Source organism: Saccharopolyspora halophila (assembly GCF_039531955.1).
GTDB lineage: Bacteria > Actinomycetota > Actinomycetes > Mycobacteriales > Pseudonocardiaceae > Saccharopolyspora > Saccharopolyspora halophila.
The window spans coordinates 280,926-511,611 of record NZ_BAAARA010000004.1 but is presented as its reverse complement, the minus strand read 5'-3'; the positions used below and the strand labels follow the sequence as shown (position 1 = coordinate 511,611).

Annotated in this window: 200 protein-coding genes, 1 tRNA gene and 5 pseudogenes (2 of these 206 only partly in view); 106 read left to right on the top strand and 100 right to left on the bottom strand. The window is 69.8% G+C overall.

Annotated features, from left to right (window positions below; genetic code table 11):
• From ABD289_RS09900 to ABD289_RS09890, 3 genes are all read right to left on the bottom strand, one after another.
• Positions 1–1,459, bottom strand: the 5' portion of a protein-coding gene (locus ABD289_RS09900; protein WP_344129037.1) for an acyl-CoA synthetase. 185 nt of this gene lie to the left of the window's left edge; only the first 1,459 of its 1,644 coding nucleotides appear in the window; the start codon lies at positions 1,457–1,459; its stop codon lies off the left edge, out of view.
• 261 nt (positions 1,460–1,720) lie between these two features.
• On the bottom strand, positions 1,721–3,271 hold the full coding sequence (locus ABD289_RS09895; protein WP_344129035.1) for an acyl-CoA synthetase: 1,551 nt from the start codon (positions 3,269–3,271) through the stop codon (positions 1,721–1,723).
• Between the two features lie 91 nt (positions 3,272–3,362).
• Positions 3,363–4,406: an LLM class F420-dependent oxidoreductase gene (locus ABD289_RS09890; protein ID WP_344129033.1), complete on the bottom strand. Its 1,044-nt coding sequence runs from the start codon at positions 4,404–4,406 to the stop codon at positions 3,363–3,365.
• Between the two features lie 101 nt (positions 4,407–4,507).
• Here ABD289_RS09890 and ABD289_RS09885 point away from each other — a divergent pair, with 101 nt between their 5' ends.
• The 5 genes from ABD289_RS09885 to ABD289_RS09865 all read left to right on the top strand — a co-directional run bounded on the left by ABD289_RS09885 (position 4,508) and on the right by ABD289_RS09865 (position 9,071).
• Complete coding sequence (locus ABD289_RS09885) at positions 4,508–5,458, top strand: Zn-ribbon domain-containing OB-fold protein (protein WP_344129221.1); 951 nt, start codon at positions 4,508–4,510, stop codon at positions 5,456–5,458.
• Positions 5,459–5,468: 10 nt separating this feature from the next.
• The gene (locus ABD289_RS09880) at positions 5,469–6,524 is read left to right on the top strand and encodes a thiolase domain-containing protein (RefSeq protein ID WP_344129031.1); all 1,056 of its coding nucleotides are present in this window, start codon (positions 5,469–5,471) and stop codon (positions 6,522–6,524) included.
• Complete coding sequence (locus tag ABD289_RS09875) at positions 6,524–7,684, top strand: thiolase domain-containing protein (RefSeq protein ID WP_344129029.1); 1,161 nt, start codon at positions 6,524–6,526, stop codon at positions 7,682–7,684. Before ABD289_RS09880 ends, ABD289_RS09875 begins: the two co-directional genes overlap by 1 nt.
• A 1-nt stretch (position 7,685) precedes the next feature.
• Positions 7,686–8,555: a TIGR03619 family F420-dependent LLM class oxidoreductase gene (locus ABD289_RS09870; protein ID WP_344129027.1), complete on the top strand. Its 870-nt coding sequence runs from the start codon at positions 7,686–7,688 to the stop codon at positions 8,553–8,555.
• A 72-nt stretch (positions 8,556–8,627) separates the two neighbouring features.
• Positions 8,628–9,071 (top strand): nuclear transport factor 2 family protein, encoded by a 444-nt coding sequence (locus ABD289_RS09865; RefSeq protein ID WP_344129025.1) that lies wholly within the window; start codon positions 8,628–8,630, stop codon positions 9,069–9,071.
• Positions 9,072–9,255: 184 nt separating this feature from the next.
• Here ABD289_RS09865 and ABD289_RS09860 read toward each other — a convergent pair whose 3' ends face one another.
• Positions 9,256–10,482, bottom strand: a complete 1,227-nt coding sequence (locus ABD289_RS09860) for a cytochrome P450 (RefSeq protein WP_344129023.1) — start codon at positions 10,480–10,482, stop codon at positions 9,256–9,258.
• 195 nt (positions 10,483–10,677) lie between these two features.
• Here ABD289_RS09860 and ABD289_RS09855 point away from each other — a divergent pair, with 195 nt between their 5' ends.
• Both ABD289_RS09855 and ABD289_RS09850 read left to right on the top strand, forming a co-directional pair.
• On the top strand, positions 10,678–11,808 hold the full coding sequence (locus ABD289_RS09855) for a steroid 3-ketoacyl-CoA thiolase (protein WP_344129021.1): 1,131 nt from the start codon (positions 10,678–10,680) through the stop codon (positions 11,806–11,808).
• Between the two features lie 88 nt (positions 11,809–11,896).
• Positions 11,897–12,172, top strand: coding sequence for a hypothetical protein (locus ABD289_RS09850; protein WP_344129019.1), 276 nt, complete (start codon positions 11,897–11,899; stop codon positions 12,170–12,172).
• A gap of 445 nt (positions 12,173–12,617) precedes the next feature.
• On the opposite strand, the gene hsaB is transcribed toward ABD289_RS09850, so the two are convergent.
• From hsaB to ABD289_RS09815, 7 genes are all read right to left on the bottom strand, one after another.
• A complete protein-coding gene (hsaB, locus tag ABD289_RS09845; protein ID WP_344129219.1) occupies positions 12,618–13,157 on the bottom strand; it encodes a 3-hydroxy-9,10-secoandrosta-1,3,5(10)-triene-9,17-dione monooxygenase reductase subunit in 540 nt (179 codons plus the stop codon).
• A 42-nt stretch (positions 13,158–13,199) separates the two neighbouring features.
• Complete coding sequence (gene hsaC / locus ABD289_RS09840; RefSeq protein ID WP_344129017.1) at positions 13,200–14,105, bottom strand: iron-dependent extradiol dioxygenase HsaC; 906 nt, start codon at positions 14,103–14,105, stop codon at positions 13,200–13,202.
• A gap of 19 nt (positions 14,106–14,124) precedes the next feature.
• Positions 14,125–14,964 (bottom strand): 4,5:9,10-diseco-3-hydroxy-5,9,17-trioxoandrosta-1(10),2-diene-4-oate hydrolase, encoded by an 840-nt coding sequence (gene hsaD / locus ABD289_RS09835; protein ID WP_344129014.1) that lies wholly within the window; start codon positions 14,962–14,964, stop codon positions 14,125–14,127.
• Complete coding sequence (gene hsaA / locus ABD289_RS09830; RefSeq protein ID WP_344129012.1) at positions 14,964–16,136, bottom strand: 3-hydroxy-9,10-secoandrosta-1,3,5(10)-triene-9,17-dione monooxygenase oxygenase subunit; 1,173 nt, start codon at positions 16,134–16,136, stop codon at positions 14,964–14,966. The genes hsaD and hsaA overlap by 1 nt, the downstream gene beginning before the upstream one ends.
• Entirely contained in the window at positions 16,133–17,191 is a 1,059-nt protein-coding gene (gene dmpG, locus ABD289_RS09825; protein ID WP_344129010.1) for a 4-hydroxy-2-oxovalerate aldolase, read from the bottom strand. The genes hsaA and dmpG overlap by 4 nt, the downstream gene beginning before the upstream one ends.
• Positions 17,188–18,093, bottom strand: a complete 906-nt coding sequence (locus ABD289_RS09820; protein ID WP_344129008.1) for an acetaldehyde dehydrogenase (acetylating) — start codon at positions 18,091–18,093, stop codon at positions 17,188–17,190. Before ABD289_RS09820 ends, dmpG begins: the two co-directional genes overlap by 4 nt.
• 182 nt (positions 18,094–18,275) lie before the next feature.
• On the bottom strand, positions 18,276–19,052 hold the full coding sequence (locus ABD289_RS09815) for a 2-keto-4-pentenoate hydratase (RefSeq protein WP_344129006.1): 777 nt from the start codon (positions 19,050–19,052) through the stop codon (positions 18,276–18,278).
• Between the two features lie 177 nt (positions 19,053–19,229).
• Between ABD289_RS09815 and ABD289_RS09810 the strand changes: the two genes are divergently transcribed.
• Complete coding sequence (locus ABD289_RS09810) at positions 19,230–20,258, top strand: 2Fe-2S iron-sulfur cluster-binding protein (RefSeq protein WP_344129004.1); 1,029 nt, start codon at positions 19,230–19,232, stop codon at positions 20,256–20,258.
• A 17-nt stretch (positions 20,259–20,275) separates the two neighbouring features.
• Here ABD289_RS09810 and ABD289_RS09805 read toward each other — a convergent pair whose 3' ends face one another.
• The 6 genes from ABD289_RS09805 to ABD289_RS09780 all read right to left on the bottom strand — a co-directional run bounded on the left by ABD289_RS09805 (position 20,276) and on the right by ABD289_RS09780 (position 27,329).
• A complete protein-coding gene (locus ABD289_RS09805) occupies positions 20,276–21,439 on the bottom strand; it encodes a lipid-transfer protein (RefSeq protein WP_344129002.1) in 1,164 nt (387 codons plus the stop codon).
• A complete protein-coding gene (locus ABD289_RS09800) occupies positions 21,436–21,849 on the bottom strand; it encodes a hotdog family protein (RefSeq protein ID WP_344129000.1) in 414 nt (137 codons plus the stop codon). Before ABD289_RS09800 ends, ABD289_RS09805 begins: the two co-directional genes overlap by 4 nt.
• Complete coding sequence (locus ABD289_RS09795) at positions 21,846–22,799, bottom strand: bifunctional MaoC family dehydratase N-terminal/OB-fold nucleic acid binding domain-containing protein (RefSeq protein ID WP_344128998.1); 954 nt, start codon at positions 22,797–22,799, stop codon at positions 21,846–21,848. The genes ABD289_RS09800 and ABD289_RS09795 overlap by 4 nt, the downstream gene beginning before the upstream one ends.
• A 13-nt stretch (positions 22,800–22,812) precedes the next feature.
• The gene (locus ABD289_RS09790) at positions 22,813–23,985 is read right to left on the bottom strand and encodes an acyl-CoA dehydrogenase family protein (protein WP_344128996.1); all 1,173 of its coding nucleotides are present in this window, start codon (positions 23,983–23,985) and stop codon (positions 22,813–22,815) included.
• 3 nt (positions 23,986–23,988) lie between these two features.
• Positions 23,989–25,041: an acyl-CoA dehydrogenase family protein gene (locus ABD289_RS09785; protein WP_344128994.1), complete on the bottom strand. Its 1,053-nt coding sequence runs from the start codon at positions 25,039–25,041 to the stop codon at positions 23,989–23,991.
• 164 nt (positions 25,042–25,205) lie between these two features.
• The gene (locus ABD289_RS09780; protein ID WP_344128992.1) at positions 25,206–27,329 is read right to left on the bottom strand and encodes an acyl-CoA dehydrogenase family protein; all 2,124 of its coding nucleotides are present in this window, start codon (positions 27,327–27,329) and stop codon (positions 25,206–25,208) included.
• A 94-nt stretch (positions 27,330–27,423) separates the two neighbouring features.
• Here ABD289_RS09780 and ABD289_RS09775 point away from each other — a divergent pair, with 94 nt between their 5' ends.
• Positions 27,424–28,104 carry a class I SAM-dependent methyltransferase gene (locus ABD289_RS09775; protein ID WP_344128990.1) on the top strand — a complete coding sequence of 227 codons (681 nt, stop codon included), beginning with the start codon at positions 27,424–27,426 and terminating at the stop codon, positions 28,102–28,104.
• A 196-nt stretch (positions 28,105–28,300) separates the two neighbouring features.
• Here the strand turns inward: ABD289_RS09775 and ABD289_RS09770 are convergent, their stop codons facing one another.
• From ABD289_RS09770 to ABD289_RS09760, 3 genes are read right to left on the bottom strand one after another with little or no spacing between them, the layout of a single operon-like run.
• On the bottom strand, positions 28,301–29,326 hold the full coding sequence (locus tag ABD289_RS09770; RefSeq protein WP_344128988.1) for a prenyltransferase: 1,026 nt from the start codon (positions 29,324–29,326) through the stop codon (positions 28,301–28,303).
• Entirely contained in the window at positions 29,313–30,026 is a 714-nt protein-coding gene (locus ABD289_RS09765; protein WP_344129217.1) for a class I SAM-dependent methyltransferase, read from the bottom strand. Before ABD289_RS09765 ends, ABD289_RS09770 begins: the two co-directional genes overlap by 14 nt.
• A 2-nt stretch (positions 30,027–30,028) precedes the next feature.
• Positions 30,029–31,285: a glycosyltransferase family 4 protein gene (locus ABD289_RS09760; RefSeq protein WP_344128986.1), complete on the bottom strand. Its 1,257-nt coding sequence runs from the start codon at positions 31,283–31,285 to the stop codon at positions 30,029–30,031.
• 161 nt (positions 31,286–31,446) lie between these two features.
• On the opposite strand from ABD289_RS09760, the gene kstR reads away from it, so the two are divergent.
• Positions 31,447–32,055, top strand: coding sequence for a cholesterol catabolism transcriptional regulator KstR (kstR, locus tag ABD289_RS09755; RefSeq protein WP_344128984.1), 609 nt, complete (start codon positions 31,447–31,449; stop codon positions 32,053–32,055).
• A gap of 22 nt (positions 32,056–32,077) precedes the next feature.
• Here kstR and ABD289_RS09750 read toward each other — a convergent pair whose 3' ends face one another.
• From ABD289_RS09750 to ABD289_RS09740, 3 genes are all read right to left on the bottom strand, one after another.
• Entirely contained in the window at positions 32,078–33,124 is a 1,047-nt protein-coding gene (locus tag ABD289_RS09750; protein ID WP_425564630.1) for an MBL fold metallo-hydrolase, read from the bottom strand.
• Positions 33,125–33,258: 134 nt separating this feature from the next.
• Positions 33,259–34,155: an SDR family oxidoreductase gene (locus tag ABD289_RS09745; protein ID WP_344128980.1), complete on the bottom strand. Its 897-nt coding sequence runs from the start codon at positions 34,153–34,155 to the stop codon at positions 33,259–33,261.
• A gap of 10 nt (positions 34,156–34,165) precedes the next feature.
• Complete coding sequence (locus ABD289_RS09740; RefSeq protein WP_344128978.1) at positions 34,166–34,888, bottom strand: SDR family oxidoreductase; 723 nt, start codon at positions 34,886–34,888, stop codon at positions 34,166–34,168.
• A gap of 98 nt (positions 34,889–34,986) precedes the next feature.
• Between ABD289_RS09740 and ABD289_RS09735 the strand changes: the two genes are divergently transcribed.
• From ABD289_RS09735 to ABD289_RS09720, 4 genes are read left to right on the top strand one after another with little or no spacing between them, the layout of a single operon-like run.
• Positions 34,987–35,727: an enoyl-CoA hydratase family protein gene (locus ABD289_RS09735; RefSeq protein WP_344128976.1), complete on the top strand. Its 741-nt coding sequence runs from the start codon at positions 34,987–34,989 to the stop codon at positions 35,725–35,727.
• The gene (locus ABD289_RS09730) at positions 35,728–36,591 is read left to right on the top strand and encodes a CoA transferase subunit A (RefSeq protein ID WP_344128974.1); all 864 of its coding nucleotides are present in this window, start codon (positions 35,728–35,730) and stop codon (positions 36,589–36,591) included. It abuts the gene before it with no gap.
• Entirely contained in the window at positions 36,588–37,331 is a 744-nt protein-coding gene (locus tag ABD289_RS09725; RefSeq protein WP_344128972.1) for a CoA-transferase subunit beta, read from the top strand. The genes ABD289_RS09730 and ABD289_RS09725 overlap by 4 nt, the downstream gene beginning before the upstream one ends.
• An 11-nt stretch (positions 37,332–37,342) precedes the next feature.
• The gene (locus ABD289_RS09720) at positions 37,343–38,392 is read left to right on the top strand and encodes an NAD(P)H-dependent flavin oxidoreductase (RefSeq protein ID WP_344129215.1); all 1,050 of its coding nucleotides are present in this window, start codon (positions 37,343–37,345) and stop codon (positions 38,390–38,392) included.
• A 329-nt stretch (positions 38,393–38,721) separates the two neighbouring features.
• Here the strand turns inward: ABD289_RS09720 and ABD289_RS09715 are convergent, their stop codons facing one another.
• From ABD289_RS09715 to ABD289_RS09705, 3 genes are read right to left on the bottom strand one after another with little or no spacing between them, the layout of a single operon-like run.
• A complete protein-coding gene (locus ABD289_RS09715; protein ID WP_344128970.1) occupies positions 38,722–39,345 on the bottom strand; it encodes a TetR/AcrR family transcriptional regulator in 624 nt (207 codons plus the stop codon).
• Positions 39,346–39,381: 36 nt separating this feature from the next.
• The gene (locus ABD289_RS09710; RefSeq protein WP_425564629.1) at positions 39,382–40,164 is read right to left on the bottom strand and encodes an SDR family oxidoreductase; all 783 of its coding nucleotides are present in this window, start codon (positions 40,162–40,164) and stop codon (positions 39,382–39,384) included.
• A complete protein-coding gene (locus tag ABD289_RS09705; RefSeq protein ID WP_344128966.1) occupies positions 40,161–41,333 on the bottom strand; it encodes an acyl-CoA dehydrogenase family protein in 1,173 nt (390 codons plus the stop codon). Before ABD289_RS09705 ends, ABD289_RS09710 begins: the two co-directional genes overlap by 4 nt.
• A 102-nt stretch (positions 41,334–41,435) precedes the next feature.
• Here ABD289_RS09705 and ABD289_RS09700 point away from each other — a divergent pair, with 102 nt between their 5' ends.
• From ABD289_RS09700 to ABD289_RS09685, 4 genes are read left to right on the top strand one after another with little or no spacing between them, the layout of a single operon-like run.
• Entirely contained in the window at positions 41,436–42,281 is an 846-nt protein-coding gene (locus ABD289_RS09700) for an enoyl-CoA hydratase (RefSeq protein ID WP_344128964.1), read from the top strand.
• Positions 42,282–42,284: 3 nt separating this feature from the next.
• Positions 42,285–43,400, top strand: coding sequence for an acyl-CoA dehydrogenase family protein (locus ABD289_RS09695; RefSeq protein WP_344128962.1), 1,116 nt, complete (start codon positions 42,285–42,287; stop codon positions 43,398–43,400).
• On the top strand, positions 43,397–44,362 hold the full coding sequence (locus tag ABD289_RS09690) for an acyl-CoA dehydrogenase family protein (RefSeq protein WP_344128960.1): 966 nt from the start codon (positions 43,397–43,399) through the stop codon (positions 44,360–44,362). The genes ABD289_RS09695 and ABD289_RS09690 overlap by 4 nt, the downstream gene beginning before the upstream one ends.
• A 13-nt stretch (positions 44,363–44,375) precedes the next feature.
• Positions 44,376–45,443, top strand: coding sequence for an acyl-CoA dehydrogenase family protein (locus ABD289_RS09685; RefSeq protein WP_344128958.1), 1,068 nt, complete (start codon positions 44,376–44,378; stop codon positions 45,441–45,443).
• A 260-nt stretch (positions 45,444–45,703) separates the two neighbouring features.
• On the opposite strand, the gene ABD289_RS09680 is transcribed toward ABD289_RS09685, so the two are convergent.
• The 3 genes from ABD289_RS09680 to ABD289_RS09670 are packed head-to-tail and all read right to left on the bottom strand — an operon-like array spanning position 45,704 to position 47,763.
• Entirely contained in the window at positions 45,704–46,132 is a 429-nt protein-coding gene (locus ABD289_RS09680) for a MaoC family dehydratase (RefSeq protein WP_344128956.1), read from the bottom strand.
• Between the two features lie 2 nt (positions 46,133–46,134).
• On the bottom strand, positions 46,135–46,593 hold the full coding sequence (locus ABD289_RS09675; RefSeq protein WP_344128954.1) for a MaoC family dehydratase N-terminal domain-containing protein: 459 nt from the start codon (positions 46,591–46,593) through the stop codon (positions 46,135–46,137).
• Positions 46,594–46,602: 9 nt separating this feature from the next.
• Entirely contained in the window at positions 46,603–47,763 is a 1,161-nt protein-coding gene (locus tag ABD289_RS09670; protein ID WP_344128952.1) for an acetyl-CoA C-acetyltransferase, read from the bottom strand.
• Between the two features lie 300 nt (positions 47,764–48,063).
• Between ABD289_RS09670 and ABD289_RS09665 the strand changes: the two genes are divergently transcribed.
• Positions 48,064–48,300, top strand: coding sequence for a hypothetical protein (locus tag ABD289_RS09665; RefSeq protein WP_344128950.1), 237 nt, complete (start codon positions 48,064–48,066; stop codon positions 48,298–48,300).
• 117 nt (positions 48,301–48,417) lie between these two features.
• Here the strand turns inward: ABD289_RS09665 and ABD289_RS09660 are convergent, their stop codons facing one another.
• Together ABD289_RS09660 and ABD289_RS09655 are read right to left on the bottom strand one after the other, a co-directional pair.
• Complete coding sequence (locus tag ABD289_RS09660; RefSeq protein ID WP_344128948.1) at positions 48,418–52,482, bottom strand: tetratricopeptide repeat protein; 4,065 nt, start codon at positions 52,480–52,482, stop codon at positions 48,418–48,420.
• Positions 52,483–52,639: 157 nt separating this feature from the next.
• Positions 52,640–53,836 carry a lysozyme gene (locus tag ABD289_RS09655; protein WP_344128945.1) on the bottom strand — a complete coding sequence of 399 codons (1,197 nt, stop codon included), beginning with the start codon at positions 53,834–53,836 and terminating at the stop codon, positions 52,640–52,642.
• A gap of 869 nt (positions 53,837–54,705) precedes the next feature.
• Here ABD289_RS09655 and ABD289_RS09650 point away from each other — a divergent pair.
• Positions 54,706–57,072, top strand: a complete 2,367-nt coding sequence (locus ABD289_RS09650; RefSeq protein ID WP_344128943.1) for a Tex family protein — start codon at positions 54,706–54,708, stop codon at positions 57,070–57,072.
• Between the two features lie 126 nt (positions 57,073–57,198).
• Here ABD289_RS09650 and ABD289_RS09645 read toward each other — a convergent pair whose 3' ends face one another.
• Positions 57,199–57,954, bottom strand: a complete 756-nt coding sequence (locus tag ABD289_RS09645) for a MerR family transcriptional regulator (protein WP_344128941.1) — start codon at positions 57,952–57,954, stop codon at positions 57,199–57,201.
• Positions 57,955–58,303: 349 nt separating this feature from the next.
• Here ABD289_RS09645 and ABD289_RS09640 point away from each other — a divergent pair.
• Positions 58,304–59,095, top strand: a pseudogene (locus ABD289_RS09640) (IS30 family transposase); the annotation flags it as partial.
• A gap of 66 nt (positions 59,096–59,161) precedes the next feature.
• Here the strand turns inward: ABD289_RS09640 and ABD289_RS09635 are convergent.
• Genes ABD289_RS09635 through ABD289_RS09625 form a run of 3 tightly spaced genes read right to left on the bottom strand, consistent with a single transcriptional unit; the run spans position 59,162 to position 62,198 of the window.
• Positions 59,162–60,679 (bottom strand): tripartite tricarboxylate transporter permease, encoded by a 1,518-nt coding sequence (locus ABD289_RS09635; RefSeq protein ID WP_344128939.1) that lies wholly within the window; start codon positions 60,677–60,679, stop codon positions 59,162–59,164.
• Positions 60,680–60,681: 2 nt separating this feature from the next.
• Positions 60,682–61,215 carry a tripartite tricarboxylate transporter TctB family protein gene (locus tag ABD289_RS09630; RefSeq protein WP_344128937.1) on the bottom strand — a complete coding sequence of 178 codons (534 nt, stop codon included), beginning with the start codon at positions 61,213–61,215 and terminating at the stop codon, positions 60,682–60,684.
• Positions 61,212–62,198 (bottom strand): Bug family tripartite tricarboxylate transporter substrate binding protein, encoded by a 987-nt coding sequence (locus tag ABD289_RS09625; protein WP_344128935.1) that lies wholly within the window; start codon positions 62,196–62,198, stop codon positions 61,212–61,214. The genes ABD289_RS09630 and ABD289_RS09625 overlap by 4 nt, the downstream gene beginning before the upstream one ends.
• A 275-nt stretch (positions 62,199–62,473) precedes the next feature.
• On the opposite strand from ABD289_RS09625, the gene ABD289_RS09620 reads away from it, so the two are divergent.
• Positions 62,474–64,045: a sensor histidine kinase gene (locus ABD289_RS09620; RefSeq protein WP_425564628.1), complete on the top strand. Its 1,572-nt coding sequence runs from the start codon at positions 62,474–62,476 to the stop codon at positions 64,043–64,045.
• Positions 64,042–64,719, top strand: a complete 678-nt coding sequence (locus ABD289_RS09615) for a response regulator (RefSeq protein ID WP_344128933.1) — start codon at positions 64,042–64,044, stop codon at positions 64,717–64,719. Before ABD289_RS09620 ends, ABD289_RS09615 begins: the two co-directional genes overlap by 4 nt.
• A 137-nt stretch (positions 64,720–64,856) precedes the next feature.
• On the opposite strand, the gene ABD289_RS09610 is transcribed toward ABD289_RS09615, so the two are convergent.
• The 8 genes from ABD289_RS09610 to ABD289_RS09575 all read right to left on the bottom strand — a co-directional run bounded on the left by ABD289_RS09610 (position 64,857) and on the right by ABD289_RS09575 (position 72,735).
• Positions 64,857–66,059, bottom strand: coding sequence for a cytochrome P450 family protein (locus ABD289_RS09610; RefSeq protein WP_344128931.1), 1,203 nt, complete (start codon positions 66,057–66,059; stop codon positions 64,857–64,859).
• Complete coding sequence (locus ABD289_RS09605; RefSeq protein ID WP_425564627.1) at positions 66,056–66,655, bottom strand: GTP-binding protein; 600 nt, start codon at positions 66,653–66,655, stop codon at positions 66,056–66,058. Before ABD289_RS09605 ends, ABD289_RS09610 begins: the two co-directional genes overlap by 4 nt.
• Entirely contained in the window at positions 66,636–67,001 is a 366-nt protein-coding gene (locus ABD289_RS09600) for a DUF742 domain-containing protein (RefSeq protein WP_344128929.1), read from the bottom strand. Before ABD289_RS09600 ends, ABD289_RS09605 begins: the two co-directional genes overlap by 20 nt.
• Positions 66,998–67,399, bottom strand: coding sequence for a roadblock/LC7 domain-containing protein (locus ABD289_RS09595; RefSeq protein ID WP_344129209.1), 402 nt, complete (start codon positions 67,397–67,399; stop codon positions 66,998–67,000). The genes ABD289_RS09600 and ABD289_RS09595 overlap by 4 nt, the downstream gene beginning before the upstream one ends.
• Before the next feature lie 64 nt (positions 67,400–67,463).
• Positions 67,464–68,807, bottom strand: coding sequence for a sensor histidine kinase (locus tag ABD289_RS09590; RefSeq protein ID WP_344128927.1), 1,344 nt, complete (start codon positions 68,805–68,807; stop codon positions 67,464–67,466).
• A gap of 427 nt (positions 68,808–69,234) precedes the next feature.
• Entirely contained in the window at positions 69,235–70,605 is a 1,371-nt protein-coding gene (locus tag ABD289_RS09585) for a S28 family serine protease (RefSeq protein ID WP_344128925.1), read from the bottom strand.
• A 346-nt stretch (positions 70,606–70,951) separates the two neighbouring features.
• The gene (locus tag ABD289_RS09580; RefSeq protein ID WP_344128923.1) at positions 70,952–71,890 is read right to left on the bottom strand and encodes a coiled-coil domain-containing protein; all 939 of its coding nucleotides are present in this window, start codon (positions 71,888–71,890) and stop codon (positions 70,952–70,954) included.
• 269 nt (positions 71,891–72,159) lie between these two features.
• The gene (locus ABD289_RS09575; protein WP_344128921.1) at positions 72,160–72,735 is read right to left on the bottom strand and encodes a TetR/AcrR family transcriptional regulator; all 576 of its coding nucleotides are present in this window, start codon (positions 72,733–72,735) and stop codon (positions 72,160–72,162) included.
• Between the two features lie 459 nt (positions 72,736–73,194).
• Here ABD289_RS09575 and ABD289_RS09570 point away from each other — a divergent pair, with 459 nt between their 5' ends.
• Entirely contained in the window at positions 73,195–74,688 is a 1,494-nt protein-coding gene (locus ABD289_RS09570; RefSeq protein WP_344128919.1) for an aldehyde dehydrogenase family protein, read from the top strand.
• Positions 74,689–75,072: 384 nt separating this feature from the next.
• Positions 75,073–76,626, top strand: a complete 1,554-nt coding sequence (locus ABD289_RS09565; protein WP_344128917.1) for a GMC family oxidoreductase — start codon at positions 75,073–75,075, stop codon at positions 76,624–76,626.
• Positions 76,627–76,780: 154 nt separating this feature from the next.
• Here the strand turns inward: ABD289_RS09565 and ABD289_RS09560 are convergent, their stop codons facing one another.
• Positions 76,781–77,332 (bottom strand): helix-turn-helix domain-containing protein, encoded by a 552-nt coding sequence (locus tag ABD289_RS09560; RefSeq protein WP_344128915.1) that lies wholly within the window; start codon positions 77,330–77,332, stop codon positions 76,781–76,783.
• A gap of 55 nt (positions 77,333–77,387) precedes the next feature.
• Here ABD289_RS09560 and ABD289_RS09555 point away from each other — a divergent pair, with 55 nt between their 5' ends.
• Together ABD289_RS09555 and ABD289_RS09550 are read left to right on the top strand one after the other, a co-directional pair.
• Entirely contained in the window at positions 77,388–78,551 is a 1,164-nt protein-coding gene (locus ABD289_RS09555) for a benzoate/H(+) symporter BenE family transporter (RefSeq protein ID WP_344128912.1), read from the top strand.
• A 37-nt stretch (positions 78,552–78,588) separates the two neighbouring features.
• A complete protein-coding gene (locus tag ABD289_RS09550; protein ID WP_344128910.1) occupies positions 78,589–79,485 on the top strand; it encodes a TIGR03619 family F420-dependent LLM class oxidoreductase in 897 nt (298 codons plus the stop codon).
• Between the two features lie 68 nt (positions 79,486–79,553).
• On the opposite strand, the gene ABD289_RS09545 is transcribed toward ABD289_RS09550, so the two are convergent.
• Positions 79,554–80,189 carry a cyclase gene (locus tag ABD289_RS09545; RefSeq protein ID WP_344128908.1) on the bottom strand — a complete coding sequence of 212 codons (636 nt, stop codon included), beginning with the start codon at positions 80,187–80,189 and terminating at the stop codon, positions 79,554–79,556.
• 343 nt (positions 80,190–80,532) lie between these two features.
• On the opposite strand from ABD289_RS09545, the gene ABD289_RS09540 reads away from it, so the two are divergent.
• The 5 genes from ABD289_RS09540 (at position 80,533) to ABD289_RS09520 (ending at position 84,995) form a co-directional block, all read left to right on the top strand.
• A complete protein-coding gene (locus tag ABD289_RS09540) occupies positions 80,533–81,207 on the top strand; it encodes an HAD family hydrolase (RefSeq protein ID WP_344128906.1) in 675 nt (224 codons plus the stop codon).
• On the top strand, positions 81,204–82,229 hold the full coding sequence (locus ABD289_RS09535; RefSeq protein WP_344128904.1) for a phosphotransferase family protein: 1,026 nt from the start codon (positions 81,204–81,206) through the stop codon (positions 82,227–82,229). The genes ABD289_RS09540 and ABD289_RS09535 overlap by 4 nt, the downstream gene beginning before the upstream one ends.
• Complete coding sequence (locus ABD289_RS09530) at positions 82,229–83,437, top strand: acyl-CoA dehydrogenase family protein (protein WP_344128902.1); 1,209 nt, start codon at positions 82,229–82,231, stop codon at positions 83,435–83,437. The genes ABD289_RS09535 and ABD289_RS09530 overlap by 1 nt, the downstream gene beginning before the upstream one ends.
• Before the next feature lie 269 nt (positions 83,438–83,706).
• Positions 83,707–84,462, top strand: coding sequence for a 3-oxoacyl-ACP reductase FabG (gene fabG, locus ABD289_RS09525; protein WP_344128899.1), 756 nt, complete (start codon positions 83,707–83,709; stop codon positions 84,460–84,462).
• A gap of 80 nt (positions 84,463–84,542) precedes the next feature.
• Positions 84,543–84,995, top strand: a complete 453-nt coding sequence (locus tag ABD289_RS09520; protein ID WP_344128897.1) for a MaoC family dehydratase — start codon at positions 84,543–84,545, stop codon at positions 84,993–84,995.
• 196 nt (positions 84,996–85,191) lie between these two features.
• Here the strand turns inward: ABD289_RS09520 and ABD289_RS09515 are convergent, their stop codons facing one another.
• From ABD289_RS09515 to ABD289_RS09495, 5 genes are all read right to left on the bottom strand, one after another.
• Complete coding sequence (locus tag ABD289_RS09515; protein ID WP_344128895.1) at positions 85,192–86,748, bottom strand: AbgT family transporter; 1,557 nt, start codon at positions 86,746–86,748, stop codon at positions 85,192–85,194.
• A gap of 101 nt (positions 86,749–86,849) precedes the next feature.
• On the bottom strand, positions 86,850–87,437 hold the full coding sequence (locus tag ABD289_RS09510; protein ID WP_344128893.1) for a TetR/AcrR family transcriptional regulator: 588 nt from the start codon (positions 87,435–87,437) through the stop codon (positions 86,850–86,852).
• A gap of 248 nt (positions 87,438–87,685) precedes the next feature.
• Positions 87,686–88,453: an SDR family oxidoreductase gene (locus ABD289_RS09505; RefSeq protein ID WP_344128891.1), complete on the bottom strand. Its 768-nt coding sequence runs from the start codon at positions 88,451–88,453 to the stop codon at positions 87,686–87,688.
• Complete coding sequence (locus tag ABD289_RS09500) at positions 88,446–89,198, bottom strand: SDR family oxidoreductase (protein ID WP_344128889.1); 753 nt, start codon at positions 89,196–89,198, stop codon at positions 88,446–88,448. Before ABD289_RS09500 ends, ABD289_RS09505 begins: the two co-directional genes overlap by 8 nt.
• 31 nt (positions 89,199–89,229) lie before the next feature.
• Positions 89,230–90,891 carry a class I adenylate-forming enzyme family protein gene (locus tag ABD289_RS09495; RefSeq protein ID WP_344129207.1) on the bottom strand — a complete coding sequence of 554 codons (1,662 nt, stop codon included), beginning with the start codon at positions 90,889–90,891 and terminating at the stop codon, positions 89,230–89,232.
• A 162-nt stretch (positions 90,892–91,053) separates the two neighbouring features.
• Between ABD289_RS09495 and ABD289_RS09490 the strand changes: the two genes are divergently transcribed.
• The 4 genes from ABD289_RS09490 to ABD289_RS09475 all read left to right on the top strand — a co-directional run bounded on the left by ABD289_RS09490 (position 91,054) and on the right by ABD289_RS09475 (position 94,439).
• Positions 91,054–91,641 carry a DNA-binding protein gene (locus tag ABD289_RS09490; RefSeq protein ID WP_344128887.1) on the top strand — a complete coding sequence of 196 codons (588 nt, stop codon included), beginning with the start codon at positions 91,054–91,056 and terminating at the stop codon, positions 91,639–91,641.
• Between the two features lie 33 nt (positions 91,642–91,674).
• Entirely contained in the window at positions 91,675–92,331 is a 657-nt protein-coding gene (locus ABD289_RS09485) for an RES family NAD+ phosphorylase (protein ID WP_344128885.1), read from the top strand.
• Between the two features lie 373 nt (positions 92,332–92,704).
• Complete coding sequence (locus ABD289_RS09480) at positions 92,705–93,823, top strand: FAD-dependent monooxygenase (protein WP_344128883.1); 1,119 nt, start codon at positions 92,705–92,707, stop codon at positions 93,821–93,823.
• 10 nt (positions 93,824–93,833) lie between these two features.
• A complete protein-coding gene (locus ABD289_RS09475) occupies positions 93,834–94,439 on the top strand; it encodes a TetR/AcrR family transcriptional regulator (RefSeq protein ID WP_344128881.1) in 606 nt (201 codons plus the stop codon).
• Positions 94,440–94,604: 165 nt separating this feature from the next.
• Here the strand turns inward: ABD289_RS09475 and ABD289_RS09470 are convergent, their stop codons facing one another.
• Positions 94,605–95,591 (bottom strand): TerC family protein, encoded by a 987-nt coding sequence (locus tag ABD289_RS09470; RefSeq protein WP_344129205.1) that lies wholly within the window; start codon positions 95,589–95,591, stop codon positions 94,605–94,607.
• A gap of 533 nt (positions 95,592–96,124) precedes the next feature.
• On the opposite strand from ABD289_RS09470, the gene ABD289_RS09465 reads away from it, so the two are divergent.
• The 13 genes from ABD289_RS09465 to ABD289_RS09405 all read left to right on the top strand — a co-directional run bounded on the left by ABD289_RS09465 (position 96,125) and on the right by ABD289_RS09405 (position 110,366).
• Positions 96,125–98,935: an alpha/beta fold hydrolase gene (locus ABD289_RS09465; RefSeq protein WP_344128879.1), complete on the top strand. Its 2,811-nt coding sequence runs from the start codon at positions 96,125–96,127 to the stop codon at positions 98,933–98,935.
• Positions 98,932–100,152: an ABC transporter permease gene (locus tag ABD289_RS09460; protein WP_344128877.1), complete on the top strand. Its 1,221-nt coding sequence runs from the start codon at positions 98,932–98,934 to the stop codon at positions 100,150–100,152. The genes ABD289_RS09465 and ABD289_RS09460 overlap by 4 nt, the downstream gene beginning before the upstream one ends.
• A gap of 163 nt (positions 100,153–100,315) precedes the next feature.
• Positions 100,316–101,224, top strand: a complete 909-nt coding sequence (locus tag ABD289_RS09455) for a LysR family transcriptional regulator (RefSeq protein ID WP_344128875.1) — start codon at positions 100,316–100,318, stop codon at positions 101,222–101,224.
• 129 nt (positions 101,225–101,353) lie between these two features.
• Positions 101,354–102,541: a CaiB/BaiF CoA transferase family protein gene (locus tag ABD289_RS09450; protein ID WP_344128873.1), complete on the top strand. Its 1,188-nt coding sequence runs from the start codon at positions 101,354–101,356 to the stop codon at positions 102,539–102,541.
• Positions 102,538–103,311 (top strand): crotonase/enoyl-CoA hydratase family protein, encoded by a 774-nt coding sequence (locus tag ABD289_RS09445; RefSeq protein ID WP_344128870.1) that lies wholly within the window; start codon positions 102,538–102,540, stop codon positions 103,309–103,311. The genes ABD289_RS09450 and ABD289_RS09445 overlap by 4 nt, the downstream gene beginning before the upstream one ends.
• Complete coding sequence (locus tag ABD289_RS09440) at positions 103,308–104,048, top strand: acetoacetate decarboxylase (protein ID WP_344128868.1); 741 nt, start codon at positions 103,308–103,310, stop codon at positions 104,046–104,048. The genes ABD289_RS09445 and ABD289_RS09440 overlap by 4 nt, the downstream gene beginning before the upstream one ends.
• On the top strand, positions 104,045–104,983 hold the full coding sequence (locus ABD289_RS09435) for a 3-hydroxyacyl-CoA dehydrogenase NAD-binding domain-containing protein (protein WP_344128865.1): 939 nt from the start codon (positions 104,045–104,047) through the stop codon (positions 104,981–104,983). The genes ABD289_RS09440 and ABD289_RS09435 overlap by 4 nt, the downstream gene beginning before the upstream one ends.
• A 2-nt stretch (positions 104,984–104,985) precedes the next feature.
• Positions 104,986–106,170: an acyl-CoA dehydrogenase family protein gene (locus tag ABD289_RS09430; protein ID WP_344128863.1), complete on the top strand. Its 1,185-nt coding sequence runs from the start codon at positions 104,986–104,988 to the stop codon at positions 106,168–106,170.
• 533 nt (positions 106,171–106,703) lie between these two features.
• Positions 106,704–108,371 carry a sensor histidine kinase gene (locus tag ABD289_RS09425; protein WP_344128860.1) on the top strand — a complete coding sequence of 556 codons (1,668 nt, stop codon included), beginning with the start codon at positions 106,704–106,706 and terminating at the stop codon, positions 108,369–108,371.
• A 55-nt stretch (positions 108,372–108,426) separates the two neighbouring features.
• Complete coding sequence (locus tag ABD289_RS09420) at positions 108,427–108,867, top strand: roadblock/LC7 domain-containing protein (protein WP_344128858.1); 441 nt, start codon at positions 108,427–108,429, stop codon at positions 108,865–108,867.
• Between the two features lie 3 nt (positions 108,868–108,870).
• Positions 108,871–109,230 carry a DUF742 domain-containing protein gene (locus ABD289_RS09415; RefSeq protein ID WP_344128856.1) on the top strand — a complete coding sequence of 120 codons (360 nt, stop codon included), beginning with the start codon at positions 108,871–108,873 and terminating at the stop codon, positions 109,228–109,230.
• A complete protein-coding gene (locus tag ABD289_RS09410; protein WP_344128854.1) occupies positions 109,211–109,783 on the top strand; it encodes a GTP-binding protein in 573 nt (190 codons plus the stop codon). The genes ABD289_RS09415 and ABD289_RS09410 overlap by 20 nt, the downstream gene beginning before the upstream one ends.
• A 22-nt stretch (positions 109,784–109,805) precedes the next feature.
• Complete coding sequence (locus tag ABD289_RS09405; protein WP_344128852.1) at positions 109,806–110,366, top strand: GAF domain-containing protein; 561 nt, start codon at positions 109,806–109,808, stop codon at positions 110,364–110,366.
• Between the two features lie 182 nt (positions 110,367–110,548).
• On the opposite strand, the gene ABD289_RS09400 is transcribed toward ABD289_RS09405, so the two are convergent.
• Both ABD289_RS09400 and uvrB read right to left on the bottom strand, forming a co-directional pair.
• Positions 110,549–112,114: an acyl-CoA dehydrogenase family protein gene (locus tag ABD289_RS09400; protein WP_344128850.1), complete on the bottom strand. Its 1,566-nt coding sequence runs from the start codon at positions 112,112–112,114 to the stop codon at positions 110,549–110,551.
• A gap of 696 nt (positions 112,115–112,810) precedes the next feature.
• Positions 112,811–114,982, bottom strand: a complete 2,172-nt coding sequence (gene uvrB / locus ABD289_RS09395; protein ID WP_344128847.1) for an excinuclease ABC subunit UvrB — start codon at positions 114,980–114,982, stop codon at positions 112,811–112,813.
• 377 nt (positions 114,983–115,359) lie between these two features.
• Between uvrB and ABD289_RS09390 the strand changes: the two genes are divergently transcribed.
• Together ABD289_RS09390 and ABD289_RS09385 are read left to right on the top strand one after the other, a co-directional pair.
• Positions 115,360–115,956, top strand: coding sequence for a ribonuclease FAU-1 family protein (locus ABD289_RS09390; protein WP_344128845.1), 597 nt, complete (start codon positions 115,360–115,362; stop codon positions 115,954–115,956).
• Between the two features lie 104 nt (positions 115,957–116,060).
• The gene (locus ABD289_RS09385) at positions 116,061–116,567 is read left to right on the top strand and encodes a DUF402 domain-containing protein (RefSeq protein WP_344128843.1); all 507 of its coding nucleotides are present in this window, start codon (positions 116,061–116,063) and stop codon (positions 116,565–116,567) included.
• 32 nt (positions 116,568–116,599) lie between these two features.
• On the opposite strand, the gene coaE is transcribed toward ABD289_RS09385, so the two are convergent.
• Both coaE and rpsA read right to left on the bottom strand, forming a co-directional pair.
• Complete coding sequence (coaE, locus tag ABD289_RS09380) at positions 116,600–117,790, bottom strand: dephospho-CoA kinase (RefSeq protein WP_344128841.1); 1,191 nt, start codon at positions 117,788–117,790, stop codon at positions 116,600–116,602.
• Positions 117,791–117,903: 113 nt separating this feature from the next.
• Complete coding sequence (gene rpsA, locus ABD289_RS09375; RefSeq protein ID WP_344128839.1) at positions 117,904–119,469, bottom strand: 30S ribosomal protein S1; 1,566 nt, start codon at positions 119,467–119,469, stop codon at positions 117,904–117,906.
• A gap of 303 nt (positions 119,470–119,772) precedes the next feature.
• Here rpsA and ABD289_RS09370 point away from each other — a divergent pair, with 303 nt between their 5' ends.
• From ABD289_RS09370 to ABD289_RS09355, 4 genes are all read left to right on the top strand, one after another.
• Positions 119,773–120,627, top strand: coding sequence for a class I SAM-dependent methyltransferase (locus ABD289_RS09370; protein ID WP_425564625.1), 855 nt, complete (start codon positions 119,773–119,775; stop codon positions 120,625–120,627).
• A 280-nt stretch (positions 120,628–120,907) separates the two neighbouring features.
• A complete protein-coding gene (locus ABD289_RS09365) occupies positions 120,908–121,855 on the top strand; it encodes a GNAT family N-acetyltransferase (protein ID WP_344128837.1) in 948 nt (315 codons plus the stop codon).
• A 48-nt stretch (positions 121,856–121,903) separates the two neighbouring features.
• A complete protein-coding gene (locus tag ABD289_RS09360; RefSeq protein ID WP_344128835.1) occupies positions 121,904–122,545 on the top strand; it encodes an ABC transporter ATP-binding protein in 642 nt (213 codons plus the stop codon).
• Positions 122,542–124,563 carry a YhgE/Pip family protein gene (locus ABD289_RS09355; protein ID WP_344128833.1) on the top strand — a complete coding sequence of 674 codons (2,022 nt, stop codon included), beginning with the start codon at positions 122,542–122,544 and terminating at the stop codon, positions 124,561–124,563. The genes ABD289_RS09360 and ABD289_RS09355 overlap by 4 nt, the downstream gene beginning before the upstream one ends.
• Positions 124,564–124,812: 249 nt before the next feature.
• Here ABD289_RS09355 and ABD289_RS09350 read toward each other — a convergent pair whose 3' ends face one another.
• Together ABD289_RS09350 and polA are read right to left on the bottom strand one after the other, a co-directional pair.
• A complete protein-coding gene (locus ABD289_RS09350) occupies positions 124,813–125,220 on the bottom strand; it encodes a VOC family protein (protein WP_344128831.1) in 408 nt (135 codons plus the stop codon).
• A gap of 267 nt (positions 125,221–125,487) precedes the next feature.
• Positions 125,488–128,133: a DNA polymerase I gene (polA, locus tag ABD289_RS09345; RefSeq protein WP_425564636.1), complete on the bottom strand. Its 2,646-nt coding sequence runs from the start codon at positions 128,131–128,133 to the stop codon at positions 125,488–125,490.
• Between the two features lie 136 nt (positions 128,134–128,269).
• On the opposite strand from polA, the gene ABD289_RS09340 reads away from it, so the two are divergent.
• Positions 128,270–128,689 (top strand): PaaI family thioesterase, encoded by a 420-nt coding sequence (locus ABD289_RS09340; RefSeq protein ID WP_344129201.1) that lies wholly within the window; start codon positions 128,270–128,272, stop codon positions 128,687–128,689.
• Positions 128,690–128,939: 250 nt separating this feature from the next.
• On the opposite strand, the gene ABD289_RS09335 is transcribed toward ABD289_RS09340, so the two are convergent.
• From ABD289_RS09335 to ABD289_RS09315, 5 genes are all read right to left on the bottom strand, one after another.
• The gene (locus tag ABD289_RS09335) at positions 128,940–129,551 is read right to left on the bottom strand and encodes an ANTAR domain-containing response regulator (RefSeq protein ID WP_344128827.1); all 612 of its coding nucleotides are present in this window, start codon (positions 129,549–129,551) and stop codon (positions 128,940–128,942) included.
• Between the two features lie 84 nt (positions 129,552–129,635).
• A complete protein-coding gene (locus tag ABD289_RS09330; RefSeq protein WP_344128825.1) occupies positions 129,636–129,968 on the bottom strand; it encodes a hypothetical protein in 333 nt (110 codons plus the stop codon).
• Positions 129,969–130,054: 86 nt separating this feature from the next.
• Complete coding sequence (locus ABD289_RS09325) at positions 130,055–131,557, bottom strand: ABC1 kinase family protein (RefSeq protein ID WP_344129199.1); 1,503 nt, start codon at positions 131,555–131,557, stop codon at positions 130,055–130,057.
• A 31-nt stretch (positions 131,558–131,588) separates the two neighbouring features.
• The gene (locus tag ABD289_RS09320) at positions 131,589–131,942 is read right to left on the bottom strand and encodes a hypothetical protein (RefSeq protein WP_344128823.1); all 354 of its coding nucleotides are present in this window, start codon (positions 131,940–131,942) and stop codon (positions 131,589–131,591) included.
• 55 nt (positions 131,943–131,997) lie between these two features.
• A complete protein-coding gene (locus ABD289_RS09315) occupies positions 131,998–133,056 on the bottom strand; it encodes a polyprenyl synthetase family protein (RefSeq protein ID WP_344128821.1) in 1,059 nt (352 codons plus the stop codon).
• A gap of 366 nt (positions 133,057–133,422) precedes the next feature.
• Between ABD289_RS09315 and ABD289_RS09310 the strand changes: the two genes are divergently transcribed.
• Complete coding sequence (locus ABD289_RS09310; protein WP_344128819.1) at positions 133,423–134,490, top strand: terpene synthase family protein; 1,068 nt, start codon at positions 133,423–133,425, stop codon at positions 134,488–134,490.
• 269 nt (positions 134,491–134,759) lie between these two features.
• A tRNA-Leu gene (locus ABD289_RS09305) sits at positions 134,760–134,832 on the top strand.
• 319 nt (positions 134,833–135,151) lie between these two features.
• Here the strand turns inward: ABD289_RS09305 and ABD289_RS09300 are convergent.
• Positions 135,152–139,381: a DUF6531 domain-containing protein gene (locus ABD289_RS09300; protein ID WP_344128817.1), complete on the bottom strand. Its 4,230-nt coding sequence runs from the start codon at positions 139,379–139,381 to the stop codon at positions 135,152–135,154.
• Between ABD289_RS09300 and ABD289_RS09295 the strand changes: the two genes are divergently transcribed.
• Positions 139,349–139,924 carry a hypothetical protein gene (locus tag ABD289_RS09295; protein ID WP_344128815.1) on the top strand — a complete coding sequence of 192 codons (576 nt, stop codon included), beginning with the start codon at positions 139,349–139,351 and terminating at the stop codon, positions 139,922–139,924. The two genes, ABD289_RS09300 and ABD289_RS09295, sit on opposite strands and share 33 nt — an antisense overlap.
• Before the next feature lie 6 nt (positions 139,925–139,930).
• Here ABD289_RS09295 and ABD289_RS09290 read toward each other — a convergent pair whose 3' ends face one another.
• The 9 genes from ABD289_RS09290 to ABD289_RS09250 form a co-directional block, all read right to left on the bottom strand.
• Entirely contained in the window at positions 139,931–140,515 is a 585-nt protein-coding gene (locus ABD289_RS09290) for a YbaB/EbfC family nucleoid-associated protein (protein ID WP_344128813.1), read from the bottom strand.
• A 55-nt stretch (positions 140,516–140,570) separates the two neighbouring features.
• Positions 140,571–140,984, bottom strand: coding sequence for a type VII secretion target (locus ABD289_RS09285; protein WP_344128811.1), 414 nt, complete (start codon positions 140,982–140,984; stop codon positions 140,571–140,573).
• A gap of 25 nt (positions 140,985–141,009) precedes the next feature.
• On the bottom strand, positions 141,010–141,768 hold the full coding sequence (locus ABD289_RS09280) for an ESX secretion-associated protein EspG (RefSeq protein ID WP_344128809.1): 759 nt from the start codon (positions 141,766–141,768) through the stop codon (positions 141,010–141,012).
• On the bottom strand, positions 141,765–143,327 hold the full coding sequence (locus tag ABD289_RS09275; protein WP_344128807.1) for a WXG100-like domain-containing protein: 1,563 nt from the start codon (positions 143,325–143,327) through the stop codon (positions 141,765–141,767). Before ABD289_RS09275 ends, ABD289_RS09280 begins: the two co-directional genes overlap by 4 nt.
• A 33-nt stretch (positions 143,328–143,360) precedes the next feature.
• Positions 143,361–143,759, bottom strand: coding sequence for an RNA-binding protein (locus ABD289_RS09270; RefSeq protein WP_344128804.1), 399 nt, complete (start codon positions 143,757–143,759; stop codon positions 143,361–143,363).
• Positions 143,760–144,033: 274 nt separating this feature from the next.
• The gene (locus ABD289_RS09265; RefSeq protein WP_344128802.1) at positions 144,034–144,450 is read right to left on the bottom strand and encodes a hypothetical protein; all 417 of its coding nucleotides are present in this window, start codon (positions 144,448–144,450) and stop codon (positions 144,034–144,036) included.
• Positions 144,451–144,990: 540 nt separating this feature from the next.
• Positions 144,991–145,134 (bottom strand): M23 family metallopeptidase, encoded by a 144-nt coding sequence (locus ABD289_RS09260; RefSeq protein WP_344129197.1) that lies wholly within the window; start codon positions 145,132–145,134, stop codon positions 144,991–144,993.
• Positions 145,135–145,181: 47 nt separating this feature from the next.
• A complete protein-coding gene (locus ABD289_RS09255; RefSeq protein ID WP_344128800.1) occupies positions 145,182–145,412 on the bottom strand; it encodes a hypothetical protein in 231 nt (76 codons plus the stop codon).
• A 235-nt stretch (positions 145,413–145,647) separates the two neighbouring features.
• Positions 145,648–146,922 (bottom strand): MFS transporter, encoded by a 1,275-nt coding sequence (locus ABD289_RS09250; RefSeq protein ID WP_344128798.1) that lies wholly within the window; start codon positions 146,920–146,922, stop codon positions 145,648–145,650.
• Between the two features lie 325 nt (positions 146,923–147,247).
• Between ABD289_RS09250 and ABD289_RS09245 the strand changes: the two genes are divergently transcribed.
• The gene (locus ABD289_RS09245; protein ID WP_344128796.1) at positions 147,248–149,818 is read left to right on the top strand and encodes a family 78 glycoside hydrolase catalytic domain; all 2,571 of its coding nucleotides are present in this window, start codon (positions 147,248–147,250) and stop codon (positions 149,816–149,818) included.
• Between the two features lie 147 nt (positions 149,819–149,965).
• Here the strand turns inward: ABD289_RS09245 and ABD289_RS09240 are convergent, their stop codons facing one another.
• On the bottom strand, positions 149,966–150,601 hold the full coding sequence (locus tag ABD289_RS09240) for a TetR family transcriptional regulator (RefSeq protein ID WP_344128794.1): 636 nt from the start codon (positions 150,599–150,601) through the stop codon (positions 149,966–149,968).
• Positions 150,602–150,754: 153 nt separating this feature from the next.
• Here ABD289_RS09240 and ABD289_RS09235 point away from each other — a divergent pair, with 153 nt between their 5' ends.
• The 3 genes and pseudogenes from ABD289_RS09235 (at position 150,755) to ABD289_RS09225 (ending at position 154,230) form a co-directional block, all read left to right on the top strand.
• The gene (locus ABD289_RS09235; protein WP_344128792.1) at positions 150,755–152,041 is read left to right on the top strand and encodes an MFS transporter; all 1,287 of its coding nucleotides are present in this window, start codon (positions 150,755–150,757) and stop codon (positions 152,039–152,041) included.
• Positions 152,042–152,073: 32 nt separating this feature from the next.
• Positions 152,074–153,309 carry a family 1 glycosylhydrolase gene (locus ABD289_RS09230; protein ID WP_344128790.1) on the top strand — a complete coding sequence of 412 codons (1,236 nt, stop codon included), beginning with the start codon at positions 152,074–152,076 and terminating at the stop codon, positions 153,307–153,309.
• 108 nt (positions 153,310–153,417) lie between these two features.
• Positions 153,418–154,230 (top strand): annotated as a pseudogene (locus ABD289_RS09225) (SDR family oxidoreductase).
• Here ABD289_RS09225 and ABD289_RS09220 read toward each other — a convergent pair.
• Positions 154,193–154,783, bottom strand: coding sequence for a class I SAM-dependent methyltransferase (locus ABD289_RS09220; protein WP_344128788.1), 591 nt, complete (start codon positions 154,781–154,783; stop codon positions 154,193–154,195). The pseudogene ABD289_RS09225 and the gene ABD289_RS09220 overlap by 38 nt on opposite strands.
• Positions 154,784–154,884: 101 nt before the next feature.
• On the opposite strand from ABD289_RS09220, the gene ABD289_RS09215 reads away from it, so the two are divergent.
• Complete coding sequence (locus tag ABD289_RS09215; protein ID WP_344128786.1) at positions 154,885–156,483, top strand: putative immunity protein; 1,599 nt, start codon at positions 154,885–154,887, stop codon at positions 156,481–156,483.
• Positions 156,484–156,485: 2 nt separating this feature from the next.
• Here ABD289_RS09215 and ABD289_RS09210 read toward each other — a convergent pair.
• Both ABD289_RS09210 and ABD289_RS09205 read right to left on the bottom strand, forming a co-directional pair.
• Positions 156,486–156,862, bottom strand: a pseudogene (locus tag ABD289_RS09210) (conjugal transfer protein TraC); the annotation flags it as partial.
• Between the two features lie 626 nt (positions 156,863–157,488).
• On the bottom strand, positions 157,489–158,754 hold the full coding sequence (locus ABD289_RS09205; RefSeq protein ID WP_344128784.1) for an MFS transporter: 1,266 nt from the start codon (positions 158,752–158,754) through the stop codon (positions 157,489–157,491).
• 193 nt (positions 158,755–158,947) lie between these two features.
• Here ABD289_RS09205 and ABD289_RS09200 point away from each other — a divergent pair, with 193 nt between their 5' ends.
• Positions 158,948–160,366, top strand: a complete 1,419-nt coding sequence (locus tag ABD289_RS09200; protein ID WP_344128782.1) for a PucR family transcriptional regulator — start codon at positions 158,948–158,950, stop codon at positions 160,364–160,366.
• A gap of 164 nt (positions 160,367–160,530) precedes the next feature.
• Here ABD289_RS09200 and gabT read toward each other — a convergent pair whose 3' ends face one another.
• Positions 160,531–161,853 carry a 4-aminobutyrate--2-oxoglutarate transaminase gene (gene gabT / locus ABD289_RS09195; protein WP_344129195.1) on the bottom strand — a complete coding sequence of 441 codons (1,323 nt, stop codon included), beginning with the start codon at positions 161,851–161,853 and terminating at the stop codon, positions 160,531–160,533.
• Between the two features lie 310 nt (positions 161,854–162,163).
• On the opposite strand from gabT, the gene ABD289_RS09190 reads away from it, so the two are divergent.
• The 4 genes from ABD289_RS09190 to ABD289_RS09175 are packed head-to-tail and all read left to right on the top strand — an operon-like array spanning position 162,164 to position 167,354.
• Complete coding sequence (locus ABD289_RS09190) at positions 162,164–163,645, top strand: purine-cytosine permease family protein (protein ID WP_344128780.1); 1,482 nt, start codon at positions 162,164–162,166, stop codon at positions 163,643–163,645.
• A 36-nt stretch (positions 163,646–163,681) separates the two neighbouring features.
• Positions 163,682–164,989 carry a flavin monoamine oxidase family protein gene (locus ABD289_RS09185; RefSeq protein ID WP_344128778.1) on the top strand — a complete coding sequence of 436 codons (1,308 nt, stop codon included), beginning with the start codon at positions 163,682–163,684 and terminating at the stop codon, positions 164,987–164,989.
• Positions 164,986–165,930, top strand: coding sequence for an agmatinase (gene speB, locus ABD289_RS09180; protein ID WP_344128776.1), 945 nt, complete (start codon positions 164,986–164,988; stop codon positions 165,928–165,930). The genes ABD289_RS09185 and speB overlap by 4 nt, the downstream gene beginning before the upstream one ends.
• Positions 165,930–167,354 carry an aminobutyraldehyde dehydrogenase gene (locus ABD289_RS09175; RefSeq protein ID WP_344128774.1) on the top strand — a complete coding sequence of 475 codons (1,425 nt, stop codon included), beginning with the start codon at positions 165,930–165,932 and terminating at the stop codon, positions 167,352–167,354. Before speB ends, ABD289_RS09175 begins: the two co-directional genes overlap by 1 nt.
• Positions 167,355–167,398: 44 nt before the next feature.
• On the opposite strand, the gene ABD289_RS09170 is transcribed toward ABD289_RS09175, so the two are convergent.
• Complete coding sequence (locus ABD289_RS09170; RefSeq protein WP_344128772.1) at positions 167,399–168,154, bottom strand: MerR family transcriptional regulator; 756 nt, start codon at positions 168,152–168,154, stop codon at positions 167,399–167,401.
• A 90-nt stretch (positions 168,155–168,244) separates the two neighbouring features.
• Positions 168,245–168,949: a stage II sporulation protein M gene (locus ABD289_RS09165; RefSeq protein ID WP_344128770.1), complete on the bottom strand. Its 705-nt coding sequence runs from the start codon at positions 168,947–168,949 to the stop codon at positions 168,245–168,247.
• A gap of 210 nt (positions 168,950–169,159) precedes the next feature.
• Here ABD289_RS09165 and ABD289_RS09160 point away from each other — a divergent pair, with 210 nt between their 5' ends.
• The 3 genes from ABD289_RS09160 (at position 169,160) to ABD289_RS09150 (ending at position 170,302) form a co-directional block, all read left to right on the top strand.
• Complete coding sequence (locus tag ABD289_RS09160; RefSeq protein ID WP_344128768.1) at positions 169,160–169,513, top strand: VOC family protein; 354 nt, start codon at positions 169,160–169,162, stop codon at positions 169,511–169,513.
• Between the two features lie 112 nt (positions 169,514–169,625).
• Positions 169,626–169,916, top strand: a complete 291-nt coding sequence (locus tag ABD289_RS09155; protein ID WP_344129193.1) for an ArsR/SmtB family transcription factor — start codon at positions 169,626–169,628, stop codon at positions 169,914–169,916.
• Entirely contained in the window at positions 169,913–170,302 is a 390-nt protein-coding gene (locus ABD289_RS09150; RefSeq protein ID WP_344128766.1) for a VOC family protein, read from the top strand. The genes ABD289_RS09155 and ABD289_RS09150 overlap by 4 nt, the downstream gene beginning before the upstream one ends.
• 246 nt (positions 170,303–170,548) lie before the next feature.
• Here the strand turns inward: ABD289_RS09150 and ABD289_RS09145 are convergent, their stop codons facing one another.
• Entirely contained in the window at positions 170,549–171,982 is a 1,434-nt protein-coding gene (locus ABD289_RS09145; RefSeq protein ID WP_344128764.1) for a sodium:solute symporter family protein, read from the bottom strand.
• 706 nt (positions 171,983–172,688) lie between these two features.
• Between ABD289_RS09145 and ABD289_RS25335 the strand changes: the two are divergent.
• Positions 172,689–172,859 (top strand): annotated as a pseudogene (locus ABD289_RS25335) (ISL3 family transposase); the annotation flags it as partial.
• A 304-nt stretch (positions 172,860–173,163) separates the two neighbouring features.
• Here ABD289_RS25335 and ABD289_RS09140 read toward each other — a convergent pair.
• Complete coding sequence (locus ABD289_RS09140; RefSeq protein WP_344128762.1) at positions 173,164–174,720, bottom strand: SLC13 family permease; 1,557 nt, start codon at positions 174,718–174,720, stop codon at positions 173,164–173,166.
• A gap of 455 nt (positions 174,721–175,175) precedes the next feature.
• Positions 175,176–175,337: a helix-turn-helix domain-containing protein gene (locus ABD289_RS09135; protein WP_344128760.1), complete on the bottom strand. Its 162-nt coding sequence runs from the start codon at positions 175,335–175,337 to the stop codon at positions 175,176–175,178.
• 579 nt (positions 175,338–175,916) lie between these two features.
• Between ABD289_RS09135 and ABD289_RS09130 the strand changes: the two genes are divergently transcribed.
• The gene (locus ABD289_RS09130) at positions 175,917–176,543 is read left to right on the top strand and encodes an isochorismatase family protein (RefSeq protein WP_344128758.1); all 627 of its coding nucleotides are present in this window, start codon (positions 175,917–175,919) and stop codon (positions 176,541–176,543) included.
• Between the two features lie 260 nt (positions 176,544–176,803).
• Here ABD289_RS09130 and ABD289_RS09125 read toward each other — a convergent pair whose 3' ends face one another.
• The 3 genes from ABD289_RS09125 to ABD289_RS09115 form a co-directional block, all read right to left on the bottom strand.
• A complete protein-coding gene (locus tag ABD289_RS09125; protein WP_344128756.1) occupies positions 176,804–177,736 on the bottom strand; it encodes a ribokinase in 933 nt (310 codons plus the stop codon).
• A 62-nt stretch (positions 177,737–177,798) separates the two neighbouring features.
• Positions 177,799–178,779, bottom strand: coding sequence for a nucleoside hydrolase (locus tag ABD289_RS09120; protein ID WP_344128754.1), 981 nt, complete (start codon positions 178,777–178,779; stop codon positions 177,799–177,801).
• A 108-nt stretch (positions 178,780–178,887) separates the two neighbouring features.
• Positions 178,888–179,631 (bottom strand): GntR family transcriptional regulator, encoded by a 744-nt coding sequence (locus tag ABD289_RS09115; RefSeq protein ID WP_344128752.1) that lies wholly within the window; start codon positions 179,629–179,631, stop codon positions 178,888–178,890.
• A 146-nt stretch (positions 179,632–179,777) separates the two neighbouring features.
• Between ABD289_RS09115 and ABD289_RS09110 the strand changes: the two genes are divergently transcribed.
• The 8 genes from ABD289_RS09110 (at position 179,778) to ABD289_RS09075 (ending at position 190,042) form a co-directional block, all read left to right on the top strand.
• On the top strand, positions 179,778–181,280 hold the full coding sequence (locus ABD289_RS09110) for an MFS transporter (RefSeq protein WP_344128750.1): 1,503 nt from the start codon (positions 179,778–179,780) through the stop codon (positions 181,278–181,280).
• Positions 181,281–181,289: 9 nt separating this feature from the next.
• On the top strand, positions 181,290–182,423 hold the full coding sequence (locus tag ABD289_RS09105) for an adenosine deaminase (protein ID WP_344128748.1): 1,134 nt from the start codon (positions 181,290–181,292) through the stop codon (positions 182,421–182,423).
• A gap of 536 nt (positions 182,424–182,959) precedes the next feature.
• Positions 182,960–183,268: a hypothetical protein gene (locus tag ABD289_RS09100; RefSeq protein ID WP_344128747.1), complete on the top strand. Its 309-nt coding sequence runs from the start codon at positions 182,960–182,962 to the stop codon at positions 183,266–183,268.
• A 488-nt stretch (positions 183,269–183,756) separates the two neighbouring features.
• Entirely contained in the window at positions 183,757–186,267 is a 2,511-nt protein-coding gene (locus ABD289_RS09095; RefSeq protein WP_344128745.1) for a glycoside hydrolase family 31 protein, read from the top strand.
• 14 nt (positions 186,268–186,281) lie between these two features.
• On the top strand, positions 186,282–187,304 hold the full coding sequence (locus ABD289_RS09090; RefSeq protein WP_344128743.1) for a TRAP transporter substrate-binding protein: 1,023 nt from the start codon (positions 186,282–186,284) through the stop codon (positions 187,302–187,304).
• Between the two features lie 8 nt (positions 187,305–187,312).
• Complete coding sequence (locus ABD289_RS09085) at positions 187,313–187,825, top strand: TRAP transporter small permease (protein ID WP_344128741.1); 513 nt, start codon at positions 187,313–187,315, stop codon at positions 187,823–187,825.
• Positions 187,825–189,129, top strand: coding sequence for a TRAP transporter large permease (locus ABD289_RS09080; RefSeq protein WP_344128738.1), 1,305 nt, complete (start codon positions 187,825–187,827; stop codon positions 189,127–189,129). Before ABD289_RS09085 ends, ABD289_RS09080 begins: the two co-directional genes overlap by 1 nt.
• 85 nt (positions 189,130–189,214) lie before the next feature.
• Positions 189,215–190,042 (top strand): AraC family transcriptional regulator, encoded by an 828-nt coding sequence (locus tag ABD289_RS09075; RefSeq protein ID WP_344128736.1) that lies wholly within the window; start codon positions 189,215–189,217, stop codon positions 190,040–190,042.
• Positions 190,043–190,260: 218 nt separating this feature from the next.
• On the opposite strand, the gene ABD289_RS09070 is transcribed toward ABD289_RS09075, so the two are convergent.
• Together ABD289_RS09070 and ABD289_RS09065 are read right to left on the bottom strand one after the other, a co-directional pair.
• Positions 190,261–190,929, bottom strand: coding sequence for a hypothetical protein (locus tag ABD289_RS09070; protein WP_344128734.1), 669 nt, complete (start codon positions 190,927–190,929; stop codon positions 190,261–190,263).
• 40 nt (positions 190,930–190,969) lie between these two features.
• The gene (locus ABD289_RS09065; protein WP_344128732.1) at positions 190,970–191,389 is read right to left on the bottom strand and encodes a hypothetical protein; all 420 of its coding nucleotides are present in this window, start codon (positions 191,387–191,389) and stop codon (positions 190,970–190,972) included.
• 332 nt (positions 191,390–191,721) lie between these two features.
• Between ABD289_RS09065 and ABD289_RS09060 the strand changes: the two genes are divergently transcribed.
• Entirely contained in the window at positions 191,722–192,681 is a 960-nt protein-coding gene (locus ABD289_RS09060) for an NAD(P)-dependent alcohol dehydrogenase (RefSeq protein ID WP_344128730.1), read from the top strand.
• 150 nt (positions 192,682–192,831) lie between these two features.
• On the opposite strand, the gene ABD289_RS09055 is transcribed toward ABD289_RS09060, so the two are convergent.
• Positions 192,832–193,242 carry a nucleotide pyrophosphohydrolase gene (locus ABD289_RS09055; protein WP_344128728.1) on the bottom strand — a complete coding sequence of 137 codons (411 nt, stop codon included), beginning with the start codon at positions 193,240–193,242 and terminating at the stop codon, positions 192,832–192,834.
• A gap of 293 nt (positions 193,243–193,535) precedes the next feature.
• Between ABD289_RS09055 and ABD289_RS09050 the strand changes: the two genes are divergently transcribed.
• From ABD289_RS09050 to ABD289_RS09025, 6 genes are all read left to right on the top strand, one after another.
• Complete coding sequence (locus ABD289_RS09050) at positions 193,536–195,437, top strand: DUF2075 domain-containing protein (RefSeq protein WP_344128726.1); 1,902 nt, start codon at positions 193,536–193,538, stop codon at positions 195,435–195,437.
• Positions 195,438–195,827: 390 nt separating this feature from the next.
• Positions 195,828–196,628, top strand: a complete 801-nt coding sequence (locus ABD289_RS09045; RefSeq protein ID WP_344128724.1) for a crotonase/enoyl-CoA hydratase family protein — start codon at positions 195,828–195,830, stop codon at positions 196,626–196,628.
• 116 nt (positions 196,629–196,744) lie between these two features.
• Positions 196,745–197,167: a hypothetical protein gene (locus tag ABD289_RS09040; RefSeq protein WP_344128722.1), complete on the top strand. Its 423-nt coding sequence runs from the start codon at positions 196,745–196,747 to the stop codon at positions 197,165–197,167.
• Positions 197,168–197,310: 143 nt separating this feature from the next.
• The gene (locus ABD289_RS09035; protein ID WP_344128720.1) at positions 197,311–197,781 is read left to right on the top strand and encodes a VOC family protein; all 471 of its coding nucleotides are present in this window, start codon (positions 197,311–197,313) and stop codon (positions 197,779–197,781) included.
• Between the two features lie 243 nt (positions 197,782–198,024).
• A complete protein-coding gene (locus ABD289_RS09030; protein ID WP_344128718.1) occupies positions 198,025–198,570 on the top strand; it encodes a hypothetical protein in 546 nt (181 codons plus the stop codon).
• A gap of 52 nt (positions 198,571–198,622) precedes the next feature.
• Complete coding sequence (locus ABD289_RS09025; RefSeq protein WP_344128716.1) at positions 198,623–199,735, top strand: low temperature requirement protein A; 1,113 nt, start codon at positions 198,623–198,625, stop codon at positions 199,733–199,735.
• A 57-nt stretch (positions 199,736–199,792) separates the two neighbouring features.
• Here ABD289_RS09025 and ABD289_RS09020 read toward each other — a convergent pair whose 3' ends face one another.
• Complete coding sequence (locus ABD289_RS09020; RefSeq protein ID WP_344128714.1) at positions 199,793–200,470, bottom strand: PIG-L deacetylase family protein; 678 nt, start codon at positions 200,468–200,470, stop codon at positions 199,793–199,795.
• 1,510 nt (positions 200,471–201,980) lie between these two features.
• A pseudogene (locus ABD289_RS09015) lies at positions 201,981–202,148 on the bottom strand (integrase core domain-containing protein); the annotation flags it as partial.
• A gap of 806 nt (positions 202,149–202,954) precedes the next feature.
• On the opposite strand from ABD289_RS09015, the gene ABD289_RS09010 reads away from it, so the two are divergent.
• The 11 genes from ABD289_RS09010 (at position 202,955) to ABD289_RS08960 (ending at position 215,878) form a co-directional block, all read left to right on the top strand.
• On the top strand, positions 202,955–204,082 hold the full coding sequence (locus ABD289_RS09010) for a polyprenyl synthetase family protein (protein WP_344128712.1): 1,128 nt from the start codon (positions 202,955–202,957) through the stop codon (positions 204,080–204,082).
• A gap of 37 nt (positions 204,083–204,119) precedes the next feature.
• On the top strand, positions 204,120–205,649 hold the full coding sequence (gene crtI, locus ABD289_RS09005) for a phytoene desaturase family protein (protein ID WP_344128710.1): 1,530 nt from the start codon (positions 204,120–204,122) through the stop codon (positions 205,647–205,649).
• Complete coding sequence (locus ABD289_RS09000) at positions 205,646–206,635, top strand: phytoene/squalene synthase family protein (RefSeq protein ID WP_344128708.1); 990 nt, start codon at positions 205,646–205,648, stop codon at positions 206,633–206,635. Before crtI ends, ABD289_RS09000 begins: the two co-directional genes overlap by 4 nt.
• A complete protein-coding gene (locus ABD289_RS08995) occupies positions 206,625–206,984 on the top strand; it encodes a lycopene cyclase domain-containing protein (RefSeq protein WP_344128706.1) in 360 nt (119 codons plus the stop codon). The genes ABD289_RS09000 and ABD289_RS08995 overlap by 11 nt, the downstream gene beginning before the upstream one ends.
• Positions 206,981–207,322: a lycopene cyclase domain-containing protein gene (locus ABD289_RS08990; protein ID WP_344128704.1), complete on the top strand. Its 342-nt coding sequence runs from the start codon at positions 206,981–206,983 to the stop codon at positions 207,320–207,322. The genes ABD289_RS08995 and ABD289_RS08990 overlap by 4 nt, the downstream gene beginning before the upstream one ends.
• A complete protein-coding gene (locus tag ABD289_RS08985; protein WP_344128702.1) occupies positions 207,319–208,071 on the top strand; it encodes a class I SAM-dependent methyltransferase in 753 nt (250 codons plus the stop codon). The genes ABD289_RS08990 and ABD289_RS08985 overlap by 4 nt, the downstream gene beginning before the upstream one ends.
• Positions 208,061–209,638 (top strand): FAD-dependent oxidoreductase, encoded by a 1,578-nt coding sequence (locus tag ABD289_RS08980; RefSeq protein ID WP_344128700.1) that lies wholly within the window; start codon positions 208,061–208,063, stop codon positions 209,636–209,638. Before ABD289_RS08985 ends, ABD289_RS08980 begins: the two co-directional genes overlap by 11 nt.
• Positions 209,635–210,645, top strand: a complete 1,011-nt coding sequence (locus ABD289_RS08975; RefSeq protein ID WP_344128698.1) for a DUF5914 domain-containing protein — start codon at positions 209,635–209,637, stop codon at positions 210,643–210,645. Before ABD289_RS08980 ends, ABD289_RS08975 begins: the two co-directional genes overlap by 4 nt.
• A gap of 142 nt (positions 210,646–210,787) precedes the next feature.
• Positions 210,788–212,155 (top strand): cryptochrome/photolyase family protein, encoded by a 1,368-nt coding sequence (locus ABD289_RS08970; protein ID WP_344128696.1) that lies wholly within the window; start codon positions 210,788–210,790, stop codon positions 212,153–212,155.
• Positions 212,156–212,369: 214 nt separating this feature from the next.
• Positions 212,370–214,457: a putative bifunctional diguanylate cyclase/phosphodiesterase gene (locus ABD289_RS08965; protein WP_344128694.1), complete on the top strand. Its 2,088-nt coding sequence runs from the start codon at positions 212,370–212,372 to the stop codon at positions 214,455–214,457.
• 254 nt (positions 214,458–214,711) lie between these two features.
• A complete protein-coding gene (locus ABD289_RS08960; RefSeq protein WP_344129191.1) occupies positions 214,712–215,878 on the top strand; it encodes a transposase in 1,167 nt (388 codons plus the stop codon).
• Positions 215,879–215,903: 25 nt separating this feature from the next.
• Here the strand turns inward: ABD289_RS08960 and ABD289_RS08955 are convergent, their stop codons facing one another.
• The 7 genes from ABD289_RS08955 to ABD289_RS08925 all read right to left on the bottom strand — a co-directional run bounded on the left by ABD289_RS08955 (position 215,904) and on the right by ABD289_RS08925 (position 224,390).
• Positions 215,904–217,187 (bottom strand): Nramp family divalent metal transporter, encoded by a 1,284-nt coding sequence (locus ABD289_RS08955; RefSeq protein ID WP_344128692.1) that lies wholly within the window; start codon positions 217,185–217,187, stop codon positions 215,904–215,906.
• A gap of 236 nt (positions 217,188–217,423) precedes the next feature.
• Positions 217,424–219,229: an NAD(P)/FAD-dependent oxidoreductase gene (locus tag ABD289_RS08950; RefSeq protein ID WP_344128690.1), complete on the bottom strand. Its 1,806-nt coding sequence runs from the start codon at positions 219,227–219,229 to the stop codon at positions 217,424–217,426.
• Between the two features lie 128 nt (positions 219,230–219,357).
• Entirely contained in the window at positions 219,358–220,629 is a 1,272-nt protein-coding gene (locus ABD289_RS08945) for a helix-turn-helix domain-containing protein (RefSeq protein ID WP_344128688.1), read from the bottom strand.
• Positions 220,630–220,745: 116 nt separating this feature from the next.
• Positions 220,746–220,910 (bottom strand): hypothetical protein, encoded by a 165-nt coding sequence (locus ABD289_RS08940; protein ID WP_344128686.1) that lies wholly within the window; start codon positions 220,908–220,910, stop codon positions 220,746–220,748.
• A gap of 110 nt (positions 220,911–221,020) precedes the next feature.
• On the bottom strand, positions 221,021–221,908 hold the full coding sequence (locus tag ABD289_RS08935; RefSeq protein ID WP_344128684.1) for a class I SAM-dependent methyltransferase: 888 nt from the start codon (positions 221,906–221,908) through the stop codon (positions 221,021–221,023).
• 193 nt (positions 221,909–222,101) lie between these two features.
• A complete protein-coding gene (gene gdhA / locus ABD289_RS08930) occupies positions 222,102–223,439 on the bottom strand; it encodes an NADP-specific glutamate dehydrogenase (protein WP_344128682.1) in 1,338 nt (445 codons plus the stop codon).
• Between the two features lie 120 nt (positions 223,440–223,559).
• Positions 223,560–224,390 (bottom strand): MerR family transcriptional regulator, encoded by an 831-nt coding sequence (locus tag ABD289_RS08925; protein ID WP_344128680.1) that lies wholly within the window; start codon positions 224,388–224,390, stop codon positions 223,560–223,562.
• Between the two features lie 92 nt (positions 224,391–224,482).
• Between ABD289_RS08925 and ABD289_RS08920 the strand changes: the two genes are divergently transcribed.
• The 3 genes from ABD289_RS08920 (at position 224,483) to ABD289_RS08910 (ending at position 226,380) form a co-directional block, all read left to right on the top strand.
• Positions 224,483–224,839, top strand: coding sequence for an ArsR/SmtB family transcription factor (locus ABD289_RS08920; protein WP_344128678.1), 357 nt, complete (start codon positions 224,483–224,485; stop codon positions 224,837–224,839).
• A 96-nt stretch (positions 224,840–224,935) separates the two neighbouring features.
• Positions 224,936–225,958, top strand: a complete 1,023-nt coding sequence (gene arsB, locus ABD289_RS08915; RefSeq protein WP_344129189.1) for an ACR3 family arsenite efflux transporter — start codon at positions 224,936–224,938, stop codon at positions 225,956–225,958.
• A gap of 20 nt (positions 225,959–225,978) precedes the next feature.
• The gene (locus ABD289_RS08910; RefSeq protein ID WP_344128676.1) at positions 225,979–226,380 is read left to right on the top strand and encodes an arsenate reductase ArsC; all 402 of its coding nucleotides are present in this window, start codon (positions 225,979–225,981) and stop codon (positions 226,378–226,380) included.
• A 366-nt stretch (positions 226,381–226,746) separates the two neighbouring features.
• Here the strand turns inward: ABD289_RS08910 and ABD289_RS08905 are convergent, their stop codons facing one another.
• Together ABD289_RS08905 and ABD289_RS08900 are read right to left on the bottom strand one after the other, a co-directional pair.
• Entirely contained in the window at positions 226,747–227,154 is a 408-nt protein-coding gene (locus ABD289_RS08905; protein ID WP_344128674.1) for a DUF7144 family membrane protein, read from the bottom strand.
• 111 nt (positions 227,155–227,265) lie between these two features.
• Positions 227,266–227,868: an HdeD family acid-resistance protein gene (locus ABD289_RS08900; RefSeq protein ID WP_344128672.1), complete on the bottom strand. Its 603-nt coding sequence runs from the start codon at positions 227,866–227,868 to the stop codon at positions 227,266–227,268.
• A gap of 254 nt (positions 227,869–228,122) precedes the next feature.
• Here ABD289_RS08900 and ABD289_RS08895 point away from each other — a divergent pair, with 254 nt between their 5' ends.
• Positions 228,123–228,407, top strand: a complete 285-nt coding sequence (locus ABD289_RS08895; RefSeq protein ID WP_344128670.1) for a DUF3040 domain-containing protein — start codon at positions 228,123–228,125, stop codon at positions 228,405–228,407.
• A gap of 148 nt (positions 228,408–228,555) precedes the next feature.
• Here ABD289_RS08895 and ABD289_RS08890 read toward each other — a convergent pair whose 3' ends face one another.
• Positions 228,556–228,807 carry a hypothetical protein gene (locus ABD289_RS08890; RefSeq protein ID WP_344128668.1) on the bottom strand — a complete coding sequence of 84 codons (252 nt, stop codon included), beginning with the start codon at positions 228,805–228,807 and terminating at the stop codon, positions 228,556–228,558.
• Between ABD289_RS08890 and ABD289_RS25330 the strand changes: the two genes are divergently transcribed.
• Both ABD289_RS25330 and ABD289_RS08885 read left to right on the top strand, forming a co-directional pair.
• Positions 228,691–229,587 carry an NAD-dependent epimerase/dehydratase family protein gene (locus ABD289_RS25330; protein WP_425564635.1) on the top strand — a complete coding sequence of 299 codons (897 nt, stop codon included), beginning with the start codon at positions 228,691–228,693 and terminating at the stop codon, positions 229,585–229,587. The genes ABD289_RS08890 and ABD289_RS25330 overlap by 117 nt on opposite strands.
• Positions 229,588–229,610: 23 nt before the next feature.
• Positions 229,611–230,686, top strand: partial view of a TIGR01777 family oxidoreductase gene (locus ABD289_RS08885; RefSeq protein ID WP_344128666.1) — the 5' portion only. 283 nt of this gene lie beyond the right edge of the window; 1,076 of the gene's 1,359 nt are visible here — the first part of the coding sequence; it begins with the start codon at positions 229,611–229,613; its stop codon lies beyond the right edge, outside the window.

The following is a 230,686-nucleotide window of genomic DNA, read 5'->3' as shown; positions in this document are numbered from 1 at the left end:
CGGCCAGCTGCGGCGTGGTCCCCGGACGCGGTTGCACCAGCGCGGCGACCCGCTGCCCCATCCGCTCGTCGGGAACACCGACCACCAGGACGTCGAAGACGTCCGGATGGGATTTCAGCGCGCCCTCGACCTCCTCCGGGAAGACCTTCTCCCCACCGGTGTTGATGGACATCGAGCCGCGGCCGAGCAGCGTGACCGAACCGTCGGCCTCCAGGCGCGCGTAGTCGCCGGGCACCACGTAGCGCTTCCCGTCGACCTCGACGAAGACCGAGGCCGACTTCTCCTCGTCCTTGTAGTAGCCCATCGGGACGTGGCCGCCCTTGGCCAGCCACCCGATCTCGCCGCTTCCCGCCGACAGCGGGCGGTTCTGGTCGTCGATGACCAGCAGCTCGGAATCGGCCTTCACGCGCGGGCCCTCGTTCTGAACCCCGTCGCGCGTGACGATGCCGATGCCGCCGAAGCCGGTCTCCGACGAGCCGATCGCGTCGGTGATGACCACGTTCGGCAACGCGTCGAGGTACTGGTGCTTGACCGAGGTGGAGAACAGCGCCGCGGTGCTCGAGATCGCCACCAGCGAGGAGGCGTCGTAATCGCCCTCGTGGTAGGCCTCGATGAGCGGCCGGGCCATCGCGTCGCCGACGATGGCGAGCACGTTGACCTTCTCCCGTTCGACGACGCGCCAGACCTCGTGCGGGTCGAACTGCGGCACGAAAACCGTTGGGGAGCAGGCGAACAGGTTGCCGAAGGTGGCCCACTGCGCTGCTCCGTGGATGAACGGCGCGCACGGGAGCCGCACCAGCCCACCGCTTTCGGCGCCGGTGCGTGCCTGTTCCCACTCATCGGCGAGGTACTCGCCGGTCATGAAGTCGATGCCGCCGCCGAGGACGCGCCAGACGTCCTCCTGCCGCCACATCACGCCTTTCGGCATTCCGGTGGTGCCACCGGTGTAGAGCAGGTAGAGGTCGTCCGAGGAGCGCTCGGCGAAATCGCGGTCCGCGTGCTGGGCGGCGAGCGCGGATTCGTAGTCGACGCCGCCGTAGCGCGCGTGGTCCGCCTCGACGCCATCGTCGACGACTAGAACGTGATTCAACCGCGGGACCTTCGGCAGGACCTCGGCGACGTTGTCGGCGTACCGGCGCTCGTGCACGAGAGCCACCAGGTCCGCGTTGCCGAACACGTACTCGAGCTCGGCGGGAACGTAGCGGTAGTTGATGTTGATGGCGACGGCGCGCAGCTTGTACGCGGCGAGCATCGTTTCCACGGCCTCGATGGAGTTCCGGGAGTACACGCCGATGTGCGAGCCCTTCCCGACACCTTGCCCGGCGAGGTGGTGAGCCAGCTGGTTGGAGCGCTTTTCCAGCTCCGCGAAGGTCACCCGGCGCTCGCCGCAGACCACGGCGACGCGCTCGGGGGTCAGGTCGACTGCGTGCTCGAAGAGATCTGCGATGTTGAGAGCCACTCGAAAAAAGTAGAACGTGTTATCGCTACTGGCAAGCACCAAAAGTGGCCGAACTCAACCGGAAAGCACCCCGCCTACCACCCAACGAAAAACCCCCCATCGGGAAACGCGGCGCCCGGCCATCAAAGATCAACATTCCGGAGAACCGATTCAGCAACCCACCGGCGAGCAGAAATGACAGTTTTGCCTAAAACTGCACGGTCTCGGCACCCGAGATGTCCGCACAGTTTTAGGCAAAACTGTCAACCTCCAGATGGCGGGTCAGATGGCGCGGTCCTTGTCCGCCCAGTAGGGATCGCGCAGCTTGCGCTTGTAGAGCTTGCCGTTGGGGTCGCGCGGCAGTTCGTCGAGGTAGTCGACGCTGCGCGGGATCTTGAACTTCGCCAGCCTGCCGCGGGCGTGCTCGAGAATCTCCTCGGTCAGGCCCTCGCCGGTATCGATCCCCTCGGCCGGCTGGACCACCGCCTTCACCTGTTCGCCCCAATCCTCGTGCGGCACGCCGAACACCGCGACGTCGGCGACCTTCGGGTGCACCGACAGGGCGTTCTCGATCTCGGCGGGGTAGATGTTCACCCCGCCCGAGATAATCATGTCGTTGCGCCGGTCGCACAGGAACAGGAAACCGTCCTCGTCGAGGTATCCCACGTCGCCGAGCGTGAACAGGTCGCCGACGCGCGCTTCGCGGGTCTTGTTCGCGTCGTTGTGGTACTCGAACTTCGACGAACCCATCCGCATGTAGACGGTGCCGATCTCACCCGCGGGCAACTCCGCACCGTCCTCGCCGAGGATCGTGACCACCGAGCCGGGCCACGGCCTTCCCACCGAACCGGGCTTGGCCAGCCATTCCTCCGCCGGGATCACCGTGCCACCGCCTTCGGTGGCCGCGTAGTACTCGATGACCACCGGGCCCCACCAGTCCAGCATCGCGCGCTTGACCTCGTTCGGGCAAGGCGCGGCACCGTGGATCATCGCGCGCAGCGAGGAGACGTCGTAGCGCTCGCGGGTGTCCTCCGGCAGCGCCAGCAACCGGTGGAACTGGGTGGGCACCATGTGGCTGTGGGTCACCCGGTGCCGCTCGATGAGCCGCAACATCTCCTCGGCGTCCCACCGATCCATGAGCACCGCGGTGTGGCCCAGCTGGATCGAGATGCCGACGAAGTTGAGCACCGCGGTGTGATACATCGGCGACCCGCACAGGTGCACGTGATCGTCGAAGGCCTCCAGCCCGAAGATCCCGAAGAACCAGGTGCTGGCCACCGGGACCTCGTCCGGGTCGGCTCCGGTCAGCGGGCGGCGCACGCCCTTGGGCTTGCCGGTGGTCCCGGAGGTGTAGAGCATCGGCGAACCGGCGGTGCGCACGTCGGGACGCTCGCGCGGCTCATCGGCTCCGAGCTCGGAAAGCGGCCGGAATCCCGGCACTTCACCGACCGCGAAGCAGCCCTCGGCGGGCAGCGCGCTCTGCTCGGCGGTCTCGACGGCGACCTCGGCGAAGCGCTGGTGCGCGATGAACGCCTTCGCACCGCTGTCGTCGGCGATGTAGGCGACCTCGGCGCCGACCAGATGCCAGTTCACCGTCACGACGTAGAGCCCGGTCTGCAGGGCGGCGAAGTAGGCCGCCACCAGATCGACCCCGTTGGGCAGCATCAGCACGATGCTGTCACCGGGCTGCAGCCCCACGGCTTGCAACCCGCGCCCGTACCGGTCGGCCGTGGCGGCCAACTCGCCATACCCGACCGCAGCACCATCCGGTGTGATCACGGCCGTGCGTTCCGGTTGCTGTTCGGCGATCTTCCACAGTCCTATATCGGCCACGGCACGACTCCCCGTCCACGGTGACAGCTGGCCCGACCCCGGCTCCGACGCTTCGCGAAGCCGGGCGGCACAAACCTAGAACGTGTTGCAGTTATTCGGCAAGGTCGAGAGCCCGGCTCACGGCGCGGAGTTGCTCGACGTCGCGGCAGCCGGCCAGCAACGTGTTCACCCCCGCCTTCTCCCAGAGCGCCACGCGATCGCGGACGTAGGCCGCGTCGCCGATGATGGAGACGTCCTCGATGGCCTCGTCCGGAACCGCGGCGATGGCCTCGTCGCGGCGATCCGCGGCGAACAGCCGCTCGATGTCGTCGACGGCTTCGCCATAACCCATGCGGCGGAACAGCTCCGCGTGGAAGTTCATGCCGGGAGCGCCCATCCCGCCGATGTAGAGCGCGGCGTAGGGCTTGAGCTTCGCGCGTTCGGCGACCGGGTCGTCGGTGACCACGATCTGGCAGCTGGCGGCGACCTCGAACTCCTCCCTGCTGCACCGGGCGCCCGGCCGCGCGAAGCCCTCGGCGAGCCAGTCCTCGTACATCGGACCCACGCGCGGCGAGTAGTAGACCGCGAGCCAGCCATCGGCGATCTCGGCGGTCTGCGCGACGTTCTTCGGCCCCTCCGCACCGAGCCAGATCGGCAGGTCCGCGCGCAGCGGATGGGTGATCGGCTTGAGCGGCTTGCCCAGCCCCAACGAACCGGGCCCGTCGTAGGGCAGCCGATGGTGCACGCCGTCGTTGCGGACCGGCCCCTCGCGAGCGAGGACCCGCCGGACGATCTCGACGTACTCCCGGGTTCGCGCCAGCGGCTTGGCGAACGGTTGCCCGTACCAGCCCTCCACCACCTGCGGCCCGGACACGCCCAGCCCCAGCACGGCCCGGCCGCCGGAGAGGTGATCCAGCGTCAGCGCGTGCATTGCCAGCGACGCGGGCGAGCGGGCGGAGATCTGCGCGACCGAGGTGCCCAGCCGCACCCGCTCGGTCCGCGACCCCCACCAGGCCAATGGCGTGAAGGCGTCCGAGCCCCACGACTCGGCGGTGAATACGCCATCGAACCCGGCGCGATCGGCTTCGAGAACGAGTTCCTGCGCGTGCGGCGGTGGAGCGGCACCCCAGTATCCGAGCTGCAGTCCGACTTTCACGGTTGAACCTCCGTTTCCCGGGCATCGAACCGGTCTCCTCCATACTGCACCGGATATTGCCGCGATTGCGAGAACATGTTTCACTTTGCGTTGTGACTGGGATCTCCGAACCGCTCAGCGCTCCGTTGGACATCGGCTTCGACTACACCCGCTCGCTCGGACCGGTGCTCAGCCGGTTCGCCACCGAGCTGCGCGAAGGTCGCATCATCGGCGTGCGCGGCAGCGACGGACGGGTGCACGTTCCACCTCTCGAGTACGACCCGGAAACCGCCTCCCCGCTGGACGATTTCGTCGAGGTGGGCACCCGGGGAACGGTGCTCAGCTGGACCTGGATGCCCGAGCCCCTGGAGGGGCAGCCGCTGGCGCACCCGTTCGCCTGGGCCCTGATCCGCCTCGACGGCGCCGACACTCCCCTGCTGCACGCCGTGGACGCCGGCTCCCCCGGTGGCATCGACACCGGGATGCGGGTGCGGGTCCGCTGGGCCGCCGAGCGCGGTGGCGGCATCCGCGACATCGCCTGCTTCGAGCCCGGCGACACCCCGCCCGATCCACCGGAAACCACCGGCCAGGATCCGGTGACCATGCTGACCTCGCCGATCCGGCTGAGCTATCAGCACTCGGCCTCGCCGGAGGAGAGCCGCTACCTGCGCGGTCTGGCCGAGGGCCGGATGCTCGCGCAGCGGTGCCCGGCCTGCGAGAAGGTCTACATCCCCCCGCGCGGCGCCTGCCCGACCGACGGCGTGCCCACCGAGGAGGAGGTGGAACTGGCCGACACCGGGATCGTGACCACCTTCTGCATCGTCAACGTCCCGTTCCTCGGCCAGCGCATCAAACCGCCCTACGTCGCGGCCTACGTCCTGCTCGACGGCGCCGACATCGCCTTCCTGCACCTGGTGCTGGGTTGCGAGGCCGACGAGGTGCGGATGGGCATGCGGGTCAAGGCGTCGTGGAAGCCCCGCGAGCAGTGGGCCCACACGCTGGAGAACATCGACCACTTCGAACCGACCGGGCAACCGGACGCGCCGTTCGACTCCTACGCCCACCACCTGTGAAGGAGCTGTCATGACAGACGTGGCCGTCGTCGGCTTCGCGCAGGCCCCGAACGTGCGCAACACCGCGGGCACCACCAACGGTGTCGAGATGCTGGTCCCGATCTTCCACGAGGTCTTCGAGCGAACCGGGTTGTCCAAGCACGACATCGGTTTCTTCTGCTCCGGATCGTCCGACTACCTCGCGGGCAGGGCGTTCTCGTTCATCGCCGCGGTAGACGCGATCGGCGCGGTGCCGCCGATCAACGAGTCGCACGTGGAGATGGACGCGGCCTGGGCCCTGTACGAGGCGTGGGTGAAGATCCGCACCGGCGAGGTGGACACCGCCCTGGTCTACGGGTTCGGCAAGTCCTCGGCAGGCGACCTGCGCCGGACCCTGGCCCTGCAACTGGATCCGTACTCGGTGGCGCCGCTGTGGCCGGATTCGGTGAGCATCGCGGGCCTGCAGGCTCGCATGGGACTCGACGCGGGCGACTACACCACTCGCGAGATGGCCGAGGTCGCGGTGCGAAACCGCGCCGCCGCCGAGGACAACCCGCACGCGCAGTTCTCCGGCGCGGCCGACGCCGAGCAACTGCTCGGCGCGCCCTACGTGGCCGAGCCGCTGCGCGCGCACGACTGCGCGCCGATCACCGACGGCGCCTCGGTGATCGTGCTGGCTGCGGGCGACCGGGCCCGCGAGATCCACGAGCGGCCAGCCTGGATCACCGGTATGCAACACCGCATCGAATCGAGCAGTCTCGGCGCCCGCGACCTGCGCAGATCCAGCTCGGCCGAGAGCGCGGGCAAGGCGCTGGACATCGATGGCGTCGAGGTGGCCGAGCTGCACGCGCCGTTCACCCACCAGGAGATCCTGCTGCGCCGAGCGCTCGGGCTGTCCGAGGACGTCGTGGTCAATCCGTCCGGTGGGGTGTTGTGCGGGAACCCGATGTTCGCCGCCGGGCTCTCCCGCATCGGCGAGGCCGCCGCGCAGGTGCACAGCGGTCGCGCCGAACGCGCGCTCGCGCACGCCACCAGCGGGCCCGCGCTGCAGCAGAACCTGGTGTGCGCGATGGAGGGACGAGCCTGATGGGCAAGCAGTTGGCGGCCGTGCTGGGCACCGGCCAGACCCACCACACCACCAAGCGGCACGACGTCTCGATGGCCGGGATGTGCCGCGAGGCCGTCGACCGCGCCATGGCCGACGCGGGTGTCGACTGGGCCGACATCGACGCGGTGGTGGTCGGCAAGGCACCCGACCTGTTCGAGGGCGTCATGATGCCCGAGCTGCAGCTCGCCGACGCTCTCGGCGCCACCGGAAAACCGATGCTGCGCGTGCACACGGCCGGATCGGTGGGCGGCTCCACCGGGAACGTGGCGGCCAGCCTGGTGCAGGGCGGCGTCCACAGCCGGGTGCTGGCGGTGGCCTTCGAGAAGCAGTCCGAGTCCAACGCCATGTGGGCGCTGTCGATCGTGCCGCCGTTCAGCATGCCGGTGGGCGCCGGGGCCGGCGGATACTTCGCGCCGCACGTGCGCTCCTACATCCGCCGCAGCGGGGCACCCGAGCACACCGGGGCGATGGTGGCGGCCAAAGACCGGCGCAACGGCAGCCGAAACGAGTACGCGCACCTCAAACAGCCCGATATCACCGTCGATTCGGTGCTGGCCTCGCAGATGCTGTGGGACCCGATCCGCTACGACGAGACCTGCCCGTCCTCCGACGGCGCCTGCGCGGTGGTCATCGGCGACGAGCACGCCGCGGCCGGCCGCGAGGCGGCCTGGATCCACGCCACGGCGATGCGCACCGAGCCGACCACCTACGCCGGGCGCGACCAGGTCAACCCGCAGGCGGGCAAGGACGCCGCCGCGGCCCTGTGGCGAGAGGCAGGCATCACCGATCCGCTCTCCGAGGTCGACGCCGCCGAGATCTACGTGCCGTTCTCCTGGTTCGAACCGATGTGGCTGGAGAACCTCGGCTTCGCCGCCGAAGGCGAGGGCTGGAAGCTCACCGAGGCGGGCGAGACCGCCATCGGCGGGCGCCTGCCGGTCAACCCGTCCGGCGGGGTGCTGTCCTCGAACCCGATCGGCGCTTCGGGACTGCTGCGCTTCGCCGAGGCCGCGCGGCAGGTCACCGGCGATGCCGGGGACAACCAGGTCGACGGCGCGCGGATCGCCGTGGGGCACGCCTACGGCGGTGGCTCGCAGTACTTCTCCATGTGGGTCGTCGGTTCCAGCAAGCCCGGAGGCTGAATTGAAGTTCACGATGTCGGTGGCGATGAGCCCCCTGGACCAGCTCGCCGAGCTGGCCAAAACCGCCGAGGAGTGCGGCTTCCACTCGATCGCACTGCCCGATTCGCTGTTCTACTCCGAGCAGGTATCGGCCGAATACCCTTACACGCCCGATGGTTCCCGGATGTGGGACGCCGAGACCCCGTGGGTCGATCCGCTGGTGGCCGCCGCGTCGATGGGCGCGGTGACCTCGCAGATCCGCTTCTACACCTCGGTGATGAAGCTCGGTCCGCGCAACCCGGTCCTGCTGGCCCGGCAACTGGCCTCGGTGTGCACGCTCACCGGAGACCGCTTCGGACTCGGAGTCGGTTTGGGCTGGGCCCCGGAGGAATTCGAGTGGTGCGGTGCCCCGTACGCCAAGCGCGGCGCCCGGGTCGACGAGATGATCGAGATCATCCGGCGCATCCTCGACGGCGGCATGACCGAGTACCACGGAAGGTTCTTCGACTTCGACCGGCTGCAGATCTCGCCCGCTCCCGGTGCCCGCATGCCGATCTACATCGGCGGCCACACCGAGCCCGCGCTCAAGCGCGCGGCCCGGGTCGGCGACGGCTGGGCCTCGGCCATGATGAAGCTCTCCGAGCTGCGCGAGACGATGGACCGGCTGGGCGAGCTGCGGGCCGCCTACGACCGCGCCGACGAGCCGTTCGAGATCCAGGCCGTCTGCATCGACCGCTTCGGGCTCGACGGCTTCCGGGAGCAGGCCGAGGCCGGCATCACCGACGCGATCACCGTCCCCTGGATGTTCGACGGCCACGGCTTCGACGCTCCGATCGAGGCGAAGAAGGACTCGATCCGCAAGTTCGCTGCCGAGGTCATCGAGCAGCTCTGAAATCCCCCTCGGCGCCGGGGGGCAAGCCAGCCACCCGGCGCCGATTCGTCGCACGTACCGGAAGGTGAAGTCATGAGTGAAGGTGTGTTCTGGAAGGCGAGCCGGGAGGCGCACCCGGCGCGCGACGCCGCGTTCGCCTCGATCAGCGCGGTGGCGCGCGGTGCCAAGCAGGAGTGGCTGGATCTGTTCGCGAACGAAGCCGTGGTCGAGGACCCGGTCGGCCCTTCGGCTTTCGATCCCGACGGGAAGGGTCACCACGGCGACGAAGGGATCTCGGCATTCTGGGATCTCGCCATCAGCCAGGCCGAGCGGATCGAGTTCCACATCGACGACTCGTTCGCCTGCGGCAACGAGGTCGCCAACACCGGGCGGATCGTGACCACCCTGCCCGACGGCAACGCCATGACCGCGGAGGGCGTGTTCTCCTACCGCGTCGACGGATCGGGCAAGATCCTCGCCATCCGCGCGTTCTGGGAGTTCGACCGCGCGATGGCCACCCTCCGACCCGCGGACTGAACGGCGTCGTTCGCGTTCCGGCCCCGATCCGGTGCCGGTCCGGTCGCGCTGAGGCGCCGTCCGGTGAGGGCTTTCGCGAGACCGCGCAGGGTCTCGGTTCCCTCGCCGGGCGACGCCTCGGCTTCACCGCCGCGAACTCAGGAGAGACATCATCTTGGGGTTGTGCGTGGCGGCGCGGGATCGCTCAGGAGTACCGGACCGAGTACTCCTTGATGCCGTTGAGCCAGCCCGACCGCAGGCGGCGGGGCTCCTCCAGCTGGCGGATGTCGGGCATGTGGTCGGCGATGGCGCCGAAGATCAGGTCGATCTCCAGCCGGGCGAGGCTGGCACCCAGGCAGTAGTGCGCGCCGGTCCCGCCGAATCCGACGTGCGGGTTCGGGTCGCGGGTGATGTCGAACTTCTCCGGCTCGTCGAAGACCTCCGGGTCGAAGTTCGCGGAGCTGTAGAACATGCCGACGCGCTCACCGCGCTTGATCTCCTGGCCGGCCAGTTCGGTGTCAGCCAGGGCGGTGCGCTGGAACGAGACCACCGGCGTCGCCCAGCGGACGATCTCGTCGGCGGTGGTCTCCGGGCGCTCGCGCTTGTAGAGCTCCCACTGCTCGGGGTGCTGCATGAAGGCGTGCATGCCGTGGCTGATGGCGTTGCGGGTCGTCTCGTTGCCCGCCACGGCCAGCAGGATCGTGAAGAACCCGAACTCGTCGTCGGTGAGCGCGCTGCCGTCGACGTCGGCCTCGACCAGCTTGGTCACGATGTCGTCCATCGGGCACTTGCGCTTCTGATCGGCCACGTTCATGAAGTAGCCGAGCATCTCCGCCGATGCCGCCTCCGGCTCGACGTCGTACTCCGGGTCGTCGTAGGCGACCATCTGGTTGGACCAGTCGAAGATCTCCTTGCGGTGCTCCTGCGGGACGCCGAGCAGCTCGGCGATGGCCTGCAGGGGCAGCTCGCAGGCGATGTCGGTGACGAAGTCGCCGGTGCCGGATTCCAGGGCGCCGGTGGCGATGTTCTCGGCCCGCTCGTGCAGCACTTCGCGCAGCCCGTTGATCGCCCTCGGGGTGAAGCCCCGGGCCACCAGGCGGCGGATCTTGGTGTGCTCCGGCGGGTCGACGTTGAGCATGATGAACCGCTGCATCTCGATCTTGTCGCGGGTCATCTCCTCGTTGAACCGGATGATCGCGGTGTTCTCCCTGCTGGAGAACACATCGGTGCGGCGAGAGACCTCCTTGACGTCGGCGTGCCTGCTGACGACCCAGAAGCCCGTGTCCTCGAACCCGCCGATCCGGTACGGCTGCTCCTGCCACCAGATCGGCGCGGTGCGCCGGAGTTCGGCGAATTCGTCCAACGGGACTCGCTCGGCTAGTAGATCCGGGTCAGTGGGGTCGAAACCGGCCGGAAGACTCGGTGAGGCCACGGCTACCTCCTGCACGAACTGAAACGAGTTCTATGTGAAGAGAACCACAAAACTAGGCCCCGGTAAACCCCCGTTTCCTTGCGTGAATCGTGTCAGTGCAAGGAAAATCTCGATCGCACGACGACTTCGGTTGTTCGATGACGTGAACATGTTCTAGGTTTCAGTCGGCAGCCATCGTGGTAAGAGGAGGTTCAGGTGGGCACTCCGGTGATCGTGGATGCCGTGCGGACTCCGATCGGCAAGCGCCGCGGGTGGCTCTCCGAGCTGCACGCCGCGGAGATCCTCGGAACCGCGCAGCGGGGACTGCTGCAACGCGCGGGCGTCGACCCCGCCGACGTGGAGCAGGCCATCGGCGGCTGCGTGACCCAGGCGGGCGAGCAGGCGAGCAACATCACCCGCACCGCGTGGCTGCACTCAGGGCTGCCGGAGCACGTGGGATGCACGTCGATCGACGCGCAGTGCGGTTCGGCCCAGCAGGCCACGCACCTGATCGCCGGGCTCATCGCCACCGGCGCGATCGACGTCGGCATCTCGTGCGGCGTGGAGGCGATGAGCCGGGTTCCGCTGGGCAGCAACATGGGCACCGAGGTGGGCAGACCCAGGCCCGAATCCTGGGACATCGACCTCCCGAACCAGTACCAGGCCGCCGACCGCATCGCCGGTCGCCGCGGGCTCGCCCGCGCCGACCTGGACGCGTTCGGGCTGCGCTCGCAGCAGCGGGCGCAGCAGGCCTGGCGGGAGGGCCGGTTCGAGCGCGAGATCGTCCCGGTGAGCACCCCGGACGGCGAAGTCACCCGCGATCAGGGCCTGCGCGACACGAATCTGGAGGTTCTCGGCGGGCTCAAGCCGGTGCTCGACGACGGTCTGCACACCGCGGGCACGTCCTCGCAGATCTCGGACGGCGCCGCGGCCCTGCTGCTGATGGACTCCGAGCACGCGCGCGCCGCCGGCCTGCGCCCACGCGCGCGCATCGTCGAGCAGTGCCTGGTCGGCGCCGAGACCTACTACCACCTGGACGGCCCGGTGCAGGCCACCGAACGGGTGCTGCGGCGCAGCGGGATGAAGCCGGGCGACATCGACCTGTTCGAGGTCAACGAGGCGTTCGCGTCGGTGGTGCTGTCCTGGGCCGACGCGCACGGTCCTGACATGGACCGGGTCAACGTCAACGGCGGCGCCATCGCCCTGGGACACCCGGTCGGCAGCACCGGCGCACGACTGCTGACCTCGGCCCTGCACGAGCTCGAGCGCAGCGACTCCACCACCGCCCTGGTCACCATGTGCGCGGGCGGCGCCATGTCCACGGCGACGATCATCGAGCGGATCTAGGCGCACCACCGGCGAGGCCGTCGAGTTGCACGGCGGACACCGCACGGGAGATCGCCCGCGCGCAGTCGACGCCGCGGGGGCAGCCGCCGTGGCCACGCCGCTGGCCGGGCTGCTCTTCGCCCGCGTCCAGCTCGTCCGCACGCTCGACGAGGTCGCCAGCACGCTCACGCCGATGCGGGCGGTCACCGGCTGGCTCACCTTCGCCATGTCCGGCCTCGGGCTGATCGGCATGCCCGGCCTGTACCTCCGCCAGGTTCCCGAATCCCGGGATCCCCGGCCTGACCGGGTTCGCCCTCCTGGCGTTCCTCTGCCTGCTGACCAGGTCCTTCACCTCCTGCACCGAGACGCGCCGATCCTGCGGTGATCGCCGACCACTCCGCGAAGTTCGTGGCGAACTTCCTCGGCATCCTCAACGGCGCGGGCAGCGACGGCACGCCCGGAGTTCTGGAGGGAATCGCTCCGCTGTCCGGAGTGCCGTTCGCGGGCGGTTGCCTGCTGCTCGGGGCTTCTCCCGGTGGGCGGCCGCGCCGCCCGCAATCCGGACGAGCGCGACGCGATGGTCCGGCGCATGTCGGCAACTACCCGAACCTCGGCGCGATCACCGTCGCCGCGATCGACGGCGACCTCTCCAGGTTGCGCGCCGGCTGCGACGAGGCAGTTCGAGTTCGCCCTCGACCTGCCCTCGACGCATTCGAACGCCTCCGCACCCCCGGCTGGACTCAAGCCCACCCCACCCCGCTGACGCCTGACCAGAACCCGAATTCCCTGNCCGAATTCCAGGGAATTCGGGTTCTGGTCGCTCGGGTGGGTTATAGCCAGTCGTCCGCGTCCCAGGTGAGGAAGTCCTGGGGTGCCGGAGCCAGGTCCGGGGCGACCGTGGTGTAGGAGCCCTTGTGGAAGAGGAGGGGGTCGGACTCCGCAGTGGGACCCAGGATCTGCACCCGGCCCACCACGATGCGGTGGTCCCCGCCGTCGTGGACGTCCTCGACGGTGCAGTCGAGCCAGGCCAGCACGCCGTCGAGCACCGGGGCACCGGACGGCGCCGGCCGCCAGGACAGGCCCGCGAACTTGTCCTCGCCGCTGCGGCCGAACACCGAGCTGATCTCGCGCTGCTCGGCGGTGAGCACGTTGACGCCGAAGGTCCCGGAGCGTTCGATCAGCGGCCAGGTCCGCGACCAGCGGCCCGGGCAGAACAGCACCAGCGGCGGGTCCAGCGACAGCGCCGCGAACGACTGGCAGGCGAATCCCACCGGCCGCCTTCCGTCGATGCCGGTCACCACGGTCACTCCGGTGCAGAAGTGCCCGAGCGCCCGGCGGAAGGTGGCGCTGTCGATCTCCTCAGCGGTCATGACCTGATCCACGGAACCTCCTCCGGCCGAAGACCTCTGGATCTACTGTGCGTGATGGCCCACCGAGAAGTCATGGCCCCAAAGGCTGACAGCGGTGGATTCGCGAGCGATCCACTTCTCGTCGTCCACCTGCCGCCCCTCGCAACCGAACTCCACGTCGAACCCGCCCGGCGTCTTGATGTAGAAGGACAGCATCAGGTCGTTGACGTGGCGGCCCAGCGTCGCCGACATGGGCACCCCGCGCCGCTGGGCGCGATCCAGGGCCAGGCCGACGTCGTCGACGTCCTCGACCTCGACCATCAGGTGCACGATCCCGCTGGGAGTCGGCATCGGCAGGAACGCCAGGCTGTGGTGCCGCGGGTTGCAGCCGAAGAACCGCAGCCACGCGGGCTCGCCGTCGGCGGGCCTGCCGACCAGCTCGGGTGCCATGCGCATCGAGTCGCGCAGCCGGAACCCGAGCACGTCGCGGTAGAACCGCAGCGCGGCCTCGTCGTCGTGGGTGGACAACACCACGTGGCCCAATCCCTGCTCACCGGTGACGAACCGGTGCCCGTAGGGGCTGACCACGCGGCGGTGCTGCAGCGCGGCGCCGTGGAAGACCTCGAGGTCGTTGCCGGACGGGTCGGCGAACCGGATCAGCTCGACCACCCGCCGGTCGGCGAGGTCTTCGGCCGTGCCCTCCTTGAACGGGATGCCGTTGGCGCTCAGCGCGTCCCGAACCTCCTGGAGCTCGGCTTCGGTGCCGACCTCCCAGCCCGCGGCGAGCAACCGGTCGGCCTCGCCGGGCACGATCACCAGCCGCGCCGGGAAGTCGTCCATCCGCAGGTAGAGCGCGTCCGGATTGGTACCACTGCCCTCGACCATGCCGAGCACTTTCAGCGCGAACACCCGCCAGGCATCGATGTCGCTGGCCTCGATGCGCAGGTATCCGAGTGAGCGAATACCCATGGGGAACCATCTCCCTCGGTCAGTCCAACAGGAAATCTCTGGTGATGCGGTTGAATTCGGCGAACTTCTCCAGCTGCGCCCAGTGCCCGCAGCGACCGAACACGTGCAGCTGCGCGCGCGGGATGAGCTTGAGCGCGACCAGCGCTCCGTCGAGCGGGTTGACCCGGTCCTCGCGGCCCCAGATCAGCAGCACCCGTTGCCGCAGCCGGTGGGCTTCCCGCCACAGCAGCCCTTCCTCGAAGGTCTCGGCCTGGGCGAAGGACTTCCCCATCGCCCGCATCGCCGCCAGCGACTCGGGCGTGCTGGCGGCGGCGAAGCGCTCCTCGACGAGTTCATCGGTGATCAGCGACTGGTCGTAGACCATGGTGCGCAGGAACGCCTCGAGGGATTCCTTGCTCGGCGCGCCACCGAACGCCGCCAGCCGCTGCACCCCTTCGGTGGGGTCCGGCGCGAAGACGTTCAGGCTCAGCCCGCCCGGCCCCATCAGCACCAGCCTGCCCGCGCGATCCGGGAAGTCCAGCGCGAACCGGACCGCCGTGCCACCGCCGAGCGAGTTGCCCAGCAGGTGCGCCTTGTCGATGCCGAGCTCGTCGAAGAACTCGTGCAGCGCGGTGGCGCTGTGCGTGAAGTACTGGCCGTGCTCGGTGGGCTTGTCGGACTTGCCGAACCCCGGCTGGTCAACGGCGAGGACGTGGAAGTCCTCGGCGAACACCTCGATGTTGCGGCTGAAGTTGCTCCACGCGGCCGCGCCCGGACCGCCACCGTGCAGCATGACCACGGTTTCGGCGTTGCCCTCCCCCGCCTCGTGGTAGTGCAACCGCAGTCCGGAGCGGAGTTTCACATCCTGGCTGGTAACCATCAGACCATCGAATCCTTCACCGGTAGACCGAATTCCCCGCTGCCGAACATCGTGTAGGCGCGTTCGGGGTCGTTGGCCGCGTGCACGCGGCCCGCGTGCGCGTCGCGCCAGAAGCGCTGGATCGGCGTTCCGCGCTGCAGCGCGCGCCCGCCGGAGTTCTCGAAGAGGCGGTCCACGGCCTCGATCGCCCGCGCCGTACCGCGCACCTGGTCGCGGCGCGCCCGCAGCCGCAGCGACATCGGGACCTCCTCGCCGGCCTCCAGCAGCGCGAGCTCCTCGGCGATGTTGCCGGTCAGCTGCATCCACGCCGCGTCGATCTCGCTGGCGGCCTCGGCGATGCGCACCTTGGCGAACGGGTCGTCCTTGGTCTGCTCGCCGTAGGCGGCGCGCACGCGGGCCGCCTGGTGCTCGACGTGCGCGTCGTAGGCGCCCTGGGCCATTCCCACGATCGGCGCCGTGATCGTCGACGGGTGCACGGTTCCCCACGGCAACCGGTACAGCGGCGACGGGTTGACCTCGTGGCCGGGACACTGGGTCTGGGACATGGACATGAAGCTCAACGCCCGGTGTTCCGGGACGAACACGTCCTCGACCACGATGTCGTTGCTCCCGGTCCCGCGCAGGCCGACGGTGTCCCACACGTCGACGATCTGGTAGTCCTCCAGCGGCAGCAGGTAGGTGCAGAAGTCGACCATCTTGTCGTCCTTGAGCACCGGTCCGCCGAGGAACACCCAGCTCGCGTGGTCGCAGCCGGAGGAGAAGCTCCACCGCCCGGTGAGCCGGTAACCGCCGTCGACGACGCGGGCCTTGCCCATCGGGGCGTACGAGGAGGAGATCCGGGTTGCCGGGTCACCACCCCACACCTCGTCCTGGGCCCGTTCGGGGAACAGGGCCAGATGCCACGGGTGCACGCCCAGGATCGAGGCGACCCAACCGGTCGAGCCGCAGGCGCCGGCGAGCAGTTTCACGGCGGTGTAGAAGCGGACCGGATCCGCCTCGAAACCGCCGTAGCGCTGCGGCTGCAACAGCGCGAAGAACCCGGCCTCGGCGAGTTCGCCTATGGTCTCGGCCGGAATGCGACGTTCGTCCTCGGCGCGCTGCGCGCGGTCTCGGATTCCGGGCAACAGCTTCTGCACCGCTTCCAGGACCTCGGTGCTGTCCCGCTCTGTCATGCGCCACTCCGTTCTTCTCGCAGTTCGAGGGCGATGTCGATGAGCTGGTCCTCCTGGCCGCCGACGAGCTTGCGCTGTCCGGCCCGGACCAGCAGTTGCGCTTCGGGGACGCCGTAGCGCTGCGCCTGTTGCGCGGCGTGCTTGAGGAAGCTCGAGTACACCCCGGCGTAGCCCATGGTCAGCGCGGAGCGGTCGAGCAGGCATTCTTCGGGCATGGCGGGGCGGACCACGTCCTCGGCCGCGTCGGCCATGGCGAAGAAGTCGATGCCGGTGCGGTAGCCGAGCTTGTCGCAGACCCCGACGAAGGCCTCCACCGGCGTGTTCCCGGCGCCCGCGCCGAAGCGCCGCGCGCTGCCGTCGATCTGCACCGCGCCGGCGCGGAAGGCGGCCACCGAGTTCGCCACGGCGACACCGAGGTTCTCGTGCCCGTGGAAACCGATCTGAGCTTGCCGGCCGATCTCCGCGTCGATGGCCGCGACGCGCTCGCTGACCTGCTCGAGCACCAGCGCTCCGGCGGAGTCGACGACGTAGACGCACTGGCAACCGGCGTCGACCATGATGCGCGCCTGCTTGGCCAGCACTTCCGGTGGTTGCGAGTGGGCCATCATGAGGAAGCCGACGGTTTCCATGCCGTGCTCGCGGGCCAACCCGAAGTGCTGCACGGACACGTCGGCCTCGGTGCAGTGGGTGGCGATCCGGCACACCGAGGCGCCGTTGTCCCGGGAGATGAGGATGTCGTCGGTGACGCCCACCCCGGGAAGCATCAGCACGGCGATCTTCGCCGCGCGCGCGGTCGTGGCCGCCGTGGAGATCAGTTCCTGCTCGGGCGTGGTGGAAAAGCCGTAGTTGAACGACGATCCGCCGAGCCCGTCGCCGTGGGTCACCTCGATGACCGGGACGCCCGCGCCGTCGAGAGCGGTCACGATGGAGCGAACTTCCTCGGTGGTGAACCGGTGGCGCTTGTGGTGCGACCCGTCGCGCAACGAGGTGTCGGTGATGCGCAGGTCCAGGTCCGGGCTGTAGGTCTTGGCCGGTGCGATATCGGCGCTGGTCACCGCACTCCCTCCTTGGTGAGCGCCCCGGAGCGGGCGAGCTGCTCGCCCACCCGGACCGCGGCGGCGGTCATGATGTCGAGATTTCCCGAGTACTCGGGCAGGAAGTCGCCCGCGCCCGCGACCTCGACGAACACCGCCACCCGCGCGTAGCCGCCGGTGGCCGGTGCGGGAGGGTCGAACTGCGGCTCGGCGAGCAGCCGGTAGCCGGGAACGTATTCGGCGATGCTCTCGGCCATCTCGGTGATGGAGGCCGCGATCGCGCCGGTGTCGGCGTCGGCCGGGATCGCGCAGAAGATGGTGTCCCGCATGATCATCGGCGGATCGGCCGGGTTCATCACGATGATCGCCTTGCCTTTCGCGGCGCCCCCGATGACCTCGATCCCGGTGGAGGTGGTGCGGGTGAACTCGTCGATGTTCTGCCGCGTTCCCGGCCCCGCGGACACCGACGCCACCGAGGCCACGATCTCGGCGTAGGACACCTCGGCCACCCGCGAGACCGCGTGCACGATGGGAATCGTGGCCTGGCCGCCGCAGGTGATCAGGTTGATGTTCGGCGCATCGAGGTGCTGACCGAGGTTGACCGGCGGGACGACGTAGGGCCCGACCGCCGCCGGGGTCAGGTCGATGGCCCGGATCCCCCGCTCGGCATAGCGCGGCGCGTTGGCCCGGTGCACCCCGGCCGAGGTCGCTTCGAAGACCACATCGGGCGCTTCGCCCTCCAGCAGGCGATCCACGCCGTCGGCGATGACCTCGACGCCGAGATCTCGGGCGCGGCGCAGGCCGTCGCTGTCCGGGTCGATGCCGACCATCCAGCGCGGTTCGACATCGGATGAGCGGCTGAGCTTGTAGAGCAGGTCGGTGCCGATGTTGCCGGACCCGACGATGGCCGCCTTCGCGGTCATGGGACCTCCCTTGCTTAAGGGACATTTCAGTTTGGGTTTGCGTGGCGGTGCGGGTGGCGGAACCTGCCGCGCCGTGCGGCTGCGGGATCAGCTCCTCGAGCAGCGACCTGCGCGACGTCGCGGCTGCCCTCGCGCACTCCCGCACCTGAAACAGCGGCTCCGCCGCGCACTTCAAGAACTCCTCAGGGCTTCGCGACGAGTCCGACGCTGCCGATGCCAGAGAAGTCCGCCCGGAACGCATCGCCGGGACGCAGGTCGATCGCGCGGGTGCAGGAGCCGGGGAGCACGACGTTGCCCGCGCGCAACCGCACCCCGAATGCGGCGATCTTGGCCGCGAGCCAGGCCACCGCGGTGGTCGGATCGCCCAGCACCGCATCGGAACGCCCCCGTTCGACGACCTCGCCGTTGCGGTGCAGGACCGCGTCGATGGCGCGCGGATCGAGCCGGGACGGGTCGTCGCGCTCCTGACCGAGGACGAACCCCGCCGACGAGGCGTTGTCGGCGATGGTGTCGGCGATGCTGATCCGCCAGTCGGTGATCCGGCTGTCGATCAGCTCGATAGCCGGGATCAGCGCCTCGGTGCGCGAGAGGACCCCTTCCTCGTCGACGTCGGGCGGCAGGTCCTCGGACAGCAGGAAGGCGACCTCCACCTCGACCCGCGGGTAGCAGTAGGCGCCCGCGTCGAGCGGTTCGTCCTCGGCCAGCCGCATGGCGGAGAGGAGATGCCCGTAGTCGGGCTCGTCGACGCCCATCATGCGCTGCATCACCGGTGAGGACAGCCCCACCTTGTGCCCGACCACCTCGCCTGCCCGGCGGCGGATGTTGATCAACTGGATCTCGTAGGCGTCTACGGTGTCGATGTCCGGGTTCGTCCGCACCAGCGGTGGGATGGGCGCGCGATCGCGTTCGGCCCGCCACAGCGAATCGGCGAGTTCGGTGCGCTGACCGGCACTGAGCATGCGACCTCCAGGGGTAGGCCCTAACGCCTCACTACTGGAACAGGTTCCTCCCGTCCAGCGGGCGGAACAACATCCAGCTCCGGGCTACATCATAGCGATTATGGCGCTAAAATCTATAACATGTTTCAGTTAGCTCGCGGGAGTTCCGCAGCCCGCGTCGAGTGAAGCGAGGAGCCCATGACCGACGTCCCACTCCGCCTGACCGTCCACGACGTGGTCACCGAGACGCCGGAAAGCCGATCCCTGGTCTTCCAGGCCCCGCAGGGCTGGGACTACCGGCCGGGGCAGTTCCTGACCGTGCGCATCCCCGGGGAGGACGGCACCTCGCTGGCCCGCTGCTACTCGTTGTCCAGCTCGCCGCACACCGACGACCTGCTCAAGGTGACCGTCAAGAGCGTGGGACCCGGTTCGGCGTGGTTGTGCGCGAACGCCTCCCCCGGCACCGAGCTCGAAGTGCTGCCCCCTTCGGGCAAGTTCACGCCCAAGACCCTGGACGGCGACCTGCTGCTGGTCGCCGCGGGCAGCGGGATCACGCCGATCATGTCGATCGCCAAATCGACCCTGGCCGCGGGCGCGGGAAGGATCGTGCTGCTCTACGCCAACCGGGACGAGAGCTCGGTGATCTTTCGAGACGAGCTCCGCGAGCTCGCCGAACGGCATCCGGACCGGTTCGCTGTCGTGCACTGGCTGGAGAGCCTGCAGGGCCTGCCCGCTCCCGAAGGACTGGCGGCGACGCTGCGGCCGTTCACCGACGCGGAGATCTACACCTGCGGCCCGCCCGCGTTCATGGATTCGGTCACCGCCGCGCTGCGCGCGCTGGAGGTCCCGCGCAGGCGCATCCACGCCGAACGCTTCGCCTCGCTGGCCGGGAACCCGTTCGAGCGCCACGACACCGAGCCGGCCGGAGCGGCCGGCTCCGAGGCCGCTCCGGGCACGCGGCTGAAGGTCCGGCTCGATCGCGAGGACCACGAGATGGACTGGTCCCCGGACACCAAGCTGCTGGACCGGCTGCTGGACCGGGGCCTCGACGCGCCCTTCTCCTGCCGGGAGGGCCGCTGCAGCGCCTGCATCTGCCTGGTCAAGTCCGGCGAGGTCAAGATGCTGCAGAACAACATCCTCGAGCAGGAGGATCTCGACGACGGCTACGTCCTGGGCTGCCAGTCCGTTCCGGTCACCGATCAGGTGGAGATCAGCTACGACGAATAGCGCCGCCGCTCCCCGCCTCAGGCCTCCAGGACGAGGCCCGAGGTGGGGACTCCGGTGCCCGCGGTGACCAGGACCGTCTCGGCCTGCTCGACCTGGTTCACCGCGGTGCCGCGCAGTTGGCGGACGGCTTCGGCGATGCCGTTCATCCCGTGGATGTAGGCCTCGCCGAGCTGCCCGCCGTGCGTGTTCAGCGGCAGGCTCCCACCGAGCTCGAGGTTGCCGTCGGCGATGAAGTCCCGCGCTTCCCCGCGTCCGCAGAACCCGAGCTCTTCCAGCTGCGCCAGGACGAACGGGGTGAAGTGGTCGTAGAGGATGCCGACCTGCACGTCCTGCGGGCCCAGGCCCGCCTGCTGCCACAGCTGCCTCGCCACCAGCCCCATCTCGGGCAACCCGGTGAGGTCGTCGCGGTAGTAGCTGGTCATGGTGAACTGGTCGGCACCGCTGCCCTGCGCCGCAGCGGCCACCACCGCGGGCGGATGCCGCAGATCGCGCGCGCGATCGAGCCCGGTGATCACCAGCGCGACCCCGCCGTCGCTCTCCTGGCAGCAATCGAGCAGCCGCAGCGGTTCGGTGATCCAGCGCGACTGCTGGTGCTCGGCCAGGGTGATCGGGCGCTGGTAGAACCAGGCGTTCGGGTTGGTCGCGGCGCGCTCGCGATCCACCACCGCGACCCGCCCGAAATCCTCGCTGGTCGCACCGTATTCGTGCATGTAGCGGCGAGCGAACATGGCCACCTGCGAGCCGGGCGTGCCCAGCCCCATCGGGTAGGTCCAGCTGTTGTCCAGTCCGGTTGCGGTGGCCTGCCCGGTCAGGGCGGTGTTGAACTGCCCGAACCGCTGCCCGGAGCGCTCGTTGAACGCCCGGTAGCAGACCACCACGTCGGCCATCCCGGTCGCCACGGCCATCGCGGCCTGCTGCACCGTCGCGCACGCCGCCCCGCCGCCGTACCCGATGCGGCTGAAGAAGCCCAGTTCGCCGATGCCGACCTCGCGGGCCACCGCGGTCTCGGTGTTGGCGTCCATGGTGAAGGTGACCAGGCCGTCCACATCACCGGGTTCCAACCCGGCGTCGTCCAGCGCGGAGCGCACGCACTCGGCGGCCAGCTGCAGTTCGCTGCGCCCGGAGTCCTTGGAGAACTCGGTCGCGCCGATGCCCGCGATCGCGGTCTTCCCGGAAATCATGCGTCCACCTCCGGCAGCACGACGCGGACCTTGGCCGTGACGTGGGTGCCGAGCCGGTTGCGCCCGAGCACTTCGACGACGAACTCCTCGCCAGTTCGCTCCAGGACCTGCCCGTGCAACGTCAGGGTGTCGTGGGCGTAGCAGGGCACGCCGAGCTTGACCGACACTCCGCGCACCAGCGCGTCCCGCCCGCCCCAATCGGTGACGTAGCGCTGCACCAGCCCGGTGCTCGTCAGGATGTTCAGGAAGATGTCCTCGGATCCCTTGGCCACCGCGAGATCCCGGTCGTGGTGGACGTCCTGGAAGTCGCGGGTGGCCAGCGCGGTGCTGACGATGAACGTGGGCGTGGCCTCGATGCGTTCCTCGGGCAAGGCGTCGCCGACGCCGACCTCGGCGGCTGTTCGGGTCATGACCGGCTCCCTCGGGGTTTCCAGTACGGCAGGGTGAGTTCGTCGTCGACGCGCTGGTAGGCGATCTCGACGCGCTGGCCGATGCGCACGTCCTCGGGTGCGAGGCCGTGCAGTTCGGCCAGCATCCGCACCCCTTCGTCGAGCTCGACCAGGGCGATCACCAGCGGCAGCTGCTTGCCCGGGATCGCGGGCCGGTGGTGCACGACGTAGCTGTAGACCTCGCCGAGCCCGTCGGAGACGAGGTGCTTGGGCTTGGTGGCTCCGCACTCCGGGCACATCGGGCCCGGCGGGTGGCGCAGCAGCCCGCAACCGCCGCAGCGCTGGATTCGCAGCTCGCCCTTGGCCGTGCCCTCCCAGAAGTAGGCGGTGTCCCGGTTGATCGCGGGACGGATCACCTGCTCGACGACCTCGGCGGGTTGCTCGTCCACTTCGGACTTGGCTGCGGCGGGCTTGAACTTCAGCACCCGGAAGGTCATCTCGGCGACCGGCTCGTCGCCGACGTACCAGGTGTTGCCGGTGGTGACGAACCAGCCCTCGCCGAGACCGGTGGTTTTCGGGCCGATCACCGACTCCAGCCGGGTCGTCACCGACACGCGCTCGCCGTGGCGCAGGTAGCGGTGGTAGGTCTGATCGCAGTTGGTGGCCACGACGCCGACGAACCCCGCGTCGTCCAGCTCGCGCATCATCGAGTGGAGCGGATCGTTCGGGTCGCGTTCGGGGTGGAGCCCGCCCATGGTCCACACCTGCGCCATGGCGGGCGGGGCGACCGGGCCACCGTGCACGGAAGCGGCCGCGGCGGCCTCGTCGGTGTAGACCGGGTTGGTGTCGCCGAGCGCCTCCACCCAGTTGTTGATCATCGGCTGGTTCACCGGGTCGCGGGCGAACCTCGGCTCGCTGGGACCTCGTTCGGTGATCCGCTGAGCCGCCGCGCGGATGTCCTCGTCGCTCACTGCCACTCCCCTGTCAACGCGGTACCCGTGGTAGGCCGAGGCCTGCGGTGGCGATGAGCTCGCGCTGCACCTCGCTGACCCCGCCACCGAAGGTCAGCACGAGGTTGCGCTTGGCCTGCACGTCGAGCCAGCGCAGCAGCTCGGCGGTCGCGGCATCGGCGGGATCGCCGTGGCGGCCCACCAGCTCCTCGAGCTCCTGGCCGATCTCCTGCAGGCTCTCCGAGGAGAACACCTTGGTGCTCGACGCATCGGCCACCTCGACCGGTCCGAGCGCGGCGGAGGCGGCGACCTGCCAGTTCAGCAGCTCGTTGATCCGCTCGTGGGCGCGCACCCGCGCGAGCACGCCGCGCACGTCGGGCAGCTGCAGCAGCGGGGTGCCGTCCGGCGCGCTGCGGTCGGCAGCCCAGTTCCGGACCCGGTCGCGCATTCCGCCGATGCGGCCGGCTGGACCGAGCATGACGCGTTCGTGGTTGAGCTGGGTGGTGATCAGCTTCCAGCCCTCGTTCAGCTCGCCGACCAGCCCGGATGCCGGCACGCGCACGTCGTTGTAGTAGGTGGCGTTGACGTGGTGGGCGCCGTCGGCGGTGATGATCGGCGTCCACGAATAGCCGGGATCGCGGGTGTCGACGATCAGGATGGAGATGCCCTTGTGCTTGGGCGCGTCCTGATCGGTGCGGCAGGCCAGCCAGATGTAGTCGGCGTCGTGCCCGCCGGTGGTGAAGATCTTCTGCCCGTTGACCACGAAGTCCTCGCCGTCGCGCACCGCCGTGGTGCGCAGCGAGGCGAGGTCGGTGCCCGCTTCGGGTTCGGTGTAGCCGATGGCGAAGTGCACCTCGCCCGCGAGGATCTTCGGCAGGAAGAACTCCCGTTGCTCGTCGGTGCCGTAGGACTGCAGCGTGGGACCGACGGTCTGCAGGGTGACCGAAGGCAGTTGCACGTCGGCGCGTGCGGCCTCGTCGGCGAAGACGTGGTTCTCCACATCGCCGAATCCCTTGCCGCCGTAGGCTTCCGGCCAGCCGACGCCCATCCAGCCGTCGCGGCCCATCCGGCGGACCACGTCGCGGTGCGCCCGGTCGTGCCGGTCCACGCCGAGCCGTTCGCGCTCCTCGGGCGTGACGAGACCGCCGAAGTAGTCCCGGAGCTCGGCCTGCAGCGCCAGCTGCTGTTCGGTGAGTTCGATGTGCATCAGCTACCCCTCGTGCGCTGCGATGGCTTCCAGCCGGTGGGCCGCGCCCCCGGCCAGCCGGGCGAGGTCTTTGATCCGGGAGTAGTGCCGGTGCATCGGATAGGTGATGTCCAGGCCGAGCCCGCCGTGCAGGTGCTGGCAGGTCCGCATCGCCGCCGGCGCCTTCTCCGCCAGCCAGTAGGCGGCCACGTCGAGGTCCTCGGTCGCATCGCGTCCGGTTCCCAGCCGCCAGCAGGCCGACAGGGTCGCCAGGTGCAGCGTCCGGGCGAGCACGTAGACGTCGGCGATCTGCTGCGCGACGGCCTGGAACGCGGCCAGCGGCTTGCCGAACTGCTGGCGGGTGCGCACGTGCTCGGCGGTGAGGTCCAGAGCCGCCGCGACGGCCCCGTCGCCCAGCGCGCACAAGCCCGCCAGCGCGCAGGTGTGCAGATCGGCCAATCCGGTGCCGTCGCCGAGCAATTCCGCTGGGGCGGAGTCGAATTCGATGACCCAATCGGTGCCCAGCGCGGCAGGCGCCTCGTGCAACCGCACCCCGTCGGCACCGGGGTCGACGACGAGCACGGCCGGGCCATCGCCGGTGTCCGCCGAAACCAGCAGCCGGTGCGCGAGATCGGCGTGCTGCACGCCGATCTTGCGCCCGGTGACCCGCGTTCCGCGCAGCGTCGTGCTCGGCTGCCCCGGAAGGGGGTTCGACGGTTCGCTGAGGGCCGCGGTGAACACCCGGCCGGATTCGCCGAGCAGTTCGTCCTGCTGGCGCTCGGTACCGAGCCTGGCGATCGGCAGCACCCCGAGGGCCAGCGTCGCCAGGGCAGGCACCCGTGCACCAGCCCTACCGACCGCGCGGAGCACGAGCCCGACCTCGAGCGGCCCGAGCCCGTCGCCGCCCAATCGTTCGGGAACCGCCAGCGACAACAAACCGGATTCGCCGAGCGCCTTCCACGCCGCGGAATCGAAACCGATTTCACCGTCGGCCTCGAATCGCTGCGCTTGCCCGTCCAGCACATCGGCCGCGAGATCCCGCACGGCCTGCTGCGTCTCGTCGAGCGCGAACTCCATCCCGCCCCCTCAGCCAGCGCGGCTGCCATCTGAAACTTGTTCTACTTCTACCGTTCGATCAACTCGGCGCGCAAGAGGCCGGAGCGAGGAGCTTTCGAGAGCGCTCGCCACCGAGTCTCCGGACACCGGCAGCTCCGCCCCGGGGGGAAGGCCGCAGCAGAGCCCTAGCGGGGAAGCCCGAGAAGGCGTTCGGCCGCGACGTTGAGCAGCACCTGCGTGGTGCCACCAGCGATGGAATGCGCTCGGGTGAGCAGGAACTCGTGAACCGCTTCGGCCGCCGCCCCGTCGGCGGCCAGCGCCTCCGAACCGTGCAGGCCGACGGCGAGATCGGCGGTGTTCTGCCGGTGCTGCACGCCGAGGAGCTTCTCCACGCTGGATTCCGCACCCGGGCCCTGGCCGTGCAGGCTGCGCTGCGTGGCGCGCAGTCGCAGCAGCGAAACCGTCAGCCCTTCGGCCACAGCCGCACCGAGGCGCTCGAGGGTGGCGGGATCGTCCTGCGGCGGGTTCTCCAGCAACCGCTCGACGTCCTGGCCGAGGCTGGAGTCACCGAGAGCAACGCGTTCGTTGGCCAGCGTGGTGCGCGCGAGCTTCCACCCCTGGCCGGGCTCGGCGACCAACGACTCGTCCGGCACGAACACCTCATCGAGGAAGACCTCGTTGAACCGGGCCTCGCCGGTGATCTCGCGCAGCGGGCGCACGCTGATCCCCTCGGTGCGCATGTCCACCAGGAAGTAGGAGATCCCGCGGTGCTTGGGCGCGTCGGGGTCGGAGCGGGCCAGGCAGATCGCCCAGTCGGCCTCCAGCGCCAGCGACGTCCACACCTTCTGCCCGCTGAGGCGCCAGCCGCCGTCCACCTTCTCGGCGCGCGTGCGCAGTGCCGCGAGGTCCGATCCGGCGCCCGGCTCGGAGAACAGCTGGCACCACACGATCTCGCCGCGCAGCGTCGGCCACACGAACCGCTCCCGCTGCCGGTCGCTGCCGTGCTCGAGGATCGTCGGCAGCGCCCAGTTCCCGACGACGAGATCCGGCCGGCGCACACCGGCGCGGTCGAGTTCCTCGTCGATGATCAGCTGCTCGCGCGGCCCCGACCCGATCCCGTAGGGCGCCGGCCAGTGCGGCGCGAGAAAACCGGTCTCGGCCAACCGCACCCGCCGCTGCCCCGCCGGCAACCCGGCGATCTCCTCGGCCACGCGGCGCACCTCGGCACGTCGGTGCTCGGGCAGGTCGCCCGGGCTGAGGCTGCGGCGCACGCCGCGCGCGGCGAGTTCGGCGACCCGGCGCCGCCACCGGGCCGGGCCACCGAACATCGCCCGGAGCGCAGCGGCCCGCCGCAGGTACAGGTGCGCGTCGTGCTCCCAGGTGAAGCCGATGCCGCCGAGCACCTGCACGCAGTCCTTGGCCACCTGCACGGCTTCGTCGAAGACCACCGCACCGGCCGCTGCCGCCACCAGCGCGTGCTCGTCTCCCCCGGCCTCGACGTCCTCGGCCGCCCGGGCTGCGTCCCAGGCCAGGGCGGTGATCTGCTCGACCCGGCACAGCATTCCGGCGCACAGGTGCTTGATCGCCTGGAAGGAACCGATGACCTGGCCGAACTGCTCGCGAGTGCGGGCGTGCTCGACCGCGGTGCGCAGGCACCAGCCCGCGATTCCCGCCGCCTCCGCGGCGGCGAGGGTCACGGCGAGGTCGGACACCTGCGCGCCGACCTCGCCGACCGGGACATCGTCCAGGGTGACGTCGGCTGCCGGGCGGGTGAGATCGAGCGAGCTCCGCGGGCGGCGCTCCACCCAGTCCGCCTCGACGACGAACCAGCTGGTGGTGTCCCCCACCCGAGCGCGCAGCAGCAGGTGCGTCACGCCCATCGCGGCCGGGACCGGACCGACGGTGCCGGACACGCGCAGCCCCCGGTCTTGGCGGGTGCCGACCAGGTCGCCGGGCTCGAGCGCGACGCCGGCCGTGGCGCGCCCTTCGGCGAGGGCGGTGACGAGCGCCTCGTCCGCGCCCGCCCGATGCAGCGACGTCGCGGTCAGCGCCGTGGACCACACGGGTCCGGGCACCAGCGCCTCGGCGGTCTGCTCCAGTCCGGCAGCCAGATCCGGCAGCGTACCGAGACCGTCCACGACCAGGGAGAACAGACCGATCTCGGTCAGCTCGGCCCAGGTGGTCTGCTCGTGCCAGCGCGGCGGTTCGGTGGTCTCCAGCTTGCGTGCCGCGTCGGTGGCCCCGCCCGCTGCCCAACCGCGGAGGGATTCCTGCAGGGCCCGCTGTTCCTCGGTGATCGCGATCGGCACGGTGCCTCCTCGCAGAGTTAGAACACGTTCTAGGAAACCTAGCCCGTTGAACAGGTAGCCTGCAACGCGCAGCCGGAACTCATGGAGGAAGCACGTGACGCAGGGATCGACCACCAACCGCGAGCACCACCCGTCGATGCCTGCGGAGCTGCTGGAACTCGCCGAAGCCGCGACCGGCTTCATGCCCGTCGACGAAGGGCTGGCGCTGCACGAGGCCGCCGTGCATCACCTCGGCACGGGCGTGGCGGTGGAAATCGGAACCTACTGCGGGAAATCGAGCATCTACCTGGGCGCGGCGGCCCGGCACACCGGCGGACGAGTCGTCACCTTGGACCACCACCGGGGTTCGGAGGAGCACCAGCCCGGGTGGGAGTACCACGACCCTGGCCTGGTCGACCCCGAGGTCGGCAAGCTCGACACCGTGGGCGAGTTCCGCCGCACCCTCGCACGCGCCGACCTCGAGGACGAGGTCACCGCGATCATCGGCCGATCCGGCGACGTCGCGGGCTTCTGGCGCACACCGCTGAACCTGCTGTTCATCGACGGCGGGCACACCGACGCCGCGGCGAGCACCGACTACGAGGGCTGGGCACCGTGGGTCGCCCCGGGCGGCGCCCTGGTCATCCACGACGTCTTCCCGAACCCGGAAGACGGCGGCCAAGCCCCCTACCGCATCTACCTCCGAGCCCTCGAAACCGGCGCCTTCAAGGACCTCACCACCACGGGCTCCCTCCGAGTCCTGCAACGCACCACCGGAACCCCCGGCGTGCTCTAGTGACAGTTCTGCCTAAAACTGCAGGCTTCGGCGCCCGAGATGTCCGGACAGTTTTAGGGGGCCTTGCAGTCGCGTAGGCCGCTACGCAAGTGGCGGATCCCGCAGCCACACGACGCGTCGGGTTCCGCCACCCGCACCGCCACGCAAGCCCGAACTGAAACAACTCCCAAAACTGCCGCTTGGCGCGTGTGCTGGGTCAGGCCTCGACCGCGGGGAGGTCGTCGCCGCGGAAGATGCCGTTGGCCGGGGTGGTGCGCGACAGCGCGTCGGCCGCCAGCACCACCGCTGCCGCGGTCCAGGTGGAGCGCTCGACCGGCCAGCGCTCGTCGTCGGTGAACACGTAGCCGGTCCAGTAGGAACCGTCCGGATCGCGCAGGTGCTGCATCGCCGCGAGCTGCTGGTGAGCTCGCTCCGGCTCGCCGATCGCGTCCAAAGCCAGTACCAGCTCGCAGGTTTCGGCACCCGTCACCCACGGATGGTCGTCCACGCAACGGATCCCGAGCCCGTCGACCACGAAATCGTCCCACCGAGCCAGGATCCGCCGCCGCCCGGCTTCGCCGCGCACCGCACCGCCCAGCACCGGGTAGTACCAGTCCATCGAGTAGCGGCTCTTGGGCGTGAACGCCTCCGGGTGCTCGCGCAGCGCGCGCCCGAGCCTGCGCACGGCATCTGCCCACCCCGGCTGCGGGTGCCCCAGGTGCTCGGCCAGCGCCAGCGCGCAGCGCAGGCTCTGGTGGATGCTGGCCGAGCCGGACAGCAGCGCCTCGCCGGTCGGACCGCCCTCGCCGACGCCCCAATCGATCTCGCCGCGCTCGTGCTGCGCGCCCAGCACGAAATCGATCGCGGAGCGCACCACGGGCCACATCCGCGATGCGAACGCGGCATCACCGGTGATCAGCACGTGGTGCCACACACCGACGGCCGGGTAGGCGCAGTAGTTCGTGTCCGCGCCGTCGTCCTCGACCACGCCGTCGCGCACCTGCAGCGGCCAGGAGCCGTCGGCGCGCTGGGTCTCCCGCAGCCAGTCGTAGGCGCGTTCGGCCTCGTGGTGAAAACCGGTGACCGACAACGCCATCGCCGATTCCACGTGGTCCCACGGATCGGTGTGCCCGCCGGGGAACCACGGGATCTCCCCGGTCGGGAGCTGGACCGCGGCGATGGCCTTGCCGGTTTGCGCCAGCGCCTCGGCCGAGACGACGCCGACGATCTCAGGAGCGGACACGAGGCTTCCCCAGGTACACCGCGAGGCTCTTGCCCGCCACCGGGTTAAGCAGCCGCTCGGCCGTCCGCGAGATCCACGGCGCCTGCATCATGTCCCACACCAGGAACGAGTGATAGGCCTTGACCAGCGGGTGGTCGTCGTTGTCGGTGCCCACCGCGCACTTGATCCACCAGTACGGCGAGTGCAGCGCGTGCGCGTGGTGCTGGAAGGCGAACCGCAGACCCGCGTCGGAGAGCTTGCCGATCAGCTCGGCCGCCGAGTAGATCCGCACGTGGCCGCCCTCGACCTGGTGGTACTCGTCGGACAGCGCCCAGCAGATCCGCTCGGGCCAGTCGCGGGGCACGGTGACGACGACGCGGCCTCCCGGCTTGACCACGCGCACCAGCTCGGCCATCGCCTTCTCGTCCTCGGGGATGTGCTCCATGATCTCCGAGGCGATGACGACGTCGAAGTGCTCGTCGGGAAAGGGAAGCGCCAGCGCGTCGCCGACGACGGTCTGCGCCTGCGCGTTCGCGGGCACCTCGTCCTCGGTCTTCATCGCGGCGAACATCGCGGCCACGTTGTCCAGCTCTTCGACGTCGTGGTCGAAGGCGGTCACGTCGGCACCGAGCCGGTACAGCTCGAAGGCGTGCCGGCCCGCCCCGCAGCCCAGGTCCAGCACTCGCTGGCCCGGCTGCACGCCGAGCTTGTCGAAGTCCACCGTCAGCAACGCGTTGCTCCCTTCCCTGCGCGCGAGCTGCGCGCGATCGCTTCGGCATAGCAGTCGACGGTCGCCGCTGCCACGGATTTCCAGCTGTAGCGCTCCAAGACCCGCCGGCGGCCGTTGGCGCCGAGAGCCGCCCGGCGAGCGGGCGAATCCAGTTGCCGGGACAGCGTCGTGGCGAGCGCCTCGGCATCGCCGGGCGGAACCAGGTCGGCGCATTCGCCCTCGGGCCCGACGACCTCCGGGATCGCACCGGCACGACTGGCCACCAGCGGGGTGCCGCAGGACATGGCTTCCACGGTCGGCAGCGAGAAGCCCTCGTACAACGAGGGAACGCTGGCCACCTCGGCCGACCCGAGCAGCTCGGCGAGTTCGGTGTCGGTCAGACCGCTGACCGTGCGCACCACGTCGCCGATGCCGAGCTCCTCGATGTGCTGGGCCGTCGGGCCGGTCGGGTTGAGCTTGCTGACCAGCACCAGCTCCACGTCGCGTTCGGTGCGCAGCTTGGCGACGGCCTCCAGCAGCACGCCCACGCCCTTCATGGGCGTGTCGGCGCTGGCCATCGCGACGATGCGGCCGGGTCGGCGGGGCGCTTCCGGCGGCTTGAACACGTCGGCGTCCACGCCCAGCGGGACGACGTTGAGCTGCTCCGGGGAGACGTTGAAGTCGCGGGCGATGTCCTCGGCGGAGTTCCGCGAGACGGTCAGCAGGTTCGGCACGCGACGCGCGACGCGGGCCTGCATGCGGGTGAAGCCGTACCAGCGGCGCAGCGTGATCTTGCGCAACCGCTTGGCCTCGGCGAGTTCCACGCGGCGGTCGTGGGTGATCGGGTGGTGCACGGTCGCCACCAGCGGGATGCCCGCGCGCTGCATGGAAAGCAGCCCGTAGCCCAAGCACTGGTTGTCGTGCACGACGTCGAACTCGTGGGCGCGGGCGCGCAGCAGCTTGGCGGCGCGCAGGCTGAACGTCAGCGGCTCCGGGAAGCCCGCGGTCCACATCGTGCCCACCTCGAGCAGGTCGACGTGGTCGCGGATCTCCCGGGGGTGCGGCGTGCGGAACGGGGCCGCGTCGTTGTACAGGTCGAGGCTGTCCACCCGGCAGAGGTCCACGCCAGGGTCCAGTTCCGGGTAGGGCTGGCCGGAGAAGACCTCGACGTGATGTCCGAGCTCGGCGAGACCGCGGCTGAGGTACCGCACGTAAATGCCCTGACCGCCGCTATGCGGTTTGCTCCGGTAGGACAGCAATGCGATCCGCACGATTCACCTCACACTGCCCGGGGGCCGCGGGCTGGATAGACTGGAACATGTTTCGATGGAGATATCCTGCTCACCTTAACCCGCGAGTAGGGCAAGGCGATGAGCCGCGTGGTGACGAACACGCGGTTTTCGTTCGATGAACTTTCGAGGAGAACGATCACATGGCAAGCGCACGCAGTGCTCTGCAGACGCCCCGAGCCGGCGAATCCGGTTCGACGGCGCAAGCCGAGCGGCGGAAGCGCATCATCGACGCCACCATCGCACTGGCGAGCAAGGGCGGATACGAAGCCGTGCAGATGCGCTCGGTGGCCGAGCGGGCCGACGTCGCGCTGGGCACCCTCTACCGCTACTTCCCGTCGAAGATCCACCTGCTGGTGGTGGGCCTTGCCCGCGAGTTCGAGCGCGAGCAGAGCAAGCTCGAGCGCAGCAAGATCCCCGGTGAGGACGCCGCTGAACGCGTGCTGTACGTGCTCAGCCGCACCACGCGGACACTGCAGCGCAACCCGCAGCTGACCGAGGCGATGACGCGGGCGTTCATGTTCGCCGACACCTCGGTTGCCAACGAGGTCGACCAGGTCGCGGAGCTGGTGGAGCGGTTGTTCACCGCGGCCATGACCGATGGCGACCCGACCGAGGAGGAAAGGGCCATCGCCCGGGTCATCGGCGATGTCTGGCTGTCGAACCTGGTCGCCTGGGTCACCCGCCGCGCCTCGGCCTCCGACGTGACCAGCCGTCTGGAGCTCACGGTCCGCCTGCTGCTGAAGAGCTGACCGCCCGGGGACGCGACGCGGCTCAGCCCACCACGGCGTACTCGGCGACCTCGCCGTGCCGGTCGACCGACAGCTGCCCCCGGGTGACCAGCAGGTCGAGGTGGGCGCTGGTCTCGCCCACGGCGAGCACCTGGTTGAACAGGTCCAGGTCGACGAGCTTCTTCTCCCGGCGGGTCCAGCCGAGTTGCAGCGCCGCCTCGTAGGCCGTGCCCGCGCCGTCGCGGATCACCTCGAGGGTCTGGGCCAGTCGCTGCTCGTGGTGCTCGAGCAGCTCCCCGACGCGCGCGTGCGTGCTGCCACCCGGCGGGCCGTGCGCGGGGAACATGCGCAGGTCCGGGTAGGACTGCATGAGCCGCAGCGAGTCCAGGAAGTCACCGAGCGGGAGCTCGGGCCGGGCGGGTTCGACGCCGATGGACGGGGTGATGTGCGGCAGGATGTGGTCGCCGGAGAACAGCACCTGCGCATCGGCGTCCATGAACACGACGTGTCCGCGAGTGTGGCCCGGGGTGGGCACCGCCAGCAGGGTCCGGGATCCGAGCGGGATCTCGACCTTGCCCTCGATCCACTCGTCCGGGGCCTCGTAGGGGCTCTTCTGCCGGGGCTCGTCGCCGTAGGCCTCGGCGAGTTGGGTCATCAGCCGGTCCGCGCCCCACCGGTGCAGCCGCTCCACCTCGCGGTCGGTCTGGCCACCGTTGAGCAGCAGGTCCATCGAGGGCTGCTCCCCCGCGCCGAGGCTGATCTTGGAACCGAAGGTCTGCCGCAGCGTCACCGCGAGGGTGTAGTGATCGCGGTGCACGTGCGTGACCAGGAAGCGCTGCACGTCTTCGAAGCCGTAGCCGATCTCGCCGAGGGCGTTCTCCAACTGGCCGCGGGCATCGGCAAGCGCCCAGCCGGAGTCGATGAGCACGAGGCCGTCGGAATCCTCGACGGCGTAGACGTTGACCGCGCGCAAACCGTCGTTGGGCAGCGGCAGCGGGATCCGGTGCACGCCGGGCGCGACCTCGAAGGCTCCGGGCTCGATCCAAGCGTGGCGCGCGTCGTTCACTCGTCCTCCAGCAATTCGCCCCATCGCGACCGGGGAAACCGAAACCGTCCCGCTCCAGATCTACCACGCCACCGCACGACCCCGAACCGGACGTAGATCACACTCCCGACCCACGCCGCGAACGCCGCGGAATCCGGGGCGTGGACCGCTCGGAGGGGTTAGGTGCCGTAGACCGGCAGGGGCGTTGGGGAGCGATCCAGCAGATCTTTGACGACCGGGCCGAGCTCCTCCGGGCGCCAGCGGCGGCCCGCGTCCCTGGTGGGACCGCGGGTGTTGCCGTTGATGACCGTGATCGTGCCGCCGGCCACCTCGAAGACCCGGCCGGAGACCTCGGTCGAACGGGCGGCCAGCCAGGCCACCAGCGGCGCGACGTTGTCCGGGGCCATTTCGTCGAAGCCGTCCTCGGGCCGGGCCATCGTGTCGGCGAAGACGGTCTCGGTCATGCGGGTGCGCGCCGCGGGAGCGATCGCGTTGACCGCGACCCCGTAGCGGCCGAGCTCCGCAGCGGTGTTGAGCGTCAGCCCGACGATGCCCGCCTTGGCCGCGGCGTAGTTCGTCTGCCCGAGGCTGCCGAGCAGCCCGGCACCCGAGGTCGTGTTGATCACGCTGGCCCGGACGTCCTCCCCCGCCTTGCAGCGATCCCGCCAGTGCTGCGCGGCGTGCCGCATCGTGGCGGCGTGCCCCTTGAGGTGGACCCGGACGACCTGGTCCCACTCGTCCTCGGAGAGGTTGACGAACATCCGGTCGCGCACGACCCCGGCGTTGTTGACCAGCACGTCGAGGCGCCCGAAGCGCTGCACCGCGAAGTCGACGAGCTCGCGGGCCTGCTGCCAGTCGCCGACGTCGGCGCCGTGCACCTCCGCTTCGCCACCACCCGCGCGGATCTCCCCGGCCACCTCGCGGGCGGCCGCGCCGTCACCACCGGTGCCGTCGAGCCCGACGCCGATGTCGTTGATCACCACGCGCGCGCCCTGCCGGGCGAGCTCGAGCGCGTGCGCGCGGCCGAGACCGCGGGCACCTCCGGTAATGATCGCCACTCTGCCCGCGCAGATCATCGATGCCTCCTCACGAGCGCACCGCGCTCAGGTATGCCGATCGCTCGCCGCCGCCGTCGACGGTCACGATCGATCCGGTGATGTGGCCCGCCAGCGGTGAGGCCAGGAACGCGCAGGCGTCGCCGACGTCGGAGGGCTCGGCGAGCCTGCCCATCGGCACCAGCGAGTCCAGTTCGGACGACCCGTAGTGCTCCTGCTGATCTCCGGCCCGCACCAGCCCCACGACCACCTCGTTGACCCGGACTGCCGGGGCGAGTTCCTGGGCCAGCGTGCCGGTGAGGTTGTCCAGCCCCGCCTTGGCCGCTCCGTAGGCCGCGGTTCCCGGTGAAGGACGCCTCCCGGACACGCTGCCGATGTTGATGATCGACCCGCCGGTGTCGGTCAGCGCCGCGCGGCAGTGCTGCGCGAGCAGCAGCGGGGCGAGGAGGTTGAGCTCGACGACCTTGCGGTGCAACCGGATCGAGGCGCTGGCGGTGTCGGCCACCGGTGTGCCGCCGGCGTTGTTGACCAGCACGTCGAGCCTGCCGGCGCGTCGCAGCACCTCGGCGACGAGTTCGGCGACCTGCTCCTCGTCGCGCACGTCGGCCTGCAGCGCGCCCGGCGTGGGATTGCGCGCGCAGACCACGACCTCGGCGCCCGCGCGCCGGAAGGTCTCGGCGATCCCCGCTCCGATGCCACGAGTTCCTCCGGTGACCAGCACGACCTTGCCGGTCAGGTCGATAGAGATCGCCATCGTCGAAAACCCCTTCGTGGACCGGATGCTGGCGGGTCGTGCTGCGGTGTTGCTACGGTAACAACCCAACCAAACAAGTGCTAGGTTTGGCAGGTGGCATGGGCACCCGAATCGAACGTCGCGACGACGGGATCGTCGTCCTCACCGTTGATCATCCGCCGGTCAACGCGCTCCCGGTGCGCGGCTGGTACGAGCTGGCCGAAGCCCTCGGCGGAACAGCTCCGGAGGACCGCGTCGTGGTGTTGCGGGCCGAAGGCCGAGGGTTCAACGCGGGCGTGGACATCAAGGAACTCGCCGCCGACACCGGTCATCAGAAGCTCGTCGCCGTCAACGACGGGTGCTACCGGGCCTTCAAGGCGGTCTACGAGTGCCCGGTGCCGGTGATCAGCGCGGTGCAGGGGTTCTGCGTCGGCGGCGGGATCGGTCTGGTGGGCAACTCCGATGTGATCGTGGCCGCCGAGGACGCCACGTTCGGCCTCCCCGAGGTCGACCGGGGCGCGCTGGGTGCGGCCACCCACCTGTCCCGGCTGGTGCCGCAGCACATGATGCGCGCGATGTTCTACACCGGAACGACCGCGACGGCCGCGCAGCTGCACGGGTTCGGCTCGGTGCACCAGGTCGTGCCCAACGACGGGCTGCGGGAGGCCGCGATGAACCTGGCCGCCGACATCGCGGCCAAGGATCCGCTGGTCATCCGCAAGGCCAAGGCCGCGCTCAACGGCATCGATCCGGTGGACGTCAATCGCAGCTACCGCTACGAGCAGGGTTTCACCTTCGAGCTCAACCTCACCGGCGTGTCCGATTCCGCGCGCGCCGAGTTCATCCGCGGGGAGGCGTAGGTGCAGGACAAGCGACTTGGCATCGATGACGTGGTCGCCAGGCTGCGCGACGGCATGACGATCGGCATCGGCGGGTGGGGGTCTCGGCGCAAGCCGATGGCGCTGGTGCGGGCGATCCTGCGCTCCCCGTTGAAGGACCTCACGGTGGTCTCCTACGGCGGCCCGGACGTCGGACTGCTGTGCGCGGCTGGCAAGGTGCGCGAGCTGATCTACGGGTTCGTCTCGCTGGACTCGATCCCGCTGGACCCGCACTTCCGCGCCGCCCGGCAGCGCGGTGCGGTCGAGGTCTCCGAGTACGACGAAGGCATGATCCTGGCCGGGCTACGCGCCGCGGCGGCCCGGCTGCCGTTCCTGCCCACGCGGGCGGGCCTGGGCTCGGACGTGATGGCGCTCAATCCCGGTTTGCGCACCGTCCGCTCGCCCTACGACGACGGCGAGGAACTGGTCGCGATGCCCGCGTTGCGCCTGGACGCCGCGCTGGTGCACCTCAACCGGGCGGATCGGTACGGCAACGCCCAATACCTCGGTCCCGACCCGTACTTCGACGATCTGATGTGCGCCGCGGCCGCTCGCAGCTTCGTCAGCTGCGAGCGGATCGTGCCCACCGAGGAGCTCTCCGGTGCGGCACCGCAGACCCTGCTGATCAACCGGATGCACCCGGAAGGCGTGGTGGAAACCCCGAACGGGGCGCACTTCACCAGCTGCGCACCCGACTACGGACGCGACGAGGCGTTCCAGCGGCACTACGTGGCGAGCGCGAAACCCGTTGCGTGGGAAGGATTCCGGGACGAGTTCCTGGCCGCCGACGAGGACGGCTACCAGGCGGCCGTGCGGGCGTTTCACGCGAGGGAGGTACCGGCATGAGCGTGTCCAGAGCCGAGTTCTGCGCGGTGGCCTGCGCGGATTCCTTCGCCGACGCCGGGGCCGCGATCGCCTCGCCGTTCGGCACCGTTCCGTCGATCGGCGCCCGGCTCGCGCGGCTGACCAGCGCCCCGGACCTGCTGCTGACCGACGGCGAGGCGATGCTGCTGTCCGAAACCCCCGCGCTCGGCGAGGAATCCGACGCCACGGTCGAGGGCTGGTTGCCCTACCGGCAGGTCCTGGACCTGCTCGCCGGAGGACGGCGACGAGTCATGATGGGCGCCTCGCAGGTCGACCGCTTCGGCAACCAGAACATCTCGCGCATCGGCGACTGGGCCGAGCCCAAGGTCCAGCTCGTCGGGGTGCGCGGCGCACCGGGAAACACCGTCAACCACACGACGAACTACTGGATCCCGCAGCACTCGACGAAGGTGTTCGTGGAGTCGGTGGACCTCGTCGCCGGGGTCGGGCACGACCGCGCTCGGCAGTCGGGAGCGCGGTTCCACGACGTGCGGGTGGTGGTCACGGATCTGGCGGTGCTGGACTTCACCGGGCCCGACGGCAGCATGCGGCTGCGATCGGTGCACCCCGGCGTGAGCATCGCCGACGTGCGCGCGCGGACCGGCTTCGAGCTCACCGTCGGCGAGGTCGTCGAGACCCGGGAACCCACCGAGCGCGAGCTGAACCTGATCCGCGGCGCGATCGATCCGAACGGCCTGCGCTACCAGGAGGTCGCCGCGTGATCGAGCAGCGGCTGCGCACCCCGCTGTGCGACCTGGCCGGGGTGCGCCATCCGGTCGTGCAGACGGGAATGGGATGGGTCGCGGGCCCGAGCCTGGTGTCGGCGACCGCAGAGGCGGGCGGTCTGGGCGTGCTGGCCTCGGCGACGATGACCCTCGAACAGCTGGAATCCGCGGTGCGCGAAGTCAAGGAACGCACCGACCGGCCCTTCGGCGTCAACCTGCGCGCCGATGCCGGCGACGCCGAGCAGCGGGTGGAACTGCTCATCCGGGAGGGAGTCCGAGTCGCGTCCTTCGCATTGGCGCCGTCCCAGCGGCTGATCGGCAAGCTCAAGGACGCGGGTGTCGTGGTCGTCCCGTCGGTCGGTGCGCGGCGGCACGCGGAGAAGGTCGCCTCCTGGGGCGCCGACGCGGTGCTGGTGCAGGGCGGCGAGGGCGGCGGGCACACCGGCCCGGTCGCCACGACGCTGCTGATCCCGCAGGTGGTCGACGCCGTGGACGTCCCGGTCATCGCCGCGGGCGGTTTCTACGACGGCCGCGGGCTGGCCGCCGCGCTGTGCTACGGCGCGGCCGGGGTGGCCATGGGCACCCGCTTCCTGCTCACCTCGGACAGCAGGGTGCCGGACGAGGTCAAGCGGTCCTACTTGGACGCATCGGTGTCCGGCACGGTCGTGACCAGCAAGGTCGATGGCCTACCGCATCGGATGCTGCGGACCCCGCTGACCGACGCGGCCGAGCGCGGCGGAGTCCTGCGCCGGCTGCCGGACGCCCTGCGGCGAGCGGTGGAGTTCAAATCGATGACCGGCATGACCTGGCGCGAGCTGATCACCGACGGCCTGGCCACCCGCAAGGCTCAAGACCTGCCGCTGCACCGGGTCCTGCTGGCGGCCAACACGCCGATGCTGATCAAGCGCGCGCTGGTCGACGGCCGCCCGGAGGCCGGCGTTCTCCCGGCTGGCCAGGTGGTCGGCATGATCGACGAACTCCCCAGCTGCGAACAACTCATCGACGGGATCATCACCGAAGCCACCCGCACCCTGGGCAGGGTTCACCACCTCACCTGAGCAGCTGTTCCGGCTCGCGGCTCAATCGGCACGGACGGTGCGACCGAGCGACGCCGTGACAGTTTTGCCTAAAACTGTCCGGACATTTCGGGCACGCACCGCTCGAAATTTTAGGGGTCCTTGCAGTATGCGGCGGCAGCCGCTGTTTCAGGTGCGGGCCTCAACCCGCGCCGCCGCGGGTTCTGACGCGCCGTGTGGCGAGGACAGCCGCGACGCCGCGTAGGCCGCTGCTCGAGGGGCGGATTCCGCAGCCACGCGGCGCGTCAGGTTCCGCCACCCGCACCGCCACGCACACGGCAAACGGCACATCTCCTCAGGCAGAACTGTCACTACTCTTCCGGGCTGACGATGCCGTTGCAGAGGATGGTGATGTACTGCTCGGCTATGGCTTGCGGGGAGTGCTTGCCCTGGGGGTCGTACCAGTGGACCGCGGTCCAGACGGTGTCCCTGATGAAGCGGTAGGTGAGCTTGAGGTCCAGGTCTTCGCGGAAGACACCGGCCTGCTGCCCCGCGTGCAGCGCTTCGATCCAGGTGTCCTCGAACTCGTCCGCGACGGTCGGCAGGTAGTCGAAGCGGTCGAACTGCGCGAGGTGCTTCGACTCGTTCTGGAAGATGGCGATCGCCGCCGGGTGGCGCAGCAACGCGCCGAAGGCCTGCCGGATCAGCTCGGTGATCGCCGAGCGGGGATCGGCGGCCTCGCGCACGACCCGCTCGTTGGTGCGGCGCTGATCGTCCAGGAACTCGCGCAGGATCTCGTCCACCATGGATTCCTTGGAATCGAAGTGGTGGTAGAGGCTGCCGGAGAGAATGCCCGCCGCATCGGCGATGTCGCGCACCGTGGTGGCCAGAAAACCCCGGGTGGCGAACAGCTCGGCGGCGATGGCCAGCAGTTCGGCACGACGTTCGGAACCGGACTCCCGCGTGCGGGCGGACAAGCGCTTGCTCGAAACCACGAGGTCATCCTCTCAGAGCAGCACCGGAGGCGCTGCTCACGGGTGCTGGTTGCTGACCGAGACGACCTCGCCGGTGAGGTAGGTCGAGTAGTCCGAGGACAGGAACACGATCACGTTGGCCACTTCCCACGGCTCGGCCGAGCGGCCGAAGGCCTCCCGCTCGGTGAGCCGGGACAACATCTCCTCGGAGGTGACCTTGGCGAGGTTGTCGTGCATCACCAGGCTGGGCGCGACCGCATTGATCCGCACCCCCAGGTGCGCCGCGTCCATGGCCGCGCACCTGGTCAGCGCCATCACGCCCGCCTTGGCAGCCGCGTAGTGGGCCTGCCCGGCCTGAGCGCGCCAGCCGACGACCGAGGCGTTGTTCACGATCACGCCCGGGTTGCCCTGCCGCTGGAACAGCTGCGTCGCCGCGCGGGTGCAGCGGAACGTCCCGCCCAGGGTGATGTCGACGACCTTGCTCCACTGCTCGTCGGTCATCTCCAGGATCGACGCGGTACCACCGAGACCGGCGTTGTTGACCACCACATCGACCTGACCGAACTCGGCGGTGGCGGTCTCCAGCATGTCCCGCACCTGCTCGTCATCGGTGACGTCGCAGGGCACCGCGACGACCTCCCCGAGCTCGGCGAGTTCGGCGCGGGTTTCGGCCAGCCGGCGTTCGTGGCGATCGCTGATGACCACCCTGGCGCCCTCGGCGAGCATCCGGCGGGCGGCCGCGGAGCCGATCCCGCTGCCCGCCGCGGCGGTGACCACCGCGGTCTTGCCGTCGAGCAATCCGTGCGGCTGCGGTTCCTGCACCAAGGGGTTCTCCTTCATCGTGGCTCGCGGGGCAGGCCGAGCACCCGCTCGGCGATGATGTTGCGCTGGATCTCGTTGGAACCGCCGTAGATCGTGTCCGCGCGGGTGAACAGGAACAGCCGCTGCGCGGCGTCGAGATCGTACGGTTCACCGCGCGCCGTCAGCCCGTCCGGCCCGGCCACCTCCATCGCGAGCTCGCCGAGGCCGCGGTGGAACGTCGACCACAGCAGCTTCACCACCGAGGCCTCCGGGCCAGGCGGCCCGTCCCGCCCCAGCGTGCGGAACACGGTGCAGCGCAGTGCTTCCAGTTCCGTCCAGGCGCGCGCGATGCGGTCGCGCACCAGCGGGTCGTCGATCGCGCCGTTGGCGCGCGCCCGCTCGGTGATCTCGGCGAGTTCGCGGCGGAAGGTGACCTGCTGATCCACGGTGCCGATGCCGCGCTCGAAGCCGAGCGTGCCCATCGCGACCTTCCACCCCTCGCCCACCGCCCCGACGACGTTGCCCGCGTCGGTGACGGCGTCGTCGAAGAACACCTCGTTGAACTCCGAGGTGCCGGTCAGCTGCAAGATCGGCCGGGTGCGAACTCCTGTCTGGTCCATCGGCACCAGCAGGTAGGACAGGCCGGCGTGGCGGGTGCTGTCCGGGTCGGTGCGCGCCAGCACGAAGCACCAGTCGGCCACGTGCGCCAGCGAGGTCCACACCTTCTGCCCGTTGATCACCCACTTGCCGCCCTCGAGCCGCGCGGTGGTCGACACCCCCGCCAGGTCGGATCCGGCTCCCGGCTCGGAATAGCCCTGGCACCAGAGCTCCCGAACCCCGGCGATCTCGGGCAGGAAGCGGCGCTGCTGCTCGTCGCTGCCGAAGGCCATCAGCGTCGGCCCGAGCAGTTCCTCCCCGATGTGGCCGACCCGCACCGGAGCTCGTGCGCGGGCGTACTCCTCGTGGAAGATGATCTGTTCGCCGATCCCCGCCTCCCGGCCGCCGAACTCCGCGGGCCACCCCAGGCAGGTCCACCCGTGCTCGGCCAGCAGCCGGTCCCAGGCCAGCCGCACGTCGAAGCCCTCGTGCTCGCTACCGGGCCCACCCAAACCTCGGGCCTGCGCGAACTCCCCGGTCAGGTGATCGCTCAGCCATTGCCGCACTTCGGCGCGAAAAGCCGCCTCCGCAGCGCTGTCGGTGAGGTCCACAACGCCTCCTCCCGCGGTCCAGAGGACGTTGACTCTACCAAGCACTTGCTTGTTCGGCTAACCTCGTCATGCCGAAACCGCACGGTCAGCGAGGAGCGCCCGATGGCAGCAGAGCAGCCGGTCCGGTACGAACGTCGCGGTCAGATCGCCGTGGTCACCATGAACCGGCCCGAATACCGCAACGCGCAGAACTCGGCGATGACCTACGCGCTCGACGACGCGTTCTACCGGGCCTGCGCCGACGACGAGATCAAGGTGATCGTGCTCGCAGGCGAGGGCGAGCACTTCTCCGCCGGGCACGACATCGGCTCCCCGGAACGCGACGTCGACGTCAGCTATCCGCGCCGGGCCGGGCTCTGGTGGGATCACACCGCGCACGAGGGCGGTGAATCGCGCTTCGCCAGGGAGTCGGAGGTCTACCTGGGCATGTGCCGCCGATGGCGGGAGATGCCCAAACCGATGGTCGCCTCGGTGCAGGGCGCCTGCGTAGCGGGCGGGCTGATGCTGGCGTGGGTGTGCGATCTGATCGTGGCCGCCGAGGACGCCTTCTTCGCCGATCCCGTGCTGCGGATGGGCATTCCGGGCGTGGAGTACTTCGCGCACCCCTGGGTGCTGGGACCGCGCATGGCGCGGGAGTTCTTGTTCACCGGCAAGCGGATCGGCGCGCAGCGCGCCTACGAGGTCGGCATGGTCAACCGGGTGGTGCCCGCCGCCGGACTGGGCGACGCCACGACGGCGCTGGCCGAGGACGTCGCCGCGATGCCGAAGTTCGGGCTGTCGCTGGCCAAGCAGGCGATCAACCAGGCCGAGGACCAGATGGGCATGCGCTCGGGCATGGACGCGGCGTTCGGGCTGCACCACCTCGCGCACGCGCACAACGCCGAGGTCGGCAGCGACTCGCTGGCCGGGATGAACGCGCGCAGCATGAAGAACGGCAACCAGGAGTAGGCCATGGATCTCTCGATCCCGCAGCAAGACCTGGACTTTCGCGACGAGGTGCGGGCCTGGCTGCACGAGCACGTACCCGCCGAGCCGCTGCCGTCGCTGGAGACCGAGGAGGGCTTCGCCGCCCACCGGCAGTGGGAGGCCACGCTGGCGGCCGACCGGTTGTCGGTGGTGTCCTGGCCCGCGGAGTTCGGCGGCCGCGCGGCCTCGCTGCTGCAGTGGGTGCTGTTCGAGGAGGAGTACTACGCCGCCGGAGCCCCCGGACGGGTCAGCCAGAACGGCATCTTCCTGCTGGCTCCCACGCTCTTCGAGCACGGCACCGCCGAACAGCAGCAGCGGTACCTGCCGCGGATGGCGGCGGGCACCGACATCTGGGCCCAGGCCTGGTCCGAACCGGAAGCGGGCAGCGATCTGGCGAGCCTGCGCTCGACCGCCCGACGCGTCGACGGCGGATGGGCGCTCAGCGGGCAGAAGACCTGGAGCTCGCGAGCGGCGTTCGCGGACATGGCCTTCGGACTGTTCCGCACCGACCCGGAGGCCCAGCGGCACCGGTGCCTGACCTACTTCCTGTTCCCGCTGGACGCACCCGGAGTCACGGTGCGCCCGATCCCGCGGATCGACGGCAAGCCCGCCTTCGCCGAGCTGTTCCTGGACGAGGTGTTCGTGCCGGACTCCGACGTGCTCGGCGGGGTCGGCGATGGCTGGCGGGTGGCGATGAGCACCGCGAGCAACGAGCGGGGCCTGACGCTGCGCAGCCCCGGACGATTCCTGGCCACCGCGCGCAGGCTCGCCGAGGTCCCCGGGGCGTTGGCGGACTCGCGGGTGGTCGACTCCTGGATCGCCGCGCAGGCCTACCGGCTGGCGACCTTCGAGACGGTGACCAAGATCCTCGACGGCGGTGGCTTGGGAGCCGAGGCGAGCCTGAACAAGCTCTTCTGGTCCGAATTGGACGTCTCGATGCACGAAACCGCTTGGGAACTGCTCGGACCGGATGCCGAGACCTCGGATTGGGCCGAGGGATACCTCTTCTCGCTGGCGGGCCCGATCTACGCGGGCACCAACGAGATCCAGCGCAACATCGCCGCCGAACGCGTGCTCGGACTGCCCAGGGGGTCGCGATGAGATTCGTGCTGGATACCGAACAGCAGGACATGGCCGAAACGCTGCGCGACGTGCTGGCGCGGGCCGACGTGCCCGCGATCGCGCGGGAGTGGGCCGCGCGCGATCCCGCGCGATGGCGGAAGCTGTGGGGCGAACTGGGCGAGCTCGGCGTCACCGGGCTGACCGTGCCCGCCGAGCGCGGCGGTCTCGGGCTCGGGCCGGTGGAGCTGACGGTGGTGCTGCAGGAGTGCGGCTACGCCGGCCTGCCGGGACCGGTGATCGAGTCGCTGGCGCTGCTGCCCGCCCTGTTGCCCGGCTTCGACGGCTCCGAAGTGGGCACGGCGCTGATCCCGCAGGTCCTGCCCTACGCGCTGGACGCCGACCAGGCCGGGGCGGTCTACGACTGCGGTCCCGGTGGTCCGCGTCGGCTGACCGGGATCTCGCTGCACCGCAAGGAGTCCTTCGATCCGGCGCGGCGGTTGTTCGAGGTCGAGCACACCGGTTCGGAGACCGTTCCGAGCGCGCCGTTCGAGCAGGCCTTCGACCTGGCCGTGCTCGGCTGCTCCGCCTACCTGCTCGGCATGGGCCGCCGGGCGCTCGACCTGGCCACCGAGCACGTCAAGCAGCGCCACCAGTTCGGACGTCCGGTCGGCGAGTTCCAGGCCGTCAAGCACCACCTGGCCGATGCGCTGCTGCACCTCGAGTTCGCCCGTCCGCTGGTGCGCGCGGCGGCGCTGTCGGTGCGCGGCCCGCAAGGTTCCCGGGACACCTCCGCGGCCAAGTTGACCGCGGCCGACTCGGCGCACCGCGCGGCCCGCACGGCGCTGCAGCTGCACGGCGCCATCGGCTACACCGCCGAGCACGAGCTGCACCGCTTCCTCACCAAGATCACCGCGCTGCGCCAGTCGTGGGGAACTCCGGCATGGCACCGGGATCGGCTCGCCCAGGTCCTGAATCCCGATGCCCCGATCGGCACGAGCTGAACCTGGAGGTCGCATGCGGTTCGCGTTCACCGAGGAGCAGGAGGCGCTCCGCGACGTCGTGCGCACGGCGGTGGAGCGCAACGGAGGGCCGACCATCCGCGAGCCCGCGGACGGTCCCGGGTTCGACGAGGACCTGTGGTCGCAGCTGTCCGGCCAGGTGGGCGTCTGCGGGCTCGCGGTCCCGGAGGCCTACGGGGGCGACGGGTTCAGCCTGCTCGAGGCGCTGATCGTGGTCGAGGAGCTGGGGCGCGGGCTTGCCCGCGTCCCCTACCTCGGCGGCCTGATCGCGGCCGAGGCGTTGCAGACGACCGGCAACGATCCGGAGTGCGCGCGGCTGCTCCCGCCGCTGGCGCGCGGCGAGAAAATCGCGTCTCTGGCGTGGGCCGAACCCGGGATCGGCTGGCGCACGGACGATTTCACCACCGCGGCAGCGCTCGTGAACGGCCGGTGGTGGCTGACCGGACGCAAGGTCCACGTGCTGGACGGCTCGCGGGCCGACACCGTTCTCGTCATCGCCACCACCGACGACGGTCCCGCGCTGTTCGCGGTCGATCCGGGGTCGGTGGTGGCCACCACGCCCCTGGATCCGACCAGGCAGCCCGCCCGGGTCGAGCTCGACGACACCCCTGGCACCTGGCTGGGCCGGCCGGACGTGCACCGGGTGCTGGAGGTGGCGGCGGCCGCGGTGGCCGTCGAGTCCGTCGGAGCCGCGCAGCGATGGCTGCACGAGACGGTGGAGTACGCGAAGGTGCGCACGCAGTTCGGTCGTCCGATCGGATCGTTCCAGGCGCTCAAGCACCGTCTCGCCGATCGCCACGTCGACGTCGAGGCCGCTCGTTCGCTGTCGCACGCGGCTTCGTGGGCGGTGGCCGCTCGGGACGAGCGCGCCCCCGAGCTGACCGCGATGGCGAAGTCGGCCTGCACCGAGTGCTACCAGGCGGTTGCCGCCGAGGGCATCCAGCTGCACGGCGGCATCGGCATCACCTGGGAGCACGAAGCGCACCTGCACCTCAAGCGCGCGCACGCGAACGCGCAGCTGTTCGGGACGCCGTCGCACCACCGGGCGGCACTGCTGGGGTGAGCCCTCGCCCGGCGCAGCACGACAGCCGTCCTGCGGGAGCCGCGAGCGGCCCGCAGGACGGCTGCTGGGTCCTTGCAGAATGTGGCGGTGATGCGGTGTGGGGCCCAGCCGGAACCCCAGCGGATTCTCGGAGTCGCCGGGCGAGGACGGCCGCAGCGCCGCGCAGGCCGCTGCTCGAGCCGCGGATCCCGCAGCCCGGCGGCGTCCGAGGTTCCGCCGCGCAAACCCCGAACTGAAACATCCCCGCGGAGCGCGGGATCTCAGGGCAACTGGACGGTGGCCTCGGCCTTGGCCAGGACCTCGGCTCCGTCGACGGTCGCCGCGAGGGCGATGACGGCCCGATTCCCGTCGAGCTTCTCGGTCAGCTCGCCGGAGACCTCGACCTCCACACCGGTGTCGTCGTCCGGCACGACCACGGGTTTGGCGAAGCGCACGCCGTAGTCGACCAGGGCCCCCGGATCACCCAGCCAGTCGGTCACCAGCCGCGCCGCCTCGGCCATCGTCAGCATGCCGTGGGCGATGACGTCGGGCAGTCCGGCGGCCTTGGCGATGCGCTCGTTCCAATGGATGCTGTTGAAGTCGCCGGAGGCGCCGCAGTAGCGCACCAGGGTGAGGCGCTGGATGGGATAGCGCTGCGGTCCGATCGTCGTACCGACCTCGACCTCGTCGTATCGCACGGTGGCGGCCATGTTCACTCCTGCCCTGCTGCGGTGCCTCGCGAGATGATGACGTTGGTGGCGGTCCCGACCCGTTCGCCGTCGGCGTCGTCGATGTCGGTCTCGATGCGCACGAGCTCGTTGCGCCCCGCGTCGCGGATCTCGGCGATCCGGCCGGTCGAGCGCAGCACGTCCCCGGCCCGGATCGGGCGGCGGTAGGCGAACCGCTGCTCGCCGTGCACCACCATCCGGTAGTTGAGCCCGAAGTCCGGCCGCAGGATCGGGTTCGCCGAGGACGCGGCGCCGGTGGCCACGATCGCGAACGTCGGCGGCGCGATCACGTCCGGATGACCGAGCTCCCCGGCCGCGGCCGGATCCCGATAGGCGGGGTTGGGATCGCCGATCGCGTCGGCGAACTCGCGGATCTTGCCCCGGGTGACCTCGTATACCTCGTCGGAGTGGAACTCGAAGCCCACGTAGTCCCGATTGATCACACCAGCTCCCTACAGTCGCTCGATGATGGTCACGTTGGCGGTGCCGCCGCCTTCGCACATGGTCTGCAGCCCGTAGCGGCCACCGGTGCGCTCGAGTTCGCCCAGCATCGAGGTCATCAGCCGCGCGCCGGTGGCTCCGAGCGGATGACCGAGGGCGATCGCGCCGCCGTTGGGATTCACTCGATCCGGGTCGATGTCGATCTCGGACTGCCAGGCCAGCACCACGCTGGCGAAGGCCTCGTTGATCTCCACCACGTCGATGTCCGAGGTGCTCAGGCCCGCCTTCGAAAGCGCCTGCCGCGTGGCCGGAATCGGTGCGCTGAGCATGAAGACCGGGTCGTCCCCGCGCACGCTCATGTGCCGCACGCGCGCCCGCGGCCGCAGCCCGTGCTCGCGCACCGCGCGCTCCGAGGCCAGCAGCAACGCCGCCGAACCGTCCGAGATCTGACTGGCCAGCCCGGCGGTGAGCCTGCCGTCCGGGCTCAGCGGCTGCAGCCCGGCGAGCTTGTCCGCGCTGGTGTCGCGCCGAGGTCCCTCGTCCTGCGAAACGCCCTGCAGCGGGGCGATCTCGTCCGCGAAGCGGCCGGAATCGACGGCCGCGACGGCGCGTTGGTGACTGCGCAGCGCGAAGGCCTCCATGTCCGCCCGCGAGATCCCCCACTTCTCCGCGATCAGCTCGGCCCCGCGGAACTGGGTGACGACCTCGTCCCCGTAGCGCTGCTGCCAGCCCCGAGAACCCGAGTTCGGCCCGTAGGCGACCGGGAAACCGAGCTGCTCGGAACCCAGCAGGGCGCTTCCGATCGGGATCGCGCTCATGTTCTGCACGCCACCGGCGATCACCAGGTCGTTCACCCCTGCCATGACCGCCTGCGCGGCGAAGTGCACGGCCTGCTGCGAGGAACCGCACTGCCGGTCCACCGTGACCCCGGGAACGTGCTCGGGATATCCCGCGGCCAACCACCCGGTGCGCCCGATGTTGCCCGCCTGCGCCCCGACCGTGTCGACGCAACCCCACACCACGTCGTCCACGGCCGCCGGGTCGATTCCGCTGCGCGCTACCAGATTCCGCAGCACGTGGGCGGACAGGTCGGCCGGGTGCACGCCGCTGAGACCGCCACCGCGCTTGCCGACCGCTGTTCGCGCTGCGTCGATGATGTACGCCTCGGCCATTCGCGGCTCCTCTCACCGGCGACCCGCCTGCGCGGGAAGTCGGGAAGAGGTTAGCCCGGCACGGAAAAAACAAGCAAGCGTTTGGTCACATCGTTCGCTGTGCGAACTCCAGCTGTAATCACGTTCCGTGATCGACTGGTTGCTCTCCGCTGTGTTACGCTGCTCCATCTGCACGTGCAGACGCACGGGCAGACGGTAGAACCGGAGAAAACACTGGGGGCGGCAATGCTCTCGTCGGATGAATCCCAACCCGACGCAAGTGCGAGACTACGTCAGCTGATGGTTCGCGGCTTCCAACTCATGCCTCCCGTCCGCGACACCGCGGGGGAACTGGAAGCGCTGATCTACGTCCGCCCCAAGGGCGACATCATCGACGTCGTGGAGCTCATCGCGGAGGACAACGTCCGCGCGGCACGAGTGCCCAGGCGCGGCGAGATCAGCACCGAGGCCGGTGGGGCGTTCTGGCGCACCATCGGCGACGTCTACCAGGTCCTCGACGAGGTCCTGGCCCTACCGGAGCCGCTGATCCGGGCCTAGCCGCTGTCGCGGGACCGGGTGCGCTTCCCATCCGGGGCCCGCAACGGGGCGCGGAATCCGCCGAACCGCACGAGGTTTCGCCGCCAGCCACCGAGCAATGCCGGATCTCAGCGCAGATCAGCCCAGTCGGCGTTCCCCACCGCTGAAGACGTTCTCCCCCGAGGGAAGCTCGTTGAGCCGGTCGTTGGCCACGGCCACCAGACGCTCCTCGGCACTGCCCAGCACCCGTTGGTACGCCTGCCGAGCTCCGGAGACATCACCGCGCCGCTGCAGCGCCGTGCCCAGCGCGAGCACCGCTTCCGGAGCCGGGTCGGGCGCACCGATCTCCACCGCGCACCGCAGGTAGACCAGTGCCGAGTCCGGGTCTCCCTCGCCCAGCAGTTCGTCGCCTGCCTCCTGCGCCCACTCCGCGACGTGATCGTCCGGGACGACCTCGGCCATCCGGCGCAAGGTGTCGGCAGCTCCCTGGTGGTCGCCGCTGCCGCGCTGATCGTCGAGCACCACGCGCACGTTGTTCAGCGCGTCCTCGCCCAGGTCCTCCTCCGGGGCGTGCCCGGCTGCCTGGACGAACGCCGTGACGGCACCGGGCAGATCGCCGGACTCGTAGCGGATCAGACCGAGCCCGAACTCGCCGCGCGCGGCCACCTTCGGTTCCGAGCTGCGGCGCACCCGCTCGAACTGGTTCTCGGCGGCCTCGGAATCGCCCTGCTCCAGCAGGAGTTCGGCCAGCCGGCCGCGAGCGGCCTCGGAATCCTCGGGCACGTCCTTGCGCGCGGCGTCCTGCAAGTACCGCACGGCCTCGGACGGATCGCTCGCGCGGTCGGCGAGCCACCGGAGCGCGATGGCCGCGGTGGCCGGGTCGCTGGATTCCGCGGCGCGCTGGAGCATGTCGGCCGCCTCGGCCGAGGTCTCCCCGACGACGCGGATGCGGCGGTGCAGGGCGGTGCCGAACTGCTCGGCGGAATCGGCCGACTGCTCGGCCTCGTCCCAGGTGCGCCGGGCCTCCTCCGGTTCTCCCGCGAGGTGCTGGAGGTGCCCGAGCAGGACTCCGGCCTCCAGGCCCGCCGATCCGGTGCCCTCGACGTGCGAGTGGCGGGCGATGGAGATCGCGCCGTGCAGGTCGTGGAGCCGGGCCAGCAACTGCGACATGAGCACGCCCGCGCGGGCGACCGCGGCCGGTTCGTCGGCGTGGATCGCGCGCCGGTACCAGCTCAGCGCCATCGCGTTCTCGCCGCGCTGCTCGGCGTACTTGCCGAGCGCGATGTGCGCCTTCGGCACGGCTTCCGGATGTCCGCGATCGACGACCAGGCGCAGCCGCGCGAGCGCCTCGTACCCGCCTGCGGCGGCCTGCCGCCTGCCGAGTTCGAGGGCCAGTTCGGAGCAGTTCCGCTTGTCCTCGTCACCGGCCTCGTCGAGCAGCCGCGCCGCGGCGGTCACGTCGGTGCGCGCGGCGAGCCAGAACTCGGCGAGCAGGTCCGAGTCGTACTGCGCGCTGATCACGTCCTTGGCCGCCTCGGCGTCGCCCTCGCGCAGCAGCCGCTCGGCCCGCTCGCCGTCGAACTCGCCTTCCTGCGGTGCGGTGCCGTTCGCGCTGCGCGGCGGCGGGACGCTCCGCGATTCGTCCGCGCGCAGCTCGGCGAGCCGCCGGGCCGCCTCGGCGGAGTTGCGCACGTCGGCCGCGGCGACCTCCTCCAGCAGCGCCACCGCCCGGTCGGTGTCGCCGGTGCTCGCGACGAGATCGGCGATGCTCGCCTTGGCGACCGCCGCCTCCTCCCGGTCGGTACCGTCGGCCGCCCGTTCCCAGGCGGACACGGCGGTCTCGGTGTCGCCGCGCTCGCTGTGCAGCGCGCCCAGGTACAACCAGCCCTGCTGGCGCATGTCGGGGTGCCCGGACTCACCGACCAGGCGCAGCGCCCACTCGGTGAACGTGGTGACCCCGCGATCCACGTAGCGGTGCGCCAGGTCCAGGCACAGCCGGGTGGCGCTGCGGTGCTGCTCCTGACCGTCGGCCAGCGCGAGGAAGGTCTCCCGGGCCGATTCGAGATCCTGGCGGATCGCGCGCATCCCGAACACCGCGACCGAACCGGCGGAGGAGGTCGATCCCGCGGCGCGGGTGAACAGGTCGAGCGCGGAGTCCAGTTCGCCGGAGCCGACCATCTCCTCGCCCAGCAGGAACGCCGCGCGCGGCCCGACCTCGGGGTGCCCGCCCGCGGCGGTGCGCCGGTAGAGGTCCAGCAGCTCCTCGCGGCGTTCGAACGTGCGGTAGATCAGCGCCAGCCTGTCGAAGGCATCGCCCACGAGCACCGGATGCCCGCTGCCCAGCGCGGTCTCGAACGCGGAGACGGTGCCGTCGAGCTCACCGCGTTCCATCAGCAGTTCACCGAGCGCGATGGCCGCCCACGGGCGGGGTGCCGGGTGCCCGTCGGCGAGCACCCGCTGCAGCAGCGGCCGGGCGTCGCCGGGCTGTTCGCGGCGGATCAGCTGATCGGCGAGCACGGTGCTGGACATCGACCAGACCAGCGGGTTCTCCGACTCCGCCAGCCCGGTCAGCGCCTCCACGGATGCCTCGCCGGTGAACTCGGCGGCGCCCACCGCGACGAGCTCGTGCGGATCCACCACGGACTCACCGGCCTCCACCCGCAGCAGGACGGGAAGCACCGTGCGCGCCGCCGGTTCGTCGCAGACGGCGTCCAGGAAGGCCGCGTAGCGCGCCTGTGCGGAGCCGTCGGCGCCCGCCGCCTCGCGCAGCAACCGGCGCGCCCGGGCGAGGTCCCCGAGCGCGGCTTCGGCCAGGCCCAGCGAAATCCGAGCGGTCGCGGCCAGTTCCGACTCGAGCAACTTCAGGTAACCGGTGCGCGCGCTCTCCACATCGGCGGAAGCGGCGGCCTTGCGGGCCCGGCGCAACGACTCCGCGGGCTCGGCCTCCGGAGCGGACTCCGCGGGGTCGACCTCAGCAGCGACCTCAACGGCGGGTGCTCGGTCGGTGTCGACCATGCTCTGCTGCTCCGGGTCCATCATCGATAGCGCGAGCTCGGCCTGGTGCGCGACGTTGGTGTCCGGCGCCTGCGCGGCCTGCCGGAACGCCTCGGCGGCCCTCTCCGGATCGTCCCGGTCGTAGCGGAGCACGCCGAGGTGGTAGGCGGCCAGCGGCGCCTTGTCCGGGTGCCCGGAGTCCACCACCCGTCCGAAGGTCTCGATGGCGGCCTCGATCTCACCGGCGTCGCGCTGCAGTTCGGCCAGCACACCGAGCGCTTCCACCCCGTAGCGCGGGTGGCGGGTGTCGATGACCTCCCGCAGCACCTGCCGGGCGCGCTGCGGGCTGCCGTCGAGCCGCCCCAGCTGCATGGCCATCCGGATCAGCGCGTGCAGCCGCACCTTCGGGCGCGGGTCCTGCGCGGCGCGCTCGTAGGCCTCCGCCGCTCCCGAGGGGTCGTCGAGGTCCTCGAGCACGCCGCCGAGCAGCATGTGCCCCCACGCGAGGTGCTCGGGGTGCGCCAGCGTGATGATCTTGTCGGCGAGCTCGTGCGCGACGGCCGTGTCGTCGGCGTGCAGCGCGTAGAGCTTGGCCGCCCCCAGCGAACCGTAGTGCGGGTGGCCGCTGTCGAGCAGCCTGCGCAGGATCGGCTCCGCGTCGTGGTCGCGGCCCTGCTCGAGCATCGCCAGGGCTCGCTGATACGCGATCTGCAGGTATTCGGCGCCCTCGGAGCGGTCCGGTGGCAGGCTCAGCTGCTGAGCGGCCTCGACGACTCCCGGATCACCGGAGGACAGTGCCCGGCTGCGGGCCTCGCGCGCACCCGCGCCGTCCCCGCGCTCGCTCAGCACCTGGGCGAGCAGCACCTCGGCGCGGCCCGCTTCATCGAGTTCGGGACCTTCCGCGGCCATCCGCAGCAGCACCTGCGCGGTCGCCAGCTCCTCGGCCTCCAGCAGGAGGTTGCCCAGCGCTATGGCGGCCGACTGCGCCTGCCCGGGCTGCTCGGTGTCGACGACGCGCTGGTAGATCTCGCGGGCCTCGGTGAGCTCGTCGCGTTCGGCCAGCATCGCCGCGAGCTGCAGCCCGGCCTGCGCGGACGGCTCCAGGTCGCCTTTCCGGAAGACGGTGCGTAATTCCTGCTCCGCGCCTTCTTGATCACCGTCGAGCAGCAGCTGGCGTGCCTGGGTGATGCGCTTCTCCCACCGTGACATTGCCGCGCCTTTCGATCTGGTGATCGCCGAACGGGGGCGAGAATATCTCCCTTTCGATCGTCGTGGTCGAGCCGCAAGCGCCTTTCGCCCGCACGCGCGAAAGAGCGGGCCGCCCGCCATCGCGGACGACCCGCTCTCGGATCGGAGAACCGGCAGGTCAGCTGGCCAGCTGCTCGAGCCGCGCCTGGCCCTGCTTGAACTGGTTCAGGTCGGTGCTGCCGCTGATACCGGGCACGGAGCCCTTGTCGGTGTACTGCCAGAAGTTCCACTCGCCGAAGCCGGCCGGAACCGAGGGGTTGTCGACGCCGTAGGAGGCCAGCCACAGGGCGTGGTCCTGGTAGGCGTCGGTCCCGCCCATGCACTGCGACCAGAAGGAGGGGTTCGCGTAGATGATGGGCTTCTGGCCGGTGCGCTCCTCGACGGTGTTGTTGAAGTCGTCGGTCCACTGGTGCATCTGGTCGACGCTCATGCCGTAGCAACCACCGCTGTTCGGGTCGACCTCGAGGTCGAGCACCGGCGGCAGCGTCTTGCCGTCGTCCTTGTAGTCGGCGATGTCCAGGAAGCGGTTGGCCTGGGCCGCGCCGGAGGAATCACTCGGTCGAGCGAAGTGGTAGGCGCCGGCGATCAGACCAGCGTCCTTGGCGCCGTGGTACTGCTCACCGTAGGTCGGGCTGGTGAAGTCGATGCCGTCGCTGGCCAGCACGAAGGTGAACTTCTTGCCGGAAGCGGCGACCTGGTTCCAATCGATCGGGCCGTTGTGGTTGGACACGTCGATGCCCTCGACCGGCGGTCCCAGCGGAGCGGGGGCCTCCGGCTTCTCGGCCTCGGCCTTGTTCTCCGCCGGGGAGTTGGTCTCGGCCGGGGTCTTCGGAGCATCGGGCTGCTCGGGGGCGGCGTTCTGGGCTCCCTGCATCGGCGCGGCCATGGCGGCTTCCTCGTAGGAGGTCTGCTCACCACCGCTGGTGGCGACACCGCCGATGATCAGGCCGACGACGCCGACAGCGGCGACACCGGCGCCCACCTGCATGGAGCGGGTGCGGCTTCCCTCGGGGAGCTTGTCCTGCAAGGCGGCCACGTGCGGCGCAACCCTCTCCCGGAGGCGCCGCACTGCGGGTGCCTGCCCGATGCGCTCGAGCAGCGGGGAGAGCCACTGCATCAGGCGCTGCAGGACGGGGCGAAGCCATTCGCCCACGCGGTTCATCGCCGGCCGCACGCGATCCACACCGGTGCGCAGGGCCTGGTCGGCCCGCTGTGCGGTGGCGTGCCACCCGCTGTCGGTCGCCGCGTGCTTCGGGGAAGCGGCGTGATCGTCGTTTTCGGGGGTACGCGGTTCGTCGGGGGTCTCGGGTTTCACGAGCCCCACACTCCGCGACGGAGAGTGCCGCGACATCGAGGTTTTTACGTAGGCGACTACCTAGATTCCCACCAAGCGTGCACGCCCCACCGACCGCGTCGTCACGCGCGGTAACCCAAATGGGTGACTGGTTGAATCCTAACCACAGCGGGTAAGCCGCTCGGCAAGCCCCCACCCGAGCGCGGTGCTGCTCGAAGGCGTGCCCGTCAGGTGGCGTCGCGGGCGAACGACCCGCGGAGCGGCCCACCGCGGACAACACCAGAGCGGCCGCGACCGCGCCCCGGAGGGCGACGGCGATCGGGCTGGAGACCAGGGTCGACGGATCGCCTTCCGAGATCGTCAGCGCCCCGCGCAGCTGCTGCTCGGCCAGCGGGATGCCGGCTTCCCGCATCGGCCAGTCCCGCGAGTCCCCGGGACCGCACAGGGCGAGCAGATCGACCGTGCTGCCACCGGCCTCGCAGGCCCCCAAGGTCGGCGAAGACCAGCACCCCGGCGTAGATGGCGCGAGGAGGGATGGTCGGCAGCTCGGCCCGCACGGACTGGCGGGAGGTTGAGCACCAGCAGCACGAGGTCGCCGAGGCGGAGGCTCGCGATCAGGCGTCCGGCCAGCGGGCCGGACTCCTCGAACGACTCCGGACCGGGGTTGCAGGCCGTAGGGCTGGAACCGGGTGGGGATGACGGTGCGGTCGCCGAGGTCGGCAGCCCGCCTGTCGAAGACCGCGTGCAGATCAACACCGGCACGAGACGAGGGTCACGTCAGCGCCGCGTCCGACACGCCGGGGTCGGTGCCGGTCTTGCGCTGTGACGGGGTCGGGCAGAATGCTCGTCCGGATCTGGCGAAGATCGCAGAGGTAAGGCGGAACTACCACGTGACGACTGTTCATCAGAAGATCGCCGAGGAACTCGGCGTACGCGAGCGCCAGGTGCAGTCCGCTGTCGACCTGCTCGACGGCGGAGCCACCGTGCCGTTCATCGCGCGCTACCGGAAGGAAGTGACCGGGGCTCTCGACGACGCCCAGCTGCGGCAGCTCGAGGAACGACTGCGCTACCTGCGCGAGCTCGAGGAACGACGCACCACGGTGCTGGAATCGATCCGCTCCCAGGACAAGCTCACCGACGAGCTCGAGGCGCAGGTCAACGCGGCCGATTCCAAGGCACGGCTGGAGGACATCTACCTCCCGTACAAGCCCAAGCGCCGCACCAAGGCCCAGATCGCCATCGAGGCGGGCCTCGAACCCCTCGCGGACGCGCTGCTTTCGGATCCGAGCAACGATCCGCAGGCCACCGCCGAGGGCTACGTGGACGCCGAGAAGAACGTGTCCGACGCCCAAACCGCGCTGGAGGGCGCCCGTTCGATCCTGGTGGAGCGCTTCTCCGAGGACGCCGACCTCATCGGTGAGCTGCGCGAGCAGGTGTGGACCAACGGCCGGATGGTCTCCAAGGTCCGCGAGGGCAAGGAGGAGGACGGCGCGAAGTTCGCCGACTACTTCGAGTTCTCCGAGCCCTTCACCGGCCTGCCCTCGCACCGCATTCTCGCCTTGTTCCGCGGTGAGAACGAGGAGATGCTGGAGCTGTCCCTCGAGCCCGACGACGGCACCCCGGTCGAGGGGCCGACGTCGTACGAGCTCCGGATCGCCCAGCAGTTCGGGATTTCCGACCAGGGACGCCCCGCGGACTCCTGGCTGTCCGGCGTGGTCCGCTGGGCGTGGCGCACCCGCATCCTGACGCGGTTGAGCGTTGACCTGCGCCTGCGGCTGCGCCAGCAGGCCGAGGACGAGGCCGTGCGCGTGTTCGCGGCCAACCTGCGCGATCTGCTGCTCGCGGCACCGGCGGGCTCCCGCGCCACCATGGGACTGGACCCGGGTTATCGCACCGGCGTGAAGGTCGCCGTCGTCGACGGCACCGGCAAGGTGGTGGCCACCGACACCATCTACCCGCACCAGCCGCAGAACAAGTGGGAGCAGGCGCAGTCGAAGCTGGCGGCGCTGGCCGAGCAGCACGACGTCGAGCTGATCGCGATCGGCAACGGCACCGCTTCCCGCGAGACCGACAAGCTCGCCGGCGAGCTCATCGGCAAGCGGCCCGAGCTCAAGCTCCGCAAGGTCTCGGTCTCCGAGGCCGGTGCCTCGGTGTACTCGGCCTCCGCGTACGCCTCGCGCGAGCTTCCGGACATGGACGTCTCGCTGCGCGGTGCGGTCTCCATCGCTCGTCGGCTGCAGGACCCGCTTGCGGAGCTGGTCAAGATCGACCCGAAGTCCATCGGCGTCGGTCAGTACCAGCACGACGTGTCGGAGTCGAAGCTCTCGCGTTCGCTGGACGCGGTGGTGGAGGACTGCGTGAACGGTGTCGGCGTCGACGTCAACACCGCCTCCGCCCCGCTGCTGACCCGCGTTTCGGGTGTCAGCGACAGCGTGGCGGAGAACATCGTGGTGCACCGCGACACCAACGGGCCGTTCCGCAACCGCAAGGCGCTCAAGGACGTCGCCCGGCTGGGGCCGAAGGCCTTCGAGCAGTGCGCGGGCTTCCTGCGCATCCCGGATGGCGACGACCCGCTGGACGCCTCGGCCGTGCACCCGGAGGCCTACCCGGTGGTGCACCGGATCCTGTCCGGCACCGGAAGCGAGATCACCGGCCTGATCGGCAACAGCAAGCTGCTCAAGCAGATCTCGCCGCAGGACTACGCCGACGAGCGGTTCGGCCTGCCGACCGTCACCGACATCCTCAACGAGCTGGACAAGCCGGGCCGCGACCCGCGGCCGGAGTTCAAGACCGCGACCTTCGCCGAGGGCGTCGAGAAGATCGCCGACCTGAAGGCGGGCATGACGCTCGAGGGCGTGGTGACCAACGTGGCCGCGTTCGGCGCGTTCGTCGACGTGGGCGTGCACCAGGACGGCCTGGTGCACGTCTCGGCGATGTCGAAGAACTTCGTCAACGACCCGCACGACGTGGTCAAGTCCGGCGACATCGTCCGGGTGAAGGTGCTCGACGTCGACACCCAGCGCAAGCGCATCTCGCTGACCCTGCGCCTCGACGACGAGCCGGGCGCGGGCGGCAAGCCCGAGCGCGACTCGAGCGGCCAGGGCAGCGGCAAGCGCAACGGCGGCGGTGGCGCTGGCAACCGCAACGGCGGTCGCAACGGCGGCAAGCAGGGCAATCGGGGCGGCGGGCGCGAGCGTCCGGCGCCCACCGGGTCGATGGCCGACGCGCTGCGCAAGGCGGGCTTCGACCGCAAGTGAGCTGATCGAAAGGGCGCCTCCCGGGGACCACTTCAAGCGCACGTCCGCTCCGGGAGGCGTCCTTTCGCGTTCCGGAGCGGAAGCGGCCGACCTCGTGCTTCCCGATCGGTCGTGCCGCCCGAGCGTTCAGTCCGTGCCCGCCGAGGAGGCCTCGCGTTCTCGGCGGCCGGACATCAGCTCGGCCATCCGGGCACCGATGATCGACGGGATGTAGTGGTCCGCGGAGCGGATCGCAGCGGAGTTGAGCGCCTTGAACACCAGCGGGCGCAGCCGGTCTATCACCTCGCCGTAGAACGGCGTGGCCTCGTCGGCGGTGCTGGCGCGCGGGAGCACGTGGTCGCTGATCAGGCCAGCGAGCTCCGCACCGAGGTGGTCGACCTTGGCCTGCATGCTCTCGGCGATGTCCAGGACCTCTTCGAGCGGGATGCCGAGCGCGACGAGTTCGACGGCGGCCTCGTAGAGCTCCGGAAGCGGAGCCACGAACCCTCGGCCGCGACGTTCGATCAACCCGAGATCGAGAGTCCGCTTGGTGACGTTCGCGGTCAGCTGATCGCCGAAGTTCGCCTCGAGCTCGGCCGCCGATACCGCGCGCGGCGCGTCCTGCGCCCAGGACCGGGAAGCGACCTCCTCCTCCAGGCCGAGCACCTCGCCCAGGCTGCGACCGGACTCCCACGCCCCGATCATCTCCTTGATCTGGGCGAATGCGTACCCGCGTTCCAGCATGCTGATGATCAGCTTGAGCCTGGTCAGGTGCGCATCGGAGTAGATCGCCGTGCGCCCCTCCTTGCGAGGCGGCGGAAGCAGGTCGCGATCCTGGTAGACGCGCACGTTGCGAACCGTGGTGCCCGCGGTGCGAGCGAGATCGTCTATCCGGTATTCCACCACTCGGCACAGTGTAGTTACCGCGTGCAAACTGCGCTGCGACGAAGGCGCTGAGCGAAAAGAGCGCCCGCGGCGGCATCCGCCCCGCCGGGTCACCCGCACGTCGCAACGTGCCTCGGCGAATCCGCCGCGCACCAACCCGTTGCTCGCCGCGGCCGATCCGGTGCGACCGGACCGATGCGAAGTGGCCCCGGCCGGACGGGCTTGGGTTCTAGTGGTCGTCGCAACACCCGATCTTCGGGGATGCGATGGACTTCGAGATTCGCAAGGACCGGGACAAGGGGCCGGGACGCAAGGGTCTCCACCGTGAGCGTGCTGCGTACTTTGATCTTGTGAAGCAGGGGTACGCAAGCCACGCAAGATCACCACGAACCTGCAGCTGCGCCCGGTCATCCAGGCCCACCTGGACCACAAGCTCAGCCCCGAGCAGATCGCCGGCCAACTACGCCGGTACTTCCCCGACCAGCCGGAGATGCACGTGGTCCACGAGACGATCTACCAGGCCCTCTACATCCAGGGACGTGGTGAGCTACGGCGAGAGGTCGCCAAAGCCCTGCGCACCGGCCGCGTCATGCGCAAACCGCGCCGTCAGGCCCAACGTCGTCAGCCGCGCTACACCCACAAGATGGTGATGATCAGCGAACGTCCCGCCGAGGCCGCCGATCGCGCCATCCCCGGGCACTGGGAGGGCGACCTCATCATCGGCAAGGACGGCGCCTCGGCGATCGGCACGCTGGTCGAGCGCGCCACCCGGTTCGTCAAGCTCATCCACCTGCCCGACGGCCGTACCGCCGAGCTGGTCCACGACGCCCTCACCGACGCGGTCGCTGACCTGCCCGCCCACCTATGGCGGTCGCTGACCTGGGACCAGGGCACCGAGATGGCCTGCCACCACGCGTTCACCATCGCCACCGGGATCCCGGTCTACTTCTGCGACCCGGCAAGCCCCTGGCAGCGCGGCTCGAACGAGAACACCAACGGCCTGCTCCGCCAGTACTTCCCCAAAGGCACCGACCTGTCGCCCCACACCCCCGAGCACCTGGACGCCGTCGCCGCCGAACTCAATGGCCGCCCACGCGAAGCGCTCGGCTGGGACACCCCAGCCGAGCGCTTCGCTAAGCTCCTGACCCAAGCCAGTTGACCAGTTGTGTTGCGACGACCCCTCGAATCCGCCGGGGGTCGGCCGGGGCCACTCGGGGAGCCTGGGTCAGGCGTCCACCTTCTCCTCCTCGGACGCTTCGGTCCGCCGCTTCGGCAGCAACCGCATGATCAGCGGCCACGCCAGGATCAGCGCCACGATGCAGTAGACGGTGATCGAGAACGGCGTGTTGACCAGGCCGCTCACGTCGCCATCGCTGAGCTGCAGCGCGCGGCGCATCTGGAGTTCGGCCGTCGGGCCGAGGATGACCGCGATGATCGTGGGCAGCACCGGAAGTCCGTACCGGCGCATGGCGAAGCCGATCAACCCGATGAGGAACAGCAGCAGGATGTCCAGCGGCTCACCGCCGACGGCGAACGCGCCCACGCTGGCGAAGAACAGGATGCCCGCGTACAGGTACGGACGCGGAATCCGCAGCAGCCGCACCCACACCGGCGCGAGCGGCAGGTTGAGCACCAGCAGCATCACCGAGCCGATGAACATGCTCGCGATCAGCGTCCAGACCAGGTCCGCTTCCTTCTCGAAGAGCAGTGGCCCGGGCGGGATCCCGTACTGCTGGAAGGCGGAGAGCATCACTGCGGTCACCGCCGTGGTGGGCAGACCCAGCGTCAGCATCGAGACCATGGTGCCCGCGGCCGAGGCACTGGCCGCCGCCTCCGGGCCCGCCACGCCCTCGATGGCGCCCTTGCCGAAGTCCTGCTTGTTCTTGGACAGCTTCCGTTCGGTCACGTAGGACAGGAAGGTGGGAATCTCCGCACCACCGGCCGGAATCGCGCCGAACGGGAAACCGATCAGCGGACCGCGCAACCACGGCTTCCAGGTGCGGCGCAGATCCGGGCCACCGAGCCACGGCCGCCCCACCGGGATCGCCTCGGCGCTGCTGCGGCGCAGGTGCGCGGCCACCCACAGGGACTCGCCGATGGCGAACAGGCCGACCGCGACGATGACCACGTCGATGCCGTCCGCCAGGTGCAGCGATCCGAAGGTCAGGCGCTGCTGGCCGGTGACCTGATCCAGGCCGATCAAGCCGATGGTGAGCCCGATCAGCAGCGCCGCGAAACCGCGGATCCGGGACTTGCCCAGCACCGAGGTGACCGCGATGAAGGCGAGCACCATGATCGCCAGGTAGTCCGGCGCGCCGATGTCCACGGCCAGCTCGGCGACCGTGGGGGCGAGCAGGACCAGCAGGGTCAGGCCGACGAGGGCGCCGATGAAGTGCCCGATCGCCGCGGAGGCCAGGGCCTGCGCGCCGCGGCCCTTGCGGGCCATCGGGTTGCCCTCCATCGCGGCGACCACCGCCGCGCTCTCCCCCGGCGTGTTGAGCAGGATCGACGTGGTCGAGCCGCCGAACATGCCGCCGAAGTAGATGCCCGCGAACATGATGAACGCGCCCGTGGGTTCCAGGGCGTAGGTGACCGGCAGCAGCAGCGCCACCGCCATCGCCGGGCCGATGCCCGGCAGCACGCCGATCGCGGTGCCCAGCAGGACGCCGATCGCCGCCCACAGCAAGTGCGTCGGGGTCAGCGCGGTGGCGAACCCGTCGAGCAGCAGGTGAAGAGAATCCATCGTTACAGCACCCCCATCAGCGGGCCGCCGGGCATGGGGACACCGAGCAGGTTGTTGAACGCGATGTAGGTGACCACCGACAGGACGGCAGCCACCAGCGGATCGCGGACGGTGTTGCGGCTGCCCAGGGCGTAGGCGCAGCCCCAGAACAGGATCATGCCGGACAGCGGGAACCCGATGATCTTGATCAGCACCGCGTTGGACAGGAACGCCGCCGACAGCAGCAGGACCGTCCGCCAGTCGCTAGGCGCGGAGAGGTCGATGTCCTCGCCCGTCTCGGCCTCGCCGCGACCGCCGCGCAGCACGTCGCGGGCCAGCAGCGCCGCGACCACCAGCAGCAGCACGCCGACGACCGTGGGCACCGTCTGCGGACCGACCGGGCCGCGCTCGGTGTAGTCGCCCGACATCGAGGCGGTGTCGACGAGCACCAGCACGCCGATCGCGGCGAGCAGCGCGCTGACGCCCAGCTCGGAACGCCCCGCGAACCAGCTCTTCTTGTTGACTTCGGTTTCCGATGGGCTTTGCGTCTGCGTCATGCCAGCCCCAATTCCTTGAGCACGGAGACCACCCGGTCGTTCTGGTCCTTGAGGAAGGCGCCGAACTGCGGGCCCGCCATGAAGGCGTCCTCCCAGCCGTTGCGCTTCATCGCTTCCTTCCACTCCGGGGTGTCGTGCATCCGCTGGAACAGCCCGACCAGCTTCTTGCGGTCCTCCTCGGACAGCCCGGGCGGCGCGACGATGCCGCGCCAGTTGGTGAACTCGACGTCCACACCGGATTCCTTGAGCGTCGGCGCGTCCACGCCGGGGAGGCGCTCGGCACCGGTCACCGCCAGCACGCGCAGCTCACCGGACTCGATCTGGTCGCGGTACTCGCCGATGCCCGACACGCCGAACCCGACCTTGCCGCCGAGGATGGAGGCGAGCAGCTCACCGCCACCGTCGTAGGCGATGTAGTTGACCTGCTTCGGCGACAGGCCGATGGCCTCGGCCATCTGCATCGGGGCCAAGTGGTCCGGGCCGCCCGGCGACGAACCGCCCCCGACCGGGACCGCGCCCGGATTGGCCTTCCAGTCGCGCAGCAGCTGGTCGAGCGTTTGGTACTTGGAGTCCTTGCCGACCACGACGACGTTGGACTCCTGGATCAGCCTGGCGATCGGCGTGGTGTCGCCCAGCGAGACCGGCGAGTGGTTGGTGTAGACGCTGCCGACCACGCCCAGGCCCATGGACATCGCGAGCTTGCCGTTGCCGCGCTCGTTGACCACCCGGCCGAGGCCGACGGTGCCACCGGCGCCGGGCAGGTTGAACACCTCGACGTTGCGCTGCAGGTTCGCGTCGTCCATCGCCTTGACAGCGGTTCGGGCGGTGATGTCGTACCCGCCTCCCGGCGAGTTCGGCACCATCACCCGCATGCCTTGGATCTGAGCTGTGGCACCACCGCTGCCGCTGGTGCTGACCAGCGGTGGCACCAGCAGCACCAGCAGCGCGGCCGAGATGACCGCCAGCACACTGCGTAACCGCACAGGCAATCCCGCCTCTCCATTGTGGTCGGAACGTGAGCCGGCTCATGCTGCACGTCGCAGGTACGCGGTGTCTCCCTTAGTCACGTAACGACATTTCCGAAACTTGTGTAAGGCTTCGCGCCGGTTCGGGATCGAGCAGCGCAGCTCGCTCTTTCTCGATCCACCCGCGCGTCCTGCGGGAATCGACGAGCCCGTGCTGAGCTGGGACTTCAGCGGGGCCCGACGAACCGGACGGACACGCCGGGTTAGCGTTCTCGGCCGAAGGAGGTGACGCGGTGTTGCGGGTGCAGGGGTCGCTGTCCCGGCAGTTGCTGGGCTGGCAGCTGGTGATCATCCTCGTGCTGCTGGTGACCATCGCCGTGTACTCCGTGGCTCAGACCGGCGCCGCCTTCCGGGCCACCGAGGGGCGCAAGATGCTGTCGGTGGCCGAGGACGTTGCCGCCACCGACGGCGTCCGGACCAGCCTGCGAGACCCCTTCCGGCGGGACGTCTTGCCGATCTTCGCCGAGAGCGCGCGCAGCCTCTCCGGCGCCGATCACGTGATCATCGCCGATGCCCGCGGCATCGTGCTGACCTCACCCGATCCGAGCCAGCGCGGCGAGCCGCTGCCGCTCGGCCGCAGCACTGTGCTGCAGGGCAAGTCCTGGGTCGGCGAAGTCGAGCTCGACGGGACCGACACGCTCGAGGCCCACGTGCCGGTGATCTCGGAGAACGCGCGGATCATCGGAGTCGTCGCAGCAGGCCGGGAGACTCCCGACCTGCTGCAGGGGCTGCGCAACGCGCCGGAGAACCCGCTGGCGCTGCTCGCCTTCGCCGCGTTCCTCGGCATCGCCGGTTCGGTGCTGCTGGCGCGCCGCGTGAAGCGGCAGACGCTCGGGCTCGAGCCGCAGGAGATCACCCGGCTCGTGGAGCACCGCGAGGCGCTGCTGCACGGCGTTCGCGAGGGCGTCCTGGGCGTGGACGAGCAGAACCGGATCACGCTGGTCAACGACCAGGCGCGCGATCTCCTGTCGCTGCCCGCGGACTGCCTCGGCAGCGACATCGACTCGCTCGACCTCAGCGAACGAGCCCGCGACGTGCTCACCGGCCGCGCCGACGGCGTCGATCAGATCGTGCTGCGCAGGGGCCGGGTCGTGGTGCTCAACCGGATGCCGATCTCGGCGGTCGGGGCTGTGGTCACCATGCGTGACCGCACCGAGCTCGTCGACCTCAAGCGCCAGCTCGCGGTCCACCGCGACACCACTGACACGCTGCGCGCCCAGGCGCACGAGTTCAGCAACCGGCTGCACACCATCTCCGGGCTCATCGAGCTGGGCGAGTACACCGAGCTGCAGGGCTACGTGCAGCGCGTCAGCCACAGCCGGGAGCAGTGGCACGCCGAGGTCACCGCGCGCGTGCAGGACCCGGCCACCGCGGCGCTGCTGATCGCCAAGGCCAGCCTCGCCGCCGAACGCGGCGTCGGGCTGCGGCTGGCGGAGGACGCGTTCCTCGACGAGATCGACGAGACGCTCTCGGCGGACCTGGTGACCGTGCTCGGCAACCTGGTCGACAACGCGCTCGACGCCTTGGAAGCCGCCCCGCGCGATGCCGAGCAGTGGGTCGAGGTGGAACTGCGCCGCACCGACGAGGTCACCGTCGTGGTGCGCGACTCCGGGCCCGGGATCGCACCGGAGATCGTCGAGGAGGTGTTCAGCCACGGCTTCACCACCAAGGCCGCGCGTGGTGGCGAACGCGGGCTCGGACTGGCCCTGACCAGGCAGATCTGCCGCAGGCGCGGCGGATCCGTACGGGTGCACAACGCCGAGGGCGCGGTGTTCACCGCTCGGCTGCCGCTGGAGGAATCGTGATCAGAGTGCTGGTGGTGGACGACGACTTCATGGTCGCCAAGGTCCACAGCGGATACGTCGCCCGCATCGAGGGATTCGAGGTCGTCGGCGTCGCGCACACCGGAGCCGATGCCGTGACCGCCGTCGACGAGCTGCGTCCCGACCTGGTGCTGCTGGACATCTACCTGCCCGACATGGACGGGCTGTCGGTGCTGCGCGAGCTGCGCGCGCACCGCTCGGCGGATCCGGACGTCCTGGTCATCACCGCCGCCCGCGACCTGGACACGGTGCGCGGGGCGATCCACGGCGGCGCGCTGCACTACCTGATCAAGCCGTTCGACTACGAAGCGCTGCGGGAACGCCTGGAGAGCTTCCGCTCGATGCACCGCGCCCTCGGCGAGCTGCCCGGCAACGCGGCCCAGCAGGACGTCGACCGGCTCTTCGGCACGCGCACCCGCGATGCCACCCCGCCCAAGGGCCTGTCCAGCGAGACTTCGGGCATCGTCGCTGACATCCTGCGCGAACGCAGCGCCGGCGGCGGCGATCTCTCCGCCGCCGAGTGCGCCGAGGCCACCGAGCTGTCCCGCGTGAGCGCGCGCAAGTACCTGGAGCACTTCGTCGACACGGGCAAAGCCGAGGTGCGCCTCCGCTACGGCGGAACCGGACGCCCCGAGCGACGCTACCGCTGGCTCTGAAGCGCTCGGCCGCGCCCGGGCGGTGGTGACAGTTTTGCCTATAACTGTCCGGACATTTCGGGCGCCGGTGCTCCGCAGTTTTAGGCAAAACTGTCACCGCCCCGCCGGATCCGGGGGTTCCGGCGGTGGCGCTGGGGCTATCGGTGCGCGGCGAAGTGCGCCGGTAAGGACGTCAGGCCGCGCATCCACATCGACGGCCGCCAGGTCAGGTCCTCCTCAGGGACGGCGAGGTCGAGGTCCGGGAGCCGATCCAGCAGGATCTCGACCCCCGTGCTCGCGATGACCCGGGACAGCTCCCGCGCCGGGTCCGGGCAGCCGTGCTCCCCGTGGCTGTAGGCGAAGTGCGCGCGGTTGCCCGTGCTCGCCCCGCTCCGCGAGCGCACCGCCGGGTCGGCGTTCGCCGCGGCCAGCCCCAGCACGAGCAGGTCGCCCGCGCGGATCGACCGTCCGCCGAGCTCGGTGTCCCGAGTGGCCCAGCGGCCCACGAAGTTCTGCATCGGCGGATCCGCCCAGAGCACCTCGTCGAGCACGTGGGCGATGTCGTTGCGCCCGCCTGCCAGCCCCACCGCGAAGTGCGGGTCGGTGAGCATCAGGCGCAGCGCGTTGGCCATCCAGTCGGAGGTCGTCAGGTGGGCCTTTCCCAGCACCAGGAACAGGTCCGCGGCGATCTCCGCATCGGTCAGCCCGACCGAGCTCTCGGCCAGGCGGGAGGCGAGGTCGTCCGCGGGCTCGGCGCGCCGCTCGGCGGCCAGCCAGCGCATCCGCGCCATCGTGCGCTCGTAGGCTCCGACGGCCTCGTCGCCCTCCTGCCCGGACAGCGCCACGTCGTGGGTCAGCATCGGGACCTCGCCGTCTGGCAGTCCGCAGATCCGCGCCATCACCAGCAGCGGAATCCGGTGGGTGTACTCCACGACGAGATCCGCCGAACCGCGGCCCGCGAACCGGTCGATGAGCGCGTCGCAGCACTCGTGCAGCCGAGCGGCCAGCCCCGCGACGTCCACACCGGACAGAGCTTCGCGCACCGCGCGCCCGCGTGCGCGATGCTCCGCGGCGCCGGTGAGGATCGTCGAGGCGCGCGGCTCGACGTAGGGCCGCAGCGACCAGTTCTCGGGAACCTGGTGCCAGCGGTTCCACAACCGAGGATCACGGCTGAACAGCTCCGGGGCGCCGGTGACCCGGAGCAGCTCGCGGTAACCGAGCACGCACCAGGCGGGCAGCCCCGACTCCAGCCGCACCGGCGCCACCGCGCCGTGCTCCCGCCGGAGCCGCCGGTAGGTGCCCGCCGGATCGCGGTGGAACCGCGTGCCGAACAGCGCTTCGGCGTCCCGGGGCACGTTCACTCCCCCACCTCGCGAGGCACCGACAGCTCCCGCAGGTGCTCGACGAGCCGGATCAGCACCGATCTGCTGGAATCCCGCTCCCGGGCGTCGCAGTCGAGCAGCGGGACATCGCCGGAGAGGTCCAGCGCATCGCGCAGCTGCTCGAGGCTGTGCCGGGGAACGCCGAAGTTGTTGCGCGCGACCAGGAACGGCGTGCCGTCGCGTTCGAGCCGGTCGATGGCGTAGAAGGAATCGGCCAGCCTCCTCGGGTCGACCAGCACCACCGCGCCCAGGCAGCCGGTGAACAACCGGTGCCAGATGTAGCCGAACCGCTGCTGGCCCGGAGCGCCGAACAGGTACAGCACCACGCGCTCGTTGAGCGTGATGCGCCCGAAGTCGAAGGCCACCGTGGTCGTGGTCTTGTCCGGCGTGCCGGCGAGCGAGTCGACGCCGCTGCCCGCGGTGGTCATGCTCTCCTCGGTGTTCAGCGGGCGGATCTCGCTCACCGAACGGACCATGGTGGTCTTTCCGACGGCGAACCCGCCGGTGACCACGATCTTGACGCCCTCGGCGGCGGTGCGCGGCAGCGGCCTGCGGTCAGAGGTTGCGAAGTCCAACGAGCACCTGCTCCAGCAGTTCGGGTCTCGGAACGTTCGCGGGTGCTCCTCCGGCCGAGGGCTGCCTGGTGGTGATCTTCCGCGCCGCCAGCAGATCACCGAGCAGGATGCGAACCACGGCGACGGGCAACCGCAGCTCCGCCGAGAGCTCCACCACCGAGATCGGTTCCCGGCACAACCGCAGGATCTTGACGTGCTCGGACTGCATGCCCGGATCCGGCCGCCCCGAACCGACCACCAGCGTGACGGTGTCGAAGGTCTCCTCGTCGGCCCGGCTGCGGCCCCCGGTGACGACGTAGAGCCGATCCGGGTCCTCGTCGTCGAGCAGACCGCGACCGCGGGTCATGGCACCTGGGCACGCGTCGGAGCGCTGAGGAACTCGCCGATCTGCTCGACGAGCTGGTTCATGTTGTGCCCGAGGACTCCGACGTCGGCGTCCTCCCCGGCGACCACTGCCAGGTGCGCGCCGTGGCCCGCCTCGACGATGCACAGCACTCCGCCGTAGAAGTCGGTCATCGACTGCCGCACGCCGCCTTCCCCGGTGCCGAACTCCATCGAGGCCCCGAAGGACAGGCTTTGGATGCCGGAGGCGATCGCCGAGAGCTGGTCGGCCTGGTCCAGGCCCAGCTGGGCGGTGTGGCAGAGCCGTAGCCCGTCATTGGACAGGACCAGGGCGTGCTTGCTGCCCGGTGTCTGCCGGACGAGGTTTTCCAATAACCAGTCGAGATCTTGGGTCTGGGTCATCAGGCTGTGGGCCGGCGCCCGCTGGGACACCGGCCCGCACCTCCAATCTGGGGCTTCGACGGCTTCATCGGGGTTGGTCGTCCGAAGTGGATGCTGTGTTGCGCTTGCCCGCGAAGGCGCCGAACCGGGAGCCGGCTTGCGTCTCGGAGCGCTCGGCACCGCGCTGCTTCGAGGGCGCCGCGCGCAGGGTCTTGCCGCGACGGCGCTTGGGCAGCGCGTCCGGATCGTCGGATTCCGCCGAGCCCTGGTCGGTTTCGGGCTCGGCCGGGGCGTCTTCGACGGGCTCCGGTTCGGGTTCCGGCTGCGAATCGGATTCGGCCGGCGGCTCGGTGACGAGCTCGGGCGGGACGGTCAGCACCACGGCGGTGCCACCGCGCGCGGAACCGCGGAAGGTCACGGTCAGCTCGTGCTTGCGCGCCAGGCAGCCCACCACGGCCAGCCCGAGACGGGTCCCGGACACCTCGGCCAGGTCGAGCGGTTCGGCGGAGACGGCGCGCTCGGCGCGGGCGAGGGCCGACTCGCTCATCGTCAGCCCGCCGTCCTCGACGGTGATCACCACACCGGCTTCGGACGCGTCCACGTGGACGAGGACCTCCTCGGCGGGCGGCGAGAACTTGGTCGCGTTGTCCATGATCTCGGCCAGCGCGTGGATCACGCCCTCGGCCGCGTAGCCGACCACGGCCTTCTCGCTCGTGGAGTCCACGCGCAGCCGCCGGTAGTCGCTGATCCGGGCCATCGCACCGCGCAGCACGCTCTCGATCGTGATGGGTTTGCTCCACCGCCGCCCCGAACGGGCACCGGTGAGCACCGCGATGCTGTCCGCGAGCCGACCGGCCTGGGCGGTGCTGTGGTCGAGGGTGAGCAGGTCGGCGAGGACGTCGCCGTCCTCGTGCCGGTCCTCCATCTTGCGCAGGTCGGCGAGCATGCTGGTGGTCAGCGCCTGCACCCGACCGGCGGCGTTGGCGCAGGTCGCCAGGGCGGCGGCGCGCGCCCGCTCGGCGGCGGCCAGCTCCTTGCCCATCGCCTTGATGACCCGCCGGTGCGGCGGGCTCAACGGGTTGGTCATCTCCTGGGAGGCCGCGTCCGGGCTTTCCCCCGCGCGCATCCGGCCCGCCAGCTGCGGCAGCGTCTCATCGGCGAGCCGGACCATTTGGCTGTTGATGGCCGCGGCCGCGCGCCGGTAATGCCGCATCATCTGAACCGCACGCGTCAATGCGGCCACCGCGACGGAAAGCAGCAACGACAGAGCGGCGGCGAAGATCGGAACGACCAATTGCGTCGAAGTCAGCGTCACCGACACCGTCAGGGTCGCGATACCGGAAAGCACCAAAACGCCCACGAACGCGAACAGCACCGGATACCAGGAGGGGAACTCCCCGCGATGGGGCGCGGTCGTCTCGGTGGACATCAACGGGTTCCTAATCAGGCGGTCGTGCGGCGTCGTTCGTGAGCGCAGCGGGGCGCGACCAGATAGTAACGGAGAGCATACATCTGCAGATCCCCTTTTGGGTGATCATCGACACAGGAAGACCCTCGCGATCTGTTCGTGATCATGATGTGGAACGAGAACGGCCACTTATCCCAGCAGTTCCTTCGCAACGGCCGAGACCGCGAGCATCCAAATTTCACTGAGATTGAGCAACGGCGCACGCCCGGTCCGCGCTGCTCCGTCGAGGTGACGAAGAGTCATCAACCCGCAGTCACGACCCCGAGCCGCCACCTTTTCGCGCGGATGGGAAAACCGGGGCAATTGCACGCACTGCTGCACTTGCCAAGAGGTGCGCATCCAGTCGGCCGAGCCGGATCCCGCGCACGCGCGATGCATCGTGCGCGGATCAGCGCGGCCGTCGCTCGAGCGGCCGCCGGTCCAGCTCCTCCGACCGCGTCCGCACCGGCTCCCGCACGCCGGCCCAGCGCCGCACCACGGCCTCCGCCTCGGCCCTGCGGTCGGCGGGCAGACCTGCGATCTCCGCGCCGTGGTTGGCCCCCGGCACCAGGTACGAATGGGAATCCTCGCTGCCCGGCCCGAGCTCGAACGGCTCGGCGCTCCACGGATCCTCGGCCCCGTTGACGAACATCAGCTGCGAGCCCGCGCCGCGCACCCACGCGTCGATGCGGCGCATCCGCCCGGGCTCGAAGCGCATCGGGATCTCAGGCGCGACCAGGTTGCGCGGCTGCATCAGGTCCCGGTGGTGCAGCAGATCGGCCAGGTGCGCGTCGGACACGTCGGGCCAGCCCAGCTGCGTACCGGACTGGTAGTAGTACGGCACGTAGGGCTCGATGCCCTGGTCCGTGTAGAAGGCGAACTCGACCGTTTCGTCCAGGAAGCGGTAGATGGCTCCGGTGTTCGCATCGGTGCCGGGGATCTCGCCGCAGTCCTGCTGACCCCGGTACTGCCAGAACGCCCACGGCGCATCGAGCACGACCATCTCCAGGCCGCGATCGATGTCGCCGATGATCCGGTCGAAGGTGAGCCCCTCGGCGTGGGCGTGCGCGCGGAACCTCGCGGTCAGTTCATCCCTCCGGCGCAACGCTTCCCGCTGCAGGTCCACGAGCGCTCGTCGGCAGGCCGGATCGGTCCCGGCCTCGGCCAGGAACTCGTCGTAGGCGTCCCGGTCGTTGTCCACGTCGTTCGGCGCGACGTAGGCGATCGTGCCGTCGACGTCGCGCGGGTAGAAGCGCCGGTGGTACACGGCGGTCATGCCGCCCTTGCTGGCACCGGTGGTGATCCACTCGTGCCGGTAGACGCGCTTCAGCGCCTCGATGATCCGGTGCTGATCGGTGGCGGCCTGCCAGATGTCCAGATCGCCCCAATCCGCCGGGTCCGGGCGGGACGTCGCGAAGAACCGGTGCTCGAGCGTCACCTGGTTGCCGTCGACGAGGCGCGTCGGCTCGGTTCGGCGGACCTTCGACGGCAGCCCGTAGCCGGTGGTGTGGGCGACCGCGGGCGCCGCGCGGTCGCGGTGCAGCAGCGTCAACCGCTGTTCGAAGGTTTCCGAGCGCGGCTCCCGGTGATCAGCGGGCTGGGTGAAGGTCAGGTCGAACAACCGGAAACCCGGTTCCGTGCGCCGCTCACCGACGACCGTCAGACCCGGGACCGCCTCCAGCCGGTCGACGACGTCCTCCGACGGCGCAGCACCGGCAGGCACTCCGGCCAGCAACAGCGCCGCGCTGAGCGCGAGCGCGCACGAGCGGCGCCACTTCATGAGCCTCCCCCGTCCAACGGGGGCGGCCCGTCGATCCAAGGAGCTGTTTCGTTCCAGTTCGCGGTTGGGATGGCGGAACCTCGGACACCGTCGGACTCCGGATCCACGCCTCGAGCAGCGACCTGCGCGGCGCTGCGGCCGTCCGCGCCCGACGACGTCGGAGAGCCCGCCGCGGCGCCGGCTGCGTCCCACACCGCATGCGGCTGGCCGCCGCAAACGGAAGCAACCCCTGCTGACGTCGCTGCTCCGTCGGAAGCGGGCGGCGCGTTCTCACCGCAGCGCCCCGGTCGGGGACGGCGCGCGACGCCCCTCCCGGCGATTCGGGACGGGCGCCGCGGCGTCCTGCTCACACGGCGGCTTCGGCCTCCGCCGCGACCGGCTCCTCGTCGCGCTGCTTCGGCACCTCGACGCCATCGGAACGACCATTGTGGACGGTAGTTCCGACGTAGCTGTCCGAGGCCTCGTTGGCCGCACCCGCCTCGGTGGCGGCCAGGAACGGCTCGGCACCGGCCAGCACCTGCTGCGCACCGCGAACCTGCTCGGCCAGCTGCTGACGCATCCGCAGCATGGTCTCGGCGTACTCGTCGGCCCGGCGGATCCGGCGCTCGGCCTCGAACGTGGCCTCGCGAACCCGGCGCTGCGCCTCCTCGCGGCTGGCCTGCTCGCGCTCGGCGAGGATGCGCATGGCTTCCTCGCGACGAGCCGCCATGGACACCTCGAAGTCGCGTTCGACCTGCGTACGACGCTCCTCGGCCTCGGCGTCGAGCTGGCGGCGGTGCTGCTCGGCCTCGCGCGACATGGCCTGAACCTCGTCGCGGGTGCGGGCGAGCAGGTCGTTGCGCTGCTGCTCGGACTGCCTGCGCCACTCGTCGGCCTCGGAGACCAGCTTCTCGTACCGGCCGCGCAACTCGGCGGCGGCCTGCTCCGACCGGGACCACTCGTGCTCGGCGGCCGCCTGAGCACTGGAGCGGATCTCCTCGGCCTCGTCCTGAGCCAGCCGCACCATGCGGCGCATCCGGTCCGAGAGCGCGTCCATCTCGATCGGCGCCCGGGCCTGCGCGTCGAGCTCGCCCTTGAGCGACTCGACCTGGGCACGAGCCTCTTCCAGCTGCGCCGAAAGCTCGCTGACCTGGCTTAATGCCGAGTCCCTGTCCTCAGTGACCAGCTCGAGCTCGGCCTCGGTCTGCTGGATGTAGAACTTCACCTGCGATCGACGGAATCCGTACCAAACGGTGTCGAAATCGGCCTTCAGCGGCACGAGTTCGCGATCTTCGCTGTGCCCCACGGTCTCACCCCACCTGGTTGATCAATTTTCAGGGAGCGAGCCACGCCCCGACGCGGCAAGTCCGTTGTACACCCGGGAAACGCCCATCGATGTGCTCCGCCGGAGGGAAATCCGACATCTCGCCGCATCGCGGACTGCGGGTGCTACGGATCGCTATGGGTCCATCTTCCCCGCCGCGGCGAATGAGATCAACAGCACGGATTCTGCTGCAATGCAACGGACATCCGATGTTGACCGACCGGACACCGCCAGCAAAACGCCTGATGAGTTCAGGTTTTCGTGCCCGGTTGGACCAACCGGCGGAAACTCATCTCGATTTCGTCTCGGCTCGGCACCGATCCTCGGACGATACCCTGCAGCAGCCAACCGCAGAAGAGCGCGGAGAGCGCGCGTCCGGTTTCGGAATCGGTGTAGGTGCCGAACAGCTCGGCCAGCGCGGTGTCCCACTCCTGACTGACCTCGCGCAGCGCGGGCCGGTGCAGCGCGGCGATGTAGAGCTGGTGCTCCACGGTGGTCTTGTCCCGCGCGGGACCCAGGTAGTACAGCACCAGGTCGGTCAGCGCGCCGGCGAAGTCCCGGCCGGACTCCAGCTCGTCGGCCCATTCCCGCAGGTGCTCGACGTCATCGTCGGCGGCCTGGCGCAGTGCGCTGGCCAGCAGGTCGTCCAGGGTGCTGAAGTAGTAGGTGGTGGAGCCGAGCGGGACACCGGCCGCAGCCGCGACACTACGATGAGTGAGCTTCTCCACCCCGCGGTCCGCGACGACATCGATCGCCGCGCGCGCGATGCGCTCCCGGCGGTCCGGGTCCTTCCGGCGCGCCGGGGCCTCAGGCTGCGTGGTCGACATGCGCTCGGTGTTCCTCCTGTGTCACTGCGCGTAACCGAATGCTGGGATTGTCCCAGCCTGCCATGAACCACGCCGTCGGCGATGCGGCCCAGGTCACGACGATTACGTTATCGCAGTTCAATACGCAGTTTCCCAGACGCCCCGGAGCCCGCTGGACCCCGATGATGTACAGATGTACATGTCAGGTGCTAGTGTCCTCCTCGGCACTGCGGCCAATGCGGGGAACGGTTCGCGAATGCGACCCGGCCGGAATTGGGCGAAAACGCGCCCGGCGGTCACCGAATCGAACGCGCTGGAGGTGAATTCCGTTTCTAGCGAATTTCACGTCACCAGCGGCGCCGATGATTCGCGTGGCAGCCGGTCAGCGTCGGCGGCATTGTGAACGCGCGCTCTCGCGTTGAGCGCGAACACGATCTGCTCCGACCGAAGAACTTCGAGCGACTAAACGGGGAAACAGCCATGCCGCAAGCAGACAATTCGGCGTCCACGCTGTTCATCGACGGCGAATGGGTGCCGGCCGCCGACGGCCGCACCCGGCAGATCATCTGCCCCGCCGATGGCCAGCTGGTCACCACCGTCTCCGAGGCCGGCGCCGCCGACACCGAGCGCGCCATCGCCGTCGCGCGCCGCGCCTACGAGGACGGCGCCTGGTCCGGCACCTCCGCCTGGGACCGCGGCGACCTGCTGTTGCGCGTCGCCGACATCCTGGTGCGCGACAAGGCGGAATACGCCCGCGCCGAATCGCTGGACACCGGCAAGCGCCTGGTGGAGAGCGAGTACGACATGGACGACATCGCCGCGTGCTTCCGCTACTTCGGCAAGCTCGCGGGACAGGACGCCGGTCGTCTGGTCGACACCGGCAGCCCGGACGCGATCAGCCGCGTGCAGCACGAGCCGGTCGGCGTCTGCGGCATGATCACTCCGTGGAACTTCCCGCTGCTGCAGGTGGCCTGGAAGGTCGCCCCGGCGCTGGCGGCGGGCAACACCTTCATCCTCAAGCCCAGTGAGCTGACCCCCAGCACCGCCATCCTGCTGATGAAGACGCTGGCCGAGGCGGGCATGCCCGCGGGCGTGGGCAACCTGGTCACCGGAACCGGCGCCGAGGCCGGCCAGCCGCTGGCCGAGCACCCGGACATCGACCTGGTCTCGTTCACCGGCGGCCTGCACACCGGCCGCAAGATCTCCGCGCTGGCCGCGCCGACGGTCAAGAAGGTCGCGCTGGAGCTGGGCGGCAAGAACCCGAACGTGGTCTTCGCCGACTCCGACTTCGACACCGCCGTGGACTTCGCCCTGATGGCGATCTTCCTGCACTCCGGCCAGGTCTGCTCCGCGGGCGCCCGGCTGATCGTGCAGGACGAGATGCACGACGCGCTGGTCGACGAGATCGTGCGCCGCGCCGAGCAGATCCGCATCGGCGGCCCGTTCGACAGCGAGGCCGAGACCGGTCCGCTGATCTCGCCCGAGCACCTGCGGAAGGTCGACGACTACGTCCAGGAGGCCGTCGCCGAGGGCGGCGTGCTGCGCACCGGTGGCAAGCGCCCCGAGGGCGAGCGGTTCGCGAACGGCCACTACTACCTGCCGACCGTCATCGACGAGGTCCAGCAGGGCTCCTACGCGGTGATCGAGGAGTCCTTCGGCCCGGTGCTGACCGTGGAGCGGTTCACCGACGAGGACGACGCGGTGCGCATCGCCAACGACACGCACTACGGCCTCGCAGGCGGCGTGTTCACCAGCGACCCGGCCAAGGCCCAGCGCGTGGCCAACCGGCTGCGGCACGGCACCGTCTGGATCAACGACTTCCACCCGTACCTGCCGCAGGCGGAGTGGGGCGGTCACAAGCAGTCCGGCATCGGCCGCGAGCTCGGCCGCGCGGGCCTCGGCGAGTACCAGGAGGCCAAGCACGTCTACCAGAACCTGCGGCCCGGCCCGCAGCACTGGTTCTCCGAGAAGTAAGGGGCTATTCCAGTTCCCGGTTTGCGGGGCGGTGCGATTAGCGGAACCTGACGCGTCGTGTGGCTGCGGGATCCGCTCCTCGAGCAGCGGCTGCGCGACGTCGCGGCTGTCCTCGCCACAGACGCGTCAGAACCCGCGGCGGTGCCGGGCGAGTCGCACACTTGAAACGGCGGCTTCGCCGCAAACTGCAAAAACCTCTAGCAGGACGAATCCCGCCCGGGGCGGGGTTGCTGTTCGGCGGAGTCGCGGCCCTCGGTGGTTCCGCGCACTACTGGTTCGTTCAGCGCCACAAGTGGGTGTGCTCGCCGAGCACGCGGGGCGAGAGCGCCGCGGACGACAGCGAAGCCAGGCCCTCGTAGAGAATCTGAAAGGATTAGTTGAACCATGACCGATCAGTTCGACTACGTCGTGGTCGGCGGCGGCAGCGCGGGTGCGGCTGTCGCGGCCCGGCTGTCGGAGGACCCGGAGACCACGGTCTGCCTGCTCGAGGCCGGCCCGTCGGACGTGGGCGACAGCAACATCCTCGACCTCAAGAAGTGGATGGCGCTGCTGGAGTCCGGTTACGACTGGGATTACCTGATCGAACCGCAGGAGAACGGCAACTCGTTCATGCGGCACGCCCGTGCCCGCGTGCTGGGCGGCTGCTCCTCGCACAACTCCTGCATCGCGTTCTGGGCTCCGGCCGAGGACCTCGACGAGTGGGAGTCGCAGGGCCTGCCGGGCTGGGGCTCGAAGGACGTCTTCCCGCTGTACAAGCGGCTGGAGACCAACGACGGCCCGGGTGATCACCACGGCCGCAGCGGTCCGGTGAACATCCGCAGCGTCCCGCCGAAGGACCCCACGGGCAGGGCGCTGCTGGAAGCCTGCGAGCAGCAGGGCATCCCGACCACGGAGTTCAACTCGGGCACGACGGTCACCCACGGCGCCAACTTCTTCCAGATCAACGCCAAGGAGGACGGCACCCGCTCGTCCTCGTCGGTGTCCTACCTGCACCCGATCATGGATCGCCCGAACCTGGAGATCCGCACCAACGCCTGGGCCAAGAAGGTCGACTTCGACGGCACCCGCGCGACCGGCGTGCAGTACCTGGACGAGGACCAGATCCACACCCGCAGCGTCACCGCCCGCAAGGAGGTCGTCCTCTCCAGCGGTGCCATCGACACGCCGAAGCTGCTGATGCTGTCCGGCATCGGCCCGGCGGAGCACCTCGGCGAGTTCGGCATCGACGTGCTGGTCGACTCGCCCGGTGTCGGGTCCACTCTGGAGGATCACCCCGAGGGCGTCATCAGCTGGGAAGCCAAGAAGCCGATGGTCGAGGACTCCACCCAGTGGTGGGAGATCGGCATCTTCACCCGGACCGAGGAGGGCCTGGACCGCCCGGACCTGATGTTCCACTACGGTTCGGTGCCCTTCGACATGCACACCGTCCGGCAGGGCTACCCGTCCTCGGAGAACTCGTTCTGCCTGACGCCGAACGTGACCCGCGCGCGCTCCACCGGCACCGTCCGGCTGCGCAGCCGGGACTTCCGGGACAAGGCGAAGGTCGACCCGAAGTACTTCACCGACCCGGGCGGTCACGACATGCGCGTGATGACCGAGGGAATCAAGCTCGCCCGGAAGATCGCCGCGCAGCCCGCGATGCAGGAGTGGGCCGGGGCCGAGCTGTTCCCCGGCCCGGACGTGCAGACCGACGACGAGATCGCCGACTACATCAAGCGCACGCACAACACCGTGTACCACCCGGCCGCGTCCTGCCCGATGGGCCCGGACGACGACAGCACCAAGCCGCTGGACGCGCGGCTGCGGGTCAAGGGCGTGCAGGGCCTGCGCGTCGCGGACGCCTCGGCGATGCCATTCCTGGTGGCGGTGAACCCGAACATCACCACCATGGCCATCGGCGAGAAGTGCTCCGACATGCTCAAGCAGGACAACGCCTGAGCATCCCCCGAACCGGGTGAGGGGCGCTGCCGGCCCCGATCCAGGCGCCCCTCACCCCGAGCACCCGATCGCGTACCGCCCCGACATGGCACGAACCCGCTCGAAGAACCCCTCCGGTCCCCCGTCCCGGAGGGGTTCTTCGCATCCCGGCCGCTCACGGGTAGCGCATGATCAAGGTGGCGAGGACGTCGCCGTGCGGAGCCTCGTAGATGTGGTCGGAGGTGCCCTCGAAGCGGATGTAGTCCCCGGATCCCAGCGATTCCGGAGCCGACTTCGGGCCGACGACAAGGGTTCCGGAGTGCACCAGGATCTGCTCGATCACCCGCGGCCGGTGCGCACCGGAGACGTAGCGGCCGCCTTGGCGCACCTGCAGCCGGAAGATCTCCAGGCGCTGCCCGCCCTCCTCGATCCGGTCCATGAGCTCGACGTCGACCGCCTGACCGGACAGATCGGCCGCGCCCGCCCTGCTGACGACCACGGAATCGTCGGAATCGGCCGACTCGGCGATCAGCAGCCAGCCCAGCGGAACGTCCAGCACCGTCGCCAGCGCGTACAGCGTCTCCAAGGTCGGGTTGCGACGGCCGGACTCCAGCTCGGACAAGGTGCCCTTGCCGATGCCCGCCCTGCGGGCCACCTCGGACAGCGACAACCCGTGCTGCAGCCGCGCCGCCTTCAGGTTGTCCCCGACGACCTTGACCAGCTCCACCGATTCCTCCTAGCATCTTCCCGTTCCACTAACAGAACGGATGGTCCGAGTGCGGATGCACCCACGACTTCGCACCCTGCCCGTTTCGACGCTCACCGCAGGATCGATCACCGCGCTCGTCGGAGTCGTGAGTTCGGCGGCCATCGTCTTCCAGGCCGCCCGCGCCCTGGGCGCCGGCCCGGCCGAGACCGCCTCCTGGATCCTCGCCCTGGGCCTGGGCATCGGGGTCACCTCGATCGCGTTGTCCTGGCACTACCGAGCGCCGGTGGTGCTCGCCTGGTCGACACCGGGCGCGGCGCTGCTCGCCACCAGCGGTCACGGTATCTCGATGGCGGAAGGCGTGGGCGCGTTCCTGCTGGCCGCCGCGCTCTCGGTCCTCGTCGGGATGACCGGCTGGTTCGAAAAGGCGGTCAACCTCATCCCGACCTCGATCGCCGCCGCGCTGCTCGGCGGGGTGCTGCTGCGCTTCGGGCTGGACCTGTTCACCACCATGCAGGAGCGGTTCTGGCTGGTCGGCGCCATGCTGCTGGGCTACGTGCTGGGCAAGCGGTTCCTGCCGCGCTACGCGGTGCTGATCGCGCTGGTGATCGGGGTGGCCGGCGCCCTGGCCACCGGGTCGTTGCGGCCCGGAGCGATCGATCTGACGCCGGCCGCACCCGTGTGGACCTGGCCGAGCTGGTCGGTGCACTCGGTGATGGGCATCGCGATCCCGCTGTTCGTGATCAGCATGACCTCGCAGAACCTGCCCGGCGTGGTGACGCTGCGCGCGCACGGCTACGAAACCCCGGTCTCGCCGGTGCTGTCCTGGACCGGGCTGGTGAACTTCCTGCTGGCGCCGCTCGGGTGCTTCGGCATCAACCTGGCCGCGATCACCGCGGCGCTGGCGATGGGCCCGGAAGCCCACGAAGACCCGGCGCAGCGCTACAAGGCCGCCATCACCTCGGGCGCGTGGTGGTTGCTGATCGGCGTCTTCGGGGCGACGCTGGCCGGTCTGATCGCGGCCTTCCCGGTGGCCCTGGTCACCGCGCTGGCCGGGATCGGGCTGCTGGACACGATCGGGTCCTCGCTGGCCAAGGCCACCGAGAACGCCGACGGGCGATTACCGGCCCTGATCGCCTTCCTGGTCACCGCCGCGGACGTGACCGCCTTCGGGATCGCCTCGGTCTTCTGGGGCCTGCTCGTCGGCATCGGGACCCACCTGATCGTTCGCAGCAGGTAGTTGCCGGGCTCGAACGGCGTCCGGGAAGATGGCGATCATGCGTCTCGGGATGGCACTGCCGCAGATGGGACCGCACGCGGACACCGGGCGGATCGCGGAGGTAGCTGCGGCAGCCGAGACCCTCGGCTACGAGAGCCTGTGGGTCGGTGAACGGCTGCACGCCGCCGACGAACCGAAGACCCCGTACCCGAGTCCCGCCGGAATGCCCGCGCAGATGCGCACCTGCCTCGACCCGCTGCTGGTGCTCACCGTGGCCGCCACGGCGACCTCGCGGGTGCGGCTGGGCACCGGCACGCTCACCGCGCCGCTGCGCGCGCCCGTCCAGCTGGCGCGCGAGCTGGCCGGGCTGGACCGGCTCAGCGAGGGCAGGCTCATCGCTGGCTTCGGGCTGAGCTGGTCGCGCGACGAGTACGAGGCCGCCGGTGTCCCGTGGACGGAACGCGGCGCGCGGCTGGACGAGACCCTCGACGTGCTGACGGCGCTGTGGGGCCCGGACCCGGTGGCCCACGAAGGACGCTTCAGCCGCATCAGCCGGGGGACGTTCCAGCCGAAACCGGTGCAGCGACCGCTGCCGGTGTACCTGGGCGGGCTCTCCCCCGCCGCGTTGCGCCGGGCCGGTCGGCGCGCCGACGGCTGGCTCGGGGTCGCGCTGCCGATCGACGCCCTGCGCCACGTCTTGAGCAGCATCGACGACCAGGCCCGCGCGGTGAGCCGCAGCCGGGTCGCCACCGCCATCCGGATCAACCCGACGATCCAGGAGCTGCCCACCGGCACACCCGGAGTCGGCCCGGTCGACGATCTCGTGGACTACCTCGGTTCGCTCGCCGAGCTCGGCGTCGGCGACGCCTTCCTCGATCTCCAGTTCACCACCGACGACACCGATGCCCTGCTGCGCGTGGCCGAGGAGATCAGAACGGCCTTCCCCCGCAGCTGATCCGGTTGTCGGGATGGAACGGTGGATCCGGCGGGGTCCGATCGCTCCCGCCGGATCCACCGAGTACATCAGCCGATGGTCGTGCTGCTCAGCACCGGACTGGGATTGGGGAAGCACCCGGTGGGCACGTCGACGTCACCGATGATCGACGAGACGACCGCCGTGAAGGTCAGACCCGGGTCGTCATAACCGGTGCCCGCGAGCTTGGACTCGACGGTGCCGGACTCACCCGCGGTGAGGTGCACGGTGACCGTGGGCAGCTCGAAGTCGCTGCCACCCGCGATCGGGCCGTCGAAGTGCAGGGTGGCCATGTCCCCGTCGACGGTGAACGTGGGCGCGGCGTCGCCCAGGTTCGAGCCACCGGCGAGCTCGGCCGACTCGAAGGTCGAGTTGGCCGGGACCGGGATCTTGAGGTCGAAGCCCCGGACCTCCTTGACGGTGTTGCCGTTGACCTCGCCCGGGATGGTGTTCACCGCGGGGTCGACGACGATGTCGAAGGTCTCACCCGGGGCGACGGTCTCCGGCGCGGTCGTGTCGGTGGTCTGCTGCAGGCTGAACTGCTCGGCGCCGAGCGGGCCGTCGCCCTGGCAGTCGAAGTTGATGTCGGTGGTGGCCGCCATCGCCTGCGGGGCGAAGGCGAACGCGGTCACTGCGGCGAAGGCGGCCGCGATCGCGGCGCGCTTTCCTCCAACGGCGGACTTCATTGGCCTCTCCTCACATTTGGTGATGTGAAAGGTTCTGGCCGCGCGGCGTTTTCGTAAGCTACCGACGCGTAAAATTCGCGTCAACGCCATCGGGCATTCCCGACATTCCCAACTTTGACGCAGCGTCGCGAAGCCGTCGCGCCCAGCGGAAAGCAACCGCCGATCCGATGAGAGCGATTGCTCGCCAGGCGCTTCCAGGCGGAGATTCAGCGCGGCAGCGCCCACCCGCGGTGATCTCTCCCGGGCCGCGGCGCGATCACGACATCACCCGCGCGCCGCGCGCCGAGGCAGGAGCGAAGCAGGTCTAGCGCAACATACCGTCTAGTCGGTACGGTACTTGGTCATGGGCTCCAGCGACGCCGCTCCCCCCGTCCGCGCGGTCATCTTCGACTACGGCGGAGTGCTGACCACGCCGACGCGCGACTCCATCCAGGAGTGGCTAGCCACCGACGGTATCCGGCCGGAGGACTTCTCGGCCGCGCTCAAGGAATGGCTCTCCCGCAAGGCGCCGCAGGGCACCCCGGTGCACAAGCTGGAAACCGGCGAGATCACCGCCGCCGAGTTCAACGAGACCCTGGCCGCGCGGCTGCGCACCGTCGACGGATCCCCGGTCGACCCCACCGACCTGCTCGGACGACTGTTCGCGCGGATGCGCCCGGAACCGGCGATGCTCGGCCTGGTGCGCGAACTCCGCGGCAACGGCCTGCGCACCGCGCTACTGTCCAACAGCTGGGGCAACAACTACCCGTGGGAACACCTGGACGGGTTGTTCGAGTTCGCGGTGATCTCCGGCGAGGTGGCGATGCGCAAACCCGACCCGCGCATCTACCACCTGATGCTGGACCGGCTCGGACTCGCGGCGCGCGACGCCGTGTTCGTGGACGACGGAGCCCCCAACATCGAAGCAGCCCAGCAGCTCGGAATGCGCACCGTGTTGCACACCGACCCGGCCGATACCCGCGCTCGGCTCGCCGAGCTGTTGCCCGCCGGGACCGTCCTGCAGGAGGAGAACCGATGACCGACGAACTGCCCGGACTCGATCTGCGCAGGCTGCGCGCGCACCTCGACGCGGAGCGGCCCGGACTGGTCCAGGGCGAGCTCACCGGCGAGCTCGTGCAGGGCGGCCGGTCGAACCTGACCTACCTGGTCGGTGACGGGTCGAAGCAGTGGGTGGTGCGCCGCCCGCCGCTCGGGCACGTGCTGGCCACCGCGCACGACATGAGCCGCGAGCACACCGTGCTGTCCGCGCTGGCGGGCAGCAGCGTGCCGGTACCGCGCACCGAGCTGCTGTGCCGCGACGAGGAGGTCCTCGGCGCGCCCTTCTACGTCATGGAGTACGTGCCGGGCACGGTCTTCCGCAGCCCGGAGCAGACCGAGCGGCTCACCGTGCCGCAGCGGGCCGAGCTGTCCGGTCAGCTGATGGACGTGCTCGCCGATCTGCACTCCATCGACCCCGCCTCGGTCGGCCTCGGCGAGTTCGGGCGGCCGGAGGGCTTCCTGCAGCGCCAGGTCAAGCGGTGGCGCAAGCAGCTGGAGGCTTCGGCGAGCCGGGAGGTTCCCGGGATCGAGCAGCTGGCCGAGCGGCTGGCCTCCTCGGTACCGGACACGCCGCGCACCGGGATCGTGCACGGCGACTACCGGCTGGACAACGTCATCGTCGACGCCGACCAGCGCATCACCGCGGTGCTGGACTGGGAGATGGCCACGATCGGCGATCCGCTGACCGACCTGGGCATCCTCGTCGTCTACTGGGAAGGCTTCAGCGGCCTCTCGGACAACCCGATCGCCAAGGGCGTCGGGCCGGAGTACGACTTCCCGTCCGCGCGCGAGCTGCTCGACCGCTACGCCGCGCGCAGCGAGCTGGATCTGTCCGACTTGGACTGGTACATCGCGTTCGGCTACTTCAAGATCGCGGTGATCCTGGAAGGCATCCACTACCGGTTCATCCACGGCCAGACCGTCGGCGAGGGCTTCGACCACGTCGGCGCGCTGGTGGCGCCGCTGGTCGCCCAGGGCCTGGCCAAACTCGAGGAGGCGTAATGGATTTCGGTTACGACGCGAAGACCGAGGAGCTGCGCGGACAGCTGCTCGAGTTCATGGATTCGCACATCTACCCCGCCGAGCCGGTATTCGCCGAGCAGCTCGCCGCGGGGGATCCCTGGCCCGCCGAAACACCGATCATGGAGGAGCTCAAGGCCGAGGCCCGCAAGCGCGGGTTGTGGAACCTGTTCCTGCCCGGCGAGCACGGCGCGGGCCTGACGAACCTGCAGTACGCACCGCTGGCCGAGATCATGGGCCGCTCCGGCAAGATCGCACCGGAGGCCACCAACTGCGCCGCGCCGGACACCGGGAACATGGAGGTGCTGACCGAGTTCGGCACCGAGCAGCAGCGCAAGCAGTGGCTGCAGCCGTTGCTGGACGGCGAGATCCGGTCGGCCTTCTGCATGACCGAGCCGGACGTCGCCTCCTCCGATGCCACCAACATCGGCACCAGCATCGAGCGCGACGGCGACCACTACGTGATCAACGGCCGCAAGTGGTTCTCCTCCGGGGCCATGAACCCGCGGGCCAAGATCCTGATCGTGATGGGCAAGACCGATCCGGACGCCGAGCGGCACCGCCAGCAGTCCCAGATCCTCGTCCCGAGGGACACACCGGGTGTCGAAATCCGCCGCAGCATGCACGTCTTCGGCTACACCGACGCGGACCACGGTGGACACGCCGAGGTCGTGTTCGACAACGTGCGGGTGCCCGCCGAGAACGTCATCTCCGGCGAGGGCGAAGGATTCGCCATCGCGCAGGCCCGGCTCGGTCCCGGCCGCATCCACCACTGCATGCGGGCGATCGGCATGGCCGAGCGGGCGCTGGAGCTGATGTGCCGGCGCACAAACGAGCGGGAGGCCTTCGGCAGGCCGCTGTCCGACCAGGGCGTCATCCAGCACTGGATCGCCGAATCCCGCGTGAAGATCGAGCAGGCGCGGCTGCTGGTGCTCAAGACCGCGTGGCTGATGGACACCGTCGGCAACCAGGGCGCGCACACCGAGATCCAGGCCATCAAGGTGGCGGTCCCGGAGATGACCACCTGGGTGATCGACCGGGCCATCCAGGCCCACGGCGGCGGCGGGGTCAGCCAGGACTTCCCGCTGGCCGAGCTCTACGCGCACGCGCGGACGCTGCACATCGTCGACGGACCGGACGAGGTGCACCGCCGCTCGCTGGCGCGCCGCGAGCTCCGCAAGTACAAGTGATCCGCGAGGAGATGTTCGGTTCGCGGTGCGCGTGGCGGTGCGGGTAGTGGAACTCGGACGCCCGCGGGCTCCGGGATCCGGGATTCGAGCACGTCCATCCGCGACGCCGCGGACGTCCTCGCCCGAGGAGGTCCGGGACGGCATCGCTGAGGCCCCGTACCGCGCGCGGCTGTCGCCGCACGCTGGAATAACCCGCAAGACCATCGAACCGTTACACCCGATGAGCCCCGAACTGGGGATGCAACTCGAGAACCCGGCAAGGAGAACCAATGGCAGACAGTGGTGTCGCGATCGTCACCGGTGCCGCTCGCGGAATCGGTGCGGCAACCGCCAAGCGGCTCGCCGCGGACGGCTTCGCCGTCGCGGTCATCGACCTGGACGAGCAGGCCTGCGCGGACACGGTCTCGGCCATCCAGACCGAGGGCGGCAAGGCCCTGGCAGTGGGCTGCAACGTCGGCGACGCGGACCAGGTGCAGGCCGCCGTCGACCGCATCGCCGGTGAGCTCGGCCCCCCGACGGTGCTGGTCAACAACGCCGGTGTCCTGCGGGACAACCTGCTGTTCAAGATGAGCGAAGAAGACTGGGACACGGTGATGACCGTGCACCTGCGCGGTTCGTTCCTGATGGCCCGCGCGGTGCAGAAGCACATGGTCGAGGCCAAGTGGGGCCGCATCGTCAACCTCTCGTCGACCTCGGCGCAGGGCAACCGCGGGCAGGCCAACTACTCCACCGCCAAGGCCGGGCTGCAGGGCCTGACCAAGACGCTGTCGGTGGAGCTGGGCAAGTTCGGCATCACCGCCAACGCCATCGCACCCGGCTTCATCCAGACCGAGATGACCAAGGCTACCGCCGAGCGCGTCGGGATGTCCTTCGAGGACTTCAGCAACGCCGCGATCAGCCAGATCCCGGTGGCCCGCGCGGGCAGGCCGGAGGACATCGCCAACGCGGTGTCCTTCTTCGCCGACGACCGCTCCGGATTCGTCTCCGGCCAGGTCATCTACGTCGCAGGTGGACCGAAGGACTGACCCGCGAACGGGAACCACGGGCTTCCGGCTCGCGAACTCCGTGGTTCCCGTCGCCCTGCCCCGACCAACGGAGGTGCTCGGTGAAGGTTTTTTCCGACAAGCAGGAGATCCTGGACGCCAAGGGCGAGACCCTCGGCACCAGCGACTGGCTGACCATCACGCAGGAGCAGGTCAACACGTTCGCCGATGCGACCCACGATCACCAGTGGATCCACGTCGACGTGGAGAAGGCCAACCAGGGACCGTTCGGCGGCCCGATCGCGCACGGTTTCCTGACGCTGAGCCTGCTGCCCAAGTTGAACTCGGAGACCTACCGGGTCGACAACGCCAAGATGGGCATCAACTACGGCCTCAACAAGGTCCGCTTCCCCACCCCGGTGCCGGTGGGCGCCCGAGTCCGGGCCACCACCGAGCTGGTCGACGTCTCCGAGATCGAGGGCGGCCTGCAACTGGCGGTCAAGGCCACGGTGGAGATCGAGAACGAGGCGAAGCCCGCCTGCGTAGCGGAGTTCCTCTCCCGCGTGCTGCTCTGAGGAGAGGTTTCAGTGCGCGGCGGTGCCGCCGTCTCAGGTGTGGGACTAGGCCGGCACCGCCGCGGGTTCTCGGACGTCGTCGGGCGAGGACAGCCGCAGCGTCGCGCAGGTCGCTGCTCAAGTCGCGCATCCCGGACCCCGGCGGCGTCCGAGGTTCCGCTACCGGGCCCGCCACGCAGATGAGACATCGGTCCGATCAGCGGCCGATGTGGATGCCCATTCCCGGTCCGAGCGGCAGGTCCGCGGCGTAGAACACCGTCATGATCAGCGCCCACAGCAGCCAGAACGGCACCACGAAGGGCATCATCCTGGCCACCAGCGTGCCGATGCCCGCGTTCGGTTCGTAGCGGCGCAGGTAGCCGAGCAGGATGATCATGTAGGGGTTCAGCGGGGTCATGATCTGGGTGGCCGAATCGCCCACGCGGAAGACCGCCTGCGCGAAGCCCGGTTCGAAGCCGACGAGGACGAACATCGGGACGAACACCGAGGCCATCAGGGTCCACAGGCTGGAGCCCGAGATGATGAACAGGTTCAGCACCGAGGCCAGGACCATGAACCCGAGGAACGCCGGATAGCCGTCCAGCTGCAGGGACCGCAGCAGGTCCGCCCCCGAGACGGCGACCAGCGAGCCGAGGTTCGTCCAGTTGAACAGCGCGATGAACTGGCCGAGCATGAACGCCAGCACCAGGAACCCGGCGAGTTCGCGCACCGCCAGCGCCATCAGCCGCGGCACGTCGGCGGCCCGCTGAACGGTTCCCGCGAGCGCACCGTAGACGATCGCCGGAACCGCGAAGCCCAGGAAGATCAGCGTGGTCACCGAATCGAGCAGCGGGGATTCCGGCAGGAAGGCGCCCTCGGAGTTCTGCAGCGGCGAGCCCGGCCACAGCGCCAGCAGCAGCACCAGGGCCAGCGCCACCAGGAAGGCCGCACCCGCCCGGACCAGCCCGCGCCGTTCCGCGGGGTCCAAGGCCACCGCGACGCTCGGTTCCTGCTCGGGGTCGGCGACCGCGCTGGGAACCCCGGTGCGCCACATCCGCGGCTCGATGAGCCGGTCGATCAGCAACCCGGCCAGCAGGCCCAGCAGGACCGCCGAGACCGCGTTGAAGTAGTAGTTCGAGATCGGGTTGACCATCGTGCCCGGGTTCGGCAACGTCGCGGCGACCTCGTTGCTGATACCGGCGAACAGGGCGTCCAGGCTGGTCACCACGATCGACGTGGAATATCCCGCCCCGGCGGCCGCGAAGCCGCCGAGCAGGCCCGCGACCGGGTGCCTGCCCGCGGCCTTGAACACCAGCGCGGCCAGCGGCGGCAGGATGATCATCGACGAGTCGGCCATCACGCTGGCGCTCACGCCCACCAGGCCCAGCGCGTAGGGCAGCACCCAGCGCGGCGCTCCTCCGATGGTTGCCCGGATCAGCGCGGTGAGCATCCCGGTGCGCTCGGCCAGACCGACCGCCAGCATGATGGTGACCACGGTCTCCAGCGGCGGGAAACCGATAAAGTTCTCCGCCATCCCGGTGAACAGGAACTCCAGGCCCGCACCGGTGAACGCGCCGCGCACCGGTGTCGCCGCGTCGTCGCCCGGGATCGTCACCGCGACGCCGAACCACGCGATCGCGGTCGAGAGCACGGCCACGACCAGGAACAGCAGTCCGAAGAGCAGGAACGGTTCGGGCAGCTTGTTGCCGACTCGCTCGATCAGGTTCAGCAACCGATCGATGCGCGGCTGCCGCGCTGCTTGGGCTTCGCTCAAGGCTCACTCCCGGCGGAACGGAAAAGCTCGCCGCAGCAAACCCTTCCGCCGCCGATTGCACAAGCCGCCACAGCGGGACGAAACAGAACCGAAAGCAGCGGTTACTTGCGCAGCGAATCCAGCAGCAGATCCGCGAAGTGCTCACCGACCTCGGCTCCGCTGAGATCACCGTCGCTGCGGAACCAGGTGCCCAGGTGGTGCACCGCCCCGAAGAAGAAGTCCACCACCAGATCGGGGGACTTGTCGGTCCGGAAGACCCCGTCGCGCTGGCCCTCCTCGACCAGCTCGCAGACCTTCTCGTGGTAGCGGCGGCGCTCGGCGCGGACCTCGGCCTTCTTCTCCGGGTGCAGCAGGTGCATCGAGCGGAAGAAGATCACCGTGTCGTCCAGGTTGGCCGTGGTGGTGGTCACCACGTCGGCGGCGATGGCGTGCAGCCGTTCCTGCACCGGGGCCTCGCTCGCCGCCGCGGTCTCCAGCCGGGCCTGCTGATCGCGCAGCACCCTGGCGTAGATCTCGTAGAGCAGATCGTCCTTGGAGCCGAAGTAGTGGTACATCGCCCCCTTGGTGACGCCGGCCGCGTCGACGATCTGCTGCACCGAGGTCGTTTCGAAACCGTACTCGGCGAACAGCCGCGTGGCCGCGGCCAGCAGCCGCTGCGGAACCGATTCCTCGCCCGCCGAGCGAGCCATGCGCCACCTCCCCAGTCGACACCCATCTTGAGGGGTCCTTGCAGTGTGCGGCGGAGCCGCTGTGTCAAGTGTGGGACTCAACCCGCACCGCCGCGGGTTCTGACGCGTCGTGCGGCGAGGACAGCCGCGACGCCGCGCAGGCCGCTGCTCGAGGAGCGGATCCCGCAGCCACACGACGCGTCAGGTTCTCCCACCCGCACCGCCACGCAAACCCCAAACCGAAACATCTCCTCAGGGTATCGAGCCGACTACTCCACCTTGCGCTGCAGCTTGCGCATCCCGGCCTGCCACTTCTCCGGCTGAGCGGCGCGCAGCGCGTAGTAGTCACCGACCTCGGGGTGCGGCAGGATCAGGAATTCCTCCCCACCGAGCTTCTCGGCCACCAGATCGGCCACCTGCTCAGGGGTGATCGCCTCCGGCACGAGCAGCGCCTTCCCCGTGTCCCCGGTGTCGGCGAGCATGTTGGTGCGCACGCCCTGCGGGCACAGCGCCTGCGCGGTGACGCCCTTGTCCGCGTAGGTGATGTTGAGCCATTCGGCGTGCGCGACCGCGGCGTGCTTGGTCACCGAGTACGGCGCCGCCCGCAGCATGGTGAGCAGACCCGCGGCCGAGGCCGTGGCCAGGAAGTGCCCCTGGCCGCGTTCGAGCCAGTGCGGCAGCAGCGCGCGGGCCGCCCGCACGTGCGCCATCACGTTGATCTCCCAGGTGTCGGCCCACGCGGCCTCATCGGCCTCGGTGCCACCGGTGGTGCCGGCGTTGGCGCAGTAGACGTCGACCGCGCCGTGCTCGCTCATCGCGGCGTCGACCAGCGCGGCGACGCCGGACTCGGAGGCGACGTCGCCGGGCACGGCGAGGCCGCCGATCTCCTCGGCGACCGCACCGACGCCGTCGGCGTCGATGTCGCCGAGCACCAACCGCGCCCCCGCGCCGGCGAACTTGCGGGCCATGGCGGCACCGATGCCGTTGCCGGCTCCGGTGATCACCACGACCGAGCCGTCCAGCCGCACGTCACACACCGCCCTTCAGCGTCACGCCGCCGTCGAGGGTGAGGATCTGACCGGTGATCCAGGAGGCCTCCTCGGACAGCAGGAACGCCGACGCACCGGAGATGTCGGAGGGGATGCCGAGCCGCTGCATCGGGTAGGCGGCGGCGACCTCGTCCTCCTTGTCGGCGTACAGCGCCGTGGCGAACTGCGTCTTGACCACGGCCGGAGCGATGGCGTTGACCCGCACGGTCGGGCCCAGCTCCACCGCGAGCTCCTGGGTCATGTGCGCCAGCATCGCCTTGGTGGCCCCGTAGTAGCCGATCCCGGGCGACGGCCGCAGACCCGCCACCGAGCAGACGTTGAGCACCGCGCCGCCGTGCTCGGACATGCCCGCCCGGTAGACCTGCTGGGTCCAGGACAGCGCGGCCAGCACGTTGACCTCGAAGGTCTTGCGCGCCACCCCGTGGTCGAGGTCGATCAGCGGGCCGTAGGCCGGGTTGATACCGGTGTTGTTCACCAGCAGGTCGACGTGCCCGAAGGCCTCCACCGTCTTGGCGATGGCGTCCGCCTGGTGCTCCTCGTCGTCGGCCTTGCCCGGCACGGCGAGCGCGTTGTCGGCGCCGAGCCCTTCGACGGCTTCGGCCAACGTCTCGGAATTGCGCGCGGTCAGAGTCACCTTGGCGCCCTCGGCCACCAGCCGCTCGGCAATGGCCAGGCCGATGCCCCGGCTGGCGCCGGTCACGATCGCCACTCGTCCGTCGAAACGCTTGCTCATCGGTTCGGTTCAACCTTTCCGGGTGGTGCGGTCACTTCGGCGCGTCGCGGAGTTCGCGGCGCAGGATCTTGCCGGTCGCGGTCTTGGGCAGCTCGTCGAGGATGTCGATCTCGCGCGGGTACTTGTAGGCGGCGAGCTGCACCTTGCAGTACTCCACGAGGTCCTCGGCATCGGCTTCGGCCTCGTGCGCGAGGCTGACGAAGGCCTTCACCGTCTCGCCCCGGTAGGCGTCCGGCACGCCGACCACGGCGGCTTCGCGCACGGCCGGGTGGTTGTAGAGGACGTCCTCGACCTCGCGGGGCCAGACCTTGAAGCCGGAGGCGTTGATCATGTCCTTCTTGCGGTCGACCACGTAGAACCAGCCCTGCGCGTCCATGAACCCGACATCGCCGGTGTGCAGCGCGCCGTTGCGGATGCCCTGCGCGGTCTCCTCGGGCTTGTTCCAGTAGGCGGGCACCACCATCGGGCCCTCGATGACGATCTCACCGACCTCGCCCGGGGGCAGATCGGCGCCGTTCTCGTCGACGATGCGCAGCACCGTGTTGTAGGTCGGGATCCCGACGCTGAGCGTGCCGGAGGACTCGTCGACCGGGGCTTCGCGGTGCACCGGTACCGAGGTCGCGGTCGCGGTGGTCTCGGTGAGGCCGTAGCCGTTGCGGATGTAGTGGCCGAAGCGCTGCCGGAAGGACTCCACCACCGCCGAGGGCAGCGGCGCGCCGCCGGAGTAGACCATCCGCAGCGAGGCGAAGTGCTCCGGTGTGACGTCCGGGTGGTTCATCAACGCCATGTAGGCCGTGGACGGGCCGATCATGTAGGCGGGCCGGTGCTCGGCGAGCGTGTCCAGCACCACGCCCGGTTCGAAGCGGTAGGACAGGTTGAGCTGCCGCCCGGCGGCCAGCGCGGCGCCGAACTGGCAGACCAGCCCGGTGATGTGGAACAGCGGCGCCAGCGCGAAGATCCCGCCCGGCCCCTCGTTCTCCAGGCGCACCCGCATGCCCTCGGAGTTGAACGTGACGTTGGCGTGGGTGTTGGTCGCACCCTTGGGCACCCCGCTGGTCCCCGAGGTGTACACCAGCAGCGCCAGGTCGTCGCCGGACACCGACACCGCGGGCGGCTGCTGCCCGGCGTGCGCCCGCGCCACCGACAGCAGGTCCGCGCACCCGGTGGCGGGCTTGCGCTCGGAGGCCGCGAACAACCGCGGGTCGTGGCGGGTCTGCACGTCGAGTTCGCTGGTGGTGATCGCGGTGCCGATCCCGAGCTCCCGCGCGACGTCGCCGAGCACCTCGTGCCAGCCCTTCTCCGAGGACACCACCACGTGCGGCTGAGCATCACCGAGGATCTTGGTCAGCTCGCGCACCCGGTACATCGGGTTGAGCGGCACCACGATGGCTCCGGCCTTCCAGCCCGCCAGCACCGCGACCGCGAACTGCGGGACGTTCTGCAGGTAGACGGCCATCCGATCGCCGCCAGCCAAACCCCGCTCGGCGAGATAGCAGGCCAGTCCGCTGCTGAGCTCGTCGAGCTCGGCGAAGGTCACGCTCCCGTCGAAATACGTCAGCGCGGTGCCATCCGGATCGTCGCGCACCGCGGCGGCGAACACGTCGAGCATGTTGTCGAACCGCGGCTCGATCTCGGCCGGGATGTCACCGTCGTAAAGGGCCTTCCACGGCCGTTCGTCGTACACACTGCTCAACACGCCCACCTCCACGTTGAGACCGACCAGTCGGTACGTTCAGTCAACGGTGCCCGGCCCGACCGCGTCAAGCCCCCGCGGAATTCGCCGCATCCGTCACTCGCGTTTCACCCGCCCGCACGAATCCGCACGACCAGGCCCGCGAGGGGTTATGCTTGCGCCATGTCGTCAGCCGCGCTGGAAAACGTGCTGGCCCGGGCCGGGTTGCAGGTCACGGCCGGCGAGTTCCTGTCCCTCGTCGAGGACGCGGCCAAGAGACTCACCTCGCCCCAGGCCGACCCGGCCTCGCACTTCACCGAGGACGAACGACGCGCGCTCAGCGACGCGGGCCTGGATCTCACCGAGCTCGGGCGCACCGAAGCCGACCCCCGCGCGCGCACCGTCGCCGAGCAGGCGGTGCTGCGCGACACCGCGCTCTCGGTCCAGCAGGCCGCCGAGCGCATCGGGGTGGACACCAGCCGCATCCGGCACCGCATCGGCGAACACCGGCTGCTCGGCTGGAAGGATCGCGGCGGCTGGCGGCTGCCCGCCTGGCAGTTCGGCGACACCGACGTGCTGCCAGGCCTGGACGCCGTGCTGCCCTTGATGCCCGCCGACCAGCCTGCCCTGGTGCTGGCGAACTTCATGACCACCCCGCAGGAAGAACTCGAGATCGGCGACAAACCGGTGAGCCCGCGCGAGTGGCTGCTGGCCGGTGGCGACCCACAGCGAGTGGCCGAACTCGCCGCCACCATCGGCACGCCCGCCTGACCGCCCGCACACCACCGATCCACCGGGACCTCCATGGCACGGCTCCCCCAGCCGCCTGTGCCCGCAGCGCTACAGGCGATGCTGCGCCGCACCGAAGACGTCATCGCGGTGCCCGCCGGCACCCGGCTGGCGCGCGTGTTCACCGCCGGCGGTAGCCACCCGCAGGAGTGGAACAGCTTCCGCTACGCCGGTCCGCTGCCGCACGCCCGCTTCGACCCGCACCTGCCGAACTCCCAGGGCGGTCCGACGGTCACTCGCGAGCACGGGGTGCTGTACTTCTCGATGTCGGTGCAGACCTGCATCGCCGAGGTCTTCCAGGCCAGCTCCACAGTGGACCGGAGCACCCGCGAGCCGCACCTGGTGCTGTTCCGCCCGCGCCGAACGCTGCGGTTGCTGGACCTGACCGGCCTGTGGCCGACCCGGGCAGGCGCCTCCCAGGCCATCAGCAGCGGCCCGAAGGCCCGTTCCCAGGCGTGGGCGCGCGGGATCCGCGCGGCCTACCCGGAGCTCGACGGGCTCTGGTACCGCTCCTCGATGGACGCGGGCAAGCCGTCGCTGTGCCTGTGGGACCCACCGGCGGTCACCGCACTGCCCGAGGAACCGGACGTCCTGCTGCCGCTGAACCACCCCGGCCTGGACGTGCCGCTCGGACGCGTGTGCCAGGAGCTCAGCTACACCCTGCTGGACTAGCAGGGCGCTCACCGGGCACCGACTGGCGGCGCCCGAACGACGGAAGCCGCTCCGAACCGCGGCGGCCCGCCCCGCCCGGCCGACCCGGGCGACGGGAGGAATGGACCGTCGCCGCCGAGAAGCCCGCCACCTCACCCTCCGGGGGCGCCACCGAGAAGCCCGCTGGTTCGCGGGCTTCGCACCGCTGGCCGCTTCGCCTCCCCGCGGTCGATGCCCGACGTCGGTCGCGCTCCCGCCGCCGCGGCATCCGATGAGATCGCTGTCACGGCAAGCCCGGGTCCACCCGAGCTCCCTAGCGCCAACCCTAAAAGCAACGTATTGTTGCTTTAGATGCCGCGCCGGTAGATGCACGGCACGGGGCTCGAGAGGAGACATGATGAAGATCCTGGTCAGCGGCGGCGGCGCGGCTGGGCTGTGCGCGGGCATCGACCTCGCGCGGGCCGGGCACGCGGTGGAGATCGTGGAGCGGGCGGACCACCTGCGCGTCAACGGCTCCCCCATCGACGTGCGCGGCGACGCGCTCGAAGCGGCCGAGCGGATGGGCATCCTGGACGCGGTGCGCGAGCGGCGGATCACGATGACCGAGCGGACGAAGTTCGTCGACCGGTCCGGCACGACGGTCGCCTCCCTGGCGACGCAGGAGATCAACGAGAGCTCGGAGGACATCGAGCTCCCCCGCGAGGACCTCATGACCGTCCTGCGACAGGCCCTGCCCGAGCCGGTCGACCTGCGCTTCGCGGAGTCCATCGCGACGCTGGTCGACCACGGGGACCGGGTCGCGGTCACCTTCGCCTCCGGCCGCGAGACCTCCTACGACGTCGTCATCGGCGCCGACGGGGCGCACTCGGCGGTGCGACGGCTGGTCTTCGGCCCGGAGGAGGAGTTCAGCGAGCCCCTCGGGGTCTACGTCGCGATCGCGGACGCGCCCGGCCAGGCGATGTCCGGCGGCGCCCGCGAGTCGGAGATCCTCAACCTGCCGGGGCGCATGGCCGGCGTGGCCCGCTATCGCGACGAGGCACTGGCCATCTTCGAGTTCCGGTCCGAGCCGATCGACCACGACCACCACGACCTGGCCGTTCAGAAGCGCATCCTGACCGAGGCCTTCACCGGGATCGAGGACTGGAAGGTCCCCGAACTGCTCGAGACCGCCAAAAGCGACCCCGAGCTCTACTTCGACGCGATCGCCCAGATCCACATGCCGACCTGGCACCTGGGACGGGTCGTGCTGATCGGGGACGCCGCGCACTGCGCGACCCCGATGGCCGGGCGCGGAACCTCGCTGGCACTGCTCGGTGCGTGGACGCTCGCCGAGGAACTCGGTCGCCACGGCGACGACGTCGAGGCGGCCTTCAGCGCCTACGAGCAGCGCGAGCGCCCCCGCGCGGCGGCGGCACAGGAGTTCGCGCACGGCGGGGCCGACCTCGTGGTCCCCGCGACCTGGGAAGCCATCGAGGCGCGAAACGCACGGCTGCGCGCGGCGCAGCCGCTGTAGGCTGCCTGCCATGGCCGAGGACGGAAGCACGCGAAACCCGGCCCGCCGCCCAGGCGGTCGCACCGCCCGGGTGCGGCGCCGGATCCTCGAGGCCGCCACCGAGCTGATCGCCCGCGACGGGATCGGCGGGCTGCGCTACGACCAGGTCGCCGAGCTCGCCGAGGTCAACAAGACCAGCGTCTACCGCAACTGGCCCGACCGCAGCGCGCTGGTCGCCGACGCGCTCACCACCTTCGGCGCCGACGTCGCGCCGCTGCAGGACTCGGGCGACATCGAGGCCGACCTCGTCGACTTCCTCGAAGCCCTCGCCGCGGCCACCGCGAGCACCCAAGGACGGGCGCTGCTGACCGTGGTGGCCTCGGCGCGCGAGGACCCCGAGCTGCGGGCCATCGTCGACGAGGTCTTCGAACGACGCCTGAGCATTCTCGAGCACCGCCTGAAGACGGCGATCGAGCGCGCGGAGCTGCCGCCGGTCGAGAGCTCCTTCCTCGCCGAGATGCTCGCCGGACCCGTCCAGCTGTTCGTCACCCGCGGGCCCCGCGCGTTCACCCGCGCCGACGCCGCACGAGTGACCAACGTGGTGCTCGCCGGCATCCGCGCCACGCACGGCACCTGAGGCCCCGCGTCGACCTGGTCCCCTTCTGGGCAGCCGCACGAGCTGGGCGATTCTCCGATCGCCGCGGAAGCGATCAACAGCATCGGAACCAACGGAAGCCCGGACCAGGCACCGGACACGACTGCGCCCTCCCGGGTGACCCGGGAGGGCGCGGCTCGATTCGGATCAGGCCTTGTTGGCCTCGGAATCGGTGTCGTTGTCCTCGACCGCCGCGTCCTTCTTGGACTTGGCGAGGCTGGCGAAGGTCGTGACGGCCAGCACGACCACGATCACGCCGAGCGACATCCAGTTGTTGATGTCCAGCCACTCCGGCACCGCGTGGTACTCGTGCAGCGCGTGGATGACCAGCTTGACGCCGATGAAGGCGAGGATGACGGCCAGCCCCAGCGACAGGTAGACCAGCTTGTCGACCAGGCCGCCGAGCAGGAAGTACAGCTGGCGCAGACCCATCAGCGCGAACGCGTTGGCGGCGAAGACCAGGAACGGGTCCTGCGTGATGCCGAAGATCGCCGGGATGGAGTCCACCGCGAACAGCAGGTCGGCACTGCCGATGGCCACGATGACCACGAACATCGGCGTCAGGTAGCGCTTGCCGTCGATCTTCGTCGTGGACTTGGCGCCGTGGTAGTCCTCGGTCACCGGGAAGAACTTGCGCACCCAGCGAACGACGGCGTTCTCCTTGTACTCCTCGTCATCGTCCTTGTGGCGGATCATGCTGAACGCGGTCCACAGCAGGAATCCGCCGAAGATGAAGAACACCCAGACGAACTTCGCGATCAGCGCCGCGCCCACGGCGATGAAGGCACCGCGCATCAGCAGTGCCAGCAGGATCCCGATGAGCAGCACCTTGTGCTGGTGGATCGAGGGCACCGCGAAGCTCGACATGATCACCATGAAGATGAACAGGTTGTCGACGCTGAGCGAGTACTCGGTGATGTAACCGGTGAAGTACTGGATCGCGAAGTGCGCGTCACCGAACAGCCAGACACCGAGGCCGAACAGGATCGCGCAAGCGATGTAGAAGGTGACCCACTTCGCGGCTTCGCCGGTGGTCACCTCGTGCGGTTTGCGGTCGACGATCACCAGATCGAGCAGCAGCAACAACGCCAATCCGCCGAGCGTGGCAAGCCACACCCACAGCGGTACGTGCATCGTGTCGACAGCGGACTGCGCGGGTTGTGCTGCGCGCAGCATCAGGTCGGCACCCATGGATCACCTCCGGTTCAGGGCGTACACGTCCGGGACCGGAGGTCTCTTCCACCGATCAATGTGATCAGTCGGCAGCACCGGGCTTGACCTGGCAAGTTCCGTGATGACGATACCGCCGCGAAGGAATACTCCCCTCCACCACGTCAAGATTGTCACTTATGCCCAGGGACGAAGGCCAGGCAGGGTGACCACCGGCACCGCCGCGCACAGATCGAACCTAAGTGGCACCGCTGGTGGCAGCAATCGCAGCGAGCCGCGCTGACCGATCCGGGTTATTGCGATCTCGCCGATCTGTCTCGACACGAGCCGCCGACCGTTATCCGGGTGTTCCAGATCACCGAATTTCGACTACGCAGCGTGATCGAAAGCACATTCTCACTTGCCGGATTGCACTTTGGTCTCTGCTTCATAAGCTTCTTGTCTTGCGCGGCGTTCGGAGTCATCCGGCGCCGCCTCGGTCACCTAGTGTCGACGGCGTGTCCACCTCGCCCCGACGCCGCACCGGCCTGGTCCTGCTCGCCCTGATCTGCGTGGCGCTCGTCGCGCTCGGGGCACTGCTGTGGACCGGCCGGATCCACTCGCAGCCCGAGACGACTCCGGCACCGAAACCGCGGGCGGCCATGGTCGACGTGCTCGACGGCCCGCAGCACCGGCAGCGGGTGCAGATCGACGTCACCCTCTACGCGCCGGTCGAGACCCCGGCACCGGCGATCCTGCTGGCGCACGGCTTCGGCGGCAGCAAGGACGACACGGCCGCGCAGGCGCGCGAGCTCGTCGGGCGCGGTTTCACCGTGCTCACCTACTCGGCGCGCGGCTTCGGGCGCAGCACCGGAAAGATCGCGCTCAACCATCCGGACTACGAGGTCGCCGACGCCCGGCAGCTGCTGGACTGGCTGGCCCGCCAGCCGGAGGTGCAGCGCGACCACGACGGCGACCCGCGCGTCGGCGTCACCGGTGGTTCCTACGGCGGAGCCCTGGCACTGATGCTGGCCGGAACCGATCCGCGCGTGGACGCGATCGCGCCGACGATGACCTACAACGACCTCGGCCAGGCGCTGCTGCCGAACAACGCCACCCGGCAGCACATCCGCGGGCTGACTCCCGCCGACGGCGCGGGAACCGACGACGGGGTGTTCAAGCAGACCTGGGCGGGCATGCTGTTCTCCTCGGGCGGCGCCCCGCGACCTCCGGCCCAGCGGCCCCAGCGGTTCGCCGGTGACGGCCCTCCGGGGGCTCAGCAATCCCTGACCTGCGGGAACTTCACGGCGGAGGTGTGCGCGGCCTACTCGGACATCGCCCAGGACGGCACCGCGACCAAGCCGACCCGCGACCTGCTCGACCGGGTCTCCCCGAAGACCTACAACTCCCGGGTCGACGTGCCGACCCTGCTGGTGCAGGGCGAGAAGGACACCCTGTTCGGCCTGGACCAGGCCGACGCCAACGCGCGCCAGATCGCCCGCGCCGGCGGCAAGGTCAAGACCGTCTGGTTCGCAGGCGGCCACGACGGCAACCCGCCGGACGCCGAGCTGCGCGGGCAGATCGCCGACTGGTTCGCCTTCCACCTCGGTGGCGTGCCGCCGGTTCCGGACCCGGGCACCGCGTTCCAGTTCGACATCGCGGGCAGGCCGCAGCGCGACGGCGAGGTACCGGTGCGCACGATGACCTCGCCCACCTACCCGGGCGTGGCCTCCACCCGCACTCCTCGCTACGGGCTGGAGCTGACCGGCGAACCGACCCCGGTGATCAACCCACCGGGCGGGTCACCCGCGGCGACCACCTCGCTGCCCGGGGCGGGCAAGGTGCTGGACGCGGCGGGCAGCCTCGGGCAGGACCTGCCGCGCGATCTGCCCGGCCAGGTCGCCACGTTCCGCACCGAGCCGCTGGAGTCGCCGCTGACGATCTCCGGCACCCCGCGCACCCGGCTGGCGGTCTCCGCCGTGCGGGGGCAGCCGACGAGCTCGGACGCGGTGCTGTTCGCCAAGCTCTACGACGTCGGTCCGAACGGGCAGCGCACGCTGCTCGGCAACACGGTCTCGCCGCTGCGGGTGACGAACCTGCCCGCCGACGGCAAGCCCGTCGAAGTGGATGTGTCGCTTCCCGGCCTGGTGCATCCGCTGGAGACCGGGCATCGGGTGGAGCTGGCGGTCTCGACGACCGATCAGGCCTACAAGCTGCCGAGCGAGGCCTCGGTGCACCGCGTCGGCCTGGCGGGCGACCGGGAGCTGTCGGTGCCCTCGGTGCACGCCACCGCTTCCAGCTCCGGAACCGTGCCGGTCGCCCCGCTGGTCGGGATCGGGATGGTCTTCCTGCTGGCGCTGTTGGTGTGGCTGGTCTCGCTGGTCCGGAGGCGGTTCCACGACGAGGTCGACCCGCAGCTGGTGGACACGCCCCTGGCGATCGACGGACTGCGCAAGTCCTACCCGGACAAGAAGGACGCCGTGACGGACCTGTCGATGCGGGTCGAGCGCGGCCAGATCGTCGGGTTGCTCGGCCCCAACGGCGCGGGCAAGACCACCGCGCTGCGGATGATGCTGGGACTGCTGCGCCCGAACAAGGGCCAGATCCGGCTGTTCGGCCACAAGGTCACCGCGGGCGCCCCGGTGCTGTCCCGGGTCGGCGCGCTGGTGGAGGCACCGGGCTTCCTGCCGCACCTGTCCGGTCTGGACAACCTGCGCTACTACTGGGCCGCCACCGGCCGCCCGATGCTGCAGGCCCACCTCGACGAGGTGCTGCAGATCGCCGGTCTGGACACCGCGGCCAAGCGCAAGGTGCGCTCCTACAGCCAGGGCATGAAGCAGCGCCTGGCGATCGCCCAGGCCATGCTGGGCCTGCCGGAGCTGCTGGTGCTGGACGAACCCACCAACGGGCTGGATCCGCCGCAGATCCACCAGATGCGCGCGATCCTGCGCCGCTACGCCTCCACCGGACGATCGGTGCTGATCTCCAGCCACCTGCTGAGCGAGGTCGAGCAGACCTGCACGCACGTGGTGGTCATGCACGGTGGGAAGGTGGCCGCCGCGGGCACGGTCGAGGAGATCACCGCTGTCGACGGCGAGGTGACCTTCGTGGTCGACGACCCGAGGAACGCCGCCATCGCGCTGAACACGGTCGAGGGCCTCGGCCGCGTCGAGCCCGAGGGCAACGACGTGCACGTCGACCTGGCCGGGCACCAGGCATCGGTGCTGGTCGCCGTGCTGGTCGACGCGGGGGTCGCGGTGCACCAGGTCGGACCGCGACGACGCTTGGAGGACGCTTTCTTGCAGCTGGTCGGGGAGGAACAGCGGTGAACGAACCCAACGAACCGGCTCGCCACGCACCCGAGGACATCGATCTCGACGGCATCGACCTCAAGGACTACGAGGATCCGGATCTCGACGACGTCGACGGACCCGATCCCGACGAGGACGACCGCCGCGGCACCGACGACGTCGACGGGGCTGGTGCCCGCGCCACCAATGCGGACGCGCCGGGAGCCGAATCCCCGGCCGCCGCGGGTTCGGCCGACGGGGACACCGAGGACGCCGGCGCGCTCGACGACGAACGCCCGGACGCCCGCGCCGAGGACCACCCGGACACCGGGGACGCCGACGCGGGAACGGCCGTCGAGGTGGTCGACGGCACCGACGCGGCGGTGGTCCGCACGCCCGGGTACGGCCTCGCCCAGCCGGACGGCAGCGTCGAGGGCTACCGCGCCAAGAACACGCTGCCGCTGCGCGTCGAGCTGGCCCGCCAGCTGCGCAGGCGGCGCACCTGGCTGACCCTGGGCTTCCTGCTGTTGCTGCCGCTGCTGCTGGTGGGCGCGTTCCAGTTGGGCGACGGGGGGCCGAACGGCGGCCGGAGCTACGCCGACATCGCCACCTCGAGCGGCCTGAACTTCGCGGTGTTCACCCTCTACGCCTCGACGAGCTTCCTGCTGGTCGTGGTGGTGGCGCTGTTCTTCGGCGACACGGTCGCCAGCGAGGCGTCCTGGTCGAGCCTGAAGTACCTGCTGTCGGCCCCGGTCCCGCGACTGCGGTTGCTGCGGCAGAAGGCCAAGGTCGCCGCGTTCCTGTCGGTTCTGGCCCTGGTGCTGCTGACCGGCACGGCGCTGGCCGTGGGGGTGTTCTGGTTCGGCACCGGACCGCTCGTCTCGCCCACCGGCGAGTCGCTGTCGTTCCTGCGCGGGCTCGTGATGGTGATGGCCGCTGCGGTCTACCTGGCGGTGCACCTGTCCTGGGTGGCCGCGCTGGCGATGTGGCTGAGCGTGACCACCGACGCCCCGCTGGGCGCGGTCGGCGGTGCGGTCCTGGTATCGATCCTGTCGCAGATCCTCAACCAGATCAGCGCGCTCGGCGAGCTGCGCAGGTACCTGCCCACGCACTTCGCCACGGCCTACGCAGACCTGTTCGGCCGGGACATCGACTACAGCGCGATGGTCAACGGCTGCTTCTCGGCCCTGTCCTTCGCCGCGGTGTTCGTCACGCTCGCGCTCTGGCGCTTCCACCGCAAGGACATCACGAGCTAGTTCCTGCTGAGGTGCGCGCATCGCTGGGCGGTGCGGGGAGCCGAGCCTGAGCGGCGGTGCGAGCTGAGTCCCGCACCTGAAAACACGGCTCGGCCGCCCCCTCCGGAGTTCCCACAGGCCACGAGGCGAGGTTCGCCGCTACCCGGCGTAATGTCGTCGGGCGATGGAGATTTTCCACCTGCGGTACTTCGTGGCCGTGGCGGAGAACCTGAGCTTCTCCGGCGCCGCGCGCAAGCTGCACATGGCCACCTCGCCGCTGAGCCAGCGGGTGCGCGACCTCGAACGCGAGCTCGGCACGCCGCTGTTCGAGCGGGACTCGCATCACGTCGGTCTCACCGAGTCGGGCGCCGCGCTGCTGCCGATCGCGCGCGATGTGATCAGTCGCTTCGACGACATCCCGTGGCGGTTGCGCGAGGAGATCAGCCCGCACCGGCCGGTGGTCTACCTGGGCGTCCCGCCCGGACTGCACTCCGACCTGCGTGAGCGGCTCGCCGAGTTCACCCGGGCCTGCACGCCGACGCTCGACCTCAAGCGCTGGCCGGGCGGCAGCCGCGAGCTGCTCAGCGGAGTGCAGCGGGGCGAGCTGGCGATGGCGCTGGTGCATCTGCCGGTGCACGCGGAGGGCATCGAGTCCTTCGAGCTGATGCGCGAACCGCTCGGTGCGGTGCTGCCCGCCGCGGAGTTCGCCGGCCGCCGGTCGGTGGCGCTGCACGAGCTGACCGGCTTCACCTACGTGCGCCCGGCCGCGCGGATGCTGCCGGACTACTGGGACGAGCTGGAGGCGCGGCTGTCGGCCGCCGGAATTCATCGCCGGATGACGTTGGATACCGGTGATTACGCGAGCACGTCCGAGGTCGTGGCCAATGGTGAGACATTCGCCATTTCGATGCTCGACCCGAAAAGCGGAATGCACAAACTGCGCGAGAGCGACGTCGTGGTCCTGCCCATCGAGGATTTCTCACCGATCTTGTCGACCGGGCTGATCTGGCGTTCCGACCGCACGCAGGAGCAGCCCGACCTGCAAAAACTCATCGATTCCGCGAAGTCGGCCCTGGTCGATCCGGCCGCGTGACCACTGCGGTCACGCCATTGTTCGCGATTCGGTTGCACTGATCAATTGCACCCACGTCCTGCGCGGCCCTAATGTAGTTAGCGAAGTTAATTACTCAATCGGGAACTTTCCCGCCCGCCAGGAGTGGTGATGAATTCCTCCGAAAAACCCGGCCCGCTGGCCGGTGTTCGCGTGATCGACATGGCCACGGTGGTGATGGGCCCGTACGCGGCCCAGATCCTCGGCGACCTCGGAGCCGACGTGATCAAGATCGAGTCGCCGAAGGACACCGCGCGGTTCGGCACGCTGCACCGCACCCCGGGCATGACGCCGCTGGCGATGAACGTCAACCGCAACAAGCGCAGCGTCGCCCTCAACCTCAAGGACGAGGACGAGGCCGCGCAGGCCCGCGAGCTCATCGGCGGCGCGGACATCCTGATCACGAACATGCGGATCAACGCGCTGCGCAGGCTGGGCATGGACTACGACAGCCTCGCCGCGGACAACCCGCACCTGATCTACGCGCACGCGCAAGGCTTCCGGCCCGACTCCGATCGCGCGAACCTCGCCGCCTACGACGAAACCGTGCAAGCGGCCTCCGGGCTGCTCGACCTGGCCCAGCGCGCGGGCGACATCGGCAAGCCGGTGGTGCTGCCCAGCATCTTCGGGGACAAGGTCTCGGCGCTGACGATCGTCTACTCGGCGCTGGCCGCGCTGGTGCACCAGCGCGCCACCGGCCAGGGCCAGCTCGTCGAGGTCCCGATGGCCGACACGATGCTCGCGTTCAACCTGGTCGAGCACCTGCAGGGGCAGATCTACGACCCGCCGATGAGCGAGACGGGCTTCGCGCTGTCGATGAACGAAGGCCACCGCGCACGGCCCACCAAGGACGGCCAGGCGATGATCATGCCGTACTCGCCGCAGAACTTCCGCGACCTGTTCGCCGCCGCCGGCCGCAGCGATCTCGCCGAGGACCCGCGGGTCGCGGGCGATTTCATCGACAGCCGCCGGGACGGTCGCGACCTCGCCGAACTGATCGAGTCGGTCACCCCGAACCTGACCACCGCCGAGTGGATCCGGGTCTGCACCGAGAAGTCCATCCCGGTCGGACCGGTGCTCAAGCTCGACGAGGCCGCCGACGACCCGTACGTGCAGGAGGGCCACCTCCTCGACGTCGCCGAGCATCCCACCGAGGGCAGCTACCGGCCCGTCGGCGTGCCGATGAACTTCTCCGCCACGCCCGCCTCGATCCGCCTGCACCCGCCGATCCCGGGCCAGGACACCGAGGCCGTGCTGTCCGAACTGGCGACGAACGAGGAAGAGGGGGATGCGGCATGACCGCCCCGAACACCGCGGTGCAGACCGAGATCACCGGTCACACCCTGATCATCACCATCAATCGGCCCGAGGCCCGCAACGCCGTCAACGCAGATGTCGCGCAGGGCATCGCCGCGGCCATCGACGAGCTGGACAACACCCCGGAGCTGCGCGTCGGCGTGCTCACCGGCGCGGCGGGCACGTTCAGCGCCGGCATGGACCTCAAGGCCGCGGCGCGAGGCGAGTCCCCGACCGCCGGAGACCGCGGTTTCGGCGGGCTGACCGAGGCCGACACCACCAAGCCGCTGATCGCCGCCGTCGAGGGCTACGCCATGGGCGGCGGTTTCGAGCTGGCGCTGGCCTGCGATCTGATCGTGGCCGCCTCCGGCGCGGAGTTCGCGCTCCCGGAGGTCAAGCGCGGCATCATCGCGGGCGGCGGCGGCGCGATCCGGCTGCCCAAGCGGATCCCGCATCACCTGGCCATGGAGCTGCTGCTGACCGGCCGCAGCATCGAGGCCGCCCGCGCCCGCGAACTCGGCCTGGTCAACCAGGTCGCCTCCGACGGCGCGGCGCTGGCCGCCGCGCTGGAGCTGGCGGGCGAGCTGGCCGGCAACGCTCCCCTCGCGCTGGCCGCGGTCAAGCAGGTCGCGCGACTGTCCGACCGGCTGCCCGAACCCGAGGCCTTCGCCGCGCAGCGCGAGCAGAACGCGGCGCTGCGCGACTCCGCGGACTTCGCAGAAGGAGTCCGCGCCTTCACCGAGAAGCGCGCTCCGAAGTGGACGGGACGATGAACCGAACCGAGATCCTGCAGAGCCTGACCACTCCCCTGGGCGCCCCCGCCTACGCGCCGACGGTCGCGCGGTTCACCGACCGCGAGTACCTCAACATCGTCTACCGAACCGACGCCGAGGCGCTGCGCGCGGTGGTGCCCGAACCGCTGACCTTCCACGAACCGCTGGTGCGGTTCGAGGTCATGAAGATGGGCGAGGTGACCTCGTTCGGCCCGTACGTCGAGGCCGGGCAGGCGATCCCGGTCCGCTTCGGCGAGGAGCGGGGCGAGTACCTGCACGCGATGTACCTGAACAACTTCCCGGCCACCGCGGCCGGACGGGAGGCCAGCGCCTACCCGAAGGTGATGGGCGAGCCCGCGCTGCGCGTGGATCACGCGGCGCTGGTGGGCACGCTCGACTACGGCGCCGAGCGGGTGGCCACCGCGACCATGGGCTACAAGCACTTCCCCATGGACCTCGGCGAGGCCGAGGCGCAGATCACCGTGCCCACCTACATGCTCAAGATCATCCCGGGCTACCACCACCGGCCGCGGGTCGCCGAGCTGGTGCGCACGCGGATCACCGACATCGCGGTCAAGGAAGCCCACACCGCTCCCGCGCGGTTGCAGCTGTTCGAGCACGCGCTGGCTCCGCTGGCCGACCTGCCGGTGCGCGAGGTCGTCTCGGCCAGCCACATCGTCACCGACCTCACCCTGGCCGGAATCGAGCCCGTGCACGATTACCTGGAGGAATCATGAGTCCGCGATGGACGAGCGCGGCCGTGGTCGGCGCGGGCACGATCGGGCTCGCCTGGGCCGCGCTGTTCGCGGCCAACGACATCGAGGTCCGGATCACCGACCCGCGCGAGGACCTGGACGAGGCCGTCGACGCGGCGCTGCCGATGCTCGCCGAGAGCATTCCCGGCGCCGAGATCGAGCGGCTGCGCGCCCGGATCACCACCACACCGGACTTGGCCAAGGCCGTGGAGACCGCCGATCTGGTGCAGGAGAACGGGCCTGAGCGGCTGGACTTCAAGCAGCGGTTGTTCGCCGAGATCGCCGAGCACGCCCCGCAGGACGCGGTGCTGGCCTCCTCCAGCTCCGGGATCGTCGCGGGCGACATCGCCGCCGAACTGCCCGATCGGGTGGCCGCGCGACTGCTGATCGCGCACCCGTTCAACCCGCCGCAGGTCGTACCGCTGGTCGAGATCGTGCCGAGCGGTCGCACCGACGAGCGGGTGGCCAACGAGGCGTTCGAGTTCTACCGAGCGCTGGGCAAAACACCGGTCCGGCTGCACAAGGAGGTTTCCGGTTTCGTCGCCAACCGGCTGCAGAGCGCGGTGATGCGCGAATCCGTCTCGCTGGTGCTGCGCGGCGTCGTCTCCGCCGAGGAGCTCGACACCGTGATGAAGGCGTCGCTCGGCGGCCGCTACGCCACGATCGGCCCGTTCGAGAGCTTCCACCTCGGCGGCGGCCCCGGCGGAATCCGGCACATGATGGAGCACCTCGGACGGGGCATGGCGCAGCGCTGGCAGGAGCTGGGCGAGCCGGAGCTCACCGACGAGGCCATCGCCGAAATCGTCGCGCAGACCGAGAGCTCCTACGGCACCGGCGAATCCGCGTACATCGAGCGCGCCCGGCAGCGCGACCGCAAGCACAGCACCATCAACAACGCTCTGAACGCTGAGGAATGACAATGCCCAAGCCCGTCAACACCGATCCCGACTTCTTCGGCTTCGCCGACAAGCTCTCCGAGGCCGAGCGCACCGAGCTCGCCGAGATCCGCGAGTACCTGGAACGCGAGGTCAAGCCGCTGGCCAACCAGGCCTGGGACACCTCCGAGTTCCCGTTCGAGGTCATCGAGAAGTTCGCCAAGCTGCGGCTGGCCGGCTACCAGTTCCCCGAGTACGGCGATGGGAAGCAGCGCAGCCCGCTGTTCACCGGTTTCCTCAGCCTCGAGCTCAACCGGATCGACCCGTCGCTCGCCGTGTTCTCCGGCGTGCACACCGGACTCGCGATGGGCTCGATCTACAACGGCGGCGACCAGCAGCAGCGCGACCGCTGGATCCCGGAGATGGCCGACCTGAGCAAGATCGGCGCATTCGCCCTCACCGAGCCCGAGGGCGGCTCGGACGTGGCGGGCGGCATGCGCACCACCGCGCGCCGCGAGGGCGACGAGTGGGTGCTCAACGGAGCCAAGCGCTGGATCGGCAACGGCACGTTCGCCGATCTGGTCGTGGTGTGGGCCCGCGACGAGGCCGACGGCGCCGTCAAGGGATTCGTCGTCGAGACACCCGCCGAGGGATTCGAGGCGACCAAGATCGAGGGCAAGATCGCGCTGCGCACGGTGCAGAACGCCGACATCACCCTGGCCGACGTGCGGGTTCCGGAGGAAAACCGGCTGCAGAACGTCAACAGCTTCCGGGACACCGCCAAGGTGCTGGCCTCCACCCGCGGTGGCGTGGCCTGGCAGGCGCTGGGCGTGGCGGTGCGCGCCTACGAGCTCGCGCGGGAGTACGCCACCCGGCGCGAGCAGTTCGGCAAGCCCATCGGCGGTTTCCAGATGATCCAGGACCTGCTGGTGAAGATGCTGGGCAACGTCACCGCCATGTTCGGCATCGTGGTCCGGCTCAACGAGCTGGTCGCCGAGGGCGCGGGCAGCGCCGAGCAAGCCGCGCTGGCCAAGGCCTTCACCACCACCAAGATGCGCGAGGTCGTGGGCTGGGCGCGGGAACTCTTCGGCGGCAACGGAATCGTGCTGGACTACGAGGTCGCCAAGTTCTTCGCCGACGCCGAGGCGGTCTACTCGTTCGAGGGCTCCCGCGAGATGAACACCCTCATCGTCGGGAAGTCCGTCACCGGGATCAGCGCCTTCGCTTGATCGGTCCCGATCTTCCGGAGGCGGGGGCTCCGGCCCTTCGCCTCCGGAACGATTCCGGGATCCAGCGCGCGAACGGACCCAGCGCAATACCGCAATGATCATCGCTGGCCGGGCGGACACCGCCAGCCGAAACTTCTCTCAGTAGTCAATCACGCGCGCGTAGTAACCCCATCCGGTGCCGGCAGTCAAGCTTTCTTTAGCCGCGCGAAAACCTTCCATCAACGGCCGCTAACCTTGGTTTTGGAGGTGAGCGGCCGTTGTTGGGCTTTCCAGCGGGGATTGGCATCCCCCTATCGGACGCATTGCTGCGCGGAAAAGCCCAATTCAGCATCCCCACGCACTATCATCACGCCGAGTGATACTTTGATCACGAGTCGAGCACCAGTAGTCCCCGGTGACGTCCCCGACCCCCGGCACTCGTGCCCGTCACCGAAACCCCCGTACCAAGGACGCTGATGTCTGAAAGCCCCTTACCCGCGACACAGAACGAACGACCCCCCGGAGAGGGACCCGACACCATCCGGGACCGGCTGTTGCGTCTGGTCGTGCTGTCCCTGGTCGGCGTGACGCTGATCGGCACCGCAGCGGCCGTCACGCTGGTCTTCGCGCCACCGGTGGAGATCGGCTACACCGTGCTCGGCGTCGCCGTGACCGCCTGCGTCGCCATCGTGGTCATCGCCTGCACCCGCGCGGGCAACCTGGCCACCGAGGTAGACCGGCAGATCGAGGACGCCTCCAGCCGAGCCCAGGCACAGCTGGCCGAGAACGCCCAGCAGACCCAGCAGTGGATCGACGCGCTGCGCCGCACCGTCGAGCAGAACAACCGGGAGCTGCCGAACCTCGTCGAGCAGCTCCGCGCGGGGCATCAACCCGCCCCGCGCTGGCCCACGGCCGAACCGGCCACGGCCAACCCCTTCGAGCTGCTGGCCCACGAGCTGCGCCAGGCTCAGTCGACCGTCGAGTTCACGCTCGTGCGCATGCAGCAGGAACCGCGCTCGCACACCGACCCCGGTGTGGCCGTGTTCGCGAACCTGGCCCGCCGCGTGCAATCCCTGGCGCACCGGGCGATCCAGCGGCTCGACGAGCTCGAGCAGATGGTCGAGGACCCGGAGCTGCTCAAGGGCCTGTTCGCGGTGGACCACCTGGTCACCGGCGTGCGCAGGCAGGCCGAGAGTCTCGCGGTGCTGGGCGGTTCCATGCCGCGGCGGCAGTGGAGCAAGCCGGTGGCGATGTACACCGTGCTGCGCTCCTCGGTCGCCGAGGTGGAGCACTACGCCCGGGTCAAGGTGATCCCGCCGGTCGACGGCACGCTGCACGGGCACGCCGTCGCCGACGTCATCCACCTCATCGCCGAGCTGGTGGAGAACGCCACCTCGTTCTCCGAACCGGACACGCAGGTCACGATCAACACCCAGCGAGTCACCGCCGGGCTGGCCATCGACATCCGCGACCGCGGGCTGGGCATGTCCCAGCAGGACCGGCTGACGCTGAACAACCTGCTGAACAACCCCGAGGAAGCCGACCGCGACGCCCAGCTGCGCGACGGCCGAATCGGTCTGTACGTGGTCGCGCAGCTCGCGCACCGCCATCACATCGGCGTCGAGCTGGACAACAACATGTACGGCGGCACCGACTCGCACGTGGTGATCCCGGCCAGCCTGCTCGGCGCCGACGAGGACGAGGCGCAGGACGCCGCGGCCGCGAACAACGCCGAGAGCGTGCTGACCACGATGGAACCCGGCAGCAGCGCCGGGAACGGCCAGGGCGCGCAGTTCAACACCGCGGAGCGGACGACCTACCGGGCACCGGTGGCCGACCGCGAACCGCAGCACGCCAACGGAGCCGCCCAACCGGCGGGCCCGCGACCCGCGAGCCCGCAGCAGGCCAACGCCAACGGCGCCGCCAACGGCTACGGCCGCCACTCCGGCGACCTGCGTCCGGAAGCGGCCCAGCAGCAAGCTCCGGCCGCCCCATCCGCGCACAGCGATAGCGCCCCCGCGATGACCAACAACGACGAGCGGCCCGCACTGCCCAAGCGGGACCGCACCCGCAGCTACCTGGTCCCGCAACTCGCCGGCGGCGGAGGCGCGCCCGCGGAGGAGGAACCACCGGGCGGGCCGAACCCGGGCCTGTGGGCTTCCTTCCGTTCCGGAGTCGAGGGCGGCACCAAGGACAAGAAGCCGGGTGATCCGGAGAGCTGATACACCGGATCACATCCCTGCCTTCCCCGCACGATCTCAAGGAGACACTTTTCTGATGGCCAATGACGTGACCGCGGGCTCGTCGTCCGACCTGAGTTGGCTGCTGGCCGACCTGCTCCGGCGAGTCCCGCACACCCGCTGCGCCCTGCTGGCCTCCACGGACGGGATCAAGCGGTACCACCGCGGTCTGGACAACGACGAGGCCGACGCACTCGCCGCCTGGGCTGCCGCCCAGTGCTCGCTGGCTCGCAACGGCGGCCAGCGCTTCGGCAACAGCAGCAGCGTGCGTCAGGTCGTCGTGGAGTTCGACGACCTGGTCGTGTTCGTTTCCGCTGCCGGAACCGGAGCGGTGCTGGTCGTACTGGCATCCCCGGACGCCGACGCCGCCGTGCTGGGCTACGAGATCGCCCAGCTGGTCAAGCGGGTCCCCGCCCACCTGACCACGCCCATGCGGCAGCCAACCGCCGCACGGAGCTCCGGTGAAATGGGGCGGTGACCGATGATGTCACCGCAGGACACGCCTTGGTTGGACAACGAGGCCGGACCTCTGCTGCGCCCGTATTCGCTGACCAACGGACGTACCGAGCCCAGCGCCGCGCTGTCGCTGCAGTCGCTGGTCCGATCCACCGGCCGGATGTCGCCGGACCGGATCGAACCCGTGCACGCCAGGATGCTCAAGCTGTGCAGGCACGCCACCTCGGTGGCCGAGGTCGCCGCGAACCTGAGACAGCCCGCGGTGGTCACCAAGGTCCTGCTGTCCGACCTCATCGACTGGGGGGCGCTCACCACCCACGCCCCGGCGCACGCGCCAAGAAGAGAACAACTGGAGGCATTGCTCGATGGGCTCCAACAGCTCTGAGCCATTCCCGACCTCGTTCAAGTTCCTGATCGCGGGTGGGTTCGGAGTCGGGAAAACCACGTTCGTCCGTTCGATCAGCGAAATCGAACCGCTGACCACGGAGGAAACGCTCACCGTCGCCAGTGTCGGCCACGACGACCTGACCGGCGTCGGCGACAAGTCGACCACCACGGTCGCGATGGACTTCGGGCGAATCACCTTCGACCCGCAGAACATCGTGCTGTTCCTGTTCGGCACGCCCGGACAGGACCGGTTCTGGTTCATGTGGGACGACCTGGTCGACGGCGCCCTGGGAGCCGTCGTGCTCGCCGACACGCGCCGGCTGCAGGACTGCTTCGCGGCCGTGGAGTTCTTCGAGAGCCGCGGCATCGACTTCCTGGTAGCGGTCAACCAGTTCGAAGACGGCTTCCAGTACCAGCCCGATGAGGTGCGGCAAGCCCTCGACATCAAACCGCACACCCCCGTCGTGCTCTGCGACGCGCGCGACCGCCGTTCGTCCGCGTCCGTGCTCATCGAGCTCATGGAGCACGTCTTAACGACTCGTCCCCAGTAGTCCCCCCGGAATGGAGCCCTTCGTGACGACCTTCGACGCGTCCGGACACCGGCACTTCTCCCCCGTCGACAGCAGCGCCCAGGAGCGGGCAGCGCGACTGCGCCAGCTCGGCCTCGGCGACAGCGCCGACGCCGACTTCGACGCCTTCGCCCAGCGCATCGCACAAACCCTCGGCGTGCCCAACGCGATGGTCAACTTCATCACCGACACCCACCAGTACCTCGGCGGGCTGTTCACCCGGGTCCCCTCGATGGAGGACGCGAACGCCGAGACCGACCCGCGCTCGGCGCCGATGGAGACCGGTTACTGCCCGCACGTCATCGCCCGGCGGATGGCGCTGGTCCTCGAGGACGTCTGCGACTACCCCCGGTTCGCGGGCAACGACGTCGTGGACAAGATGAACGTGCGCTCCTACCTCGGAGCCCCGCTGATCGACCGCACCGGGCTGGCCCTGGGCACGGTCTGCGTCGTTGACACCGAACCCCGCCCGTGGGGCCGCGACGGCCTCAACGCCATCAAGTCCCTGGCGGGCGAAGGGGTGGAGCTGCTGCACCGCCGCGAACGCGAGATCCAGGGCAGCTGAGGAGCTGTTCTGTGTGTGGGGGTTGCGTGGCGGTGCGGGTGGCGGAACCTGACGCGCCGTGTGGCTGCGGGATCCGCCCCTCGAGCAGCGGCTTCGCCGCATACAGCAAGGAGTCCTAAGCCGCCCGCACGAAAGGTGCGCCGATTCGCACGGAATCGGCGCACCTTTTTGGCTGTTCGGGCTCAGCCGCGGCGCAGCAGCAGGTCCAGCTCGCGGTAGTCACCCGGCCTGCGCTGCTCGACGTTGCCGATGACGTCGTCGAAACCGTCGATGCAGCGGGCGAGCTCCTCCCCGGTGGGCAGGTCCACCGGAGAGCAGGCGTCCTCCTCGGCGCGGCGCAGCTTGTCGAGGAACCGCTGCTCGCACCACGCGGCCATCCGGGCGAACATCGTGGAACGGTTCCGGCTCTGCGCGGTCAGCCCGGCCAGCAGCGACCAGCAGGCCAGCTCGCCGATCTGACCGGCCAGCACGTGCTTGTGCTGCTCGCCGCTGGTCGGCACGGTGGTCAGCTTGGCCACCCTGGAGGCGTGCTCGGCGCTGCGCGGGTCGGCGTCGAGCTCGTCGAAGACGCCCATCAGCCGCTGGGAGTCCTTCATGATGGTGCTGCCCAGGTAGACCGTGATCGCCTCGGTGGTGCCCTCGAAGATCCGGAAGAGCCGGTAGTCCCGGTAGAACTGGGCCACCACGTTGGTGTCGACGAAACCGCGCGCACCGAGCAGCTGCAGGCAGTCGTCGACGACCTTCCACATCAGCTCGCAGCCGAGGATCTTGGCGACGAAGTGCCACAGCTCGGGGACCTGCTGGCCCGAGTCGAGCCGGTCGGCGATGTAGTGCACCAGCGTGTCCACTGCCTGGATCGCGGCGACCGAATCAGCCAGGATCTGCTGTATGCGTCCGTTCTCGGCGAGGTTGCCGGTGGCGACCTCGCGGCGGCGCGCGAAGCGCTGGGCCAGTTCCAGGGCCCGCATCGCCGCGCCCATCGCGCCGGTGGGAAGCGCCAGACGACCGCGCATGAAAGCGGTCTTGGCCGCCGCCAGGCCCTCGCCCTCGTTGCCGAGCAGCGCCTCCCCGGGAACCCGCAGGTTCTCGAAGGTCAGCAGGTTCTGCGGGACCGCCTTGAGGCCCATGGTCATCATCTCGGAGCCGCGGACGAAGCCGGGAGTGCCGGAATCGACCAGGAACCCGGTGATCCCGGCGTCAGCGCCGTCCTCGTCGATGAGCCGGGCGAAGACGTTGACGTGGTTGGCGTCGGCACCGAGCGAGATCCACTGCTTGCCGCCGTTGAGCACGTAGCTGCCGTCGGGCAGCTTGGTGGCCCGCGTCGAGATGGCGCGCACGTGCGAACCCGTGCCGGGTTCGGTGATGGCGCTGGTGACCAGCCGCCGGCCCGTGGCGAGTTCTGGGAGCCGCGCAGAGCGCACGTCCTCCTGCGCGAAGTGCAGGATCGGTGGCACCCCGAGCGTGTTGTGCACGGCCATGAAGACCATCAGGTTGCAGTCGATCGCGCCCAGCTGCCGGAAGACCTTGAGCGTGTCGGCGTGCGAGAGGTCCTGTCCCGCGTAGCGCTCGGGGATCTGCAGCCCGAACAGGCCGGCACCGGCCATGTCCGGGACCATCGATAGCGGAAAGCCCCGTCGTTCGTCCATGCGCCAGGAGTCGAGCTGCTCCCTGCTGTACCTGCGCAGGAAATCGAGCATCTCCGACGCCGCATCGGGTTGTTGTGCGGGCCCACTGTCGGCCAACTCCATTCCGATCGGTTCCTTCCTGAGAAAAGGTTCGCGGGGGTTTCGCGGGCGTGCGGGGGCGTCGCGACGGGTCAGCCGGAGCCCGTCGGCGTGAGGGGAATTGACTACTTCCGGTATTCCGCGCTTGCCGTCGGCCACGTCAACAGGAGGGAGAAGGTGACTCCACTTCGCATGCACACGAATTCCGACCCGTGCGGCCGCGCCGCCGCATGGCCGGTGAAAGGGGGAGACATCGTCCTCAACACGGCGCGAGCAGGGGGTGTTTCAGACCGGAGTCACCGGTTCCGCCGGATCCCGTCGTGCCAAACCCCGAGGGGGAGCAGGGTATGACCGACCTGCCGGGATCCATGTGTTGCTCCGTTTCGTCTCGGTCCGCCACATCCAACGTGCTCACACCAGGAGAGCGAAAATACCGCAGGGCAGCTTACCCGCGTACCGCCTTCTTGGTGAGACGACGGACAGAACGTAGTCATCGCTGGTAAATCCGTTGAAACAATAATCGGGCAACTCGCGGGTAGCATTCCAAAAACACGTCCAATTTGGACGAAATCCGGAATTACCCGAGGTCACGGACGCGAGTTGACGAACTCGCGAAGCACGGTTGCGCGCGCAAGGTTCAACGAGTGGGCGGCACTGCGAAACCGAGAGGTTGATCACCGAGCCCAGCTGTAACGCCCAACCGGGCCCGGCGATCGGGCCTCACTCGATCCCCGCGGCGTCCATACCGCGGATCTCCTTCTTGAGGTCGTGGATCTCGTCGCGCAGCCGGGCCGCCAGTTCGAACTGCAGCTCGCGGGCCGCGTTCATCATCTGGTCGTTGAGCTGCTGGACCAGATCGGCCATCTCGGCGCGCGGCATCTTGGAGATGTCGCGGTCCTCCAGCAGCCCCGGGCTGGCCACCGACTCACCGGAGGGCTTCTTGCCGCGCGAGGTGTTGCGGCCGGAACCGCCGACCTCCACCGATTCCGCGGTGTCCTCGGCCTCGGTGTAGACCCGATCCAGGATGTCGGCGATCTGCTTGCGCAGCGGCTGCGGGTCGACGCCGCGCTCCTCGTTGTAGGCGATCTGCTTGGCGCGCCGGCGGTTGGTCTCGTCGATGGCGTGCTGCATCGAGTCGGTCACCCGGTCGGCGTACATGTGCACTTGACCGGAGACGTTCCGCGCCGCACGACCGATGGTCTGCACCAACGATCGCTCGGAGCGCAGGAAGCCCTCCTTGTCGGCGTCCAGGATGGAAACCAGCGAGACCTCGGGCAGGTCCAGGCCCTCGCGAAGCAGGTTGATGCCCACCAGCACGTCGTACTCGCCCAGCCGCAGCTGCCGCAGCAGCTCCACCCGGCGCAGCGTGTCGACCTCGGAGTGCAGGTAGCGCACCCGGATCCCCAGTTCGAGGAAGTAGTCGGTGAGGTCCTCGGCCATCTTCTTGGTCAGCGTGGTGACCAGCACCCGCTCGTCGCGTTCGGCGCGATCGCGGATCTCGTGCACCAGGTCGTCGATCTGCCCCTCGGTGGGCTTGACGACCACCTCGGGATCGACCAGCCCGGTGGGACGGATGACCTGCTCGACGAACTCGCCGCCCGCCTGCGCCATCTCGTAGTCGCCCGGGGTCGCCGAGAGGTAGACCGACTGGCCGATCCGGTCGGAGAACTCCTCGAAGGTCAGCGGCCGGTTGTCCATCGCGCTGGGCAGCCGGAACCCGTGCTCGACCAGGGTGCGCTTGCGCGACGCGTCGCCCTCGTACATGCCGCCGATCTGCGGGACGGTCACGTGCGACTCGTCGATGATCAGCAGGAAGTCCTCGGGGAAGTAGTCGATCAGGGTCGCCGGCGCGGAGCCCGCCTCGCGCCCGTCGATGTGCCGCGAGTAGTTCTCGATGCCGGAGCAGAAGCCGACCTGGCGCATCATCTCGATGTCGTACTGGGTGCGCATCCGCAGCCGCTGGGCCTCGAGGAGCCTGTTCTGGTTCTCCAGCTTGGTCAGCTGCTCGTCCAGTTCGGCCTCGATGTCGCGAATGGCCTTCTCCATCCGCTCCGGGCCGGCGACGTAGTGGGTGGCGGGGAAGATCCGGACCTCGTCGACCTCGCGGACGATGTCACCGGTGAGCGGGTGCAGGTAGTACAGGCGGTCGATCTCGTCGCCGAAGAACTCCACCCGAACCGCGAGCTCCTCGTAGGCCGGGATGATCTCGACGGTGTCCCCGCGCACCCGGAAGGTGCCGCGGGCGAAGGCCACGTCGTTGCGGGCGTACTGCACGTCGACCAGCCCGCGCAGGAACACGTCCCGGTCGATCTCACCGCCCACGCTCAGCGGGATCGAGCGATCCAGGTAGGACTGCGGCGTACCCAGACCGTAGATGCACGACACCGAGGACACCACGACGCAGTCGCGGCGGGAGAGCAGGTTCGAGGTGGCCGAGTGGCGCAACCGCTCGACGTCCTCGTTGACCGAGGAGTCCTTCTCGATGTAGGTGTCGGTCTGCGGGACGTAGGCCTCGGGCTGGTAGTAGTCGTAGTAGCTGACGAAGTACTCCACGGCGTTGTCCGGGAAGAACCCGCGCAGCTCGTTGGCCATCTGGGCGGCCAGCGTCTTGTTCGGCTCCAGCACCAGCGTGGGCCGCTGCACCCGCTCGATCAGCCAGGCCGTGGTCGCCGACTTGCCGGTACCCGTGGCGCCGAGCAGCACCACGTTCGTCTCCCCGCTGTTGATCCGCCGCTCGAGGTCGTCGATGGCCTCGGGCTGATCACCGGCGGGTTCGTACTCGCTCTCCACCCGGAACGGATTGCCGGTCCGCTCGATCTCGCCCACCGGCCGGAACTCGGAGTGCGCCAGGACGCGGTTGTCCTCGGAGGGGTACTCAGTCGCGAAAGCCACGTCCCCAGCGTACGAGCCTCCACCGACATCATGTTGCGTCACGGGATGCTTTCCCTGCCATCAGGGTGGACAATGGCTTACGTCACCCGGTCAGGCCCCTGGCGGAAGCTGCGGCGGACCGCGGGGAACAGGCTCGCGGGAGGGTTGCTCCCGCGCATCTCCCTGACCCCGATCGATCGGAGGTGACGCTGTACAAGTGGCAGAAAATTCGCGGGCGCGGCGTACCTTCGGACGTCGCGCCCGCCACTTGAGCGCATCTCGGAGCCGTTGCGGGTGCCGCGGAGCCGCTGTTCGAGCGCGGGACTCGACCCGCACCGCCTGAACGACTCCGCGACGAAGCGGTGCGGGAATCCCGCAGCAGAACCTAGAGTGGTGTCGTGAGCACGCAGCGCGAGATCGCCGAGCGGCTGGACCTGCCCGTGCATCCGCCGAAGGTCGAAGTGTTCGACCTGACCGCGGGCACCAACACCGATCCCAAGGGCCACGTGCGCCCCGTCACCCGATATCGCCGCGAGCCCTTCGGGCTGTACCTGGCACGACCGCTGGCCGGGCACCCCCGGCTGGCCGCCCTGGAGTCCTGGATCCTGCCCGGGCCGGGCTTGCGCGTGACGCGCTGGTACTGGCACCCGGGATGCGAGCGAGACCTGGATTTCTACCTGGATGTCGTCGATGTGGAATTCACCGGGCAGCGCTGGCGAACCGTCGATCACTACCTCGATCTGGAGGTTCGCGACAAACGCGGCGCGGAACTGCACGACGTGGACGAATTCCTTCTCGCGGTGCGCGCCGAACTGCTCGACCCGGCCACCGCGGAACGCGCGATGCGCAACGCGTGCGCGGCGCTCGCCGGGCTGGAGGCCTGCCAGTTCGATCTGTCGAAGTGGTTGCACGGCAAGGACATCGAGCTCACGTGGCACGGATGGCCGGGACAGGATCCCGTACCCGAACCGCGCTCACTACCGCCAACGGTGTGATTCGGGCACCGGATTTCCGGCCGCTGTGAATCGCGGATAAGAGTTGGCTGAAAAATTGCTACTGACGATCTCAAGCGCCGGTTTTCCCGCTACCCTCCCGTGTTGTGAGCGCTGCGGTTTCCCCTCGACTGGTCGAAGTCATCGACATGTTCACCGCACGCCGCACGCATCCGTCCGGACAGGTCGATCAGCTGGAGATCTGCGAGACCGAGCCGTGGGGCCTGATGGTGGTGTGCCTGCTGCCGCACGATCCGCACCACGACATGGAGATCACCTGGCTGCTGACCGATCTCGGGGTGCGCATGACCCGGCTGCGGCCCCGCGACCAGAACGCGCCCGGCGGCCCCAGCGCGCTGACCGCGGTGGCCATCCAGCGCGACACCCGCACGTGGACGACCACCGACCTGCTGCTGCGCCTGGAGATCCCCGGTCAGGGCAGGCCGCGCGTCACCCGCGCCGCGGAGTTCGCCTCGGCGGTGGCGCAGGGCGCGATCCGGCAGAGCGAGGCCGACTACGCGTTCTCCACGGTCCATCGCACCCTGGACGAGATCACCCGGCACCGCACGATCAACCAGTGGCTGGCCTACCGGGGCATCTTCGAGCCCTGGTGAACCCCGGCCGCGACCAGCGGCCGGGTCGGCGGTCAGGGGCGCCAGCCGGTGCGCTCGGCCCAGGCCAGGGCGTTGGGGAGGTTCGCGGCGAACCAGGCTTCCTCGGCCGCCGCGCGGTCCTCGGAGTGCGGGTCCTCGGCGTGCTCGGCGACCAGCCGCCGCTTGACCTCCAGGTAGTCCGCGCGGGCGGCGGCGTCGGCGCGCAGCCAGGCGGGGAACAGCAGCGCCACCCGCCAGGAGGCCGTTCCCCCCACCCGCAGGTGGAGATTGGCCCGGCGACCCGGGTCAGCGCTGACGTGCAGGCGCTTGGCCCACTGCTGCGGTTCCGGGGCGAACTCGTGCGGCGCGTCGGCCGTGACGTCGGGACACACCACGAACCCGGCCTCGGCGAGCGGCTCGGCCAGCGCATCGGCGTCGGCGAGGGTGCGCGCGGTCAGCTGCAGGTCGATCACGTCCTCGGTCGGCAGGCCGGGCACCGCGGTGGAGCCGATGTGGTCCACCCGCACCGCCCGCTCCCCCGCGGCGCGCTCGACGCGCGCCAGCAACCGCCGGGCCTGCGCGGGCCACTCCGGGTCCGGATCGACGAGCCGCGGTGACCGCTGCGGCGGTCGCAGGCCGAGCCGCACGTTCTCCTCGAACGGCACCAGCCGCTCGTCCCAGAGGCGGTCCACCCGCGCGAGCAGGTCGTCGACGTCACCGGAGTTGTCCAGCCACACGTCGGCGACCTCGCGACGCTGCGGCTCGGTCGCCTGCGCGGCGATCCTGGCGCGCGCATCGGTCTCGGCCAGCCCGCGCTCGGTCAACCGCGCCACCCGCACGTCCTCGGGCGCGTGCACGATGATCACCAGCTGGTATTCCGGCGCGTAGCCCGCCTCCACCAGCAGCGGAATGTCGTGCACCAGCACGGAATCGGCCGGGGCCTCGGCCATCCGCCGGGCGGTGAGCTCGGCGATCTTCGGATGGGTGATGGCGTTGAGGGCGGCGCGCGACTCGTCGTCGACGAACGCCTTGGCCGCCAGAGCGGGCCGGTCCAGCGCTCCGTCGGCCCCGACGATGTCCCGGCCGAAGCGCTCGATCAGCTCGGCCAGCCCCCGGCTGCCGGGCGCGACGACCTCCCTGGCGAGCGCGTCCGCGTCGACGATCACGGCTCCCAGCGCCCGCAGGCGTTCCGCAACGGTCGACTTCCCGGAACCGATGCCACCGCTGAGCCCAACCCGCAACATGCGCCCCATCCTGCCAGCAGGGCGCCCGCCCGGGGCAGCCCGCCGCCGCGCACGAAACCGGCCCCGCACCCTGACGGGTACGGGGCCGGTTTCAGCCGCTAGGCGTCAGTGCTTCACGCACCGCCGGAGAGCTTCTCACGAAGGGCGGCCAGCTGAGCGTCGCTGGCGAGCGAACCGCTGCTGTCCTCCTGCTGCTGCTGCTCCTCGTTGTTGTTGCTGCTGCTGCTGTTCGAGGCAGCCGGAGCCGAAGCCGACGAGTAGTTGCCGCCGCCGCTGGCGGCCGGCTGCTCCTCGGCGGCGCCGCCACCGGTCGCGGCAGCAGCCGCGGCCTCGGCGTCGGCCTGGCGGGCCTTCGTGATCTGCACGAGGTGCTTCTCGTAGCGGGCGTAGGCCTCGGCGTACTGGCGCTCCCACTCCTCGCGGGCCGTCTCGTAGCCGTCCTGCCACTCCTGGGTCTCCGGGTCGAAGCCCTCGGGGTAGATGTAGTTGCCCTCGTTGTCGTACTCGGCAGCCATGCCGTACTGCGTCGGGTCGAACTCCGACTCGGGCGTGAAGCCCTCGTTGGCCTGCTTGAGCGACAGCGAGATGCGACGACGCTCGAGGTCGATGTCGATGACCTTGATCATGACCTCGTCGCCGACCTGGACGACCTGCTCCGGGATCTCCACGTGGCGCTCGGCCAGCTCGGAGATGTGGACCAGACCCTCGATGCCCTCGTCGACGCGGACGAACGCACCGAACGGAACCAGCTTGGTGACCTTGCCCGGCACGATCTGGCCGATCGCGTGGGTGCGGGCGAACTGGCGCCACGGGTCTTCCTGGGTGGCCTTGAGCGAAAGCGAGACGCGCTCGCGGTCCATGTCCACGTCGAGAACCTCGACGGTGACCTCCTGGCCGACCTCGACGACCTCGGACGGGTGGTCGATGTGCTTCCAGGACAGCTCGGAGACGTGCACCAGACCGTCGACACCACCGAGGTCGACGAACGCACCGAAGTTGACGATGGAGGAAACGACGCCCTTGCGGACCTGGCCCTTCTGCAGCTGGTTGAGGAACTCGCTGCGGACCTCGGACTGGGTCTGCTCCAGCCAGGCGCGGCGGGACAGGACCACGTTGTTGCGGTTCTTGTCCAGCTCGATGATCTTGGCTTCGAGCTCGCGGCCGACGTAGGGCTGCAGGTCGCGGACACGACGCATCTCGACCAGGGAGGCCGGCAGGAAGCCGCGCAGCCCGATGTCGAGGATGAGGCCGCCCTTGACGACCTCGATGACGGTGCCGCGCACCGGCTCGTCCTTCTCCTTGAGCTCCTCGATGGTGCCCCAGGCGCGCTCGTACTGCGCACGCTTCTTGGAGAGGATCAGTCGGCCTTCCTTGTCCTCCTTCTGGAGGACGAGGGCCTCGACGAAGTCGCCGACGGTAACGACCTCGGCGGGGTCGACGTCGTGCTTGATCGACAGCTCGCGGGACGGGATGACGCCCTCGGTCTTGTAGCCGATGTCAAGCAGCACCTCGTCACGGTCGACCTTGACGATGGTGCCCTCAACAATGTCCCCATCGTTGAAGTACTTGATGGTCTGGTCGACGGCGGCGAGGAAGTCCTCCTCCGTCCCGACGTCGTTCACTGCGACCTGCGGCTTGGTGGCGGCCTCAGTCGGGACGGTGGTGGTGTCGGTGGACATCAGGTGGGTTGCTCCGGTACGGATTGTTGGTCGGTGGTACTACGTTTTCGCGCCCTGGCCCCGGCAGCCCGGACCACCTGGACAGGCGGACCCGGGGATTCCGTTTTGCCGAACGGCCTCGGACGCCGGGCGAAACCCGGTACCTGAAGCCGACGATAAAAAAGACCCACGGCGCGGGCGGTATCGTACGCGTTCTCTCGATCGCCGAGCAAACCGCGGTACCCCTCACCTTCAGGCGAGTCGCGCGCGGACGACACAATCTGTTCACGTCCGTGCAGTACTCACCCGCGACTGGGAGATCCCGTGACTCGAATCGACGACCCGGAGAGCGCCTCTTCCCAGGGTAGCTCCGCTGAGCGCGCACTGGGCACCGCGGGTGTGGCCGATCGCCCGGCGGGCGCCGCCGAGTCGCGATCGGCCAACCGGCTTTGGTGGGACGCCGACGCCGACGAGTACCAGGCCGAGCACGGCGAGTTCCTGGGCGACGCGGACTTCGTGTGGTGCCCGGAAGGGCTGCGCGAGGAGCAGATCGGACTGCTCGGCGACGTGCGCGGCAAGCGGATCCTGGAGATCGGCTGCGGCGCGGCCTCCTGCGCGCACTGGCTGGCCGGGCAGGGCGCGGAGGCGGTCGGCCTGGACATCTCCGCCGGGATGCTGCGCCACGCCGCGGCTGCCGCCGAGCGCAGCGGCACCTCGACACCGCTGGTGCAGGCCAGCGCGGACCACCTCCCGTTCGCCGCGGGCAGCTTCGACCTGGCCTGCTCGGCCTTCGGCGGGGTGCCGTTCGTGGCGGATGTGACGCAGGTGTTCCGCGAGGTGGCCCGGGTGGTGCGGCCCGGAGGCCGCTGGGTCTTCGCGGTGACGCACCCGATGCGGTGGATCTTCCCCGACGACCCGGGCCCGACGGGACTGACGGCGACGCACTCCTACTTCGACCGCTCGCCCTACCTCGAGGTCGATGACGACGACCGGGCGACCTACGTCGAGCACCACCGCACCCTGGGCGACTTCGTGCGCGCGATCAACGCGGCCGGCATGACGCTGGCGGACCTGATCGAGCCGGAGTGGCCCGCGGGACACACCCAGGTCTGGGGCCAGTGGAGCCCGCTGCGCGGCCGCCTGTTCCCCGGCACCGCGATCTTCGTCTGCGACCTGTGAGCGACGTCCGAGCCGCCCGGCGCGGCGGCACCGGCGATGCCGGCGAGGTCCGCTGACGAACGACTGAGGAGATGTTCCGGTTTGCGGTTTGCGCGGCGGCTCGGGTAGTGGAACCTCGGACGCCGCCGGGCTCCGGGATCGGCGATTTGCTCATCACCCATACGCGGCGCGGCGGCTGGCCGCACCCGGCAGCGCCTGAGAACCCGCCGCGGCACCGACTGTTTCCCACACCGCGCGGCTGCCGCCGCGTACCGCGACGAACCACAAGAGGGGTGCCCGGTTGACCACCGCGCAGGAATTGATCCAGGCGCAATCCGCGCGGTTCACCGCGTTGGACCCGCTGCTGCCCGGCGACATCTACGCGCCGTCGGAGTCCGAACCGCTCGCCACCCGCACCGCCGAGGGCGCACCGGCGGCCGGGCTGGTCGTCCACGAGTCCAACCCGCAGGGATCGCCGCGCGGCCTGTGGCAGGCCGATGAGGCCTTCGAGCTGTTCCCGCTGCTCGGCGACAACCCGCGCACCGGGATGGACGCGGTGCTCGGCACCTGGCGGCGGTGGATGGACGAGCAGCCGGATCCGGGCGCGAACTCCACCTGCATGGTCGTCTGGCCCAGCCGGGACGTGCAGGCCACCCGAGCGCTGCTCGATCACGGGTTCGTCCCGCTGTCGGTGCTGGCCGTGCGCCCTTCGGCCCCGGCGCCGGAGGAGCCCTCAGACAATACGAAACTGTCTGGTACCGTAAAGGTGCGTCGCGCCGGACCGGCCGACCTGGACGCCGTCGTCGAGCTCACCCTCGCCGAGCTCGAGTACGCCGCCCTGGTGGGCACGGCCACGTACCGCCCTGACGCCGCGCAGCTGAAGCGGACCGCCGCCGGAGTACGACTGAACTCCAGCGACCCGGTGTGGCTGGCGGAGCAGGACGGCACGCCGGTGGCGGTCGCGGAATGCGGCTGGATCGACACCGGCAAGCCCTCCCGGGCCTACCGGCTGCGCACAGGCACGTGGGGCTACGTCAACTGCGTGTCCGTGCACGAGCAGTGGCGCGGCACCGGTGTCGGCCGGCAGCTGATGGCTACGGCGCACAACGAGTTCGTGCGCGCCGGTGCCGTCGGGAGCTTCCTGTACTACAACCCGCCCAACCCGCTGTCCTCGGTGTTCTGGCCCCGCCAGGGATACCGGCCACTGTGGACGATGTGGGAGGTACGCCCGGCCACCGCGCTGCGCTGACCCCGCACGGTCCGCGCGGCCGGAGGCCGTGAGGATCGAGGAGAAGGCGTGGAGATCGTCGCCACCGGCGTCGAGGTCAACGGCGCGCACGGACCCCTGCTGCCCCCAACGTCGCTGCACGTCGAATCCGGGCGAACCCTGCTGGTGACCGGGGATTCCGACACCGCTCGCACCGCACTCGCACTGGCGCTGTCCGGACGGATCAAACCGTCCGCGGGCAACGTGCGGCTCGACGACAGCGGCGATGGGGCCGCGCTGCGCCGCTCGGTCGCCGTCGTCGACGCTCCCCAGATCACCGCTCCCGACGACGCGTTGCAGGTGCGCGACGTCGTCGCGGAGGGCCTGTCCATGGCCGGGCGCGGCTCGACGCGCCGCAAGGCCCGCTCCTGGATCGACGAGCGCGAACTACCGCCCACCGAGCGGATCGAGAACCTGCCCGCCCACCAGCGCACTCGGTTGCTGATCGAACTGGCCTGCGCCGCAAGGGGTGTCCGCGCACTGGTGCTGGACTCCCCGGACCGGCACGGCGGCCGACCGCAGCACTGGTACGAGCACGCCACCGCGCAGGCCGAGCGCGGTCTCGCGGTGGTCGTGCTCTGCTCCCCGCACTCCGCCGATGCGCTGGGCGCTGCCGCCACCCGCATCGGCGTCGACGACAACGAAACCTCGGTCACTGAAGGTGCTCGATGACTAGTCTCCGGCTGGCCGCCACCGAACTGCGGCGGCTCACCTCGGGCAAGCTGCCCAAACTCGCGCTGCTGGCGGTCACGCTGGTCCCGCTGCTCTACGGCGCGATGTACATCTACGCCAACTGGGACCCCTACGGCGAGCTCGACTCGGTGCCCGCCGCGGTGGTCGTCGACGACGCGGGCGCGGAGCAGGACGACGGCACGCGGCTCAACGCCGGTCAGGACGTCCGCGAGAAGCTGCACGACTCCGGCACGTTCCAGTGGACCGCCACCGACCTGCGACGCGCGCAGGAAGGCGTGGCCAACGGCGACTACACCTTCGCGCTGGTGGTCCCGAAGGACTTCTCCGCCGCGCTGGTCTCCCCCGCCGACTTCACGCCGCGGCAGGCCAAGCTGCGGCTGATCACCAACGACGCGAACAACTACCTGGTGGGCACCATCGCCGACAAGCTCGCGGGCGAGGTCAAGGCCGGGGTCGCCGAGAACGCGGGCACCAACGCGGCCGAGCAGTTCCTGCTGGGCTTCTCCACGGTGCACGACCAGACGGTGCAGGCCGCCGACGGCGCCGGAGAGCTCGCCGACGGCGCCGACCGGCTGCACAACGGCCTCGGCGACGCGCGCCAGGGCGGTAACCAGCTGGCCGACGGCGCGCACGAACTCGTCGACGGCCAGCGCAGGCTCGCCTCCGGGACGAACCGCCTCGCCGACGGCACCGGGGAGCTGCGCGACGGCCTCGACGAACTGCGCTCCTCCACCGCGCAGCTGCCCGAGCAGACCGAGCGGCTGGCCGACGGAGCGGAGAAGGTCGCGCAGGGCAACGAGGAACTGGCCCAGCGCGCCGAACTGCTCGGCGGCTTCTCCCAGGACGTGGTGGACAACCTCGACGAGACCAAGGCGCAAACGGCCGAGCAGCTGCGCCTCGCCGGCGTCGACGAGAAGACCGTGCAGACCGTCGTGGACAACCTCGACCGGCTCAACAGCCCGGTCACCGAAGCCAACGGCAAGGTGCAGAACCAGGTGGGCCAGCTGCGCGCGCTGGCCGACGGCGCGCGCCAGGTCGCCGACGGCAACCGCCAGCTGGCCGACGCGGCACCGCAGATGACCAACGGCATCGATCAGCTCGCCGACGGCGCCGCGCAGGTCGACGACGGCGCGACGCAGCTGAGCGACGGCCAGCAGCAGGCGCTCAGCGGCACGCAACGGCTGGCCTCCGGCGCCGACGAGCTCGTCGGCGGCACCCAGCAGCTCTACAACGGCTCCGGCGAACTCGCCGACGGCTCCGACACCCTGGCGAACAAGCTGGACGAGGGCGCCGAGCAGATCCCCAACCCGGACGACCCGACCCGCGAGGCCACCGCCAAGACCATCGGCAACCCGGTCGCGGTGGACACCCGCGCGCAGGTCGACGCCGGCACCTACGGGGCCGGGCTGGCGCCGTTCTTCATGGGACTGGCGCTGTGGGTCGGCGGGTTCGTGCTGTTCCTCCTGATGCGCCCGCTGTCCAACCGCGCGCTGGCCAACGGGGTCGCCTCGTGGCGGGTGGCGCTGGGCGGCTGGCTCCCCGCGGCGACGGTCGGGCTGGTCCAGGCCGTGCTGCTGTTCGCGGTGGTGGTCTTCGGCATCGGGGTCCACCCGGCGAACCCGTGGGGCACGCTCGGGTTCTTGATCCTGACCTCGTTCGCGTTCACCGCGCTGGTGCACGCGCTCAACGCGGCCTTCGGCCCGCGCGGCAAGTTCATCGCCCTGGTGGTGCTGATCCTGCAGCTGGTCACGGCGGGCGGAACGTTCCCGTGGCAGACCATCCCGGAGCCGCTGCACCCGCTGCACCAGGTGCTGCCGCTGAGCTACGTGGTCACCGGGCTGCGCCACCTGATCTACGGCGGTACCGCGGCACCGATCGAACAAGCGGTGGCGGTGCTGGCCGCCTACCTGGCCGCCTCGCTGCTGCTGAGCACCATCGCCGCGTGGCGCCAGCGGGTCTGGACCCCCGCCCGGCTCAAACCGGAGCTGTCGCTGTAGGGCGAACGCAACGGGCCCCGCTGCGGCGCAGCGGGGCCCGCATGCCGTCGGCGCAACCTCAGCCGCCCTCGGACTCCCTCAGGGGTCCGTGGCCGCTGTTTCGAGCGCGGGCCTCAACCCGCACCGCCGCGGGTTCTGACGCGTCGAGCGGCGAGGACAGCCGCGACGCCGCGCGGCGCTGCTCGAGGAGCGGATCCCGCAGCCCACGACGCGTCAGGTTCCGCCACCGGCGCCGACGCGCAAGCCCATCTACTTGGCCGGGACCGCGACCTCGTCGTCGTACTTGGCGATCTCGATGAGGTTGCCGTCGGGATCGCGCACGTAGAGCGAGGTGATCGGGCCGAGCGATCCGGTCCGCACGACCGGGCCCTCCTCGATCCGGACCTCGTTGTTGCGCAGGACTTCCTGGACATCGGACAGCGGGTTGTTCGTGACGAAGCACAGGTTCGCCGAACCGGGCACCGGATGGGTAGCGGTGGGCTCGACGAGTTCGCTCGCCGCGTGCAGCTTGATCGTCTTGCCGCCGAAGCGCACCGCCCGACGTTCCCCGGGAAACGTCATCGGCTCCATACCGAGGACCTGCGTGTAGAACTCCACTGCCCGATCCACATCGGCGACGGTGAGGACCAAATGGTCGACTCGGTCGATGCTGATCATGCTCCTCCTCGGGGTCGGCGCGGGGAAGTTTCGAGGCCCGCGCCCGTCATGCGCCCCGCCTGACCAGGCCCGCCACACGGACGAGCACGCTCGGCCGGAGCGCGTAGCGCAGGTTATCCGCACCTGTGCTCGCTGCGGAACGCCGGGTCCTACCGACGGTGATGTTCACCATCGCAGGACCCGGCAGCAGGCGGGGAAGCTTTCCGCAGGTTCGTGATCGAGCCGAAACGCACCGGCGCGCGTGACCACTCGGTCACCCGCAGTGCCTCAGTGCGCGGCGGCGTCCCAGGAACGACCGACGCCGACCGAGACCTCGAGCGGAACGTCCAACGAGTACGCCGAGGCCATCTTCTCGCGCACCAGCTTCTCGACCACGTCGCGCTCGCCCTCGGCGACCTCGATGATCAGCTCGTCGTGCACCTGCAGCAGCGTCCGCGAGCGCAGGCCTTCGCCGTGCAGCGCCTCGTTCACGCCGAGCATCGCGACCTTGATGATGTCGGCCGCGCTGCCCTGGATCGGCGCGTTGAGCGCCATCCGCTCGGCCATCTCGCGGCGCTGCCGGTTGTCGCTGAGCAAGTCCGGGAGGTAGCGGCGCCTGCCGAGGATGGTGGAGGTGTAGCCGTCCTTCCGGGCCCGGTCGACGACCTCGTGCAGGTAGTCCCGCACCCGGCCGAAGCGCGAGAAGTAGGCGTCCATCTGGGCCTTGGCCTCCTCGGCGGAGATGCGCAGCTGCTGCGCCAGCCCGTAGGCCGAGAGCCCGTAGGCCAGGCCGTAGGACATCGCCTTGACCCGGCGGCGCAGCTCCTGGTCGACCTCGTCGATCGGCACGCCGAAGGCGCGGGAGGCGACGTAGTTGTGCAGGTCCTCGCCGGTGTTGAAGGCCTCGATGAGCCCCTCGTCGCCGGACAGGTGCGCCATGATGCGCATCTCGATCTGGCTGTAGTCGGCGGTCATCAGCTCCTGGTAGCCCTCGCCGACGACGAACACCTCGCGGATCCGGCGGCCTTCCTCGGTGCGGATCGGGATGTTCTGCAGGTTCGGTTCGGTCGAGGACAACCGGCCGGTGGCCGCGATGGTCTGGTTGAACGTGGTGTGGATCCGCCCGTCTTCGGCGATGGCCTTCTCCAGACCCTCCACAGTGGTCTTCAACCGGGTCGCGTCGCGGTGCTCGAGCAGGTGCTGCAGGAACGGGTGCTCGGTCTTCTCGAACAGCGTCTGCAGCGCCTCGGCGTCGGTGGTGTAGCCGGTCTTGGTGCGCTTGGTCTTGGGCATCTCGAGCTCGTCGAAGAGCACCACCTGCAGCTGCTTCGGCGAGCCGAGGTTGATCTCCTTGCCGATGACCGAGTAGGCCTCCTGCGCGGCCTGCTTGACCCGCCCGGCGAAGTGCGAGCCCAGTTCGGCCAGCTGCTCGGCGTCGACCGCGATGCCCGCGCTCTCGAGCTCGGCGAGCACCCGCAGCAGCGGCAGCTCCAGGTCGGTCAGCAGCTCGAGGCTCTCGATGCGCCGCAGCTCGACGTCGAGCGCGTCGGCGAGCTCGGCGATCGCCCGGGCCTTGACCAGGTCCGCGGCGGCGGCCTTCTCCTTGGTCTCGGTGGCGTCCTCCAGCAGCGAGAGCTGACCGTCGTCGCCGTCGGACTCGGCGCGCAGCTCGCGCTGCAGGTAGCGCACCACCAGATCGGGCAGCTCGAAGGAGCGCTGCCCCGGCCGGACCAGGTAGGCGGCCAGCGCCGTGTCGCTGGTCAGGCCCTCGATGCGCCAGCCCCGGTCGCGGATGGCGTGCAGCTGACCCTTCACGTCGTGCGCCGCCTTGGGCGCCGAGGCGTCGGCCAGCCACTCGGCCAGGGCCCGCTCGTCGGCGTCGGTCAGCTCGGCGACGTCGACGAACGCACCGGCTCCGCCGGCGGTCGCCAGTGCGATGCCGGTCAGGTCGCCCGCGCCGCGGGCCCACTGCCCGGTGCAGGACATCCCCACCCGGACACCACCGCGCGCGTGCTCGTCCAGCCAGGCCGCCAGCTCGCCCGCGACGACGACCCCGCCGGTGATCTCGAAGCCCTCCTCGACCTCGGGCTCGGCGGTGGACAGGCTGGCGAACAGGCGATCGCGCAGCACCCGGAACTCCAGGTCGTCGAACAGCCGGTGCACCGCGTCGCGATCCCAGGACTGCACGGCCAGGTCGTCCGGAGCCGATTCCAGCTCCACGTCGCGCACCAGCTCGGTGAGCTCGCGGTTGAGCAGCACCGAGGAGAGGTGCTCGCGCAGGTTCTCGCCCGCCTTGCCCTTGACCTCGTCCACGCGGTCGACCAGGTCGGCCAGCGAGCCGAACTGCTGGATCCACTTGGTGACCGTCTTCTCGCCCACCCCGGGGATCTTCGGCAGGTTGTCCGACGGGTCGCCGCGCAGCGCCGCGAAGTCCGGGTACTGCTGCGGGCTCAGCCCGTACTTGTCCTGCACCGCCTGCGGCGTGAACCGGGTCAGCTCGGAGACGCCCTTGGTCGGGTAGAGCACGGTCACGTCGTCGGTGACCAGCTGCAGCGAGTCCCGGTCCCCGGTACAGATGGACACCTTGTAACCGCCCGCGCTGGCCTGGGTCGCCAGGGTCGCGATGATGTCGTCGGCCTCGTAGTTGTCCTTGCTCAGCACCGGGATGTTCAGCGCGCCCAGGATCTCCTGGATGAGGCTGACCTGGCCCTGGAACTCATCCGGCGTCTTGCTGCGGTTGGCCTTGTACTCGGCGAAGGCCTCGCTGCGGAAGGTCTTGCGGGAGATGTCGAAGGCGACCGCGAGGTGGGTCGGCTGTTCGTCGCGCAGCAGGTTGATCAGCATCGAGGTGAAGCCGTAAACCGCGTTGGTGTGCTGCCCGGTGCCGGTTTGGAAGTTCTCCTTCGGCAGGGCGTAGAAGGCGCGGTAGGCCATCGAGTGGCCGTCGATCAACAGCAGGCGTCGGTCCTCGGAATGCGTCACGGCCGCGAGTTTAGGCTGAAGCTCCGACAGACCTGACCGGAGGCGACGGGGAGGACCCGCAGTGGCGACTGCCAACGAGAACGGCGCTGTGACCAGCGGCGACGACGAGCTCCAGAAGCTGCTGGAGGCCACCGACGAACAGCTGGCGGCCAAACTCGGCATCGAGATCGTCGAATACACCCACGATCGAGTGGTAGCGACCATGCCGGTGGCGGGCAATCGCCAGCCCTACGGGCTGCTGCACGGCGGCGCGAACGCGGCCCTGGCCGAGCAGGCGGGCTCGATCGCGGCCGCGCTCGGCGCCGGAGAAGGACGCATCGCGGTCGGCCTGGAGCTGGCCTGCACCCACCACCGCGCCGCCACCGACGGCACGGTCACCGCCGTGGCCACCCCGCTGCACCAGGGCCGGTCCACGGCCACCTACGACATCGAGATCACCGACGCCGCGGGCCGCCGCACCTGCTCGGCCCGCCTGACCTGCCTGCTGCGAGACCAGCCCCCGAAGTGAGGGGCCTCACAGCACGCGGCGGAGCCGGTGCGGGACTCAGCGGGCGTCGCTGCGGGGTATCGCGGACAGCCGCAGCGCCGCGCAGGTGGCTGCTCGAGTCGCGGATCCCGCGGCCCGGCGACGTCCGAGGTTCCGCTCCCGGCACCGCCACGCAAACCCCAGACCGAAAGATCTCCAGCGAGCAGGGCCGGAAAGAAAACAAGGCGGGTGCCCGGCCGGGCGCCCGCCTCGATTCTCGTCGATCAGACCGTCACGACAGGTTGTCCAGGACCGCCTGAGCCACGGCCTTCATGGTCGTGCGGCGGTCCATCGCGGTGCGCTGCAACCAGCGGAAGGACTCGGGCTCGCTGAGGTTGTGCTTGCTCATCAGCAGGCCCTTGGCGCGCTCGATCGTCTTGCGCGCCTCGAGGCGCTCGGAGAGGTCGGCGACCTCGGACTCCAGCGCCTGCACCTCGGTGAACCGGGACACCGCCAGCTCGATGGCCGGCACCAGGTCGCGCTTGGCGAAGGGCTTGACCAGGTAGGCCATCGCCCCGGCGTCACGCGCCCGCTCCACCAGATCGCGCTGGCTGAAGGCGGTCAGAATGACCACCGGCGCAATGCGCTCACCAGCGATGTTCGAAGCGGCCTCGATGCCGTCCATCTTCGGCATCTTGATGTCCAGAATCACCAGATCAGGTCGCAGCTCCTCGGCGAGCCGGACGGCCTCCTGGCCATCACCGGCCTCACCGACGACCTCATAGCCCTCTTCGCGGAGCATCTCCACGAGATCCAGCCTGATCAACGCCTCGTCCTCGGCCACGAGTACGCGACGTTCGACGGGCTTGGCCTCGCGTGTGTCCTCGGCAGCCGGCGTCGTCACCGGGATCCTCCAGTAAAACTCGGGGTCCGCCGATGCGGTTTGCATCGGAAACCGCAGCTTACCGGTAGTGACTTCACGCCGAGGTTAATACATGACGTGACCATCGCGACATCCGCCGAGCCGCGCGCCGCAGTACGCCACCAGCCCTGATCGAACCACCTGTGCGCTGCGCGGAAACGGCGCGGTTCTGCTGCGAAGACGATCAAGAAGAGAATCACACCCGGTGTGATCCGCACCCACCGCGTCGCAGCCGGTGCAACGCACCGCCAGCACAACACGCCCACCGGCGCGGACGACGCGACGCGGCGGGCCGCCGGTCGAACGACCAACCGCCAGCGGCCACACGAAACGGAACGTACCCGTTTCACGAATCCGAAACTCTCTTTCGCAGATCGCAAAACGAGGCAGCCAGAACATTTCGCGCTCTCCCCGAAACCGGGTGCATCCCGCGCCCGGGTTCCCGCCGACGAATGCCACGGGCTCGGCTCACGACGGGTGGCGGATCAACGCGGCCGATTGCGGCGGTGGTGCAGCCACAACGCCGCCCCGCCCAGAGCGACCAGCGAAGGCGGCACCTGGAACCGGTTCTCCTGCGACGCGTTCCGATCGCCCGTGCGCACGGACAGCTCGCGGTTGGCCAGATCTCTCAGCACTGTGCGCAGCTGGCCGGGCACGACGTCGAGATCGAGCATCAGTTCCGTTGCCACGCGCGCCACGCGGGTGGTGGAGCACTGCTCGCGCGCGAGCGCGGTCATGATGCCGCGCATCTGGTCGTGGAACACGTCGGTGATCGACAGCTCGGGCGCGACGCAGCGCACCGAACCCTCGATGTTGGCGAACGCCTTGCCCAGAACGGAGATCACCGGGTTCGTCTTGATCCCGCGCTTGGTCGACCGCTCGAGCACGCTGGTCAGAGTCACCCCGAAATCCAGCTCCTCCAGCGAAGCGGAGGCGATCTTCGGGGTGAGCGCGGCCATGTCCGACATGAACGCCGGCACGTCGGCCCACTCCGTCGCGTAGCCCAGCTCGATCCAGGACTTCGCCAGCGCCTGCCCGTCGTTCTCGGCGAGGTTGAGCAGCACCAGCATGATCTTCAAGCTGGTGCTGCGGTCGAGGCGGCCGACCATGCCCCAATCGATCAGGGAAGCCGGGGCACCGGGCTGCACGAAGATGTTGCCGGGGTGCGGGTCGGCGTGGAACACCCGGTTCACGAAGAAGCCGTGGTAGGTGAACGCCAGCAGGTCCTTCCCGATCGCGGTGCGCTCCTGCACCGGCATCGCCGCCCGGTCCACGTGCCGGATCGACCGGCCCGGAGCGAGGGTCTGCACGAGCACGCGCTCGCTCGACCAGACGACCTCGGGCACCGACAGGTGCTGGAAGTCCCGGACCGCCCGGCGGGCCTCCTCCATGTGCGAGGCCTCGACGTTGAAGTCGAGTTCCGGGCGCATGGCATCGAAGAGCACCCCCAGCATCGCCTCGACGTCGACCACCGAGTGAAACCGGGGGGCGCACTTGCCGATCATCCGCGCGGCACGGCGCATCATCCGCATGTCCTCGAGGACCATGCCCTTGATGCCCGGACGCTGGATCTTGATCACGGCCGGATCGCCGTTGCGCAGCGTTGCGCCGTAGACCTGCGCGAGGGAGGCAACACCCAGCGGTTCCAGCAGTTCGACGTGCTGGAACCGCTCCTTCCAGTCCGGTCCGAGCTCGTCCTCGAGCACGGGTTCAAAGGTGCTGAACGGAGCCGGGGACACCCGATCGTGCAGCTTCTCCAGCTCCACCATCACCGCTGGGGGAACGATGTCCGGGCGCGTCGAGAGCATCTGCCCGAGCTTGACGTAGAACGGACCCAAGCGTTCCAAACCGAGCCGCACGTCGCGGGCCCGGAGCTGCTCCCGCGCGAGCCCGGACGCGTCCGAGGTGTCGCGCGCCTCGAAGGCGCGCGTGAACTCGTTCTTGAACAGACCGGAGAGAACCTCGGTCACCAGCTTGAGCCGCTGCACGCCCAAGGTCGCTCCGTCCGATCCACAGTGTTCACGACTTCTTGCCGGTGGCGGCTCTGGTGACCTTCTGGCCCGCTTCCGACGCCGCACCGGCGGCTCCGGCGGCGCCCGCGGCCTCGCCGACGCCCGGGACGTTCTGCAGCGCGTTCACCAGCGTGTTGACCGTGTCGGTCAGCTCCGCGATCTGCTTGGGCAGCGTTGCCACGGCCGCCGCGTTCTCGGCCGCGCCGGTGGCGGCATCGGCCACCGAGCTCCCGGCCGCGCGCGCGGACTCCGCGGAACCGCCGTCCACGCCGTCCCGATCGAGGATCTCGTCGAACGCCTGCTTGGCGTCGTCGGCGACGTTGCCGACGAAGTCCTTCAACGTGTCCTTCACACTACTCATGACACCGAACCTTCCCTTCTCCGTTCCACTTCATCCACCACAGTGGACACTTCGGTCACCGGGCGCGGTGCGCGCACCGCCCGGCCAGTTCGGTCAACGCGGCCTCCGCCCACGGCGGCAGCGCCAACGCCCCGAGCGCGCTCACCGCGCGCTCGCGCCGGCTGCTGATCATCGCCTCGACCTCGGAGTCTGCCGCCGTGGACCGGATGATCTCGCGCAGCCGCTGCGCTTCACCGGTGTCCAGATCGGCCGAGCCGTGCAGGCGCCGGATCACGGCGCGCTGGCTCGCGTCGGCGCGTTGCCACGTCAAGCGCATCAGCACCGTCCACTTCCCGGCGCGCAGGTCGTCGTCGCTGGGCTTGCCGGTCGTGGCTTCGCTTCCGAAGACGCCGAGCAAGTCGTCGCGCAGCTGGAACGCCTCGCCGAGCGGATCGCCGAACTCCGCGCACCTCGCCACGACCTCCTCGTCCGCCCCGGAGAGCACCGCGCCCAGCTGCAGCGGACGCGTCACGGTGTAGGCGGCGGTCTTCTGCCGCACCACTCGCCAAGCGCCCTCGAGCTCATCACCGGCGGCCACGGGGTCCAGGTCCAGGTACTGCCCCGCCATGATCTCGGTGCGCATGGTGTTCAGAACGGAACGAGCCGCGTGCAGCCGTTCGGGGGCGACCCCGGCACCGTGCAGGAGTTCGTCCGACCACACCAGGCACAGGTCGCCGAGCAGGATCGCCGCGCTCACCCCGAAGTGCGCGGCATCGCCTCCCGGCGCCCGACGAGCCAGCACGCGGTGCACGGCCGGTTGGCCGCGCCTCGTGTCCGAGGAATCCATGACGTCGTCGTGGATCAGCGCGAACGCGTGGAACAGCTCCAGGGACGCGCCGATCCGGACCGCGGCGGGATCGCCGCGGTCGCCACCACCCGCCGCCCAACCGCACGCGGAGAACAACGGGCGCAACCGCTTTCCGCCGGCGAGAAAGTCCCGCACGATCTCGACCAGCGGCGGAACGCACTCGTCCGGGGCTTTCCGCGCCTGCTCGCCCAGGAAGCGGTCCAGGGCCTCATCGATCTCCGCGCGCAGCTCGCCGAGCACGGGCTCCGCCGAAGCTCCCGGCGACACCGGACCCGCCTCCGATCGCACTGCTCCCCCACCGGGCATGATCCCTCCGCCTCGTTCGCCCATCTTGCGGATATCGGGATAGCGGAGATCGCTCCCGCCGCAGTCGACCGCGCCGAGCCTAACAACTGGTGATCGTCGCCCGACACGCTTTCACCCGCACACGTTTTTGCACGATCGCGTAATCATGATCACGAGTTCGGATCTTGACATCCCTCTATTCGAAGGAATTCAGATGGAATGCTTGCTGCGCGAACTTCCGGTTTGATACGCAGTTGAGCCGATCAAGATCGACGCATCAGTCCTCGTGCACTGTCGCGGGGTGCAGGCGAACACGGCATATCGCTCAATCCGAAACGAGGAGCCTTCGTGACCACAGCCAGGACGAAATTCGCCCTGCCGCCGTTCTACTGCCCCGTTGATCCGGCAGTCCACCCGGAGGTCGACGCTATCGAAAAGCGAGCGATCGCCTGGATCGACGAACTGGAAATGTACGAGGACAGCAAGCGTCGCCGCCACGTTCTGAAAACCAACAGCGCTGAATTCATCTCGAGATTCTCGCCGGAAGGAACCGCCGAGAACGTGCTGCTGGCGGCGAAGTGGGTCTACTGGGGTTTCGCCTTCGATGACGTGCGGTGCGACGACGGCCCGCTGAGCGAGCATCCCGATGCGTTCGTCGAGATGGCGGGCCGCGTGCAGCGCGTCCTCGAGGCTCCGCAGAGCCTCGACGCACCCGAGGACCCCTACCTGCGCGCGCTGCACGACATCGGCTCGTCGCTGCGTCGCCAGGCGACCCCCACCCAGGTGCGCAGGTTCATCGACGCGCACCGGGCGTGGCTGCACGGCGTCGCCTGGCAGGTCGGGAACCAGGCGCGGGGCATCATGCCCTCGCTGAACGACTACCTCGCCATGCGCCTCGGCAGCTGCGGCGGCTTCCCGACCATGGCGCTGCTCGAAATCGCCAACGCCGCAGAGGTTCCCGCCGACGAGATGGACCACCCGGCAGTGCGCGCGGCGAGCGAGTCCGCCATCCTCACCGCCGGCCTGGACAACGACCTGCACTCCTACCGCCGGGAGCAGCAGCACCGGCACGCGGATCAGAACATCATCTCCGTCCTCGTCCGCCACGAGGACCACTCGATCGACACGGCGCTCATCGAAGCCGTGCGCCTGCGCGACCGCATCATGCACGTCCACCTGCGCCTGAGCGAACAACTGCTACCCGGCGCGAGCCCGCAGCTGCGCACCTACCTCACCAGCCTCAGAGCAGGCATCCGCGGCAACATCGACTGGGCCCTGCGCGTGCCGCGCTACAGCACCGACCACGAGCCGGCGGTCGACGCCCACCCGGGCTTCAGCGAGACGCCCGCAGACCCCGACCCCACCGCACCACCGATCCCGGCCATCAAGTGGTGGTGGGACGAACTCCACGGCTAGCCAGGTGACGCGGACTGCGAAGCCAGTTGCTCCGGTCCGCCCCGGATCCCCGCACTGCACCCCAAACGGCGCGGCACCCGAGCAACTGCGAGGGAGAGCGCCGTCGAACATGGATTCGCCTTCCGGCGGTTGGCGTGGAACCGCACACCGCTAGCGCGCGGTTCCACGCCAACCGCCTCGACGTTCCCGGCCGAGGAGGCCTGAACAGGGACGGCGGTCATACCCCCTCCCGCGGGGTGATCAGCGGTCACGTATGCTGACAACAGCCAGCCCCCGTAGCCCAACGGCAGAGGCAGCGGACTCAAAATCCGTCCAGTGTGCGTTCGAATCGCACCGGGGGCACGTACAGCATCCTCACAACCTTGTTGGGGTCGTGAGCTGCGGATATCGGGGCGAATCAAAATCGCCCGAAAGCGTCGTTCACAGGCGGGTGAAGCCTGATCACCAGCGATTCTTTCCCATCGATTGGGACTGCCCAGGGTTTGCTTGACGCTCTAAAACCTCGAGATGTTCCGTCGCTCATCAGGGACATCATCAGCGGCGCGGTCGCCGGGCCACACGCACAGCCGGCGAGTCGGTATCGATGAGGACGATGCGGTGCCGTCCGCAGGCGCAGTGCTGGTAGACGACCACGCCGTGAGGATGCGGTGCGAATCTGGCGCTACTTGTAGGTGCTCCCGTAAGCCTTGTTCCAGTCGCTCGTCTTGTCGAAGCCCGGGTAGCAGTGGTAGCTCACGTTGTTGGAACCACCGCTGAAATCACCAGCCACCTGGTAGCGGACGCCGTCCACGCTGTTGTTGGGGCGGATGCCCCCCTCCACGAGCTTTCCGTCATTGGTCAAGAAGCCGTCGTGGCGGATGATGTCGGCCTGCTTCTGTGCCGTGATCTCATCCTTCAGGGCATCTCCAGACCTCCTGTCAGCGGCCTGGATCTCGTCATAACCGGCCTCGCCGCGCTGATAGCGCTGCCAGACTTCCTCCCTGTGCATCTTGGCTTCCAAACGAGCGTCGCCAGCTTCCTTGACCTTCTCCAGGTTCTCCTGCCGCTTGATATCCGCGATCTCCGCGGCATTCTTCGAGAAGTGCTCTTTGTGCGTCTGCTCGGTGATGTGCTCCGGGAACTTCGTAGCACCGCCGTTGCTTACGTTCTTGTTGTCCATGCCGGAGATGAACTGGCCCTTGCCCTGGTGCTTGTTCTGGTGGGCTTCGATTTCAACGTCGTACTTCTTCCCGTTGACCTCGTGCGAGTTCAGGTACTTCTCCTTGGCGGGCCCCGACCCCTGCGGCGTTTCCTTGCTGCTGCCGCCCTTGTTCTTCGCTCCCTGGCCGCCATTTCCGGTCTGCTTGGCGTTGCCCGCAGGACCGTGACCAATGCCGGGCTTCTTCGGCATCAAGCCGAGCGGGTCCGCCTCGCTGTTCGGGTTCGTGACGTAGGCGATGGGATTCGGGGCCGGGGCCAATCCCAGCGGGTCCTGGCTGAGATAGCGACCGGTGGCTGGATCGTAGTAGCGGTAGACGTTGTAGTTCAGACGGGATTCCAAGTCCGCGTACTGCCCGGGGAACCGAAGCGGTGTGCTGGCCACGGCCTGCGGGTTGGGAAGTTCCCTGCCCCACAGGCTTGTGCGGCGCTGCCAGGCCACCATTCCGCCCGGGCCGACCAGTTCGGTCGGCGTCCCCAACGGGTCGGTGACGACCAGGTGGAACCGTTCCTGCACGTCGACATCACGCTCGAGCTGAGCGACGGGCACCTCACCGTCCGGATGATGCGCCCAGGTCGTCACCACCCGACGGCCGTTGGCATCGGTGTGCACCTGCTCGATCAGCGTTCCGCCGTCCCAGACGAAGTCGACCTGCTCGGCGACCGCGGATGTGTTCGGGACCAGCCGTTGCTTGGCGATCCGCCGACCGACCGGGTCGTAGCGGTAGCGCCAGACGACGCCGTCCGGGGTGGTCACCGCGACCAGCCGGTCATAGGAATCCCATTCATAACGCCAGTTCCGGCCGGGATTTTCGGTGCGCTGCACCAGCCGTCCCTGCGGGTCGTGCTGGAAGTTCACCGATCCGGCGGCGATCAGGCGGTTTCCCGCGTAGCGGCGCAGGCCGCTTTCCACATCACCTAAGCCCTCCGTGGCGACGACGTTGCCAAGTCCGTCGTAACTGTAGCTTTCCCTCCGGTCCGGCCGGATTACCTCGACGACACGGCCGGACGGGTCGATCTGGTAGCGAATGCTGCCGGCGACTCCGTCATCCGTGCCGATCAGTTCACCATCGGGGCGGTAGTGGTACTGCCGTTGCAGCGCGGGCTGCCCCGCGCACCCCGCGACCTCCTGCGAAGTGAGCCGCTGTTCGGTGTCGTAGGACTGGACGAGGGCCACTGCACCGTCCATCGCCCGTTTGATCTGCAGGCCAGCGGCGTCGTAGACGAAGTCCAGCGAATGCCCTCCGAAAGACAGCCTCACCGCCCGGCCGTTCTCGTCATAGGTCCAGGCACTCGCCACGCCGGACGGTGTCCGCCGCCGGATCACGCCGCTGTTGCTGTCGTAATCGAACGTGACCGTCCGGCCGTTGATCTTCTCCTCGACGATCCGGCTCTGGTCGTCTCGCACGAACTCCAGCACGGCATCGTCGTTCGCCGCTCGCACGAGGTCGCCGACAGGCGAGTAGGAATAGGTGGTGGTGCCGGACGGAGCACGCCACTCGACCAGGTTGCCGAGCTCGTCGTAGAGGTACTCGGTTTGTTCCCCGGCACCGTTGACCGAGCGCACGATCTGCCCGGCGGCGTCATAGGTGAAGCGCAGCACCCTACCGTCGAAGTCGTGCTCCTCGACCACTCTGCCCGCGAGGTCGTGGACATACCGCCAAGTCTGACCCTGCGGGTTCGTGACGGAGGTCAGCCGCCGCTCGGTGTCGTAGGTGCGCGTCGTGCGGGCACCAGTCTCGTCGATGCGGACCAGCGGGGTCTCGAACGGGCCGTACTCGGTGGCGTTCACCCCGCCCAGCTCGTCGACCTGTGCGATCTCGTTGCCTTCGGGGTCGTAGCGCCACTGTGTCCGATTGCCAAGCGAGTCGACGCGCCAGGATCGGTGCCCGTCCACCGTCCAGCCGAGCTGGATCCGGCCGCCAGGCGGCGGATGCTCCTCCCGTGGGCGGCCGAACAGATCCAGCGGCCGCGGACCCGTGGGTTCCCTCTCGACGCCTGCCGGATCGGTGGCCGGATCGGCCGATTCGGCCCGGTCCGACCGGAGACTGTCGAGATCGAGTTCGGGTACTGCGCCGACGTTCCCACCGAACGGGTCCAGCGGTTTGTCGTAACTACGGGTCCAGGACCGCTGATCGTCCTTCACCGTGATCGACTCGACGAAGCCGGCGTCGTTGAGGAACAGCCGGACGACACTGCCGTCCGGGCGTGTGATCCACCTCGCCCGCCCCTGACTGTCGTAGTGGTAGTGCGTGGTCCGCCCCAGCGGGTCGGTGCGGGACAGGAGATGGCCGAAACGGTCCCACTCGGAGCGAGTGGTGTTGCCCAGCGCATCCGTCTCCCGGACGATACGACCCCTGTCGTCGAACTCGAGTTCCTTGATGCCGCCCAAGGAATTCTTGTACGTGGTGACATTTCCGTCGTAGGTGAACACGGAGTCGAAGAAACCGTCGGGCCCCACTGTCCGGACAACACGACCGTTCTCCGCGTAGACGTAGCGGAACCAGAAGCCGTTGCGGTCCTGCCACTCGTTGAGTCGGCCCGCGTCGTCGTACAGGTACTTCAGCGCCTTGCCCGAGGAGTTGATGACCTCGGCAAGTCGGCCCTCGTCGTCGTAGCCGTACTTCCTGACCAGCACATTGAGATCGTTGTCCGGGTCGACGACACGAATGGCCGTGACTCGCTCGTTCTCGCTGTCGATCTCCACGCGGTACCCGTCGGAGTGCTGCAACGCCTTGGGCGGGCCAAACCGGCGGTGCTCGACATCGACCCGACGACCTTCGGCACCCTCGACCGCGTACAACGGCAGCACCCAGTCGTACTCGCCCAGCCGATGGAAGTGCAGGACCTCGTCCTCCAGCGGCTTCTCAAGGCTGTACCCGCCGTCCTCGCGAATGCGCAAGGGCCAGCGCGGACCCTCGATCGGAAGCACGTCCTCGCCTACCGACGGCAACGGATAGACCAAGAGCATGCCGTCCGGCGAGAAGTAGCAGACGTGCTCATCGTCGACTTCCAGTCGCTGGTCCAGCGTCGACGACCAAGCAAGACCGAACCAGCGGCCAGCGCTGTAGGACGAGACGTACATCCGCTCCAGCACCAGGCTCAGCGGGTTGAGAATCTCCAAGTCGGTCTCGACCATCACCATCTCGCCGGTGGAAAGGTCCACCGGCTCCGTGCTGTCACAGGGGCGATCTTCCGACCGGGTCGCGCACCTTTCCGGATTCTCCGGCTTGTTGTTGGGCCGATCCGCGTTCTGCGTGTTGGACTGCCCCGCGCTCTGTGACCTGGTTCCCGCCGGTCCTGGTGAGCCGGCGCCGTCGCCCTTGCCGCCTTCGTCCTTGGGTCCGCCGCCCGTGCCGCCGTTTCCGCCGTGCCCATCGCCCTTCGACCCGGAACCTTCAGCGTTCTGCGCGTTCGTCGAGGCCGGGCCGTCGGACTTGCTGTTGTCGGCCTTGATCTTGTCGAGGGCCTTCTTGGTGTCACCGAAGGAATCGCCGAGCTTCTTGAGCATGGGCGAGAGCTTCTTCATCGCCTGGATGAGCTTGGTGGTGATGTCGGCGATCTTGGCTGCGACCTTGGCGACCTCGGCGACGACCTGCGGCACCACCCACGCCAGGGCGATGCCCAGGGTGCAGACCACCTGCAGCGCCCAGCTGATCAGGTGGCCGACGAGTTCGGCGATGATGTCGCGCACCAGCGTGCGCACCGCCGCGACGACTTCGCCGGCGGTGCCGATGCCGTCCGCTGCGCCGTCGGCGGCGGACTTGGCCGCGGCGATCAGGTTCGCGGTGTCCTCGCTGCGCTTGCGGTAGGCGTCGCCGGCATCGCCCAGCCAGCTGGCGGTGTCGGCCTTGACCAGGTCTTTCATCTCGGTGTTGATGGCTTCGAGCTCGGCCGAGACGTTCTTCCACGTCTCCGAGTGAGCCTTGATCTCGTCCGGATCGCCGGTCAGCGAGTCCAGGGCGTCCGAGACCGGCCCGACGTGCTCGATCAACCATCCGACACCGGCGGAGAAGATCGCGCCGAACGGGTCCAGCGCCGTGCCCAGCGCGTCCAGTCCGGTCCCGACCGCGCCCAGGACGCCTGCGGCCCAATCACCGGACTCGATCGCCTTCTGCGTGTCGGCGACCGACTCCGCGATCTGGATACCGCTGAACGACTGCGTCGAGTCCTCGCGCTGAGCCACCAACGGATTCGTCACTACAACCCCCAGAACAAGCCAGCAGAAATCAGGTAGGAGAACTCAGTCGCGCAGCGGGTCGAAGTCCGGGCCGAACTCGTCGTCGTCCTCGTCTTCGAAGTGCGGTCGCCTCGGCTTCGCCGGAGGTGCCGTCGGGGCTGCCGGAGCGGCGGGCGGGGCCGGGGTTTCATCCTCTTCGGCGGGGCCGTCCCACTTCGAGGAGGTCTCCTCCTCGACCTCGTCCTCCGGCTCCGGGAACCGCTCGCGCAGGTTGTCCAGCATCATCGAGCGGGTCTGCTGGTCCTCGTCGCCGAGGGTCGCGGCCATGGTCTCGCCGACCTTGCCGGCGATGTCGGCCTGCGCGCGGTGCATCGTCGACAGGATCTGCGCGGCGAGCTCGTTCGGCGGCATCGAGCGGACCTTGTCGGTGAACTCCAGGTCGGTCACGCTGCCGTCGGCGCGCACCGTCACCTTGATGCGCCCGTCCGGGCTGCTGGCCGACAGCCGCAGCTGCTCGGTTTGCGCCTGAACTTCCTGGTACCGCTGGGCTTTTTCGGCGAATCCCTGCGCCCACTGCTGGATGCGACGTTCCGCTTCATCCGGGTCGGCCCCGGCGACCGCGAATCCCCCCGAGCTCTGGCCCGTCATCGCACAACCTCCGTCGAAATCTCGAAATCCTCGGTGTTCGGTGTGAATCGACCGGTCAGGCCGGTGTGCCGCGCTCCGGCTCCACCACCGGAGTCCCCTGCTGCTGCGGGGTTCCCACCGGCGGGACGCCGCGCAGCGCCACGGCCGACCGGTTCACCTTGACCGCCTCGTCGAACGACTTGAGCGAATCGGCGTTGGCGTCATCGGTGTCCAGGTAGTCCTTGGCGGTGGAGCGCACGTTGTCGGCCGTGACGGTGATGCCTTCCTTGGCCGCCTTCAGCGCGTTCATCCCTTCCTCTTCCACCGGGTTGACGATGGGAGGCAGGAAGGAGCACAGCAGCCCGTAGGCCTCGTCGGACATGCTCACGGCTCGAGCCGCCGAGATCGCGGTGTCCAGCCGGTCGGTCAGGCCGTCCAGGTGGCTGGCGTGCGCGGTCAGGTCTTCGGCCTGGACGTTGAACGACGTCATGGGTTCCCCCAGCTTCCTCGTGTGTTCATGCGACCGCGGTCACGACGTCGGCGAGGCGGTGTTCGATCTTCTTGTTGTCGGCCGGCGTGATGCTGAGCCAGAGTCCCTGGCTGACCATCAGGTAGCGGCCTTGGTGGGTGTCGAACCAGGTCACGAGTGTTGTGGAGCGGCGTGTACCGCGTGAAACGCCGAACTGCCCGCCTGCTCGGCGGTTGTTGGCGAGTTCGAGCACGGTCGCCGCGTCCTGCGGTGACAACCCGGCCTTGATCAGGGTGACGTCTTCTTCCACGTCACCGCCGAAGGGATCGTCGTCGTCCTCTTCGAGGGCTTTCGACAGCGCTTCGGCCGGAATCGAGATCGCCAGCTGCTGGCCCGCTTCGCCCGGCGGCAGCACGCCGACGGCGGACAGGGCCAACGCGGTGGGGCGGATCTCGGTCAGCCGCAGTTCGTCACCCACCAGCTGCGCGAGCACTCCGCTGCGCCGTGCGACGGCGGCGAGGGCGCGAATGGGCTGGTCGCGGTGTCCGATCACGTCCACCGACGTGTCGTGGTCGACCATCAGCCGCAGCAGGTCCGCGAGTCTCGGGGCGAGGTCGCGCTCGCTGGCGAGTCCGCGACGTGCCAGCGAGCGGAAGGTCTCGGCGGTGAGTTCCGCCCGTTCCCGCGTCGTGGCGCCGAGGCTCGGGACCTCCAGCGGGTACGGGATCTTCCCGAGCCCGAGTTCGGACCAGACCAGGTCGAATTCGGCCGCGGAGAGCACGAAGTCCGGGTCCGGGTTCGTCATTCCTCGCTCTTTTTCTTCTTCTTGCCCTCGCCGATCACCGGCGGCGGGAGGTCCTTGCCCGGAACCTCGACGACGGGACCGCCTTCGACGTACTTGGCCTTGTGCGCCTCGTCCTCGCTGCCCTGACCGCCGCGGTTGCCCATCGGACCGCCGCCCATCATGCCGCCGGCGCCGCCTGTCGGGGCCTGTCCCGGAACGGCTCCGCCGCCCTGGACCGGGCCGGCTCCGCCGTGGTCACCGGTGGGCGTCCCACCGATGCCGGACGTGCCGCCGGGCGTGATGTTGCCGCCGGGTGCACCTCCGGACGGCATCGGCGGCGGTGTCGCGCCCAGACCACCCGCGGCGCCGGGGGACTCGCCGGCCGCCTTCGTCTGGCTGATCGGCGGGGTCTCGCCGTTCGGGCCTGTGATGTCCGGAATCGGGGGGATCTGCCCGCCCCAGTTCCGGTTGCCGTCGCGGTCTTTCCGCTTGCCGGGACGTCGTCCACCCGGCCCGAAGGTGGTCCCGTCCGGTCCTTGGTGCGGCCGCAGCTTCTGGGTCTTCTCGGTCTGGCCGTCGCCGCCGCCCTGGAACGGGGTCGCGTTCTGCGCGGTGGTGTTCTTGGGCTCGTGGTCCTCCGGCGACGGCGTCTGGTTCGGGCCGCTGCTCGCGGGTTTGACCGGATTCGCCCGGATCGTCGGAGAATCCATCGAGTTCGGGCTGCCGATCTTCGGGACCTGCATCTTCGTCGTCGGCGCGTTGGCCCCGGCGCGACCGGTCTGCGCCGCCAACGACATGCCGTCCGGCCCGACCCCAGCGGGTCCGGTTTGCGCGGCCAGCGGCGGAGCCGTCGGTTGCTGACCGGCCGGTGCGGATGCGGGCCTGGTCATCTTCTGAGTCGCCTCGGCTCCACCGCCCGCGGACTGCTGCTGGGTCGGCGCTTCGCCCGGCCCGTTGGCCTCCGCCGCGGCGACCGACTGGACAGTCTTGCGGGGTTTCAGTTCCTCGATGGGGTCCGGCGGGAGCGTGAAGCGTGGAGTGTCGCCGTCGATGACGCGGGAGGACTCCTCCATTCGCGTCATCACCCGCACGGCCTGCTCGTGGGCGCTGGACGAACGCTCCTGGTTGGCGCGCAGGTCTCCCATCGCCCTGGTGAAGGACTCCAGGTCACCGGTGGCGAAGGTCAGCGCGGCGATCGTGTGGATTTCCTTGGCGCCCTTGACCGGCTCGGGCATCTCGGCCTTCGCGGTCTCCATGACGCGGCCCTGCTCCGAAACGCGATCTGCCAGCGCACCAGCGGATTCCCCGGCGTCGCGGCTCCAGTTCGCCAGCTTCTCGATCGCCGATCGCGCGGCGTCAGCGGCTTCGCCCTGCCAGCCCGATTCGGTGGCGCGGAGCTGCTCGGACATCCGGTCGGCGGACTCGGCCATCGCGCGGCTCAGCTTGGTCCACTCGTCGGCGAGCTGACCGACGTGGCCAGGATCGTTCTCGATGTGCACGGCGTCGTAGAGCTCGCGGTGGCTGCGCGATGCCCAGTTCTGCGTCTCCACCAACGCGAGGTCGGGTGAGTCCTGCGGCATGTTCTCTTCTCCTCGGCCCGGGTGCCAGGCGGATCAGATGAGCTTCTGGAAGGCGTCCGCGACGTGCTGGTCGGTCTCCCGGTAGGTGCGCATCGCGCTCTCGATCGCGTCTCGCGCGTCCACGAGGACGTCCCGGTAGCGCGTCAGAACCGCGACCAGCGAGTGCTCGCCGCCTTCGGCCCTGCTCGCGAACTTCTCCGCCATCGCCGTGCCCACCGGGTTCTGCCCCAGCGGCGCCCGGCGGGCGAGGTCGTGCGCTTGCGACAACCAGGAGTCGACCGAGTTCAAGCGCTCGTCCAGGGCGGAGCGGATCGACTCGCCCGCCTCCGGATCCAGCTTCAGGTCCAACGACTCCACGGCATCGCGCATGGCGACCACCGAAGCCGTCGATTCGGCGAGCGACTGAGACGCCTGCTCGTCAGGCTTGTTCATCTCTCCCCCGAAAAACAAGGACAACGGCCCCTATCGGATGGCCGGTCACCAACATCCCCCACCGCACAACACTTACCAGACGACGCGAACGGCGGGCCGTGCTGGACGCATCGTGATCACTTGTTTACCTCGGCGCCGAAAAATGTGACGAGAAAGACGACCAGCGGAAGCAACCATGCCGCGACGGCACGATTCGTCCGGCGCTCCGGAGATTCACATCCACGATGGAATAGCGTTCAGTTCGGGGCATTCAGGACGAAACGCAGGCGCTGGCTCATGTCGGCCACGTCGGCCTGGAGCTTGCCGAGATCGCGCTGCACCGACCCGACCTGACCCTCCATGTCGGCCGACGCTCCCACTGGTCCCGGCCACGTTTCGGTTCATCTCGCCCATGCGCCCGGTGATGCTGCGGAGTTCGGCGCTCATCTGCTGGATGCTCGCCGACACCGAGGGAGCCGGCGGTCTCGCCCTGCAACGTCACGATGGTTCGGCCCAGGCTTTCGATCTGGCCGTTGAGAGCGCTGACGCTGCGCGCCGTATCCGGGAACGGTCCCATCAAACCGCACATCGCGACAATGTTCTCGTCCAGCTCCGGCATCTCGGATTTGAGCGATTCGAGACTTCCCAAAGCGGACAACTGCTGATTGGTGCGCGTGAGATTCGACGTGACCGAATCCAACTGCTCGTGCATCGGGAGAAGTTGTACCGCAGCACCCCCATCGTGACCAGGTAGACGACCGCGCCACCGACCAGCAGGCCCTCGGAGATCCGCAGTCCGCACCGCCCGCCGGGTCGCTCATGGTCACGCTCTCCCTCGCAGGCCCGCTCCAGGTCGCCTGCCAGGCTAGCCACGAACCCCGTCGGCGTGACCGCGACGAAGTCACCTCTGGCGAACAACTCGGCTGGCGCTTGCTCAACTGATTGGCCCGCGGTGGCACTTGGCGAACGCCTGGCTTCGCAACTGACGATGTGCGCAACCGAAAAGCCGTGATTAGGGAGAGGCCTCGTTGCAGCTCTGGGAAGCCGGACGGCGTTTGACCAACGAAGGTGAGGCCCGTGGCTGGGTTCGTCCCGTGCCCCGGCCCTGACCAGCCACAAGGATCCTGAACTCTCCAGCGAGCGACATTTTTGACTACGGAGACATTTTGCGTGGCGGTGCCGGGAGCGGAACCTCAGACGCCGCCGGACTGCGGGATCCGCGACTCGAGCAGCCACGTCTCGTCCCCTCGGATCAACGGCACAGCGCCAAACCTCGGTGCTGGTAGAACGTGACGCGGTTGATGGGTTCGCCGGCCTGCTCGATCTGGAAGTGCAAGTGGGGTCCGGTGGACTCGCCGCGGCTTCCGACCTCGGCGATCGGCTCACCTGCGTGCACAGGCTGTCCGAGTTGGACGAGGTTGCGGCGGTTGTGGCCATAGGTGCTCACCACCCGGCTACACCGACCTGCTCGTCGAGCACTGCCGCAGCGCCGGTTTCGAGCCCGAGCAGCACCGCAACCCGATCGAGGGCACCCCGCCGGTGACCGCGGTGATCGGCACCGCGCACGTCGCCTTCGTCACCGCCTCCCCCGGGATCGCGGCGCGCGGCCGGGTCCGCGTCGTCGAGCTGGACCCGGCCGTGCACGTCCCGCTGCACGCGCTGTGGCCGCAGCAACCGCGTCCGAGGCGCGCGGGGCGTTCCTGCGCGCCGCGACCGACTAGGAGTCGTTCAGGAATGCGGCGCAGCCGCTGTGCTTCAGGTGCGGGACTCGGTCGGCACCGCAGCGGGTTGTGAGACGACTTCTGGCGAGCACGCCGCGACTCCGTGTTTTGCGTGGCGCACGGAGTCCAGAAGGCGTCTCACGACCCGCTACCCGCACCGCCACGCAAACGCACTTCCTGACCAGCCCTCAGGCGCTCTCCTCCGCGAGCTCGGGCGTGGCGGTGTCGTCGTCGCGCAAGTGGTTGTGGCGCTGGACGCTTCGGCCGACGAGCAGACCCGCGAGCAACCCGACGGCCACCACGCCGAGCAGTCCCGCGTAGGTCGCCCGCGGCGCGTTGGTCATCAGCGAGGGCGTCGCGGCCGCGGCCATGGCGGCCACCACGCGCGCCACGCCGACCACGGTGCCCTGCGCGGTGGCGCGCAGCAGGGTCGGGAACGCCTCCTGGCACCAGATCTTGAGCATGCCCTCGAAGGCCAGGGAACCGCCCAGCGCGCCGAAGACCGAGGAGGCGATCAAGGTCCACTGCGAGACGCCGAAGACCACGACGATGCCCATGGCGATCAGGTAGCAGGCGGCACCGACCAGGTACCAGCGCAAGCGGTTCCGCCCGTCGACGACCTTCATGAACCACAGGGCGACGACCACGCCGAGCCCCATCGTGACCGCGCCGATCGCCGCGGCCGTGGACACCGAGGATCCCGCGACGTTGACGAACAGGAAGGTGCCGAACTGGCCCTTGGTGTTGGCCACGACGTTGACCAGCGAGTAGAAGGTGATCAGCCCGAGCAGCGGCACCAGGTGGGGTCCGGTGAGCAGTTCGCGCACGCCGGGCGCGCCGGCCTTCGAGCCGCCCTCGGCGAAGTGCTCGCGCGAGGCGGCCCACTTCGCCGACTCCGGGATCCGCAACCGCAGCAGCAGCACGACCACCGCGACGACGGCGACGTGCCCGTACAGGATGCGCCCGCCGGTGCTGGCCATGCCGCCGACCACGATGCTCAGCAGCTGGGTGGCGATGATGCCGCAGAACCACAGCACCTGGGAGAGCCCGACGAGCTTGCCCGCCTGGCCCGGTGGCGCCTCTTCGGCGATCAGGGCGAGCGAGACCGGCAGGTCGGCTCCGGAGGCGTAGCCGATGAGCACCACGCCGACGTAGAGCATCACCGGCCCGGCGGCCGCGGCGAGCAGACCGGCGCCGATCGCGAGCAGCAGCATGGTCAGCGAGAACACCCTGCGCCGCCCGAAGCGGTCGCCGAGCCTGCCGCCGGTGAGCGCACCGGCGGCGATCGAGATGGTCAGCAGCGACGACAGCACGCCGATCTGCATCGGATCGAGCCCGAGGGCGTCCTGGAAGAGCACCAGCGCGGTGCCGGTGGAGACGATCGCTGCCGCGTCCAAGTAGGACGCCATTCCCGCGACGGCGGACCGGGTCCAGTCGCGAGCGGTGAGCGAAGGTGCGGTCATCGGCGTATCTCCTTTGATTTGCCAGACCAGGGCTGAGCTCCGCTTTCCGTGGCGATCGGCCACGGCCGCCGAAGCGATTCTTGAATCGTTTCACGAGATGGTGGGGCGTGGCTGGGACGATGTCAACAACTCGGACGGACCGCTCTCGCTCAACGAGAGCACCCGGCTGATCCAGCGCAGCAGTCACCCAGTTCCGAGGCCGCCGTCTTAGATCAACCCGAAGCTTGTCCACCGCATGACGAGCCCGTACGGTCCTCGCTGAAAGCTTTCAATCATTCCGGAGCGCCTCCACCGTCAGAGCCGACACGACAAGGACTTCGACGCCATGACCGACAGCGCCATCCCCCACGCACCGACCGCCGAGAACCACCGGGAACCGCTCGGCATCGGTGCGGCCTCGCCGAGGCTGTCCTGGACCACCTCCGCCCCGGACGGGTGGATCCAGCGGGCCTACGAGCTGGAGATCGCCCGCGGCGACCGCGTCACCGTGCACGGGCCCGTCGGCGACGACGACTCGCGCTACCGGCCGTGGCCGGAATCGCCGTTGGCACCGGGGGAAGCGGCGAGCGTGCGGGTGCGCGTGCACGGCGCGGACGGGGTTTCGGAGTGGAGCGAACCGACCGTCGTCGAGCGCGGCCTGACCGCCGAGGACTGGGTCGCCCTGCCGGTCGGCGGGGATCCCGGCGAGCCCGGAACGGAGAGGCGCCCGTCGCTGGTGCGCCGCGGGTTCGCGCTGCGCGGGCCGATCGCCTCAGCGCGGTTGCGCGTCAGCGCGCACGGGCTCGCCGAGGTCGAGATCAACGGGCGTCGCGTGGGCGAGGACGTGCTCTCCCCCGGCTGGAGCGTGTACTCCCGGCGGCTGCGCTACCGCACCCACGACGTGACCGACCTGCTCGGCGAGGGCGCCAACGCGATCGGCGCGTGGTTGGCCGACGGGTGGTACCGCGGGCGGATCGGCTTCCACGGCGGAGCCCGCGACCGCTACGGCACCGACCAGTCGCTCATCGCGCAGCTCGAAGTCCGCTACGCCGACGGCGGTCGGGAAACGATCGCCACCGGACCGGACTGGCGCGCCGCGGACAGCCCGATCCTGACCTCCTCGATCTACGACGGCGAGACCTTCGACGCCCGCGAGGTCCCGCACGGGTGGTCCGAGCCCGGCTTCGACGACACCGGCTGGTCCCCGGCGCACGTCTTCGAGCGCGATCCGGCCACGCTGGTCGCCCCGGACGGCCCGCCGGTGCGGCGCGCCCGTTCGGTGCGCCCGGCGCGCACCGAACGGCGCGCCCCCGACCGGCTCCTGGTGGACCTCGGGCAGAACCTGGTGGGGCGGATGGCGCTGCGGACCCGCGGTCTGCGCGGCCAGGAGGTCGTCCTCCGGCACGCCGAGGTGCTGCAGGACGGCGAGCTGTGCACCCGCCCGCTGCGCCAGGCCGCGCAGACCGACCGCTACGTGCTCGCGGGTTCCGGCGAGGAGGAGTGGGAGCCCAAGTTCACCTTCCACGGGTTCCGCTACGTCGAGGTCACCGCTCCCCCGGCGGTTCTCGACCACCTGGAGCTGGAAGCGCGCGTGCTGCACAGCGATCTGCGCCGCACCGGTTGGTTCTCCTGCTCCGACGCCGATCTCAACGCACTGCACGACAACGTGGTGTGGTCGATGCGCGGCAACTTCGTGGACCTGCCCACCGACTGCCCGCAGCGCGACGAGCGGCTCGGCTGGACCGGCGACATCCAGGTCTTCGCCCGCACGGCGAGCTTCCTGCACGACGTGACCGGGATGCTGTCCTCCTGGCTGCGGGACCTCGCGATCGAGCAGAACGACGAGGGCTCCGTGCCGGTGTTCGTCCCGACGCTGCGCGACGCCGGGTCGTGGGACATGAACGACCCGATCGCCGCCTGGGGCGACGCCGGGGTGCTCACACCGTGGGACCTCTACGTCGCCTCCGGCGACACCGAGCTGCTGCGGCGGCAGTGGGACAGCGCCAAGGCGTGGGTCGACCTGCTCGCCCGCCGCTCCGGCGCGGACCGGCTGTGGACCGGCGACACCCAGCTCGGCGACTGGCTGGACCCCGCGGCCCCGCCGGACGACCCGGCCCGCGCCACCACCGACCGCGATCTGGTCGCCAGCGCCCACTTCGCGCACTCCGCCCGCAGGCTCGCCGACATCGCCACCGCGATCGGCCGCGACGCCGACGCCGAGCACTACGGCGCGCTCGCCGCCGAGGTCCGCGCTGCCATCCGCGACCGGTGGACCGACGGCGAGGGCCTTCTGGCCGAGGAGTCCCAGTGCGGCTACGCGCTGCTGCTGGCCTTCGAGATCCTCGAGGACCCCGCGTCGCGGGAACGCGGCGGCGAGCGGCTTCGCGACCTGGTGGTCGAGGCCGACTACCGGATCTCGACCGGCTTCGTGGGCACTCCGCTGGTATCCCAGGCGCTCTCGTCCACCGGCGGGCTCGACGTCGCCTACCGCCAGCTGCGGGAGCGCGGCTGCCCGTCCTGGCTCTACCCGGTCACGATGGGCGCGACGACCATCTGGGAGCGCTGGGACTCGATGCTGCCCGACGGCACGGTCAACCCGGGCGAGATGACCTCGTTCAACCACTACGCCCTGGGCGCGGTGGCGAACTGGATGCACAGCACGATCGCGGGCCTGACCCCCGCGACTCCGGGCTGGCGGCGCATCCACTTCGCCCCGCGCCCCGGCGGTGGGCTGACCTGGGCCCGCGGCGCCTACGACGGTCCCTACGGCCAGGTCGCCATCGACTGGTCCATCGACGACGGGACGCTCACGGTGCGCACCGAGGTGCCCGCCAACTGCACGGCCCGCCTCGACCTCCCCGACGGCACCAGCCACGACCTGACCTCGGGCCGAGCCACCCACACCTGCACGATCTGACCCCATCGCCCGAACCAACGCACCCACGATCGGCTGGCGCTCGAAGAGCCCTCGAATTCGACCTGCGAATTTCAAGGGCTTTTCGAGTCCGGGCGCGGGGCTTCCGCCGTGGTGGTTCTCGTTCGGTTCTGGGCGGGTGGGCGATCGTCACCGAGCCGTCGGGGCGGCGGTTCGCCGAGCCGCGGGGGCGGGTCGGACCGGTTCGGTGAGGAAGGTGTTGATGTGCGCGCGGATCCCCTCGGCCATGTCGACGTCCTGGCCGTTGAGCCAGAGGAGTTCGAGACCTTCGGTCATCGCCAGCGTGCTCAGCGCCGCCGCGCGGGGGTCGACGCCCTCGCGCAGGGCGCCGTCCTCACCCGCCTCGGCGTAGGCGTTGGCGACCGCTGAGGCGATCCGCTCCACGCGGTCTCGGAAGTGCTCGTGCGCGGGGTGGTCGGGATCGGTGGCCTCGGCCGACAGGATCGTGTAGAGCTGCACCGCACCGCGCAGATCCGCCTGCTCCCGGGAGATCTCCACCAGCCCGGCCAGGAACTCGGTGCCGCGACGCCCTTCCAGCACCTGCTCGGCGCGCTCGTCGCGCCGCTCCAGCACGGCCTTGAGCAGCGCCGTCTTGCCGCCGGCGAAGTGGTGCAGCACGCCGGTCTGGGTCATGCCGACCTCGCGGGCGATCTGGCTGACCGAGCTCGCGGTGTAACCGGCCTTCGCGAACACCGCGAACGCCGCCTCGACGATCTGCTCGCGCCGCTGCGCGCTCTTGCGGTACTCACCCCTGGGACCGGCCACACCAGGAATCTTATCCAGCCGGAACGAAAACCTTCAACCCTTTAGATTTTCGTGTTAGGTTGCCTGACACACACGCCCACCGGTGGGGCAATTCGCTCGACGACGACGATGGCCGGGCCGTCCGCGACGGCCCCTCACGGCAAGGAAGCCACCATGACCGACCCCATCGAGCCCACCGCACCCGCGACAGCGTCAACATCCGCCGCGATCGTCGAATCGCGCACAGCACCAAGGGGTTTCACGATCTTCGTCGCGTTCGCGGCGATCGGAGCGGGAGCGGCGCAGATGTCGGCCGCGCTGCTCACCCTGACCCTCAAGGCCACCGAGCTGGACTCCGCGGCGGCCACCACGATCATCTCCCTGTCCAGCGGCATCGCCGGGGCGTTCACGCTCATCGCGCTGCCGACCGTGGGCGCGCTCAGCGACCGCACCCGTTCGCGCCTCGGGCGCAGACGCCCCTACCTGCTCGCGGCCGCCGCGGCCTTCGCCCTCGGCGGGCTGCTGCTGATCACCGCACCTGCCGTCCCGGTCCTGGTCCTGGCGCACCTGCTGATCACGACCGGGTTCGTGACCGCGGGCGTGACCACCACCGCGCTGGTCGCCGACCAGCTCCCACCGGACGAGCGCGGCCCGGTCACCGCGATGCTGAGCATGGGAACGCCGCTGGGCGCGCTGGTCGGCATGGCCGTGGGCACGCCGTTCGGCGACCGCCTGGTCCCGCTGGTGCTCATCCCGACCGCGATCGCGGTGGTGGCGGTGCTGCTGCTGGCCGCGGTGATCCACGACCCGCGCGCAGACCGGGAGCTCGCCCGCCTCGACTGGCGCGAACTCCTCGCCGTGTTCTGGGTGAACCCGCTGCGCTTCCCGGACTTCGCCCTCGTGTTCGCCAGCCGCCTGCTGGTGTTCTCCGGGGTCGCCGCGCTCAACGGTTACCAGGCGATCTTCCTGCTGCGCGAGCTGGACCTCTCCCCCGCGCAGCTCGGCGGGACGATCCTGCTGACCGTGGTGATCAACGCGGGCGTCACGATGCTGACCGCGCCCGCCGTGGGCAGGCTCACCGACGCGCTGAACGTGCGCAAGCCCTTCGTCCTGGCCGCTGCGATGATCCTCGGCGCCGGCCTGCTGATCGCCTCCGCGGCCCCCGGACTCGGCGTCTACCTGTTCGCCTGCGGTGTGGTCGGGCTCGGTCAGGGCGTGTACTTCGCCGTCGAGCTGGTGCTGGCCACCCGGGTGCTGCCCGACCCGGACAACCCGGCCAAGGACCTCGGCCTGCTCAAGATCGCCGACAACCTGCCGGTGGCCCTCGTGGCCGCAGTGGCCCCGGTCCTGCTGGCCATCGGCGCGTCCGGCGGGGAGAACTTCGCCGCGCTGTTCATCGCCGGAGCGATCGCGGCGTTCGCCGGCGGTTCGCTGATCCTGTTCATCCGCGGCGCGCGCTGAGCGCGCCGGCCGACTCAGAAGGAGCACATCGCATGTCTGGGACCTTCCCCGAGGACTTCCTGTGGGGCGTGGCCCTGGCCGGGCACCAGAACGAGGGCGACAACGAGCACAGCGACATCTGGTTCCTGGAGCGCACCGCGCCCACGCTCTTCCAGGAGCCCAGCGGAGCGGCCTGCCGGGGCTACCAGCGCTGGCCCGAGGACCTGGACACCGTCGCCGGGCTGGGGCTCGACGCGTTCCGGTTCTCGGTGGAGTGGGCCAGGGTCGAGCCCGAGCGCGACGAGGTGTCCACCGAGGCGCTGGACCACTACGAGCAGGTGGTCGACGGCGCTCTGGAGCGCGGCCTGGCGCCGGTGGTGACGTTCAACCACTTCGCCGCACCGCACTGGTTCTCGGCCGCCGGTTCCTGGCTCGCGGAGGACGCCGCGGAGCGCTTCGCCGCGCAGTGCGACCGCGTGATGGCGCGCTTCGGCGATCGGATCACCGCGGGAGTGACCATCAACGAGCCGAACCTGGAGCAGCTGCTGCAGGCCGGTGGGAAGCTTCCCGCCGAAGCCGAGACGACCAAGCGCGAGATGCTCGCCGCTGCGGCGCGCGCCGCGGGCAGCGAGCGCTACTTCGCCTCCAACGTCATCCCTTCCGACGCGCAGCCCGAGTTCCAGGCGGCGTTCACCCGGGCGCACCGCGCCGCGAAGTCGGCCATCAAGGCCCGCCGCGGCGACCTGCCGGTCGGCGTGTCGATCGCGATGGCCGACGAGGTCGCGCTGCCCGGTGGCGAGCAGCACCGCGACGCGCGGCGCGCGGCGGTCTACGACCACTGGCTGGCCGTCGGCCGCGAGGACGACTTCATCGGCGTGCAGAACTACGAGCGCATCTTCCACGGACCCGACGGCGAGGTCGTGCCGGAAGGGCCGCGCAACGGGATGAACTCGGTGATCGACCCGGCGTCGCTGGCCGGCGCTGTCCGCTACGCCCACCAGGTCGCGGGCGTTCCGGTGCTGGTCACCGAGCACGGCCTGCAGACCGGGGACGACGCGCAGCGCGCGGCGTTCATCCCGGCCGCCCTCGACCTGCTGAGCGACGAGATCGCCGCTGGCACACCGGTTCTCGGCTACCTGCACTGGACGCTGATGGACAACTTCGAGTGGATCTTCGGCTACCGGCCGAAGCTCGGCCTGCTGGCCGTCGACCGCGAGACCTTCGACCGCACGCCGAAGCCCAGCGCGAAGGCCTACGCGGCCGCGGTCCAGCACCACCGGGGCCGGTGACCGCGGATCCCGGCGGCGGGCGGGGTTTCGCGCGGGCGCTGACGGGGAACCAAGCTCGGCTGTTCCGGGAACCCGTCGAAGGAGAGCTTCGACGAGCGAGGTCCACCGGTGTCCCCGCGCAGCAGCAATCGCCGCCGGGCACCACCGAACCGATGGTTCCGCGCCCCCGCGACCAGATGCGCGAGTACCGCGGCAGCGGGCACCTGGAGGGCGAGCGCGCTGATCACCGGTGGCGACTCGGGCATCGGGCGCGCGGTCGCGGTGGCCTTCGCCAAGGAGGGTGCGGACGTGGCGATCAACTACTTCGGCGAGTCCGAGGACGCCGACGCCGAGCGCATCCGCGCGCTGGTTCGCGAGCAGGGGCGCCGGTGCTACCTGTTCCGGGAGGTGCGCTCGGCGGCCGAGGCGCTGGGCGGGCTGGACGTTCTGGTCGACCACGCCGGCCTGCAGTCGGTGCAGCCGGACTTCGCCGACATCGGCTCCGAGCAGTTCGACCGGACCTTCAAGGTCAACGTCTACGCGGTGTTCTGGATGTGCCACGCCGCGCTCGATCACCTCGGCGCGGGCGGGCGATCATCAACACCGGTTCGGTCAACGGGCTGCGCGACAACGAGGGCCTGATGGACTGCTCGGCGAGCAAGGACGCGGTGCACGCGCTGACCCAGACGCTCGCGCAGTCCCGCCCACAGCGGGATCCGGGTGAACTGCGTGGCTCCGGGTCCGGTGCGGACGCCGCTGATCCAGGCGACGCTGCCCGACGAGAAGGTCGAGGGATTCGGCGAGCAGGTGCCGATGCAGCGCGCGGCGCATCCCGACGAGATCGCGCCGTCCTACATGTTCTTCGCCTCCGATCACCTCTCCAGCTACTACACCGGCGAGGGCCTCAGCGCCGGGCGTTCAGCTCGACGGCGGGACTGTTGAGCCGGCGGGGGCGGAGCTCGATCTCCGCGCGCTGGAATCCGGCGTTGATCGCGTCCTCGCGCAGCTCCTCCGCCGAGACGCTCAGGACGTGCCGGTGCACGCTGATCACCAGCCGCCCACCGGGCCGCAGCACCCGGTGCAGCTCGGCGAACCCGCGCGGGCGATCCCACATCATCACGTTGTTCACCGAGATCGCGACGTCGATCGAACCGTCCGCGCAGCCGGTGTCCTCCGCTCCGCCCGCGCGCAGCGCGACGACCCGGTCGATGATCTCGGCGGCGCACCGAGCCTGCGCCATGCCGCGCATCTCCGCGGAGGGATCGACTCCGATCACGTGCCCGCCGGGCACCACCGCCGCGGCGGCGAGCTGCAAGCCCACCCCGGGTCCGGGGCCGATCACCAGCACGCGTTGACCGGGTTCGATCCCGGCCGCCGCCACGGCGCGCCGCTCCTGCTCGGCGTTCCCGCGCGCCATCACCGTCCCGCCGAACCTGCCCAACGCGCCTTGCGGACGCCCGAAGGCGCGTTCCAGAACCCCGGTCAACCTGCTCATACCCCGAGCCCACCACGACCCGCCGCACCCGGCATCCGGGAACGCCCCCGTCATCCCTCGGGGGCAACACCTGACCCGCCGCCGGAGGCGATGATGGACCCGTGGCCGCGGAGACGATCGAGCTCGGCTGGGACGACCGTCGGGAGGTCGCCGGATTCGCCGCGTCGTGCGCGCGCTCCGCGCTGGAGGTCTTCGAACCGGAACGCCCGGCCGATCGACGCCCGCGAGCGGCGATCGAAGCTGCGCAGGACTTCGCCGAAGGCGCCGAGCGCAGCAAGGTCCTGCGCGACACCGCCTGGTCGGCCCAGCGCGCGGCGCAGGAGGCCCGCGACGAGACCGGCCTCGCCGCGGCCAGCGATGCCGCCCGAGCTGCCGCGGCCGCAGCGGGGGCGGCGTTCCTGCACCCCTCGCCCCAGGCCGCTCAGGTCACGCGCGTCCTCGGTTCCGCCGCCCACGCAGCCCGCGTCCGCGAACTCGCATCCGGTGACGACGCCAGCGGAACCGCCCACCTCGACGATCTCCGGGCCCTCGCTAGCACGACCGTGATCGACGTGCTCCACCGCTACCCCACCGCACCGGCGGGTGGCGGCCGAGTCGGCCACCCGCTCCGGCAGCTGGTGAAGCCCTCCGCTGACCACCTCGGCTGCCAGGGGCACCCCGAGCGCCGCGCCGCCCGTGGCTCGCCCCGCGGGCGGATACCCTGGTGCGGGTCCACGCGAACGGGACTCGCAGGTAGCGGTTCGCTTCAGGGAGCAGCGCGGATGGCATTCACCCCGAAGACGTGGCCGGGGCGGGTGGTCCCCGGGGACGAGGAGCAGGCCGAGCTGGCCACGAGGAAGCTCTTCCTCGAGGTGTTCCCCGGGCACCCGGTGACCTCGGAGGCCGGGGCCATCCTCGATCGCTGGTACGACGCGGGGTGGTGCGTCGACGCGATCAAGGTCGCCCTCGACAACCTCCCGCAGGGCCAGGAGGGCTTCCAACCCCGGCGGGGCGATCAGGAGTCGCCGGAGGACTTCCTCGTGCGGCGGCTGCGGAAGTGGTTCCGCGACGCCGACGAGGACGTCGACTCCGAGCGCAACGCTCGCTTGGCCCCGCCGCGGGCCGGCCAGTCGCTCGACATGCACCTGCGGCTCAAGCGGCAGCAGCAGCTCAACGACGGCCTGGGGCCCGCGCGCCGACCGCTGACCGCCGCCGGGCAGCAGGCCCGCAGGCAGGCGCAGGAGCAGGCCCGCACGCGGCGCCCGGACCCGGTCGTCAGGGCTCGCGCGCGCGACGCGCGGATGCGAGAGGCGCTGGACTCGCTGCACGCCGAGCTACCGCTGGTGCACAGCGAGGACGACGCCACCGACGCCCGGAACGAGGAGCACGAGTCCCAGCTCGTGGCCGCCTACGCGGCGCGGACCGCGACGGTCAAGCACGACCCGACCGTGCGGCGAGTCCTCGCGCGGCTCACCGAGGAGCGGCGGCGCCCGAACGCGCAGGAGACCGCGATCCTGCGCCGGGCGGTGCGCGGTGCGCAGCAGCGCGCCAGCCTCGGCACCCTCGACGCGGCCACCGCGGACGCGACCAACACCGTCCTCGACGAGGACGGGCAGCGCATCCTCGCCTACCTCGACCACGCCGCGGGCACCGGGCTCACGCTCGACCAGGCGGTCGCGGTCCTGCACGCCCGGGTGGACGCGGCGACCTCCCAGGACTGACCTCAGTCGAGAAGAAGGTCTTGCGAGCTGCCGATATCGGCTAATTCGCCTTCCTCGTCGGAGGATTCGGACAACGAGGCCAGCTCGGCAGCGTCGGTCGTGATCAAGTTGTGCTCGCAGTCGGAGGCGATGGCCGCAGGGCGACCCGCTGAGTCCCAGTCGACAACAAGCCCTGGCCCGTACCGGCCGACAGCAGGAACTGCCGGTCGCCTTCCGACAGCGCGAAGGTGCGGACGATGCCGTCGATGGCTTGCGGTACCTGGCGCAGCAGGATCTGGGTGGCTGCGTTGGCGATCACGGCCTTGCCGAGATCCGTGCCGAGGACATCGCGGACGTCCTGGGTCGCCACGATGAGCCCGGCCCAGTGCTTGCGGACGGATGGCCGCGCCTGGGTCGGTGATCAGGACCAGCTGGATCCGGTACTTCGAGTAGCGCCACTGCCCACCGTGGGTCCGCGCTCGTCCTGCGCCGTCGGCAGAGACGTGAAGTGACGCGAGGGAGATGATGTCCTTCCAGGACGGACGATATTCTCGCAGCGAATCGTCGGTGAACGGGGTCTTGTCGGCTCCAACCAGGTTTCCACTTTCCACCTGCTCTTCGGTCGGACAGGCGTCCCGGAGTTTCTTCGCCCAGCATTCGTAGGCCGAATTCGTTCCCGCCAGTTCAGGCGTCTTGTCCGTGTCGCCTGGACGTCATGCTTGGCTCTCCCCCTCGGTGCTGCTGATCGGTTGCGGCAGTTGCGGTCGGCGAGCGGGAGAGGTCGCGGTGGGACAGCTAGCGGCGCGAGCGCTTCGCCGAGTGCGTCGGTAGGGAGCGGGGCATCGCCAACACCGACTGCGGACCGGGCGGCCGCATCCCTCCGGGCTTCGCCCGGGCGAAGCCCGAAACCCTGGTTCGCGGCGTGGAAATCGCCACGGAGCGCCTCTGGCACTAGGCGCAGCTCCGCCGCGACGCCGGTGGCCACCACCCGGTCACGGACATCGACGCCCCGCGGTCCGGACGCGGTCAGCGATCGGACGCACGAGGAACCCCCGACTGGCCGAACCGCCCCGCAGCGGTGTCCTGGCGAGCCCGGGCACGCCCCGCAGACCACGCCGACAGCGCGGAGAGTCCCGCGCCGACGGCCAGCAGACCTGCGAACACCAGGGCGATCGCGGCGAAGCCGCGGGAGGCCAGCCCAGCGGCGAGCAGCGGGCCGACACCAGCACCGAGGAAGATCAGGAACGCGAACAGCGCCGAAGCACCTCCCTGCTCACCGGGGGCGACCCGAGCGGTGATGCTCTGCATCATCGCGGGGGCGGCGAGCGCGGCGGCGGCGACGAAGACCAGCAGCAAACCGGCCAGGGCCAGCACGGAACCGCTCACCACCGCCATCGCGAGCGCCGCCGCGGAAGCGACGCCCAACCCGGCGATCAGCCGGGTGGGCGCGCCCAACCGGGTCAGCAGCGAGAGCGCGGCGGGGATGGCCACCAGGGCCGGCAACCCGCTGGCCCGCAGCGCGAGCAGGGCCACCGGTTCGCCCGCGATCGAGGGCGGCCCGGCCAGCGCGATCGCGGCGTAGATGCCGACGAAGCAAGTGAGCATCGTCAGGCTCGCCGCGTAGAGCAGGAGCAGCGGAGGTGCGCGCAACAACCGCGGCATCGCGACGAACGCCGCGCGCGCACCGGCGAGCTGGCCCGAGCGAGCAGGTCGCAGCACCGCGCGCGCCGCGACGGCCAGCGCCAGCAGGCACGGGCTGGACAGGAGGAACACCGCTCGCCACCCCCACGCGTCGCCGACCAGCTGCGCGACCACCTGCAGGACGACGGCCGAGCCGAGCATGCTGCTCGCGAAGCAGCTGAACACCAGGGCGCGGCGGGCCGGGCGCACGTGCTGACCGACGTAGGACAGCAGCGGCGGCCCGAAGGAACCTGCCGCGAAACCCTGGACGGCGCGCGACGCGCACGCCGCGAACAGCCCGGCCGATGCCGGGACCACCGCGGTGGCCACCCCCGTGGCCACCAGCGCCGCGACGACGACCCGCCGCTGGCCCAGCCAGTCCGACAGCGGACCGGACAGCAACGCCCCGCAGGCGTAGGCGATCGCGAACGCGGTGGCCGTCCAGGCGACCTGCTCCGGGCCCACCCCGAAGCTGGTGCTCATCAGCTCGAACAGCGGCAGAACCGCGTACATCTGCCCGTTGACCAGAACGCCGGACAGCACCAGCACGGCGATGGTGGGCCCGGTCGGCGCCCAGCCATCCCCGCGCGCGGCTTCGGTCGACGTGGACATGACTCACCGTCGCCTCCCCGGCGGCGGGGCTGCAAGAGTCCTTCGCCCCGCGGCTCGCAACCGATCGGGCGGCGGGAGCGAGTCACCCCCACCCGGCCGGGCAGCGCTGGTTGTCCAGTTCTCCTCCCACTGGCGTAGCCTCGACCGGCGGTGCCGGTGCTGGACCGATCGGGCGAATGACGGAGGTTCGCGGTTGCTAGTCGACGATCTGCTGCGCGACCCCGGGCTGGCCCTGCAAGTGCGCGTGCGCGGCGAGGTGGCGCGGCCCATCCGGTGGGTGCACACGATCGAGATCAGCGCACCCGGCCGGTTCCTGCGCGGCGGCGAGGTGGTGCTCACCGCCGGGGTGTGGCGATCCGCGGGGATCACCGCCGAGGAGTTCGTCTCGGACCTGGCCGAAGCCGACGTCGCGGCCGTCGGCTTCGGACTGGTGCCGCCCGAGACCGAGGTTCCCGAGGACTTCATCGAGGCCGCGCGCGAGCACGGCATGACCTGCTTCGTCGTGCCGGTCGGCACCGCCTTCCTGCAGATCGTCGAGGCGTTCGTCAGCACCAAGCGCGCCGAGTGGGAACGTCCGCTGCGCCGCCACCTGGGCCAGCACGACACGATCGTCGCGGCGCTGCGCACGCGGCGCGGCGTCGAAACGGTCCTGCGCACGCTGTCCGGCCAGCTCGGCCTTCCGGTGGCGGTGCGCGGTGGCGCGGGACTGATCGAGGGAGAAGCGCCCGAGCCGAGCTACCCGCTGCCGCTGGTCGGCGAGGGGCTCGCCGACGCCGAGCTGCTGCTGCCCGAACCGCTCGAGGAGCTCGACGTCGAGCAGCACGCGGCCGTCGTGCAGGCGATGCCGTTCATCGCGCTGGAGATCGAGCGCGTCCGCGCCGTGCGGGCGACCGAGGTCCGCTACGCGTGGGAGCTGTTCGAGTGGGTGCACAGCGGGACCGTCGAGATCGGCACCATCCGCACCCGGCTGCACTCCTTGGGACTGCCACCGGACGGCCCGCTCGCCGCGGTCGTGCTGCGCAGCGCCGACCCCGACGCCGACTCGGTGCGGCTGGGGGACCTGCTGGGAACCGGCGGCGTCGCGGTGCAGCGCGGCGGCGAGGTGGCCGCTTTCGCGCAGGTCCGCGGAACCGGGACCGAGCTCGCCCGGCGCGTCCACGACGCGCTGGACGGTTCCGGTCGGGTCGTGCACATCGGCGTCGGGCAATCCGGCGGCGCCGCGGAGCTGCGGGTGAGCCTGCTGCAGGCCGCGCACGCGGCCGAGACGATGTCGTCGCGGTCCAACAGCGGGTGGATGACCCACGAGCAGCTCAGCAGTCCGGCGCTGCTGCTGTCGGTGCAGGACCCGGAGCTGCTGATGGCGACGTCGAAGGCGCTGCTGGGCCCGGTGCTCGACCACGACGAGCGCCGCGGCGGCGACCTGCTGCCCTCGCTGGCGGTCTTCCTCGACGCGGGCGGGCGGTGGCAGGAAGCCGCGCAGCAGCTGCACGTGCACATCAACACGCTCCGGCACCGGATGAGCCGGATCGAGGAGCTGACCGGGCGCAGCCTGTCCCGCACCTCCGACCGCGTCGACCTCTACCTGGCGCTGCGCGCCCTGCGCCAGACCTGAGCTGCGGCTCGGCTCGGCTCGGCTCGGCTCGGCTCGGCTCGGCTCGGAGGACTTCGAGCACGGCCTGGGGCTGCTGCTCGACGGCATCGCCGCCGAGCTCTCCCCCGCGAACGACGAACGCCGGTAGCCCCCGCCCGCGGGCGGGGGCTACCGGCGGTGCTGGGTCAGCCCGCGTGCTCGGCGATGGCGCTCTCCAGCACGTCGATGCCCTCGCCGAGCAGTTCGCTCCCGATGACCAGCGGCGGCAGCAGGCGGATCACGTTGCCGTAGGTGCCGCAGGTCAGCACCACGACGCCCTGCGCGTGGCAGCTCTTGGCCACCGCCGCGGCCAGCTCCGGGTCCGGCTCGTCCCCACCCGGGCGGACGAACTCGACGGCCAGCATCGCGCCCCTGCCGCGGGCCTCCAGGATCCGGTCCGAGCTCTCCGCTAGCGCGCGCAACCGCGGCAGCACCTGCTCCTCGATGCCCCTGGCGGCGGCGCTGAGGCCCTGCTCGCGCATGGCGCGGATGGACCCGAGGGCGGCCGCGCAGGCCAGCGGGTTGCCGCCGTAGGTGCCGCCGAGGCTGCTCGGCGGCATCGCGTCCATCAGCTCGGCACGCCCGGTGACCGCCGCCAGCGGCAGGCCGCCCGCGATGCCCTTGGCCATGGTGATGATGTCGGGCACCACGCCCTCGTGGTCGCAGGCGAACCACGATCCGGTGCGGCAGAACCCGGTCTGGATCTCGTCGGCGATCAGCAGGACGCCGTTCTCGGCGCACCACGCCGCCAGCTCCGGCAGGAACCCGGGGGCCGGCTCGATGAAACCGCCCTCGCCCTGCACCGGTTCGATCAGCACCGCGGCGACCGTGTCGGCACCGAGCTGCTTCTCGATGCGCTCGATCGCCTCCCGCGCGCTGGCGACACCGCCGCGGCCGTCGCGCGCCGGGTAGGACATCGGGGCGCGGTAGACCTCCGGGGCGAAGGGCCCGAAGCCGTGCTTGTAGGGCTTGGACTTCGCGGTCAGCGCCATCGTCAGGTTGGTGCGCCCGTGGTAGGCGTGGTCGAAGGCGACCACCGCGGGGCGCCCGGTCGCCCGGCGGGCGATCTTGACGGCGTTCTCCACCGCTTCGGCACCGGAGTTGAACAGCGCGGTGCGCTTGGCGTGCTCACCCGGGGTGAGTTCGGCGAGCTCCTCGCAGACCGCCACGTAGTTCTCGTGCGGGGTCACCATGAAGCATGTGTGGGTGAACTCCGCCGCCTGCTCGCGCACGGCCTCGACGACCTCGGGCGCGGCGTTGCCCACGCTGGTCACCGCGATCCCGGAACCGAGGTCGATCAGGCTGTTGCCGTCGACGTCGCGCAGCACTCCTCCGGACGCCTCGGTGATGTAGACCGGCAGCACGCTGGACACCCCGGCCGCCACGGCCGCGGAGCGGCGTTCCTGCAGGGAGACCGAAAGCGGCCCCGGGATTTCCGTTCGCAGTTCGCGAGCCTGGGGAAGCGACATCGTCGTGGTCACGGGGACTCTCCTTACACGTCGTTGCGGAGACCAGACTCCAGCGCGCTCCCCACCTCGACCAGTGGACAATCCGGCGCCTTCCGACGCAGCCCCGCGACACTCTGTCAACCACCGGTGGCAACGCCCCAGGTGGACAGCTCGTCGACGCGGCGGGCGACGGCGCGCGTTGTGCGATCCTCCAACGCTCGAAGCCGACTTCGGAGGATCGCCCCCTCCCGATCCGGCGTGAGGCACACCACGCTTGCTGGAGCCGCGCGGCCCGTCGCTGCCCATCGGAGCCCCAGGAGGTCATTGCGAGATGCCACCGGAAACAACGTCGTTACCGGGTACCGCTCCCGCACCGCACGACGCGGGAATCGAGAAGCACGGGGTCGACACGATCCCGGACCGCGACCGCATCGGCCGCCCTCTCGACGTCGTGGGGATCCTGCTGGGATCCAACATGTGCCTCGGCGTGGTGATCTTCGGCTGGTTGCCCGCTTCCTTCGGGCTGGGTTTCTGGCCCGCCGTCAGCTCCATGGTCGCCGGCACCCTGCTGGGCACGGTCCTCGTCGCCCCGCTCGCGCTGGTGTCCTTCCGCACCGGCACCAACCTGTCGACCAGCAGCGGCGGCACCTTCGGCGTCCGCGGTCGGCTGATCGGCTCGACCATCGGGCTGCTGCTCTCGCTGGGCTACGCGGCGCTGACCGTGTGGACCGGCGGCGCCGCGATCGTCGGCCCGCTGCACCGGATGTTCGGCCTCCCCGACGGCGCCGCCAGCTACTCCGCGGCCTACGCGGGCCTGGCGGTGCTGGCGGTGCTGATCGCGATCTTCGGTTACCGCCTGCTGACCGCGATGAGCAAGTGGGTGGCGGCCGGCACGCTGGTCCTCATGCTGCTGGGGATCATCGGCTACTCGGGGAAGTTCAGCACCGCGCCGGTGATCGACGGCTACGCGATGGGCGATTTCTGGACCACCTGGGCGCTTTCGACGGTCGCCGCGGGACTCAGCGGGCCGATGGCCTTCATCACGCTGCTCGGCGACTACAGCCGCTACGTCTCGCCGCGCCGGTACTCCAGCGGCAAGGTCTTCGCCGCCTCCGCGGCCGGAATGGTGCTGGGACTGCTGGTGCCGCAGCTGTTCGGCACGTTCACCGCGTTCGCCTCCGGTGCCGCCGAGGACTACGTCGGCCCGCTGGTGGCCGCCGCCCCGGTGTGGTTCCTGATCCCGCTGCTGCTCAACGGCGTGTTCGGCACGATCGGCAACGCGGGCGCGCTGATCTACAGCATGGGCCTGGACCTGGACGCGATCGTCCCGCCGCTGTCGCGGGTGAAGGCCACGGTCCTGACGTCGGCGGTGTCGACGGCCCTGGTGTTCCTCGGGTACTTCGTCTGGGACGCGCAGGACGCGGTGACCGCGTTCGTGCTGCTGCTGACCGCCATCGGCACGCCGTGGGCGGTGATCACGCTGATCGGCTTCCACGGCTGCCGAGGCGTCTACGACCCGGACGCATTGCAGGTCTACAACCGCCGGTCGCGCGGCGGCATCTACTGGTTCACCGCTGGCTGGAACCTGCGCGCAGTGGTCGCCTGGGCGATCGGCTCGACGGTGGGCCTGCTGGCGGTCGACACCGCCCTGTTCCGGGGTCCGCTGATCGAGTGGACCTACGGCATCGATCTGAGCTTCGTGCTCGCCGCGGCCACCACGGCGGCGGCCTACCTGCTGCTGACCATCGGCTCGCCGCAGCCGGTGCCGGAAGCAGCCGAAACCGAAGCACCGGCGCGGGCGATGTCCGCCTGAGCCGGTCGCGCACCGCGAAACGAGGAAGTGCGAGGAATGGACCAATACGACGTCATCGTGGTCGGCGCCGGGTTCTCCGGGCTGACCGCGGCCCGCGACCTGCGCGAAGCGGGCAAGAGCGTGCTGATCCTGGAGGCCAGGGACCGCATCGGCGGATCCACCTGGTACCGCCCGGAGGCGCTCGGCGGTTTCGGCCTGGAGATGGGCGGGACCTGGATCGTGCCGCAGCAGACCCACGTGTGGGACGAGGTGCAGCGCTACGGCGTCCCGGTGGCCGACAGCGAGCTGCCGGCCCGGATGACCTGGTCCGACCGCGGCGAGGTGCTCGATACCCTGCTGCCGGTGCCGCCCGAGCAGTACGGCGCGCTGGAGCACGCGGTGCGGGCGCTGATCGAGGCCGGTGAGCGGCTCGACCCGGCGCGCCCGCTGTCCGAGCAGGGCCTGGACGACCTCGACGTGCCGATCCGCCGGTGGGCAGCGGAAGCCGGGCTGACCGGCAACGCCAAGGAACTGCTCATCTCCTGGTTCTGCGGCTGCGCCAACGCCAGCGAGGAGACCGGTTCGGCGCTGGACATCATCCGCTGGCTGTCCTCGATGGACAACTCGCTGTGGGGCATGGTGCAGGCGAGCGTGCTCGGCTACACCTTCGTCGAGGGCACCGCCTCGCTGGCCGAGGCGATCCGCCGGGACGGCGGCGCCGAGCTGCGGTTCGCCAGCCCGGTGCGCCGGGTCGCCGCCGACGACGACGGCGTGACCGTCGACCACGACGGCGGCAGCGCGCGGGCCGACCGGATCCTGCTGACCACGCCGGTCGGCATCTGGCAGGACATCGAGTTCAGCCCGCAGCTCTCGGCGGCCAAGCAGGCGATCTCGAAGGAGAACCACGCGGGCCAGGGCCAGAAGGTGTGGGCCCTGGCGCGCGATGTCGACGAGGACATCAGCGGTTTCGGCTGGGGCACCAGCTTCGACTACGTCGGGGCGATGGCCACCACCGAGGACGGCGTCGTGCTGGTCTGCTTCGCCCCGGAGCACGACCGGGTCGACGCCACCGACCTGGCCGACGTGCAGCGGGCGGTGCGCGAGTTCGCGCCGGAGGCCGAGGTGGTCGCCGCGGAATCGCACGACTGGGTCAACGACGAGTTCAACAAGGGGACCTGGGCGACCTTCCGGGCCGGTCAGTTCGCCAAGTACGAGATCGCGGTCGGCGAGCCGGAGGGCCGCGTGCACTTCGGCGGTTCGCACACCGCGCGCCGCTGGCGCGCGTTCATCGACGGCGCGATCGAATCCGGCAAGCGCGCGGCGGCGGAGATCCTGGCCGCGCAGTCCGAGGGAGGTTCGAAGTGACGGAACCGATCGGTCCGGTGGACGCCACCCGCGTGCCCCGGTACGGCGGGGACACCACGTTCGCGCGGCTGCCCCGCCTCGCCGACGTGTCCGATGCCGACGCGCTGGTGTGGGGCGTGCCCTTCGACACCGGCGTGAGCTACCGGCCCGGTGCCCGGTTCGGCCCCAACCACGTGCGGCAGAGCTCCCGCCTGCTGCGCCCGTACAACCCGGCGCTGGACGCCCAGCCGTTCGCCGCGCGCCAGGTCGCCGACGCCGGCGACCTCGGGGTCAACCCGTTCGACATCGACGAGGCCATCAGCACCATCGAGGACGGCGCCAGGCAGCTGTCGGGCACCCGCCGCACCCTGCTCACGGTCGGCGGCGACCACACCATCGCCCTGCCGCTGCTGCGCGTGCAGCACGAGCGGTACGGGCCGATCGCGGTGCTGCACTTCGACGCCCACCTGGACACCTGGGACACCTACTTCGGCGCGCCCCACACCCACGGAACCCCGTTCCGCCGGGCCTCCGAGGAAGGCCTCATCGACTTCGACCACTCGATGCACGTGGGCATCCGCGGCCCGCTGTACTCGCGGCTCGACCTCGACGAGAGCGAGAAGATGGGCTTCGCCGCGGTGCACTGCCGCGACTTCGCGCGCAGCCCGCTCGACACGATCATCGACCGGATCCGCACCCGGCTGGGTTCGCGCCCGGTCTACGTCTCGGTCGACATCGACGTGCTCGACCCGGGTTTCGCACCGGGCACCGGCACGCCCGAGGCAGGCGGGCTGTCCAGCCGCGAGCTGCTGGAGGTCCTGCGCGGGCTGGACGGGATCAACGTGGTGGGCGCCGACCTCGTCGAGGTCGCGCCCGCCTACGACCACGCCGAGATCACCGGGATCGCGGCGGCGCACGTCGCCTACGAGCTGCTGAGCGTCCTGCCCTCCGGAGGTGCGTGATGCGCGAGATCCGCAACATCGTCGACGGCGAACCGGTGGACGCGCAGGACCTGCGCGCCGCCGAGCTGATCGATCCGTGCAGCGGCGAGCCCTTCGGCACCGCGCCGCTGTCCTCGGAAGCCGACGTGAACGCCGCGTACGAGTCGGCCGCGCGGGCCTTCGAGCAGTGGCGGCGGAGCACTCCGGCCGAGCGGCAGCGGCTGCTGCTGCGGCTGGCCGACGAGCTGGAGCGGCGCGGCGAGGAGTTCGTGGCCGCCGAGGCGGAGAACACCGGTAAACCGCTGGAAGCGACCCGGACCGAGGAGGTCGGCGCCGCGGTCGACCAGATCCGGTTCTTCGCCGGTGCGGCGCGCGTTCTGGAGGGCTCGGCGGCCGGGGAGTACGCCTCCGGCCGCACCTCCTGCGTGCGACGCGAACCGGTCGGGGTGATCGGCCAGGTCGCGCCGTGGAACTACCCGCTGATGATGGCGGTGTGGAAGGTCGCTCCGGCGATCGCCGCGGGCAACACCGTGGTGCTCAAACCGGCCGACACCACGCCGGTCACGGCCGCGATGCTCGGCGAGCTCGTGGCGGAGATCTTCCCGGCCGGGGTGCTCAACGTTGTCTGCGGTGACCGGGACACCGGCCGCGCGGTGGTCTCCCACCCGGTTTCGGCGATGGTGTCGATCACCGGCTCGACGCGCGCGGGCCAGCAGGTCGCCGCCGCGGCGGCCGAGGACGTCAAGCGGGTGCACCTGGAGCTGGGCGGCAAGGCACCGGCGCTGGTCTTCGCCGACGCGGACCTGGACGCGGCAGCCGAGGGCATCGCCGATGCCGGGTTCTTCAACGCGGGCCAGGACTGCACGGCCGCGACCCGGGTGCTCGTCGAGGAGCGGGTCGCCGAGGAGTTCACCGCGAAGCTGGTGGCGCGAGCGGCGGAGCTGCGCTGCGGCCCGCCGTCCGATGCGGACGCCGCGTTCGGGCCGCTGAACAACGCCGGGCAGTTCGAACGGGTGCGCGAGATCGTGGACCGGCTTCCCGCGCACGCGCGGGTGCTCACCGGCGGGCACCGGATCGGCGAGAAGGGATTCTTCTTCGCACCGACGGTGATCGGCGGAGTGCGGCAGGACGACGAACCGGTCCAGGAGGAGATCTTCGGACCGGTGCTGACGGTGCAGACCTTCCGCGACGAGGCCGACGCCCTGCGCCTGGCCAACGGCGTCGACTACGCGCTGGCCTCCAGCGCCTGGACCGCGGACCACGGCCGCGCCCAGCGCATGGCCGCGGACCTGGACTTCGGCTGCGTCTGGATCAACACGCACATGGTCCTGGTCGCCGAAATGCCGCACGGCGGGTTCAAGCGCTCCGGCTACGGCAAGGACCTCTCCCGCTACGGCCTGGACGACTACACCCGCATCAAGCACGTCATGCACAACCACGCCTGACCTCTCCGGGACGCCCCGCCGACGCGGGGCGTCCCGGAGCTGGTTCAGCGCGCGGCGCCCGAGCGATCCGCACCCGGCGGGTCGTCGGCGTCTCCGGTGAGGATTTCGTTCGCCCGCTTCAGGACGCGGAGCTGCGCTGTGTTGTACAGCTCCACCAGGGCGTGCGCTATCGCGCTCTCGGCCAGCTTCGGATCGTGCGGGGAGTTCGCCGTCGGATCCACCAGGTGCGGGTGCTTCTCCCGGCTCGCGCGGATCACCGGCACCATGCGCTGGGCGAGTCGCTCGACCGCGGCGTCGTCGGCGTCCGCAGGCAGGCGTTCGAACTCGTCGTCGGTGCTCTCCGCGTTGACCAGCGCCTGCCGGAAGTCCTCCATGGTCTCCTCGTTGAAGATCGTCGAGAAGACCAGGAGCAGGGACCGGCGCGTGTCGGAGAGGGTGTCGGCGAACGGGGCGAAGCCCGGTGGCACCTCGGGCGGCGCGCGGTGGTGCAGGACCGCGGCCAGTTCCGCGCGGATGCGGGTCAGCCGTTCGATCGTCGCCTCGAGCTCGGCGTCGAGGGCGCGGATCGCCTCGTCGGAGTTCTCGTCGGCCCGCTCCATCTCCGCGATCCGCGCCAGCGGAACCCCCAGCTCGCTCAACCGCTTGATCTGCAGCAGCCGCACCAGGTGCGGCACCCGGTACTTCTTGTACCCGTTCGCCGCGCGTTCGGGTTCGTCGAGCAAGCCGATGTCGTGGTAGTGGCGGACGGCCTTGACCGTCGTGTGCGCCAGTTCGGCGAGCTGCCGCGTGCTCCACGCCATCGCCCGGCCTCCTCGTTCACCGCCGCGGGACTTCGATCCCCACCCGACAACACCTTGCCGCAACCGCGTACGCGATGCGGTGCTCTCGCCTCAACCCGCCACCAGCGGGGGTACGACGTAGATGATCTCGAAGGCCTCGTAGACGGCACCGATGACGAGCAACGCCAACGCGGGCAAGCTGACCCACCCGAGCTGTCGCAACCCGCGGACGTACCCCTGCCGCCGGTCGCGAGCACCAACGGTCCCGGGCCACAGCCATGCTCTCCCGAGGAGGTAGGCACCGAGCACGACCAGGACGTAGGCCTGGAATTCGACGAGGACCGCCAGGGAGTGCGGGATCATGGTCTTGGCCAAGGTCTCGTTGATCGGCGCGAGGCTCACCCCGAGGTCGAAGGTCGTGTAGGCGAAGAAGGCGACGCCGGCGAAAGGCACGACCATCGAGGGCAGCACGATCGTCAGCAAGCTCGCCTTGAGCGCGTTGACCGCGAGGATGATCAGGCTGAACAGCCAGAAGTTCCCCAGCAGCGACGTGACCAGGTCAGCAGTCCCGTTCTCGTGCAGCGCGACCGTCCGGGCTTCGGTGAGCTCGGGGAACAGCAACCCGGTCCCCATCCCGGCGAGGAAGAACCCGTAGATGACCGCGTTCATCACGAGGTAGGCACCGAAGTTCGCGCGGATGATCCAGAAGGGTTCGCGCGGAATCCGCGAACGCCGCCCGGCGGGATCCGGCCGCCTGGACTCCTCCGCGCTGCCACCCCGCTCAACCCGAATCCCACGATCCGAAGACGAACTCATCAAGTCCTCCCAGAGGCCAGCGAACGAAAGCATCTCGCCACCACTCAAACCCCTGCCCCGAGGGCACGCTCAAGTCCGTGCCCGGAGGAACTCGCGCGAGCACTCGCCGACCACCGCGACCAGCTCGCCGGTGATGCGCGCGAGTCGATGAGTTCCGGCGACGACGGCGGTCCACCCCTGTGCAACCGCAGAGCACGGGAAGGGAGCATCATGGCCGTCGAGCACGTCCTCTCCGTCGTCGCCGTCACCGACATCGCCACCGCCAGCGAGTGGTACGGGCGACTGTTCGGGAAGGAACCGACCAACCGCCCGATGGACCCGCTCGCGGAATGGCGGGTCACCGCAACCGGCTGGGTGCAGGCGTGGGTGGACGCCGAGCGCGCCGGCAAGAGCGCGCTCAACCTCGCCGTCGGCGACCTGCCCTCGCACGTCGCCGAACTCGCGGAGCGCGGGATCGAGTGCGGCGAGATCCAGATCGTGAACAAGGGCGTTCAGCTGGCATCGACCACGGACCCGGACGGCAACTCCATCACCCTCATCGGCGGGTTCCGGATCGACTACTGATCTGCCTGACCGGCGCTGCGAACCCGGGAGTTCGTCAGCGCGCGCGGGGCATTCGCCCTGGAGACCCCTTTGACATGCAAGTGATGACTTGCCTATAGTCGGTCGCGTGGACGTGGAACCCGACCTGTTCAAGGCCATCGGCGACGCGACGCGACGCACCATCTTGGACGAGCTGATCGAAAGAGACGGTCAGACGCTGTTCGAGATCTGCGGCCGCTTGACGATGAAGCACGGACTGAGCTCCACCCGCCAAGCCGTCTCGCAGCACCTCGCGGTGCTCGAACAAGCGGGCTTGGTGCGCACTCGGCGGCAGGGGCGCTACAAGTTCCACCACATCGACACGAGCCCGCTGCGCTCGATCATCGAGCGCTGGCCCATCAATGGAGAGATGGTCGACCCATGATTCGGATCAACATCACCAGCGTCCTCGTCGACGACCAGGCGAAGGCCCTCGACTTCTACACCGAGAAGCTGGGATTCATCAAGAAGACCGACGTGCCGGCCGGCGGAGCGCGCTGGCTCACCGTCGTCTCGCCGGCGGACCCGGATGGTGTCGAGCTGCTGCTGGAGCCCTCCGGCCACCCGGCGGCCGACCCGTTCAAGAAGGCCCTGGTGGCCGACGGCATCCCGTTCACGCAGTTCGCCGTCGACGACGTCCACGCCGAGGCCGAACGGCTCAAGGGCCTCGGCGTCGAATTCACCCAAGAACCGACCGACCTCGGACCGGTGGTCACCGCCGTCCTCGACGACACCTGCGGCAACCTGATCCAACTCGCGACCATGAAGTAGGCGTTCCGAACCGCGGAAAGCAACCGCGACTCCGTCCCGGCAAGCTCGGGACAGGTCGCTCGAACGGACCGCGTTGGTGCAGCAGTCACCTGCGTCGCCAACGCGGTCCACGAGCTTCCCGCTCCCTCACCGGCTCGGCTGCTCCCCCACTGCGGGTTCTGGTTCGAAGCTGTGGCGCCCGGGGTTCGCGGAGTCGCTCAGCTCCTGCTGCTGGCGTCGCCGAGCAGACCGATGCACCAGCAGCTCCTAGCCTCGCGCGGAGGCCTCGGGAACGCCCTCTCCGCGCAGGCGCGCCTGCCAGGACGCCAGCTGGGCCCGCTCGGTGGGCGGGGCGATCAGGCTGGCCACGACGAACACCACGACGCTCGCTCCGAGACCGACGTAGATCGGCGCGTTGGCGTCCATGCCGTAGGCGACCATCAGCCCGATGACGGTCAGGCTGCCGACGGCCATCGAGGCGAGGGCGCCGGTGGCGCTGGCGCGCCGCCAGAACAACGCGCCGACGATCGGCACCAGGACACCACCCACCAGCAGGTTGTAGGCGATCGTGAGAGCCCCGACCACGTCCTGGACGAGCAGCGACGCGACGATCACCACCAGCCCGCCGCCGACCACGAAGGCGCGGTTCGCCGCGACTCCGGCCGAGCTGCGCTTTCTCGAGAAGCGGGCGTAGATGTCGTTGGCGGCGATGGTCGAGGAGGCCAGGATCGTCGCGCTCGCGGTCGACATGAGCGCGGCCAGCGCCGCGGCCAGCACGAGCCCCCGCACTCCGGCGGGCAGGACGTTCTGGGCCACCGTGGCGAAGGCGTTGTCGGCGTTCGGCAGGTTCGGGAAGAGCACCTTGGCCGCCATGCCGATCGCCGCGGCGGCCGTGCCGTAGAGCGCCACGTAAGCGCCCGCCGCGACCCCGGCGTAGCGGGCGACGCGCTGGGTGCGCGCGGTGAAGACCCGCTGCCAGACGTCCTGGCCGATGAGCATCCCGAAGAAGTAGATCAGGAAGTAGGAGAAGATCTTGTCGCCGCCGATGGCCGTGATGTCGACGTAGCTGCTCGGCAACGCCTGCTGGAGGTGGGCCCACCCGCCGGCCTCGGCCACCGACACCGGGAGCAGGATCGCGAAGATGCCGACGGTCATGATCACGAACTGCATGAGGTCGGTGAGCGTGATCGACCACATCCCGCCGAGGACGGTGTAGAGGACGACGATGCCCCCGCCGACGAGGATCGCTGGCACCCGCGGGATTCCGATCAGCACGTCGAAGAGCGTGCCCACCGCCAGCGTGGCCGTGACCGCCACCATCAGGTCGTAGGCGATCATGATGATCCCGCTGAGGAGCCGCCCGGCCGCGTTGTAGCGCAGCTCGAACACCTCCGCCACCGTGTACACGCCCAGCCGGGAGAGCTTGCGGGAGAACACCAAGCTCAGCACGAGGATCCCCAGGCCGAGCATGCCCGCCAGCCACAGCCCCGAGATGCCGTACTCGTAACCGAGGCTGGCGCTGCCGATCGTGGACGCTCCGCCCAGCACGACCGCGGCGAGGGTGCCGGTGTAGAAGGTCGGGCCGAGCCGGCGCCCGGCGACCAGGAAGTCCTCCTTGCTGCGCGCTCGCCGCATACCCCACCAGCCCACGCCGAGCATGCCGGCGAAGTACAACGCGATCACCACGTAGTCGAAGAACATGGCTCCCCTCCGGAGCGGACGGCAGACCCCGCACCTGCAGCCCTCTGCGAGCCGACCAATGCTGCGGCGGGAGGACCGCCGCGGGCCGAAACTGCACCAAACGAATGTTCCGGAGAGTGTGACCGGTCACCCTCCGACCAGGGCATGAGCAGATGCTCCAACAAGCAGGACACCGCTTGGAGGAACGCACAACCACCGCAGGACTTGAACGTTCAGGAAAGGTACGAGGTGGCCACGTCCCTTCCGGTTTCCCCGCGCGCTGCCGTCGTCGTGGTTCGCGCATTCGCGAGCTGAGACATGGCCACGCTCGCCCGGTCCGCACGACCGCGAGCTCGTCGCACCCGCGGTCGGTCTCCGAGGTCGATCCCACCGCACGCGAGGGCCGAGGCCGCCACCGCCGCTTTCGGCGAGCCGGATCTGCGAGATCTCGAAGTCGACGAGGATGGCCGCGGCGGCGGCCGCCTGCGCATCGTCCCCCGATCTTCCGCCGCGGCAACCGCCGAGCAGGCCCGGCGAGTCGCCAGGGCCTGGACGCGAGTAGGCGACCACCCCGCCGGCCTTGGCGACGGCGGTCGTCGATTCCTCCCAGTCGCCGTGCGCAGCCGCACGCCGGACCGCCGACCGCTCCGCTGGAGCCGCACTCGACGGGCCCGGCCACGTGTTGCCGCCCACGGGCGAATGCCGATCAGGGTCACGTGCTCGGCGCCACCTCCACGCGCTCACCCGCAGCCTCGACCGCCCCGCCGTGAACACCGCGCTCAGCCACTTCCACAATGGACGAACAGAGGGAGTGTGCACCAAAACGAAGCTGATCAAGCGACGAATGCGCGGACGCGCAGGCTTCAGCTTGCTACATCACCGCATCCTGCTCGGCTGAGACCGCCCACTGTCACCACCGCAACCGAGCCGGAGCCGTTCCTCTGGCAGCCCCTGCACTCGCGTTCACCAGACAAGTCGGACGCGTCGCGCCGTTGGTCCCGTGACGGCACGCCGGATGTCGTCGACGAGCTGCTTCGGGAATCGCAGCGCCACGCTCGCAGTGGCGTGGCCGCCCCGGTCTCGCAGGAGCGGCCACACCCCGAACACGACACTCACCCGGCGTTCACGACAAGACGAGACCGGACCTTGCGGCCGGCATCGGGCATGAACGACCTCTCGGAGCCGGGCCCGCGGAACGAGTCTCAGCTCAACGCGATCCCGAGGAACCAGGCGCCGAGCGAGTACACGGCGATCGGGATCAGCACGATCGCGAGCAGGTTGAGCCACCAACCCGCCTTGACCATCTGCGGGATCGTCACGTAGCCGGAACCGAACACGATCGCGTTCGGCGGGGTCGCCACGGGCATCATGAACGCGCAGGTGGCCGCCAGCGCCGCAGGCACCACGAGCAGCAGCACGTCGATGTTCAGCCCCATCGCGGCGCCCGCCAGGATCGGCAGGAACGTGGCGGCCGTCGCGGTGTTGCTGGTCAGCTCGGTCAGGAACATCACCGCGATCACCGCGACGGCCACGACCATGAACGTCGGCACACCGCCCAGCGCACCGACGCTGTTGCCGATGAAGTCGTCGAGGCCGCTGGAGTCGATCGCCGAGGCCAGCGACAAACCGCCACCGAACAACAGCAGCACACCCCACGGCAGCTTCGCGGCCGAGGTCCAGTCCAGGGTGAACACGCCGTGCTTGGCGTCGACCGGAACGGCGAACAGCACCAGCGCGGCGATGATCGCGATGCCGGTGTCGTCCAGACTGCTCAACAGCGGGAACAGCTGCGTGAGCGGCTCCCGCAGGATCCACATCAGCGCCGTGCACACGAACACCACGCCCACGACGCGCTCGCCGCGGTTCATCGGGCCGAGCTTGTGGAGCTCGCCGCGGAACAGATCCCGTCCGCCGGGGATGTCGGTCATAGTGGTCCGGTACAGCACCTTGGTCAGCAGAAGCCAGGTCGCGACCATGAGGACCACGGCCACCGGCAGGCCGAACAGCATCCACTGGCCGAAACCGATGTCGATGTTGTAGGTCTCGGACAGGAAGCCCGCCATGAACAGGTTGGGCGGAGTACCGATCAGCGTGGCAAGCGAACCGATGCTGGCGGCGTAGGCGATCGCGAGCATCAGCGACGTCGCGAAGCGCGCCGTTCCGGGGTCGTCCTCCCCGTCACCTGCTCCGGGCAGCCGGTCGAAGACCAGAGTGAGCACCGACAGACCGATCGGCAACATCACCACGGTGGTGGCCGTGTTGCTGACCCACATCGACAGGAACCCGGTGGCGAGCATGAACCCGCCGACCACGCGGGCTGGTTTCGTTCCAACGGCCAGCACCGTGCGCAGCGCGATCCTGCGGTGCAGGCCCCAGCGCTGCATCGCGAGGGCGAGCATGAACCCGCCCATGAACAGGAACACGATGTCGTTGGCGTAGGGAGCGGTCGCCTGCTCCATGTCGGTGGCTCCGACCAGCGGGAACAGGGCGATCGGCAGCAGCGCGGTAGCGGGCAGGGGCAGCGCCTCGGTGACCCACCACACCGCCATCAGCACGGCGACGGCCGCCACGCCGCGAGCCTCCGTCGTGACACCGCCCTCACCTCCCGGCAGCGCGAAGAACGCCGCTATCGCGAGGAGTGGGCCCAGGAACCGTCCGATCCACGCGCGACGCGAAACCCGGGCGGTCTCCTGGACTTCGCCGCTCTCCGGAGTGACCGTCCCGGGCACCCCGCCCGCACTGTCACGATCTTCCACCATGACACCCTCATCTCGACGAACACGATCCGTGTCGATGCCCCCCGCGCTCCGGCGTTGACCGGCGGGGACATGATCGAGCGGGACCGTAGCTGACGAGCGCCGGATGTCAATGGAAGGGCGATGCGCCCGTCCCTCCCGGGGAGCCGTGCGCTGGTCAGATCCGAGGTCGCCGACTCGATCGCCGAAATCACGGGCGTCACGCAAAGGCGACGGATCGACCGACAACTCGTTCTGGAGCGAGAATCGGGGTCGGGAACTGCGGTAGCGGTCAGGACTTGCGCGCCTCGGTCCTCTCGGGGGCGGGGGCCGGTAGCCGATGCGGGCATCTCCTCGGCCTCGACCGGGAACTCATCGGTACCCGCACGGGCTGACGTGCTCCATCACCGCGCGGAGATGTGTGAGAGCAGTCCGGATCCACCCGGCCACGCCGTTCGGCGAGTCATTCCACGACGGGTTCAAGGCAGGCGGTGTTCCAGGTGATCGATCGCGCTGGTCAACTTGATCAGCCGGTACCGGATCTGGATCATTTCGCTGTCGGTCAGCTCGTTCAGGGTCCGGTTGAGTGCCGGACGGGAGCGACCGAGCATCGCGGCCAGCTCCGCTCGCGAGCCGTGCACGCGTCCGTTGCTCGCGCATCAGCAGCTGCACGACGCGTTGCTCCACCGGGCCACCGATCGTGCCGACCAGGCGATCCTCGGGGCGGAAGTAGCGACGGGCCACGTTCGTCAGCCACAGGCGGGCCATCCCGGGCCGTTCCTGGATCAGTCGGCGAAACGTGGCGGCGGGCAGCAGCAGGCAGCTGGTCGGGGCTGCGGTTCGCGGTGTGAACGGTGGCGACTGGTCGGTGATGAGGGGATGTCGCCCCGGAAATCACCAGAGCGAAGCACCTGGATCGTCCGCTGCCGGGCACCGTCGCGGCGGTGGCTCAACCGTCCCGGTGCTGACCAACCGGCTCGTGCTCACCTCTGCCTCTCCTGCGCGCTCGGTCGGCGATTCCTGGCGGGACAGGACCTGGATCAGCGCGGCGCTGCTGATCTGGACGTCGGTGATCATCAACGCCTTCAACCCGATCTCGATCCGGTCCGGTCACCCAGTCCGGCGCAGACGCGAAGCAGACGTGCGAACTGGCACCGAGTAGCGCCGGGGCTCAACATCACCGCACGAGCGGCGGCAGAACAACGCACCGAGGAGAGAACATGGCAGGCGAAACACCCATCCGCAGCAACGACCACCTGCTGACCCCGGACAACTGCGCGCTGGTGCTCATCGACTACCAGCCCGAGCAGGTCGGCACGGTCGGTTCGATCGGCCTGGACGAGCTCATGCTCAACGTCACCGCGGTAGCCCGCGCGGCCCGCGCCTACCAGCTCCCGGTCGTGCTGACCACCGTCGGCGTCGAGCTCGGCGCCAACAGCGGCACCATCGACGAACTCCGCGAAGCGCTCCCGCCCACCGAGGAGATCGACCGGACGACCCTGAACTCGTGGGAGGATCCCGACTTCCGTGCCGCGGTGGAAGCCACCCGCCGCCGGAAGATCATCATGACCGGGTTGTGGACCGAGGTCTGCGTCGCCTTCCCAACCCTGGACATGCTGGGCGAGAGCTACGAGGTCTACCCGGTGGCCGACGCCATCGGCGGCATCAGCACCGCAGCGCACGACAACGCGATGCAGCGGATGCTGTCCGCGGGCGCTCAGCCGGTCACCGCCATCTCGCTGGTCGCCGAGCTGCAACGCGACTGGGGACGCGCGGGCGCCGACAACCTCCGCAGCATCCTGCGCTGGTACTTCCCCCAGCTCCAGGACCTCCGGCGCGAGGTCTGACCGCCCGGGGCTGCGGCCGCTCGCACCCTCGCGGACCAGGGTCCGGGCAGTCCCTGATAAGGGGTCCTCGCGGAAACGTGGTGGAGCCGCTGTTTCAGGTGGTGGACTCGGACGGCACCGCCGCGGGTTCTCAGACGTCGGCGGGCGAGGACAGCCGCAGCGCCGCGCAGGTGGCTGCTCAAGCCTCGGATTCGGCAGCCCGACGGCGTCCGAGGTTCCGCTCCCGGCGCCGCCACGCGAACCCCGAACTGGAATGTCCCCTAAACCGGCAGGCCCGGTTCGTCGAGCACCTGCTGCAGCGTCGGGTAGGACGGCTGCGCGCCCGGGTGCTGCACGCTGCGGGCCCCGACGCGGGTGGCCCACCGGGCGGCTTCCGGCAATGAGTCCCCTCGGCTGAGCCGCCAGCCGACCGAAGCCGCGAAGGCGTCGCCCGCCCCGGTGGTGTCGACCGCCTCGGTCGGCACCCCGGGAACGTGTTCGGCGCGGCCGGGTTCGGCGACCGCCGAGCCGCGGGCCCCGAAGGTGACCACGGCCGATCGCGCACCGATCTCGCGCAGCGCCTCGGCGTGCGCGACCTCCCCGTCCGGGAGTTGGGAACCGTTGCGCTGCAGGATTTCCCTGGCCTCGTGCTCGTTGACGATCAGCGGGTCGGCGGTGGCGAACACCTCGGCGGGCAGGTCGAGCACCGGCGAGAGGTTCAGCGCCAACCGCGCCCCGCTCTCCCGCGCGGCGCGCGCGGCCGCGCACACGGTCTCCACCGGCACTTCCAGGACCACCGAGACGACGCGCGCGGAGGCGAGCAGCGGCCGGGCGCGGGCGATGTCGTCCGGGGACAACCGGGCGTTGGCCGCCGCCGACACGATGATGCTGTTCTCCCCGGAGGAGGCCACGCTGATCAGCGCGGTTCCGGTGCTCTCCGACTCGTCGCGGAGGGTGTGCGCGGTCTCGACGCCGTCGGCGCGCAGCGCCGCCAGCAGGTCCGCGCCGTGAGCGTCGGCGCCGACCCGGCCGACCAGGGCCGTCCGGGCGCCCAGCCGCGCGGCGGCCACGGCCTGGTTCGCGCCCTTCCCGCCCGCGCTGGTGCTCAACGCGGTCGCCGACACGGTTTCGCCCGGCTGCGGGTGGCGCCGCACCGCCGCGGTGAGGTCGACGTTCAGCGATCCGACCACGACGACGTCCTGTTCGCGCGTCATCGCTCATCCTTCCTGGCTTCTCCGGCGGACCCGATGGGTCCGCGGCTCCCGCCGTCGTGGGTTCAGGCGGCTCGGCGCGTGGGCTCGGGAGCCCCGCAGAGCCGGTCGACCAGCAGGTCCGGGAACGTGCGTTCGGTCTCCAGGACCACGCGAACGTTGGCCCCCTGCTGCTCCGGGAACCCCCGGTACTGGCCGCGCACGTCGGCGACGGTCGCGCCGCGGCCCGGGCCGTCGCCGGTGTCCACATCGGTCGCCACGACCGGTGCGAGCACCGGCGCGACGTCACCGACCGCGATCGCAGCGGCCAACGGGTCGTGGCAGGCCGCTCGCCGTTCGCCGAAGATGTCGCGCTCGTAGAAGTCGAAGTACTGGTCCAGGATGGACGACGTGAAAAGCGTTGTCGGTGAACCGCGTTCGGCGAGCCGTCGCTGGTGCTGCTCGGTGAGCAGCTCGCCCATGGTCGCGTCCAGCGGGACCAGGGTCACCGGCCAGCCCGCCCGGAGCACGATCCGGGCGGCTTCGGGGTCGTTGTGGATGTTGGCCTCGGCCGCCGGGGTGGCGTTGCCGGGGTGGCGCACCGCGCCGCCCATGATCGTCACGTGCTCGACCAGCTCGGGCAGGTCCGGTTCGAGCAGCAGGGCGGTGGCCAGGTTGGTCAGCGGACCGATGGCCAGCAGGCGCAAGGCGCCGGGGTTCCGCCGCGCCAACCGCACGATCAGCTCGGCGGCGGGTTCGGGGCTCGGCGCGGTCGTCGGGGCGGGCAGGTCGGTGTTGCCCAGGCCGTCCGAGCCGTGCACGTGCGGCGCGAGAGGCACGTCCCCGCACCAGTTGCTGCGGGCACCCACGGAAACCGGGATGTCCGTCCGGCGGGCCAGTTCGAGCACCCGCAGGGTGTTGAGCGCTGCCGTCTCGGCATCGGTGTTGCCGGAAACCGTGGTCACCGCACCGATTTCCACTCCGCTCCCCCCGAGCAGGTAGAGCAGCGCGAGGGCGTCGTCGATGCCGGTGTCGCAGTCGACGATCAGGGTTTGCTTGGGCGCCATCGGTTGCGTGCCTTTCTGCTTCCGGGGTCGTACATCGCGCTCCGCGCGCGGTCGGACTGCGGAACCGACCGGAACCGCAACCGGACCGCGCCGCGGAACCGGGCTTTCTCAACGGGATTGGCGCACCGGGATGCTCGGCGCACCGCTGGGCAACACGTACTTGGCCGCCATGAGCGGGGTGCGTTCGACCGAGACGACCTGGGTGATCAGCACGACCGGCGTGTCCGGCGAGCGATCCAGGACCTCGCCTCGCCGCCGCCCGAGCGCCGTCGCGCTCATCGCGCTCGAACCGCTCAACGGCAGGTAGGGGTCGAGCTCCGAGACCACGTGCAGCATCGTGCTCGGCTGCGCCTCGGCCTCGGCCAGCGCCGCGGGGAGCCCCGGGTCGACGGCGGCCAGCCCTTCGTCGTGCGCGCTCCACTCCTCCACCAGGCCGCTGGGCACGCCGTCGATGTCGACGACGCTCTCCCAGAACCAGATCTCGCAGCTGGCCGGGACCGGCAGGTGCTGCATGACCAGGTCGGTCGGTTCCTCCACGACCCGCGCCAGCGGTCGGATCTTGGCCGCGTCCGCGCTGAACAAGCCCTCGATCGGCTGCAACCGCTCGAAACCGCGCCGGGCCGGGCGACCGTTGACGGTGCGCCCCACCCCGCGCCGAACGGTGATCACACCGTCCTCCTGCAGCAGCAGGAGCGCCTCGCGCAGCGCTGGTCGGCTCACCCCGAGATCGGCGGCGAGGTCGGGCTCGGACGGCAGCGTCGAGCCCGGCGGGTAGTCCCCCTGCCGGATTGCCTCGACGACCCGCTCGTAGAGCTCCACGACCGGTCGCCGTTGCGGTCGTCTGGCCGCCACGTCGCACCCCCTGTTGGGTTGATGTCAGACAAGTTAGAAGAGCGAGCCGCGCTCGTCAAATCTCCGTTGTCAGGCCAATTGCTGCACAGAACACACTTGACGCGGTAGGCGCTGGGCCGGTAAACCCTTCCGCCAACACCCGGCACATGTCAGACAAGTCAATCGACGAGCCGGTTCGCAGCCCCCGGACATCGACCACCACGCGCTGCCCACCTCTCGATCGCCTCAACGCGGAGGTTCCCATGACCACGGTCGGCGACCCGTCGCCCGCCAGCGCACCGCCGGTGCGCTCCACTGCCCTGCTGACCGCCCTGGTGCTGGCGGTAGCCGGATACCAGATCAACGCCACCATGCTCGCGCCCGCGCTGCCGAACGTGATCGACAGCCTGGAGACCACCAGCGGTGCCGGCGGGCTCGCCCAGACGTTGTTCTTCCTCTTCTCGGCGATCGGCCAGGTGACGCTGGCCAGGCTCAGCGACCACGTCGGCCGCCGGCGGATGCTCCAGGTGACGCTGGTGATCGCACTGGTCGGCGAGCTGATCTGCGTCCTAGCGCCGAACATCGAGCTGTTCATCATCGGCAGGAGCCTGCAGGGCGTCTCCGCAGCCACGTTCACGCTGGCCTACCTGACGCTGCACGAATCCCTCTCGCCGCAGAAGTTCGGCCGCTCCCTGGGCATCATCACCGCGGTCAACGGCGGCATCGCCGGCGTCGACACGATCATCGGCGGTTCGGTGGCCGACTCCGTGGGCTTCCGCGGGATCTTCCTGATCACGGCGCTGATCACGGTGATCGCCCTGGTCGCCGTGCAGTTCTGGGTGCCGGCCGGCGGGACCTCCGCGGGGCGGATGGACTGGACCGGAGCGGCCCTGCTCGGCGTCGGGCTGACCGGCATCTTGCTCGCGCTGAACGAGGGAAGCAGCTGGGGCTGGTCCTCGGTGCCCACGCTGGCGCTGCTGGTCGGGGGCGTGCTCGCGCTCGCGCTGTTCGCCGTCGCGCAACGCCGCGACCGGAACGCGATCATCGACACCTCGGTGCTGGCCTCGCGTGCGGGCTGGCCCCTGCTGCTGACCACGATCTTCACCCTGGCCGGGGTTTTCGGGATGCTGAACTTCACCATTCCGCTGCTGACCCAGAACTCGGGTGCCGGTTACGGGCTCTCCGCGACCATGTCGGCACTGCTGTACCTCACCCCGGCCTCGGCCCTCGGCGTCATCGCAGCCCCGCTGGTCGGGCACTTCGGGCCCCGCATCGGATGGCACCGCTCCGTGCTGATCGGTGCCGTGGGCACGGCCGCCGCGCTGGTCCCGCTGGTGCTCGCACCGCAGTCACCGGCGATCACCTTCGTCGCGCTGGCGGCGCTGGGCATCACCTACACCGGGTACATGCTCACCGCGCTCACCGGTCTCGCGGTGGCGCTCGCGCCGGAGGACAAGCCGGGGTCGCTGCCCGGGCTGAACGGCGCCTGCTTCGGCATCGGCGCTTCCCTGGGCATTGCCGTGGCCGCCAGCGCGGTCACCGCCGCGAGCGGGGGCGGCCCGCCCACCGCGAGCGCCTTCCACGCCGCGCTGTGGACCGCGGGCGGCTTCGTCGCCCTCGCGCTGGTCACCGCGCTGCTGATCAAAACCCCGCAATCGGAGAAGAACTAGGAGGAACACGTGGCCGACGCACCGACCGCCGACCAAATCCGCCGCGCCCCGAAGGTGCTGCTGCACGACCACCTCGACGGCGGGTTGCGCCCCGAGACGGTCGCGGAGCTGGCCGAGCAGCAGGGCTACGAGGCCCTTCCGACCTCCGGCGTGCGCGACATCCGCAGGTGGTTCGCCGCGGCGACCGAAGCCGGCTCGCTGGAGGAGTACCTGGAGCGCTTCGCGCACACGGTCGGCGTCATGCAGACCGCGGACGCCATCAGCAGGGTGGCCGCCGAATGCGCCGAGGACCTGGCCGCCGACGGCGTGGTCTACGCCGAGGTCCGCTACGCCCCGGAGCTGAGCACCCAGCAGGGGCTCTCGCTGGACGAGGTCGTCGAGTCGATCCTCGACGGCTTCCGCCGCGGCGCGGCCCGGGCGCGCGAAGCGGGCAATCGCATCCGCATCGGGGTCCTGCTGTGCGCCATGCGCCAGGAGCACCGGGCCGCCGAGATCGCCGAGCTCACCGTGAAGCACCGGGACGCCGGCGTGGTCGGCTTCGACATCGCGGGGCCCGAGGCCGGGTTCCCGCCCACCCGCTCGCTGGAGGCGTTCGAGTACCTGCGCCGGGAGAACTGCCACTTCACCATCCACGCCGGCGAGGGTTTCGGGTTGCCGTCGATTTGGGAGTCCATCCAGTGGTGCGGTGCGGCCCGGCTGGGCCACGGCGTGCGCATCGTCGATGACATCGACATCGCCGCCGACGGCACCGCCCGGCTGGGCCGGCTGGCCTCGTTCGTCCGCGACCGGCGCATCCCGCTGGAGATGTGCCCGCGCTCGAACGTCCACACCGGCACGGTGCCCTCGGTGGCCGAGCACCCGATCGCGCTGCTGCGGCGGCTGAACTTCCGGGTCACCGTGAACACCGACAACCGGCTGATGAGCCAGACCTCGATGACCGCGGAGCTCGACGAGCTGGTGGACACCTTCGGCTACTCGCTCGACGACCTCCAGTGGTTCGCGGTCAACGCGATGAAGTCGGCGTTCATCCCGTTCGACGAGCGCCTGGCGCTGATCAACGAGGTCATCAAGCCCGGGTACGCGGCCCTGCGCTCGGAAGCCCTCTTCGGGCCGGTCGCCGACCACAACCCGGCCATCGCCTGAGCAGTCCCCGAGCGAACGGGTGCTCCCGGCCGCGCCGGCCGGGAGCACCCCTGCCCTTCCCCGGGTCAGGCCCCGCGTCGGACCAATTGCTCTGGCCGACCGCTCCTCCGCGGCGCGCGCTCGGAGGAGCGGCACCCCTCCCACCTCCGCGACGAGGACTTCCCGCGTCAGCCCGGTCGAGGACCAGTTCTACGGTGGCCGGGCCGGGCGGTTCGCCGATCCCTTCGGCACCGGTGATCCGTCGCCACGCATGTCGAGGACGTCAGCGAGGAGGAGCTGGAACACCCGCGTCGAGCAGGGATGAGCAGCAGCGCTGCGACCGAGTGAGTTCGTCGCGGGGCGGTCGTCGGGCTTCGCGGCGCCGACCTCCACCGGGATCGCGGGCGGGCCGTCGCGCAGCCGGGCGGAAAAGCGTTTGCGAGCCGTTCCCGCAGCGCGCTCGTCGGGCCGAGTGACGCGGGGAAGGCCACCTCGCTGCGCGCGATCGTGGGATCGGTTCCCCTGCGGTCGGGCGCGGTCGAGATCCCGGTTCCGGTGTGCGAGCTGCCGCAACTGCTCTGCTGCCGCTCGCGCCGCAGGCCCGGCGCGGCGAACCGCTCGATCAGTCGCCGGCGGTATTCGGCGATCTCCACCGGGTCAATCGAGAAAGCCGGGAGGTCATCCGGACGTCGTCGCTGGACCACGCCGGGAGGCACCGGGTCGAATCCGGGATGCGCGGTCCGACGGACGTCTCGCCGGTGGCATGTCCGCTGCCGTCCACCTGGGGAATCGCGCTGCGCGACTTCGACATCCAGGAGCACATGCCACGCAGCGAGCGGACCAACGCGGTATCGACCCCGAGGTGAGGTGCGCCGACGGCAGTCTGCGGCCGAGCGAGGAACCGGGCCTCGGAATCCACTCCGACGAACGATTCGCCGCGCAGCACCGGTACGAACGCGCCTACCTGTCGACGAACCGGCTGCTCGACGGAACCGCGCACGACTGGCCAGCGACGAGTCCCTGCCCGCACCGGCCGGGACGAACGTCGTGATGGCGCGCGACGCCGGCTCAGCCGAGACTCCGGTGCGCTCGTCCCGCTCTGCGCCCCGGGCGGAACGCTTCGCGGCCCGCCGATGACGAGATCCGCGTCCGAGCGGATCGGCGACACCGGCGCCGACGCCCGCCCCGATCGCGAGCAGAGCAAGATCCGTCAATCCAGGCCACCAAAGCAGCAATTTCGGTGAAGCGCGGCACCGTTCGGCGTTCTTAGCATTGCCCAGGCCATTCGCGGAGATGACGCCATCGCGGCGCGCGGCCGAGCAGCGTTTCCGATCGAGAGCGAGCCCAAGTGCGCGTGACATCACGAGTCGAGAAGGTGGAAGCGGTCGGCGACTGGGTCCACGTCCACACGGACGGAGTCGAGCTCCGCCTCCTGCTGGTGACCGACAGCGTCCTGCGCATCCGCGCCGGCTTCGACGGCGACTTCGCCGAGGAGTCGTACACGCTGACCACGACGGCCTGGCCGGACCGGCTCGACGAGTTCATGGGCGCCGAACGCACCCGGGTGAAACCGCATCCGATCGACATCGATGATCGGCGCGATCGCGCGGTCCTGACCGGCGGGCGGCTCCGCGTGGAGATCGAGAAGGACCCGTTCCGGATCTGCGTCTACCGCGAGGGCGTCCTGATCCACGCCGACGTCGTGGGGCTCGGATACCTGGAGGACTCGAACCGCCGCCGGATCCACTCCAGCGAGATCTCACGCGACGACGCCTTCTACGGCTTCGGCGAGACCACGGGTTCGCTCAACAAGGCGCAGAAGCTCATCACGATGAGCCCGAAGGACGCCCTGGGCTACGACCCGCGCGAGACCGACCCGCTGTACAAGCACATCCCGTTCTACCTCAAGATGAACCGGACGACCCGCGAAGCGGTCGGATACTTCTACCACAACACCTACGAGTGCGATTTCGACCTCGGCCGGGAGCGGAGCAACTACTGGCCCCCGCACAGCCGCTACCGCGCCGATGGCGGCGACGTCGATCTCTTCCTGATCGCCGGGCCGGGCATTCGCGAGGTCGTGCAGCGCTACACCACGCTGACCGGCAGGCCACCGCTGCTGCCCAAGTACGCGCTGGGATACCTCGCCTCGTCGATGTACTACTCCGAGCTCGACGCCGACAGCGATCGCGCGATCACCGAGTTCATCGACATCGCTCGCGCCGAAGACGTTCCGGTGGACGGCTTCCAGCTCTCCTCCGGTTACACCACGCAGCAGACCGAAGCCGGTCCGAAGCGCTGCGTCCTCACCTGGAACGAGCGCCGCTTCCCCGCCCCGGAGGAATTCTTCGCCGCGATGGCGGAGCGCGGCATCGCGGTCTCCCCCAACGTCAAACCCGGTGTCCTCGAGGTGCATCCGAGGCTCGCGGAGTTCGCCGAGGAGGGAATCTTCGTCACCCGCAGCGCCGACGCGGCCGCGACCGCCGGCGATGGCGCCGCCGTCGGCGCCTGGTGGGGTGGTCGCGGCCGGTTCGTCGACTTCACCAAGCCCGCCGCGCGCGAGGCGTGGCAGCGCTGGCTCACCGAAGCGGTCCTGAACAAGGGCACCACCTCGGTCTGGAACGACAACTGCGAGTACGACAGCATCATCGACGAGGACTCCGGGTGCGACTTCGACGGCAGCAGCGCCACGATCGCTCGCCTGCGCACCGTCATGGCCAACCTCATGTGCCGGGTGACCCGCGACGGCATCACCGCGAAGGACCCCTCCGCGCGCCCCTACATCGTCTGCCGCGCCGGCCACGCGGGTATCCAGCGCTACGCGCAGAGCTGGGCGGGCGACAACTCGACTTCGTGGGAGTCCCTGCGGCACAACATCGCCACGATCCTCGGCATGGCCCTGTCGGGCTTCCCGAACCACGGGTGCGACATCGGTGGCTTCCACGGCCCCGCTCCGGAACCCGAGCTGCTGGTCCGGTGGGTGCAGCACGGGATCTTCCAGCCCCGCTTCTCGATCCACTCGGTCAATTCGGACAACACCGTCACCGAGCCGTGGATGTACCCCGGCTGCACCGCCCACGTCCGGGACGCCATCAAGTTGCGCTACCGGCTCTTCCCGTACCTGTACTCGCTGATGTCACGCGCGGCCCGCACCGGCCTGCCGATCATGGAGCCGCTGGTCAGCTCCTTCCAGGACGATCCAGCGTGCGACGAGAACGCCGAGGACTTCATGCTCGGTGACTCGCTGCTCGTCGCGAACGTGCTGGCTCCGGGAGCGAACACGCGCGCAGTCCGATTCCCCTCCGGCGAGGTCTTCTACGACTTCTGGACCCGGCGGCGCTACGAGGGCGGGCAGAACTTCGAGCTGCCGGTGGACCTCGGATCGATTCCGCTGTTCGTCCGCGGTGGCGGCATCCTCGCGCTGGCGGACAACCAGCTGGACAACCTCGCCCGCGACGAGATCACCGACTTGCGGCTGGTCTGCGCGCCCGACCGCGACGGCCGCTTCGCGCTCTACGAGGACGACGGGCTCACCCGCGACCACGAAGACGGCGCGTTCCGCGAAACCGAGATCGAAATGACCGCCGGCGAACGGGTCACGCTGAACATCACCCGTCGCGGCCACTACCGCAGCACCATCGAGAACCTCCTGCTCGACGTGATCCGGCCCGGGCGGTGCCCGCGCCAGGTCACCCTCGACGGCGAGCCCGTCCGGCAGATCCTGCACCGCGGCCACTTCGACGCCGCGGAGGCCGGCTGGCACTACGCCCCCGAGCTCGGGTCCGTGCTGATCAAGACTCCCGACCCCGGCGGCGACCTCGCCGTCGCGATCTCGTTCGAGCCCGTGGAAATGCTCGACGTGTAGGAAAGGCAAGCACAATGAAACGACTGGTCAGCAGCGTCGCTGTCCTGATCCTCACCGCCGCGCTCGCCGCCTGCGCACCGGCCTCCGGGGCGAGGACGAGCACCGAGGCCACACCGGAGAACCCCCTCGTCCTGACCCTGGCGAGCAACCTGAGCGACGACCACGTCACCTCCAAGGCACTCGCCTCGTTCGCGCAGGACGTCGAGGAGCGCAGCGGCGGACGCATCGTCGTCGAGACCTACGGCAGCGGCCAGCTCGGCTCGGAATCGGACGTGCTCGGCCAGCTCAACCAGGGAATCGTGGACATGGCCCGGGTCAGCGCACCGGGCCTGGCCGCCTACGACCCCAGCTACCACGCGTTCGGCCTGCCCTACATCTTCAACTCCGAGCAGGAGTACTACGAGGTCATGGACTCGCCGGAGATGGCCGAGCACTTTCGCTCCACCGCCGACGAGGGCTTCGTCGGCCTGACGTACTACACCTCCGGCGCGCGGTCCTTCTACACGCGCAGCACCCCGATCCGCACGCCCGAGGACCTGCGTGGCCTGAAGATCCGCGTGCAGGACATGCGCACGCAGACCGACTTCGTCGACGAGCTGGGCTCCGCGCCGATCGTCATGTCCTTCGGCGACACCTACACCTCGCTGCAGACCGGACTGATCGACGGCGCCGAGAGCAACGAAACGGTGCTCACCGAGAGCGCCCACGGCGAGGTCGCGCACGTGTTCTCCACGACCGAGCACACGCGGATCCCCGACATGCTCGTGATCGGCACCGAGACCTGGGAGAAGCTCCGCCCGGCCGATCAGGAACTCCTCTCCTCCGCGGCCCGGGCCTCGACCGAGCGGCAGAAGGTCGCGTGGGCGAAGAGCGTCGAGCGGTCGGTCACCGAGGCAAGGGCGATGGGCGTCGAGTTCGTCACCGACGTCGACACCAACGCCTTCCGGGAGGTCACCAGGCCGGTCGTGGACCGCTACGCCGAGCAGTACCCCGAAGTCGCGGACGTCCTCTCCATCATCGAGTCAGCCAGGAACTGAGGTTCAGCATGTCAACGCACGACCGCCTGACCCGGGTGAGAGGAGCGCTCGGCGGCCTCCTCGCGGGGGCCGCCGGAACCCTCCTCGTGATCATGACCCTCCTGGTGCTCTACCAGGTCTTCACCCGCTACGTGCTGGGCACGCCCGCGGCGTTCACCGAAGAGCTGGTGCGGTACGCGCTCATCTGGACGGCCTTGCTCAGCGCCGCGTACGCGTTCCTCCACCGCAAGCACATGGCGCTCGTCGTCCTGCGCGAGAAGCTCCCGCAGCCGGTGCGGCGCGGCCTGATCATCGGCGCCGACGTCCTCGTGCTGGCCTTCGCCGTCGTCGTGCTGGTGATCGGCGGTGCGGCGCTCGCGTTCAGCGCGCGCGACAACGTCTCGGCGCTGCTGGGGGTCTCCCACGGCCTGTACTACGCGATCGGGCCCATCGCTGGCGTCGCGATCACGTTCGCGCAAGTGCTGAACATCTGGGAGGACCTCACCGAGGAGGTCTCGCAGGAGACGGAGGGGACGGACTGATGGATGCTCTCACCGCTGCCGCGATCCTCTTCGGGGCCTTCTTCGTTCTGCTCTTCGCCGGGATCCCGATCTCGGTCTCCCTGGGCATCGCCTCGTTCGCCACCGCTCTGGTGTTCCTGCCCTGGGACGACGCCACCTACGTCATCGGGCAGCAGATGAACGTCGGCGTCGAGAGCTTCTCGCTGCTCGCCGTTCCGCTGTTCATCTTCGCGGGCAACATCATGAACAACGGCGGCATCGCCCGCCGTCTCGTCGACCTCGCGCTCGTCTTGGCGGGACGGGTTCCCGGCGCGCTCGCGCACACCAACGTGCTGGGAAACATGCTCTTCGGCTCGCTGTCCGGCTCGGCGGTCGCGTCGGCCGCCGCGATCGGCAGCACGCTGCACGGTCGGCAGAAGGAGGAGGGGTACGATCCGGCGTTCGGCGCGTCGGTCAACATCGCGTCGGCCTCGACCGGTCTGCTCATCCCGCCCACGACCGCTGCGATCGTGTACTCGGCCGCAGCGGGCGACGTGTCCGTCTCGGCGCTGTTCATGGCGGGCTACGTGCCGGGAATCCTGATGGGCGTCGTCGTCATGGCGATCGCGTACGCGTTCGCGCGCAAGCACCGGTACCCGAAATCGGGTCGCGCGACCCCGGCCGAGGGCCTCCGGGCGTTCCTCCGGGCGCTCCCCGGCCTGCTGCTGATCATCATCGTGGTCGGCGGCATCGTCTTCGGAGTCTTCACCGCGACCGAGGGCGCCGGGGTCGCGGTGCTGTACACGCTGACGCTGTCGATGGTGTACCGGAGCATGTCCTGGACTGCCTTCAAGGAGGTGGCCACCCGCACGGTCAGCGCGACGGGCATCGTCATGTTCCTCATCGCGGCGTCCTCGGGCATGTCGTGGGTGATGGCCTACACCGGCATCCCGGCCGCGATAACGGAATCACTGCTCTCGGTGGCGGACGCGAAGGCCGTCATCCTGCTGCTTATGGTGCTCGTGCTGCTGGTCGTGGGCACGTTCATGGACATCACGCCGGCGATCCTCATCTTCACGCCGATCTTCCTGCCCATCGCCACCGAGATCGGGATGGACCCGGTCCACTTCGGCATCGTGCTCATCCTGGCGATGTGCCTGGGCACGATGACACCGCCGGTCGGTTCGGTGCTGTTCGTCGCCACCGGCGTGAGCGAAGTGCCGGTCGAGCGGGTCGTCCCCAGATTGATGCCCCATTTCGTCGGACTGATCCTGCTGCTGCTCGCCGTCACCTTCATTCCCGTGCTCTCCCTCGGACTCCCGGGCATGATGGGACTGCTGGAGTAGCCGACTTCCTCCCTCGCCGCCCCGTGCACACCAGGTGGCGGCGAGGGGCTCGGCCTCGCCGCCGGGGCGAACGACGGAGGTGGAGATGCTGGACTTCGCAGGCGATCTCATGGCGCGCGGACGCGAGGTCGCGGCGGCGCGCATGCACGGGGTCGACGAGAACATGGTGCGCCCGCATCTGCACGACTACTTCGAGATCTACTTCCTCGAGGCGGGCAGCCGCTATCACGGCACGGACGACGACCTGTACCGGACCGAGCAGTCCGAGCTGATCATCTTCCCGCCCGGGGTCGAGCACTTCTCCTACGGCGACGACGGCATACCGTTCCGCCGGGTCGTGCTCTACTTCCGCCCCGATGCCGTGCTGTACCCGCACGTGCTGGAGGCGGTGTCCTCGGAGGTCTCCGTCGTACGACCCGGCGGGGAGAACCTGCGCGCGGTCGAGAACGTCGTCGAGGAGCTGCTGACCGCCCAGGACGTGCTCGATGATGGCGCCCAGGACGAGATGAAGCTGCTCATCACGCAACTGCTGCTCAAGATCATGCGCGCGGAGCGGCGCGACGCCCGGCTGGCCCGCCGCGCGGGACGCATCGCGGACGTCATCCACCACCTCCACGAGCACTACGCGGAGCCGATCGACCTCACCACGCTCGCCGAGACGTTCTTCAGCAGCCCGTTCTACCTGTCGCGCGAGTTCAAGAAGCACACCGGCTCGACGATCATCGGCTATCTCAACGGGCTGCGCGTCGGACGCGCCGAGCGGCTGCTGCAGGAGACCGACCGCCTGATCGGCCAGATCAGCACCGAGGTGGGCTTCGCCAACGTCTCGCACTTCAACCGCGTCTTCCGCGCCCGGACGGGCATTTCGCCGTCGCAGTGCCGAGCACGGGAGAAGATCGAAGCCAGGACTTAGGAGAGGTTTCAGTTTGCCGTGTGCGTGGCGGTGCCGGTGGCGGAACCTGACGCGCCGCGTGGCTGCGGGATCCGTTCCTCGAGTAGCGGCGTCCTCGCCACACGACGCGTCAGAACCCGCAGCGGCGCGGGCTGAGTCCCTCACCTGAAACAGCGGCTCCACCACATTCTGCGAGGCCTCCTTGGTGCGCCACTACGTCAGCGGCCGGCGTGGGGCCGTCAGCTCGGTGCGGGCAGGAGGTTGGCGACCACGGCGACGTCATCGAGAACGCGGTTCGACGGGTTGCCCCGCACCGGTTCGGTTTCGGTGATGACGAACTGCGATCCCTTCCTGCGCGACTCGTAGTGCTTGCCGGTGAAGCGGAAGCCGCCGAATCCGAGCAGCTGCGTACCGACGGGTGTCACATCGCCCGTCCCGTAGGTGTCCTCCACCCGTCTCAACCTGGAGACGTCAGCTCGCGACGGCATGGTCACCCACATGAGAGACACCGCGATGATGTTGCCTTCAGAATCGCCGACCGCGAAGAGCCGCTGCCGCAACGTCTCGCACGGATGCCGCAGAAAGAACTCCTGCACCTCACCGTAGGAGTGCGCGGAGCACCGCAGAGTGCGCTTCACGTCGTTGCGGACTCTCCTGAGCCCCATGCGATTCCAGGCCTTGCGTTCATTTCCCCTCTTCGCAGCATTGCGGCTTTGCCGCATCGTCTTGGCGTGCACCGCGCGCTGTCCGGCGGTTTCCAGTGCCGTGCCAACTGATCCTGTCGTGGCGCCGCCGCCTCCCGAAGCCGCCATCAACCCCGCCAACAGCGCCGCCCCAGCGACGCCGCCCGCTCGCTTCTTGCCCCATCTACCGTCTGGATCGCGGGGCTGGTCCGCGTTATTCGACAACGGGTGTTTCCTCCATCAGGTCGGTCGACCTGCGAGCGTCTTACGTCGCACCCGATGCGTCCGGCGAATGCGGCGAGAACACCCGAACGTCGCAGCCGGAGTCATTTTCGTCGTCGGACGCCGCTGAGGCTTCTGAGCGCAAATCCAGGGTGAGCTGCCCGCCATCGACGACTGTCAATGGGGTGAACGGGTCAGGATTGCGCGAGAGACATCTGGCGCAATCGACCGGTGCGGTTACCGGCTCGGAATTGCCCGCCAGGGCAAACGCGTCCAGCGGCTGGTGGCAGGCCGGGGCCGGGAGCTTCAAGCCGCCCGTCCAGTCGCGGAGTTCGACTTCGTGAACACGACGGCCGGTGCCCGGTTGCTTGAGATTTCGATTGCGGAACCGCGCGCATTGGCGCTCCGACATGCGCTTGAGCAATAACGAGGTCGGGTCTTGGCGACCCTCGATCGCACTCACAACAGCAGGGTGCTCGTCGGCTTCGGTGGCTCACGACCGCGAGTCCGGTGAAAACGATAGGCCGTATGGCTGGACCAGAGCTTTGCCGGCACATCGCGGTTGAGTCGCTGCCGGAGCGCGGTAGCGGCAGTCGCAATTCGTCAGCGATCCCAGCATTGGTGGAACTGGCCCCCGGTTCGACGAACACGCGGACTCACCCGCACCCGATTACGATGGGTGAAAGCTGGTCTCGGAGTCGTGAGGAGCGTGCCATGAAGGCGTTGCAGTACCGCGAGATCGGTGCCGCCCCGTAGGTCGTCACCGTTCCCGACCCGGAACCGGGTCCTGGTCAGGTGCTGCTGAAGGTCACCGCTGCCGGCGCGTGCCACTCCGACATCGCCGTGATGAGCTGGTCAGCCGACGGCTTCCCCTACGAGCTGCCGATGACTCTGGGGCACGAGGGAGTCGGCACGGTGGCCGCCCTGGGCGCCGGTGTCACGGGAGTCACCGAGGGTGACGCCGTCGCCGTCTACGGGCCCTGGGGTTGCGGCACCTGCCTCAACTGCGCCGCCGGCAAGGAGTACTACTGCCTGCGGGCCGCCGAGCTGGGGATCCACCCTCCCGGCCTCGGCGCTCCCGGCTCGATGGCCGAGTACATGCTCGTCGACGATCCGCGTCACCTCGCCCCGCTAGGGGGTCTGGACCCGGTCGCCGCAGTACCGCTCACCGATGCGGCGCTGACGCCGTACCACGCGATCAAGCCCTCGTTGCCCAAGCTCGTCCCCGGAGCGACCGCGGTCGTCATCGGCGTCGGCGGGCTCGGGCACATCGCCGTTCAAATTCTGCGAGCGATGACCACCGCCCGCATCATCGCCCTGGACGTCAACGAGGAAAAGCTCTCCCTCGCCCGCGCAGTCGGCGCGCACGAGACCGCGCTCTCCGACGAGCAGGCCGCCGCGAAGATCCGCGAACTGACCGACGGTCGCGGCGCCCAGGCGGTCTTCGACTTCGTCGGCGCGCAACCCACGGTGGAGACCGCGGGCGCGGTCGCCTCGGTCGAAGCCGACATCAGCATCGTCGGCATCGGAGGCGGCAGCCTGCCCGTCGGATTTGGCTTCCTGCCGTTCGAAGCCTCGGTCAGCGCCCCCTACTGGGGCAGCCGCGGCGAATTCCACGAAGCCCTCGAACTGGCCCGAGCCGGAGCCATCTCGGTCCACACCGAGACCTACTCCCTCGACGAAGCTCCGCACGCGTACGAACGCCTCCACGACGGCCAGGTCAACGGCCGAGCGGTCATCCTCCCGAACGGATGAGGGCTGGGCGCCCGCACGTTCCAGCTCGCGGCCACCACCTCGGTAGGGCCCTCGACATTCGGCAACTGGTAGGGGCTGACCACGCAAAACCGCTCGGATTCACGGAAAATCCGCAGAACCGAAACCATCCCCTGCGGCACGCGGCGAGCTTCACTCGCGGTCCTCACCACCGTCGACATCGAGCTCTTTCTTGCCATCCGGATCGCTGCTCGCCATCGACGCTTCGCCTTCCGCGCGCATGTCAGTGCGGCTCGGAAAGCGCGTTTCGTTGCGCTGAATCTTTGCGTTGGCCGCTTGGACGAGGTCGATCCCGCACATATCGGTAAAACGCACCAGGTACAGCATCACGTCGGCAGCTTCGTCCGCGAGACGCTCCTTCAACGGCCCTTCCGCCAGGCCGGCGTCCGCCTCGGCATCGCTGAGCCACTGCAACTCGGCGATCAGCTCTCCCGCTTCGCCGCCGAGCGCCATCGCCAGGTTCTTCGGTGTGTGGTACTGCTCCCAGTCACGAGCTGCGGCGAACTCCTGCAACCGCTCGCGAAGTTCAGCGACGCTGTCCATGCGCTTATTGGACCACTTCCCGGCACGTCGACCGCTTTGCCCCATCGGAAGTGGCCATCTCAGGTCGACAGCGACAGGCGACTTCGGCAGGCTCCAAGACTCCAGAACGACCCGCTTCAGCAAGAAGCCTGACCGAAAACCACTGCTTCTGCTTCGCCCAACCCTGATCGCCATTCGTGTGATCAACAGGATAGTCTTACCTCGGAAGATCGCGGCCCGACGGGCACCGAAGTCGCCACTTCGTCGCTGCCCCCACCCGCGCGTTGACCACGCGTGTCCAGTGGGGGTTGAAGATGGCTCTGATCCGTCGCAGCGCGGCTGAATTGCTCGATGAGGCGAAGGCTGATCGGCTGCACACCCTGCTCAGCGAACAAGCGAAGTTTCAGTTCGAATCGCGGGTCCCGCGCGCCGAGGTATTGTCCTGGCAACGCAGCCTCCCGGTACTGCTGACCGATCTCGCGGACGCCGGGCTCGGTCACGTCGAGGTGCTCCTGGAGCACAAGCTCCCGCACAGCCCGCGGCGAGTCGATGCCGTCCTCTGCGGGACGCACCCCACCACAGGTGAACCGAGTTACGTGCTCGTCGAGTTGAAGCAGTGGTCCCAGGTGGAAGAGGCTGTCGACGAGCTCGTCCGCGTCCCGGCGTACGGGTCGAGCCCCGTACTGCACCCGGTCACTCAGGTGCAGCGGTACTGCGAATACCTCATCGACTCGACGCCAGCCTTGGCAGCAGCGCCGCAGTGCGTCCGCGGGATTGCCTACCTTCATAACGCGTGCAACGTCGGCGTCGCAGCGCTGCGCGAGGGCTATGCCCCGAGCGAGTTCGGCCGTCTCTTCACCCTCGACGACCGCGGCGATCTCGTCGACCACTTGCGGTCGGTGCTCGACGGCGCGGGCGACCGCGACGCCGCGCGCAGCGCCGCCGACGACTTCCTGGGATTCACGCACGGCCCATCGAAGCCACTGCTCAATGTTGCCACCAAGGAAATCCAGGAACGCGAGCAGTTCGTTCTGCTCGACGAGCAGCGAGTTGCCTTCGACGTCGTCACGCGAGCTGTTCGCGAGGCGCGAGCCGCCAGCACGCGCACCGTTGTGATCGTGCTCGGAGGCCCTGGCTCGGGCAAGAGCGTGATCGCCCTCAGCCTTGTCGGCGAGCTCGCCCGGCAAGGCCGGCAAGTTCATCACGCCACCGGTTCCAGCGCGTTCACCCGCACGTTGCGCAAGATCGCTGGTAGCCGCAAACCACGCGTTCAGAGCCTCTTCAAGTACTTCAACAACTACATCGAGTCCGAGGCCCGCGAACTCGATGTCCTGGTCTGCGACGAAGCGCACCGCATCCGCGAGAACAGCGTGAACCGCTTCACCAAGAAGGAAGCCCGCGAGCGCGCCGGTCGCCAGATCGACGAACTGATCAACGTCGCGTCGGTTCCCGTGTTCCTCCTCGACGAGAACCAGATCGTGCGACCGGGCGAAATGGGATCGCTGGAAGAAATCACCACGGCGGCGAAGTCCAACGGATGCGAAGTCGAGGTCGTACGGCTGGAAGGCCAGTTCCGCTGCGGCGGTTCCGAAGCGTTCGACACCTGGGTGTCACGATTCCTCGGACTCGAACAGGCCGAACCCGTGCAGTGGAGTCGGCTTTCCGCTTCTTCGGACGAGGATTTCGTCGTCACCAGCGCCGCTTCTCCGCAGGAGATGGAAGCGTGGTTGCACACCCAACAGGGCGAACACGGCGGAACCGCCCGGATCGCAGCCGGATACTGCTGGCCCTGGAGCGATCCCGCCAAGACGGACTCCGGAAAGCACCTCGTCGACGACGTCGTCATTGAGGCCTGGGACTGGAAGCGCCCTTGGAACGCCAAGCCCGAGAAACGCGTCCCGGACGCCCCGGAGTCCTACTTCTGGGCCAGCGACGAGCGCGGGTTCGGTCAGGTCGGATGCATCTACACCGCCCAAGGCTTCGAATACGACTGGGCAGGCGTCATCATCGGACCGGACCTCGTCCGCCGCGACGGCCAGTGGCACGCGCGCCGGGAATACGCCCACGACCCGGCGGTCCGCAAAGCGGACGATCTCCACTTCACCGCGCTCATCCGCAACACCTACAAAGTTCTCCTCACGCGGGGAATGAGCGGAGTCTGCGTCTACTCCACCGACCCGGAGACCCAGGAGTTCCTCGAACACGTCACGCGTTGAGCGGGCGGCACGCGGCTCAACGCGCGTCGTGCTAGCCGAGTTGTCGAACGCTGCGCTTAGCTCAGCCGTCCGGTGTGCGGACCGTTAGGGGAGCAACTACCTCCGGTTCCCGCGTCCGCGTCCCGTGCCCGGTAACCCACCGGAAACACGCTCGGCCGCCGGTGCTCTGCCGCGCTCTGACGTCACGGCCTGCGTGCGCACCGACCGCATACCGGCCACACGGCGCAGCTCGACCTCTGCTGGGTCGCGGTCGTCGCATCGAAGGCTGGTGCTCCGAACGACACGGGTCGTTCCCTCTCAGCGCCCGCACCCACGCCAGCCCCGGACATGACATGCCTTCCCGCGTGAGAGGTTGTTCGCGAGCAAGAGCGAGGCGGGAGGAGCCGGCTGATGACCGATGTGCTGCTGGTCGAGCGTGCCGAGCACGTGGAGACCTGGACGATCAACCTGCCCGATCAGCGCAATCCCATCTCCAGCGAGGAGATGATCGAGGCCTTCGAGGTGAATGCGCGGCGGGTCCAGCAAGATCTCGACGTGCGCTGCATCGTGCTCACCGGTGCGGGCAAGGCCTTCTCCGCGGGCGGCAACGTCACCGACATGCGCGAGAAGCAGGGCATGTTCGCCGGTAACCCCTGGCAGATGCGCAACGGCTACCGCGATGGCATTCAGCGCATCCCGCTGGCGCTGGCCGAGTGCGAGGTGCCGCTGGTCGCCGCGGTCAACGGTCCGGCCGTGGGTGCGGGCTGCGATCTCGCGATGATGTGCGATCTGCGGGTGGCTTCGACCAACGCGTGGTTCGCCGAGTCCTTCGTCCAGCTGGGCATCATCCCCGGGGACGGTGGCGCGTGGTTCCTCACTCAAGCCGTCGGTCCGCAGCGGGCGGCCGAGATGGCGCTCACCGGCGATCGCGTCGACGCCGCGACGGCGCTCGAGTGGGGCATGCTCGCCCGCGTCGTGGAGCCGGAGCGCCTGCTCGACGAGGCGCGTGCGCTGGCCGGTCGGGTCGCCAAGAACCCGCCGCACGCCACGCGCATGGCCAAGCGGCTGCTGCAGGAGTCCCGCACCGGCGGGCTGCGCCAGGTGCTGGAGCTCTCGGCCACCATGCAGGCCTTGTCGCACCACACCGACGACCACGCGGAGGCGATGGCGGCGGTGCAGGACAAGCGGCCCGGAACGTTCGGCGGCAGCTAGTCCAGCAGTTTCATCGTGCCCAGGACGCGTTGGTGACCTGCTGCCGATGCGCGCAGAATGCGTGGAGAGGCCCCTGGGCGCTGGAAGGGCGCGCGTCGGGAGGCGAGGCTGTGGACATGTCATCGGAGCGTCGTGCCGGGGATTCGCCCGCTGCGGGCGGGCGGCGGTCCTTGCTGGCCTGGCGAGTGGCGAGCGCGTTGCTGCTGCTGGCCATGGGCGGTATCCACCTGTACTTGGTCATCAGCGGCACCGGCGGGTTGCTCGGTGCGCTGTTCGTGGTCAACGCGCTCGGCTCGCTCGTGCTGGCGGTCGCGATGGTGGGTCTGCACCGGCGCCTGCTGCTGACGAGCGTGCTGAGCCTGCTGCTCATGGCGGGCACGCTGCTGGCCCTGGTGATCGCGTTGACCCCGGCCGGGCTCTTCGGGCTGCGCTCGAGTCTCAGCTACCAGCTCGCGCCGACCAGCCTCGTCGTGGAGTCCGTCGGCGTGCTGGTGCTCGCGGTGACCGCGGTGCTGGTGTTCCGCGAGCGCGCCGATTGAGTCGTGCTCGGCTCCCGCACCGCAGGACCAATTCCTCTGTCTCTCATCTCCCCCAGCACGCACGCTCGAGGTAGCGATGCCTCTCCTGCCACCGCAGCGAGGGAGCCCGGTCGCAACTCCACTCGACCCGCAAGGGGGATCCCATGAGCGAGGTTCAACCGATTCCGGAAGGCTATCCGCGGGTAACACCGTATCTTCTCGTCGACAACGGTGCTGCCGCGATCGACTTCTACACGTCCGTGCTGGGTGCCGAGGAGCGAATGCGGATGCCCACCCAGGACGGCGGGATCGGGCACGCCGAGCTCAGCATCGGCGATTCCGTCATCATGCTCTCGGACATGGACGAGCACGATCCGCGCGCCTTGGGCGGTACGCCGGTGCTGCTGCACGTCTACGTCGAAGACGTGGACCGGATCTACGACAAGGCCCTGCAAGCGGGAGCGGTCGGCGTCAGCCCTGTCGAAGACCAGTTCTACGGCGATCGCGCGGGTCAGTTCGACGACCCCTTCGGGCACCGCTGGTCCATCGCCACGCACGTCGAGGAGGTCTCCGAGGAGGAGATGCAACGACGCGTCGAGCAGGTGATGAGCGGCAGCGCAACCGGCGCGGAGTGAGTTCTCGCGGGTGTGCGCACCCGCGGCACGACCGCCAGGACGTCCGGGTCGACCAAGTCCCGTCGTGAACCGGATGGCCTGGCGGCCCTCGGCCTGTGAATCTGCGTGTTCCGCAACGTCGGAACGAGCAGGTTCACAGGCTTGACGGCATGTTTTCAGCGCGGCCACCGTCCGGCACTTCGCGGAACCCTCGCGATTCGGCGAACTCGCGTGTCCCGGACCGCCGTACGCGCTCTCGCCACCGTGGCGGGTTCCGCGCTCGCGCTGCTCGCCGGAATGGCGGGGCCGGTCCATCTCACCGCTGACCCTCGGTACGTTCGCTGGGCTGTGCGGAGGACCGTGCGCGACCGTGAGCACCTGGAACAGCGCCTGCCGCGGCGTGCCTGGGTCCGGCTGGACCGGCTCGCCCGCATCACCAAGACCGGCGACATCGTGGTGCTCGCCGATGACCACCAGACCAGCTCCCGTGGAAGCGTTCACCACCGGCCCGGTGCGCTCCCCCTCCCGCGCGTCGCCGAGGGATGGCAACTCCACGAAGCCCTGCGCGACGGGATCCGCACCGGCACGCAGCACCGGCGGGTCGAGGTCGACGCCGCTGCCACCGAAGCGTTCGCGCTGGAATCCTCCAGCGCATCCGAGCAACCGGGCGACACGGACGACCCGGTGACCGCCCGCGTGCCCACCTTCCTGAGAACATCAACGGCACGAGCAAGACCGTTGAGACAAGGCAGCACGACCGCTCGGTCTGCCGGGAAGGAACGCGTTGAGCCCGAACACCGATCCGCATGAGGCGGGACGGCGACCTCGCCTGATGCGGCCCGAGGGACCTCGCCGCTCCGAGGTGGCGCCGATCGAGCTTTTCTTCGACCTGGTCTACGTCTTCGCGATCGTGCAGATCTCGCACACCTTGCTGGACCACCTCAGCTTGCTCGGCTTCGTGCAGGTCGCCGTGCTGTTCGGGGCCGTGTGGTGGGCCTGGAACTACTCGGCGTGGGCGATGAACTGGCTGGATCCGCACAGCGGAGCGGTCCGCGTCCTCAACGGACTGCTGATGCTGGCGGCGCTGGGCATGTCGCTGGCGTTGCCGCACGCCTTCGCCGAGGACGGGCTGCTGTTCGCGGCCTGCTACGTGGCCGCGCAGGTCGGGCGTCCGGCGTTCATGGCGATCGCGCTGCGCGGACACGTGCTGGCGAAGAACTACACGAACCTGCTGGCCTGGAGCGCTTCGGCAGGTGTGCTGTTCCTCGTCGGCGCTTTCCTCGAGCCGGGGCCGCGACTGGTGGTGTGGCTGGTGGCGCTGATCGTCGACGTGGCGGCGCCGCGATTCCAGTTCCGCTTCCCGGGGCTGGGTTCGGCGCCGATGCACACCTGGCCGACAGATCCCGAGCATCTCGCCGAGCGCAATCGCGGCGTGTTCATCATCGCGCTCGGCGAGTCGATCCTGATCATGGGCTTCACGCTCTCCGAGCTGGATCCGATCCCGGCGCGGGCGGTGCTGGCGGCGCTGCTCGGGTTCTTCGGGTTGTTCGTGCTGTGGTGGGCCTACTTCGCGCTGGCCGGTGCGGACACTCAGGCGAGCCGCGGGGACGCGAGCACGCGCTCGCTGCGCTCGGCCTTCGCCTACGCGCACGCGCTGATGGTCGCGGGCGCGATCGTGGTGGCGGTGTCGATCGAGCTGCGCATCAGCCACGCCGAGATGTCCCCGGCGGTGGTGCTGACGACGGTGGGCGGCCCATTGATCTACCTGCTGGGCAACATCCTGTTCCTGCGCTCGCGGACCGGGTCGGTGGCCCGTGCCCGCTACATCGCCGCTACGGCGCTGATCGTGGTCGGTGTCGTGGGCCTGGTCGTCGGCCACTCGGCGCCATCGCTGCTCATCGGGCTGGCCACGGTGGCGGTCATGGGCACGCTGGCCGTGGTCACCCAGGTCACGGCGAAGCGCGAGCCCGCCTGACCACTCGAGCGGTGCCGGCGGCCCGGCCGCCGGCACCTCGATCCTTCGCGGACGGGCTCAGGCGACGTCGCGCAGTTCGAACGCGGCGGCGTAGGTGGTTCCGAACAGCTCCCCCGCCTGGCTCGCGTTGCCGAGGACGTGCTCGACCGACCACTGCTCCCCGCCGAGCGCCTCGAGGTAGGCGCGGTGTTCGCGCAGCGCGGCCAGGCCGGTCTCGATCGTGCCGGTGACATCCACCGCGTGGTCGATCTCCGGCGAGTCGGCGATGGCGATCCAGCGCAGCCGCGGGAAGTCGTTCTCGCGCAGGCACTCCAGCACCGCGTGGCCGGTGTTGCGGTGGTCGTCGGTGTTGCCGCCGCCGTTGGCCCAGCGGGCGCGGTGGTTGAGCAGCACGATCAGCTCGGGGTCCCAGCGCCGGACGGCGTCGGCGATCGCCCGCCGCAGCTCGGCGGTGTTGCGGATCGCGGAATCGGCGAAGCCGAGGAATTCCGGCTCGGCGACCCCGACGCGCGCGGCCGCAGCCCGCTCCTCCTGCTCGCGCAGCGGGCCCGCTCGCTCGGGCGGCATGCCCTCGATCCCGGCCTCACCGCTGGTGACGAAGACGTATCCGACCTCGCGGCCGGACCCGGTCCAGCGCGCGACCGCGGCCGCGGGCCCGTACTCCACGTCGTCGGGGTGGGCCATCACGCACACGGCCCGCGTCCACTGTTCCGGGAACGGCTGCAGCGACCTCATGACTCTCCTGGGCTCACGGGTTCTCGTGGCCGAGTACACCCCCGTACTCGGCCATTAGGTTGGTCGCAGGCGGCTGATCGGTCGTTGTCCTCCGAGTGCGCTGGGGAGCGTTGAGTGTTGTAGTGCTTGATCCAGGCGGCAAGAGCGGCGGCAAGAGCGGTAGTGCGGTCGTTGTTGGTGATGAAGGCCCGTAGGTTGGATTGACGACCAAGTACACCTAGGATTCTGGGTTCGAGGGGGCCGGTGTCCCGGTTCGCAGATCGGCGAACCAGTCGGCGTAGCGCGTGTTGCGCGCCATGCGCCGGCTGAGATCTGGTGCACCGTCAGTCCACCAAACCGGTCCGCGCTCGCCGAGAGCCCGCTTCGCACTATCGATGTTCTCTCGTGCCCGCTCGCGTGCGGCTTGGTCTCCACGGCGCGTCGCCGCCCGCTTCGCCCGTCGTGCGGCCATCAGTTCTCGGGTGAGCCGGGCGCGTTCGCGAGGGGTGAGGTTCGGGTCGGCGCACCGCCACAACCGACCTCGTACGACGAAGTAACGCCCGTCCGGTGTCACGGGATGTCGCATGACCCCACAGTATGTGACTTGAGGGGTGACAGCCGAATCGCTCGGGCGACTACCACACCTCAATTGATACGGGCGTTATGACTTGTCATCGGCCCGGTGGGCTTCCGAGTTCTGATCGTAACCTGCGCGCTCGTAGGCGGACTCGACATCGCCTGGGAGTGCTGGCCGAGGTGGCCGTGAATGCGCCGACCTTTGTACCCGTCGACGAACTAAACCTCGGTGATCTCGACGTCCCCCGGTACGACACGCAAGAGCGACTCCGCCGCATCGCCGAGCACTGCGCGCAACAGCTGTTGTGCGGCCCGGGCTGGTCGAACGTTCGTGCTGCGCGAGCATATTCGTCTCCTGAATCGCTGGCGGAAGCGGTCGACCTCGTGCTCAGCGCCGTGCCCGTGCACCTCAGTGGCCCGCCCTCGGCGGTGAATTGTCGCCGCGCGCCGGACCCAAGAGAGGTTCCGCTACCCGCACCGCCACGCAAACCCCAAAAGAAAACGTCCCCTAAAGCAACGAGCGCGCGGCGAAGAATCGGTCGCTCAGCGCTCGTGCGTCCCGCAGCCGAGGAAGCACGGAGTGCAGGGCCGGTACGCGCCCGTGGTTCCGATGCGGCCACGTGGCCATACTGGTGGTCTGATGTCGGAAACGGCGCTGCGTCCGTTGACATAGCTGCGGTCGACGGACTTCGAGTTCTAATCCCCCCTTCACCGCGAGCGCTACAGAACGGTTCTCGCCAGGCGGGGCACGCGGCACGGCTGAACGGATGCGGTCACTTCCAGGCCGCGTGCTGATCCGGCGGTCGGCACCGTTCGAACGCCCGGTCGGCTCCGCGACTCCCGGCAGTGGTTGATGTCGAGTGAGTCCTGACCGACAACGGCGCCTGCTACACCCCCGTGCCTGGCGTGTCTGGAAAGACGCCCTCGCCGAAGTCGGATCACGCACAAGCGCACGGGGGTGGTTGGCAGCGAGTGCGGTGTAGCTGCGGTGGTGATTGTAGGTGTGTAGCCAGGCGCGCAGGGCGGGGCGGCATTCGGTTCGGGAGTCGTAGGGCGGGCATACGCCCATTCGTCGAGCAGGGTGCTAGCGCTCGACCTTCCCGTTGGTCTGGGGCCGGTAGGGCGTCAGCCACGTACCCGACCTCGCGGGCCAGTACAACTGGCGCGTGTTGCGCGACGCCCCATTGGGTGGACGGCCGTCAGATCGAGTCGCATTGGTTTTGCATTGTTCCTAGCATCGTTTCGAATCGTCACTCCGCGTACCCGAGTCGAGATGAGCTGGACGCCATGGCTGACACTGCCGCTCGCCGAAGTCATCCGGCACAGCTCGTGCGCAGCGCCGGGCTGTTGGCGTTCGCCGGATTGGGGTTCGCCGACGGGCTGCCGTTTTTCTCGATTGCCGGGCAGCCGGGAAGGGACCCGCCTCCATCGCGGCTGCCGCGATCGGGGCCGCGTTCGTGCTCTTCGGCCTGGCTCGCCTGGCGATCCCCAACTCCCCGCTTAACGTGCTCCCGAACGTGTTCTTCAGCTTGATCTCCGGCCTGATCCTGCTGGCCCTGGGCCTCTACGGGCGGATGACCGGCAGGTTGCCCGCGGGCAACCCGTACCGCCTCCGGCGGGAACGAGGCGCGATGCCGGAAGCCTGTGCTCGATCCGCGGAAGCCGACCGGGAGCGGGACCAGAAGCTCGCCGCCGCCGAGCTGGCCATTTTCGAGGGGATCCCACTCCGGAGCAGGAGGCGGTGGTACGCGCGGAATTGCGCGGATTGCAGTCCCAGGAGCAGACGAGGCAGCACGATCGCAGGGCCCGGAGGTGCCGGGCTGATCGGCGAGGAATCGCCGCGTGGTGCACGCGCGGCCGAATGGCGCAGCAGCGCGAGCAGTTCGGGTCGGGCAATCCGGAGCGAAGGGCGGGTCAGAGGTGCACCGAGTGTCCATCGTTGACACGAACGCGGCGGGGGCGGAAGCCGAACCGTCCGCAGCCGGTCGGCGAGCCGACCTCGACGGCTGGTTGAACAGCGTTCGCGACAGGGCAGCCGACCACGTGCGGGAGTTCGTCCGCGCCCAGTGCGCGTGCCACTTCCGAGGGCTGCCGGACGAGGACTTCCTGATCGACCTGCTCACCGAGTACGGCACGGGTGGCAAGTACCTGCGCTCGACGTTCGCCTACCTCGGCTGGCTCAGCGCGGGCGAGCCGGGCGACACCGCGCTGCGAGCCGCTGGCAGCACCGAACTGCTGCACGCGTTCGCACTCGTGCAGGACGACGTGATGGACGGTTCCGCGATCCGCCGGGGCCGCCCGGCGGCGCACGTGCGGCTCGCCGACTGGCATCGGGGAGAAGGTCTGTCCGGATCGTCCGAGCGGTTCGGCACGTCATCGGCCGTCCTGCTGGGTGATCTGCTCCTCGTGTGGGCCGAACAGCTGCTCCGGGAGAGCGGCATGGCGACGACCGCGCTCGACCGGGCTTGGCCGGTCTACGACCGGATGCGCAGCGAGCTAGCGGTGGGGCAGTTCGCCGACCTGCTCAACGATGCCCGGGGGTTCCCGGAGCTCGACGACGTGCTGGCGGTCGCCCGCCGCAAGTCGGGGAACTACACCGTGCGGCGACCGCTGGAGCTCGGTGCTCTCCTCGCCGGGTGCGATGTGGAGGTGCTGGAGGTCTTGCGGCGCTACGGCACCCTCGTCGGGGAGGCGTTCCAGCTGCGCGACGACCTGATCGGAGTGTTCGGCACCGCATCGGTGACGGGCAAGCCGGGTGCCGCCGACCTGTGGGACCGCAAGGCGACCACCGTCGTCGTTCTCGCCCGTGACCTCGCTGCTCCCGTTGCGCGGGAGCGGATGTCGGAGCTGTTCGCCGCCGCTGAGCTCGACGTGACCGATGTCGAGCAGTGGCGCGAGCTGATCGCGAGCACGGACGCACCGGACCGCGTCGAGGAGCTCATCGCCGACCGGGTCGCCGAAGCGCAGCACGTGGTCTCCTCGGCACCGCTCGACTCCTTCCTCGGAGAAGCACTGGCGGACATGGCGGTTCGATGCACCAAAGGCGAAAAGCGTTGACCGCCCGTATCGGGTGTCAGGCGCGCGGAGGTGCCGCATGCGGGCGGTGACGGGTCGAACGGACCGCGTGGTGGTGGTCGGGGCCGGGTTCGCCGGGCTGTCCGCCGCGCTGCACTTGGCGGGACGCGGGCGGCAGGTCGAGCTGCTGGAGCGGGAGCACGTTCCCGGCGGGCGCGCCGGGAGGCTGGACATGCTGGGCTACCGCGTGGACACCGGGCCGACCGTGCTGACCATGCCGGACATCCTCGAGCAGACCTTCGCGGCGGTCGGGGCGCGCATGTCCGACCACCTCGACCTGCTCCCGGTGGACCCCGCCTACCGAGCCGTGTTCGCGGACGGGAGCAGCCTGGCGGTGCACCGCGACGCGGCGGCGATGGCCGAGGAGATCAGGGCGTTCTCAGGCGCTGCCGACGCGGCCGGCTACCAGCGGCTCCGGTCGTGGCTCACCGAGCTGTACCGGGTCCAGTACGACCGCTTCATCGCGTCGAACTTGGACTCCCCGCTCTCCCTGCTCACCCCGGAACTGGCGCGTCTCGTGGCGATGGGGGCGTTCGGGAGGCTCGACCGCGCAATCGGCCGGTTCCTCTCCGACCCCCGGCTGCGCCGGGTGTTCAGCTTCCAAGCGCTCTACGCGGGCGTGTCGCCGCAGCGAGCGCTCGCCGCGTACGCGGTGATCTCCTACATGGACACGATCGCGGGTGTTTGGTTTCCCCGCGGCGGCGTGCGAGCGGTTCCCGATGGACTGGCCCGAGCGGCGGAGAACGCGGGTGTGCGGATCCACTACGGCGCCGAGGTCGACTCGTTGGAGCGCTCGGGCGCGCGGGTGCGGGCCGTCCGGACCTCGGACGGGAGGCGCTTCGGCTGCGACGCGGCGGTTCTCACGACCGATTCTCCGGTCGCGCACCGGCTGCTCGGGAGCGAACCTCGTCGCGTGGTGCCGCTGCGTCCGTCGCCGTCGGCCTTCGTGGTGCACCTGGGAGTGCGCGCGCAACCCGAGGCGCTCGCCCACCACACGATCTCGTTCGGGGACGGGTGGCGCTCGACGTTCCACGACCTCATCACCGAGGGCAGGTTGATGCGCGATCCCTCGCTGCTGGTGACCAGGCCGACCTCGACGGACCCGGCGCTCGCACCCGAGGGGCGCGACCTGGTGAGCGTGCTCGCCCCGGTGCCAAATCTCCGCCGGGGACCGATCGACTGGGCGGAGCGCGCCGAGTCCTACGCCGACGAGCTCGTCGGCCTGGTGGAAGACCGGCTGCTGCCGGGCGTGCGCGCGTCGGTGGAGGCATCGCACGTGCTGACCCCGGCGGACTGGGCCGAGCGGGGCATGGTCGCCGGGACACCGTTCGCCTGGTCGCACACGCTCGCGCAAACGGGTCCGTTCCGGCCAGGCAACTTCCCCCGGGGTACGGAGAACGTGGTGCTGGCCGGTTCCTCCACCGTGCCGGGGGTCGGGGTGCCGACCGCGCTGATCTCCGGGCGCCTGGCGGCGGACCGCGTCACCGGAGCGGCCTGGCCGCGCTCGGCGAAGCGCGGCCCGAAGCGAACGATGGGAGATCGCGTGTGAGAGACGCGGAACTCGACGCCGCAGCGATCACCGATCCGCGGCTCCGCCAGGCCTACCAGCGGTGCCGCAGCCTCAACGCGCGGCACGGACGGACCTACTTCCTGGCGACCCGCCTGCTGCCCAAGGGGCGCCGGCCCGCGGTGCACGCGCTGTACGGGTTCGCCCGCTGGGCCGACGACATCGTCGACGAGCCCGGGCCATCGGCGCCCCCCGGCGAGCCCGGTGCGGCGCTGGCCCAGCTGCGACGCGAGCTGCTGGCCGGTCTCGACCGGGGCGGCAGCCGGGACGAGCTGCTCGCGGCGGTGGTGGACACCGCGGGGCGCTACGGGCTGGACCGAAGCCTGTTCGAGGACTTCCTGGCCTCCATGCGCATGGACCTCTCCGTGACCGACTACCCGGATCGAGCGGCCCTGGACCGGTACATGCGCGGCTCGGCCGAAGTCATCGGGCTGCAACTGCTGCCGGTGCTGGGCACCGTAGGCCCGCCCGAGCACGCGGCTCCGCACGCCGCGGCGCTGGGCAAGGCGTTCCAGCTGACCAATTTCCTGCGGGACGTCGCCGAGGACCTGGACCGCGACCGGGTCTACCTGCCGGCCGACGAGCTGGCCGCGCACGGCGTGGACCGGGAACTGCTCGCCTGGTGCAGGCAGCACCGGCGCACCGATCCGCGGGTTCGCCGGGCTCTGGCCGAGCAGCACGCCGCAGCAAGGGAGGTCTACCGCTTCGCGCGGGCGGGAATCGAGCTGCTGGAACCGGTTTCGCGCCCCTGCGTCGAGACCGCGTGCACCCTCTACGCCGAGATCCTGGACCGCATCGAGGATCAGGACTTCGCGGTGTTCCAGCGGCGCGCGGCAGTCGGAAGGTGGCGTCGGGACCGCGTCGCGACGTCGGGCTTGTTCCGCGCGGCCCTGGCCCGGTGGGAAAGTGGCGCACCGCGCACCGGGCAGCGGGACAACCACCAGCCGGAGGTGGGCCATGACACCTGACCAGCTGCGCTACCTGCTCATCCTCGCCCTGTGCGTGGCCATCACAGCTCCGCTGGAATTCCTCGGGGGCAAGGTATACCGCAGGCCGCTGAGGACGATCAAGAGCGTGCTGCCGGTGGCGGCGGTGTTCCTGATCTGGGATGCGGTGGCCATCGCGGGCGGGGTGTGGTGGTTCGACTCGCGCCGCGTCACCGGGGTGGAAGTGCTCGGCGAGCTGCCGCTGGAGGAAGTGCTGTTCTTCGCGGTGATCCCGCTCTGCGCACTGCTGACCTTCGGCTGTGTCGAGGCGCTGCTCGCGGCCTCCCGACGGACGCCGCGCGCACCCGCCCGGAAGGAGCGTGCTCCGTGATCGGCATCGGTTACACCCTGCCCGCCGTGCTCTCGGTCCTGATCGTGCTGGTGTGGGAGGCGGCAATGCTGCGCACCGGGCTGTTCGGCAAGCCGAGCTACTGGCTGACCTTGGCCATCGTGCTCGGCTTCCAGATCCCGGTCGATGGCCTGCTCACCAGGCTCGACGAGCCGGTCGTCCGCTACGCCGCGGAGCACTTCAGCGGTGTGCGGTTCCCGTGGGACATCCCCGTCGAGGACTTCCTGTTCGGGTTCTCGCTGGTGACCTCGGTGCTGCTGCTCTGGGAACGCCAGCGGCGCGCGGAAGCGCGGCCGCAGGAAGCAGGGGAGCCGCGGTGAAGCCCGGCGAGATCGGTGCGTGCGGCCCCGCGGTGGCCGCGGCCTTCGACGGTGCGGCGGATTCCTACGACCGGCTCGTGGCGGTCAACCCCGGGTACCACCGGCATCTCCGCTCCTCGGCTCGCCGCATGTGCCTACCCGAGGCGGGCTCCGGCCTGCGCCTGCTCGACGCGGGTTGCGGAACGGGAGCATCGACCGCGGCGCTGCTGGCGGTGCACCCGCACGCGGAGATCGTGGCGGTGGACGCATCGGCGGAGATGCTGGCGCGAGCGCGGCGCAAGAGCTGGCCGGAATCGGTGCGGTTCGTGCACGCTCCGGTCGAGTCGCTCGCCGAAGCCGGCGTGCGCGGCCCGTTCGACGGCATCTTCGCCGCGTACCTGATCCGCAACCTGGTCGATCCGGACGCGCGGTTGCGCGCGTTGCGGGCTCTGCTGCGCCCGGGTGGAGCGCTGGGCGTTCACGAGTACTCCGTTCGCGACTCGCCGCTGGCTCGCGCCACGTGGCACGCGGTGTGCTGCGGAGTGATCATCCCCGCCGGGTGGGCCGCGACAGGTGATGCCTCGCTGTTCCGGTACCTGCGGCGCAGCGTCGCGGCGTTCGACGGCGTGAGTCGGTTCCGCCGCAGGCTGGGCGAGGCGGGCTTCACGGCGGTGCGCTCGGCGACCATGACGGGCTGGCAGCGGAGGATCGTGCACACCTTCGTCGCCGAGCGACCCGCGGAACCGGGACGAGGTCCAGATGAGCGTTGAGATCGCCACCGATCGCAGGGTCGTCCGCCACCCCGCGCCCCGTGCACGCGCGCAGCCGGTGGAGCGGACGCCCGGCAGGCCGCGGGTGGTCGTCGTCGGCGGCGGGATCGCCGGGCTCTGCGCGGCGACCGGACTCGCCGAACGCGGGGTGGAGGTTCGGCTCATCGAGCGCGAGTCCTACCTCGGCGGCAGGGTGGGCGGCTGGACCGAGCAGCTCGGCGACGGCGGGGAGGTCGCCATGAGCCGCGGCTTCCACGCCTTCTTCCGGCAGTACTACAACCTGCGGCGGCTGCTCCAGCGCGCAGATCCGGGGCTGGAGAGGCTGACCGCGCTGGACGACTACCCGCTGCTGGACTCGCGCGGACGCTTGGACAGCTTTCGAGGTCTGCCCCGCAACCCGCCGTGGAACGCGGTCGCCTTCGCGCTGCGCAGCCCCACGTTCCGCAAGCAGGACCTGCTCCGCCTGGATCCGCGCGCCGCTGCCCCGCTGGGCAACGTCACCGTGCCCGGCATCTACCACCGGCTGGACCACCTGGACGCCGAGAGCTTCCTGCGGTCGATCAACTTCCCTCCCGCCGCCCGGCACCTGGCGTTCGAGGTCTTCTCCCGCAGCTTCTTCGCGCATCCTTCGCAGATGTCCGCTGCGGAACTGGCCGCGATGTTCCACATCTACTTCCTCGGTTCCAGCGAGGGAATTCTCTTCGACGTCCCGGACGCCGGCTTCGACCGGAGCCTGTGGACACCGCTGCAGAAGTACTTGGCCGCCCGCGGGGCCGAGTTCCGCACCGGCACCGCCGTTCAGCGGATCGATCTCGTGGACGGTCCCCGGCCCTTCCGGGTGCACGACGACGCGGGAAACACCGACGAGGCCGACGGTGTGGTCCTCGCCGCGGACGTGGCCGGACTGCGCGACCTCCTCGACGCGTCCCCGGCGCTGGGCGCACCGCGCTGGCGCGAGTCGGTGCGGAACTTGCGCACCGCACCACCGTTCTTCGTCCAGCGCCTCTGGCTCGACGAACCTGTCGCACCGCACCGCCCTGCCTTCCTGGGCACGGCCGGCCGAGCGCCGCTGGACAACATCAGCGTGCTCGACCGCTACGATCGCGACGCGCAGGACTGGGCGGCCCGTCGCGGGGGCTCGACCGTCGAACTCCACGCCTACGGGATTTCCGTCGACCGCGGCGCCGGGCAGCACGAGCACACCGGGAGGTTGCGCCGGGATCTGCTGCGCCGCCTGCACGAGATCTACCCGGAGACCGCACGGGCGGGCATCGCCGCCGAATCGTTCCTCTGGCGCGAGGACTGCCCGTTGTTCGGGGTGGGCGATTTCGCCCGGAGGCCGGGGGTCGCGACCCCGCACCCCGGTCTGGTGCTGGCCGGTGACGGGATCCGGATCGATCTCCCGGTGGCCTTGATGGAGCGCGCGGCGACCACCGGTTGGCACGCCGCCAACCGCCTGCTGGAGAGGTGGGGCTTGCCCGGCCACGACCTGTTCTCGGTGCCGACCGCCGGGCGAACGGCGGCGCTGCGCTGGCTCACCTCGCGAGTGAAGGAGGGCACGCGATGACGAAGTGGCGAGCGCTGCAACGGCGTTGGCCCCGCAGCTGGCCCCTGCAACCGGTCCTCGAGCGCGCTTGGGCCGACCAGGAGCCGACCTATCGCGACGCCGAACCGGCGATCATCGAGGCCGCGCTGAAGCGGGCCGAGGCGAGACCGTCCGGGAACTGGTACGTCCTCGCCGCCAGCAGCAACATCGGCACCGGGAACCCCCGCGGCTTCCAGGTCGCCGGGATCGAGCTGGTCGCTTGGCGCGACTCCGGAGGAGAGCTCCGCGTCGGTCCGGGCAGCTGCCCCCACCTGGGCGCACCCCTGAGCCAAGCCGCCGTGGACTGCGACTCCCTGGTGTGCCGCTGGCACGGGCTCCGCGTGGGGCCGAACGCGGGCCGGGGCTGGAAACCGCTGCCGTGCCACGACGACGGGGTTCTCGCGTGGGTCAGGCTGGACCACGTCGGCGGCGAGGAGCCGCTGGACGAACCCGTCCTCGCCGAGCGGCCCCCGGCGGACACCGGCGTCGCGGCGGTGTCCTCGGTGGTCGGCGTGTGCGAACCCTCGGACATCGTCGCCAACCGCTTGGACCCCTGGCACGGGGCGTGGTTCCACCCCTACTCGTTCACCCGGCTGACAGTGCTCAGCGCCCCGCCGCACGTTCTCGATGACCACTCGGAGGACCGGTTCCTGGTGGAGGTGACCTTCCGCGTCGCTGGCCGGTTCGGCGTTCCGGTGCGCGCGGAGTTCGTCTGCCCTGAGCCGAGGACCGTGGTGATGCGCATCATCGAGGGCGAAGGCGTGGGGAGCGTGGTGGAAACGCACGCGACACCGCTCGGCCGGGCAGCCGACGGCCGGTTCCGGACCGCCGTCGTCGAGGCGGTGGTGGCTGATTCGACTCGCCCCGGCTTCGCGGTCGCCCGGCGGGCCGCGGCGGTGCTGCGCCCGATCATCGAACGCACGGCCGCCAGGCTGTGGCGCGACGACCTGGCCTACGCGGAAAGGCGCTACGCACTGCGAAACCGTTGAACTCCACTGCTACCGACCCGGCCGGTCCGAACCAGGTCCGGCCGGGAGCACGGGGCAACCTCCCACCCGCCAGCCGACGTGCGAACACCTCGGGAACGAGGCGCGCCGCAGCGTCCCCCCGTCCCTCCGGAGTCTTCCACCGATGTCCACGACCTCGATCGTCGTGTTCACCCGTGACCTGCGAGTGCACGACAACCCGGTGCTCGCCGCAGCGGCGGCGGCCGACTACATCCTGCCGCTGTTCGTGCACGACGAGGCCCTGGTGGCGACCGGGTTCGCCACCGGGCGCCGCAGGCGGTTCCTCGACGAGTGCCTCGCGGACCTCGACGCGCGGCTGCGCGAGCGCGGTGCCGCGCTCATCCGGCGTGCGGGCGACCTGGCCACCGAGGTGGCCCGGCTCGCGCACGAGGTCGACGCCGCAGCGGTGCACATCGCCGCCGACGCATCTGATTTCGCCGAACGGCGGCAGCGGCGCCTCGCCGAGGCGCTGACCACCCGCCGTTGCGAGCTCGTGGTACACGACGCGGTGCACACCGTGCTGGCCGCGGGCGCGGTCACGCCGCAGGGCAACGACCACTTCGCGGTCTTCACCCCGTACCACCGCCGCTGGGTGGGCGCCTTCCGCCGGAAGATCGCGTCCGCGCCCCGCCGCCTGCGACTGCCTCCCGCGGTTCCGGAGCCGGAGGCCGCGGTGGCAGCGGGAAGCGAGTCGGGGATGCCCGGTGGGGAAACCGAAGCCCGTCGCCGGGCGCACCGCTGGCTCAGCGACGAGGTCGACCGCTACCACACCCGTCACGACGATCTCGCCGCCGAGCGCGGGACTTCCCGGCTGTCGCCCTACTTGCACTTCGGGTGCTTGTCCGCGCTCGAACTCGTCTCCGAAGCCGGGACGCGGCACACCGACGGCGCCGATGCCTTCGTCCGTCAGCTGGCCTGGCGGGACTTCCACTTCCAGGTGCTGGCGGCCCGTCCGAAGTCGGCCCACGACGACTACCGGACGCGCGGGGACGCCTGGCGCGACGATCCGCAAGCGCTACAGGCGTGGCAGGAGGGCCAGACCGGTATCCCGGTCGTCGACGCCGGAATGCGCCAGCTGGCCGCCGAGGGCTGGATGCACAACCGCGCCCGGCTGGTCACCGGCAGCTTCCTGACCAAGACGCTCTACCTGGACTGGCGTGCCGGTGCGGCGCACTTCCAGCGCCACCTGCTCGATGGCGACGTCGCCAACAACCAGATGAACTGGCAGTGGGTGGCCGGCACCGGCACCGACACCCGCCCGAACCGCGTCCTCAACCCGCTGCGGCAAGCCGAGCGCTACGACCCCACCGGTGATTACGTGCGCCGCTGGGTGCCCGAACTCGCCGGTCTCGATGACCCGCGCGATCTGCACCAGCCCTGGAAGCTCGGGCCGGGGGAGCTGCGCAGGCTCGGTTATCCGGCACCGATCGTCGACCTCGAGAAGGCACGCGATCGGTTCCAGCAGAACCGGCAGCTCGGCCCGGACCTGTGACCGCACCCCGCCGCCGGAGCACGGTCGGTTCGGTGGGTAATTCGGGTCGAACGAGTTGGTATCCCGAAGGAGTGCGATCGCTTGTTTTCGGGCCTTTGGGCACGGTTGTTCGTGCTGATGACGAGGCATTCTTGTAAATGAAGTCCGTGGTCGTCGGGTCAGCGCTTGGCGTTGATCCGCGCGACTGAGGTCCAGGCCGGTCAGGGGATTGCTGATGGATCACCACCTGAGGTCGTTCGAGCAGCGCGAGCCGTGGGCGGTGCAGGCGGGTGCGGAGAAGATCCTGGCCGCTGAGGACATGCGCGACTACGCGATCTACCCGCTGGATGCCGAAGGCCGGGTCGCCAGCTGGAACACCGGTGCCGCGCGGCTCGAGGGCTACTCCAGCGGAGAGGTAATCGGTCGGCACAACTCCCTGTTCTACCCTCGTGACCAGGTCGCCAGCCGTTACCCCGAATGGGTGCTGGAACGGGCGGCCGAGGACGGCTTCTTCATCGACCGCGGCTGGCGGGTGCGCAAGGACGGCAGCTGGTACTGGGCGCACGTGGTGATGACCGTGCAGCGGACCCCCGGTGGGTTGCTGGACGGGTTCGTCAAGGTGGTCCGCAACGAGACCGCGGCAGACGCGCGCCGCGAGCGCACCGCGCGTCGCTTTACCGACCTCTTCGAGCTCGCGCCCTCGGCGATCGGCCTGCTCGACGATTCCGGCAGGATCCTGGAGGCCAACGGCGCGCTGTGCGACCTGCTCGGCTACCGCTTGCCCGAACTGCGCGAGGTGGCCGGATCCGATGTGCTGCACGAGACCGACACCGGTGGCGATCTGATCTCCGGAACCCCGGTTTCCACCGTGCAGCAACCGATTCCGCACCGCGTGCTGCGGCATTCCGATGGCAGCCCGGTGAGCTGCCAGATCTACAGCGCGGCCTCGGTGCGCGACGACGGCAGCCGGTCCTGGCTGGTGATCTTCCACGACGTGAGCGAGCAGCTGCGGCACGCCGAGACGCTGCGCCACCAGGCCACCCACGACGAACTGACCGGGCTGCTCAACCGGCGCGGCTTCGAGGAACGGATGTCCCGGCTGGCGTCCGTGCAGCCCGGTGAAATCGGCGTCGTGTTCTGCGACCTCAACAACTTCAAGCGGGTCAACGATGCCCTCGGCCACGAGGCCGGCGACCGGTTGCTCGCCGCGGTCGCCAAGCGCCTGCAAGTCGAGCTCCCGCTCAACTGCGAACCGGCCCGGTTCTACGGCGACGAGTTCGCCATCATCTGCACCGACCTCCACGGTGAGGCCGACTTGGCCGCGCTGACCCGCGAAATCGCGGGGCTCTTCCAGATGGAGGTGCCGCTGGAGGCGCGGCATGTGCGGCTCTCGGCATCGGCCGGGTCGGCGTTGGTCACCTGTGCCGACACCAGCACCATCGACCTGCTGCGCTCGGCCGAGGTCGCGATGAACGAGGATCGCGTGCGGGGGCACGGGCAGCTCAACACCGCGATCGGCAACGCTCGCCCGGACGAGGCCAAGCGCGATCAGCTGGCGCTCGAGGAGCACCTGCGCGAGGCCATCGGCCAGGACCGGATCGACCTGCACTACCAGCCGGTGATCGACAACGACGGCTCGGTGATCATCGCCGAGGTCCTGCTGCGCTGGCAGCACCCGGAGCTCGGTCCGCTGTCCCCGGAGGTCGTGCTGGAAGTCGCGCGCGGCGGTGGCATGCTCGCCGAGCTGGACGGCTGCGTGCTGCGCAACGCGCTGCGCGAGGCTGTCGGATGGCAGTCGCCTAGTGGCAAACCCGTGCGGGTCTCGATCAACCTGGCCGGGTTGCTGCCGGAGCAACCGGATTTCGTGCGCGTCGTGCGCGACGCCATCAAGGAGGCGGGCATCGATCCGGGCCGCGTGGTGCTGGAGCTGGTGGAATCGGTGCTCGCCCGGCTCGACGCGGAATCCCGGGAGCGCATGATGATGCTGGTCGATGATGGCGTGCAGTTCGCCGTCGACGACTTCGGCACGGGGTACTCCTCGCTCGCCCGGATCAAGGAGATGCCCACCCAGATCATCAAGCTGGACCGCAGGTTCGTCTCCGGCGTGGGGGTCGACCCCGACGACCTGGGCATCGCCCGCGCCATCACCGAGCTCGGCCGCACGCTGGGCCGCTTCTGCATCGCCGAGGGCGTCGAGAACACCACCCAGCACCACCTGCTGCGCGCCGTCGCCGTCGACGCCTACCAGGGCTACCTCTTCTCCCCGCCGATCCCACCCGGTCAATTCCGCGCCTACCTCGCCGAACCGCCATTCCAGCGGTAGCCCGGCGGTGCTCGGCGTCAGGCAACCGCCGATGCGCGGCTCAGCCGCGACCGAGGGAACGGGCAGTACCACCTCGCCGGTGGCTCGGCCGTGCTGATCCAGGAGCCAGCTTGCGGGGCCGCAGCGTGAGCACCGACTCGGACAGGCGCAGGGAGCTTCTCCTTCACCAGGCGTTCGCTGCGCATCAGGTCACCAGAGGATCTCGCCCGAACCAGGAACATCAGGCTGCTGCAGTGCTTCGTCAGGCAACGTTGATGTTGTCACTCCGTCGGCTTGACCTCGCTGGTGGCGCTGTGAAGGCTGCTGCTGGAGGTGGTGTGGGGGGTGGCACGTCGGCCCGAGGCGTTCGTACGGGAGTTAGAGCCCGCGGAGGCCCAGCGTTCGGTCAAGATCACCAGGGCCGCGAAGGACCGGGTCCGGTTACGGCGGCGGGGATCGTGCTCGCCTCGATGCGGGGCCGGTCCGCGGCGGACACCGCAGCGATGTCCGCCGCCTCGCCGCAGCACGCGCGGGAGATCATCCGGGCGTTCAACGAACGGGGATTTCCGTCGCTGGGCCGAAAATTGAGGGGCTGCCGCCCGGCTAAGTTCGTGCCGACCACCCGCGCGATCACCTGTCATACAGCGAAAGCCCCACCCCAGAGGCTGGGGCTGCCATTCACGACGTGGAGCCTGTCCAAGCCGGCCGACTACCTCGGAGAGGCCAAGCAAATCCTCATCAGCACTGAGGTTGTCCGCGAGATCTTGCGTGAGGCCGGTGTCCAGTGGCAGGCCACGAAACCTGGGAAGCCAGCCGGGACCCGGAACTCACCACCAAGATGGCCCGGACCCTCGATCTCTATGATCATCCACCCGGGGATGGTCGGGTGTTCTGTGTCGACGAGTTCGGCCCGCTTAACCTGCAACCCCGCCCAGGACACGGCTGGTTCCCCACTGGGCAGCCCGGGCGGGTTGCGGGCGACGTTCAACCGCACCGGCGGCATCCGGCACATGTTCGCCGCCCTGGCCCTTCCCAGCGGGCAGATGTTCTACCGGTTCCGCGACCGCAAGTGCTGGCGCGAGTTCCTCGGCTTCTGCGAACAACTCCGAGTTCGGTTCCCCACCGGCAAGCTCCACCTGATCTGGACAAACTACGGGTCCCACGAGAAAGACCAGGTCCAAGCGTGGTGCCGAGCCAACGGGACCGAGGTGGTGTTCACTCCCACCGACGCCTCGTGGCTGAACTGGATCGAGTGCGAGTTCACCGCCCTGCGGTACTTCCCCCGGCGGCAGCGACTACCCCTCCCACCAGGCACAACAAGCCGCGATCGCCGCCTACATCCGCTGGACCAACCGACACGCTCACCCCAAACGCCGCTTCGTCCCCGACTCCGAGTTCCGCAGGCCCGATTACCTACCCAACATTGCCTGACGAAGCACTAGATCACCGCAGCGCGAGCGCGCCGGGTCAGCTGAACAGGCCGAACAGCTGGTCGTAGGCGACGTAGACGAACAGCACCAGGCACAGCCCGAGGAAGAAGTTCGACAACCAGCCGGATCGTCCCCTGCCCGCGACGCGGTTGGAGTTGAGCAGCAGCAGCAGCGTTGCGGCCAGGAACGGCATGAACAGCGAGCCGAGCACGCCGTAGGTCACCGTGAGCATGAACGGCTTGTCCAGGAACAGCAGTGCCATCGGCGGGAACGTCAGCCACACCAGGTAGGCGCGGAAGGCGGGGCTGTGCCAGCCGGCATCGCGGCCGTAAGACTCGACGGAGTCGTCGGCGTCCTTGGGCAGCCGCACGGTGCGCCACCAGTCCGCGAACAGCAGGCTCACGCCGTTCCACACGCCGATCACCGAGGAGAAGGACACGGCGAAGAAGCCGACCAGGAACGGGATCCTGGCCCATTGCCCGTAGTCGGCCGCGAGCGTGTCGCCGAGGATCAGCAGGCCCTCGTCGTCGTCGACCACGTTGTGCCCGATCAGCAGCTCGGCGCCGACCACCAGCATGGCGATCACGAACAGGCCGGTGGTCACGTAGCCCACGGCGTTGTCCATGCGCATCATCGGCAGCCATCGCGGCCCGCGCCAGCCCTTGGCCAGCGTCCAGTAGCCGTAGGCGGCCATCGTGATGGTGCCGCCGACGCCGCCGACCAGACCCAGCATGTAGGCCAGCGAATCGTCCGGCAGCTGCGGCACGAAGCCGGTGAACAGGTCGCCGAGCTGCGGGGTCACCAGGACCGCGGTGCCGACCACGGTCACGAACATGACGCCGACCAGGACGGTGATGACCTTCTCCAGCACCGCGTAGCGGCCGAACCACACGAGCAGGAAGCCCGCGAGTCCGCACAGGATCCCCCAGTAGCGCACCGACAGGCCGGGGAACAGCGCGTTCAGCGGCAGGCCGGAGGCCGACATCGCGGTCGCGCCGTAGCTGAATCCCCACACCACGGCGTAGATGCCGAAGTACCACAGCGCCCACTCGCCGAGCATCCGCCAGCCGGACAGGATCGTCTTACCCGAGGCCAGGTGCCACCGGCCGACCGCCTCGCCGAGCGCGAGCTTGAACACCGCGCCGAGGATGACGGCCCACAGCAGCGCGTAGCCGAACTTGGAACCGGCCACCATGGTCGCGACGAGATCTCCCGCGCCAACACCGGTGGCAGCGGCCATGATCCCCGGTCCGATCTGGCGCAAGCGTTCGCGCCAGTTCTCCGGTGGTTCTCCGACGTTGGTGGCCTGCTCACTGGACATGGTCGGACCATAACGGCGCGAAGGCCATCCGAAAACACTCATGCGGTCACGACGCGGACACATCGGTGGCGAACTCGCCCGCGCCCGCTCTCCACCGGCCCGCTCACCCCGCTTCTGCCCGCCCGGATCCGGCGGCAGGTGTTCGGTCCGGCGGACGGCCCGGTGAACCGGAATCGGCCCGGCCTACGACGGCCCGCGGTCGGACCGGCCGCGCGGGCCGGTCCGACCGCGGGTGCTCAGGAGGTGTGGTGGGCCTCCTGCAGGCCGTACACCGGGGTCGGGATGCCTTCGGCGCGGGCCTTGAGCTGCAGCGCCAGGTAGAGCGAGTAGTGCCGCGACTGGTGCAGGTTGCCGCCGTGGAACCACAGCGCCTGCTGCTGGGTGGGTTTCCACATGTTGCGCGGTTCCCCCTCCCACGGGCCCGGGTCCTTGGTGGTGTTCGAGCCCAAGCCCCAGACCTTGCCGACCTTGTCGGCGACCTCCTGGCCGACGATGTCGGCGGCCAGTCGGTTCATCGAGCCGAAACCCGTTGCGTAGACGACGAGATCGGCTTCCAGCCGGGTTCCGTCGGTGAGCACTACCTCGGTTTCGGTGAGCTCGGCGACCTCGCCGCGGGCGAGCGCGACGTCTCCGTTGGCGATGAGCTCGGAGGCGCCCACGTCGATGTAGTAGCCGGAGCCGCGGCGCAGGTACTTCATGAACAGCCCGGATTCGTCCTCGCCGAAGTCCAGCAGGAAACCGGCCCGCTCCAGCCGCTCGTAGAACTCGGCGTCCTGCTCGCGGATCACGTCGAAGCTGGGCTTCTGGAACTCGTTGAGGATCCGGTACGGGATGGAGGCGAAGGTCAGGTCCGCGGTCCAGGTGTCGATGCCCGAGGCCACCGCCTCCTCGGAGTACAGCGGGCCGATGTTGTGCTCGAGCAGCGATTGCGAGCGCACCACGTGCGTGGAGGATCGCTGCACCATGGTCACGTCCGCGCCGTGCTCCCACAGCGCGGCGCAGATGTCGTGCGCCGAGTTGTTCGATCCGATGACCACGGTCTTCTTGCCGGTGTAGGCGTCCGGGCCGGGGTGCTGCGAGGAGTGGTGCTGCTCGCCCCGGAAGCGCTCCTGGCCGGGGAAGACCGGCACGTTGGGCTTGCCGGACACACCGAGGGCCATCACCAGCTGGCGCGGTCGCAGCGTGCGCTGCTCGCCCGCGTGATCGACCACGAGCTCCCACTGCCCGTCGGTCTCCTCGTACTTGGCGCTGAGCGCGGTCGTCGAGCCCCAGTAGTTGAGCTCCATGACCTTGGTGTACATCTCCAGCCAGTCGCCGATCTTGTCCTTCGGCGCGAAAACCGGCCAGTTGTCCGGGAACTTGATGTAGGGCAGGTGGTCGTACCAGACCGGGTCGTGCAGGGCCAGCGACTTGTACCGGTTGCGCCAGGAGTCCCCGGGGCGCTCGTTGCGCTCGACGATGATCGTTGGCACGCCGAGCTGGCGCAGCCGCGCGCCGAGCGCGATGCCGCCCTGTCCGCCGCCGACGATGACGACCTCGGGCTGACGGGTGTGGCCGAGCTCGTTGAGCTCGGTCTCGCGCTGCTCGCGCCAGGTCACGCGATCGGGGTTGGCACCGTGCTCGGCGCCCAGCGGCCTGCGGTGGTTGCTCGGCTCCTCGTGGCCCTTGAGCTCGTCGAGCGCGGTCAGCAGCGTCCACGCGCGATCGTCGACGAGCCGCAGGTGCGCGGTGCCGCGTCCGACCGCGGTCTCGAAGGACAACCAGGCCTCGGTGACGCCGTCGGTCTCGGTGGGCTCGCCCAGGACGGTGAAGTTTCCGGGATCGGCGTTGTCGAGGGTGGCGCGCAGCATCGCCGCGATCTCCTCGCGACCCTCGAACGTCTTGAGGTTCCAGGTGAGCGCGATGAGGTCGCGCCAGTAGCTGTCCTCGCCGAACAGCGACACCACGCGATCGGCGTCGCGGGCGGCGATGGCCTCGGAGAACTCGGAGATCCAGTGCTCCACGCGGACTCGAGTCGCGCTGTGTTCCACGGTCTGGCTCACGGACTACCTCCTGCTCGGGCGTCGTTGCCCAGGGGCGCGGCACTGCAGTGGCCGCGATCACATGCCATCTGCCATGAAGCCAGACCGCGGGCGGGCGCGCACGGGTTGCAGGGGGTTGCATCGCCGCCTCAGCGGCCGCGCACCACCGGTGCGATGGAGTGCGGCAGCAGCGAGTCCGGATCCGGCGGGCGCAGCACGTCGACCTCGACGTTGCCGCTGAAGCGGTAGGGCCTGCGGTTGAGCAGGCCGCCGAGGTGGCGCCGCAACCGCGACATCTCCGCGCGCGCCGTCACGGTTCGCGCGGGGTCGGCGAACACCTCGGCGGCCAGCTGAGCCGCGGTCCGCCCGTCGGGGTGCACCGCCAGCAGGTACAGCAGCTCGGCGTGCCGGGGGCTCAGCGGGTGGCTCCAGCTGCCCGACGGCGAGGTGACCTCGAGGAACGCCTGCCGCGATGAGCGCAGGTCCAGCAGCACGCGGGTGCGCGCCTCGACGACCGGTTCGTCGTCGAGCAGCCGCACCAGCCAGCCGCCCTGCACCGGTTCGATCGCGCAGTCGCCGAAGGCGGGCAGCCACGCGCGTCCGGCCGCGCAACCGGCCGGCAGGGCCACGTGGTTCATCGGCACCACGCCGCAGGAGGCGGCGACCCACCCGTGCCCATCGGTCACCACCGCGCGCCCGCCCACCCGGGACAGCATGGGCGCGGCCGCGGCGCGCAGCCGTTCCAGCTCGGCGGTGTGCGCTGCGTGCAGCTGCGACTCCGCCAGTTGGGCAACGGTGTGCACCAGCGCGAGCGTCGTCGGGCTAACGGTGGCGGCGGGCCCGGAAAGGTCGAGCGCACCGAGCAGGCGCCCGCTCCTGGGGTCGTGCATCGGCGCGCTCGAGCAGGTCCAGGCGTGGTGCGAGCGCACGTAGTGCTCGGCGGAGTACACCTGCACCGGAAGCCGGGTGACCAGCGCGGTTCCGATGGCGTTGGTGCCGACCGTCTCCTCGCCCCAGCTCATTCCCTCGACGAAGCCGAGGGCGTCGGCGTTGCGGCGCACGGCGGTGCTGCCGTCGCGCCACAGCACCCGGCCGTCGGCGTCGGTGACGACCATGATGTTCGCGGTCTGCTCGGCGACCCCGGCCAGCTTGCCGCGCAGCAGCGGCAGCACCTCGGCCAGTGCCGTCTCGCGACGGCGTTCGCCCAGTTCCTCGGGTTGCAGGGGTCGCCCGGCACAGCCGCGCTCCGGATCGATTCCGCGCGAGAGCATCCGCTGCCAGGAGGCGTCGATCACCGGGCGCGGACGAGCGGGCGGGCGCTCACCGGCCAGCGCCGCGTCGTGCACCCGGGCGAGCAGCCGGGCGTGGCGGTGCGGGTCCTCCCCCACCGGCAGCGCGGCCTCAAGGCTGTCCTGGTGCACGGCTCCAGTGTGTCCCACATCGCAACCAGGCCCAAGGGCGCGCGGAGCCGCTCGACCGCCGGGGCTTCAGTCCCGCGAGGAGGCTGGACCTGGCGCCACGTCAGCGTCAGTGCTGCTCAGAGGTCCAGCTCGGCGTGCTCGGCCAGCGGCGTTTCGACGTAGGACTGCAGCGGTTTCGGCCCCTCCGGGCGTTGTTCGCTGCTGATCACACTGGAGTAGCTGTGCGGGTACTCCTCCGCGATGGCCGCCCAGAAGGCCCTGTTGTTGTGCGTGCGGTCCATGACCCATGTTCCTTCGTCGCGAGGTCGTCAGTACTCCACAGATAACCGTGCGCGACGTGCGATACACCCGGTTGTGGGACACTTCATTCAGCGGCGCTGACCAGGGAAGATCATCTGGTCGCGGTTGCGGTCAGCGTGGTCGCGTCGAGCTCGTCGATGCCGGCGTCGCGCAGCCGGGTCAGGTATCGCTCGCGGACCGCCGGCACCGAGTCCGGTGGCACGTCGCTCAGCGCGCCGCGGTAGCCGGAGCCGAGCACCAGCAGCCAGGCGATCTCCGGCGTCATCGGCAGCGAGCGCTCGCGCACCGCCACGTCCACCCCGCTCAGACCCAACTCGCGCAACCAAGCGGCGAAGGTAGCGGGCCGGTTGATCCGGTCGATGAGGTGTGGCTTCCGCTCGCCAGGCGGGTCGGTCCGGCGCACTTCCGCCACGGCGAGTGCGAGCTGCCTGCCCGCGGCCACCATCGCTCCGCTGCGCCAGATGGTGAACGCGACCCGCCCGCCGGGCCGGGCCATGCCGATCAGCCTGCGGGTTCCCTCGGTCATGTCCGGGAAGAAGAAGATCCCCAGCACCGATTGCACGAGGTCGTACCCGGTGCCGCTCCAGGACGTGACGTCGGCCTCGTGAGCGCGCAGCTGCGGCAGACCCTCACCCCGGCGACGCAGCTCGGCGATCATGGGCGCCGAGATGTCCACGGCGTCGACCATCCCGCCCCGGCCGACCAGCTTCGCGGTGGGAACGGCCGAGGCTCCGGTCCCGCAGCAGGCGTCCAGCACCCGCTCGCCCTCGCGCGGATCGGCCACCGCCACCGCATCGGCCGCGACGGGTTCCCACAGATGACGCCCCAGCACGGCGAAGTCCGCGGCCGCGGCGTCGAACGCCTCCCGCGAACCCGTGTTGACCGGTCGTCCCATCCGAGCCTCCGATCCACCCCACTGCTGCGCGCGCTCGGCTTCTACCTCGCGGAGCACGAGGGCTTCGAGCAACTCGCCGCCCACCCTACGCCAACTTGACAATGGTTTTCATCAATTCGGCGTCCAGCTGCCCGTCTACTCCAGGTCGAACGCCTGCATTCGCATCTTCGGTCGGCCGAAGCGGCAACCGGTGCACGCGGTCGGTGGATGGCGCTGATCAAGAAGACTCGCGAGCGTCAACGACGTCACAGGACGACTCCAGGCCGCTCGAACGAGCTCAGATGAGGCCGAGGCCGAGCATCGCGTCGGCGACGCGGGTGAAGCCCGCGATGTTCGCGCCCGCGACGTAGTTGCCCGGCATGCCGTACTCGGCCGCGGTGTCGTGGCAGCGGGCGTGCACGTCCTTCATGATCTCCTCGAGCCGGTTCTCGCTGAACTCGAAGCTCCAGCTGTCCCTGGAGGCGTTCTGCTGCATCTCCAGGGCCGAGGTGGCCACACCGCCCGCGTTGGCGGCCTTGCCGGGCCCGAAGGCGACCCCGGCTTCCTGGAAGTCGCGCACCGCCTCCGGCGTGCAGGGCATGTTCGCGCCCTCGCCGACCGCCACGCATCCGTTGCGCACCAGCATGGCCGCGTCGGTGCCGTTGATCTCGTTCTGGGTGGCCGAGGGCATGGCGACCTCGCAGGGCACCTCCCAGACCCGCCGCCCGGGCAGGAACCTGCCGCCCGAGCGCTGCGCGTAGGCGCTGATGCGCTCGCGCTCGACCTCCTTGAGCTGCTTGACCAGCTCGACGTCGATGCCCTGCTCGTCGTACAGGTAGCCGTCCGAGTCCGAGCAGGCCACGACGGTTCCGCCGAACTGGTGCACCTTCTCCATGGTGTAGATCGCGACGTTGCCGGATCCGGAGACCACGACCCGCTTGCCCTCGAAGGATTCGCCGCGCGCGGCCAGCATCTCGTGCACGAAGAAGGCGCAGCCGTAGCCGGTGGCCTCGGTGCGCACCCGCGCGCCCCCGTAGGCGAGTTCCTTGCCGGTCAGCACGCCCGACTCGTAGCGGTTGCAGATCCGCTTGTACTGGCCGAACAGGTAACCGACCTCGCGTCCGCCGACGCCCGCGTCCCCGGCGGGCACATCGGTGTACTCGCCGATGTGGCGATGCAGCTCGGTCATGTAGCTCTGGCAGAACCGCATGACCTCGCGCTCCGAACGCCCCTTGGGATCGAAGTCGGCGCCGCCCTTGCCGCCGCCGATGGGCAGCCCGGTCAGGGCGTTCTTGAAGACCTGCTCGAAACCGAGGAACTTCACGATGCCCTGGTAGACGGACGGGTGGAACCGCAACCCGCCCTTGTACGGGCCGAGCGCGCTGTTGAACTCGATCCGGAAGCCGCGGTTGATCTGCACCTCACCGCGATCGTCCTCCCACGGCACGCGGAACACGATCTGGCGTTCGGGCTCGCAGATCCGCTCGATGATCTTGTGGTCGGCGTACTCGGGGTGCTTGGCCAGCACGGGCCCGAGGCTTTCCAGCACCTCCCGCACCGCCTGGTGGAACTCGGTCTCGCCCCGGTTCCGATCGACCACGGACTCGTAGATCGGCTCCAGCCGCTCGTGCAGCATTCCCGCGCCTCCAGCACCTCGAACATCGCACAGTCGCACGTGCCCCACCGGAAATGATCAGGCACGCACGGACAACGTACGGCCTCGGACAACCCGCGTGCCGTCCGAGGAATCCCCGCCTCAGGCGTCGTCGAGGCGCCGCAGGCGGACCGCGGTTTCGACGTGGGTGCTGCGGACGATCTGGCGCAGCTCGCCCACGTCCGGGTAGGCCGCTTCCAGCGGATGGGCGAGCAAGCGGGACATGGCGGTGGCGAACTTGACCATCGTGGTCCTGCCGGGCAGCAGCAGGGAGAGCTCGTCGCGGGCTTCGAAGGTCCGCAGCTCCACATCGGCGGGCAGACGTGCGGCGAGGGCTGCGTTCGCCTCGACGGGGAGCTCGATCAACCAGTGCGGGCCTTCCGGGTTGCGACTGTCGACCTGTTGCTCCGGTGCGCCGGCGGCCCAGGTGCGCCACGGGAATCCCGCGACGACGCCGCCGCAGGACTCGACCGTCTCGGTCAGCTCCTCGGTGGCTTCGGCCAACGCGGCGTCGGCCCCGGCCCAGTCGTACTCGTCGCGGGCGACCGGTGGACCGGCCACGATCTTGGAAACCACCGTCGTAGCGGGGACCTGCTCGACACGGACTTCCATGCCGGTGCTGACCAGCTCCCGCGCGTCGCTGATCGCCTCGTCCTGAGCGCGGCGCAGCCGTCGCACCTCCTCGACGTGGCGTTCCAGCAGTTCCGGGGCCTGGGCGGGCTGGTCCAGCGCCCGCCGCACGTCCTTGACGCTCACCCCCGCTCCGCGCAGCGCGCTGACCAGCATGGCGGTTTCGACCTGGTCGAAGGTGTAGGAGCGGTAGCCGGTGCGCTCGTCGACTTCGGCGGGAAGCAGCAGGCCCTCGGCGTGGTAGAAGCGCAGGGCCTGCGGCGACAGGTGGCACATCTCGCTGAAGTCCTTGATGGAGAGCATGCCGACACCTTCGCCCTTGCGGTTGCTGGAAGGTCAAACGCTACCGTCGGCCCGGTTTGCTCAGCTTGATAGACGTGTGTCAAATTAGAAGCATGTCGAATCAGCCGGAGTGGAACGGGGAGCGCTGGTGCTGCTCACCGGTTACCGGCGAACCGCTGTCCGCCGAGCAGTCCGGTGCGCTCGCGGCGTCCTTCAAGGCGCTGGGCGATCCGGTGCGGCTGCGGCTGCTGAGCCTCATCGCCGCGCACGAGGGCGGCGAGGCCTGCGTGTGCGACCTCTCGGGTGCCTTCGAGCTCTCCGGGCCGACGATCTCGCATCACCTCAAGGTGCTGCGCGAGGCCGGGCTGATTCGCAGCGAACGACGCGCGACCTGGGTCTACCACTCGGTGGTTCCCGATGCGCTGCGTCAGCTGTCCTCGGTGCTCGGCCCGGCCACCGCGCGCGCCTGAGCACCGCGGGCCTGCCAATTGCGAACCGACCTGAAGGGCACGGGTGTGAGTACCGTCGAGGATCCCCCGACCAACGCCGTGGTCCAGCGGCTGTCGATGCTGGACCGATTCCTGCCCGTGTGGATCGGCGCGGCCATGGTGCTCGGGTTGCTGCTCGGGCGGTTCGTGCCCGGGCTGAACTCGGCGCTGGACTCGCTGCACGTGACCTCCGGGGTCTCGCTGCCGATCTTCATCGGCCTGCTGGTGATGATGTACCCGGTGCTGGCCAAGGTCCGCTACGACCGGCTGGACACCGTGACCAGCGACAAGCGGCTGCTGGTGTCCTCGCTGGTGCTCAACTGGCTGCTGGGCCCGGCGCTGATGTTCGCGCTGGCCTGGACGTTCCTGCCCGATCTGCCCGAGTACCGGACGGGTCTGATCATCGTGGGCCTGGCGCGCTGCATCGCCATGGTGATCATCTGGAACGACCTCGCCTGCGGTGACCGGGAGGCCGCCGCGGTTCTGGTGGCGCTGAACTCGGTCTTCCAGGTGCTGGCCTTCGCCGGACTCGGCTGGTTCTACCTGCAGGTCCTGCCGGGCTGGCTCGGCCTGCAGACCGCGGGCCTGGACATCTCGCCCTGGCAGATCGCGCAATCCGTGCTGATCTTCCTCGGCATCCCGCTCGTGGCCGGGTATCTCTCGCGCCGCATCGGCGAGCGCACCAAGGGCCGGGACTGGTACGAGTCCCGCTTCCTGCCCAGGATCGGGCCGGTGGCGCTGTACGGGCTGCTGTTCACCATCGTCGTGCTGTTCGCGCTGCAGGGCGATGCGATCACCAGCCAGCCGCTGGACGTGGCGCGGATCGCGCTGCCGCTGCTGGCCTACTTCGCGATCATGTGGGCGGGTTCCTTCGCCGTCGGCAAGGGCATCGGCCTGTCCTACGAGCGCTCGGCCACGCTGTCGTTCACCGCGGCGGGCAACAACTTCGAGCTCGCCATCGCGGTGGCCATCGCGACCTTCGGGGTCACCAGCGGCCAGGCGCTGGCCGGTGTGGTCGGCCCGCTGATCGAGGTCCCGGTGCTGGTGGCCCTGGTCTACGTCTCGCTGGCCGCGCGGCGCTGGTTCGCGGTGCAGAAGTGATCCCGCAGGAGGAGTTCCCCATGTCGGTCCCCGAAGTGCTGTTCGTCTGCGTGCACAACGCCGGGCGCTCGCAGATGGCTGCCGCCCTGCTGGCTCACCACGCGCAGGGCCGGGTCGCGGTGCGCTCGGCCGGTTCCGCGCCGAAGGACGCGGTCAACCCGGCCGTCGTGCAGGTCATGGACGAACTGGGCATCGACGTCTCCCGAGAGGTGCCGAAGAAGCTCAGCACCGACGCCGTGGAGGCCTCCGACGTGGTCATCACCATGGGCTGCGGCGACGCGTGCCCGGTGTTCCCCGGCAAGCGCTACCTGGACTGGGAGCTCGACGACCCGGCGGGCCAGGGCCCGGAGGCCGTCCGGCCGATCCGCGACGAGATCGACCGCCGCGTGCGGGAACTGCTCGCCGAGCTGCTGCGGGGCTGATCCGGTGGCCGAGCCCCGAGACGGGGTGGTCATCGGCGGCGGGCAGGCCGGGCTGGCACCGCGTTCTTCCTGAGCGACGTCACCGCGAAGCGGTCCGGGCCCCGTCGTGACGAGCAGGGCCTGGGCCGCTCTCCCCCGCGTGCGACGTACCGACCAGCAGCGACTGCCCGATGATGCTTCCTCGACGAGCGCCGACCGGGAGGGGCGTCCGATCAGGCTGGGAATCGCACGCACCTGGAGGGGTATCGTTCGGATGGCTCGCACCGCCGGTGGATCCCGCCACCGGCGGTGTTCTTCAGAACCCCGCCGGTTCACGGCTCGCCCCTCGATTGGTACCCCGACAGTTGCTCCAGCACGCGAACGGGGCTACCTCGGCATGGGCCGCGCTTCACGCCCGTGGACGGCCAGAGCGTAGATCACGACTAGGCCGAGCACTATCACCAACGCCGACCACAGCGGATAGGCGTTGAAGAAGACGACGTTGGCCAGCACGCTCAGCGCGGCGAGAACGATCCCGATCGTCCGCGCCCAGGTCCTGCCGGACATCACACCTGCGCCCGCCACGGCGATGATGAGTCCCAGCACCGAGTAGGTCCAGCCCACACCCGCGAAGTCGACGGTGAACGCCGTTCCGAACTGCGTCAGGTAGGTCCCAGAACGCGCGAACGCGGCGATACCGTAGAGCACGTGGGCAATCCCGATCGCGATCATCGCGATACCGGCGAATGCCACCCATCCCAACCATCCGGTGCGGATCTGTCCCTGTGAAGCCATGACTCCTCCTCCATGTCGGTCCTGCACCGCCACAACCACGCGCGGCGGCGAAAAATGGAGAAGTTCGGGTGCGAATCCGGGGAACACCGCGACTTTCGATAGATCCCTGTCCTAAGCCGGTGCTGTTCCCGCTCCGCCCGGCACCGCGATGACGTGCGGCCGCATCTGGATCGCTCGACCGATCGCGATGGATCCGTAGATCAGCAGCCAAACGCCGAGCAAGTAGGTCATCGTGACCAGCCCGAGACCGGGCAAGGCCAGCAGGGCGACACCGGCCACCACGCTCAACACCCCGGCCGCCGCAGCCAGCCCCCGGGAGTCGATCTCCCGATCGACGATCGCGTGGAAGGTCTCGATGATCCCGCTAACGGTCCAGAACAGGCCCAGCACCAAGGGGAGCAGCAGCGCGGCTTCAGCAGGTGATCGCAGTACCAACACACCGGCCACGACGGCCAGCACCGCCAGCACCACACGAGTCGCCGTTCCCTTCGCTTCCGCCCCCAGAGCGCTGAGGAACCAGAAGATGCCGCCCACCAGCAGTTGGATCCCGAACACCACCGCGATCACGACGACGGCGGGGCCGGGCCACACCAGCGCCACGACACCTGCCACCAGCGTGATACCGCCGAAGGCCAGCAACCACCCCCGAGAACGGCCGGTTGCGGCCAGCGGTGCAGCGACGGATGAATCGGGCCATGATCGTGCGTCCGACATGACGCCTCCTTCACGGGCATGCGAGGGACCTTCTTCATCAACGCTGTGCGAATCCACGATCAGATCCCAGGTGCAAAGGTCCTCTCGTGGACACACGAACTCACCACCCTTGCCGGGGCGCCAAAGCCGCCCGGCGACTGCGGTAGCGCACGCCTGGAAACACCCGAACCAGGACGATTTCCTCTGTTTTCCCGGTCTCCGGGGGCTCATGATTCGCCGTAGTGGCTCGTCGGAGGCGGCGGAAGGGGGAACCCATGGTCCGCAATCGTGAACGGCGCCGGTTCAAGGAGATCCAGCGCCAGCTCAGCAACGACGATCCCGAATTCGCGCGCAGGATGACGACCCCTCGACTGGTCGCCAGACTGGGACGTTGGATCACCGCGTGGCGGTTGCTCGGCCTGCTCGCCGCGACATCCGCCGTGCTGTGCTTGGTCCTCGGCGAAGCTGGGAGCTTCCTCCTCGCCTCCGCGCTCGCACTGGTGCTGTTGGGCTACGCGCGGTGGCGTCCATCCGGCGAATCGCTCCACAGCGGTGCCTAGAGAACGGCCCGAACCGCGAAATCGACATGATCGAGCCATCCCAGCCGGTTGGGCTTCGCGCGTCCGGCGCCTCTACCCGCTCAGCCGTGCCGCACCTGAGGAAGACCCACCGCTCGGGCACCGGAGGCCGTGCGTGGCTCACCCCGGCTCAGATCGCGTCCGGCCCCGGCAGCACGGCCTCGGTCCACGGCAGCATTTCCGGTGGACAGCGCGTCATCAGGTGTGCGATGTCCGACCGGGCTTCGGACTCGCTCGCGAAGCCGACAAAGCCATGCGGCTCACCGTGCACCAAGAAGGTGACGCGCCATTCCGCACCGGTTCGTTCGAGCACGATCTCGTAAGCGGGCAGAGCGTGCCAATCCGATGCCCCAGCAAACCAACGTGCGACGGGTTCGATCATGACGTGCCTCGGCTATCTACGATCTTGGCACTAGAGGACGTCGTCCGACCGCTCATCCTCGTAATCCGGAAGTCGGGGGTCAACCTGGGACGAACTGAAGATCCCGAGCACGAGGACGCCAACGCCGTCCTGGCGGAGGATGCCCGGAATCCGGCTCCGGTCAGCGGAAACGCCAGCCGTGGATCAGCCAGCCCGTACCGGGCAGAAGAACTGTTCCACATTCAACTCATCCTGGCGAGCCGACCCTTCAACTGCTACTCTCCGCCGCCCGCACGCCCCCCAACAGGGCATTTCTCCCCAATTCGCCGCGTCCAGCCGGGCCAGCGCTACGAAGATGGCGACCAGCGCCGCGACTTCATCCACGTCCACGACATCGCCCGCACCAACCTCGCAGCGATCGACCAGGCCAAACCCGAAGTTCACGACCTACGACATCTGCTCCGGCAACCGCACACCATCGCCGACATGGCCCACGCCCTCGCTCACATCGCCAACGGCCCAATCCCGATCAACACTGGCCAATACCGCCTCCGCGACGTCCGGCACATCACCGCCGACCTTCGCCCAGACGGTGGTCGAGCTCGTCGCCGAGCAGACCCGCAGCCGCCCGGCGAGTGCCCTCTCCCGGTTCCAACGGCCGGTTGCACCACCAACGGGAAACCCTCTGGTGTGAACTGCTGCCGGGCTGCGCCGCGAGCCGGCCCGCCACGCCGCTCACCTCGCCGGCCGTGGACCGCCTACCGGAGCGAACCCGAGCAGTCCACACCGCGCGGACGTTGACCACCTGGCGAATGAGGTGACTGTTGAGCCTGCGGCACACCAGCGTCGTCGAGCACCCGATCGATGAGGTGTTCGCCTGGCATGGCCGGAAGGACGCGATCAAGCGACTCACACCGCCCTGGCAGCCGGTCCGCGTGCGCGCCGGGGCCACGTCGCTGCGCGATGGGCGAGCAGTGCTAGGGCTTCCGGGAGGACTGCGCTGGGTGGCCGCTCACCAGCCCGACGGTTATTCGCCGCCGCACCGCTTCGTCGACCAGCTCACCTCGCTACCGCTGTCGGCGATCCTGTCCTGGCGGCACACGCACGAGTTCGAAGCCACCGACAGCACGACCACGCGGGTGACCGACACGGTCGACACCGACCTGCCCGGTGCCGTGCTGCGGGCGATGTTCACCTACCGGCACGCCCAGCTGGCCGACGATCTGGCGTCCCACGCTCGCGCGCTGGCGTGGCGATCCTCGCCGGTGACGGTGGCGGTTACCGGCTCTTCAGGACTGGTGGGCAACGCACTGACCGCCCTGCTGTCCACCGGTGGGCACCGTGTGGTCCGGCTGGTCCGACGTCCCGCCCGAGCACCCGATGAGCGCGAATGGGATCCGCAAGACCCGGCCCCGGATCTGCTCGCCGGGGTGGACGCCGTGGTTCACCTGGCCGGTGATTCGGTCCCCGGCCGGTCGGTCAACGCGCAGGAAGCCTCCGTCCTCGACGTGCGCACCTGTCCGACCCGCCTGCTCGCGCAACGTGCCGCGAACACCGCGAAGGGGCCGAGCGCGTTCGTTTCGGCCTCGGCGGTCGGCTACTACGGAGCCGGCAACGGCGACGAGATCCTCACGGAAGCCAGCCCGCGAGGCGGCGGAATTCTCGCCGAGACGGTCGCCGCACGGGAAACCGCCACCACACCGGCCGCCGAGGCAGGATTGCGCACTGTGAACGTTCGCTCCGGGATCGTCCAGAGCCCGCGGGGTGGCACCTTGAGACCCCTGTTCCCGCTGTTCTACGCCGGATTGGGCGCATCGGTCGGTGAGGGGGACCGCTGGCTGCCGTGGATCGGTCTCGACGACCTGACCGACGTCTACTTGCGCGCGATCCTCGACGCCGA

What these genes read in the sequence shown, in the direction of transcription:
- ABD289_RS09880 (WP_344129031.1), top strand. Translation starts at nt 5,469, where the DNA reads ATGACAGACGTGGCCGTCGTCGGCTTCGCGCAGGCCCCGAACGTGCGC.
- ABD289_RS09875 (WP_344129029.1), top strand. Translation starts at nt 6,524, where the DNA reads ATGGGCAAGCAGTTGGCGGCCGTGCTGGGCACCGGCCAGACCCACCAC.
- ABD289_RS09865 (WP_344129025.1), top strand. Translation starts at nt 8,628, where the DNA reads ATGAGTGAAGGTGTGTTCTGGAAGGCGAGCCGGGAGGCGCACCCGGCG.
- hsaB (WP_344129219.1), bottom strand. Translation starts at nt 13,157, where the DNA reads ATGACCGCTGAGGAGATCGACAGCGCCACCTTCCGCCGGGCGCTCGGG.
- hsaC (WP_344129017.1), bottom strand. Translation starts at nt 14,105, where the DNA reads ATGGGTATTCGCTCACTCGGATACCTGCGCATCGAGGCCAGCGACATC.
- hsaD (WP_344129014.1), bottom strand. Translation starts at nt 14,964, where the DNA reads ATGGTTACCAGCCAGGATGTGAAACTCCGCTCCGGACTGCGGTTGCAC.
- hsaA (WP_344129012.1), bottom strand. Translation starts at nt 16,136, where the DNA reads ATGACAGAGCGGGACAGCACCGAGGTCCTGGAAGCGGTGCAGAAGCTG.
- ABD289_RS09820 (WP_344129008.1), bottom strand. Translation starts at nt 18,093, where the DNA reads ATGACCGCGAAGGCGGCCATCGTCGGGTCCGGCAACATCGGCACCGAC.
- ABD289_RS09815 (WP_344129006.1), bottom strand. Translation starts at nt 19,052, where the DNA reads ATGCTCAGTGCCGGTCAGCGCACCGAACTCGCCGATTCGCTGTGGCGG.
- ABD289_RS09810 (WP_344129004.1), top strand. Translation starts at nt 19,230, where the DNA reads ATGACCGACGTCCCACTCCGCCTGACCGTCCACGACGTGGTCACCGAG.
- ABD289_RS09805 (WP_344129002.1), bottom strand. Translation starts at nt 21,439, where the DNA reads ATGATTTCCGGGAAGACCGCGATCGCGGGCATCGGCGCGACCGAGTTC.
- ABD289_RS09800 (WP_344129000.1), bottom strand. Translation starts at nt 21,849, where the DNA reads ATGACCCGAACAGCCGCCGAGGTCGGCGTCGGCGACGCCTTGCCCGAG.
- ABD289_RS09790 (WP_344128996.1), bottom strand. Translation starts at nt 23,985, where the DNA reads ATGCACATCGAACTCACCGAACAGCAGCTGGCGCTGCAGGCCGAGCTC.
- ABD289_RS09785 (WP_344128994.1), bottom strand. Translation starts at nt 25,041, where the DNA reads ATGGAGTTCGCGCTCGACGAGACGCAGCAGGCCGTGCGGGATCTCGCG.
- kstR (WP_344128984.1), top strand. Translation starts at nt 31,447, where the DNA reads ATGGCAAGCGCACGCAGTGCTCTGCAGACGCCCCGAGCCGGCGAATCC.
- ABD289_RS09750 (WP_425564630.1), bottom strand. Translation starts at nt 33,124, where the DNA reads ATGGGGCGAATTGCTGGAGGACGAGTGAACGACGCGCGCCACGCTTGG.
- ABD289_RS09745 (WP_344128980.1), bottom strand. Translation starts at nt 34,155, where the DNA reads ATGATCTGCGCGGGCAGAGTGGCGATCATTACCGGAGGTGCCCGCGGT.
- ABD289_RS09740 (WP_344128978.1), bottom strand. Translation starts at nt 34,888, where the DNA reads ATGGCGATCTCTATCGACCTGACCGGCAAGGTCGTGCTGGTCACCGGA.
- ABD289_RS09735 (WP_344128976.1), top strand. Translation starts at nt 34,987, where the DNA reads ATGGGCACCCGAATCGAACGTCGCGACGACGGGATCGTCGTCCTCACC.
- ABD289_RS09725 (WP_344128972.1), top strand. Translation starts at nt 36,588, where the DNA reads ATGAGCGTGTCCAGAGCCGAGTTCTGCGCGGTGGCCTGCGCGGATTCC.
- ABD289_RS09710 (WP_425564629.1), bottom strand. Translation starts at nt 40,164, where the DNA reads ATGAAGGAGAACCCCTTGGTGCAGGAACCGCAGCCGCACGGATTGCTC.
- ABD289_RS09700 (WP_344128964.1), top strand. Translation starts at nt 41,436, where the DNA reads ATGGCAGCAGAGCAGCCGGTCCGGTACGAACGTCGCGGTCAGATCGCC.
- ABD289_RS09695 (WP_344128962.1), top strand. Translation starts at nt 42,285, where the DNA reads ATGGATCTCTCGATCCCGCAGCAAGACCTGGACTTTCGCGACGAGGTG.
- ABD289_RS09690 (WP_344128960.1), top strand. Translation starts at nt 43,397, where the DNA reads ATGAGATTCGTGCTGGATACCGAACAGCAGGACATGGCCGAAACGCTG.
- ABD289_RS09685 (WP_344128958.1), top strand. Translation starts at nt 44,376, where the DNA reads ATGCGGTTCGCGTTCACCGAGGAGCAGGAGGCGCTCCGCGACGTCGTG.
- ABD289_RS09680 (WP_344128956.1), bottom strand. Translation starts at nt 46,132, where the DNA reads ATGGCCGCCACCGTGCGATACGACGAGGTCGAGGTCGGTACGACGATC.
- ABD289_RS09670 (WP_344128952.1), bottom strand. Translation starts at nt 47,763, where the DNA reads ATGGCCGAGGCGTACATCATCGACGCAGCGCGAACAGCGGTCGGCAAG.
- ABD289_RS09665 (WP_344128950.1), top strand. Translation starts at nt 48,064, where the DNA reads ATGCCTCCCGTCCGCGACACCGCGGGGGAACTGGAAGCGCTGATCTAC.
- ABD289_RS09660 (WP_344128948.1), bottom strand. Translation starts at nt 52,482, where the DNA reads ATGTCACGGTGGGAGAAGCGCATCACCCAGGCACGCCAGCTGCTGCTC.
- ABD289_RS09635 (WP_344128939.1), bottom strand. Translation starts at nt 60,679, where the DNA reads ATGGATTCTCTTCACCTGCTGCTCGACGGGTTCGCCACCGCGCTGACC.
- ABD289_RS09630 (WP_344128937.1), bottom strand. Translation starts at nt 61,215, where the DNA reads ATGACGCAGACGCAAAGCCCATCGGAAACCGAAGTCAACAAGAAGAGC.
- ABD289_RS09600 (WP_344128929.1), bottom strand. Translation starts at nt 67,001, where the DNA reads ATGACCCGCGGTCGCGGTCTGCTCGACGACGAGGACCCGGATCGGCTC.
- ABD289_RS09595 (WP_344129209.1), bottom strand. Translation starts at nt 67,399, where the DNA reads ATGACCCAGACCCAAGATCTCGACTGGTTATTGGAAAACCTCGTCCGG.
- ABD289_RS09590 (WP_344128927.1), bottom strand. Translation starts at nt 68,807, where the DNA reads ATGTCCACCGAGACGACCGCGCCCCATCGCGGGGAGTTCCCCTCCTGG.
- ABD289_RS09585 (WP_344128925.1), bottom strand. Translation starts at nt 70,605, where the DNA reads ATGAAGTGGCGCCGCTCGTGCGCGCTCGCGCTCAGCGCGGCGCTGTTG.
- ABD289_RS09575 (WP_344128921.1), bottom strand. Translation starts at nt 72,735, where the DNA reads ATGTCGACCACGCAGCCTGAGGCCCCGGCGCGCCGGAAGGACCCGGAC.
- ABD289_RS09570 (WP_344128919.1), top strand. Translation starts at nt 73,195, where the DNA reads ATGCCGCAAGCAGACAATTCGGCGTCCACGCTGTTCATCGACGGCGAA.
- ABD289_RS09565 (WP_344128917.1), top strand. Translation starts at nt 75,073, where the DNA reads ATGACCGATCAGTTCGACTACGTCGTGGTCGGCGGCGGCAGCGCGGGT.
- ABD289_RS09555 (WP_344128912.1), top strand. Translation starts at nt 77,388, where the DNA reads ATGCACCCACGACTTCGCACCCTGCCCGTTTCGACGCTCACCGCAGGA.
- ABD289_RS09550 (WP_344128910.1), top strand. Translation starts at nt 78,589, where the DNA reads ATGCGTCTCGGGATGGCACTGCCGCAGATGGGACCGCACGCGGACACC.
- ABD289_RS09545 (WP_344128908.1), bottom strand. Translation starts at nt 80,189, where the DNA reads ATGAAGTCCGCCGTTGGAGGAAAGCGCGCCGCGATCGCGGCCGCCTTC.
- ABD289_RS09540 (WP_344128906.1), top strand. Translation starts at nt 80,533, where the DNA reads ATGGGCTCCAGCGACGCCGCTCCCCCCGTCCGCGCGGTCATCTTCGAC.
- ABD289_RS09535 (WP_344128904.1), top strand. Translation starts at nt 81,204, where the DNA reads ATGACCGACGAACTGCCCGGACTCGATCTGCGCAGGCTGCGCGCGCAC.
- ABD289_RS09530 (WP_344128902.1), top strand. Translation starts at nt 82,229, where the DNA reads ATGGATTTCGGTTACGACGCGAAGACCGAGGAGCTGCGCGGACAGCTG.
- fabG (WP_344128899.1), top strand. Translation starts at nt 83,707, where the DNA reads ATGGCAGACAGTGGTGTCGCGATCGTCACCGGTGCCGCTCGCGGAATC.
- ABD289_RS09510 (WP_344128893.1), bottom strand. Translation starts at nt 87,437, where the DNA reads ATGGCTCGCTCGGCGGGCGAGGAATCGGTTCCGCAGCGGCTGCTGGCC.
- ABD289_RS09500 (WP_344128889.1), bottom strand. Translation starts at nt 89,198, where the DNA reads ATGAGCAAGCGTTTCGACGGACGAGTGGCGATCGTGACCGGCGCCAGC.
- ABD289_RS09490 (WP_344128887.1), top strand. Translation starts at nt 91,054, where the DNA reads ATGTCGTCAGCCGCGCTGGAAAACGTGCTGGCCCGGGCCGGGTTGCAG.
- ABD289_RS09485 (WP_344128885.1), top strand. Translation starts at nt 91,675, where the DNA reads ATGGCACGGCTCCCCCAGCCGCCTGTGCCCGCAGCGCTACAGGCGATG.
- ABD289_RS09480 (WP_344128883.1), top strand. Translation starts at nt 92,705, where the DNA reads ATGATGAAGATCCTGGTCAGCGGCGGCGGCGCGGCTGGGCTGTGCGCG.
- ABD289_RS09475 (WP_344128881.1), top strand. Translation starts at nt 93,834, where the DNA reads ATGGCCGAGGACGGAAGCACGCGAAACCCGGCCCGCCGCCCAGGCGGT.
- ABD289_RS09470 (WP_344129205.1), bottom strand. Translation starts at nt 95,591, where the DNA reads ATGCACGTACCGCTGTGGGTGTGGCTTGCCACGCTCGGCGGATTGGCG.
- ABD289_RS09455 (WP_344128875.1), top strand. Translation starts at nt 100,316, where the DNA reads ATGGAGATTTTCCACCTGCGGTACTTCGTGGCCGTGGCGGAGAACCTG.
- ABD289_RS09450 (WP_344128873.1), top strand. Translation starts at nt 101,354, where the DNA reads ATGAATTCCTCCGAAAAACCCGGCCCGCTGGCCGGTGTTCGCGTGATC.
- ABD289_RS09445 (WP_344128870.1), top strand. Translation starts at nt 102,538, where the DNA reads ATGACCGCCCCGAACACCGCGGTGCAGACCGAGATCACCGGTCACACC.
- ABD289_RS09440 (WP_344128868.1), top strand. Translation starts at nt 103,308, where the DNA reads ATGAACCGAACCGAGATCCTGCAGAGCCTGACCACTCCCCTGGGCGCC.
- ABD289_RS09435 (WP_344128865.1), top strand. Translation starts at nt 104,045, where the DNA reads ATGAGTCCGCGATGGACGAGCGCGGCCGTGGTCGGCGCGGGCACGATC.
- ABD289_RS09430 (WP_344128863.1), top strand. Translation starts at nt 104,986, where the DNA reads ATGCCCAAGCCCGTCAACACCGATCCCGACTTCTTCGGCTTCGCCGAC.
- ABD289_RS09420 (WP_344128858.1), top strand. Translation starts at nt 108,427, where the DNA reads ATGGCCAATGACGTGACCGCGGGCTCGTCGTCCGACCTGAGTTGGCTG.
- ABD289_RS09415 (WP_344128856.1), top strand. Translation starts at nt 108,871, where the DNA reads ATGATGTCACCGCAGGACACGCCTTGGTTGGACAACGAGGCCGGACCT.
- ABD289_RS09410 (WP_344128854.1), top strand. Translation starts at nt 109,211, where the DNA reads ATGGGCTCCAACAGCTCTGAGCCATTCCCGACCTCGTTCAAGTTCCTG.
- ABD289_RS09400 (WP_344128850.1), bottom strand. Translation starts at nt 112,114, where the DNA reads ATGGAGTTGGCCGACAGTGGGCCCGCACAACAACCCGATGCGGCGTCG.
- coaE (WP_344128841.1), bottom strand. Translation starts at nt 117,790, where the DNA reads ATGTTGCGGGTTGGGCTCAGCGGTGGCATCGGTTCCGGGAAGTCGACC.
- rpsA (WP_344128839.1), bottom strand. Translation starts at nt 119,469, where the DNA reads ATGTCCACCGACACCACCACCGTCCCGACTGAGGCCGCCACCAAGCCG.
- ABD289_RS09355 (WP_344128833.1), top strand. Translation starts at nt 122,542, where the DNA reads ATGACTAGTCTCCGGCTGGCCGCCACCGAACTGCGGCGGCTCACCTCG.
- ABD289_RS09350 (WP_344128831.1), bottom strand. Translation starts at nt 125,220, where the DNA reads ATGATCAGCATCGACCGAGTCGACCATTTGGTCCTCACCGTCGCCGAT.
- polA (WP_425564636.1), bottom strand. Translation starts at nt 128,133, where the DNA reads ATGGCCTACCGCGCCTTCTACGCCCTGCCGAAGGAGAACTTCCAAACC.
- ABD289_RS09330 (WP_344128825.1), bottom strand. Translation starts at nt 129,968, where the DNA reads ATGTTCTGGCTGCCTCGTTTTGCGATCTGCGAAAGAGAGTTTCGGATT.
- ABD289_RS09320 (WP_344128823.1), bottom strand. Translation starts at nt 131,942, where the DNA reads ATGAGTAGTGTGAAGGACACGTTGAAGGACTTCGTCGGCAACGTCGCC.
- ABD289_RS09290 (WP_344128813.1), bottom strand. Translation starts at nt 140,515, where the DNA reads ATGACGGGCCAGAGCTCGGGGGGATTCGCGGTCGCCGGGGCCGACCCG.
- ABD289_RS09285 (WP_344128811.1), bottom strand. Translation starts at nt 140,984, where the DNA reads ATGACGTCGTTCAACGTCCAGGCCGAAGACCTGACCGCGCACGCCAGC.
- ABD289_RS09280 (WP_344128809.1), bottom strand. Translation starts at nt 141,768, where the DNA reads ATGACGAACCCGGACCCGGACTTCGTGCTCTCCGCGGCCGAATTCGAC.
- ABD289_RS09275 (WP_344128807.1), bottom strand. Translation starts at nt 143,327, where the DNA reads ATGCCGCAGGACTCACCCGACCTCGCGTTGGTGGAGACGCAGAACTGG.
- ABD289_RS09270 (WP_344128804.1), bottom strand. Translation starts at nt 143,759, where the DNA reads ATGAACAAGCCTGACGAGCAGGCGTCTCAGTCGCTCGCCGAATCGACG.
- ABD289_RS09265 (WP_344128802.1), bottom strand. Translation starts at nt 144,450, where the DNA reads ATGCACGAGCAGTTGGATTCGGTCACGTCGAATCTCACGCGCACCAAT.
- ABD289_RS09250 (WP_344128798.1), bottom strand. Translation starts at nt 146,922, where the DNA reads ATGACCGCACCTTCGCTCACCGCTCGCGACTGGACCCGGTCCGCCGTC.
- ABD289_RS09245 (WP_344128796.1), top strand. Translation starts at nt 147,248, where the DNA reads ATGACCGACAGCGCCATCCCCCACGCACCGACCGCCGAGAACCACCGG.
- ABD289_RS09235 (WP_344128792.1), top strand. Translation starts at nt 150,755, where the DNA reads ATGACCGACCCCATCGAGCCCACCGCACCCGCGACAGCGTCAACATCC.
- ABD289_RS09230 (WP_344128790.1), top strand. Translation starts at nt 152,074, where the DNA reads ATGTCTGGGACCTTCCCCGAGGACTTCCTGTGGGGCGTGGCCCTGGCC.
- ABD289_RS09220 (WP_344128788.1), bottom strand. Translation starts at nt 154,783, where the DNA reads ATGAGCAGGTTGACCGGGGTTCTGGAACGCGCCTTCGGGCGTCCGCAA.
- ABD289_RS09205 (WP_344128784.1), bottom strand. Translation starts at nt 158,754, where the DNA reads ATGTCCACGTCGACCGAAGCCGCGCGCGGGGATGGCTGGGCGCCGACC.
- gabT (WP_344129195.1), bottom strand. Translation starts at nt 161,853, where the DNA reads ATGTCGCTTCCCCAGGCTCGCGAACTGCGAACGGAAATCCCGGGGCCG.
- ABD289_RS09190 (WP_344128780.1), top strand. Translation starts at nt 162,164, where the DNA reads ATGCCACCGGAAACAACGTCGTTACCGGGTACCGCTCCCGCACCGCAC.
- ABD289_RS09185 (WP_344128778.1), top strand. Translation starts at nt 163,682, where the DNA reads ATGGACCAATACGACGTCATCGTGGTCGGCGCCGGGTTCTCCGGGCTG.
- ABD289_RS09175 (WP_344128774.1), top strand. Translation starts at nt 165,930, where the DNA reads ATGCGCGAGATCCGCAACATCGTCGACGGCGAACCGGTGGACGCGCAG.
- ABD289_RS09170 (WP_344128772.1), bottom strand. Translation starts at nt 168,154, where the DNA reads ATGGCGTGGAGCACGCGGCAGCTCGCCGAACTGGCGCACACGACGGTC.
- ABD289_RS09165 (WP_344128770.1), bottom strand. Translation starts at nt 168,949, where the DNA reads ATGAGTTCGTCTTCGGATCGTGGGATTCGGGTTGAGCGGGGTGGCAGC.
- ABD289_RS09160 (WP_344128768.1), top strand. Translation starts at nt 169,160, where the DNA reads ATGGCCGTCGAGCACGTCCTCTCCGTCGTCGCCGTCACCGACATCGCC.
- ABD289_RS09150 (WP_344128766.1), top strand. Translation starts at nt 169,913, where the DNA reads ATGATTCGGATCAACATCACCAGCGTCCTCGTCGACGACCAGGCGAAG.
- ABD289_RS09145 (WP_344128764.1), bottom strand. Translation starts at nt 171,982, where the DNA reads ATGTTCTTCGACTACGTGGTGATCGCGTTGTACTTCGCCGGCATGCTC.
- ABD289_RS09140 (WP_344128762.1), bottom strand. Translation starts at nt 174,720, where the DNA reads ATGGTGGAAGATCGTGACAGTGCGGGCGGGGTGCCCGGGACGGTCACT.
- ABD289_RS09130 (WP_344128758.1), top strand. Translation starts at nt 175,917, where the DNA reads ATGGCAGGCGAAACACCCATCCGCAGCAACGACCACCTGCTGACCCCG.
- ABD289_RS09125 (WP_344128756.1), bottom strand. Translation starts at nt 177,736, where the DNA reads ATGACGCGCGAACAGGACGTCGTCGTGGTCGGATCGCTGAACGTCGAC.
- ABD289_RS09120 (WP_344128754.1), bottom strand. Translation starts at nt 178,779, where the DNA reads ATGGCGCCCAAGCAAACCCTGATCGTCGACTGCGACACCGGCATCGAC.
- ABD289_RS09110 (WP_344128750.1), top strand. Translation starts at nt 179,778, where the DNA reads ATGTCAGACAAGTCAATCGACGAGCCGGTTCGCAGCCCCCGGACATCG.
- ABD289_RS09090 (WP_344128743.1), top strand. Translation starts at nt 186,282, where the DNA reads ATGAAACGACTGGTCAGCAGCGTCGCTGTCCTGATCCTCACCGCCGCG.
- ABD289_RS09085 (WP_344128741.1), top strand. Translation starts at nt 187,313, where the DNA reads ATGTCAACGCACGACCGCCTGACCCGGGTGAGAGGAGCGCTCGGCGGC.
- ABD289_RS09080 (WP_344128738.1), top strand. Translation starts at nt 187,825, where the DNA reads ATGGATGCTCTCACCGCTGCCGCGATCCTCTTCGGGGCCTTCTTCGTT.
- ABD289_RS09075 (WP_344128736.1), top strand. Translation starts at nt 189,215, where the DNA reads ATGCTGGACTTCGCAGGCGATCTCATGGCGCGCGGACGCGAGGTCGCG.
- ABD289_RS09055 (WP_344128728.1), bottom strand. Translation starts at nt 193,242, where the DNA reads ATGGACAGCGTCGCTGAACTTCGCGAGCGGTTGCAGGAGTTCGCCGCA.
- ABD289_RS09050 (WP_344128726.1), top strand. Translation starts at nt 193,536, where the DNA reads ATGGCTCTGATCCGTCGCAGCGCGGCTGAATTGCTCGATGAGGCGAAG.
- ABD289_RS09045 (WP_344128724.1), top strand. Translation starts at nt 195,828, where the DNA reads ATGACCGATGTGCTGCTGGTCGAGCGTGCCGAGCACGTGGAGACCTGG.
- ABD289_RS09040 (WP_344128722.1), top strand. Translation starts at nt 196,745, where the DNA reads ATGTCATCGGAGCGTCGTGCCGGGGATTCGCCCGCTGCGGGCGGGCGG.
- ABD289_RS09035 (WP_344128720.1), top strand. Translation starts at nt 197,311, where the DNA reads ATGAGCGAGGTTCAACCGATTCCGGAAGGCTATCCGCGGGTAACACCG.
- ABD289_RS09020 (WP_344128714.1), bottom strand. Translation starts at nt 200,470, where the DNA reads ATGAGGTCGCTGCAGCCGTTCCCGGAACAGTGGACGCGGGCCGTGTGC.
- crtI (WP_344128710.1), top strand. Translation starts at nt 204,120, where the DNA reads ATGCGGGCGGTGACGGGTCGAACGGACCGCGTGGTGGTGGTCGGGGCC.
- ABD289_RS08995 (WP_344128706.1), top strand. Translation starts at nt 206,625, where the DNA reads ATGACACCTGACCAGCTGCGCTACCTGCTCATCCTCGCCCTGTGCGTG.
- ABD289_RS08980 (WP_344128700.1), top strand. Translation starts at nt 208,061, where the DNA reads ATGAGCGTTGAGATCGCCACCGATCGCAGGGTCGTCCGCCACCCCGCG.
- ABD289_RS08975 (WP_344128698.1), top strand. Translation starts at nt 209,635, where the DNA reads ATGACGAAGTGGCGAGCGCTGCAACGGCGTTGGCCCCGCAGCTGGCCC.
- ABD289_RS08970 (WP_344128696.1), top strand. Translation starts at nt 210,788, where the DNA reads ATGTCCACGACCTCGATCGTCGTGTTCACCCGTGACCTGCGAGTGCAC.
- ABD289_RS08965 (WP_344128694.1), top strand. Translation starts at nt 212,370, where the DNA reads ATGGATCACCACCTGAGGTCGTTCGAGCAGCGCGAGCCGTGGGCGGTG.
- ABD289_RS08960 (WP_344129191.1), top strand. Translation starts at nt 214,712, where the DNA reads ATGTTGTCACTCCGTCGGCTTGACCTCGCTGGTGGCGCTGTGAAGGCT.
- ABD289_RS08955 (WP_344128692.1), bottom strand. Translation starts at nt 217,187, where the DNA reads ATGTCCAGTGAGCAGGCCACCAACGTCGGAGAACCACCGGAGAACTGG.
- ABD289_RS08940 (WP_344128686.1), bottom strand. Translation starts at nt 220,910, where the DNA reads ATGGACCGCACGCACAACAACAGGGCCTTCTGGGCGGCCATCGCGGAG.
- gdhA (WP_344128682.1), bottom strand. Translation starts at nt 223,439, where the DNA reads ATGCTGCACGAGCGGCTGGAGCCGATCTACGAGTCCGTGGTCGATCGG.
- ABD289_RS08925 (WP_344128680.1), bottom strand. Translation starts at nt 224,390, where the DNA reads ATGCTCTCCATCAAGGACTTCAGCGAGATGTGCCACCTGTCGCCGCAG.
- ABD289_RS08920 (WP_344128678.1), top strand. Translation starts at nt 224,483, where the DNA reads ATGTCGAATCAGCCGGAGTGGAACGGGGAGCGCTGGTGCTGCTCACCG.
- arsB (WP_344129189.1), top strand. Translation starts at nt 224,936, where the DNA reads ATGCTGGACCGATTCCTGCCCGTGTGGATCGGCGCGGCCATGGTGCTC.
- ABD289_RS08910 (WP_344128676.1), top strand. Translation starts at nt 225,979, where the DNA reads ATGTCGGTCCCCGAAGTGCTGTTCGTCTGCGTGCACAACGCCGGGCGC.
- ABD289_RS08905 (WP_344128674.1), bottom strand. Translation starts at nt 227,154, where the DNA reads ATGGCTTCACAGGGACAGATCCGCACCGGATGGTTGGGATGGGTGGCA.
- ABD289_RS08900 (WP_344128672.1), bottom strand. Translation starts at nt 227,868, where the DNA reads ATGTCGGACGCACGATCATGGCCCGATTCATCCGTCGCTGCACCGCTG.
- ABD289_RS08895 (WP_344128670.1), top strand. Translation starts at nt 228,123, where the DNA reads ATGGTCCGCAATCGTGAACGGCGCCGGTTCAAGGAGATCCAGCGCCAG.
- ABD289_RS08890 (WP_344128668.1), bottom strand. Translation starts at nt 228,807, where the DNA reads ATGATCGAACCCGTCGCACGTTGGTTTGCTGGGGCATCGGATTGGCAC.